The 230,686-nt window shown below is 61.3% G+C and carries 180 protein-coding genes (2 of these 180 running past the window's edge); 116 read left to right on the top strand and 64 right to left on the bottom strand.

All coding sequences use genetic code 11. The annotated features are described in order from the left end of the window. From J9870_RS15300 to mqo, 6 genes are all read left to right on the top strand, one after another. Window positions 1–933 carry the 3' portion of an aldehyde dehydrogenase family protein gene (locus tag J9870_RS15300; protein WP_210638853.1) on the top strand. The gene continues 588 nt to the left of window position 1, outside the view, so the window shows 933 of its 1,521 coding nt (coding positions 589–1,521); its start codon lies off the left edge, out of view; its stop codon occupies window positions 931–933. A gap of 246 nt (window positions 934–1,179) precedes the next feature. Next, window positions 1,180–1,251: a pyrroloquinoline quinone precursor peptide PqqA gene (gene pqqA / locus J9870_RS15295; RefSeq protein WP_003253598.1), complete on the top strand. Its 72-nt coding sequence runs from the start codon at window positions 1,180–1,182 to the stop codon at window positions 1,249–1,251. Between the two features lie 133 nt (window positions 1,252–1,384). Further along, entirely contained in the window at window positions 1,385–2,542 is a 1,158-nt protein-coding gene (gene ercA / locus J9870_RS15290; RefSeq protein ID WP_210645295.1) for an alcohol dehydrogenase-like regulatory protein ErcA, read from the top strand. Beyond that, entirely contained in the window at window positions 2,526–3,896 is a 1,371-nt protein-coding gene (locus tag J9870_RS15285) for a hybrid sensor histidine kinase/response regulator (protein WP_210638852.1), read from the top strand. Before ercA ends, J9870_RS15285 begins: the two co-directional genes overlap by 17 nt. Before the next feature lie 285 nt (window positions 3,897–4,181). After that, window positions 4,182–5,387, top strand: a complete 1,206-nt coding sequence (locus J9870_RS15280; RefSeq protein WP_210638851.1) for a heparan-alpha-glucosaminide N-acetyltransferase domain-containing protein — start codon at window positions 4,182–4,184, stop codon at window positions 5,385–5,387. Window positions 5,388–5,774: 387 nt separating this feature from the next. Beyond that, window positions 5,775–7,418 carry a malate dehydrogenase (quinone) gene (gene mqo / locus J9870_RS15275; protein ID WP_210638850.1) on the top strand — a complete coding sequence of 548 codons (1,644 nt, stop codon included), beginning with the start codon at window positions 5,775–5,777 and terminating at the stop codon, window positions 7,416–7,418. A 115-nt stretch (window positions 7,419–7,533) separates the two neighbouring features. Here the strand turns inward: mqo and J9870_RS15270 are convergent, their stop codons facing one another. Genes J9870_RS15270 through J9870_RS15260 form a run of 3 tightly spaced genes read right to left on the bottom strand, consistent with a single transcriptional unit; the run spans window position 7,534 to window position 10,568 of the window. Beyond that, window positions 7,534–8,841, bottom strand: coding sequence for a citrate:proton symporter (locus tag J9870_RS15270; protein WP_210638849.1), 1,308 nt, complete (start codon window positions 8,839–8,841; stop codon window positions 7,534–7,536). Between the two features lie 51 nt (window positions 8,842–8,892). Beyond that, window positions 8,893–9,216, bottom strand: a complete 324-nt coding sequence (locus J9870_RS15265; protein WP_210638848.1) for a hypothetical protein — start codon at window positions 9,214–9,216, stop codon at window positions 8,893–8,895. Then, complete coding sequence (locus J9870_RS15260; RefSeq protein WP_210638847.1) at window positions 9,216–10,568, bottom strand: acyclic terpene utilization AtuA family protein; 1,353 nt, start codon at window positions 10,566–10,568, stop codon at window positions 9,216–9,218. Before J9870_RS15260 ends, J9870_RS15265 begins: the two co-directional genes overlap by 1 nt. A 101-nt stretch (window positions 10,569–10,669) precedes the next feature. On the opposite strand from J9870_RS15260, the gene J9870_RS15255 reads away from it, so the two are divergent. After that, window positions 10,670–11,566: a LysR family transcriptional regulator gene (locus J9870_RS15255; RefSeq protein ID WP_210638846.1), complete on the top strand. Its 897-nt coding sequence runs from the start codon at window positions 10,670–10,672 to the stop codon at window positions 11,564–11,566. Between the two features lie 90 nt (window positions 11,567–11,656). Here J9870_RS15255 and J9870_RS15250 read toward each other — a convergent pair whose 3' ends face one another. Further along, window positions 11,657–12,508, bottom strand: a complete 852-nt coding sequence (locus J9870_RS15250) for a CAP domain-containing protein (protein WP_210638845.1) — start codon at window positions 12,506–12,508, stop codon at window positions 11,657–11,659. A gap of 194 nt (window positions 12,509–12,702) precedes the next feature. Then, window positions 12,703–13,476 (bottom strand): L-iditol 2-dehydrogenase, encoded by a 774-nt coding sequence (locus tag J9870_RS15245; RefSeq protein WP_210638844.1) that lies wholly within the window; start codon window positions 13,474–13,476, stop codon window positions 12,703–12,705. 251 nt (window positions 13,477–13,727) lie between these two features. Between J9870_RS15245 and J9870_RS15240 the strand changes: the two genes are divergently transcribed. Then, entirely contained in the window at window positions 13,728–14,627 is a 900-nt protein-coding gene (locus J9870_RS15240) for a helix-turn-helix domain-containing protein (RefSeq protein ID WP_210638843.1), read from the top strand. A 27-nt stretch (window positions 14,628–14,654) separates the two neighbouring features. On the opposite strand, the gene J9870_RS15235 is transcribed toward J9870_RS15240, so the two are convergent. Beyond that, a complete protein-coding gene (locus J9870_RS15235) occupies window positions 14,655–16,430 on the bottom strand; it encodes a sigma-54-dependent Fis family transcriptional regulator (protein WP_210638842.1) in 1,776 nt (591 codons plus the stop codon). Window positions 16,431–16,714: 284 nt separating this feature from the next. On the opposite strand from J9870_RS15235, the gene J9870_RS15230 reads away from it, so the two are divergent. From J9870_RS15230 to J9870_RS15220, 3 genes are all read left to right on the top strand, one after another. After that, a complete protein-coding gene (locus J9870_RS15230; protein ID WP_210638841.1) occupies window positions 16,715–18,187 on the top strand; it encodes a benzaldehyde dehydrogenase in 1,473 nt (490 codons plus the stop codon). Between the two features lie 44 nt (window positions 18,188–18,231). Continuing rightward, the gene (locus J9870_RS15225) at window positions 18,232–18,999 is read left to right on the top strand and encodes a coniferyl-alcohol dehydrogenase (RefSeq protein ID WP_210638840.1); all 768 of its coding nucleotides are present in this window, start codon (window positions 18,232–18,234) and stop codon (window positions 18,997–18,999) included. A 79-nt stretch (window positions 19,000–19,078) separates the two neighbouring features. Then, window positions 19,079–20,026: a transporter gene (locus J9870_RS15220; RefSeq protein WP_210638839.1), complete on the top strand. Its 948-nt coding sequence runs from the start codon at window positions 19,079–19,081 to the stop codon at window positions 20,024–20,026. A gap of 70 nt (window positions 20,027–20,096) precedes the next feature. Here J9870_RS15220 and mhpT read toward each other — a convergent pair whose 3' ends face one another. Continuing rightward, window positions 20,097–21,308 carry a 3-(3-hydroxy-phenyl)propionate transporter MhpT gene (gene mhpT / locus J9870_RS15215; protein ID WP_210638838.1) on the bottom strand — a complete coding sequence of 404 codons (1,212 nt, stop codon included), beginning with the start codon at window positions 21,306–21,308 and terminating at the stop codon, window positions 20,097–20,099. Window positions 21,309–21,622: 314 nt separating this feature from the next. On the opposite strand from mhpT, the gene J9870_RS15210 reads away from it, so the two are divergent. Further along, window positions 21,623–22,930, top strand: coding sequence for an OprD family porin (locus tag J9870_RS15210; RefSeq protein ID WP_210638837.1), 1,308 nt, complete (start codon window positions 21,623–21,625; stop codon window positions 22,928–22,930). A gap of 71 nt (window positions 22,931–23,001) precedes the next feature. On the opposite strand, the gene J9870_RS15205 is transcribed toward J9870_RS15210, so the two are convergent. Next, a complete protein-coding gene (locus tag J9870_RS15205) occupies window positions 23,002–23,490 on the bottom strand; it encodes a MarR family transcriptional regulator (protein WP_210638836.1) in 489 nt (162 codons plus the stop codon). 214 nt (window positions 23,491–23,704) lie between these two features. Here J9870_RS15205 and J9870_RS15200 point away from each other — a divergent pair, with 214 nt between their 5' ends. From J9870_RS15200 to J9870_RS15185, 4 genes are all read left to right on the top strand, one after another. After that, a complete protein-coding gene (locus J9870_RS15200) occupies window positions 23,705–24,535 on the top strand; it encodes a p-hydroxycinnamoyl CoA hydratase/lyase (protein WP_003202420.1) in 831 nt (276 codons plus the stop codon). Window positions 24,536–24,643: 108 nt separating this feature from the next. After that, on the top strand, window positions 24,644–26,092 hold the full coding sequence (locus J9870_RS15195; RefSeq protein WP_210638835.1) for an aldehyde dehydrogenase: 1,449 nt from the start codon (window positions 24,644–24,646) through the stop codon (window positions 26,090–26,092). Window positions 26,093–26,232: 140 nt separating this feature from the next. Continuing rightward, entirely contained in the window at window positions 26,233–28,101 is a 1,869-nt protein-coding gene (locus J9870_RS15190) for a feruloyl-CoA synthase (RefSeq protein ID WP_210638834.1), read from the top strand. Window positions 28,102–28,313: 212 nt separating this feature from the next. After that, window positions 28,314–29,027 (top strand): GntR family transcriptional regulator, encoded by a 714-nt coding sequence (locus tag J9870_RS15185; RefSeq protein ID WP_210638833.1) that lies wholly within the window; start codon window positions 28,314–28,316, stop codon window positions 29,025–29,027. A gap of 118 nt (window positions 29,028–29,145) precedes the next feature. Here the strand turns inward: J9870_RS15185 and J9870_RS15180 are convergent, their stop codons facing one another. From J9870_RS15180 to J9870_RS15170, 3 genes are all read right to left on the bottom strand, one after another. Then, window positions 29,146–30,096, bottom strand: coding sequence for a PDR/VanB family oxidoreductase (locus tag J9870_RS15180; protein WP_210638832.1), 951 nt, complete (start codon window positions 30,094–30,096; stop codon window positions 29,146–29,148). Beyond that, the gene (locus J9870_RS15175) at window positions 30,093–31,178 is read right to left on the bottom strand and encodes an aromatic ring-hydroxylating dioxygenase subunit alpha (RefSeq protein WP_210638831.1); all 1,086 of its coding nucleotides are present in this window, start codon (window positions 31,176–31,178) and stop codon (window positions 30,093–30,095) included. The genes J9870_RS15180 and J9870_RS15175 overlap by 4 nt, the downstream gene beginning before the upstream one ends. Before the next feature lie 134 nt (window positions 31,179–31,312). Then, window positions 31,313–32,218 (bottom strand): LysR substrate-binding domain-containing protein, encoded by a 906-nt coding sequence (locus J9870_RS15170; protein WP_210638830.1) that lies wholly within the window; start codon window positions 32,216–32,218, stop codon window positions 31,313–31,315. Window positions 32,219–32,377: 159 nt separating this feature from the next. On the opposite strand from J9870_RS15170, the gene J9870_RS15165 reads away from it, so the two are divergent. The 8 genes from J9870_RS15165 (at window position 32,378) to J9870_RS15130 (ending at window position 38,560) form a co-directional block, all read left to right on the top strand. Next, on the top strand, window positions 32,378–33,502 hold the full coding sequence (locus J9870_RS15165; RefSeq protein ID WP_210638829.1) for an FAD-dependent oxidoreductase: 1,125 nt from the start codon (window positions 32,378–32,380) through the stop codon (window positions 33,500–33,502). Beyond that, window positions 33,492–33,821 (top strand): (2Fe-2S)-binding protein, encoded by a 330-nt coding sequence (locus J9870_RS15160; RefSeq protein ID WP_210638828.1) that lies wholly within the window; start codon window positions 33,492–33,494, stop codon window positions 33,819–33,821. Before J9870_RS15165 ends, J9870_RS15160 begins: the two co-directional genes overlap by 11 nt. After that, window positions 33,814–35,187, top strand: a complete 1,374-nt coding sequence (locus J9870_RS15155) for an NAD(P)/FAD-dependent oxidoreductase (protein ID WP_210638827.1) — start codon at window positions 33,814–33,816, stop codon at window positions 35,185–35,187. Before J9870_RS15160 ends, J9870_RS15155 begins: the two co-directional genes overlap by 8 nt. Then, on the top strand, window positions 35,184–35,534 hold the full coding sequence (locus tag J9870_RS15150) for a RidA family protein (RefSeq protein WP_210638826.1): 351 nt from the start codon (window positions 35,184–35,186) through the stop codon (window positions 35,532–35,534). Before J9870_RS15155 ends, J9870_RS15150 begins: the two co-directional genes overlap by 4 nt. A 143-nt stretch (window positions 35,535–35,677) precedes the next feature. Next, on the top strand, window positions 35,678–36,460 hold the full coding sequence (locus J9870_RS15145) for an ABC transporter substrate-binding protein (protein WP_210638825.1): 783 nt from the start codon (window positions 35,678–35,680) through the stop codon (window positions 36,458–36,460). A gap of 82 nt (window positions 36,461–36,542) precedes the next feature. Beyond that, window positions 36,543–36,968, top strand: coding sequence for a heme-binding protein (locus tag J9870_RS15140; RefSeq protein WP_210638824.1), 426 nt, complete (start codon window positions 36,543–36,545; stop codon window positions 36,966–36,968). 98 nt (window positions 36,969–37,066) lie between these two features. Next, window positions 37,067–37,903 (top strand): AraC family transcriptional regulator, encoded by an 837-nt coding sequence (locus J9870_RS15135; protein WP_210638823.1) that lies wholly within the window; start codon window positions 37,067–37,069, stop codon window positions 37,901–37,903. 54 nt (window positions 37,904–37,957) lie between these two features. Then, the gene (locus tag J9870_RS15130; protein ID WP_210638822.1) at window positions 37,958–38,560 is read left to right on the top strand and encodes a LysE family translocator; all 603 of its coding nucleotides are present in this window, start codon (window positions 37,958–37,960) and stop codon (window positions 38,558–38,560) included. Between the two features lie 98 nt (window positions 38,561–38,658). Here J9870_RS15130 and aldA read toward each other — a convergent pair whose 3' ends face one another. The 4 genes from aldA to J9870_RS15110 are packed head-to-tail and all read right to left on the bottom strand — an operon-like array spanning window position 38,659 to window position 43,412. After that, the gene (aldA, locus tag J9870_RS15125) at window positions 38,659–40,092 is read right to left on the bottom strand and encodes an aldehyde dehydrogenase (RefSeq protein ID WP_210638821.1); all 1,434 of its coding nucleotides are present in this window, start codon (window positions 40,090–40,092) and stop codon (window positions 38,659–38,661) included. An 11-nt stretch (window positions 40,093–40,103) separates the two neighbouring features. Continuing rightward, entirely contained in the window at window positions 40,104–40,904 is an 801-nt protein-coding gene (locus J9870_RS15120; protein WP_210638820.1) for an HpcH/HpaI aldolase/citrate lyase family protein, read from the bottom strand. Between the two features lie 11 nt (window positions 40,905–40,915). Further along, complete coding sequence (rhmD, locus tag J9870_RS15115) at window positions 40,916–42,100, bottom strand: L-rhamnonate dehydratase (RefSeq protein WP_210638819.1); 1,185 nt, start codon at window positions 42,098–42,100, stop codon at window positions 40,916–40,918. A gap of 16 nt (window positions 42,101–42,116) precedes the next feature. After that, entirely contained in the window at window positions 42,117–43,412 is a 1,296-nt protein-coding gene (locus tag J9870_RS15110) for an MFS transporter (protein ID WP_210638818.1), read from the bottom strand. A 126-nt stretch (window positions 43,413–43,538) separates the two neighbouring features. Between J9870_RS15110 and J9870_RS15105 the strand changes: the two genes are divergently transcribed. Together J9870_RS15105 and J9870_RS15100 are read left to right on the top strand one after the other, a co-directional pair. Continuing rightward, window positions 43,539–44,477 (top strand): LysR family transcriptional regulator, encoded by a 939-nt coding sequence (locus J9870_RS15105; RefSeq protein WP_210638817.1) that lies wholly within the window; start codon window positions 43,539–43,541, stop codon window positions 44,475–44,477. Between the two features lie 159 nt (window positions 44,478–44,636). After that, window positions 44,637–49,739 carry a leucine-rich repeat domain-containing protein gene (locus J9870_RS15100; RefSeq protein WP_210638816.1) on the top strand — a complete coding sequence of 1,701 codons (5,103 nt, stop codon included), beginning with the start codon at window positions 44,637–44,639 and terminating at the stop codon, window positions 49,737–49,739. 131 nt (window positions 49,740–49,870) lie between these two features. On the opposite strand, the gene J9870_RS15095 is transcribed toward J9870_RS15100, so the two are convergent. Then, window positions 49,871–50,827: a class I SAM-dependent methyltransferase gene (locus J9870_RS15095; RefSeq protein WP_210638815.1), complete on the bottom strand. Its 957-nt coding sequence runs from the start codon at window positions 50,825–50,827 to the stop codon at window positions 49,871–49,873. Window positions 50,828–50,966: 139 nt separating this feature from the next. Beyond that, complete coding sequence (locus tag J9870_RS15090; protein WP_210645293.1) at window positions 50,967–51,680, bottom strand: murein L,D-transpeptidase catalytic domain family protein; 714 nt, start codon at window positions 51,678–51,680, stop codon at window positions 50,967–50,969. A gap of 130 nt (window positions 51,681–51,810) precedes the next feature. On the opposite strand from J9870_RS15090, the gene J9870_RS15085 reads away from it, so the two are divergent. Beyond that, window positions 51,811–53,382: a L,D-transpeptidase family protein gene (locus J9870_RS15085; RefSeq protein ID WP_210638814.1), complete on the top strand. Its 1,572-nt coding sequence runs from the start codon at window positions 51,811–51,813 to the stop codon at window positions 53,380–53,382. A gap of 2 nt (window positions 53,383–53,384) precedes the next feature. Here J9870_RS15085 and J9870_RS15080 read toward each other — a convergent pair whose 3' ends face one another. Further along, window positions 53,385–54,017: an NAD(P)H-dependent oxidoreductase gene (locus J9870_RS15080; protein ID WP_210638813.1), complete on the bottom strand. Its 633-nt coding sequence runs from the start codon at window positions 54,015–54,017 to the stop codon at window positions 53,385–53,387. 86 nt (window positions 54,018–54,103) lie between these two features. Between J9870_RS15080 and J9870_RS15075 the strand changes: the two genes are divergently transcribed. The 4 genes from J9870_RS15075 (at window position 54,104) to J9870_RS15060 (ending at window position 58,814) form a co-directional block, all read left to right on the top strand. Then, window positions 54,104–54,733 (top strand): TetR/AcrR family transcriptional regulator, encoded by a 630-nt coding sequence (locus J9870_RS15075; protein WP_210638812.1) that lies wholly within the window; start codon window positions 54,104–54,106, stop codon window positions 54,731–54,733. 501 nt (window positions 54,734–55,234) lie between these two features. Further along, window positions 55,235–57,796: a nitrite reductase large subunit NirB gene (nirB, locus tag J9870_RS15070; protein WP_210638811.1), complete on the top strand. Its 2,562-nt coding sequence runs from the start codon at window positions 55,235–55,237 to the stop codon at window positions 57,794–57,796. Continuing rightward, the gene (gene nirD, locus J9870_RS15065; protein ID WP_210638810.1) at window positions 57,796–58,182 is read left to right on the top strand and encodes a nitrite reductase small subunit NirD; all 387 of its coding nucleotides are present in this window, start codon (window positions 57,796–57,798) and stop codon (window positions 58,180–58,182) included. Before nirB ends, nirD begins: the two co-directional genes overlap by 1 nt. Window positions 58,183–58,373: 191 nt before the next feature. Then, window positions 58,374–58,814, top strand: a complete 441-nt coding sequence (locus J9870_RS15060; protein ID WP_210638809.1) for a CBS domain-containing protein — start codon at window positions 58,374–58,376, stop codon at window positions 58,812–58,814. Window positions 58,815–58,854: 40 nt separating this feature from the next. Here J9870_RS15060 and J9870_RS15055 read toward each other — a convergent pair whose 3' ends face one another. Both J9870_RS15055 and J9870_RS15050 read right to left on the bottom strand, forming a co-directional pair. Then, a complete protein-coding gene (locus J9870_RS15055; RefSeq protein WP_210638808.1) occupies window positions 58,855–59,892 on the bottom strand; it encodes an AraC family transcriptional regulator in 1,038 nt (345 codons plus the stop codon). 9 nt (window positions 59,893–59,901) lie between these two features. After that, on the bottom strand, window positions 59,902–60,816 hold the full coding sequence (locus J9870_RS15050; RefSeq protein ID WP_210638807.1) for a GGDEF domain-containing protein: 915 nt from the start codon (window positions 60,814–60,816) through the stop codon (window positions 59,902–59,904). 483 nt (window positions 60,817–61,299) lie between these two features. Between J9870_RS15050 and J9870_RS15045 the strand changes: the two genes are divergently transcribed. From J9870_RS15045 to J9870_RS15020, 6 genes are all read left to right on the top strand, one after another. Beyond that, complete coding sequence (locus tag J9870_RS15045; protein WP_210638806.1) at window positions 61,300–63,822, top strand: TonB-dependent receptor; 2,523 nt, start codon at window positions 61,300–61,302, stop codon at window positions 63,820–63,822. Window positions 63,823–63,872: 50 nt separating this feature from the next. Next, the gene (locus J9870_RS15040) at window positions 63,873–65,798 is read left to right on the top strand and encodes a phytase (RefSeq protein WP_246883009.1); all 1,926 of its coding nucleotides are present in this window, start codon (window positions 63,873–63,875) and stop codon (window positions 65,796–65,798) included. Between the two features lie 64 nt (window positions 65,799–65,862). Continuing rightward, the gene (gene tolQ / locus J9870_RS15035; protein WP_210638804.1) at window positions 65,863–66,570 is read left to right on the top strand and encodes a protein TolQ; all 708 of its coding nucleotides are present in this window, start codon (window positions 65,863–65,865) and stop codon (window positions 66,568–66,570) included. A 13-nt stretch (window positions 66,571–66,583) separates the two neighbouring features. Then, the gene (tolR, locus tag J9870_RS15030; RefSeq protein ID WP_210638803.1) at window positions 66,584–67,030 is read left to right on the top strand and encodes a protein TolR; all 447 of its coding nucleotides are present in this window, start codon (window positions 66,584–66,586) and stop codon (window positions 67,028–67,030) included. Next, window positions 67,027–67,845 carry an energy transducer TonB gene (locus J9870_RS15025; protein ID WP_210638802.1) on the top strand — a complete coding sequence of 273 codons (819 nt, stop codon included), beginning with the start codon at window positions 67,027–67,029 and terminating at the stop codon, window positions 67,843–67,845. The genes tolR and J9870_RS15025 overlap by 4 nt, the downstream gene beginning before the upstream one ends. A 102-nt stretch (window positions 67,846–67,947) precedes the next feature. Continuing rightward, complete coding sequence (locus J9870_RS15020) at window positions 67,948–68,712, top strand: SDR family oxidoreductase (protein WP_210638801.1); 765 nt, start codon at window positions 67,948–67,950, stop codon at window positions 68,710–68,712. A gap of 71 nt (window positions 68,713–68,783) precedes the next feature. Here J9870_RS15020 and J9870_RS15015 read toward each other — a convergent pair whose 3' ends face one another. Genes J9870_RS15015 through J9870_RS14995 form a run of 5 tightly spaced genes read right to left on the bottom strand, consistent with a single transcriptional unit; the run spans window position 68,784 to window position 74,332 of the window. Next, window positions 68,784–69,680: a helix-turn-helix domain-containing protein gene (locus J9870_RS15015; RefSeq protein WP_210638800.1), complete on the bottom strand. Its 897-nt coding sequence runs from the start codon at window positions 69,678–69,680 to the stop codon at window positions 68,784–68,786. A gap of 29 nt (window positions 69,681–69,709) precedes the next feature. Then, window positions 69,710–70,177: a response regulator gene (locus J9870_RS15010; protein WP_210638799.1), complete on the bottom strand. Its 468-nt coding sequence runs from the start codon at window positions 70,175–70,177 to the stop codon at window positions 69,710–69,712. Further along, window positions 70,174–72,486 (bottom strand): ATP-binding protein, encoded by a 2,313-nt coding sequence (locus J9870_RS15005; RefSeq protein WP_210638798.1) that lies wholly within the window; start codon window positions 72,484–72,486, stop codon window positions 70,174–70,176. Before J9870_RS15005 ends, J9870_RS15010 begins: the two co-directional genes overlap by 4 nt. Further along, window positions 72,483–73,151: a response regulator transcription factor gene (locus J9870_RS15000; RefSeq protein ID WP_210638797.1), complete on the bottom strand. Its 669-nt coding sequence runs from the start codon at window positions 73,149–73,151 to the stop codon at window positions 72,483–72,485. The genes J9870_RS15005 and J9870_RS15000 overlap by 4 nt, the downstream gene beginning before the upstream one ends. Further along, window positions 73,148–74,332: a sensor histidine kinase gene (locus J9870_RS14995; RefSeq protein ID WP_210638796.1), complete on the bottom strand. Its 1,185-nt coding sequence runs from the start codon at window positions 74,330–74,332 to the stop codon at window positions 73,148–73,150. Before J9870_RS14995 ends, J9870_RS15000 begins: the two co-directional genes overlap by 4 nt. A 175-nt stretch (window positions 74,333–74,507) precedes the next feature. Between J9870_RS14995 and J9870_RS14990 the strand changes: the two genes are divergently transcribed. The 13 genes from J9870_RS14990 to J9870_RS14930 all read left to right on the top strand — a co-directional run bounded on the left by J9870_RS14990 (window position 74,508) and on the right by J9870_RS14930 (window position 91,381). Then, a complete protein-coding gene (locus J9870_RS14990) occupies window positions 74,508–75,029 on the top strand; it encodes an SgcJ/EcaC family oxidoreductase (RefSeq protein WP_210638795.1) in 522 nt (173 codons plus the stop codon). Between the two features lie 173 nt (window positions 75,030–75,202). Then, window positions 75,203–75,712, top strand: coding sequence for a sigma-70 family RNA polymerase sigma factor (locus J9870_RS14985; RefSeq protein ID WP_210638794.1), 510 nt, complete (start codon window positions 75,203–75,205; stop codon window positions 75,710–75,712). Further along, the gene (locus J9870_RS14980) at window positions 75,712–76,656 is read left to right on the top strand and encodes a FecR domain-containing protein (protein ID WP_210645291.1); all 945 of its coding nucleotides are present in this window, start codon (window positions 75,712–75,714) and stop codon (window positions 76,654–76,656) included. Before J9870_RS14985 ends, J9870_RS14980 begins: the two co-directional genes overlap by 1 nt. Window positions 76,657–76,723: 67 nt before the next feature. Continuing rightward, window positions 76,724–79,147 (top strand): TonB-dependent receptor, encoded by a 2,424-nt coding sequence (locus J9870_RS14975; RefSeq protein ID WP_210638793.1) that lies wholly within the window; start codon window positions 76,724–76,726, stop codon window positions 79,145–79,147. Window positions 79,148–79,468: 321 nt separating this feature from the next. Beyond that, window positions 79,469–80,845 carry a diaminobutyrate--2-oxoglutarate transaminase gene (locus tag J9870_RS14970; RefSeq protein ID WP_210638792.1) on the top strand — a complete coding sequence of 459 codons (1,377 nt, stop codon included), beginning with the start codon at window positions 79,469–79,471 and terminating at the stop codon, window positions 80,843–80,845. Between the two features lie 171 nt (window positions 80,846–81,016). Further along, window positions 81,017–82,801 carry an IucA/IucC family protein gene (locus J9870_RS14965; protein ID WP_210638791.1) on the top strand — a complete coding sequence of 595 codons (1,785 nt, stop codon included), beginning with the start codon at window positions 81,017–81,019 and terminating at the stop codon, window positions 82,799–82,801. Next, a complete protein-coding gene (locus J9870_RS14960) occupies window positions 82,794–84,005 on the top strand; it encodes a type III PLP-dependent enzyme (RefSeq protein WP_210638790.1) in 1,212 nt (403 codons plus the stop codon). The genes J9870_RS14965 and J9870_RS14960 overlap by 8 nt, the downstream gene beginning before the upstream one ends. Further along, window positions 84,002–85,408: a DHA2 family efflux MFS transporter permease subunit gene (locus J9870_RS14955; RefSeq protein ID WP_210638789.1), complete on the top strand. Its 1,407-nt coding sequence runs from the start codon at window positions 84,002–84,004 to the stop codon at window positions 85,406–85,408. The genes J9870_RS14960 and J9870_RS14955 overlap by 4 nt, the downstream gene beginning before the upstream one ends. 16 nt (window positions 85,409–85,424) lie before the next feature. Then, the gene (locus J9870_RS14950; RefSeq protein ID WP_210638788.1) at window positions 85,425–87,290 is read left to right on the top strand and encodes an IucA/IucC family protein; all 1,866 of its coding nucleotides are present in this window, start codon (window positions 85,425–85,427) and stop codon (window positions 87,288–87,290) included. Further along, window positions 87,284–88,057 (top strand): aldolase/citrate lyase family protein, encoded by a 774-nt coding sequence (locus J9870_RS14945; RefSeq protein WP_210638787.1) that lies wholly within the window; start codon window positions 87,284–87,286, stop codon window positions 88,055–88,057. Before J9870_RS14950 ends, J9870_RS14945 begins: the two co-directional genes overlap by 7 nt. Window positions 88,058–88,063: 6 nt before the next feature. After that, the gene (locus J9870_RS14940) at window positions 88,064–89,935 is read left to right on the top strand and encodes an IucA/IucC family protein (RefSeq protein ID WP_246883008.1); all 1,872 of its coding nucleotides are present in this window, start codon (window positions 88,064–88,066) and stop codon (window positions 89,933–89,935) included. Between the two features lie 4 nt (window positions 89,936–89,939). Continuing rightward, window positions 89,940–90,761, top strand: a complete 822-nt coding sequence (locus J9870_RS14935) for an IucA/IucC family C-terminal-domain containing protein (protein WP_210638786.1) — start codon at window positions 89,940–89,942, stop codon at window positions 90,759–90,761. Further along, entirely contained in the window at window positions 90,758–91,381 is a 624-nt protein-coding gene (locus tag J9870_RS14930; RefSeq protein ID WP_210638785.1) for an RraA family protein, read from the top strand. Before J9870_RS14935 ends, J9870_RS14930 begins: the two co-directional genes overlap by 4 nt. A 3-nt stretch (window positions 91,382–91,384) precedes the next feature. Here the strand turns inward: J9870_RS14930 and J9870_RS14925 are convergent, their stop codons facing one another. The 3 genes from J9870_RS14925 to J9870_RS14915 form a co-directional block, all read right to left on the bottom strand. Continuing rightward, the gene (locus J9870_RS14925) at window positions 91,385–91,786 is read right to left on the bottom strand and encodes a hypothetical protein (protein WP_210638784.1); all 402 of its coding nucleotides are present in this window, start codon (window positions 91,784–91,786) and stop codon (window positions 91,385–91,387) included. Between the two features lie 240 nt (window positions 91,787–92,026). After that, a complete protein-coding gene (locus tag J9870_RS14920; protein ID WP_210638783.1) occupies window positions 92,027–92,506 on the bottom strand; it encodes a nuclear transport factor 2 family protein in 480 nt (159 codons plus the stop codon). Between the two features lie 56 nt (window positions 92,507–92,562). After that, window positions 92,563–93,132, bottom strand: coding sequence for a TetR/AcrR family transcriptional regulator (locus J9870_RS14915; protein WP_210638782.1), 570 nt, complete (start codon window positions 93,130–93,132; stop codon window positions 92,563–92,565). Between the two features lie 121 nt (window positions 93,133–93,253). On the opposite strand from J9870_RS14915, the gene pssA reads away from it, so the two are divergent. Together pssA and J9870_RS14905 are read left to right on the top strand one after the other, a co-directional pair. Beyond that, a complete protein-coding gene (pssA, locus tag J9870_RS14910; RefSeq protein ID WP_210638781.1) occupies window positions 93,254–94,597 on the top strand; it encodes a CDP-diacylglycerol--serine O-phosphatidyltransferase in 1,344 nt (447 codons plus the stop codon). An 11-nt stretch (window positions 94,598–94,608) separates the two neighbouring features. Then, on the top strand, window positions 94,609–95,625 hold the full coding sequence (locus J9870_RS14905; protein WP_210638780.1) for an AraC family transcriptional regulator: 1,017 nt from the start codon (window positions 94,609–94,611) through the stop codon (window positions 95,623–95,625). A 22-nt stretch (window positions 95,626–95,647) separates the two neighbouring features. On the opposite strand, the gene J9870_RS14900 is transcribed toward J9870_RS14905, so the two are convergent. From J9870_RS14900 to arnB, 8 genes are read right to left on the bottom strand one after another with little or no spacing between them, the layout of a single operon-like run. Beyond that, window positions 95,648–97,024, bottom strand: coding sequence for a UDP-glucose/GDP-mannose dehydrogenase family protein (locus J9870_RS14900; protein ID WP_210638779.1), 1,377 nt, complete (start codon window positions 97,022–97,024; stop codon window positions 95,648–95,650). Beyond that, window positions 97,021–97,422 (bottom strand): 4-amino-4-deoxy-L-arabinose-phosphoundecaprenol flippase subunit ArnF, encoded by a 402-nt coding sequence (gene arnF, locus J9870_RS14895; protein ID WP_210638778.1) that lies wholly within the window; start codon window positions 97,420–97,422, stop codon window positions 97,021–97,023. Before arnF ends, J9870_RS14900 begins: the two co-directional genes overlap by 4 nt. Then, window positions 97,419–97,763 carry a 4-amino-4-deoxy-L-arabinose-phosphoundecaprenol flippase subunit ArnE gene (arnE, locus tag J9870_RS14890; RefSeq protein ID WP_210638777.1) on the bottom strand — a complete coding sequence of 115 codons (345 nt, stop codon included), beginning with the start codon at window positions 97,761–97,763 and terminating at the stop codon, window positions 97,419–97,421. The genes arnF and arnE overlap by 4 nt, the downstream gene beginning before the upstream one ends. Then, window positions 97,760–99,409: a lipid IV(A) 4-amino-4-deoxy-L-arabinosyltransferase gene (gene arnT / locus J9870_RS14885; protein WP_210638776.1), complete on the bottom strand. Its 1,650-nt coding sequence runs from the start codon at window positions 99,407–99,409 to the stop codon at window positions 97,760–97,762. The genes arnE and arnT overlap by 4 nt, the downstream gene beginning before the upstream one ends. Beyond that, window positions 99,406–100,290 carry a 4-deoxy-4-formamido-L-arabinose-phosphoundecaprenol deformylase gene (gene arnD, locus J9870_RS14880; protein ID WP_210645288.1) on the bottom strand — a complete coding sequence of 295 codons (885 nt, stop codon included), beginning with the start codon at window positions 100,288–100,290 and terminating at the stop codon, window positions 99,406–99,408. The genes arnT and arnD overlap by 4 nt, the downstream gene beginning before the upstream one ends. Then, window positions 100,290–102,296 (bottom strand): bifunctional UDP-4-amino-4-deoxy-L-arabinose formyltransferase/UDP-glucuronic acid oxidase ArnA, encoded by a 2,007-nt coding sequence (arnA, locus tag J9870_RS14875; protein ID WP_210638775.1) that lies wholly within the window; start codon window positions 102,294–102,296, stop codon window positions 100,290–100,292. Before arnA ends, arnD begins: the two co-directional genes overlap by 1 nt. Beyond that, the gene (arnC, locus tag J9870_RS14870) at window positions 102,293–103,312 is read right to left on the bottom strand and encodes an undecaprenyl-phosphate 4-deoxy-4-formamido-L-arabinose transferase (protein WP_210638774.1); all 1,020 of its coding nucleotides are present in this window, start codon (window positions 103,310–103,312) and stop codon (window positions 102,293–102,295) included. Before arnC ends, arnA begins: the two co-directional genes overlap by 4 nt. After that, window positions 103,309–104,457, bottom strand: coding sequence for a UDP-4-amino-4-deoxy-L-arabinose aminotransferase (gene arnB, locus J9870_RS14865; protein WP_210638773.1), 1,149 nt, complete (start codon window positions 104,455–104,457; stop codon window positions 103,309–103,311). Before arnB ends, arnC begins: the two co-directional genes overlap by 4 nt. A 594-nt stretch (window positions 104,458–105,051) precedes the next feature. On the opposite strand from arnB, the gene J9870_RS14860 reads away from it, so the two are divergent. The 9 genes from J9870_RS14860 to J9870_RS14820 all read left to right on the top strand — a co-directional run bounded on the left by J9870_RS14860 (window position 105,052) and on the right by J9870_RS14820 (window position 114,448). Further along, complete coding sequence (locus J9870_RS14860) at window positions 105,052–106,023, top strand: NAD-dependent epimerase (protein ID WP_210638772.1); 972 nt, start codon at window positions 105,052–105,054, stop codon at window positions 106,021–106,023. A gap of 34 nt (window positions 106,024–106,057) precedes the next feature. Further along, window positions 106,058–106,801: a glycosyltransferase family 2 protein gene (locus tag J9870_RS14855; protein ID WP_210638771.1), complete on the top strand. Its 744-nt coding sequence runs from the start codon at window positions 106,058–106,060 to the stop codon at window positions 106,799–106,801. Between the two features lies 1 nt (window position 106,802). After that, complete coding sequence (locus tag J9870_RS14850) at window positions 106,803–107,096, top strand: lipid-A-disaccharide synthase N-terminal domain-containing protein (RefSeq protein WP_210638770.1); 294 nt, start codon at window positions 106,803–106,805, stop codon at window positions 107,094–107,096. A gap of 66 nt (window positions 107,097–107,162) precedes the next feature. Further along, window positions 107,163–108,620 (top strand): glycosyltransferase family 39 protein, encoded by a 1,458-nt coding sequence (locus J9870_RS14845; protein WP_210645286.1) that lies wholly within the window; start codon window positions 107,163–107,165, stop codon window positions 108,618–108,620. A 261-nt stretch (window positions 108,621–108,881) separates the two neighbouring features. Beyond that, window positions 108,882–110,546 carry an AMP-binding protein gene (locus tag J9870_RS14840; RefSeq protein ID WP_210638769.1) on the top strand — a complete coding sequence of 555 codons (1,665 nt, stop codon included), beginning with the start codon at window positions 108,882–108,884 and terminating at the stop codon, window positions 110,544–110,546. Between the two features lie 16 nt (window positions 110,547–110,562). Beyond that, on the top strand, window positions 110,563–111,324 hold the full coding sequence (locus J9870_RS14835) for an SDR family NAD(P)-dependent oxidoreductase (RefSeq protein ID WP_210645284.1): 762 nt from the start codon (window positions 110,563–110,565) through the stop codon (window positions 111,322–111,324). A gap of 12 nt (window positions 111,325–111,336) precedes the next feature. Then, entirely contained in the window at window positions 111,337–112,524 is a 1,188-nt protein-coding gene (locus J9870_RS14830; protein ID WP_210645283.1) for an acetyl-CoA C-acyltransferase, read from the top strand. Window positions 112,525–112,533: 9 nt separating this feature from the next. Beyond that, window positions 112,534–113,661 (top strand): acyl-CoA dehydrogenase, encoded by a 1,128-nt coding sequence (locus J9870_RS14825; protein ID WP_210638768.1) that lies wholly within the window; start codon window positions 112,534–112,536, stop codon window positions 113,659–113,661. Window positions 113,662–113,674: 13 nt separating this feature from the next. Further along, entirely contained in the window at window positions 113,675–114,448 is a 774-nt protein-coding gene (locus J9870_RS14820) for an enoyl-CoA hydratase (protein ID WP_210638767.1), read from the top strand. A gap of 126 nt (window positions 114,449–114,574) precedes the next feature. Here the strand turns inward: J9870_RS14820 and J9870_RS14815 are convergent, their stop codons facing one another. From J9870_RS14815 to J9870_RS14780, 8 genes are all read right to left on the bottom strand, one after another. Beyond that, window positions 114,575–115,726: an acyl-CoA dehydrogenase family protein gene (locus J9870_RS14815; protein WP_210638766.1), complete on the bottom strand. Its 1,152-nt coding sequence runs from the start codon at window positions 115,724–115,726 to the stop codon at window positions 114,575–114,577. 3 nt (window positions 115,727–115,729) lie between these two features. Further along, the gene (locus tag J9870_RS14810) at window positions 115,730–116,836 is read right to left on the bottom strand and encodes an enoyl-CoA hydratase/isomerase family protein (protein WP_210638765.1); all 1,107 of its coding nucleotides are present in this window, start codon (window positions 116,834–116,836) and stop codon (window positions 115,730–115,732) included. Between the two features lie 134 nt (window positions 116,837–116,970). Then, on the bottom strand, window positions 116,971–117,678 hold the full coding sequence (locus J9870_RS14805) for an HPP family protein (protein ID WP_210638764.1): 708 nt from the start codon (window positions 117,676–117,678) through the stop codon (window positions 116,971–116,973). A gap of 175 nt (window positions 117,679–117,853) precedes the next feature. Continuing rightward, complete coding sequence (locus tag J9870_RS14800; protein ID WP_210638763.1) at window positions 117,854–119,233, bottom strand: UDP-glucose/GDP-mannose dehydrogenase family protein; 1,380 nt, start codon at window positions 119,231–119,233, stop codon at window positions 117,854–117,856. 236 nt (window positions 119,234–119,469) lie between these two features. Beyond that, complete coding sequence (locus J9870_RS14795; RefSeq protein WP_210638762.1) at window positions 119,470–120,390, bottom strand: LysR family transcriptional regulator; 921 nt, start codon at window positions 120,388–120,390, stop codon at window positions 119,470–119,472. 77 nt (window positions 120,391–120,467) lie between these two features. Further along, window positions 120,468–121,007 carry a nuclear transport factor 2 family protein gene (locus tag J9870_RS14790; protein WP_210638761.1) on the bottom strand — a complete coding sequence of 180 codons (540 nt, stop codon included), beginning with the start codon at window positions 121,005–121,007 and terminating at the stop codon, window positions 120,468–120,470. Between the two features lie 40 nt (window positions 121,008–121,047). Next, complete coding sequence (locus tag J9870_RS14785) at window positions 121,048–121,851, bottom strand: putative hydro-lyase (protein WP_210638760.1); 804 nt, start codon at window positions 121,849–121,851, stop codon at window positions 121,048–121,050. A gap of 91 nt (window positions 121,852–121,942) precedes the next feature. Next, window positions 121,943–122,890 (bottom strand): LysR family transcriptional regulator, encoded by a 948-nt coding sequence (locus J9870_RS14780; protein WP_210638759.1) that lies wholly within the window; start codon window positions 122,888–122,890, stop codon window positions 121,943–121,945. Window positions 122,891–123,144: 254 nt separating this feature from the next. Between J9870_RS14780 and J9870_RS14775 the strand changes: the two genes are divergently transcribed. Together J9870_RS14775 and J9870_RS14770 are read left to right on the top strand one after the other, a co-directional pair. After that, the gene (locus tag J9870_RS14775; protein ID WP_210645281.1) at window positions 123,145–124,428 is read left to right on the top strand and encodes an MFS transporter; all 1,284 of its coding nucleotides are present in this window, start codon (window positions 123,145–123,147) and stop codon (window positions 124,426–124,428) included. A gap of 123 nt (window positions 124,429–124,551) precedes the next feature. Further along, a complete protein-coding gene (locus J9870_RS14770; protein ID WP_246883007.1) occupies window positions 124,552–125,793 on the top strand; it encodes an OprD family porin in 1,242 nt (413 codons plus the stop codon). A 49-nt stretch (window positions 125,794–125,842) separates the two neighbouring features. On the opposite strand, the gene J9870_RS14765 is transcribed toward J9870_RS14770, so the two are convergent. Then, window positions 125,843–126,472, bottom strand: a complete 630-nt coding sequence (locus J9870_RS14765; RefSeq protein ID WP_210638758.1) for a LysE family translocator — start codon at window positions 126,470–126,472, stop codon at window positions 125,843–125,845. A 214-nt stretch (window positions 126,473–126,686) separates the two neighbouring features. Here J9870_RS14765 and J9870_RS14760 point away from each other — a divergent pair, with 214 nt between their 5' ends. From J9870_RS14760 to J9870_RS14725, 8 genes are all read left to right on the top strand, one after another. Continuing rightward, window positions 126,687–128,066: a hypothetical protein gene (locus J9870_RS14760; RefSeq protein WP_210638757.1), complete on the top strand. Its 1,380-nt coding sequence runs from the start codon at window positions 126,687–126,689 to the stop codon at window positions 128,064–128,066. 236 nt (window positions 128,067–128,302) lie between these two features. After that, complete coding sequence (locus tag J9870_RS14755; protein WP_210638756.1) at window positions 128,303–129,157, top strand: MurR/RpiR family transcriptional regulator; 855 nt, start codon at window positions 128,303–128,305, stop codon at window positions 129,155–129,157. Between the two features lie 38 nt (window positions 129,158–129,195). Next, window positions 129,196–129,735: a D-alanyl-D-alanine dipeptidase gene (ddpX, locus tag J9870_RS14750; protein ID WP_210638755.1), complete on the top strand. Its 540-nt coding sequence runs from the start codon at window positions 129,196–129,198 to the stop codon at window positions 129,733–129,735. Between the two features lie 163 nt (window positions 129,736–129,898). Further along, window positions 129,899–131,479: an ABC transporter substrate-binding protein gene (locus J9870_RS14745; RefSeq protein ID WP_210638754.1), complete on the top strand. Its 1,581-nt coding sequence runs from the start codon at window positions 129,899–129,901 to the stop codon at window positions 131,477–131,479. A 76-nt stretch (window positions 131,480–131,555) separates the two neighbouring features. Next, window positions 131,556–132,572 (top strand): ABC transporter permease, encoded by a 1,017-nt coding sequence (locus J9870_RS14740; protein ID WP_210638753.1) that lies wholly within the window; start codon window positions 131,556–131,558, stop codon window positions 132,570–132,572. A gap of 1 nt (window position 132,573) precedes the next feature. Next, a complete protein-coding gene (gene ddpC, locus J9870_RS14735; protein ID WP_210638752.1) occupies window positions 132,574–133,455 on the top strand; it encodes a D,D-dipeptide ABC transporter permease in 882 nt (293 codons plus the stop codon). A gap of 2 nt (window positions 133,456–133,457) precedes the next feature. Further along, a complete protein-coding gene (locus J9870_RS14730) occupies window positions 133,458–134,447 on the top strand; it encodes an ABC transporter ATP-binding protein (RefSeq protein ID WP_210638751.1) in 990 nt (329 codons plus the stop codon). Further along, window positions 134,447–135,415, top strand: coding sequence for an oligopeptide/dipeptide ABC transporter ATP-binding protein (locus J9870_RS14725; protein WP_210638750.1), 969 nt, complete (start codon window positions 134,447–134,449; stop codon window positions 135,413–135,415). Before J9870_RS14730 ends, J9870_RS14725 begins: the two co-directional genes overlap by 1 nt. A gap of 118 nt (window positions 135,416–135,533) precedes the next feature. On the opposite strand, the gene J9870_RS14720 is transcribed toward J9870_RS14725, so the two are convergent. Next, complete coding sequence (locus tag J9870_RS14720) at window positions 135,534–137,081, bottom strand: TerC family protein (protein ID WP_210638749.1); 1,548 nt, start codon at window positions 137,079–137,081, stop codon at window positions 135,534–135,536. Between the two features lie 839 nt (window positions 137,082–137,920). Here J9870_RS14720 and J9870_RS14715 point away from each other — a divergent pair. Continuing rightward, on the top strand, window positions 137,921–138,685 hold the full coding sequence (locus J9870_RS14715) for a hypothetical protein (RefSeq protein ID WP_210638748.1): 765 nt from the start codon (window positions 137,921–137,923) through the stop codon (window positions 138,683–138,685). 79 nt (window positions 138,686–138,764) lie between these two features. Here J9870_RS14715 and J9870_RS14710 read toward each other — a convergent pair whose 3' ends face one another. Continuing rightward, window positions 138,765–139,265, bottom strand: coding sequence for an Lrp/AsnC family transcriptional regulator (locus tag J9870_RS14710; protein ID WP_210638747.1), 501 nt, complete (start codon window positions 139,263–139,265; stop codon window positions 138,765–138,767). Between the two features lie 119 nt (window positions 139,266–139,384). Here J9870_RS14710 and J9870_RS14705 point away from each other — a divergent pair, with 119 nt between their 5' ends. The 4 genes from J9870_RS14705 (at window position 139,385) to J9870_RS14690 (ending at window position 143,758) form a co-directional block, all read left to right on the top strand. Further along, window positions 139,385–140,419 (top strand): histone deacetylase family protein, encoded by a 1,035-nt coding sequence (locus J9870_RS14705; protein WP_210638746.1) that lies wholly within the window; start codon window positions 139,385–139,387, stop codon window positions 140,417–140,419. 50 nt (window positions 140,420–140,469) lie between these two features. After that, entirely contained in the window at window positions 140,470–141,525 is a 1,056-nt protein-coding gene (locus J9870_RS14700; RefSeq protein WP_210638745.1) for an ornithine cyclodeaminase, read from the top strand. Window positions 141,526–141,700: 175 nt separating this feature from the next. Beyond that, on the top strand, window positions 141,701–143,116 hold the full coding sequence (locus J9870_RS14695) for an amino acid permease (RefSeq protein ID WP_210638744.1): 1,416 nt from the start codon (window positions 141,701–141,703) through the stop codon (window positions 143,114–143,116). A gap of 96 nt (window positions 143,117–143,212) precedes the next feature. Further along, window positions 143,213–143,758 (top strand): hypothetical protein, encoded by a 546-nt coding sequence (locus tag J9870_RS14690; RefSeq protein ID WP_135845472.1) that lies wholly within the window; start codon window positions 143,213–143,215, stop codon window positions 143,756–143,758. Between the two features lie 42 nt (window positions 143,759–143,800). Here J9870_RS14690 and J9870_RS14685 read toward each other — a convergent pair whose 3' ends face one another. Then, on the bottom strand, window positions 143,801–144,436 hold the full coding sequence (locus J9870_RS14685) for a hypothetical protein (protein ID WP_210638743.1): 636 nt from the start codon (window positions 144,434–144,436) through the stop codon (window positions 143,801–143,803). Window positions 144,437–144,805: 369 nt separating this feature from the next. On the opposite strand from J9870_RS14685, the gene J9870_RS14680 reads away from it, so the two are divergent. From J9870_RS14680 to J9870_RS14665, 4 genes are all read left to right on the top strand, one after another. Next, window positions 144,806–145,783, top strand: a complete 978-nt coding sequence (locus J9870_RS14680; protein WP_210638742.1) for a helix-turn-helix transcriptional regulator — start codon at window positions 144,806–144,808, stop codon at window positions 145,781–145,783. Between the two features lie 137 nt (window positions 145,784–145,920). Further along, window positions 145,921–146,796, top strand: a complete 876-nt coding sequence (locus J9870_RS14675; protein ID WP_210638741.1) for a transporter — start codon at window positions 145,921–145,923, stop codon at window positions 146,794–146,796. A gap of 22 nt (window positions 146,797–146,818) precedes the next feature. After that, on the top strand, window positions 146,819–147,982 hold the full coding sequence (locus tag J9870_RS14670) for an MFS transporter (protein WP_210638740.1): 1,164 nt from the start codon (window positions 146,819–146,821) through the stop codon (window positions 147,980–147,982). A gap of 34 nt (window positions 147,983–148,016) precedes the next feature. Next, window positions 148,017–149,129 carry a class II histone deacetylase gene (locus tag J9870_RS14665; RefSeq protein ID WP_210638739.1) on the top strand — a complete coding sequence of 371 codons (1,113 nt, stop codon included), beginning with the start codon at window positions 148,017–148,019 and terminating at the stop codon, window positions 149,127–149,129. Between the two features lie 158 nt (window positions 149,130–149,287). Here J9870_RS14665 and J9870_RS14660 read toward each other — a convergent pair whose 3' ends face one another. The 8 genes from J9870_RS14660 to J9870_RS14625 form a co-directional block, all read right to left on the bottom strand. Beyond that, a complete protein-coding gene (locus J9870_RS14660) occupies window positions 149,288–149,788 on the bottom strand; it encodes a lipocalin-like domain-containing protein (RefSeq protein WP_210638738.1) in 501 nt (166 codons plus the stop codon). Between the two features lie 45 nt (window positions 149,789–149,833). After that, window positions 149,834–151,156 (bottom strand): MFS transporter, encoded by a 1,323-nt coding sequence (locus tag J9870_RS14655; RefSeq protein WP_210638737.1) that lies wholly within the window; start codon window positions 151,154–151,156, stop codon window positions 149,834–149,836. 69 nt (window positions 151,157–151,225) lie between these two features. After that, on the bottom strand, window positions 151,226–152,278 hold the full coding sequence (locus J9870_RS14650) for an oxidoreductase (protein WP_210638736.1): 1,053 nt from the start codon (window positions 152,276–152,278) through the stop codon (window positions 151,226–151,228). 43 nt (window positions 152,279–152,321) lie between these two features. Further along, complete coding sequence (locus J9870_RS14645) at window positions 152,322–152,582, bottom strand: DUF2790 domain-containing protein (protein WP_210638735.1); 261 nt, start codon at window positions 152,580–152,582, stop codon at window positions 152,322–152,324. 160 nt (window positions 152,583–152,742) lie between these two features. Then, a complete protein-coding gene (locus tag J9870_RS14640) occupies window positions 152,743–154,083 on the bottom strand; it encodes a heavy metal sensor histidine kinase (protein ID WP_246883006.1) in 1,341 nt (446 codons plus the stop codon). A gap of 32 nt (window positions 154,084–154,115) precedes the next feature. After that, window positions 154,116–154,820 carry a heavy metal response regulator transcription factor gene (locus tag J9870_RS14635; protein ID WP_210638734.1) on the bottom strand — a complete coding sequence of 235 codons (705 nt, stop codon included), beginning with the start codon at window positions 154,818–154,820 and terminating at the stop codon, window positions 154,116–154,118. A 375-nt stretch (window positions 154,821–155,195) separates the two neighbouring features. Next, a complete protein-coding gene (locus J9870_RS14630) occupies window positions 155,196–155,762 on the bottom strand; it encodes a response regulator transcription factor (protein WP_210638733.1) in 567 nt (188 codons plus the stop codon). A gap of 195 nt (window positions 155,763–155,957) precedes the next feature. Then, the gene (locus J9870_RS14625) at window positions 155,958–157,391 is read right to left on the bottom strand and encodes an HD domain-containing phosphohydrolase (protein ID WP_210638732.1); all 1,434 of its coding nucleotides are present in this window, start codon (window positions 157,389–157,391) and stop codon (window positions 155,958–155,960) included. 114 nt (window positions 157,392–157,505) lie between these two features. On the opposite strand from J9870_RS14625, the gene J9870_RS14620 reads away from it, so the two are divergent. Both J9870_RS14620 and J9870_RS14615 read left to right on the top strand, forming a co-directional pair. Beyond that, window positions 157,506–158,267 carry an alpha/beta hydrolase gene (locus J9870_RS14620; RefSeq protein ID WP_210638731.1) on the top strand — a complete coding sequence of 254 codons (762 nt, stop codon included), beginning with the start codon at window positions 157,506–157,508 and terminating at the stop codon, window positions 158,265–158,267. Between the two features lie 249 nt (window positions 158,268–158,516). After that, window positions 158,517–160,076 (top strand): GMC family oxidoreductase, encoded by a 1,560-nt coding sequence (locus J9870_RS14615; RefSeq protein ID WP_246883005.1) that lies wholly within the window; start codon window positions 158,517–158,519, stop codon window positions 160,074–160,076. A 43-nt stretch (window positions 160,077–160,119) separates the two neighbouring features. Here J9870_RS14615 and J9870_RS14610 read toward each other — a convergent pair whose 3' ends face one another. After that, window positions 160,120–161,073: a LysR substrate-binding domain-containing protein gene (locus J9870_RS14610; protein WP_246883004.1), complete on the bottom strand. Its 954-nt coding sequence runs from the start codon at window positions 161,071–161,073 to the stop codon at window positions 160,120–160,122. 81 nt (window positions 161,074–161,154) lie between these two features. Here J9870_RS14610 and J9870_RS14605 point away from each other — a divergent pair, with 81 nt between their 5' ends. Together J9870_RS14605 and J9870_RS14600 are read left to right on the top strand one after the other, a co-directional pair. Next, a complete protein-coding gene (locus J9870_RS14605; protein WP_210638730.1) occupies window positions 161,155–161,484 on the top strand; it encodes a nuclear transport factor 2 family protein in 330 nt (109 codons plus the stop codon). Continuing rightward, window positions 161,481–162,254: an SDR family oxidoreductase gene (locus J9870_RS14600; protein WP_210638729.1), complete on the top strand. Its 774-nt coding sequence runs from the start codon at window positions 161,481–161,483 to the stop codon at window positions 162,252–162,254. The genes J9870_RS14605 and J9870_RS14600 overlap by 4 nt, the downstream gene beginning before the upstream one ends. Before the next feature lie 74 nt (window positions 162,255–162,328). On the opposite strand, the gene J9870_RS14595 is transcribed toward J9870_RS14600, so the two are convergent. From J9870_RS14595 to J9870_RS14575, 5 genes are all read right to left on the bottom strand, one after another. Next, on the bottom strand, window positions 162,329–162,496 hold the full coding sequence (locus tag J9870_RS14595) for a hypothetical protein (RefSeq protein WP_210645470.1): 168 nt from the start codon (window positions 162,494–162,496) through the stop codon (window positions 162,329–162,331). 106 nt (window positions 162,497–162,602) lie between these two features. Continuing rightward, entirely contained in the window at window positions 162,603–163,211 is a 609-nt protein-coding gene (locus J9870_RS14590; protein ID WP_210638728.1) for a c-type cytochrome, read from the bottom strand. A gap of 89 nt (window positions 163,212–163,300) precedes the next feature. Next, a complete protein-coding gene (locus J9870_RS14585) occupies window positions 163,301–163,960 on the bottom strand; it encodes an alpha/beta family hydrolase (RefSeq protein WP_210638727.1) in 660 nt (219 codons plus the stop codon). Further along, on the bottom strand, window positions 163,953–164,657 hold the full coding sequence (locus J9870_RS14580) for a phosphoribosyltransferase (protein ID WP_210638726.1): 705 nt from the start codon (window positions 164,655–164,657) through the stop codon (window positions 163,953–163,955). The genes J9870_RS14585 and J9870_RS14580 overlap by 8 nt, the downstream gene beginning before the upstream one ends. A 213-nt stretch (window positions 164,658–164,870) precedes the next feature. Continuing rightward, window positions 164,871–165,236 (bottom strand): hypothetical protein, encoded by a 366-nt coding sequence (locus J9870_RS14575; RefSeq protein ID WP_246883003.1) that lies wholly within the window; start codon window positions 165,234–165,236, stop codon window positions 164,871–164,873. A 51-nt stretch (window positions 165,237–165,287) separates the two neighbouring features. On the opposite strand from J9870_RS14575, the gene J9870_RS14570 reads away from it, so the two are divergent. From J9870_RS14570 to J9870_RS14510, 13 genes are all read left to right on the top strand, one after another. Continuing rightward, the gene (locus J9870_RS14570; protein WP_246883002.1) at window positions 165,288–166,577 is read left to right on the top strand and encodes an HAD hydrolase family protein; all 1,290 of its coding nucleotides are present in this window, start codon (window positions 165,288–165,290) and stop codon (window positions 166,575–166,577) included. A gap of 300 nt (window positions 166,578–166,877) precedes the next feature. Beyond that, window positions 166,878–169,103: a type VI secretion system tip protein TssI/VgrG gene (gene tssI, locus J9870_RS14565; RefSeq protein ID WP_210638724.1), complete on the top strand. Its 2,226-nt coding sequence runs from the start codon at window positions 166,878–166,880 to the stop codon at window positions 169,101–169,103. Between the two features lie 16 nt (window positions 169,104–169,119). Then, window positions 169,120–169,578, top strand: coding sequence for a DUF6484 domain-containing protein (locus J9870_RS14560; protein ID WP_210638723.1), 459 nt, complete (start codon window positions 169,120–169,122; stop codon window positions 169,576–169,578). 14 nt (window positions 169,579–169,592) lie between these two features. Next, window positions 169,593–170,708, top strand: a complete 1,116-nt coding sequence (locus tag J9870_RS14555) for a DUF2169 domain-containing protein (RefSeq protein WP_210638722.1) — start codon at window positions 169,593–169,595, stop codon at window positions 170,706–170,708. Further along, on the top strand, window positions 170,705–171,742 hold the full coding sequence (locus J9870_RS14550) for a hypothetical protein (protein ID WP_210638721.1): 1,038 nt from the start codon (window positions 170,705–170,707) through the stop codon (window positions 171,740–171,742). Before J9870_RS14555 ends, J9870_RS14550 begins: the two co-directional genes overlap by 4 nt. Beyond that, the gene (locus J9870_RS14545) at window positions 171,742–172,821 is read left to right on the top strand and encodes an HNH/endonuclease VII fold toxin-2 domain-containing protein (protein ID WP_135845496.1); all 1,080 of its coding nucleotides are present in this window, start codon (window positions 171,742–171,744) and stop codon (window positions 172,819–172,821) included. Before J9870_RS14550 ends, J9870_RS14545 begins: the two co-directional genes overlap by 1 nt. A gap of 24 nt (window positions 172,822–172,845) precedes the next feature. Continuing rightward, window positions 172,846–173,742, top strand: a complete 897-nt coding sequence (locus tag J9870_RS14540) for a hypothetical protein (RefSeq protein WP_210638720.1) — start codon at window positions 172,846–172,848, stop codon at window positions 173,740–173,742. Window positions 173,743–173,788: 46 nt separating this feature from the next. Next, entirely contained in the window at window positions 173,789–175,069 is a 1,281-nt protein-coding gene (locus J9870_RS14535) for a TIGR02270 family protein (protein WP_210638719.1), read from the top strand. Between the two features lie 450 nt (window positions 175,070–175,519). Beyond that, a complete protein-coding gene (locus tag J9870_RS14530; protein WP_210638718.1) occupies window positions 175,520–184,942 on the top strand; it encodes a non-ribosomal peptide synthetase in 9,423 nt (3,140 codons plus the stop codon). Beyond that, window positions 184,903–185,127, top strand: coding sequence for a phosphopantetheine-binding protein (locus J9870_RS14525; RefSeq protein WP_210638717.1), 225 nt, complete (start codon window positions 184,903–184,905; stop codon window positions 185,125–185,127). The genes J9870_RS14530 and J9870_RS14525 overlap by 40 nt, the downstream gene beginning before the upstream one ends. After that, window positions 185,124–202,925 carry a non-ribosomal peptide synthetase gene (locus J9870_RS14520; RefSeq protein ID WP_210638716.1) on the top strand — a complete coding sequence of 5,934 codons (17,802 nt, stop codon included), beginning with the start codon at window positions 185,124–185,126 and terminating at the stop codon, window positions 202,923–202,925. Before J9870_RS14525 ends, J9870_RS14520 begins: the two co-directional genes overlap by 4 nt. Further along, the gene (locus tag J9870_RS14515; RefSeq protein WP_210638715.1) at window positions 202,915–204,231 is read left to right on the top strand and encodes an MFS transporter; all 1,317 of its coding nucleotides are present in this window, start codon (window positions 202,915–202,917) and stop codon (window positions 204,229–204,231) included. Before J9870_RS14520 ends, J9870_RS14515 begins: the two co-directional genes overlap by 11 nt. 16 nt (window positions 204,232–204,247) lie before the next feature. Next, window positions 204,248–205,027, top strand: coding sequence for an SDR family NAD(P)-dependent oxidoreductase (locus tag J9870_RS14510; protein ID WP_210638714.1), 780 nt, complete (start codon window positions 204,248–204,250; stop codon window positions 205,025–205,027). Between the two features lie 128 nt (window positions 205,028–205,155). On the opposite strand, the gene J9870_RS14505 is transcribed toward J9870_RS14510, so the two are convergent. Further along, window positions 205,156–206,037 (bottom strand): LysR family transcriptional regulator, encoded by an 882-nt coding sequence (locus tag J9870_RS14505; protein WP_210638713.1) that lies wholly within the window; start codon window positions 206,035–206,037, stop codon window positions 205,156–205,158. A 153-nt stretch (window positions 206,038–206,190) separates the two neighbouring features. Between J9870_RS14505 and J9870_RS14500 the strand changes: the two genes are divergently transcribed. The 19 genes from J9870_RS14500 (at window position 206,191) to J9870_RS14410 (ending at window position 229,975) form a co-directional block, all read left to right on the top strand. Continuing rightward, window positions 206,191–207,399 (top strand): MFS transporter, encoded by a 1,209-nt coding sequence (locus tag J9870_RS14500; protein WP_210638712.1) that lies wholly within the window; start codon window positions 206,191–206,193, stop codon window positions 207,397–207,399. A 136-nt stretch (window positions 207,400–207,535) separates the two neighbouring features. Further along, complete coding sequence (locus J9870_RS14495; RefSeq protein WP_210638711.1) at window positions 207,536–208,555, top strand: LacI family DNA-binding transcriptional regulator; 1,020 nt, start codon at window positions 207,536–207,538, stop codon at window positions 208,553–208,555. Beyond that, complete coding sequence (locus J9870_RS14490; RefSeq protein ID WP_210638710.1) at window positions 208,539–209,543, top strand: ABC transporter substrate-binding protein; 1,005 nt, start codon at window positions 208,539–208,541, stop codon at window positions 209,541–209,543. The genes J9870_RS14495 and J9870_RS14490 overlap by 17 nt, the downstream gene beginning before the upstream one ends. Before the next feature lie 51 nt (window positions 209,544–209,594). Beyond that, complete coding sequence (locus J9870_RS14485) at window positions 209,595–210,413, top strand: ABC transporter permease (RefSeq protein WP_210645272.1); 819 nt, start codon at window positions 209,595–209,597, stop codon at window positions 210,411–210,413. Then, on the top strand, window positions 210,410–211,204 hold the full coding sequence (locus tag J9870_RS14480) for an ABC transporter permease subunit (RefSeq protein WP_210638709.1): 795 nt from the start codon (window positions 210,410–210,412) through the stop codon (window positions 211,202–211,204). Before J9870_RS14485 ends, J9870_RS14480 begins: the two co-directional genes overlap by 4 nt. After that, window positions 211,201–212,232, top strand: coding sequence for an ABC transporter ATP-binding protein (locus J9870_RS14475; RefSeq protein WP_210638708.1), 1,032 nt, complete (start codon window positions 211,201–211,203; stop codon window positions 212,230–212,232). The genes J9870_RS14480 and J9870_RS14475 overlap by 4 nt, the downstream gene beginning before the upstream one ends. A gap of 25 nt (window positions 212,233–212,257) precedes the next feature. Further along, window positions 212,258–213,088, top strand: a complete 831-nt coding sequence (locus J9870_RS14470; RefSeq protein ID WP_210638707.1) for a phosphodiesterase — start codon at window positions 212,258–212,260, stop codon at window positions 213,086–213,088. Window positions 213,089–213,266: 178 nt separating this feature from the next. Beyond that, window positions 213,267–214,586, top strand: a complete 1,320-nt coding sequence (locus tag J9870_RS14465; RefSeq protein WP_210638706.1) for an OprD family porin — start codon at window positions 213,267–213,269, stop codon at window positions 214,584–214,586. A 254-nt stretch (window positions 214,587–214,840) separates the two neighbouring features. Beyond that, on the top strand, window positions 214,841–215,785 hold the full coding sequence (locus J9870_RS14460) for a hypothetical protein (protein ID WP_210638705.1): 945 nt from the start codon (window positions 214,841–214,843) through the stop codon (window positions 215,783–215,785). Window positions 215,786–215,814: 29 nt separating this feature from the next. Continuing rightward, on the top strand, window positions 215,815–216,213 hold the full coding sequence (locus J9870_RS14455; RefSeq protein ID WP_210638704.1) for a hypothetical protein: 399 nt from the start codon (window positions 215,815–215,817) through the stop codon (window positions 216,211–216,213). A gap of 145 nt (window positions 216,214–216,358) precedes the next feature. Continuing rightward, on the top strand, window positions 216,359–217,558 hold the full coding sequence (locus J9870_RS14450; RefSeq protein ID WP_210638703.1) for a hypothetical protein: 1,200 nt from the start codon (window positions 216,359–216,361) through the stop codon (window positions 217,556–217,558). Further along, the gene (locus J9870_RS14445) at window positions 217,555–218,622 is read left to right on the top strand and encodes a polyprenyl synthetase family protein (RefSeq protein ID WP_210638702.1); all 1,068 of its coding nucleotides are present in this window, start codon (window positions 217,555–217,557) and stop codon (window positions 218,620–218,622) included. Before J9870_RS14450 ends, J9870_RS14445 begins: the two co-directional genes overlap by 4 nt. A gap of 22 nt (window positions 218,623–218,644) precedes the next feature. Continuing rightward, the gene (locus tag J9870_RS14440) at window positions 218,645–220,279 is read left to right on the top strand and encodes a hypothetical protein (RefSeq protein WP_210638701.1); all 1,635 of its coding nucleotides are present in this window, start codon (window positions 218,645–218,647) and stop codon (window positions 220,277–220,279) included. Between the two features lie 9 nt (window positions 220,280–220,288). Beyond that, on the top strand, window positions 220,289–220,999 hold the full coding sequence (locus J9870_RS14435) for a hypothetical protein (RefSeq protein ID WP_210638700.1): 711 nt from the start codon (window positions 220,289–220,291) through the stop codon (window positions 220,997–220,999). Window positions 221,000–221,019: 20 nt separating this feature from the next. Continuing rightward, on the top strand, window positions 221,020–222,135 hold the full coding sequence (locus tag J9870_RS14430; RefSeq protein ID WP_210638699.1) for a hypothetical protein: 1,116 nt from the start codon (window positions 221,020–221,022) through the stop codon (window positions 222,133–222,135). Between the two features lie 71 nt (window positions 222,136–222,206). Continuing rightward, the gene (locus J9870_RS14425) at window positions 222,207–223,148 is read left to right on the top strand and encodes a hypothetical protein (protein WP_210638698.1); all 942 of its coding nucleotides are present in this window, start codon (window positions 222,207–222,209) and stop codon (window positions 223,146–223,148) included. A 36-nt stretch (window positions 223,149–223,184) separates the two neighbouring features. Next, the gene (locus J9870_RS14420) at window positions 223,185–227,093 is read left to right on the top strand and encodes a hypothetical protein (RefSeq protein WP_210638697.1); all 3,909 of its coding nucleotides are present in this window, start codon (window positions 223,185–223,187) and stop codon (window positions 227,091–227,093) included. Window positions 227,094–227,248: 155 nt separating this feature from the next. Continuing rightward, window positions 227,249–227,722, top strand: a complete 474-nt coding sequence (locus J9870_RS14415; RefSeq protein ID WP_210638696.1) for a (2Fe-2S)-binding protein — start codon at window positions 227,249–227,251, stop codon at window positions 227,720–227,722. Window positions 227,723–227,734: 12 nt separating this feature from the next. Next, the gene (locus tag J9870_RS14410; RefSeq protein ID WP_210638695.1) at window positions 227,735–229,975 is read left to right on the top strand and encodes a xanthine dehydrogenase family protein molybdopterin-binding subunit; all 2,241 of its coding nucleotides are present in this window, start codon (window positions 227,735–227,737) and stop codon (window positions 229,973–229,975) included. Window positions 229,976–230,030: 55 nt separating this feature from the next. On the opposite strand, the gene J9870_RS14405 is transcribed toward J9870_RS14410, so the two are convergent. Next, window positions 230,031–230,686, bottom strand: the 3' portion of a protein-coding gene (locus J9870_RS14405; RefSeq protein ID WP_210638694.1) for an alpha/beta hydrolase. Its footprint extends 121 nt past the window's final position; only the last 656 of its 777 coding nucleotides appear in the window; its start codon lies off the right edge, out of view; its stop codon occupies window positions 230,031–230,033.

Below are 230,686 nucleotides of genomic sequence, written 5' to 3'. Positions count from 1 at the left end.
ATCATGATCTTCGTCGAACTGATCGCTGACCTGCTGCCGGCCGGTGTGCTGAACATCGTCCATGGCTTCGGTCGCGAAGCCGGTGAAGCCCTGGCCACCAGCAAGCGCATTGCCAAGATTGCCTTTACCGGCTCGACACCGATCGGCTCGCACATCATGAAATGCGCTGCCGAGAACATCATTCCATCCACCGTGGAACTGGGCGGCAAATCGCCGAACATCTTCTTCGAAGACATCATGCAGGCCGAACCGGCCTTCATTGAAAAAGCCGCCGAAGGCCTGGTGTTGGCGTTCTTCAACCAGGGCGAAGTCTGCACTTGCCCATCCCGTGCCCTGGTGCAGGAGTCGATCTATGTGCCGTTCATGGCCGAGGTCATGAAGAAAATCGCCAAGATCAAGCGCGGCAATCCGCTGGACACCGAAACCATGGTGGGCGCCCAGGCTTCGCAGCAGCAGTACGACAAGATCCTTTCGTACCTGGAGATCGCCCGGGAAGAGGGCGCCGAGCTGATTACCGGTGGCGCGATGGAGCGTCTTGAAGGGGACCTGGCGAGCGGTTACTACATCCAGCCGACCCTGCTCAAGGGTCACAACAAAATGCGCGTGTTCCAGGAAGAAATCTTCGGCCCGGTGGTGGGCGTGACCACCTTCAAGGACGAAGCCGAAGCCCTGGCGATTGCCAACGATACTGAATTCGGCCTCGGTGCCGGCCTCTGGACCCGCGATATCAACCGCGCCTACCGCATGGGCCGGGCGATCAAGGCCGGTCGCGTGTGGACCAACTGCTACCACCTGTACCCGGCCCACGCCGCGTTCGGCGGTTACAAGAAGTCCGGCGTCGGCCGGGAGAACCACAAGATGATGCTCGATCACTACCAACAGACCAAAAACCTGCTGGTGAGCTATGACATCAATCCGTTGGGGTTCTTCTAACCCTGGGAAACAGCCCCGCACCCTGTGGGAGCGAGCTTGCTCGCGATGAGGCCAGGACATTCAGCATTAATGTTGACTGATCGACCGCTATCGCGAGCAAGCTCGCCGCCACATCTGGATTTGCGCGATTGCAGCATTGCTACCAACGCACCCCACCCACCGCTTCGAAAGTAGCATTCGAGCCCTGGGCACACCGTGCATTAATGACCTTGCCGGAATTGCCCGGTACAAGAAGAGGAAAGACCCATGTGGACTAAACCCGCGTTTACCGACCTGCGTATTGGCTTTGAAGTGACAATGTACTTCGCCAACCGATGAGTGCTGGCCCGGCCTGATGCCTTCAGGCCGGGTTCACCATTTGGTCTGATTGCAATCACGGTGGGATGCTTTAGGCTCAGGGTATCCCAATACAATAAGAACAGGCTTACCGATGAGCCCCGCACCTGAAAAGATGAGCCTCAGTCCGCTGCGCAAGTTCGTTTCCCCCGAAATCATGTTTGGTGCCGGTTGCCGGCACAATGTTGGCAATTACGCCAAGACGTTCGGCGCACGCAAGGTGCTGATCGTCACCGATCCCGGCGTGATCGCTGCCGGATGGGTGGCCGATGTCGAGGCCAGCCTCCAGGCCCAGGCCATTGATTATTGTATCTACAGCGCGGTCTCGCCCAATCCCCGGGTCGAGGAAGTGATGCTCGGTGCCGAGCAGTACCGGGAACACCACTGCGACGTCATCGTTGCGGTCGGCGGCGGCAGCCCCATGGACTGCGGCAAAGCCATCGGCATCGTCGTCGCCCATGGTCGCAACATCCTTGAGTTCGAGGGCGTGGACATGCTGTACATGCCCAGCCCGCCCCTGATCCTGATTCCCACCACGGCCGGTACCTCGGCCGATGTGTCGCAGTTCGTGATCATTTCCAACCAGCAGGAGCGCATGAAGTTTTCCATCGTCAGCAAGGCGGCGGTGCCGGACGTGTCGTTGATCGACCCGGAAACCACCTTGAGCATGGACCCGTTCCTGTCGGCCTGTACCGGCATCGATGCGCTGGTGCACGCCATCGAGGCGTTCGTGTCCACCGGCCATGGCCCGCTCACCGACCCCCATGCGCTGGAAGCCATGCGCCTGATCAACGGCAACCTGGTGCAAATGATCGCCAACCCCGCGGACGTGGCCCTGCGGGAAAAGATCATGTTGGGCAGCATGCAGGCCGGATTGGCGTTCTCCAACGCGATCCTCGGCGCGGTGCATGCGATGTCCCACAGCCTGGGTGGTTTCCTGGACCTGCCCCATGGTTTGTGCAACGCGGTGCTGGTGGAGCATGTGGTGGCGTTCAACTACAGCTCGGCGCCGGAGCGTTTCAAGGTGATTGCCGAGACGCTGGGCATCGATTGCCGGGGCCTCAATCACCGGCAGATCCGTACCCGGTTGGTGGAGCACCTGATTGCCCTCAAGCACACCATCGGTTTCCACGAAACCCTGGGACTGCACGGGGTGAGTACATCGGATATCCCGTTCCTGTCACAGCACGCGATGCATGACCCCTGCATCCTCACCAACCCTCGGGAGTCGAGCCAGCGGGATGTCGAGGTCGTCTATGGCGAAGCCCTCTGACGAACAGCAAAAAGCCCTGGCCGGGCTGCTGGGACTGGGCAATCACTCGACGCGCAAGAGTCACTATCCGGAGCTGGCGGCGCGCCTCGACGAACTGGAACTGGCCCGGCAACACCTGCAACAGCTCAACGACCAATTGGAGCAACGGGTGGCCGAGCGCACCGACGCATTGCTGGAGGCCAACCACAACCTGCAGCAACAGATCGCCCAGCGGGAGTTGGTCGAGCAACAGTTGCGCGACGCCCGGGACGCTGCCCAGGCCGCCAACCGCAGCAAGGACAAATACCTCGCCGCCGCCAGCCATGACCTGTTGCAACCGCTCAACGCCGCACGCTTGCTGATCGCCACCTTGCGCGAGCGCTCACTGCCAACCTCCGAGCAGGTGCTGGTGGAGCGTACCCACCAAGCCTTGGAAGGCGCCGAAGACTTGCTCACTGACCTGCTGGATATTTCCCGGCTGGACCAGGCCGCGGTCAAGCCGGACCTGGCGCCGTATCGGCTGGATGAGTTGCTGGCGCCGCTGGTCTCGGAGTTTCAATCGGTGGCCGGCGCGGCAGGGTTGGAGTTGCGGGTGCGGTTTGGCGACGAAGCGATCATGACCGACCTGCGACTGATGACTCGTATCCTACGTAACCTGCTCAGCAATGCCTGTCGCTACACCGCCCAGGGCGGCATTCTCCTGGCCGCTCGCCGTCGGGGAGGGCAGTTGAGCCTGGAAGTCTGGGACACGGGGAGGGGCATTGCTGCCGATTGTCTGGAGTCGATCTTCCTGGAGTTCAACCAACTGGACGTCGGGCGGGCGGCGGATCGCAAAGGCGTGGGCCTGGGGCTGGCGATTGTCGAGCGTATTGCCCACATCCTCGGCTACCGGGTCCAGGTGCGCTCTCGACCGGGACGTGGCTCGGTGTTCAGTATCGCAGTGCCGCTGTCTACTGAAAAACCGTTGCCCGTGTCACAGATACCAGTACAGGCGGTGGCCGGCAATCCGCTGCCGGGGCGCCGGTTGTTGGTGATTGACAACGAACTGAGCATTTTGCAGAGCATGGCTGCGCTATTGAGCCAGTGGGGCTGCGACGTCTTGACCGCCACCGACGAAGCGGGCGCCCTCGATGTGCTGCAAGGCCGCGCGCCGGAACTGATCCTGGCTGATTTCCACTTGGATCATGGGGTGGTGGGCTGTGAAGTGGTCAAGCATCTGCGCGAACATTTCCATCAAGCGATCCCGGCAGTGATCATCACCGCCGACCGCAGCGACCAATGCCGGCGCGCCTTGCGCAAACTGGGCGCGCCGCTGCTGAACAAACCGGTCAAGCCTGGCAAGTTGCGGGCGGTGTTGAGCCAGATGCTCGGGTAGCGACCCTGAAACTCATCCACCTGAGCACACCCAACCTGTGGGAGCGAGCTCGCCCGCGATAGCGGTGGGTCAGCTTGCGGTGATGTCGGCTGTGCCGACGTCATCGCGAGCAAGCTCGCTTCCACATGGGTTTTGGGAGGTCATGGAAATCGCATGCATTGCAAGATCCTGTGGAAGCGAGCCTGCTTGTGATAACGATTTCATGTTATGTTATCCGCTTTCTTTTGGCAGGGATTCTCATTTCTCGCCTTGCATGGACCTACGACCTCCCATCCGAGTAATGCCATGAGTCTATCTCCAAGCATGACGAGCCCGTCCGGCGTCATCGCACCTGTACTTGCAACCCGCACCGCCGAAACCCATGTACGCATGCTCGCCATCGATGCCCTGCGCGGTTTCGTCATGCTGCTGATGCTTGTTGATCACGTCCGCGAGACGTTCCTGCTGCACCGTCAGGTCAGCGATCCGATCGATGCGCTGAGTGTCACCCCGGATCTGTATTTCACCCGCCTGCTCAGCACGCTCTGCGCCCCGGTTTTCATCTTCCTCACCGGTTTGTCGGCCTGGCTATACAGCCAGAAACACACTGCCGGCCAGACCTCGTTGTTCCTGCTCAAGCGCGGTCTGTTCCTGGTTTTCCTGGAACTCACTTTCGTGTGTTTCGCCTGGAACGCCGAGTTTCCGCCCAAGACCTTGTGGCTGCAGGTGATCTGGTGCATCGGCATCTGCATGATCGTCCTGGCCGCGCTGCTGCACCTCAAGCGCAGTTGGCTGATCGTTCTCGGGCTAGCCATCGTCGCCGGGCACAATCTGTTGGACGGTGTGGTGCTGGGGCCTGACTCTCCGTTTTTCGTACCGTGGTCGATTCTTCATCAGCGGGCATTCATCGATCTCACCGAGTTCACTCGGGCTCGCACCACTTATCCGGTGCTGCCGTGGATCGGCGTGATTCTGCTGGGCTGGGCCATCGGCCCGTGGTTCGGCAAGGACGTGGAGCCCGCTGTACGCCTGGGGCGGCTGTTCAAGGTCGGCATCGGCTTGCTGCTGCTCTTCGTGTGCATCCGTTATCTGAACGTGTACGGCGACAAACCCTGGGTACAGACCGGCGATGCGCTGCGCACCTTCATGAGCTTCATGAGTGCGACCAAGTACCCGCCGTCGCTGATGTTCCTGATGCCAACCCTGGGGATGGGCTTGATTCTGCTGGCGCTCTTCGAGAAAGCCCAGGGGCGGGGGGCCATTGCGACGTTGGCGATCTACGGTGGCGCCCCGATGTTTTTCTACCTGCTGCACCTTTACGTACTCAAGGCCTTGTACCTGACGGCGGTTGCCATTTGGGGTACTAACCAGGGCGCCTATTTTGGCTTCGACCATTTGCCCATGGTGTGGTTATCGAGCGTGCTGCTGGGCGTCGCACTGTTCTTCCCGACGCGTTGGTTTGCCGCTCTCAAACAGCGTCGGCGTGACATCGCGATTCTCAAGTATTTCTGAGCCAAGGCCTGATGACCGACAGGGCCGACTGAATATGGGGGCAGAGCCATTAAAATGCCGCCGTTTGGTCGGCGTTTTCGCCAGAAATGTAAAAAGACGCTTCGGTCTGTTTATTTCCTTATGTAAACTCCCCCGGCTGCGACAATCGGGCACGGCCTCGGCACGCCCGATGGCAACCGTTTTGCAGTGTCCCTCACCCAACTGAAGCCAAGACCTACAAGAAGTCAGCGCCGGAGAGACATAAATGTGCGGCCGACAATTACTCGGCCCTGTAGGTCCATCCTCCAGTCCTTCCCGATACCAGCCGGCTGGCATTGCCGGCCACGGCATGGTCTATCGTTTATCAGGAGTGGGGGTGGAATGGCGTTCTATCCTAGGGATACACACATGTTGAAGAAAACACACACGGCGCTGCTGGGCCTGGCGATGGCGATGGGTCTTGCGACCACGCACGCCGCCGAGGCAAAAAAAGTGGATGTCTTGCTCATTGGTGGGGGCATCATGAGCTCGACACTCGGCGTCTGGCTCAATGAGCTGGAGCCGGGCTGGACCATGGAAATGGTCGAGCGCCTGGACGGTGTTGCCGAAGAGAGCTCCAACGGCTGGAACAACGCCGGTACCGGTCACTCCGCGCTGGCCGAACTGAACTACACGCCGGAAGACAAGAACGGCAAGGTCGATATCTCCAAGGCCATCGAAATCAACGAGGCTTTCCAGATCTCCCGTCAGTTCTGGTCCTGGCAGGTCAAGAACGGTGTGCTGAAGAACCCGCGCTCGTTCATCAACTCCACGCCGCACATGAGTTTCCTGTGGGGCGACGAGAACATCGCGTTCCTGAAGAAGCGTTACGAAGCCCTCCAGGCCAGCCCGCTGTTCGCCGGCATGCAGTACTCCGAAGATCGCGAGCAGATCAGCAAGTGGGTTCCGCTGATGATGCAAGGGCGTGACCCGAGCCAGAAAGTCGCGGCCACCTGGAGTCCCCTGGGTACTGACGTGAATTTCGGCGAAATCACTCGCCAGTTCGCGACTTACCTGCAGACCAAGCCGAACTTCTCGCTCAAGCTGTCCAGCGAAGTGGAAGACATCACCCGCAACGAAGACGGCACCTGGCGCGTTTCGTACAAGAACCTGAAGGACGGTACCGAAACCGAGACCGACGCCAAGTTCGTGTTCATCGGCGCTGGCGGCGGTGCCTTGCACCTGCTGCAGAAGTCCGACATCCCGGAAGCCCGTGAATACGCAGGTTTCCCGGTGGGCGGTTCGTTCCTGGTCACCGAAAACCCGACCGTTGCCCAACTGCACCTGGCCAAGGCGTATGGCAAGGCTTCGGTCGGCGCACCGCCGATGTCGGTTCCGCACCTGGACACCCGTGTGCTGGACGGCAAGCGCGTGATCCTGTTTGGCCCGTTCGCCACCTTCTCCACCAAGTTCCTGAAGAACGGTTCGTACTTTGACCTGCTGACCAGCACCACCACCCACAACGTGTGGCCGATGACCAAGGTTGGTATCGAACAGTACCCGCTGGTCGAGTACCTGGCCGGTCAGCTGATGCTGTCGGACGAAGACCGCTTCAACGCGCTGAAGGAATACTTCCCGGAAGCCAAGCAGGAAGACTGGCGCCTGTGGCAGGCCGGTCAGCGCGTGCAGATCATCAAGCGTGACGAAGAGAAGGGCGGCGTGCTGAAACTCGGCACCGAAGTGGTCGCTTCCCAGGACGGCAGCATCGCCGGCCTGCTGGGTGCCTCGCCAGGCGCCTCGACCGCCGCGCCGATCATGCTGACCGTGCTTGAGAAAGTCTTCAAGGACAAGGTCGCCAGCCCGGCCTGGCAGGAAAAACTGCACCAGATCGTGCCGAGCTACGGCACCAAGCTCAACGATAGCCCTGAGCGCGTCGCCCAGGAGTGGGCTTACACCAGCGAGGTCCTGCAACTGGATCCGCCGCCGGCGATCGGCAAGCCAGGCGCCCCTGCGGCACCGGCTAAACCGGCTGCTGCCCGTGAAGCCAACCCAGCGGCTGACATGGCGCTGTAAACCGGACGCTGTCTGGTGAGGTACTAGAACGCCGCTCATTGAGCGGCGTTTTTTTTGCTCCCATCACTAACCGCTCGGGCGCATACCGACATCCACTGCGGGCGTTGGCGTCGGCTTACACCTGCACCGCACCGCTTGCCACGGCGAAGGCAAGCATCACCAGGCTCACGCCCCAGGCCCAGAAAAAGGTGTAGGCCATGTGCTTGCGCAGCTCCACGCCGCTGAGCGCCAGTGCCAGATAGACACTGGGCACCACCGGACTGATGGAGAACCCGGTGTTTTCGCCGATCAGCATGGCCCGCGCCACGGCTTCAAGGGGAACGCCAGCGGCGGCGGCCACGTCCTTGATCACTGGCAACAAGGCGAAGTAGTAGGCATCCGGCGAGAAGATCATGCCTAGGGGAACGCCGAAGAAACCGACGATTATGTGCAGGTAGTGGGCCGAGCCGGCGGGTAGGAAGTTGATCAATGCCAGGGCCATGCCGTCGGACATCTTCGCTCCGGACAGCACGCCGAGCAGCACCGCAGCGGCCATCATCACCAGCACCATTTGCAGCGCGTCGGATGCATGCGCCTTGAGACGCTCGGCCTGGGCATCCAGGGAAGGAAAGTTCAACGGCAAGGCGATCCCCAACCCCACCATGAAACAGGCATACAGGGGGAAAATGCTGGTGAACAGGCAGGCCAGGATCGCACCGGTCAGGCCCACGTTCAGCCAATAGCGCAGGTCACGGGGCGAGAGGCTGAACTCGCGGGTTTCAGTGGCCAGGCCGTCCAGGTCGACGCTGGCGGCGGCCCCGAGTGACATCGGCCGGCGACGCTGGGCACGCAAGCCCAATACCGTCGCCACCAGCAGCATGCAGACCAGGCCCACCATCTGCACGGGCAACAAGCCCAACCACAGTTCGGTGGCATCAAGCCCCGACACTGCGGCGGCCCGGGCCGTAGTGCCACCCCAAGGCACCATGTTGATCACCCCGGCCGTGGTGCCCACCAGGCACAGCAGCATGGTCGGGCTCATGTGCAGGCGTTTGTACAAAGGCAACAGCGCCGGAATGGTCAGCAAGAATGTGGCGGCACCGACGCCGTCCAAGTGCACCACCGAGGTCACCAGTACGGTGACCAATGCCACTGCCAGCGGCTTGCCGCCGGTGCTGCGGATCAGCAGGTTGACCAGTGGATCGAACAAGCCGCGATCGCGCATGATGCCGAAAAACAGGATGGCAAACAGGAACAGCGCTGCCGTTGGGGCCACAGTAATCAGGCCGGTCTTGATGAATTCGCCGATTTGTCCGGGGTTGAAACCGGCCAGCAGGCACACGGCGACGGGCAGGGTGGTGAACGCCACTACGGGGCTGATCCTGCGCAGCAATATCAGCCCGATGATGGCCAGCATCATCAGGAAACCCAGGGTTGTGATCATGTAGCAACCTCTCTTTTTATTGTTGTCGATGGTTCGGCGGCGGCGCGTCGATCAGCCTTGTGGCCCAGGCAGGCGCAGGGCCAGCAGCAGATAGCTCAGGCTCTTGCCATGGCGATCAAGGCCACAACTGAGGTTTACGCCGCCTTCCAAGGCGTCTTCGAGTACGAAATTCAATGCGTTCAGGTTCGGCAGTTCGTAGCGATGAACCTTGGAGGGTTGCCGCGTAGCGAATTGTTCGGCGACCCGTTCGCCGCTCAGTTCACGCAGCAACCAGGAGTAGTGCGCCGGGTCGTGGGGAAATACCGCGATGCTGAGGATGTTGCCTTTGTCGCCAGCCCGGGCGTGGGCGAAGTCGGCGAGGGTGACGAGGTTCATCAGTACCACTCCAGGGTTGTGTGGATTTCGCTGCGCGGCAGCAGGAAGCTGCGGGTGGTGACCGCTTCGGCGAGGTGGCGGCGAACACCGCCGCCACCGGCCGGGCCGTTGGTGTAGAGCGACTCCACCTCGGCCAGCAGGGTTTCGACCAACGACCGGTCAGTGTGGGTCAGACCGACCCGTACGCGCACGTCTTCCAGGGCCGGTGCCTGGGCCAGGCGTTGTTGCAGGTAGCGGCCAGCGTGATCGTTGAACAGGCTGGCGATGCCCGACAAATCGATCCACGGCTGTATCCCTGGCGCCAGCCGGTCGAAACGCTGCAGCAGGATTTCCCGGGCCAGGGCGGCACGGGCCACGGCGCCGGGGCCGGCATAGGAGATCTCCGCCTCGCCAAACCAAAGCCCGCGCACCCCAGCCAAGCCTTTGAGCGTGTCGGGGCGCGGATGGCCGAGCAGACCGCTGATTTCGACGCAATCCTCGCCCAGGTCCTGGACACGGGCCTGGCCCAGATCCAACACCACATCCGGCGTCAGGTAACGCCGTGGGTCGTGCACCTCATAAAGCAATTGCTCCTTGACCGTCTGCTCGCTGACCCGTCCGCCGCTGTGGCGGGTCTTGCCGATGATCAAGCGTCCGTCCTGATGGACCTCGGCAATCGGGCAACCGAGGTTGGCCGGGTCGGGGATTTCTTTCATTCCGGGATGGGCAAAATACCCGCCGGTGACTTGGGTGCAGCATTCCAGCAGATGCCCGGCGGCGGTCGCGATGGCCATCTTTTGCCAATCGTCGGCGGCCCAGCCCAGCCCGTGGCGAATCGCGCCTACCGCCAACGATGGGTCGGCCACCCGACCACAGAGCACAATGCCGGCGCCTTCAGCTAGCGCTGTCGTGATGCCATCGGCGCCGGTATAGACGTTGACTGACACCGGCTGGTCCCTCGCAAGCTCCGGGGCCAGCCATCGGGCGTAACGGGATGGGGTTTCTTCCAGCAGGTCGTCACCCAGCACGCAGGCAATTTTCAATTGCGGATAGCGCCCCGCCAGTGTGTGCCGCAGCCGTTGCGCCGCGGCCCTGGGGTTCGCCGCGCCACCGTTGGTGATAATCGGGATACCAGCCTCGATGCACACCTCCAGCATGGGCTCGAGGAAGTCGAACAGGCGAGAGGAGTAGCCAGCCAGGGGATCAAGTCCCTTGCGCAACTGCGCCTCGGCCAACGTCCGTTCGGCCAATAGCTCAAGCATGATGTAGCGCTGGCCGGGCCGCTGCGCCAGGTCCTGGGCCAGGCGTAACGCGGCATCCGGGCGATCATTGGCGAAGCCGGCGCCACACCCGACGAGAATTGTTTTTGTCATATCCGTTTCCACTGGGGGGATAACCCATAGTGGCTGGCGTCGATTGTTCTGTGAATTTTAAAGGTAGAATCAATTGATCCATTATTTTTATAAGTGCAGCCATGAACGTTTCTTTCAGACAGCTTCGCGCTTTCATCTTGATCGCTGAAACCTCAAGCTTCACTCGCACCGCCGAACAGCTTCACCTGTCCCAACCGGCCCTGAGCTACAGCATCCGCAAGTTGGAAGAGACTATGGGCTTGCAGTTGCTGGCGCGTAACACCCGCAGTGTCGAGTTGACGCCCGCCGGTGAACACTTCCTGCCCCAGGCCAGGCGCATGCTCAGGGACATGGACGATGCCGTGCGCGACGCCCGCGACACCCTCAGCCTGAGCCGAGGCACCCTGCGCCTGGCGGCACTGCCCACTGCCGCTGCTTCGTTCCTGCCGGTGGTCATTGCCGCGTTCCAGCGCGAACACCCGGGGGTACGGGTAAGCGTACTGGACGGCCGCGCCGGGGAGATCATGGGGTGGGTGCAGCGCGGCGAGGTGGACGCAGGCATTACGTCGTTGCCGGACGACCTGTCCGGGCTGAGCTTCGTGCGTTTGCTGGATGACAACCTGGTGTTGCTGACCCACAAGGACCACCAGCGTGACAGCCTGGAAGACTGGAAGCGCCAGCCCTATATCGCCCTGACCCCCGACACCAGTATCCGCCCACTGGCCGATGCCGCGTTGCGTTACCTGAATGTCGATCCTGAGCCGGCCTGGGAAGTGGCCCACATGAGCACGGCCACCGCCCTGGTGCGTGAAGGGTTGGGTTTTTCCTTGCTGCCGGCCAGTTGCACGGCAGTGTTCAATATCGGTGAGCAATGCGCGGTGATCGCCATCGACCAGCCCGGCAAGCGCTCGATCGGCCTGTTGCAACGCAAACCCGTGGCCCAGTCACCGTCGTTGAGCCAGTTCATGCAGCATTTGCGGCAGACGCTGCGGCAGTACAGCGCCAGTAGCCGGCATTGATGTGATTGGCGCACCGCATATTTCTCATGAGCACCACAAATCCCTTGTGTGAGCGAGCCAGCTCGCGATAACGGTGGCCCGGCCACCGCGCTATTGGGTGCCAAACATCGCCGTCCAATAGATCCCCGCATCGCTTTTCGGATCGGTCGCGTAGCCGGCACCCAGTTCGCGGAACTGCGGGTTCATCAGGTTGGCGCAATGCCCGGGGCTTGCCAGCCAGCCGTCCACCACCTTCAGGGCTGTGTCTTGCCCGGCGGCGATGTTCTCACCGATCAACTGGCCGAGATAGCCTGCCAGTTCGGCACGATCACCCGGCATGCGGCCGTCGCGGTCCTTGTGGTCGAAGAAATTGCTGTTGGCCATGGCCCGGGTATGAGTCACGGCGGCCAGGGCCAGGGTGGCGTTCCAGCTCAGTGGGGTTGTGGCCGCGAATGTTTCAGTACCGCAGCGGCGGGGTTGCGCACGGGCGCTGTTGATCAACTTCAGCAGTTTCTGGCCTTCGGCTTGCCAGTCCCCCAGGCGTGCCGACAGCAGTGGGCGCGCAAGCACGATGCGCCATTCGCGATCCAGGCGGCTGACGCCGATGTCGACGAACTGCGGGTCCAGGACAACCTGGCAGAAACTTTCCTGCACGGCCTTCATCGCAGCTTGCGCATCGCGTGGCCCGGACAGGCTGATGGCCTGCACGTTGACCATCGGATAGGCCGTGCGCGCCAGCGCCTGCTGCAGGTCGCCGATGCCATTGGCGGACAGGATCAGCCGAGAGTCCATCGCCAGCGGCGGCAACTCCAGAGAGGCCTGGCCCGCGCAACTTTGGGACTGGCTACGGTACAGATTGATGGTCTCGACCAGTTGCGTCTCTTCGGTGGCCGCGGCGCTGGCGGCGAAGGCCAGGCCCAGCGACAGCACGACAAGACGCATGGCGGATGAAATGGCACGCATGTAAATCTCCCTTGAGCGGACGGCGCCTATGATGCGCAATTTTTGCCCCGCTGGGGCAACGGTATTCACGCTCTCTTGAAATCCCTTGGAACGGCACCGTTTGGTACCGTTCGGGACAATCTTCAAGTAGTGGGATCAATTTTCCGCCGAATAAGTCCATTTCCGTCGTTTCAAGGCCATAAAGCTGCGGATTTTCAGCTCATCCAGTTCCCTCCATCGACGTTATAAGTCTGCGCCACCACGTATTCACTCTCTGCCGAGGCAAGGAAAATCGCCATGCCTGTGAGGTCATCCGCAGTGCCCATCCGGCCAAAAGGCACTTGCTGACCGACCTGGCGCTTCTTTTCTCCGCGCGGTAGGTTTTCATGGCGGGCAAACAGCGCATCCACGCCATCCCAATGCTCGCCATCCACCACGCCGGGGGCGATGGCGTTGACGTTGATCCGATGCTTGATCAAATCCAGCCCGGCAGATTGGGTCAGGCTGATCACCGCGGCCTTGCTGGCGCAATAGACGCCGACCAGCGCCTCGCCACGCCGACCGGCCTGGCTCGCCATGTTGATGATTTTGCCGCCGTGACCCTGGCGGATCATCTGCCGGGCCGCCGCCTGCAGCGTAAACAGCGTGCCGGCGACGTTGATGGAGAACAGTCGTTCGTAGCTCTGGCGGGTGATTTCCACGATCGGCGCCAGGTCGAACAGCGCCGCGTTATTGATCAGGATATCCAGCTTGCCCACCCGGGCCACGACTGCCTCGATGGCCTGGTCGATGGACGCCTGGTCGATCACGTCCATTTTCACCGCGTAGGCGCTGTCGCCCAATTCGGCGGCGGTGACCTGGGCCCGCTGAAGATCGATATCGGCAATCGCCACCGTGGCGCCTTCATTGATATAGGCCTGGGCAAACGTCTTGCCGATACCTCGGGCTGCGCCGGTTATCAGGGCACTTTTTCCTTCCAGTCGTTTCATGGGCTTGTCCTGTCTTCAGTCTAGAGGTCCATGGGGCAGGGCGGACCTGCATGTGCGCCATGGCTGGGCGATTACAGCAGTGCACCTCAACGGGGACAAACGCAGGGAGGATGATCCGGTGATACTTTTTTAACGCCTGTACGGGCCGTTCGGTCGGGTTAAAAAAGTATCAGTGGGCAGTCAGGTGGGAACTGGCGAACCGCTGTGCACCCAGCGTAAGGTGCTGGCTATAACGATAAGAGAGGCGCGTCATGCCTGATCACAGAACGCCTTTGTTCGAACAGCGACCGGCCGAACTTGAGGTCATCCTGCCCGAACCCGAGCACAGTTTTCGCTGGTACGAGCACGACTATCCCTATCCGATGGCGCGCTGGAACCATCACCCCGAATTTGAAATCCACCTTATCCGCCACGGTAGCGGCAAGTTGCTGGCGGGCGACTATATTGGCCCGTTTGGCCCCGGCCATGTGGCGATGATCGGTCCGGACCTGCCCCACGACTGGATGGGCGACCTGGCGCCGGGCGAGCACCTGGCCGGGCGCGATGTGGTGTTGCAGTTCGACGGCGCCACCTTGCTGACCCTGCGCCGGACCTTGCCGGAACTAGGGGATTTACAGACGTTGTTCGAGCGGGCTCGGCGAGGCCTGGCCTTCAGCGGCGACACCGCCGTTCACGCCGCGAGCCTGCTCGAGGCCATCGGTCCGGCGCAGGGACTGGGGCGGCTGGCGCTGTTCCTGCAACTGCTTGAAACCCTCAGTAAAGCCCCCGAAGCGCAGGCCTTGTGCCTGGCGAGCCCCTGCTACGCACCAACCCTGGATGCCCGCAGTTCCGAACGTATTCATAGAGCTTTCGAGTACCTGCAAGCCGAACTCACCGGCGACCTGCGCCTGTCGGTGATCGCCCGGCAGTTGGACATGAGCGAACCCGGCTTCTCGCGCTTTTTCAAACGCATCACCGGGCACGGCTTCATTGACCTGATGCGCAAGCTGCGGGTCCAGCGAGCCTGCCGTTTGCTGTTGCAGAGCGAAATGCCGGTGACCGACATCTGCTTTGAAGTGGGGTACAACAATTTGTCCAACTTCAACCGGCATTTCCGCATCGAGATGAACCAGACGCCCAGCGAGTATCGGCGGGGCGTGGAGGCAAACTGACCTGCGTTATCGCGAGCAGGTTTGCAATCAGGCTGGGATCCCTCGTTGATGTTTCTTCAGCCGGTAGGCGAACTGGGCCCGGCTCAATCCCAATGATCTTGCCGCCGCCGCCAGGTTGCCGTTGTTCAAGTGCAACGCCTCGTTGATCAGCCGGGATTCAAGGCCATCAATGGAGAAGTCCGAGTCCAGTTGGCTGAGGGATTGGAGCAAGGCCGGTTTTTCCAGGGCATCGGTCGTGGCGCGGCCTATCGACGAGAGGCCGCCGTTGTCGTCCACGGAATAGGCCGCCACCGGCAATTGCTCATTGCGAAACAGATGCGTCAGGTCGATTGCCTGGCCTTCTTCGCTGGCAATCAGGCCGCGCTCGATGAGGTTCTGCAACTCTCGCACGTTGCCCGGGAAGTCGTAGCGCAGCAGGACCTTGAGGGCGCGCATGGTCAGGCCCATGGGCGTGCGGCCGTACTCCTGGCAAAAGCGTTTGAGGAAGGCGTTGATCAGCAGCGGTATGTCATCGCGGCGCTCTCGCAAGGGGGGCAGGGCAATGGGGTAGACATTGAGCCGGTAGAACAAGTCCGCACGAAACTCGCCGTCCGCCACGGTTTTACGCAGGTCGACGTTGGTCGCCGCCACCACCCGGACATCGACCTTGATGCCGTGACCACCACCGACCCGCTCAATCTCGCGCTCCTGCAAGGCGCGCAGCAGCTTGCTTTGCCCGGCCAGGCTCAGGCAGGTGATTTCGTCGAGAAACAGCGTGCCGCCATGGGCCCGTTCGAAACGTCCGGGGCGCGAGTGAGTGGCTCCGGTGTAGGCGCCGCGCTCGACGCCGAACAGCTCGGCTTCGATCAGGTTATCCGGTATGGCCGCGCAGTTGAGGGCAATGAATGGCCCATCGCGGCGGTGACTCAATTGGTGTAACTGGCGGGCGAACAGTTCCTTGCCTACCCCGGATTCGCCGCTGACCAACACGGTGGCAGGCGTCAAGGCCACGCGCTGCAGGGCCTGGGTCGCTGAATTGAAGGCGGCACTGGCGCCGATCAGGGGTTGCTCGCTGTCCGGCAGCGGCGCGGTTCCGGCTGCACTGTGAAGCTCCGGCGCGCTGCGGCTGGCCTGCGTTGCGGGCGAGGCGTTGAGATAACTCAGGTCCCGCTCGATGTCACCCCATTGCTCAGCGGTCTTGCCGATGACTCGGCAGCGCTCATGGCCCATGCCTCGGCATTCCACTTCGCGGAAAATCACCAATTGCCCGAACAGCCCGCTGACGAAACCGATGGCGTAGCCCAGCTCGGTCCAGCACACCGGGTCCTGCCCGGTACCGTAGGCCGCAACATGCTCGTCGGCCTCACAGGAGTGGTGCCAGAGAAACTCGCCTTCATAGAATCCCGAATCGGCATCGAACTTGAAATGCAACGGCTCGACCTTGGTCATGCCTTCCAGGGTGTGCAAATGCGTGCCGGCGCGAAATACCGCGGCGGCATCGGCGTGGGGCCAGCGTTCGCGAATCAGCCGGGCATCCCGGGCCCCGGAGCAATAGCCGGTGCGGGTGAGCATGCCACGGGCCTGTTCCAGCCCCTGGCGCTCGATGATCTCCCGGCGTAACGCCCCGAAGGATGAGCTGTGCAGCAGCAACATACGCTGGTCGTTGAGCCAGATACGCCCATCGTCAGGGGAAAAAAACAGGCAATCGGTCAGTTCGGCCGGCGTCGGCGAACTGCTGTCGGTCAGTTCGTTGCTGTCGCCCCGTGGGTGGAAATGCTCGGTGGCAATCCGGTGATCCGGCAACGGACAGTGGGGATTATTCATTGTCAGGCCCCTGATGGCGGTTGATCGAAATGATCATCTGGCTAGATAGTTATTAAACATAACTTTATCAAATGAACAAGCGTCGGCTGCTTGGCTCCAGGGGCGCCAGCGACGCTTGGCCGGTAGTGGCTTTGGCAGATCCTTGATCCAGAGCCTTGCGGCATTTTTTCCGGCATCAACAGGCGAAACCGGCACAACGCTTGCTCAAGCACTTGCACGGCGTTTGCGCAGGCGCCTTCGAGGCGCGGCAAACGATGACAACAACAAAGAGCCGGGAGTTTTAAATGTCTGCATCCAAAAGCCACCTGTTGTCTCAGGTGATCGAATCCGAATGCGTATTCAACGGTGACTGGGTGCCTGCCTCGGGCCCACTGCAACCGATCATCGAACCGGCCACCGGCGAGGTGATGATGCGTAGCGCCACGGCCGACGCCGCCGACATCGCCAAGGCCTGCCGAGACGCCGCCCTGGCTCAATCGGCGTGGGCGGCGATGGGCCCGCGGCAACGCGCGGCGATCTTTCGCAAGGCCGCCGACGTGGCTGAGCATGCCTTCGAGGAACTGGCGCTGTATGTGGCCAGGGAAACCGGCGCCGCGTTGTTCAAGGGCCAGCATGAAGTGCGTGAGGCGATTGTGCTGTTGCATCAAGCCGCCGGGCTGCTGTCCCAAGCCCATGGGCTGGTGTTGCCCAGCGAGGCGGGGCGCCTGTCCTATGCCCGGCGCCAACCCCACGGCGTGGTCGGGGTGATTTCGCCGTTCAACTTTCCTCTGGTTCTGTCTATGCGTTCCGTAGCGCCGGCCCTGGCGGCGGGCAACGCGGTGGTGCTCAAGCCGGATCCGCAGACCCCGGTCAGCGGTGGTCTGCTCATCGCCCGACTGTTCGAGGTGGCAGGGCTGCCCAAGGGCTTGCTGCAAGTGTTGCCCGGCGCGGCGGATGCCGGCGAGGCGCTGTGCCGCGATCCTAACGTGCGGATGATCGCCTTCACCGGCTCCACCGGGGCTGGTCGCAAAGTCGCTGAGGTAGCCGGGCGCAACTTGAAGAAAGTCGCGCTGGAGCTGGGCGGCAAGAACCCGCTGATCATTCTCGAAGACGCCGACCTGGACGTCGCCGCCCGCAACGCGGCCTGGGGGGCCTGGCTGCATCAAGGGCAGATTTGCATGGCCACCGGCTTGATCCTGGCCCATGAGTCCATCGCCAAAGCCCTGACCCACAAGCTGGTGGAAAAGGCTCGCGCCTTGAGCGTCGGCAACGCTGCCCGGGGCGAAGCTGCCCTGGGGCCATTGATCAATCAGCGGCAGTTGCAGCGGGTGCATGCAATTGTCAGCGACACCTTGAGCGCCGGGGCGCGGCTGGAGACCGGCGGCGAATATGATCGGCTGTTTTATCAGCCGACCGTGCTCAGCGGCGTGAAGCCGGGCATGCGAGCCTTCGAAGAGGAGGTCTTCGGGCCCGTGGCGACGGTGGTCAGCTTCGCCACCGACGAAGAGGCCATCGAATTGGCCAACCGCACCGAGTACGGTTTGTCGGCGGCGATCATTTCACCGTCGGTGGGCCGGGCCATGGCCATTGGTGAACGACTCCAGTGCGGCATGCTGCATATCAATGACCAGACCGTTGCCGATGAGTGCGTCAACCCCTTCGGCGGGCGCGGTGCCTCGGGTAATGGCGGCAGCGTCGGCGGCCCGGCGGACTGGGATGAATACACGCAGTGGCAATGGGTGACGGTGAAAAACACCGCGCCGATCTATCCGTTCTGACGCTGTTCCACGATATGCCTATACAACAATAAGAGGGCTTGAACATGAACTTGCATAACAAAACCCTGGTGGTCACGGGTGTGGCGTCCGGCATCGGTGCGGAGGTGGCGCGCCTGGCGCGTTTCCAGGGCGCCCGTGTGATCGGCGTCGATCGTCATGAGCCACAACTGACCGTTGATGGCTTTTTCCAGGCCGACCTGGGCGATCCTGAAAGCACCGATGCCTTGGTGAGGCGTTTACCGCAGCAGATCGACGGGCTGTGCAACATCGCCGGTGTGCCGGGGACCGCGCCGGTACAGGCCGTGGCCAAGGTCAATTACCTGGGCCTGCGTCACCTCACCGAAGCCTTGCTGCCGCGCATCGCCCCGGGGGGCAGCATCGTCAACGTCGCCTCGATCCTGGGGGCGCAGTGGCCGGAGCGGCTGGCGTTGCACAAGGCTTTGGCTGCTACCCAGAGTTATGGGGCAGGGCAGCAGTGGCTCGCGGCTAACCCGGTGGAGCAGGCAACCTGTTACCAATACTTCAAGGAAGCACTGATCGTCTGGACTTACCAGAAGGCGCAACAGTGGTTTGCCGAGCATTCGGTGCGGGTCAATTGCGTGGCGCCGGGGCCGGTGTTCACCCCTATCCTCGGAGATTTCGTCAGCATGCTCGGCGAGGAACGCGTGGCACAGGACAGCCATCGCATGAAGCGTCCGGCCCTGGCCGATGAGGTGGCGCAGGTGATCGCTTTTCTCTGTTCAGACGCTGCGCGCTGGGTCAACGGGGTCAACCTGCCGGTGGATGGCGGGCTTGCGGCGACCTACATATAACGCCGTCGCGGTGATGTAACCCGGCACTGTGGGTGCGGTGCCGGGCCTCTAATAACAACAAAAATACAGGACTCACAAGATGCTCAAGCCTATCTTGCGGATGGCTGCTGCCCCGATTCTGGTTGCGCTGTCGCCCCTCGTTCATGCGTACGACCTGCCTGGCCTCAATCTGGGTAGCACCAGTTTCTACGACGGTTCCCCTGCGCCGGCCGGCCCCGGTTGGTATCTGGAGGAATACCTGACGTACTCCAAGGCCAATCGTTTCAACGATGCCCACGGCAATAAACTGCCGCTACCCAAGCAAACCGTGGAGGTCTTCGCGCCGACCACCCAGATCATCTACGTCGGCCAACCCCGCGCCAACGGCGCGATGCCAGGGTTTACCCTGATCAACACCTCCCTGGCCCATGTGGATGTGGACGATGGGTTGAACAATGCAGCCCTGAGTTCTCGGGAAGGGTTTGGCGACCTGATCGTCGGCGCCTTCCTGCAATTGCCCACACTGACCCGCGCCGATGGCAGCCCTTTGCTGACCCAGCGTGTCGAGGTGGACGTGTCGATGCCGGTCGGTGCCTACAACCGCAATCGCTCGATCAACCCGGGCAGTAACTTCTGGTCGTTCAATCCGTATTACGCCGCCACCTACTGGTTCACGCCCAAATGGTCGGCAAGCGGGCGCTTCATGTATTTGTGGAACGGCAAGAACGACGACCCTTCGGCCAGTTTTGGTGATGTCTCCGATACCCAGGCCGGTCAGGCCTTGCACGCCAACCTGACGTTGCAGTACGCCTTGACCGATCGACTGAGCGCCGGGCTCAACGGCTATTGGCTCAAGCAGTTCACTGACACCCAGGTCGATGGGCACGACGTCAGCGGGCGCCGGGAGAAGGTCTGGGCGATCGGGCCGGGGTTCAATTATGTCTTTCGCAAGGAGGACGTGCTGTCGGTCAATGCCTACTTCGAGCAGGATGCCGAGAACCGTACCGAGGGGGATAAGCTAGTGTTGAACTGGTTGCATAGATTCTAGTGGTCCCCGGTGGACATCCTTGTGGCGAAGGAGGCTTGCTCCCTCGCCACAAGGAGTGGGTTGCAGAGGGTTAGCGCACCCCTTGTGCTTCACCCACCACCACCGCACGGGCCATCACACTGATCGCCGCCACGGCAGCAATCAACAGCCCTGGAGACGTCGCCAACAGCACACCGGTGGTTCCCGCGCCGGCCGCCAGGATTTGGCCGGCGGCCAATGGTCCGGCGACCGACCCCAGGCGTCCGATGGCCACGGCTGCACCGACCCCTGTCGCCCGCACAGCCGTAGGATAGGAGGGCGGGGCCAAGGCGTAGAGCACCAGTTGCGCGGCCATGACAAACAACCCGGCAGCGAACCCTGCGATGCCCATCGGCACGATACCGACCGACAGCCCGACCCCGGCCAGGGCGCTGAGCAATCCGGCATAGACGAACAGCACCACCTTGATGCCATTGCAACGGTCCAGTAACAGGCCGCCGAGCAACGAACCCAGGGTGCCGCCGATGTTGAACAGCATCTGCACCAGACCGGCCTGGGGTTTGCTGAAGCCTTGTTCGAGGAGTAACGACGGCAGCCAGTTGAGCAGCATGTACATCACCGTCAGGGTAAAGAAGTAGCTCAGCCAGAGCGCCAGGGTGGTACGCCCCCGGCCATCGCCGAACAGCGCCTGGCCGGTTGAGCTGCGAGCCGCGGCGCTGACATGTTGAGCCTGGCGAAAGGCGCTGGATTCAGGGAGCCAGAGCAACATCAGCGGCACCACCAGCAACGGTGCCAGCCCACCGATGAAAAAAGTCATTTGCCAGTGCTCGCCAAACAACATGGCAACCACCGCCGCCAGTGCACCACCCAACGGGACGCCCGCGTACATCACGCTGATGGCCGTGCCGCGTCGTTGCTCACCCACGGCTTCGGCACACAGGGCGATGAGGTTGGGCAGGGCAGCACCAAGGCCCAGGCCGGTCATGAAGCGCACCAGCAGCAGGCTGGAGAAGTGTTCGACATACGCGGTGCTGAGGGAGAACACGCCGAACAGCAGGACGGCGGCGATGAGAATTTTCTTGCGGCCGATCCGATCAGCGATCCAGCCTCCAAAGAATGCACCCGGCAGCAGCCCGATGATCCCGGCGCTGAATACCCAACCCATCATCTTCGGGTCCAGGGCAAACGTCTGCCGTAGACCGGCGGCAGCAGTGCCGGCCGATTGCAGGTCGAAACCCTCGATCAGCGCAACGATAAAACACAAGGCGATGGTCAGCGTCGCACGACGCGCCGGACGGTTCATGGCAAATCCTCTTATTGTTTTTGTCAGGGGCTACCAGCTCGGGAAATCCGACAGGTGTATTTAAGATTAACAAACCTAACTAAAAAATGAATCGCGCCGGACGGTAAGCTGATTACCCAAATATCGCGATAAAAATCAGCTGCTTGAGAGTAGATGGAGGTTTTATTGATAAATTAGTTAATGATATTAATGTTCGATTATCGGTCATGTTGGATTGACGAAGGCGTTGGGACCTTTCCATTCTCTTGGCGCAGAGCCCAACGCTCCAGGTGTTGAGGTCGATCAAAAACAACAACAATAATTGGACATCACACATGCCAAACCTTGCCCGGCACGCCTTTGCGGCGCTCCCTGTTTCACCTCTCGTTCAACTGTTGGCCTGTCTCGGGCTGAGCCTGGGTTCCGGCGCTTTATGGGCAGAGGGGTTCATCGACGATAGCCACGGTACCCTGACCCTGCGCAATTACTACATGGATCGCGACTACAAGGACGATGGCGCCAAGACCGCGGCCCGGGAATGGGCCCAGGGGGTGATTCTGAACATGGAGTCTGGGTTTACGCCGGGCACGCTCGGGTTTGGCCTGGACGCCCGAGGGTTGGTGGGGATCAAGCTGGATTCGTCGCCGGATCGCAGTGGTACTGAATTGTTGCCGGTGTCCAGCAGCGACAAGCGTGCCGCCGATGAGTATTCGCGCCTGGCCTTGACCGGCAAGCTGCGTTTCGGCCAGACCACGGTGAAGACCGGCGACGTTTCGATCTTCCTGCCGTTCGCCTTTGCCAGCCCGTCACGATTGTTGCCGCAAACCTTTCGCGGCACGACACTGAGCTCCAAGGACATCGACGGATTGACGTTGAACACGGGGTACATCGACCGCATCAACCGTCGCGACTCCACCGACTACCAACCGATGAGCATCGCCTCGCCCAACCGTCGGTTCAACGGTGCAGCGACCTCTTCGCATATGGCGTATGTGGGGGGCGACTACCAGGTCAACAAAGACCTGAGCCTGCGGGCCTACCACGCTGAAGTGGCGGACTTGTACCAGCAGGACACCCTGGCGTTGCTGCACAACTTGCCCTTGGGCGACGGTGTGTTGACCACCGACCTGCGCAGCTTTTTCAGTGACGAGGACGGCGCTGCCAAGGCCGGCAAGGTGGATAACCGCAATGTTTCGGCGCTGGTCGGCTATCGTTTGGGTGGGCATCGCGTGAGCTTGGGCTACATGCATTCCAGCGGTGATACGGCCACCCCTTATGTGTCCGGCACCGAGTTGATGGGCTTGAGCGAAATGACCATGAGCTCGGATTTCCTCAATGCCAAGGAGCGCACCTGGCAGGTGATCCATGACTATGACTTCGCCGCAGTGGGTGTACCGGGGCTGAGGACTCGTCTGCGTTATGTGCGTGGCGATCACATTGAGCTGGCGGCGCTCAATGCCGAGGATCGCAAGGAGCGCGAGTTCCAGATGGAGCTGGGGTACGTGATCCAGAGTGGCCCGTTGAAAAATGTCGGGTTGCTGGCGCGCAAATCGATCTATCGCAATGACTTCCCAGGTACGGCGGCGTTTCGCGACGAGAACCAGACCCGGTTCCTGGTGACCTACAGCGTGCCGATCTGGTGATCCACTGAGGTGCAACGCAGAGCTTTGTGGCGAGGGAGCAAGCTCCCTCGCCACAGGGGCGAGCGCTGGCCTTATTGCTGGTACACCTTCTTCAGCAACCGTAGCAACTCCTCGCGTTCAGTTCCTGAGAGAGCGGCAGTGGAATCCAGGTCACTCTGTGCGGCGATCTGCTTGAGTTCCTTGAGCAGGGTTTCACCGGTCTTGCTCAGGAAAATCCCATAGGAACGCTTGTCTGGCTTGCACCGCACGCGCACCGCCAGGGCCCGGCTTTCCAGTTTGTTGAGCAACGGCACCACTTGCGGTGGTTCGATCGTCAGCGCCTTGGCCAGGTCGGCCTGCATCAGGCCGGGGTTCTGGTCGATGATCGCCAGGGCTGAGAATTGGGCGGGCCGCAAATCGTGGACCGCAAGCCGGCCGATCAGATTCTGGAACAGTTTCAGCTGGGCGCGGCGCAAGGCGTAACCGATCAGGTCATCCAGCGCGGAGTCCAGCGGCGCCTGCACGTCGGTACCGTCCACCAGGGTCTCGGTAGGTTCGGCAAGCTTGGAAGACTTGGCCATCGAAGAGAGCATCCTCAAGGTGAGTGATTAACAAGGCTATCCAGTTTGCCGAGGTTGTGACGCGATGGCTACGGTCGATCGCACATTCGTTGATCAGGGGCTCTGCTCCAACCCCTGAAAAAACACAGGTAAATCGATTAATAGTTAATTGACATAACTAATTTTCCAGTTTAGTTTTTGATCATCTTCAGCCAAGAACAAGAGAGCACGCATCATGAGCAATTACGAAGGTCGCTGGAAAACGGTCAAAGTCGATATCGAGGAAGGCATTGCCTGGGTGACCCTCAATCGCCCGGAAAAACGCAACGCCATGAGCCCGACCCTCAACCGCGAGATGATCGATGTGCTCGAGACCCTGGAACAGGATCCGGCCGCTGGCGTGCTGGTGTTGACCGGGGCGGGCGATGCCTGGACCGCCGGCATGGACCTCAAGGAATATTTCCGCGAGGTGGACGCCGGGCCGGAAATCCTCCAGGAGAAAATCCGTCGCGAAGCCTCGCAATGGCAGTGGAAACTACTGCGCATGTACGCCAAGCCGACCATTGCCATGGTCAATGGCTGGTGCTTCGGTGGCGGTTTCAGCCCGTTGGTGGCGTGCGACCTGGCGATCTGCGCCGATGAGGCGACCTTCGGTCTTTCGGAAATCAACTGGGGCATCCCGCCCGGCAATCTGGTCAGCAAGGCCATGGCCGACACCGTGGGCCATCGCCAGTCGCTGTACTACATCATGACCGGCAAGACCTTCGGCGGGCAGAAAGCTGCCGAGATGGGCCTGGTCAACGAAAGTGTGCCCCTGGCGCAACTGCGCGAAGTCACTGTGGAGCTGGCGCGCAACCTGCTGGAGAAGAACCCCGTGGTGCTGCGCGCGGCCAAGCATGGCTTCAAACGCTGCCGCGAACTGACCTGGGAGCAGAACGAGGATTACCTGTACGCCAAGCTCGACCAGTCGCGCCTGCTCGACACCGAAGGCGGTCGCGAGCAGGGCATGAAGCAGTTCCTGGACGACAAGAGCATCAAGCCTGGCTTGCAGACCTATAAGCGTTGAGTCGACAGGCGAATAGGGGGCCGCATCCCGCTGTTCGCTGCGTCGCCCCGGCGCTACTGTTACACCGCTGCGATGCATTCCCGATAAAGACAATAAAGAGGAATCACCATGCTGGACGTGCCCCTGTTGATCGGTGGCCAGTCGTGCCCCGCCCGTGACGGCCGGACCTTCGAGCGCTGCAACCCGGTGACCGGTGAAGTGGTCTCGCGCGTGGCCGCTGCCACGCTGGAAGATGCCGACGCCGCCGTGGCCGCCGCGCAAGCCGCGTTTCCCACCTGGGCCGCGCTGGCGCCCAACGAACGCCGCACGCGTCTGCTGCGTGCCGCCGAGCAGTTGCAGGCTCGCAGCGGCGAGTTCATCGCGGCCGCTGGCGAAACCGGCGCCATGGCCAACTGGTACGGTTTCAACGTACATCTGGCGGCGAATATGCTGCGTGAAGCCGCTTCCATGACCACCCAGATCAACGGCGAAATCATTCCCTCTGACGTGCCTGGCAATTTCGCCATGGCCTTGCGTCAACCCTGTGGCGTGGTGCTGGGCATCGCACCCTGGAACGCGCCCGTGATTCTCGCCACCCGCGCTATCGCCATGCCCCTGGCCTGCGGCAATACGGTGGTGCTCAAGGCTTCGGAAATAAGCCCAGCGGTGCACCGGTTGATCGGTCAGGTATTGCAGGACGCCGGGCTGGGCGACGGCGTGGTCAATGTCATCTGCAATGCGCCAGTGGACGCACCGGCGATTGTCGAACGCTTGATCGCCAATCCGGCGGTGCGTCGTGTCAATTTCACCGGTTCGACCCATGTCGGGCGCATCGTCGGTGAACTGTCGGCGCGCCATCTCAAGCCGGCCCTGCTGGAGCTTGGCGGCAAGGCACCGTTGTTGGTGCTGGACGACGCCGACCTGGACGCTGCGGTACAAGCGGCGGCCTTCGGGGCTTACTTCAACCAGGGGCAGATCTGCATGTCCACCGAGCGACTGATCGTCGATAAGCGAGTGGCCGATGCCTTCGTCACCCGGCTGACCGCGAAGATCGCCACCTTGCGCGCTGGCGATCCCACAGCCGGTGACTCCGTGCTCGGCTCGCTGGTGGATGTCAGTGCCGGTCAGCGCATCAAGGGGCTGATCGACGACGCCTTGGCCAAAGGCGCGACCCTGGTGGCGGGCGGGCAGTTGGAGGGCAGCATCCTGCAACCGACCTTGCTCGATGGCGTTACCCCGGACATGCGTCTGTATCGCGAAGAGTCCTTCGGCCCGGTGGCGGTGGTACTGCGCGGCGATGGCGACGAGGCGTTGCTGCGCCTGGCCAATGACTCCGAGTTCGGCCTGTCGGCGGCCATTTTCAGCCGCGATACCAGCCGTGCGCTGGCCCTGGCCCAGCGGGTCGAATCGGGCATCTGCCACATTAATGGCCCGACCGTGCACGATGAGGCGCAGATGCCCTTCGGTGGGGTCAAGTCCAGCGGTTACGGCAGCTTTGGCGGCAAGGCGTCCATCGAGCATTTCACCCAGTTGCGTTGGGTGACATTGCAGAACGGCCCCCGGCATTACCCGATCTGAAATCCGTCGCGCCGCGGGCGGCCAGGTCTCGAAAGCCGCCCGGGTGCAGGCCAGAATAACAATGACAAGGCCGCAGCCAGACGCTGCCACGCTCCGCTCGCTTTATGCGACCCGAGCATGCCTTGGTGGAGGAAATGTACGTGAGTCCCGAGTTCAGATCGTCCTCCCGACCCGGCCCTGGGCAGTATCGCCAGGTGTCGATTGGTCATCCTGCCGTTGAAGTCACAGAAGAACGCGGCATTTTGCATATGCGCTCCCTGGAGCCCCTGGCGCCGTTGCCGACGCGTTTGCTCGATCGCTTGGTGCACTGGGCCGAGGTGCGCCCGCAGCACACGTTTATCGCGGCGCGTGACGCGAGTGGTGACTGGCGTCGTGTCAGCTATGCGCAGATGCTCGACAGTGTGCGGGCTATCGCCCAGAGTTTGCTGAGCTACGGCTTGTCGGCCGAAAAACCGCTGGCGCTGCTCTCAGGCAATGACATCGAACACCTGCAAATGGCCCTCGGCGCAATGTACGCAGGCATTCCCTATTGCCCGGTGTCGCCAGCCTATTCATTGCTGTCCCAGGATTTCGCCAAGCTGCGGCACGTCTGCGACCTGTTGCAGCCGGGGCTGGTGTTTGTCAGTGAGGCGGCACCGTTCGAGCGAGCAATCAATGCAGTATTGCCGGTGGATGTTCCGCTGGTCACGGTGCGCGGCGAGATACCGGGCCGGCACAGGACCGGCTTCACCAGCCTGCTGGCACAGCCCGGCGGCGTCGAGGCCGAGCGCGCCTTTGCCGCCACCGGGCCGGACAGCATCGCCAAGTTTCTCTTCACGTCCGGTTCGACCAAGCTGCCGAAGGCGGTAATCACCACCCAGCGCATGCTCTGTGCCAATCAGCAAATGCTCCTGCAAACCTTTCCGGTATTCGGCGAAGAGCCGCCGGTGCTGGTGGACTGGTTGCCCTGGAACCACACCTTCGGTGGCAGCCATAACGTGGGCATCGTGTTGTACAACGGCGGCACGTTCTACCTGGACGACGGCAAACCCACGGCCCAGGGCTTCACCGAAACCTTGCGCAACCTCAAGGAGATTTCGCCTACCGCGTACCTGACCGTGCCCAAGGGCTGGGAAGAGCTGGTCAGCGCCCTGGAGCAGGACGGCGAACTGCGCGAGCGTTTTTTCAAGCGCATCAGCCTGTTCTTCTTTGCCGCGGCGGGCCTGTCCCAAAGCACTTGGGATCGACTCGACAAAGTGGCTGAGCAACATTGTGGTGAGCGAATCCGCATGATGGCCGGCCTTGGCATGACCGAGGCGGCGCCATCCTGCACCTTCACCACCGGACCGCTGTCCATGGCCGGCTACATCGGCCTGCCAGCACCGGGTTGCGAAGTTCGACTGGTGCCGGTGGACGGCAAGTTCGAAGGACGCTTCCGCGGGCCGCACATCATGCCCGGCTACTGGCGCTCACCGCAGCAGACCGCCGAGGTGTTCGACGAGGACGGTTTCTACTGTTCGGGGGATGCGATCAAGCTGGCCGATCCCGGCAACCCGCAACTGGGGCTGATGTTCGACGGGCGGATTGCCGAGGATTTCAAATTGTCTTCCGGCGTGTTCGTCAGTGTCGGGCCGTTGCGTAATCGGGCGGTGCTGGAAGGCACGCCTTACGTCCAGGACCTGGTGATCACCGCGCCGGATCGCGAGTGCCTGGGCGCGCTGGTGTTTCCACGGCTTGCCGAATGTCGTCGTTTGTCAGGCCTGGCTTTGGACGCCAGCGATACCCAAGTACTTGCCAGCGAGCCAGTACGTCAATGGTTTGCCGGCTGGCTGCAGCGCCTGAACCGCGAAGCCACCGGCAACGCCAGCCGTGTGGAATGGATTGCCTTGCTCGATGAACCGGCATCCATCGATCGCGGCGAAATCACCGACAAGGGCTCGATCAACCAGCGAGCGGTGTTGCAGTGGCGGGCGGCGAAAGTCGAGGCGCTGTATCGCGGTGAGGATGCTTCCATCCTGCGGGCGAACTAGTCGGCAAGACTCAAGAACTGTGGGAGCGAGCTTGCTCGCGATAGCGGTGGATCAGTCAATATTAATGTCGACTGTTCCGACGCTATCGCGAGCAAGCTCGCTCCCACCGTTTGTTTCAGCATCAGGTTCTTCTCCGGTCAGCTTGCCCTGCCGTGACACACCGCCCCAAGCCTTCTACTATGCCGGTTCTTCTTTCTCTGGAATCCACCTGGATGAGTAAGCCTGGCCAAACGGTGCTGGTTGCGCTGCGCAGAATGATCGCTTCGGGCGAACTGGCGGCGGGTGAGCGCTTGATGGAAATTCCCACGGCGGAACTGTTTGGCGTCTCGCGGATGCCAGTACGCATGGCGTTCCGCACGCTGGAGCAGGAAGGGTTGCTGGTGCGCTTCGGCGGCAGGGGTTTTCAGGTGCGTTCGGTCAGTGCCGAGGAGATCGCCGGGGCCGTGGAGGTGCGTGGCGTGCTTGAAGGGCTGGCCGCGCGGCAAACGGCCGAACGTGGCTTGTCCGAAGAGGGTCGGGCAATACTCGAACAATGCCTGGTGCAGGGCGATGAGCTGTTCGCCAAAGGCTACGTGACCGAGGATGACCTGGAGGTCTATCACGACCTGAACATGCGTTTTCACCAAGTGATCGTCGAAGGCAGCCACAACCCAGCCATCGCCGATGCACTGGCCCGCAACGATCATCTGCCGTTCGCCTCAGTCACCGCCCTGGCGGTGGACCGTCAGAACATGGCCGGCGAGTTTCGCCGCTTCAACTATGCCCATATGCAGCACCATTCGGTATTCGACGCGTTGATCCACCGCCAGGGCGCTCGTGCCGAGGCGATCATGCGCGAGCATGCCAACGCGACCTTGCGTTATGCCGAGGTGTTCGGCTCGACGCTGGCCGATGAGCGGATGACGGTGATATTGCGTTCGGACTGAAGGCTCCACTGTGGGAGCGAGCTTGCTCGCGATAGCGGTGGTTCAGCGGCATTAATGTTGGCTGACACAGCGCAATCGCGAGCAAGCTCGCTCCCACAGGGTTTCGGTTGTTCGGGGGTTAGAGATCCAGCACCAGCAACGGTGTCTTCGACCGTGAACAGCACGGTGTGAACTGGTCGTTGCAAGCCTGTTCCGCCTCGGTCAAGAACATGTCCCGATGCTCTGGTACACCTTCCAGCACGCGGGTCAGGCAGGTGCCGCAGACGCCCTGTTCGCACGAGATCGGAATCTCGATGCCATGGCTCTCCAGCACCTGCACCACGCTAAGGTCGGCGGGTACTTCGAAGACTTGGCCGCTACTGGCCAGTTTCACCGAGAAGCGGCCATCGGCGCTGGTGTCGGTGGGCGCAGCGGCGAAATATTCACGGTGCAGGTGGCTTTCCTGCCAGCCCTGGGCCTTGGCGGTATCCAGTACATGCTGCATGAAGCCGCCGGGGCCGCACACGTAGAGGTGCAGGTCATCGTTGGGTGCGGCCAGCACCCGGCCGGCGTCCAGCAGCGTTTCGGGCTCTTCATCGAAATGCAGGAAAACCCGGTCAGCATAAGGTGACTGGCGCAACCGCTCGATAAAGGCGGCGCGCTCCCGGGACCGGGCGCAGTAATGCAGTTCGAACGTCGCACCGCTCTGGGCCAGGTGCTCGGCCATGCACAGGATCGGCGTAATACCGATCCCCCCGGCAAACAACAGGCTGCGTCGGGCCTCGGGCGCGAGAGCAAACAGGTTGCGCGGTTCGCTGATGAGCAGCCGTGCGCCGGGCTCGATCAGTTCGTGCAGACTGCGCGAACCGCCGCGCGAGGCCGAGTCCTTGAGTACAGCAATGAGATAACGATGTCGTTCCTCGGGATGGTTGCACAACGAGTACTGGCGGATCAGGCCATCGGGCAAGTGCACGTCGATATGGGCGCCGGCAGTGAACGCCGGCAAGGGTTGGCCGTCGACACGGATCAGCTCGTAGCTGCAGATATCCAGGGCTTCGTTGTTTCGCGCGACGACTTGGACTTCGATCATGACCGCTGCTCCACGTGCTGCGGCTGCCGGGTGCTGGCAATCAAGCCGGCTTGCGGGTCGCGTTCGCGTGCAATCAAGCGCTCCAGCACCCGACGCGACTGTACGCCACCGGCATCGATGTTGAGCTTGAGCAGGTTGCGCTGCGGATGGTCCAGCAGGTTGCGTTGCTGGCGTTCAAGCATCTCCAGGTCTTCGCTGAAAATCTTGCCCTGGCCTTCGCGAATGCTGTCGGTCAGTGCTTGATCCTGTGGCTGGAAATGCCGGGCCATACCCCAGAAATACCAAATGGACGTTTCGGTTTCCGGCGTGATGAAATCCACCACGATGCTCGACGCCTTGAACTGCGGGGCGGCGTGATAACCGCCGTTGCCAGCGTGGGCCACGCCCACTTCGATCAGTACGTGGCTGGGCGGGGTGAAGCGACAGATCTGCCAGCGGTCCACCGGCACATCGTCGGCCAGGTTGTTACCGCGTAGGGCCATGCGCCAGAACGGCGGGGCCATGATGTTTTCCATGTGCCGGGCGGTGACCACTTCGTCGCCTTCGACGGTGGTCACCGGCGGCGCCTCGTCGATTTCCTTCTGGCCGATGCTGGACGCGTGCACGTAGGTTTCGTGGGTCAGGTCCATCAGGTTGTCGATCATCAGGCGGTAATCGCACTGGATATGGAACAGACCGCCACCGTAGGCCCATTCGTCATTTTCGGCCCATTCCAGATGATGGATCAGCGCCGGATCGGCCTGCGCCTGGTCGCCCGGCCAGACCCAGATGAAGCCATGGCGTTCCTGCACCGCAAAGGTCTTGTTGCAAGGGAAGCCTCGGACCCGTTGTCCCGGCATCTCCACGGTCTTGCCGTCACACCCCATCACCAGGCCGTGATAGCCGCACACCAGGTTGCCGTTTTCGACGTAGCCCAGCGAGAGCGGGGCGCCACGATGGGGGCAAAAGTCTTCCACGGCCGCGACCTTGCCCTCGTGCCCACGGTAAAAAACCATTTTTTCGCCACAGATCTGACGGCCCAGGGGCTTGTCGGCGATTTCATCGGGGGTGCAGGCAACGTACCAGGTGTTTTTGGGGTACATGGAGGTTCTCCAGGCTGGTTTTGTTTTTATATATGGATCCATTAACTCTCTTAACTAATTTGCTTGTCAATGATTTTGATGGTCTTGACGATGATTGGTGTTTTCAGTGGATCCATTGTCGCTTGGGAATGTACTCAGAACCGATAGGCCGATGGCACCTGCGCTTCGATGAACCGCTGCATATGTTCCAGAAAGCTGGCTTGCAACTTGGAGACCGGCCCCTGGATGGGCAGCAGCATGCTGAAGTCCATTTCAATCGCCGGTTCGAAGGCGCGGAATACGATGCCATTGCCGCGGTATTCGACGGCGCTGATGGCGTCTACCAGCGCCACGCCCAAGCCTTGTTCGACGAACGCGCACATGGGCAGGGAGAGTTGGGTTTCCAGGCGCAGTTCGCGGTCCACCCCATGGGCGGCGAAGATGGCGTCGATGTGCTGGCGTGAGGCAATGGACTGCGGGTAGGAAATGAATGGTTCGCCTTGCAGGTCCTCCGGGCAGATCGTGGTCTGGTCCTGTAAGCGATGGCCAGCGGGCAGGGCGCAAAGCATGCGTGTGGCCAGTAGTTTCTCGGCCCGTGGGCTCGGGTACGTGTTGGGCAGCACGATCAGGCCGAGGTCGCAGCGTTGACCCACCACCAAGTCCACCACCTCCCGAGACGAATGCACCACCAGTGAGATCTGGACCTGATCGTGTTCGGCCACGAATGCGGCAATTGCCCGTGGCACGAATGACAGCCCCATGGCCGGTGCGCAGGCAATGTGTAGCGAGCCGCGCTTGAGGTTGCGGATGTCCTGGGCGGTGCGGGCAATGCGCTCCACGCCCAGCAGTGAACGCTGCACCTCCTGATACAGCGTCATGGCCTCTGCGGTGGGCTGAAGCCGGCCCTTGACCCGGTCGAACAGACTGAAGCCGATGTCCTCTTCCAGGCTGGCGATCAGTCGGGTCGCGGCTGGCTGCGAGATGTGCAGCATTTCAGCGGCGCGGGTCACGGTCTGGCCCAGGATTACAGCGCGAAAGGCTTCCAGTTGGCGAAGGTTCATAGTGCTGATCAAACCCATAACAAAAAGACATGAGGTTGCCAAAATAAAGCATTTTTCAACGTGCTGTCACCGCCCTAGGATCGTCTGCATCCCGTTAATCAGCCCATAAAATCGGTGCTTGACTGACCACTTGGTATCGATAACAGCGAAAAACAAGCCATGCAAAAAAATGATGTCATCGTCGTAGGGGGAGGCCTGGTGGGACTGTCCATTGCTTATGGGCTGGCTTTGCTCGGGCGCCAAGTGAGTGTGCTCGACGAAGGTGATGACGCCATCCGCGCCGCCCGGGGCAACTTTGGCTTGTTGTGGGTCCAGGGCAAGGGCTACCGGATGAGCCCGTATGCGCAGTGGACGCGCGAATCGGTGGTGCTTTGGCCAAGGTTCGCCGCTGCGTTGCAGGCCGACACCGGCATCGACGTTCACCTACGCCAACAGGGCGGTTTCCAGTTATGCCTGAGCGACGCAGAAATGGCCCAGGAGAGTCATCGCCTGGGTTGGCTGCGCGAAGCCCTTGCGGGTGACTACCCCTTTGAACTGTTGGACGCCGTGCAACTGCGCGCCCGTTTGCCTGGCATCGGGCCGGAGGTGGTTGGCGGTTGTTTTTCGCCCATGGACGGCCATGTCAATCCGCTCAAACTGCTGCGCTCGCTCTACGCCGCCTGCCAGTCCCGAGGGGTAAAGCTCATAAACGGGCATCACGTTGACGGGATCGAGTCGCGCGCCACGGGTTTCGAACTGCGGGCGAAGGACCAGCGTTGGTCTGCCCGTCAGGTCGTATTGGCCGCTGGCCTCGGCAATCGAGCCCTGGGGGCCATGGTCGGGCTGGACGTGCCAGTGCGGCCGAACCGTGGGCAGATCCTGGTCACCGAACGGCTCAAGCCCTTTCTGCATTACCCCACCACTTATGTGCGCCAGACCGACGAGGGCACGGTGCAGTTGGGCGACTCCCATGAATCAGTGGGCTTCGACGACGGCACCGGGAGCCAGGTCATGGCCGATATCGCCCGGCGTGCGGTGCAGTGCTTCCCGCGATTGGGCCGGGTACGACTGGTACGGGCCTGGGGTGCGCTGCGGGTGATGAGTGCCGATGGTTTTCCGATCTACGAAGCCCCCCAGGCCTGGGCGGGGCTGTCGATTATCAGTTGCCACAGCGGCGTGACGTTGGCCGCAGCCCATGCCTTGCGCCTGGCGCCGTGGATCGCCGGTGAGTTCGATGACCCGATGCTAAAACCATTCGGCCTGCACCGATTCAACTCGCCAACCGAGGTGCGTCATGTCGGCTGACAGCCTGTTCCGGCCTTTGACGCCAGGGGATGACACCGTGCAAATCGAGTTCGAAGGACTGCCGTTGACGGTGCCCGGCGCGGTATCTCTGGCCGCCGCACTGTTGAGTAGCGGCATCCGCCACACCCGCGAAAGCGCGATCAACGGTCGGCTTGGCGCACCCTATTGCATGATGGGTGTGTGCTTTGAGTGTCTGGTGGAAGTGGACGGCCAAGCCAATGTCCAGGCCTGCCTGGTGCCGGTACGTCCAGGCATGCGCGTACGCCGTCAACGCGGAGCCGCCTGCGTGGCGCAGGGCGAGGAGGGTGGCGATGAGTAACCTCGTCATCGACCTGATCGTCATTGGTGCCGGGCCCGCCGGCATGAGTGCCGCTCTTGAGGCCAGGACTCACGGCTTGTCGGTAGTGGTGCTGGATGAACAGGCCAGTCCCGGCGGACAGATTTATCGTCAGGTGCTTCAAGCCGATACCCGCTGCCGCTCGATCCTGGGTGACGATTACAGCGCTGGGGCGAAACTGGCAGCAGATTTCCTGCAATGCGGCGCTCGTTATCTGCCCAACGCAGCGATCTGGCAGGTCACGCCGCAGCGTCAAGTGCACTATTTGATCGAGGGACGCGCCGAAGTCTTGCAAGGGCGCCAGTTGTTGATCGCCACGGGAGCCTTTGAACGGCCGATGCCGATTCCCGGCTGGACCTTGCCGGGCGTCATGACCGCCGGGGCCGGGCAGATCCTGCTCAAGAGCGCAGCGTTGGTGCCTGCGGGTCCAGTGCTACTGGCCGGTTGCGGCCCGTTGCTGTACCTGCTGGCGGTGCAATACCTGCGCGCCGGGATCGCCATCGAAGCCTTGGTGGACACCAGCCATCGAAGCGATCTGCTGCGTGCCTGGCGTGCGGTTCCCGGTGCCTTGCGCGGTTGGCGGGATTTGCTCAAGGGCATGGCGCTGCTGCTGGAGTTGAAGCGCGCCGGTGTCCGACATATTCGCGGTGCCCGCAACCTGCGGGTGGAGGGCGCGGATCGGGCCAGTGCCGTGAGCTTCGACCGTGGCGCTCGCCAGCAGCGCATTCCTGCCGAGTTGGTCCTGCTGCACCAAGGTGTGGTGCCTAATACCCAGATCAGTTGGTCGTTGCGCCTGGACCATGAGTGGAGCGAACAGCAATTGTGCTGGATCGCCCGCCGCAACCCATGGGGTGAAACCAGCGTGCCGGGCATTTTCATTGCCGGCGACGGCGGCGCTATCGGCGGCGCGCAAGTGGCGCAATTGGAAGGTCGCCTGGCGGCCTTGGCGATTGCCGGCAAACACGCGACAGCCGCGTCTGTGCAACAAGCCCTGGGCCGGGCCCGCGCGGCACGCCCGCTGATCGACGCCCTGTATCGCCCGCCGGTTCAGAACCGCATTCCCGCCGATGACGTCACGGTTTGTCGCTGCGAAGAAGTCAGCGCGGGCGCTATCCGCCGCTACGTCGACCTCGGCTGTCTGGGGCCGAACCAGACCAAGGCGTTCAGTCGCTGCGGAATGGGGCCGTGCCAGGGCCGTCAGTGTGGCCTGAGCGTCACCGAGATCATCGCCGGGCATCGCCATGTGTCGCCCGCCGAGGTGGGCTACTACCGCGTCCGTTCGCCCCTCAAACCCATCACGCTCGCCCAACTGGCTAGCGAGCAGCCCTTTATCGAGGAACCGTCATGAGTATTCAACGCATCGAAAGCAACCCACGCCTGAGCCGCAGTGTCGTGCACAACGGCGTGGCCTGGCTCAGCGGCATCGTCGCCGCCGATTGCAGTCAGGACATCCAGGGCCAGACCCGTCAGGTGCTGCAACGGGTCGATGAGTTGCTGGCCGTTTCGGGCAGCGACAAGCGCCGACTGCTCAGCGTGCAGATCTGGATGAAAGACATGGGCCGGGATTTCGCGGCGATGAATGCCTTGTGGAGCGACTGGGTCGACGCCGCGCAGACCCCGGCGCGGGCCACGGCCCAGGTGGCGTTCGATGATCCCGATATTTTGCTGGAGCTGATTGTCACGGCGGCAGTCTGAGGCCGTCGGCCGGATCGCCGTTGTGCTGTCACCGGGCAGACGACCGCAGAGTCGCCGCCCGGGCTTGTTCACATTGCTGCTGCCATAACGGACGACTTCTGTGGAGCGTCCGAACTCAATAACATCGCATCTGGAGCTAATGAATGAACGTTAAACGCATTGCCCTCAGGCTGGGCTTCGTCTCGCTGCTGGCTTTCGGCACAAGCCTGCAAGCCGCCGAAACATCGTTGCGTATCGGCATCGAGGCGGCTTACCCGCCATTCGCTTCGAAAACCCCGGACAACACCATTATCGGCTTTGACTACGACATCGGTCAGGCGTTGTGCGCCGAGATGAAGGTCCGCTGCGTCTGGCAGGAGCAGGAGTTCGACGGCTTGATTCCGGCACTCAAGGTGAAGAAGGTCGACGCGGTGATTTCGTCCATGTCCATCACCCCCGAGCGGTTGAAGTCGGTGGACTTCACCAACCGCTATTACCGCATCCCGGCGCGCCTGGTGTTTCGCAAGGGCAGCGGTATCAACGACATTCCGGCGCAGCTCAAAGGCAAGCGGATCGGCGTGCAGCGGGCGACCAACTTCGATCGCTACGTCACCGAGAAGTTTGCTCCGGCGGGCGCCGAGGTTATCCGCTATGGTTCGCAGAATGAAATATTCCTCGACCTGCTGGGCGGGCGCCTGGACGCGACCATGGCCAGTTCGGTGGTGATCGACGAAAGCCTGCTCAAGCGTCCGGAGGGCAAGGATTTCGAATTTGTCGGGCCCAATTTCACCGAGGAACAATACTTCGGCACGGGCATCGGCATTGCGGTGCGCAAGAATGATGCGCTGGCGAGCCGCTTCAATCAGGCGTTGGCGACCATTCGTGCCAACGGCACTTACGACAGGATCCGCCAGAAATACTTTGATTTCGATATCTACGGCGAGTAATCCTCGGCGGTGTTCTTCGGCCCGCAGGCATTGTCTTGTGGGCTGTCTTGCGAGCTCGTTGTTGCATAACACGGAGTGATCCATGAAAACCAAAGCGGTACTCACTGAGCAGGACGTTGAGCAATTGCTGGAGACGGCCAAGAAGTTGGCGCACCAGCATCAATGGGCGGTGTCGATCTGTGTGGTGGACGACGGCGGCCACCCCCTCGGGCTGTCGCGCCTGGACGATGCCTCGCCGTTATCGACTTATATCGCCACCGAAAAAGCCCGTACCGCCGCCATGGGCCGGCGCGACAGCAAGGTCTTCGAAGACATGATCAACGGCGGCCGCTACGCTTTCCTCAGCGCGCCGCACCTGCAAGGCATGCTCGAAGGCGGCGTGACCATTCGTCACGACGGCCAATGCATCGGCGCTATCGGTGTCTCCGGCGTCAAGGCCGAGCAGGATGCCGAACTGGCGCGGCTGTCGGTGGAGACCTGGGAGGGGGCTATCGCATCGGATGTCTGATTGACTCGACCTGTGGGAACGGGTTGCACAAATCTTCCAGACGTCATCGCCCACAGCGGTTAATCTGCCCCGAGCGGATAGACAAAACGAGACGGCTCATGACAGCGCGCAACTGGATCGATTTCAAACAGGACGCCACGTCCGGTATCGAGACCGTGCGCGCGCATTTCGAGGGGCATGCCTATGATCCCCATTGGCATGACACCTACCTGGTGGGCGTGACCGAGCAGGGCGTTCAGCAGTTTCATTGTCGCCGCCAGCAGCACAACAGCACGCCGGGCAAAGTGTTCCTGCTTGAGCCCGGCGAGCTGCATGACGGCAACGCCCCCCACGATCATGGGTTTACCTACCGCACGCTGTACCTGGAGCCCCACTGGCTGGAGCGCGAGTTGCGTTCCTTGTTCGACGTGGCGCCGGACAATGCCCAACTGGGGTTTGCCGCCACCCTGACCGACGATGCGCGGCTGGCGAGCGCCACGGCCAAGGCCTTCCAGAGCCTGCATGAGCAGGAGATCCGCATCGTGCGCCAGACCGCCCTGGACGCCTTGCTTGCCAACCTGACCCAACACTTGCACTGGCGGACACGGATCAACCCCGACCCACGCCTGCCGCTGGTCGCGCAACAAGCCCGGGATTACCTGCACAGCCACCTGAGCGACGATGTCGGACTGGACGACCTGGCGCGGGTGACCGGCGTGGATCGTTTCCGCTTGACCCGCGCGTTCAAGGCAGCGTTCGGCCTGGCGCCCCATGCCTATCTGATCCAGTTGCGCCTGGCCCGGGCCCGGCGTTTGCTGGCTCGTGGCGAGAGTGCCGTGGCGGTGGCGGCAATGCTCGGGTTCGCCGACCAAAGCCACCTGGGGCGCTGGTTCCAGCGCGCCTATCGCCTGAGCCCGGCGGACTATCGCAAGCGCTGCTCAATTGTTCCAGACTGACCACGGCTGCGTGGGGATGATCAAGCGATCGATCATTCAGCGAGACGTAGTTCAATGGACCAGTTACTGCCGTTTGCCTTGTTTGCTTTTGTCGCCTCCATTACCCCGGGCCCGACCAATATCCTGGTGCTGAGCCACAGTTCGCGCTTCGGCCTGGCAACCACCGTGCCGATCATCCTCGGTGCCTGCGCGGCTGCGGCCTTGTTGGTGCTTTTGGTCGGCACCGGGTTGGGGGACGTGCTGGCGCGCCATGCCACGATCCAGACGCTGCTCTCGTGGGCGGGCATCGCCTGGCTGAGCTGGATGGCCTGGCAGATTTTCAGCGCACCGGCCCAGGCCATCGATCCGTCCCAGCCGGTCGAGGGCCCGCGTCTGGGCTTGGCGGGGGCTGCCGGGTTGCAGTTGGTGAACCCGAAAACCTGGATGATGGCGTTGGCAGTGGTCAGCGTCTTCGCTGGCGCCGAAGCTGACCGTACTGTGCGGGTGCTCTGGCTGTCCCTGGCGTTTTTCGCCATTTCGATCCCGTGCATGACCGTCTGGGCCTACCTGGGCCGTGGCGCTGCACGGTTCTGCCGTTCGGCTGTGGCGATGGGGCGGTTCAATCGGGTCATGGCGGTGATGCTACTGGTATCGGCGTGGTTGACCTTGGTGGTCTGAGAAAAAGCAGGACGTTTGTGGCGAGGGATTTATCCCCGTTGGGGGGCGAAGCGCCCCCTGGAGGGCGAGCGCTTCGCCAAGCCTCGGTCTCTCGCCGGTCAGCTTTGCAAGTACACCGCATGGGTATGGGTGTACTCATACAGACCATGCTTGCCATCGGCCCCGCCAACCCCGGATTTGCGCACCCCGGCGTGAAAGCCTTGCATGGCTTCGAAGTTTTCGCGGTTCACATAGGTCTCGCCAAAGTCCAGACCCCGAATGGCGTGCATGGCCCGGCTCAGGTCGCGGGTGTAGACCGAAGAGGTCAGGCCGTAGTCGCAGTCGTTGGCCAGGGCTATGGCCTCGTCCAGGTCGTCGATGATCTGGATCGGCAACACCGGGCCAAAGATTTCCTCACGCATGATTTCCATCGAAGCATTGCAGCCGGCCAGTACCGTGGGCTGGAAGTGGAAACCGCTGGGGCGGCCCGCCACGCTGCCGCCGCTGATCAGGCTGGCGCCTTGGCTGAGGGCCTTTTTCACCTTGCGCTCGACGCTGTCCAGGCCCTGGCGGTTGATCAACGGGCCCATTTCTACGTCCGGCTCGGCCAGCGGGTCGCCATAGCGGGTGGCTGACATCGCCGCGCTAATGCGCTCGATGAATTGATCGGCGACCTTGCGTTCCACGTAGACCCGTTCGGCACAGTTGCAGACTTGCCCGGTGTTGATGATCCGCGAGTCGCGAATGGCTTTCACCGCCAGCTCCAGATCGGCGTCCGCCAGCACAATGGCCGGCGCCTTGCCGCCCAGTTCCAGGTTCAGCTTGGTGATGTTCGCCGCAGCCGAGGTCATGATTCGCGAGCCAGTGTCGACGCTGCCGGTGAAGCTGATCATGTCCACGCCTTTATGGCCGCTCAAGGCTGCGCCGACCTGGCCGTCGCCACACACGACATTGAACACGCCGGGCGGCAGGTCGGTCTCGGCCACCAATCGGGCGAATTCGAAGCAATTGTTCGGGGTTTCTTCGCTGGGCTTGATGACGATGGTGTTACCGGTCAGCAGCGCCGGGGCCATCTTGCGAGCGATCAAAAAGAACGGGAAATTCCACGGCAGGATCCCGGCCACCACGCCCAGAGGCTTGCGGAACAGGAAGATGTTTTCACCGGGACGGTCGCTGGTGATGATCTCGCCTTCGATGCGCCGGGCCCATTCGGCCATGTAGTCGAGGTAATCGGCGGTGAAATTCACCTCCACCTCGGCCAGGGCGCTGATCTTGCCTTGCTCAAGGGTGATGGTGCGTGCCAGGTGAGCGACGTTTTCTCGCAGTTTGGCGGCAATGCGCCGCAGGTGTCCGGCGCGTTCGATGGCCGGTTTGGCCGACCAGTCTTTCTGCGCGACGCGGGCGGCAGCCAGGGCCTGATCGATGTCGGCAGCGGTGGACGCGGGGACGCGGGACAACAGAGCCCCGGTGGCTGGGTTGAACACGTCCAGGTGTGCCTCGCTGCGAGTGAACTGGCCGTTGATGAAGTTCTGGAACACGGGAACGGATGACATGGCAGTGTCCTTCAATAAGTGCGCGAAGGCGCTTGAGCGGTGGCGGGTTCGCGATAGCGGGCGAGGGTGGCGAGAGCACTCTGGCGCAGCAGGCTGATGTCGATGGCCACGGCGATGAACTGACAGCCCCAACCCTGGTAGCGCCGGGCGTCCTCTTCGTTGGGCGCGAGGATGCCGCAGGCCTTGCCCGCCGCGAGGGTGGCGTTCACGGCGTGTCGGATGCGTTCCTGGACCTCGGGATGACCAGGGTTGCCTGCATGGCCGAGGCCGATGGACAGGTCGGCCGGGCCGATGAATACCGCGTCCACACCTTCGACAGCGGCGATCGCTTCGACATTGTCCGCGCCGATAAGCGATTCAACCTGGACGATCAGGCACAGCTGTTCATGGGCGCTGTTGAGGTAGTTCGCCACGCCATCCCAGCGGGTAGCGCGGGTCAGGCCGCCGCCCACGCCACGAATGCCGTGGGGCGGATAGCGCATGGCGCGCACCAGCGCCCGGGCTTGTTCAGCGGTTTCGACCATGGGAATCATCAGGGTCTGGGCGCCGATGTCCAACAGTTGCTTGATCAGGTTGGCTTCGCCGGTCACCGCCCGCACCACCGGTGCGGTGCCGTAGGGCGCCACGGCCTGGAGTTGGCTGAGCACGCTGGGCACGGTGTTGGGCGCGTGTTCGCCATCGATCAGCATCCAGTCGTAACCGGTGCCGGCAACGATTTCAGCGGCGTAACCGCTGGCGAAACCGGCCCAGATGCCGTACTGGGTGTCCTTTGAGGTCAGCGCGGCCTTGAAGGCGTTGCGGGGCATGTTCATGGCAGGCTCCTTTAGCGGTTATAAGGCCGGTGCAGTTGGCATTCCGGGTTCAGCGTCACGCCGAAGCCAGGCTGGTCGAGGACCGACAGGCGCATGCGGCCTTGCACTGGTACCGGCTCGCCCAGCAATTGCGGGTGGAACATCGGCACCACTTCGTCCGCCTTGGGCGCCATCATCAGGAACTCGGCGAACGGGCTGTTATGCCGGGTGGCGACGAAGTGGTAGCTGTAGACCGAGGAACCGTGGGGGATCACCAGCGCGTTATGGGCGTCGGCCAGGGCGGAGATTTTCACCAGCTCGGTGAGACCGCCGCACCAACCGACATCCGGCTGGATGATGTCGCAGCAACCCATTTCCAACAGCATGCGAAAGCCCCAACGGGTGGCTTCGTGTTCGCCGGTGGTCACCAGCATGCCCTTGGGTACGTTGTTGCGCAGTGCCGCGTAGCCCCAGTAGTCGTCGGGCGGCAGGGCTTCTTCGATCCATTTCAAACCGTGCGCATGGGCGCCGACTGCGAGTTTGGTGGCGTAGTTGAGGTCCAGGCTCATCCAGCAATCGAGCATCAGCCAGAAGTCCGGGCCGACCCGTTCGCGCATGGTCGCCAATGCCTCGAGGTTCTTGCGCAAGCCTTCCTCGCCTTCGGCCGGGCCGTGGTGCAGCGGCATCTTGCCGCCGATAAAGCCCATTTTTTGCGCCAGGTCCGGCCGGGCGCCGGTGGCGTAGAACTGCAACTCGTCGCGCACTGCGCCACCGAGCAATTGATGCACCGGCTCCTGGCGAATCTTGCCCAGCAAGTCCCAGAGCGCCAGGTCCACGCCGGAAATCGTGTTGATCACCAGGCCTTTGCGACCGTAGTACAGCGTCGATTGATACATCTGGTCCCAGATCTTTTCGATGTCGGTGACCCGGGCACCTTCGATGAAACGTGCCAGGTGTTTTTCAACGATGTAGGCCGCAGGCTCGCCGCCGGTGGTCACGGCAAAGCCGACGGTGCCGTCGCTGGCTTCGATTTCCACCACCAGGGTGCCGAGCACATTGATGCCGAAGCTACGGCGGCTCTGACGATAGTCCGGGTACTTGCTCATCGGCGTAGCGATGTGATCGTCGATCCAATGGCCGTCCGCCTGGTCGTGATAATCCGCGCCGCCGCCTCGCAGGACAAAGGCGCGGACGTGTTTGATCGTGGGGATACCCATGGTGCAGCTCCTTGAGTTAAACAGTGGCCGGTGTGTTCGAGGCGCGCTGGCCGGGCGAGTGGATGCCCAGTACCAGCAACGCGGCAATGACTGTGGTGCCGGCGAGCAGATAGAGGCCGGCGGCAGGGGAATGGAAGGCACCTTCGGCCCAGTTCTTCAGCACCGGGGCAATAAAGCCGCCGAGGGCACCGAAGGAGTTGATCAACGCGATGCCTGCCGCTGCGGCGCTACCGGCCAGGTAGCTGGACGGAAAGGTCCAGAACACCGGCTGTACGGCGATGAACCCGGAGGCGGCGAAGCACAGGGCAATGATGCCCAGCAGTGGGCTGGACACGCTCACCGAGCAGGCGATCCCGGCGGCCGCCATCAACAGGGTCAAGGCGGCGGTACGGCGGCGCTGGCCGCTGCGGTCGCTGTAGCCAGGGATCAGATAGGCCGCACACAGGGCGCAGATCCAGGGAATTGCGGTGACCAGCCCCACCATCAGCCCGATCTTGCTGCCCAGCAGCCCGCCCACCTGGGTCGGCAGGTAAAACACCACGCCGTAGACACTGGCCTGGATCAACAGGTAAATCAGGCACAGGTACAGTACTGATGGCTGGCACAGCACGCTGAGCAGGCTGCGGCCATGGGATTGCTTGTGTTGATCCTCGGCATCGAGCAGGTCCTGGACCTGGCGGCGTTCCTCGAGCGAGAGCCATTTCGCATCGGCCGGACGATTGTCCAGATACCAGTAGGCCCACACGCCGACCGCCGAAGCCATCAGGCCTTCCACGGCGAACAGCCATTGCCAGCCGTGAACACCGGCGAAGCCGTCCAGTTCCAACAACAGCCCTGATAGCGGGCTGCCGAAAATGAATGCCAGCGGCGCACCAAAATAGAAAAAGCCCATGGCCTTGCCCCGGGCCGCCGAAGGGAACCAATAGGTGAGGTAGAGAATCACCCCGGGGAAGAATCCGGCTTCGGCCACGCCCAGCAAGAAGCGCAGCACGTAGAAACTGGTTTCGTTGTGGGCAAAGACCATGGCCGCCGACACCAGGCCCCAGGTGACCATGATCCGGCACATCCACAAGCGGGCACCGACGCGGTGCAGGATCAGGTTGCTGGGCACTTCCAGCAGCGCGTAACCGGCGAAGAACACGCCGGCACCAAATGCGAATGCGGCGTCGCCGATACCGGTGTCGGCCTGGAAGGCTTGTTTGGCGAAGCCGACATTGGCCCGGTCGAGAAAAGCCATGATGTACATCAGCAGCAGGAAGGGCAGCAGGCGCCAGGAAATCTTGGCCAGTACAGACGCAGGAAGAGTCTTCATCGCGGGAGTCCTTTAGCAGGTATTTGTTCTTATGGGCTGGACTGTACGGCCGGCGATCGATACGTTACAAATCGAATCTCGCTAACAAGTGATACCTTCAAGGTATCGATAATCCGAGGCTCATCGATGACCGATCCCGCGCTGTCCCGCAGCCTGTTCAACCGCCTGCGCTACAAACACCTGCACATGCTGGTGGCCCTGAGCGCCAGCCAGAACCTGCATCGCGCCTCCCAGAGCTTGAATATGTCGCAACCGGCGGCAACCCGGATGCTGCACGAAATCGAAGACATGTTCGGTTGCGACCTGTTTGAGCGCTTGCCGCGTGGCATGCGTCCGACCGCCCTGGGACAGGAGCTGATTCGCTTTGCCGAGTCAGCCCTCAGTGGCCTGGACCGTTGTGCCGAAGACCTGTTGGCCCGTCAGCAAGGTGGTTACGGTTACCTGTCCATCGGCACCATCATGGGCGCCGCGCCGGACCTGGTGATGGACTCCATCGCCCGCATCAAGGCCCTCAACCCGCAATTGCGGATCCGCATCATGGGCGATACCAGCGACCAGGTGATCCAGCTACTGGAACAAGGTCGTATCGACCTGGCCATCGCCCGGCGCAACGCGGCCACCGACAGTGAACACTACGATTTCGAACAACTGGGCAATGAGCGTTTGCTGGTGGTAGTCCATGCCGGCCACCCGTTGGCCCGGCGCAAAAAACTGGCCCTGGCCGAACTGGTCAGCGACTGGCCATGGATCCTGCAGCCGGAAACCAGCCCGGCACGCATCGGTCTCGATCAGGCGCTGCAACGCCTGGCGCTGCCGACGCCGGCGGACATCATCGAATGCAGTTCGGTGTATTCCATGCAGCAACTGATTCAATTGACCGACGCAATCATGGTGCTCTCGGAAACCGCTTTGCGCGATTACCTGAAGATGGGCCTGGTGGTCGCGCTGCCGGTGGCGCTGGATGTGCAATTGGCGCCGTTCGGGATGTTGCGGCGCAAGGGCGAACCGGTGAGCCGGGAGTTGGGCTTGTTCATTGATTTGCTGCGTAGCAAGGCCGCGTTGTGAGGGGCAGGAAAAACACCGGCAATGGCGTGCTGCGCGGCAACCCCTCGCAACAGTCTGACGGTTTCAAAAAACCATCGTTTTGGGGAGCATCGACGACGCCAACGTTTGGCGAGCTGTAAATTTCAAATGCCCAATCGACCCCAAGGAAGGAGGTCCATCATGTCCACTCTCGATACCCATATCGAGTTCATCCAGGCCCGACTGCCCGTCTGGCTGAAACGTGCCTCGCGGATCCACCAGGAGCGTTTCAAGGCCTTTACCAAGCAATTGCAGCGCGACAGCGACGCGCTCAACGCGCTACTGATCGACCTGCCGGCACCGGAAACTTTCACGCGCGACTTGCTGCAGGCCCGGCCGCAAATACAGGCCTGGCGCCTGGTGAATGGCACCGGCAGCGTTGCGGATGCGCTACGGCGGGCCAGGGTCAAGCGTGACCCTTTCGGCACTTCGCTATCGGTGGTCGAAGCGGCCATGCGCAACTATCCTCCCGCCGATGCCGTCACTGGCGGCGCTTTGGATAAAAACGGCGAGCTGTTCATCAAGGGCAAGCCTGGAGAGTTTTACCGCTGGGGGGAGCCGTCAGACACCACGGCACTGCCCATGACCCCAGCCACTTTCGCACGTCTGTGTCGGGAGCTGGATGCAGGCGGTACTTATCAGCGCCTGCTCAAGCAGCGACTGCCACAGATTCGCAACGAGGTCCCGGTTGTCGCCGACGCCTACATCAAGTACGCACGCAGCCTGCTCACCTATGACGCCTACGAGGCGAAGCTGGATGGGCGCCTGGATGAAATCGGTGAGCGGTTGCTGGCCCATGTCGGGGTGCAACTCAACGCTCACCCGGTCAAATCCCTGGCCTGTGAGGTCAAGGCACTGGAGGTGCTGTCGGTGCCACTATTTGGCGCCCGGGTGTACTGGGGATTGGAAGGGGACGCCAAAGGCGTTCGTCCGGTCGTCTTGCACATGCCCCATGACATTGTGGCACCAATCAAGCAATTCCCCAGCTTGCAGGCCATGGCCGCGCAGTTGATCGAACGGCTGCGCAGACGGCGTTATCGCGAGAGCCTGATGCGCTACTTCCCGGTACGTCTGCAGGCCCGGCTCGGCGATGCCCTGCATGATCAAGTGGAGTGGGAGATAACGGACAACCTCAATATTTTCCAGGAAATCCACGCCCGGATCGTGGGCTGGAGAGAGGGTGAGCTTGGCGAGGATGGCAACCCCCGGCGCATTCGAGTGCCTGCGCCCCATGTGCCCTGGACCCTGGGTGATGTGCGTGAAAATCACTGGGACGATCGCTATCACGAATGGCGAACCCACACCTTGGCCAATGCCTCGGCGCTGATGGTTTCCACCAAGGATCAGGATTGGCAGGCGCTGCTGGCTCGCCTCGAATACTGGGAAAGTCTCGCCGAGCGTTCCCTGATGCTCGCCGTCAGTTTCATCCCGTTCTGCGCACCTGTCGGGATGGCTGCGGCGGCGGTGGGCGGGGTGCGCCTGGTGTATGAGTTCTTCGAAGGCATCCAGGCGTTCAACGAAGGTCACGCGCAAGAAGGCATCGATCACATCTTCAACGTCCTGTTCGGGGTCGCTCAAGGGGCCTATCTGGGTTTTATCGGCGGGGCTGTCGAACCCATGCCGGTGCGTGACGGTACGACGCGCCTGTGGAATGGCGATGTCAGGCCTTTCCAAGCACGGCGCTTGCCACCCCTTGAGGCCGAGCAGGATGCCTGGGGGGTATGGCGCACAACGGACGAGGCATGGGTGCAGATCGAGGGCCGTTATTTCGAGGTGCAGGGCAGAGCCGATGCCTTGGGCCTGCGACTACCCACCGACCATCGTGGCGTAACGCCGATCATGGAGTGGAACCGTGCCCGCGGCTGGCAGTGGGCGCACCGCAACCCGTTGCAGCGCAGCAATCTGGAGCTGCTGCGTAGCTTTGTCGAGACGCCGGCCGAACTGGACGACCCTTCGATCCTTGCCCTGCAGCGGCAGGTGGGTATCAGCGAGACGCATCTGCGCTACCTGCAAGTGAACGGGCAGCCGATGCCGGCCATATTCGCCGATGCCCTGAGTGAAGCACGGGATTGGCAATGGGTGCAGCAAACCATTGGGCGTCTGCGCGGCGGCGAAGCGCCAGGCAACATGCACGTTCGAATCACTCAGACCCTCGTGGATCTGCCGGGTTGGCCCGAGACGGTGACGCTGCGCTATCACGATGGGGTGCAGTTTCACTCGATGGGTGACACGGCGGCTACGCGCTTTCTCGATCTGAACCAGGCTGATCTGGCGCACGATGGCTGGGCGAGTCGCATCCTGGCCGGCCTGAGCGTGAGCGAGCAACGGACACTGCTGGGGCAAAGCCCCCTCGGCCTGCGTCCGGTGGAGATCAGTCGGTTGTTGGCTGGCCGCTGGGCTATTCACCTGGAACGCAATGTTACCCACGTGACCGCCGCCATGGCCCGGTCCACCGGGCTCGATCCGTTCGCCGTTCCCGTGGCTCGGGCCTTCCCCGGCCTGCCGGAATCCATGGCCAACGAGCTTGCCAGCCAGGCTCAAGGCGAGGACCTGGTGCGCCTGCGTGCCGGCCGGGTGACGGGAAGCCTGGGTAAACAGTGCGCAGAGGCCCTGACCGAGCTGCGCCTGACACGTACGTTACGTGCTTTGGAGCGCGGAGAAAGCAGCGCCGATCGAGACCGCGTTGTCATGGGCTTGCTGGGCAATATGGCCCCATTGCGCGGCCGGTTGCGCCTGCGCCTGGTGTCGAGCGAACTGGCCAGCCCGTTGGAAGTGGGGGAAGAGGGGCCTTTGAAAGTCATTCGCCAGGACGGCGGGCAGTACCAGGCCTTTGACGAACAGGGCAACGAACTGGGCGCGGGGTTGAGCCTGGAAGAGGCGCTGCTAAGCGCAATGCCGGACGAGGCTCGCAAGGCGCTGGGATTCAACATTTGGGAGGCGGCCAGGCTTCGCAAGGCGCTGCTGGGGCAAGCCCTTGACGATCGGCAAGGGCTGCGTGCGTTCCTGCTCCTCAAGCGCCTGGACAGCGGCGCACAAGGCCCGCAATGGCAGAATGGACGCTTGGGTTATCCGCTCAGCGGGCGTGGAAAACTGCCGTTGCAGGGCTGGCGCCACAACCTGGAGGGACGTCTTGAGCGACTCTATCCTCACTATGCCGGGGATGCCCTCGCGGGGCTTCAGCGCAGCCTGACCGATCAGGCCGCGCGTGAAGGCCTCAGCCTGAACCAGTTGGTCAGCCGGCTGAGCAATGAATGGGCGACGCTCGATGAAGGGTTGCGCCAGTGGGAAGTCCATGAGGGCGTTCATCACCCGGTGGAGGGTCGCTACAGCCGAGAGGATATCCTGGCGAATCGTCGCGGCGTAGCGAACGAAATCCGCCGCGCCTGGCGGCGTGAACCCGATCCGCGCAGGGAAGACAGCGAGTTGACATTGCGTCTGTCGGGGTGGGACATCGGCAGGCTCCCTACGATCCACGCGCGTTTCACCCATATCGAAACCCTGACGTTGTCTCACATGGGTTTGAGTGAGGATCCCTCGGACTTCCTGCGGTTGTTTCCCAATATCGAAATGCTGCGCCTGCACGGTAACAACTTCACCGCCGTACCCGTGGCGGCGGGCGAGTTTCGCAATCTGCTGGAGCTGGCATTGGGTAAAAATCCACTCAACATGAACGCGGATGTATTTGTCCCCCTGATTGGTGCCAATCGCGCCCCCAAGCTGCGGGTCCTGCACCTTTCCGAGATAACTGGCGGCGCGGAGCCTGGCGCCGAGGCCAACATGGTCGCAGCCATCGGCCGCCTGGCTGAGCTGCCTGCCCTGCGTGAACTGGTATGGTCCGATAACCTGAACTTCACTGCCCAGGAACTGCTGGCCATCACTGCTTTACCCGGTCTGGAAGGGCTGGATCTGGTTCGCTGTGGCTTGCGCCTGGATGAAGAGGGCAGTGCCTTCCTGCGCACCGCCACAGGCTTGAAAGAACTGCGCCTGAGTGGCAACAATTGTCGCGAATTGCCGAACCTGTCGGAGCTCGCAGCCCTGGAAGAGCTGGAACTGGCCTACGCAGGCTTGGATCGGGTGCCGACGATGGCCTTGACGCTGATATCCAGGCCTTCATCCGAGCCGATCTTCCTCGATCTCAAGGGCAACCGCATCAGCAATATTCAAGATGACCTGCTTCCCGCGCTTGCCAGCATGCCAAGCAGTAACACCCTTGGTTTATGGCTTGAAGACAATCCACTACCAAGTGTCCAGATCAACGCTCTTCGCGCCCTGGACCGTGAGGCTTTTCGCTACACGGTCGATGACTGGCTGGATGACCTCCCTGATCTGAAGAAAACACTGGAAGTGGCCCGGGACGATGCCGGGGGGCGGCGTTTCATTGACTGGTTTTCCGGTCTCATTCGCGACGTCGATGCCAGTGAACCGAACGGGCTGGCGCTGGGATATCGTCAGCGCGCCGCGGGCATCCTGCAGTACTACACCGGGTACTCAAATCTCTATGCCGACCTGTTCATTCGAATAGCCGATTTTGACCAGCAACTGGCGCAACTGCGCACACGCCTGCAAGCGCGCGTGCTGGACAGGCAAACGCCAGACGTCTCTGAGCTGGAGGTGCACTTCTTGATGTTCGAGTCCGTCCAGCGTGCCCGCCTCGATCCGCAGGGCGTGCCTTTTGCGCGGTTCCTGGGCACCCAGCACGAGTATTGGAACCGGGTGCTGAGCAACCTCTATCCGGAGCTATCGCAGCGCCGGGCGGCCACGACCCGGGAGGGTTTCATCAATTGGCTCAGCGACGCCCAGGACACCTTCAACAGCAATGATCAGACGCCCCGCGTAGGGGAGTTGGCCTGGCGCCCCTACCTGGGGTTGATGTCCCGCGATTGGCTCGAAGGCCTGGCGACCTGGGACACGGTGGAAGACAACCTGGTGGATGCCTTCAGCGAACCCGTGGATCCATCCCACTGGCCCCAGGTGCTGTTAGATAACCTGAGGCAACCTGCCAGCGACCTGCCCAGTGCCCTGGAGTCGGTCACTCTACCCAACGGCATAGTCTGGCAGCGGGTGAGACTGGAAGCCGTGGCGGATGTGGATTGGGCCGCAGGTGAGCCGGTGATGCTCACTGAAGACCAATTGCGCCGGACCATGGCCATCTACCGTTCCGTCAAAAGCCGAGAGGTTGAAGCCCTGGCAAGGCGGATAACCACCGAATTGGTCACCCCTTGGTGGTCGCTGCGACGGCAATAGCCACGGGAAGCAGTTGCTCGGCTAGCGCCGATCGATCGTTCCCACGCTCCTGCGCGGGAACGCCGCCAGGGACGCTCCGCGTTCCGTTTCTGGAAGATGACGCAGAGCGTGGGAGCGCTCCAAAGATTCCCCTAGCGGGAGCAAGCCTTCTCACCATACTGGAACACCAACGCCTTCAGGCCACATTGCATGTCGGCATCGGGAAATTCCGGCGGATTGGCCAAACGTTGTTCGAACTTCAAGCCAGGTGCTTCACGGGTGACGCCGTCGATGAGAAATTCCGGACCGGTGGCCGGGTCGTTGCTGCAGGCCAGGACTGTGCCATCGGCGCTCAGCAGTTCCGGCAGGCGGCGCAGGACGCGTTGGTAATCCTTGGTCAGCAGGAAGCTGCCTTTCTGGAACGTAGGCGGATCGATGATCACCAGGTCATAGGGCCCGCTGTTGATCACCTTGCCCCAGGATTTGAACAAGTCGTGGCCGAGGAAACTCACCTGACTCAAGTCATGGCCGTTCAAGCGATGGTTGTCGCGGCCACGACTCAGGGCCGCGCGGGACATGTCCAGGTTCACCACATGCTGCGCTCCGCCGGCGATGGCCGTCACCGAAAAACCGCAGGTGTAGGCGAACAGGTTCAACACGCGCTTGCCACTGGCATGGGCCCGCACCCAGTCGCGGCCGTAGCGCATATCCAGGAACAGGCCGTTGTTCTGTTTTTTGCCCAGGTCGATACGGTAACGCAGGCCACCTTCGGTCAGGGTCCACTCGTCAATCGGCTCGCCCACCAGCCACTGGGTCAGGCTTTGCGGTAAGTAGCGGTGCTGCACGGCCAGCGTATGGGCGCTGCTGTGTTGCCAGGCAGGCGAAGAGGTGAGTGCCAGCAGCATCGCCATCAAGTCGTTCAACTGCGCCTGTTCCGGTTCTTTGAACAACGAGACCAGCACAACGCCCTGGAGCCAGTCGACGGTGATCTGTTCCAGCCCTGGCCAGCAGCGACCGCGACCATGGAACAGGCGACGGGATTCTTCAGGTACCGACGCAAGGGCTGTCAGTAAATGAGTCTGCAGGGTTTGAACGGCTTCAGGGTTCATCAGGCGCGGCCAGCAATTCGAAAGGCCGGCATTTTAACCGCAGTGTGACCCGACGCAATCTCTGTGGCGAGGGCGCTTGCTCCCGCTGGCAGCGAAGCTGCCCCAGGGGCCAGGCTACGCAAGCGTTCTGCCGCCGATGCTAGCCGCCACTGCTAGCAAGAATACTGGCAACCTGTTGCGGCTGGCAGTTGAGGTACGCTGAGCGCTTGAGCCAACTCGGGTCCGGGTACCAGGAAAACATGAATTGGCCACCCTTGAGCTTGTCGATCACCTGTCGCGCCACCTGAGGGCGTACAGCCGGGCAGCCCTGACTGCGTCCGATACGCCCTTGGCGCACGCTCCATAAGGGGTTCACGTAGTCGGCGGCATGGATCACGATCGCCCGATCACGAGCCTGGTCATTGAAACCCGGTTCCAGACCGTCCATGCGCAGCGAATAGCCGTGGGTGCCCTGATAACTTTCCTGGGTGCGAAACAGGCCCAGGCTGGACTGGTAGCTGCCCAGGCGATTGGAAAATTGCGTGGCGAAGTTTTCCCCGGATTTCTGCCCGTGGGCCACCAGGTCGCGCAATACCAGCTTCTTCTGGCGCAGGTCGAAGATCCACAGTCGACGGGCCGTGGAGGGTTGCGAGTAGTCGATTACCGCCAGGTGGCGGGCCTGAGTGGCGCCATTGGCGACAGCGCATTGCATGGCGCTCAAGGCACTTTTCAAGGCCTGGGGATTGAGTTCCGGCGCTGCGTGGGCGAGGCTGTTGTAAAGAAGTTGAGAATTGGCCTTTTCGGCCAGTGCCGGGCCACACATTACGCCAAGGCCGGTCATGACCAGGCCAAGTCGGCGCAAAAACCTCAGCACGGATGAAATATTCCAATGGTGATATTGGTGTGCGGCATCCCGTCCGGTGTTGTTTGTATGCATGATGGCGGGTCGTACCTGTCGCAAAGTTTGACCGTCAACGAGACGGCCATGGATTGGAGTAAAGCAGTTGTTCAAAAAGTCCGCATGTTACCTGAGCCTTTTATTGCTCACTGCGCCATTGGTCGCGACGGCCGAAGACGTTTCGGTCGGCGAACCGGCTCCTGTGCAGGTTGCGTTGGCGCAGCTGTCGGTTGCCTGCCCGGAACTGGCTGCCCGTGTCGACTTTCCGACGATGATGAGCTTGCAGGCGTTTTATCAGCAAAACGCAGGCCAGGCGGTCTGGTCGGACGACGAGCGACTGATGGCGTTGCGGGCCCAATTGCAACAACTGGCCGATGATGGACTGGATCCCTCGCGCTACAGTTTGCCGGCTGCAGGCACCTCCCAGAGCGCGGCGTGTGTCGATATCGACATCAGCCAGCGCTACCTGCAAGCCTTGTACGAGCTGCGTTTCGGCTATTTACCCCAGGACCGCCTGGAACCGATATGGAAGGCCAGCCCGCAGCCGCAAGACCGTCACGCCGCCGTGCTGGCCATCGCCGGACAGGGCCTGCAGAACCTGGCCGGGGCCTTTGAACAGGCGCGGCCGAACCTGGCGCTTTATCGCAACCTGCGTGGCCTCTACGCCCGGCTACGGCAACAGCCCTTGTCTGACTGGCAGCCAGTGCCTGGCGGTCCGCTGTTGCAACCGGACAAGCAGGATGCGCGCGTACCGGCCCTGGCCCAGCGACTGTTCAATGAAGGTTACCTGAGCGCACCGCCGCTCATCGACGACGAGCATTACAGCACCACGCTTGTCGAAGCGATGAAGAGCTTCCAGCTCCAGCATTCGCTCCAAGCCGACGGTGTGGTGGGCCCGTGGACCGTCACCGAGCTGAACGTCAGCCCGGCCATGCGCCGTGAACAGTTGCGCATCAACCTCGAACGCATGCGCTGGCTGGCCCAGGACCTGGAGCCCGACAGTGTGCTGGTCAACGTGGCGGCGGCGCAGTTGACGGTGTACCAGGGGGGCGCGCCGGTCTGGCAAACCCGCACCCAGGTCGGCCGTGCGCAACGGCAAACGCCGCTGATCAAGTCCCGGGTCACCCGGCTGACGCTCAACCCGACCTGGACGGTTCCCCCGACCATCATGCGGGAAGACAAACTGCCCGAGATTCGCCGCGATCCGGAGTTTCTCAACCGACAGAACCTGAAGATCCTCGACCGCGATGGCCTGCCGCTGCAGGCCTCGGATATCGACTGGGAGCATCCGGGCGACCTCATGCTGCGCCAGGATCCCGGTCCGAAGAACCCGTTGGGTAAAATGGCGATCCGCTTTCCCAACCCGTTTTCCGTGTACCTGCATGACACGCCAAGCCAGGCACTGTTCGTCAAAGGCCCCCGCGCGTTCAGTTCAGGCTGCGTGCGGATCGAACAAGTCATGCACTTGCGCGACCTGCTGGTGAGCCCGGCCGAACGGGCACGTACCGACACGCTGCTGGCTACTGAGTTGACCCATGAGTTCAGGTTGGCCAGGCCTGTGCCGATTCTGCTGGGGTATTGGACGGTGCAGGCGGACAACCAGGGCCAGCCCGTGTACATCCCCGATATCTATGGGCGCGATCCGACGCTGTCTGCTGCTCACGCTCGTGCACTCTGAGGTCAGGCGCAGGTGGCAGCGCCTTGGACCGGGTCCATCGCCTCAACCGTCGCGAACAACCGCTGGCCGATGACGCTGGCGGTTTCCAGGTGCAGAGCCGGATCAAGGGTTTCCGATTCGAGCAACCGCTGAGAGCTCACCACCCGAGCACCGCAGTAATCGAAGATGCCATGGTCGATTTGGGTGGTCATTGCCTTGCCATAGCCGTGACGTAGAAAGGTGTCGGCATCGGCGCCACCGACTGCCACCAGGTGCACCTGCAAGCGCTGCAGCTTTTTGACAAACGGCCGGTCGGGACTGAAATCGAATGCCCAGCCGTTGGAAAATACCCGGTCGATCCAGCCCTTGAGCAAGGCCGGCATCGACCACCAATAAATCGGATAGACCAACACCAGCGCGTCGGCACGCTCGATCCTGGCTTGCTCAGCCAATACATCGGCAGGCGGCGACGCCTCACGGTGGTGGACAGCGTGGTCGGCAAAGCCGAAACGCGGATCGAAGCCCTCGCCAGCCAGGTCGGCTATCTCGAACGTATTGGCGGGGTTGGCTTGGGTGATGCCCTCGGCGATTTTTCTGGCAAGGCTGTGGGTGAGGGCGCGAGGGTCGTGGTGGGCGACAACGATGAGTGAATGCATGACAAAACTCCTGCTGGTCACGAAGACCGGAAAACCGGTATTCTGGATTAAGTTACCTTTAGTAAGTTACGGTTGGTAAAGTTAGCATGTCAAGCATCGGAGAAAATTCGCAACCTCCTTCCACGCCTCGTCGACGCCTGTCGCGAGAAGACCGGCAACGGCAATTGCTCGACGTTGCCTGGCGGCTGGTGCGCGAGGAGGGCAGCGAAGCCCTGACCCTGGCGCGGCTGGCGGAACAGGCCGGGGTGACCAAACCCATCGTCTATGACCATTTCGTCAGCCGTTCCGGGTTGCTGGCGGCGTTGTATCAGGATTTCGACGCCCGCCAGACCGCACTGATGGACGCCGCCCTCGACGCGAGCGAGGCGACGTTGCCAGGCCGCGCTACGGTGATTGCTGCGTCCTATGTCGAATGCGTGCTGTTGCAGGGCCGAGAGATTCCGGGGGTGATCGCTGCGTTGACCAGCTCCCCGGAACTGGAGCGGATCAAGCGGGAATACGAGGCTGTTTTCCTGGACAAATGCCGAGCGGTGCTGGAACCGTTCGCAGGCCCAAGGGGCATCACCCAGGCCGGTTTGCGGGCGATGCTGGGCGCGGCGGAGGCACTGTCTAACGCGGCGGCCAGCGGGGAAATCAGTGCCGCCGAGGCCAAGGAAGAGCTTTTTGTGAGCATCGTTGCGATGGTCGATCGAACCGCCAATATCGCTGCAAACTGACCCACCGCTATCGCCGAGCAGGCTCGCTCCCACACAGGGAGCTGTCGTGAATTCCAATCCTGGGTCACCTGCAAGCCTGCACTTTTATGAAGCCAAGGCGGGAGGCGCGCACCATGGGAAGGCAATCGTCAGCGCTTGGAAGCTGGAGCCTGGAGCGTGTTTGCGTGGCTGACTGAGCGGGCGTCTTCGCGGGCAAGCCCGCTCCCACAGGGATTTTCGCTGGCGGCAAGGTCTGGGTAGCCCAGTGGAATCGGGGGTATAGGTGCGGCTTGGCACGCTCGCTGCAAGAGACTACCCAGGCCCACCGTGAACACAATCGAGTGGGCAACCCCGTCGGTCAACGAAGATCGAGCGCCAGCAGGCCGGGGAATAACGGTAGGTCAGGGCGCAGTCGCCGGACCGATACCGCACAGAACAGGCAAAGACGCCTGGAACCGCAAGGTTTCAGGCGTCTTTTTTTTTGCTTTCAAAATCGTGATGGGCTTTTGTCGGGTGCTTTTTATGAATTCCAACGATGCTTCTCTGAACAAGCTGCAAACGCTGATCGTGATCGGCAATGGCATGGTCGGCCATCACTGTGTCGAGCAACTGATCGAGCGCGGTGCCCTCAATCACTACCGTCTTCATGTGTTCAGCGAAGAGCCAATGCGCGCCTATGACCGCGTGCATCTGTCCGAGTACTTCTCTGGCCGTGACGCCGAGTCCCTGGCCCTCGGTGAAGCTTCGCTGTACCAGATGCCGGGTGTCACGTTGCACTTGGGTGTGCCGGTGTTGGAAATCGACCGTCAGGCGCGTCATGTCGTCACTGCCCGAGACCGCATCAGCTACGACAAACTGGTGCTCGCCACCGGCTCCTACCCGTTCGTGCCGCCGATTGAAGGCGCTGAAGGTGACTCCTGCCTGGTCTATCGCACTCTTGAAGACCTGGACGCGATCCGCGCCGCCGCCGGCAACGCCCGCCGTGGCGTGGTGGTTGGCGGTGGCCTGCTGGGCCTGGAAGCGGCCAATGCGCTCAAGACCCTCGGCCTGGAAGCCCATGTGGTGGAATTCGCCCCCCGGCTGATGCCGGTGCAATTGGACCCGCAGGGCGGTTTGGCCCTCAAGGCCCGCATCGAGAAGCTAGGCGTCGGTGTACACCTGTCCAAGGGTACCCAATCCATCAGCGCCGGTGAGCAGTACCGCTACCGGATGAACTTCGCCGCCGACGATTTCCTGGAAACCGACCTCATCGTGTTTTCCGCCGGTATCCGCGCCCAGGATGCCTTGGCCCGCCAGAGCGATTTGCAGATCGGCCCGCGCGGCGGCGTGGTGATCGATGACCATTGCCTGAGCAGCGACCCGGACATCTACGCCATCGGTGAGTGCGCGGCCTGGAACGGCAGCATCTTCGGCCTGGTCGCACCGGGTTACCAGATGGCCCGCAATGTTGCCGCCCGGCTGTGCGGCGAAAGCGCCGAGCCGTTCACTGGCGCGGACATGTCCACCAAGCTCAAGCTGCTGGGCGTGGACGTCGGCTCCATCGGCGATGCCCATGGCAACACGCCGGGTTCGCGCAGCTTCCAATTCATCGACGAAACCAGTGCCAGCTACCGGCGACTGGTGGTGGACGCCGCCGGCAAACGGGTGATCGGTGCGGTACTGGTGGGCGACAACAGCTACTACGACACCTTGCTGCAATACATGCAGAACGGCATCGCCTTGCCCAAGGACGCCGCCAGCCTGATCCTGCCATCGTCCGAAGGCGCCCCGACGCTGGGCCCGGCAGCGCTGCCTCAGGCGGCAACCATTTGCTCGTGCCATAACGTCACCAAGGGGTCGATCTGCTCAGCCATCGACGGTGGCTGCACCGATCTGGGCCAACTCAAATGCGACACCAAGGCCGGCACCGGTTGCGGTGGTTGCGCCGCCCTGGTCAAGCAGGTCTTCGAACATGAACTGATCGCCCGTGGTGTCAGCGTCGACAAGAGCCTGTGCGAACACTTCGCCTACACCCGTCAGGAGCTGTATGCCCTGGTGCGGGTGGAAGGGATCATCAGCTTCGAAGAATTGCTGGCCAAGCACGGTCGCGGCCACACCGGTTGCGACCTGTGCAAACCGGCGGTGGGCTCGATCCTGGCGTCGTGCTGGAACCAGCCGATCATGGAGCCGTCCCTGGTGGCGTTGCAGGATACCAACGACACCTTCATGGCGAACATGCAGAAAAACGGTACCTATTCGGTGGTGCCGCGGATCGCCGGCGGGGAAATTACCGCCGACAAATTGATCGCCATCGGCGTGGTCGCCAAGAAATACGACCTCTATACCAAGATCACCGGCGGCCAACGCATCGACCTGTTCGGCGCCCAGTTGCATCAGTTGCCGGACATCTGGGCCGAGCTGATCGAAGCCGGTTTCGAAACCGGCCACGCCTACGGCAAATCGACTCGCACGGTGAAATCCTGCGTGGGCAGCACCTGGTGCCGCTATGGCGTGCAGGACAGTGTGCAAATGGCCCTGACCATTGAGGATCGCTACAAAGGTTTGCGCTCACCCCACAAGCTCAAGTTCGCGGTGTCCGGTTGCACCCGCGAGTGCGCCGAGGCCCAGAGCAAGGACGTCGGCGTGATCGCCACCGAGAAGGGCTGGAACCTCTACGTGGCCGGTAACGGCGGCATGCGCCCGCGGCACGCCGAGCTGTTTGCCACCGACCTGGATGACGCCACCTTGATCCGCTACATCGATCGCTTCCTGATGTTCTACATCCGCACCGCCGACAAGTTGCAACGCACCTCGGTCTGGCGCGAAAGCCTGGAAGGCGGCCTGGATTACCTCAAGGACGTGATCATCAACGACAGCCTGGGCCTGGGGGCCGAGCTCGAAGTCCAGATGCAGCTGGTGGTCGACCGCTACGAATGCGAATGGGCCAACGCCCTCAAGGATCCGGAAAAACTCAAGCGTTTCCGTACCTTCGTCAACGACAAGCGCGGCGATCCGGACGTTCATTTCGTTCGCGAACGCGGCCAGCGCCGGCCGGTTCACGCCGGCGAACTTCACCTGATTCCCGTCACCGAGGAGGTGCTCTGATGAGCCAGTCAAACGTCGTTCGTATTCCCACCCGTTCTGCGGACCAGGAACCGCTGCAATGGCTTGCCCTGTGCCGCCGCGAGGACCTGGTGCCCAATTCCGGCGTGGTCGCCTGGCACGACGGCAGCCAGGTGGCGCTGCTGTACCTGCCCGAACATCAGGAAAAGCCGCTGTACGCCATCGACAACCGCGATCCCAAGTCGGGCGCGAACGTCATAGGCCGGGGCTTGTTGGGCAGCATCAAGGGTGACCTGGTGATTGCTTCACCGATGTACAAACAGCACTTCCGCCTGGAGGACGGCCATTGCCTGGAGTATCCGGAACAGCGTCTGCGGGTGTGGCCGGTGCGCTTGAATGGTGATGTGGTTGAGATTGGCCAAGACTGATCCGCACCTGCGAGCAAGTTGAAAACTGCATGAAAACCTTTGGGAGCGAGCTTGCTCGCAATGGCGGTGTATCAGTCAACAACAATGCTGCTGATCCAACGCTATCGCGAGCAAGCCCGCTCCCACAGGGGACGTTTTAACTGACAGGCATGATGTTCACACATGCTTTTAGCTGAATGTGGGGATTAACAATGAAAACCGCCGCTCAACTGGTGAAACTCAAAAGCGTGCAGAACCAGCAGGTCCACAGCATCGCGCCGGAACAGACGGTGCTCGAAGCGCTGCAAATCATGGCCGAGAAAAACGTTGGCGCGCTGCCGGTGATCGAAGACGGCCAGGTAGTGGGCGTGTTCAGTGAGCGGGATTACGCGCGCAAGATGGTGCTGCAAGGGCGCTCCTCGGTAGGCACTGCGGTACGCACGATCATGAGCGCGCCGGTGGTCACCGCCGACAGCCAGCAGAGCATCGAGCGCTGCATGGAGGTCATGACCGACAGCCACCTGCGGCACCTGCCGGTGCTGGATAACGGGCAGTTGATCGGCTTGCTGTCCATTGGTGACCTGGTGAAAGAGGCGATTGTCGAGCAGGCGGATTTGATTCGACAACTGGAGCACTACATTCGCGGGCACTGACACCGCAAGCTCGCCACAAGATCGCGCACGACGTCAGTGCTTAGCCCAACGCCAACAACTGCCGGATCAGATTCGGCGTACTGCCGGTCCAGCGCTTGAACGCGCGACGGAAGTTCGCCGTATCGTTGAAATTCAAATACTGCGCCACTTCCTCGTTACTGAACCCCTTGACCTGATACAGGTGCAACGCAACGTGGGTATGCACCCGGTCCACCTGTTGCTGGAACCCGGTGTGGTGCTTGTGCAGCTTGCGCTTGAGGGTCGCCGGGCTCATGGCGAAGGCCTGGGCGGTCTGTTCCAGGCTTGGCGTCTGCTGCACATGGGCGTGCAAGTGGTCGTAGATGCAATCCAGAAAACTTGAAGCAAAACCCAGTAGATCGAGCTGTTCCCGGGCTTCGATTCGCGCCACCTGGCCAGCGGTGGCCGACACGTTGGGCCAAGGCCGGGCGAGGCAGTGGCGGGGTAGGCGCATCAGGTCCAGCGGTCGGTTGAACTGAGTCTGCTCACCCAGGTGCACCCAATACTGCTCGACATAACGCGGCTCGGCATGGCGAAAGCTGCATTGCCAAGGCAAGCGTTCGCCGCTCAGCCAGGTGCTCATCGCCACCAGTGAGGTCACGCTGGCCTCCAGCACGAAGCGCCATTGCTCATCGGCCCCGCAGCTGTCCAGCCAATGAACGTAGGCATACTGCTCGTCCAGCAACAGCCGTGGTGCGGCCAACGGGCTGAGCAAGGCCTGTTGGTCGATCAGCGTGTCCAACGCCTGATGCAGATTCTGCGCGTGGCGCAAGGCGTGGCTGGCGGGTCCGTAGTGCCCCGGCAACAGCCGTTGGCCGAACAGGAAGCTGCTGTCGTCGGCGTCCAGCAGGCGCTGGCTGTTGTCGACCAGGCCAAGAAACTGCTGCGGGCTGATGCGGCTCTGCCCGGCCAGGATGTCGTCGTGGAACAACCCGGTGCCGCGCAGCAGGCGATGGCTGTCGATGTCCCGCGACAGCGCCAGGTCGATCAGCGCGGCAGGCTGATAATGCCCGGGGATGAAGCGACTGTCGGCTTCGTACCAGCACGTCTTGAGTGTCATGGACCGGCCTCAGGCGCTCTTCGCCAGCGTGGACCGGGACTGGGCCAGGGCCAGGTTGAGGCGTTTGAGCAAGGCTTCGGGGGATTCGTCGAACGCCATCACCACTGCGGTGCTGGCGGCCAGTCGCAACCGCTCGCCGTGTTGCCGGGTCTTGTGGGCCAGGCTGCGAATCGCCACCTCCAGCTCCAACGCCAGGCGCTGGGCCTGACTTTCGCCGGTGTCGGGCAGTAGCACCACAAAGCGATCACCGGCCAGGCGGCAAAGCAAATCCTGGCGACGCAGGTTCAGCACCAGCAATTGGCTGACCGCCTGCAGCACGGCATCGCCTTCACCATGGCCGAAACGCTGGTTGATGGCGGTGAAGTTATCCAGGTCCAGGGCCAGCAGCGACAGCGGTTGCTGACGGCGGCGACTGTCTTGCAGGCTGGCGGACAGTTCATGCTTGAGAAAGTCGGCGCCACCCAACGGCGTGAGCTTGTCGAACAAACGGTGCTCGCGGAACAATCGTTCGCGCTTCTCCATCTGCCCGTTGATTGCCAGCTGTTCCCGGTGCCAGTGATAGATGCCCAGGGTCAGCAGGATCATGCCCACCGGCATTGGCCCGGATTCGAGCCAGTGGTCCCAGGTGATGCTCTCGGGCAGGCGGATGAATTCGTCGAGGCTGTCGATCCACCAGGAAAAGAAGATGCAACCCAGGCCCAGGATCAGGTAGTTGGTGACCCGCCCGGCGGGGCGGCTTTTGAGTACCAGGCCAAGCCAGACCAGCGCCAGCAGCGCCGATCCGCCTTCGCCGAGAATATCCAGCCAGACCCACTGCGCAATGGGTTTGAGTTCACCGCTGGCCAGGTACAGCATCAACCCGAGGTTGGCCGCCAGCAGGAGCAGGGCGAGTTTGAGGCGGTGCGGGCGCAGCACGGAGAACATGGCCGGAATCCTTTACCAGAAGCGGAATGCGGCCCAGCACAGCAGATGAATGTGACAGTGCCGTGACGACGGCCGAATGGCTGGGGGAGGTCGAATCAGCTCATCCATTGTCAGCACTTTTCATTTTTTCTGATCGTTGCCACGCTCTGCGTGGGCATGCATCCCGTGACGTTCTGCGTCACATCCCAGAAGCGGAACGCGCAGCGTCCCTGGCGACATTCCCACGCTGGAGCGAGGGGACGATCGATCTCATTGAGGCGGGGGGATTCTATCTGTTGCCACAATGAGATCGGTTGCTGGTTGTCTGCGCGGTTCGAAACAGGTCATTTCAGCTCATTCCGGCTCGCCAGCGCCCTAAATCAGCCTATTACAGCCTCCACGGCCAAACCCTGTCACAGAACCGTCATTCCCCACCCCTAGCTTGCCCTCCCAGTTGCCGGGCCATTGCCTGGCGGATATTCGGATTCCTGGGGGAGGACCACCATGCACCACCGCACCAGCACTGCCGGGTTCGTCGGTTTCACGTTCACCGCATTGGCGATGGCCATTGCCAGTGAGCGTCTGAGCGCCGCCGAGCAGGCGGCCACGGAACACGTCGAAGTGGTTGGCCAGGCCGCCAGCATCGACCAGGCCCTCAAGGAACAGCGCAGCGCCGACACGATCAAGAGCGTGGTGCATGCCGACGGCGTGGCGCAATTGCCGGATGAAAACGTCGCCGAGGCGGTGCAGCGTTTGCCGGGTGTCAGCGTCGAGCGCGATCAGGGTGAAGGCCGTTTTGTCAGCGTGCGCGGCCTGGGGCCGGACCTCAACAGCGTGACCATCAACGGCACCCTGGTGCCGGCCCCGGAGAGTGAACGTCGAGCCGTTGCCCTCGACGTGCTGCCCTCGGAGCTGGTGCAGTCGCTGTCGGTGATCAAGACCCTGACACCGGACATGGACGCCAACTCCCTGGGCGGCACGGTGGACGTCAAAAGCCTCTCGGCCTTCGACCATAAAGGCCTGTTCTACACCGGCAGCAGCGAAGCCAGCTATGACAAGAACACCGGCCAGACCAGCCCGAAATTCTCCGGCGCCATCAGCGATCGTTTCAGCCTAGGCGACGGTATCGACAACTTCGGGGTGGCCGCGGCGTTGAGCTGGCAGAAGCGCGATTTCGGCTCGGACAACGTCGAAACCGGTGGTGCCTGGGATTTCGAGCAAGGCTCACGCCTCGAAGAGTTCGAACAGCGCGATTACGACATCCGTCGCGAGCGTGCCGGTGGCGGGTTGAACTTCGACTACAAGCCCGATGACTTCAGCAGCTATTACCTGCGCACGCTGTACAGCCGCTACAAGGACAGCGAAACCCGCAACTCCACCAGCATCGCCTTCGAAGACCCGCAGGCCGCCGGTGAACTGGGTGACGCCGAGGGCAAGCGCAAACTCAAGCAACGTGAAGAAACCCAGGAAATCCAATCCTACGTGCTCGGTGGCGAACGCATGTTCGGGCTCTGGACTCTGAGTGGCCAGGGCGGCTACAGCCAATCCAGCGAAGACACCCCCGGGCACATCGCCGGCGCCACGTTCGAAGGCATCGACGGTTTCACCGGCGGTTTCTACGACAACGACAAGCCGCGGCCGATCATCGGCTCGGGCTTCTATGACCCCGCCAACTTCAGCCTCGACAAGGTGGACTGGGAAGAGCAGAAGACCACCGACACCGAGAAAAACCTGCGCCTGGACCTGGCCCGGGACTACGACTTGCGCGGCTATGCGTCCCAAGTCAAATTCGGCGGCAAAGTCAGCCGACGCAATAAGGATAACGACCTCAATGCCTGGGTCTACGAGGATTTTGATGCCCTGGGGTTCACCGATGACCAGCTCAACCTCGGGCAATTCCAGAAAGGTAACGTTGATTATCGCCTCGGCCGCTTCGGCCCGGGCATCAGCGCCGATGCCATCAAGCAGTTGATCGGCGGCCTCAATCGCGACGACTTTTTTGACGAGCAGGAGTCGCGGGTCAACGACTTCAAGATGAGCGAGGACATCAACGCTGCGTACCTGATGAACACCGTCGACATCGACGATTGGCGCTTCATCGCCGGCATGCGCTACGAAGGTACTGAGTTTGACGCCAAGGGCACCGGCGCCACCGACGGCGTGTTCACCGACACCGAGACCCGTCGCAAGTATCACCACTGGCTGCCGGGCTTGCACGCACGTTACCAACTGGACAAAAACACCCAGGTCCGTGCGGCCTGGACCAAATCCGTGGTGCGCCCGACCTTTGGCCAACTGGCACCGGGTTTTGTCATCGACGATGACGAGGCCACCTTCGGCAACCCTGAGCTCAAGCCCCTGGAATCGAGCAACCTGGACCTGGGCATCGAGCATTTCATGGGCCACGCCGGCACCGTTTCGGCCTTCGTGTTCTACAAGGACATCAAGAACTTCGTCTACAACACCGACCTGGCGGGCACGGGCGCCTGGACCGATTTCGCCGAAGCCCACAGCTACGCCAACGGCGACAGCGCCAAGCTCTATGGCCTGGAACTGGCCTACTCGCAAAAATTCGACTGGTTGCCGGCGCCTTGGAACGGCTTGCTGTTGGGGGCCAACACCACCTTCAGCCGTTCGGATGCCGAGATCGAAGGCTTCGACCAGGCCAGTGGCACCCAGCGTAAACGCAGCATCGACCTGCCGAACCAATCGGACACCGTCGGCAACCTGATGCTGGGCTGGGAAAACGACAAGCTGAGCCTGCGCCTGTCGGCCAACTACAAGTCGGCATACCTCTATGAGCTGGCGTCCATCAGCGACCGTGACCATGACCTGCACGTCGATGCCCAGACCTTCGTCGACTTCAGTGCCCGCTATTCACTGACCAAAAACCTGCAAGTCAGCCTGGAGGCGCAGAACCTCACCGACGAGCCGTATTTCGTCTACACCGGCCACCGCTCCTACAACGGCCAGTACGAAGAGTACGGCCCGACCTACAAGCTGGGCCTGACCTTTACCCATTTTTGAACTGCGAGCATGCCACTTTTGAGTTTGGCCTAATGACAAGGACTTTTGCGTTGAACACGATGTTGCTATTACCCAAGCGCTACCTGTTGGCGATGCTGGTCAGCCTGGCAGCGGTCCCGGCCCTGGCGGCTCCCGCGGCTCCCAAGCTGATACTGAAACCCTGGTCTCAATCCCAGGACCTTTCGCTCAACGCCCTGGCATTCCTGCCTGGCCCGTCAACGACCGAGCGGCTGGCCAGCGCCCGCGAGGGTTTGTTGTTACTCGATGCCCAAGGCCTTGAGTTGGCGCGCCTGGAGGGCAGCTTTGAAGGCCTCGACAGTCGTTCCCTGGGAGCGAATGTACTGGTTGCCAGCCTCGACGGCGCGCGTCAGCAGGCGTTGCTGGTCAGCCTCGACCCGCAGAAGCGCCAGTGGGGAACACCTGTGTATCTGCCGACACGGGATTTTGCGGTAAACGGCCTATGCCTGTACCGCGATGACGCGAGCAACCTGTTCGTGTTCCTGATGGGGGAACAGGGTAAAGGCGAGCAATGGCTGGTCGGCAATGGCGAGCACCTGAGCGACACCGCGCAACGGGTGCGCGGCCTGCCGTTACCACCGGACGCCAAGACCTGCCAGGTGCAGGACGGCACCAATCAATTGTTCGTCAACGAGGAGCGGGTGGGGTGGTGGGCCTATCCGGCATCTTCCGAAGCCGATACCGTTCGTGTTCCCGTGGCGATGCGCACACCGTTCGGTGACATCCAGCAAGCCGCCGGGGCCATGGCCGTATTGCCGGGTGGCATGCTGGGCCTGGATCCGGCGGCGGCGCAACTGCATCTGTATCAGCAAAAGGACGAAGGTTGGATCGCCAAGGCCCGTTTGCCCTTGCCGGGCCTGAAGGAACCGGAAAGCCTCGCGGTACGCCCGAGCAAATCCGGCATCGAAATGCTGCTGCGCGACGATGCCAACGGACGCCTGTATCAGGGTGAAATCAATTGGCAACCCAAGCCTGTACCGCTGGCGCCGATCCTGCCCAGTGTTGCGGCCATCGTCCAGAGCGAGCCGGTGGCCCGCCAGGGCGACGCAGCCGATGACCCGGCGATCTGGATTCATCCAACGACGCCCGCCCTGAGTCGAGTGCTGGGCACCAACAAGAAGCAAGGCCTGCTGGCTTATGACCTGCAAGGCAAGCTGCTGCAGGCGTTGCCGGTAGGGCGTCTGAATAATGTCGATGTGCGCGCCAACTTCAAGCTGGGTGAGCAAACCGTCGATCTTGCGGTGGCCAGCAATCGCGATCGCAACAGCCTCAGTCTGTTCAGTATTGATCGCACCAGTGGCGAGCTGCACGAGGCTGGCGAGATCCCCACGTCGCTCAAGGAAATCTACGGCATTTGTCTGTTCCAGCCAGCCGAAGGCGAACTGTATGCCTTCGCCAACGGCAAGGACGGTCGCTATCTGCAGTACCGCCTCAGCGCGCCGGACGGCGTGGTGAAAGGCGAGTTGGTGCGCCAGTTCAGCGTCGATAGCCAACCCGAAGGTTGCGTGGCCGATGACCCGCGTCAGCGCCTGTTTCTCGGTGAAGAAGACGTCGGCGTCTGGACGGTGGATGCCCGGGCCGACCAGCCGGCGACCTTGAGCAGCGTGATCAAGGTGGGTCCGCCGTTACATGCCGACGTCGAGGGCATCGCCCTGTACCAAAGCGCAGGCCATGACTACCTGGTGGTGTCCAGCCAGGGCAATGACAGCTACCTGGTGCTCGATGCCGAGCCGCCTTATGCCGTGCGTGGCGTTTTTCGGGTTGGCCTGAACGCTGCGGCGGGCATCGACGGGGCCTCGGAAACCGACGGCCTGGAAGTCACCTCGGTAAACCTTGGCGGGCCTTGGAACCAGGGGATGCTGGTGGTCCAGGACGGTCGCAAGCGCATGCCCGAGCAGACCCAGAATTTCAAGTTCGTGCCCTGGGCCGAGGTGGCCAAAGCGCTACGCCTGCCTTGAGCGACGTTGTCATCAACCGGTCACGAACATTTCATCGAATAGCCGTCAGACAGGAGTTCTACCCATGCAAGCCACTTTGGAACACATGACGATCTGGGGCCTGATCAGCGACGCGAGTCTGCTGGTCAAGGCGGTCATGCTCACGTTGTTGTTGGCCTCATTGCTGAGCTGGTACCTGATCATCCAGCGCAGCGCCGTGCTGCAACGTACCGAGCGACAGTTCAAGGCGTTCATACAGCGCTTTCGTAGCACTCAGGATGTGCTGGCGCTGTACCGGGAAACTGCGCAGGCTCGCGAAGAGGAGGGTGGCATAACTCCGATTTTCCAGGCCGGCGTGCTGGCCTTCACTCAGCTCAACCAACCCTCAAGTACACCGGAAGTGGTGCTCGAAGGTATCGAGCGTTCGCTGCAGGTGGCGATCAGCGAACAGGAGGTGCAGCTGGAAAAAGGCCTGCAGTTTCTCGCCACCGTCGGCTCGGTCAGCCCGTACATCGGTTTGTTCGGCACGGTCTGGGGGATCATGAATGCCTTTATCGGTCTCTCCCAAGTGCAACAGGCCAGCCTTTCCACCGTGGCGCCGGGCATTGCTGAAGCGCTGATCGCCACGGCCATCGGTTTGTTCGCGGCGATCCCCGCAGTGATTGCCTATAACCGTTTTGCCGCTCGCGGCCAGACCCTGCTGACCCGCTATTACGCCTTCGGCAACGAGTTGCAGGCACGCTTGCACCGCAAGCTGCACGGTGCTGCGGTCAACCTGGCCACGGCTGCTTGAAAGGAGAGGGCAGATGTTAGTCAAGCCGCAACGCAAGCACGGGCCCAAGGCCGAAATGAACGTGGTGCCCTACATCGATGTGATGTTGGTGCTGCTGGTGATCTTCATGGTCACCGCACCGATGCTGACCCAGGGTGTGAAGATCGACCTGCCCAAGGTCGCCAGCGAGGCCCTGGCCAATGACAGCCGCCAGCAGATCCTGACCCTGTCGGTGAAGGCCGAAGGAGGCTATTACTGGAACCTTGGTGGAGAACTGGACACCCATCACCAGACCGACAGCGCTGTGGACCTGGACCAGATGCGCGCCAAAGTGGCGCAGGTCGTCGCTGAGCGCAGCGACACCCAGGTGTATATCCGTGCCGACGAGCATGCCGATTACGGCCGGGTCGTCGCGGCCATGGCGGCCTTGCAGCAGGGCGGGGTGAGCAACCTGGGGCTGGTGACCGAGGCGCCCCGATGACGGCGATGATCATGCACAGTCCTTCCCTGCACCTTCGCGCGTTGACGCGCCATGGCGTTTGGCGAAACAGCCTCGCGGCAGGGCTCGCGGTGGCACTGCACGCGGTGGTGGCTGTGTTGCTGATCCTGGGCTGGACCGCAGAGAAACCCGTTGCCCAGGCGCCTCGGGTGCTGCATACGCAACTGGTGATGTTGCCCCCGGCGCCAGTGCCAGAAGCACCGGCACCAGCCCCCGTGGCCGCTGTTATTGCGCAACCGTCCGAAGCGGTGCCGGTGCCGTTGCAAACGTCGAGTCCCACTCCGGCCAAGCCGGTCGTGGACCCGCGTGTCCAGGCGCAGAAACTGGAACAGGCGACCCTGGCCCGCAAACGGGTCGAGGATCAAAAGCGCGAGCAACAGGCCCAACAGCAACGTGAACACCAGGAGAGTGAACGGCGCCAGCACGAAGCCGAGCAACAGGCCGCTGAACAACAGCGCCAGACCCAGCAGGCGCAAGTGCTCGCTCAACAACACCGTGCCGAACAGGCGCGCTTGGCCGCAGCCGACAGTCGCAGCTATCAACCCCTGAGCAAACAAGCCCCGGACTATCCGCAACGGGCCCTGGACAAGGGGCTGGAAGGCGACTGCACCGTGGAATACAGCGTGACGCCAGACGGTCGGGTTGACAGTCCCAGGGTGCTCGACGGTTGCCACCCGCTGTTCATCCGCCCGTCCCTGGCGGCTGCACAGACCTTCCGCTACCAACCGCGAATCGTCGAAGGCAAGGCCGTGACAGTGCCGGCGGTGCGCAACACCTTCCACTACCGGATCAAATAAAACGCAAAAGCCCGACAGCTCAAGCAAGGCTCCCAAAGAGTGCAGGTTCGCGATCGACGACAGTGGGGTCGTCGAAAACAAACCTGCTTTTGGAGAACTGAGATGACTGACTTCAAACCGACCCCCAACGAAATCGCCGACAAAGTGGTATTGGTTACCGGTGCGGCCAGCGGCATCGGTCGGGCGATCGCCGAGTTGTTCCATGCCCGCGGTGCCAGGGTCATTGCCGAGGACATCAATCCTCAAGTTAATGCGTTGGAGCAGCCGGGCCTGGTGCCGTTCGTGGCCGACATCACTGCGGACGGCAGCGCCGAGGCCGCCGTCGCGCTGGCGGTGCAGCGCTTTGGTCGGCTCGATGTGCTGGTGAACAATGCCGGGCGAATCCTCTACAAACCCTTCGTGGAAATGACCCGTGAAGATTGGAACTGGCAGATGGAGACCAACGTGACCGGCGCTTTCCTGCATTCACGTGAAGCCATGAAGGCGATGATGAAACAGCAGTCCGGCGCCATCGTGAACATCGCATCCTACGCGTCCTACTTTGCCTTTCCAGGCATAGCGGCATACACCGCTTCAAAGGGCGCCCTGGCCCAGTTGACCCGTACCCAGGCCTTGGAAGCCATTGAGCACGGGATCAGGGTCAATGCGATCGGCGTTGGTGATGTGGTCACTCATCTGCTCGATCACTTCATGGAGGATGGCCAGGGTTTCCTGGCCGAGCACGGCAAGTCCGCGCCCATTGGCCGGGCGGCGTCACCTTCGGAGATTGCCGAGATCGTCGCGTTCCTGGCTTCGGAGCGAGCCAGTTTCATGGTCGGCTCGGTGGTCATGGCCGATGGTGGGATGAGTGTTGCGGTAGGTGGTTGATCCGTTGTGGCTGCTGCGCGGGCTTTTGTGGCGAGGGAGCAAGTTCCCTCGCCACAATTTTGGTGTTCGCTTCACCTGCGGTAATGACTCGGCGCAACTCCGACCTCACGACGAAATATCTGGGAAAAATGACTGGCACTGCCATACCCGACTTCCAGGCCGATATCGATGATGCTGCGCTCGGTTTCGATCAGCAGTTGTCGGGCCCGGGCCATTCTCAGCTGGATGAAGTACTGTGAAGGCGAACGCCCCGTGGCGCGTTTGAACAGGCGGCTGAAGTGGTATTCGCTCATGCCGGCGGCTTGCGCCAGGTCGCCAAGACTGAAGCTTTCGGCCAGCCGTTGTTCCATTAGCTGGATGACCCGCTTGAGCTTGAAGGCGGGCAGGGCATTGCGCCCGGACACGTCCTCGGCTTCGGCATCCAGGTAATGACGTGCCAGGTGCACCGCCAGACATTGCGCCACGCCCTGGATCAGTAACGCGCTGGTTTCGTCGCGTCGGGCCAGCTCCACGTGAATCTGCTCCAGCAAGGCCGAAAGCACGTCATCCCGGCCACCCGAGACTTCCCGCAGACGGATCGCACCACTGCCGCCGGTTTCGGCCACGGCGCGCTCCAGCAGCGATAACCCCAGGTAAACGTGCATGACCACGAATGGCTCGGTACCGCTGGCTTGCCAGCGCATTTCATAGGGCGCAGGGGACGCGGTCAGGAAAAAATCGCCACGCCGTACCGAGCTCGCTGCCCAGGCCTCATTTTCGCTGCGCTCCTGGACAACGGCTTCGCCGGACAAGACCCAGACGAGCAACGGTTCGGCCACCGCAGGCACGATCACGCGTTCTTCCGTGCGCTCGCGGACAAAAATCTCAACCAGGACATCCTTCGCTGACACTCCGTCGGACGTCGCCAGGCGCTCGCCGCGAATGTACGCTTGCAAGCCGGTTGCCGATGTTCGCTGGATGACGTCCATACTCGACTCTCTCAATGACTGCCGCCAGGCTAGACCGGATCGGCGGCTGGCCGATGCTGACGCAACAGTTCGATCTGCTGGGAAGGAATCAACTCGCGCAACGCCTTATAGAGCGCTCGGGTTTCCAGCAGGTTCCAGACGCGCAGCATCGTTTCCAGTGCATCCAGGGGTTTGCTGATGAAGTCCCGGGCACCTAGGGCCAAGGCACGCAGGCGGGTGTCGCGGGTGGCGTCGGCGGTCAGTACCAGGATCGGCAGGTAATCGTTGGCGGGAATGCGTCGATTGAGTTGTTCCAGCACGGCGAAGCCGTCGAACGCCGGCATGTGCAGGTCGAGGATGACCAGGTCCGGTTCGAAGCTGTTGAACAGGTCGAGGGTACGCAAGGGCTCGGTGCTGCTCAGCACATTGTGCAGTCCTTCGCGGGCCAGCAGTTGTTCCATCAGGTCCAGGTTGGGGCGCTGATCGTCGACGATCAGGATGCGCAAATCGCGATTCATGCGGGCTCCGGTAAATAGTGCTCGAGGTGGCGCAAAAAGGCCTGGATATGAATGGGTTTGGTCAGGATCGCCGTGGCACCGGCGTCGTGCAGGGTACGGTGAGTCAGGTCGCTGGCGTCGGCGGTGATCATCAGCACCGGCGTCGCGGCGGTGGCCGGGGAGTGGCGCAGGCGCTGCAATACTTCCAGGCCGTCCAGGTCCGGCAGGGTCACGTCCAGCAGGATCAGTTGCGGCGCGTGCTGGCGAGCCAGGTCCAGGCCCATCTGGCCCTGCATGCTCGACAACAGTTGGATGCCCGGGCGCCGCTGCATCAGGGTTTCGATCAGTGCCAGGCTCGACAGGTTGTCTTCGATACACAGCACTTTGCCGTGATATTCGACAGGCGCGCGCGTCACCATGAGGGGCGCTGCGGGCGGCAAATGGCTGCCGGCTACCTGGGTGCCGGGTAGCTGCAAGGTGAAGCGGCAACCTTGCCCGGGTTCACTGTGGACCTGAAGGCTGCCCTGCATCATCTCCAGCAGGCTCTTGCTCAGGGACAACCCAAGGCCAGTGCCTTCGACCTGGGGATCGGCGCCCAGGCGTTCGAACGGCTTGAACAGTTGATCCAGCTGTTCGAGGGCGATGCCATGCCCGGTATCACTGACGGCGATGCTCACGTGCCGGGCCTGGACGCTGACTTCAATGCGTACTTCACCGCCGGGCCGGTTGTACTTGATGGCGTTGGACAACAGGTTGAGCAAGACCTGCACCAGACGCTGGCGATCGGCAAGTACGCCGCTGCCCTCAGGCAGCGGCGGCAGGTCGGCCAGATGAATCCCGGCATCGGTGGCCATGGGCGATACCAGCGTCAGGGCTTCGTGCAACACCGTCGACAGGGCGATCGGCTCGATGTTCAGCGGCAGGCGCCCGGCCTCGATCCTGGCGATGTCCAACACCTCGTTGATCAACGCCAGCAGGTGCTGGCCGGCGCGCAGGATGTGACTGACCTGGGGCCGTTGGCCTGCGGTGGAGTCCATGTCCAGCAGTTGCGCGAACCCGAGGATGGCATTCAACGGCGTGCGCAGTTCGTGACTCATACGCGAGAGAAACTCACTCTTGGCCCGGCTGGCGCTTTCCGCCTCTTCCCGAGCGGTGCGCAGGGCGATCTCGGCGGCGCGCCGGTCGGTGATGTCGCGGGTGATCTTAGAAAAACCGCGCAGGGCCCCGGTACTGTCGTATTGAGCGGTGATGACCACGCTCGCCCAAAAGCGGCTGCCGTCCTTGCGACAACGCCAGCCTTCTTCCATGTAATGGCCATCGCGGGTCGCCTCACGCAAGGCCATGTCCGGGTGCGCGGGGCATTCCTCCGCCAGGTAGAACAGGGAAAAATGCCGGCCAAGGATTTCCTGCTCGGTGTAGCCCTTGATCCGTTCGGCGCCGGCGTTCCAGGTGGTCACGTAGCCCCGGGCATCCAGCGCGAAAATCCCGTAGTCCTTGACGCCATCGATGATCAGCCGCAAGCGTTCTTCGTTATCGCGCAGGGCTCGCTCGCGCTCGGCAAGCAGTTGCCCAGCCTCCACCAGGCGAGTGCCGAGTTGGCCGATTTCGTCTTGCTCCGGCGGTTGTGGCAACAAGGGTTGGCCCAAGGCCAGGCGCTGGGCATTGCCTTGCACCTGTTGGACCCGGGCGACAATGCCCTTGGAGAGGAACAGCACCGCGACAATTGCCCCGAACAGCCCGCACACTGCGGCCAGCAGAGTGGCGAACAACAACCGCATGCGTGTGGACGAGGCGGCGGCGCTGCGGTCGGCAAGCAGGGCGTCCTCGCGGACTCGCATGGCACTGATCTGCTCGCGCAACACATCCAGCACTTGTTTGTTTTCGATCAGGATCGCGGTGACGGCCTCGGTGTCCCCGGCCTTGCCGTTGCGCAATGCGAGCAATCCGTCGAGTTTGTCGGCGATCAACGGGGTGATGGTCTTGAGGTGCTCGCGCATCCTGGCGTCGCGAATGTTGTGGTCCAACCGTTGCAACGCTGCCTTGATCAGCGGCGTGGCCTGTTCGTAGCTGGGCAGGAAGTCCTCGCGCCGGGTCAGCAGATAGCCGCGCACGCTCGCTGCGGCCTCGGCCAGCAGGGTATGCACGGTCTGGATATCGCCCTGGACCAGTAGAACCCGGCGCACGTCTTCTTCGGCCCGGGCGGTCTGGCGTTCGGTGATGTAGATCAGCACCAGCGACAGCAACAGGACCACCAGTGGCAGGGAAATCACCACCAGTGCCTTGCCTCGCAATGGCAGGTCGGCCCAGCGGCGGGCGGCGAGGAATCTCATGGCCATTGCCCGCTGGGTTGGGCCACCAGTCCCAGGGCGACACCGCGCACGGCGGCCTGGGTCCGGTCGGCGGCCCCCAGCTTGCCGATGACTCGCTCCACGTGGGCCTTGGCGGTGCCGGGGGCAATGCCGAGTTTTTCGCCGATCTCACGGTTGCTGAAGCCGCCGGCCACCAGCCCCAGCACCTGGCGTTCGCGTGCTGTCAGGGCCTGGACCTGGGTGGCGCCGCTGGTACTGCGCTCGGCCATGCGTCGCAGCAGGCGCGCGCTGACCGAACTGTTCAGGGCCTCTTCACCCTGGGCGACCCGTTTGAGTGCGTCCAGCACTTCATCGCGGCTGGCATCCTTGAGCAGATAACCGACCGCCCCCGCAGCGATGGCGGCTTCCAGATGGTCAGGGCTGTCGTCCATGGTGAAGATCACCACTTTTATCGCAGGCTGGCGCTGCTGGAGGATACGCGCCGCCCCCAGGCCGTTGAGCACTGGCATACGGATATCGAGAATGGCGATGTCCGGTTGCAATCGTTCACACAAGTCGAGGGCTTCCTGGCCGTCACTGGCCTGGCCGACGACTTCGAACCCTGGGTTGCCGGCCAGCATGCTGATGAATCCGGTGCGGGTGACTTCGTGATCATCGGCCAACAGCAGGCGTAAAGGCGGCGTCATGGGTGTGTTCCATGGGTAGGTAGGGGCACGCTGGCCAGCAGGCGAGTGCCGCCATCGGGTTGACTGAAACAGCTCAGGTGGCCGCCCAGCAGGCTGGCACGTTCCTGCATGGCCGCCAGGCCCAGGTGACAGGTGCCGTTGGTCTCTATGGGTTGTTCCAGGGCAAAGCCACGGCCATTGTCTTCGACTCGCAGCGAGGCCCGGTCGTCGCTCACCGCCAGCCCCAGGCGCACATGGCTGGCCCGGGCGTGCTTGAGAATATTGTTGATGCCTTCCTGGGCAATGCGGAACAGGGCAATTTCCGTGTTCCCCGGCAGGCGTGCGGCGCTGTGTTCGGTCCAGTCCACCGTCAGGCCCATGTCGCGCAGGCGATCGGCTTCCTTGTCGACGGCTTTGTACAGGCCGAAATCATCCAGGGCGTGGGGGCGCAGGCCCCCAATCAACTGCCGGCCTTCACCGACACAACCCCGGGCGAGATCGAGAATGGCCTGCAAGTCATTCGCCAGTTCCGGTGGCAGGGGCGGGCAGCGGCCGGCGAAGCCCTGTAGGCGCTGATGCAGGCCGGCCAGGTTCTGTGCCAGGCCATCGTGCAGGTCGTAGGCCACTCGCTTGCGCTCATCTTCCTGAGCGCTGAACAGTCGGTGGACCAGCTCGGACATGGTGCGTTCGCGGGCCTGCAGCGCTTCGAGCAGGCGACTGTTCTCCAGATGGGCCGCCAGCAGGGTCGCCAGCAGTTGCAGTGACTCAATGTCTTCGTTGTCCGGCGTGCCCAAGGCCACGCTGTTGCCCAGCAACAAAGCCCCGAACACCGCGCCGTCGGAACCACGCAACGGCACGCGCAAGACCTGGGGCAGGGCGCTGCCGGGATCTTCCAGCCATTGCGGCTCGGCTGACGGTGGCTCAGCCAGGCTGGCAAGCAGATCGAGCCGTTCGCGGTTGCCATGGCTGGCGATGGTGCGAAAAGTCGTGTCCGCCGCCCACTCCAGCAACAGGCCATGGTCCATGGCCATGAATGCGCAGGCCCGTTGCACCGCGCGCTGACGCATCGCCGACAAAGGCAACTGCGTCAGTTCATGGCCGGTGCCCAACAGCAGGCGCAGGCGCGCGGCACGGCTTTGCGACTGGCGATACTGGGTGCGGATAGCCAGGGCGCTGCCGGGGTCATGGGGTGGGCTTTGCATGGGGGGGCTCCAGCATGGAAGGGGACCGGTCCGGGTTTGTGGTGGCGTCATTAGAGCGTGCCGTTGACAGCGGGCCTATCTGCCAAACGGCATAGGCGATCGGCACCGGTTGGCCGATGGCGAAGGCTGCGCGAGCCGGCAAAGTGGCCTCATTGAAACCCAAAGGAACGCTTCGATGAAAATGAAAACCTGCGCCATTGCTGCTTTTTTCCTGCTGACCACGCCATTCGTCCATGGGATTGAGGCCACGCCCTACGTGTATCGCACCGTGGCCGAGCAGCCAAAGAACGTAAATGACCGCGAGATCGCTGCGCTGTTCGACCGTTGGAACGCGGCGCTGCAAACCGGCAGCGCCAGCGCGGTGACCAGCCTCTATGCCCCGGACGCGATTTTGCAACCGACTGTTTCCAACAAGGTGCGCAACACACCCGCGCAGATCGAGGATTATTTCCAACACTTCCTGGCGGGTAAGCCGGTGGGGCAGATCAACTACCGTGAGATCCGCCACCTGGGGCCCGACGCGGCGATGGACAGTGGTGTCTACACCTTCACACTCACCAATGCCGACGGTTCCAAGCGGGACGTCCAGGCGCGCTACACCTTCCTCTATGAGCGCCTCGACGGCCAGTGGAAGATCATCAACCACCATTCTTCGGCGATGCCTGAAGTGCCGAAAGCACTGCACGCCAGTCATTGAGATCACGCCTTGTGGGGGAGGGAGCTTGGCTGCGCAAGCTCCCTCGAACGGTTCCCAAAGCCATAGGCCACCAGCGTATTTACACATTCCCTGCATAAAGAGCTTGGATTAGCCTGCGAACATTAATTAGAATCAGTCTCATTTAAGACATTCCTTGCGCAGGGCTTCTTGACATGTTTGACGCAGCTACGCCGACGGAGCACTCCCTACACGCGTTGTACCGTGACCACGGCGGCTGGCTGGAAGGTTGGTTGAGGCGGCGCATGGGCAATGCCTGGGATGCGGCGGACCTGCGCCAGGATACGTTCCTGCGCGTACTGTCCAGCTCTCAGCAGTTGGCTGACCTGCAGGAACCTCGTGCCTATCTGTTGACGGTCGGCAAGCGCCTGCTGAGCAACTTCTACACCCGGCGCAACCTGGAGCAGGCCTACCTCGACGCTTTGGCGAGCCTGCCCGAAGACAGTGTGCCGTCTCCGGAGCAGCGCTGGCTGCTGCTCGAAACCCTGCAAGCGCTGGACGAGTTGCTCGATGGCCTGCCGCCCCTGGTTCGGCGGGCCTTTTTGTGGAGCCAGCTCGAAGGCTTGGGCTACCGTGAAATCGCCGAGCGCCTGCAGGTGTCCGAGCGCACCATCAAGCGCTACATGGCCCAGGCCTATGAGCATTGCCTGTTGGTGGACTTTTGATTCGCCCGGCTCCTTCACCCGAAGCCCGCGAAGTCGCACGGGCGGCTGCGCGCTGGTTGGCCTTGATGGAGTTCAACGGGGACGAATTCGACTCCGCCGGCTTGCAACAGTGGCGCGAAAGCAGTGCTCAGCACGAAGCCGCCTGGCAAAAAGCCCAGCGCCTGCGTCAGCGCTTTGCCGGGGTGCCGCCATCCCTTGGGATGGCGACGCTGGACCGTCCGGCAATGGCTCGCCGTGCCGTGCTCAAGCGCGCATTGGGCGTCGCCACGCTGGTGCCGGCCGCATGGTTGTTGGGGCGCGAGCTACCGCTGGAGGCCTGGCGCGCCGACCTGCGCACCGCGACTGGCGAACAACGACGCTGGTCGCTGGTCGATGGCAGCACCCTGCAGTTGAACACCGACAGCGCAGTAGACCTGGACCTCAAGGCCCGGCGACTGGTGCTGGTGCAAGGTGAGATGGCCCTCAAGGTCTCGGGGGCCACGCCATTGGCGATTCAAGCGCCCTATGGGCTCATCACGATCAGTCGCGGTGAAGTCTGTGTACGCCTGAGCGAACGCAGTTGCCGGGTGTCGGTGGTCAGCGGCTCAGCGCAGTTGCAGCCGTTGCGTGGGCCGCTGCTGTCGCTGGACCCGGGCCAGCAAGTCAGCCTACAGGCGGCGGGGGCGGGGCCGGTGAGCACCTTCGACGTGGCGCAACCAGGTTGGCGTGACGGGGTGCTGGTGGCTCAGAACCAGCCGTTGGGGGATTTTCTCCGCGAACTGAGCCGTTATCGCCCGGGTGTATTGCGCTGGGACGCCCCCCTGGAATCCCTTCGAGTCACTGGCAGCTTCCGGCTGGAAAACACCGATCGAATCCTCGCGTTGCTCTCGGCCAGCCTGCCGCTGGACGTGCAGACACGCACCCGTTACTGGGTCACGTTAAGGCTTCGCAAAAATATTGCGTGAAGCCTGTCCCCTTTTTTTGTCTCGCTTGTCATTCAAGGCAACTGAACAAAAATGAGAGCGCCTTCTAATGTCTGCAGTAGTACCTTTGCGTTTTCGCCCGGCCCTTGCCGGCTGGCGTCCGCTGTTGAACCTGAGTCTCTTGCTGAGCCTGAGCGCCAGTCCATTCTTCATCTCATCCAGCCAGGCCGAAGACGCTGCCCGACGCAGCTATCAGGTGCCGGCCGGCAGCCTCAGCGCCGCGCTGACCCGGTTCGCCGGGCTGGCGGGTGTCAACCTGTCGGTCGACCCGGCCCTGGTAAGCGGGCGTAACAGCGCCGGGTTGTCGGGCGAATATGGGGTGGAGGAGGGGTTTTCCCGCCTGTTGCAGGGCTCCGGCCTGCAGCTTCAACCGGTGGGCGAACAGGCATACATCTTGACCCCCGCGCCAGAAGGCGGCTCCTTGCAACTGGCCCCTACGTCGATTCTCGGCGCCACGGCCTCGACAGACAGCGAGGCGTATGCCGGCGGCCAGGTCGCGCGCCGCGGTTCTCAAGGCCTGCTGGGCTCGCGGGACTTCATGGAAACGCCGTTCAGCATGACCACCTACACCAGCGAGACGGTCAAGAACCAGCAGGCTCGCACCCTGGGCGACCTGATCGCCAGCGACCCGTCCGTTCGCGCCACCAACCCGGCGGGCGGCCGTTATGAGCAGTTCACCATTCGCGGGTTGAGCCTGTTCAACAGTGATGTCGCCTACAACGGCCTCTACGGTGTCCTGCCTACCTACACGATCGATATGGAGATGGCCGACCGCGTCGATATCCTCAAGGGGCCGACCCAGCTCATCAACGGCATCTCACCGCGCGGTAGCGTGGGCGGTGGGATCAACGTGGTGCCCAAGCGAGCGACCGACAAGCCCATCACCTCGTTCACCGGTAGCTATGCATCCGATAGCCAAGTGGGTGGCGCCGTGGACGTGGGCCGGCGTTTTGGTGAGGACAACAAGTTCGGTATTCGCTTCAACGGGGTAAAACAATCTGGCGACACCGAATGGGATCATCAGAGCGTGGATCGCGAAATGGCCGTGCTGGGCCTGGACTTTCGCGGCGAACGCTTGCGGGTCTCGACCGATATCGGGCGCACCGAACGGGATACCGACGCGCCGCAGGAGCGTGTCCAGGTTGCCGCCGCCGCGCCAGTGCCGCATGCCAGCGATGTCGATCGCAACTATGCGCAGCCTTGGAGCAAGGCGCGCACCAAGGATACTTTCGGCACGGTGAATGCCGAATACGACGTCAACGATTCCGTCATGCTGTACGGCGGCGTGGGGGCGCGCAAAAGTAATCATGAGTTCCTCCGGCATGCCGTTTCGGTCCTCAATGAGGCAGGAGACTTCCGCGTTCAGCCCCGTGATTTCACCCGCGACGAGAATGTCCGGACGGCCAACGCCGGGGTGCGCAACTGGTTCCATACCGGCCCGGTAAGCCATGAGGTCAACCTGGCCGCCAGCTATTTCTACATGGACTTCACCAACGGCGGCGCTCGCTATGGGCAGTCCAACAGCAACCTGTATGACCCGGTGGAAACACCGACTCCGAGCGTTATCACCCGGTCAGATCCGAAGGTCTATACCGAGAACCACTTCAGTGGCGTAGCGTTATCGGACACATTGGGTTTTTTTGATGACCGGCTGCTGCTGACCCTTGGCGCCCGCTGGCAGCGAGTGGAGGTTGACGATTGGTCGGATGGCGTCAAGGGCCCGACTGCCTACGACGAAGAAAAGGTTTCGCCCTCGGGCGGCATCCTGTTCAAGGCCACCGATAAGCTGTCGCTGTATGCCAACTACATGGAAGGCCTGAGCCAGGGCAAGATCGCGCCGTCGACGTCGGTAAACGAAGATGAGATTTTCCCGCCGTTCATCAGCCGTTCGGTCGAGGTCGGGGCCAAATATGATGCGGGTCCGTTGGCTGTCACTGCCGCCGTGTTCCGGATCAAGCAACCGGCCTATGAGACAAATGCTACAACACGCGTCTTCGGCCCGAACGGCAAGCGTGAAAACACCGGTGTGGAGCTGAGTGTGTTCGGTGAGCCGCTCAAGGGTACCCGCTTGCTCGGGGGTGTCATGTACATCGACAGCAAGTTGACCAACACCACCAACGGCGCTTTCGATGGCAACCGGGCACCTGCCACACCGAAATACAACGTCAACCTGGGTGCGGAGTGGGACGTGCCGACCCTACAAGGCCTGACTCTTACCAGCCGCGCCATTTACTCAAGCTCGCAATATCTGGATCAAGCCAACACCAAGGAAATCGACTCCTGGGAGCGCTTCGACGTGGGTGCACGCTATGCATTCAAGGTTGATGAAAAGCACATCACCCTACGCGCCAATGTCGAGAACGTAGCGGACAAGCGCTACTGGAGTTCGGCCGGGGCCTCGGATGACAGCGAGCCTGGCTTGACGCTGGCAACCCCGCGAACCTACCTGCTGTCGGCCACCGTCGACTTCTAAACCGATCGTCAGCTCCATGGAAGGAGCTGTTTGTTATTAATAAGCACTGTCGTTTTGATATTGGCTGATATTACTTTGCAATTAACGGAGTCAATAAACCGATATAAAAGTTAACTTATAGCCCGCACTGCGCTGATATCAAAGCGCCTCTTTCGATGTGTCACTATTATTAATCCGTTATTTATCCGGCGGATTTTTCCTGCCTGTCAATTAACTAATATCGACTCCGTCACAGACATGATTTTATTTGCGATTACTTGTTGCAGTAATTCGTGAATGATAATAATTTGCATGTCGGGACTTATCAGGGTTGATTACCTCATGCTGAATGAAAACGTTTTGCGCATCGATTCCTTGCAGAAAGACAATGCTCATTATCTGAGCCGCCAGGGCCGCTTCGAATCCAATGTTCGCAGTTATCCGCGCAAGTTGCCCTTGGCCATCGCCAAGGCCCATGGCGTATGGGTGACGGATGTGGAAGGCAAGACCTACCTCGATTGCCTGGCCGGTGCTGGCACCCTGGCGTTGGGGCATAACCATGCAGACATCATTGCCAGCATCGATCATTTCATGAGCTCGGGCATGCCCATGCATACCTTGGACCTGACCACGCCACAGAAGGACGCCTTCAGCGAAAAGCTGTTGAGCCTTCTGCCCGGGCAGGGGCGTGACTATTGCCTGCAGTTCTGTGGCCCGTCGGGGGCGGACGCGGTGGAGGCAGCGCTCAAGCTGGCCAAGACCGTCACGGGGCGCAGCAACATCATCAGCTTCAGCGGCGGCTACCATGGCATGACCCACGGCGCCCTGGCGGTGACCGGTAACACCGGGCCCAAGAACGCCGTTGCGTCCTTGATGCCGGGCGTGCAATTCATGCCGTACCCCCACGAATATCGTTGCCCGCTGGGCATCGGCGGCGAAGCCGGCGTCGAAGCGCTGAGCCACTACTTCACCCAGTTCATCGCCGACGTGGAAAGCGGTGTCTCGCTGCCTGCCGCGGTGATTCTGGAAGCGGTGCAGGGCGAGGGCGGTGTCAACTGCGCGCCAGTCCAATGGTTGCGCCGCATACGTGAGGTCACGCAACAGTACGGCATCGTGCTGATTGTCGACGAAGTCCAGGCCGGTTTCGGCCGCACCGGCAAGATGTTCGCCTTCGAGCATGCCGGGATCGAGCCGGACATCATCGTCATGTCCAAAGCCGTTGGCGGTGGATTGCCGCTGGCATTGCTGGGTATCAAGCGTCAGTTCGACGCCTGGGAGCCAGGCGCCCACACCGGCACCTTCCGTGGCAACCAGATGGCAATGGCCACGGGCCTGGCGACGCTCAACGCCCTGCAGCAACAAAACCTTCCGGCCCAGGCCGAGCGCCGTGGGCAGTGGCTCAAGAGCCAATTGATCCTGCTGCAGCAACGCTTCCCGGCCCTCGGCCAGGTGCGTGGTCGCGGGTTGATGCTGGGTATCGAGATCGTCGACGAGCGCCAGGCGCCTGATCGCCTGAACAGCTTCCCGGGCGATCCGACCCTGGCAGTCGCCATCCAGAAACACTGCTTCGACCATGGTCTGCTGCTGGAACGCGGCGGACGCCAGGGCAACGTAATTCGGTTATTGCCGCCGTTGATTATCGATGACGAGCAATGCGCCCTCGCGATCGATCGATTTGAAAAGGCTGTGAAGGCAGCGCTCTTGCAAGAACGCGGTTAAAACCACTGCCCGAATATGGGCGTGACGATATAAGCCTTATCAGTCACTTAATAAGCAACGTTAAAACACTTCCCGATAATGGGAGGGCGGGCACTTATTGTTTCGTTGAATGCTATTTGAACTTGCCCAGACATGAAGTCATCCGTAACCCAGCGGTTACGAGGAGCAACTATGCAATATCCCGATCGTACTGTTCTATCCAACCGTGTCAGCGAACTGGCGAGCACGCGCGCCTTGCTCAATTGCCTGATCAAAGAGTTCGCGCTGCCGGAAAATTGCCTGCGTTATAACTGGCCGCAAGAAATGAGCGGTATCGCGCCAGGAAGTTATCTGGAAGGGCTGCAATGCAAGGGTATTCCCCTGACCATCAGCCTGCCCAACGGCCAACAGTTCTTCGTGATGGTGGATCGCCGCGACCGGCTCGGCAGCCACCGCTACCTTTCCGATGTGTATGCCCGTCAGGGCGATGCGCCGTGGTCCAGCCTGGCGTTCCCCGAATTCGTTGCGCAATTGCTCAGCGCCTGTGAAGACATGACCCGCGCCAGCAACGACGAGCTGCTGGATCAGGTGCTGCAAAGCCAGTCTCTGACCGCCGCCATTGTCGCCCACAATATGGATGGCGAGGGCCCTGCGCCGCTGAGTAACTACCTGGCCAGCGAACAAGGGCTGTGGTTCGGCCACCCCAACCATCCGGCTCCCAAGGCGCGACTCTGGCCGGCCCACCTGGCCCAGGAAACCTACGCGCCGGAATTCCAGGCGCGCACAGCCCTGCACCTGTTTGAAGTGCCGCGCGAAGGCCTACGCATTTCCGCCAACGGGCTGAGCGAAGAGCAAGTACTGGCCGGTTTCGCCGATCAAAGTCGTGCGGCACCGGGCAGGGCGATCATCTGTTTGCACCCGGTCCAGGCGCAGTTATTCGTGCAGGACCGTCGGGTGCAACACCTGCTGGAGCTGGGCGAGCTACGGGACCTCGGGCCCACGGGCGCGCTCGCCAGCCCGACAGCCTCCATGCGCACCTGGTACATCGAAGGCCATGACTATTTCATCAAGGGTTCGCTGAACGTACGCATCACCAATTGCGTGCGCAAAAATGCCTGGTACGAGCTGGAAAGCACCTTGATCATCGACCAGTTGTTCCAGCGTCTGCAGCAGACCCAGCCGCAAACCCTGGGAGGCTTGTCCACCGTGGCCGAGCCGGGTTCATTGAGCTGGGCGCCGAAACACGCCAGCGAAACCGACAGCCATTGGTTTCGCGAACAGACCGGCGCCATCCTGCGGGAGAACTTCTGCCGTCGTTCCGGTGCCGATGTCAGTGTGATGGCCGGCACGCTCTTCGCCCGGGACATTCATTCCCAACCGTTGGTCCATGAATTCCTCCAAGGCTTCAACGGCCAACCTCTGGCAGACGAACAGTTGCTGAACTGGTTCGACCGCTATCAGGCGCTATTGCTGCGCCCGGTGCTGGCGCTGTTCTTCAATCATGGCGTGGTGATGGAGCCGCACCTGCAAAACAGCGTGCTGATCCATGACAACGGCCAGCCACAGCAACTGCTGCTGCGGGATTTCGAAGGGGTCAAGCTCACCGATGAACTGGGCATGTCCGGTATCGATATCGGCCTGCATCCGCGCGTGCGCCAATCGTTGCTCTATACCCGCGAGCAAGGCTGGAGCCGCATCAGTTACTGCCTGCTGATCAACAACCTGTCCGAGGCGGTGCTGGCCCTGAGCTGGGAACGTGCGCACCTGGCGCCGTTGATGTGGCAACGGGTTGAGCAACAACTGCGCAGCATCCGTGGAGAACTGGTGAGGCCTGCGCCGGAGCTGGACGCGTTGATCGCTGGCGAACCCATCGCCTGCAAGACCAACCTGAAGGTGCGCCTGGCCGCCAAGGCCGATCGCCAGGCCGGCTACGTCAACCTGCGCTCGCCTTGGGCCGAGGAGGCACGTTATGCCTGACCTGCCAGAAACCGTCATGGCCGCCATCGACGGCGCGCGCCGTCAGCACGAAGATCCACTGGCGTTGTTCGTCTACGATTTGGACGCGCTGACCCAGCACGTCGGCGAGGTCATGGCCGCGCTGCCCGCCGGTGTGGAGTTGTATTATGCGATCAAGGCCAACAGCGAAGCGCCGATGCTCAAGGCATTGGCGCCTCTGGTCAGTGGATTCGAGATTTCTTCCGGCGGGGAAATCGACCGGGTGATGGCTTGCCCTACCCGTAAGCCCTACGTGTTCTCCGGCCCTGGCAAACTCGACTCCGACCTGCGCGCCGCCCTGGCGAATCAGGTGGAGGCGATTCATCTGGAAAGCCTCAATGAAATCGACCGCTTGCAACGCCTGGCACAACAGGCCGGGCGGGTTCAACCGGTGTTCATCCGCATCAACCCGCAACTGCCTTCCACGCTGTCCAGCAAGCTGGCGATGGCCGGCACGGCGACGCCATTCGGCATCGATGAAGCGGAACTGCCCGAAGCGGTTCGACGGGTGCAGGCCTTCAGTCACCTGACCCTCAAGGGGTTTCATGTGCATGCGATGTCCCACCAGAACTCGGTGGAGCGTCACGAACAACTGCTGGATTTCTACCTGCAACGCTGGAGCGAATGGAAGGCGCTGGCAACCGGAACCGAGCAACCGACGCACCTGAATGTCGGCGGTGGCATCGGCGTCGACTACCTCAGCGGGCAACGGTTTGACTGGCCGCGTTTGTGCCGGCACCTGGGCCAATCCCTGGCCGCCCATGAACAACCGCCCGTGGTGCGTTTCGAGCCGGGGCGTTTCATCAGTGCGTTCTGCGGCTACTACGTGATCGAGGTGCTGGACACCAAGACCAGCCACGGCGAGCACTTCCTGGTCTGCCGAGGTGGCACCCACCAGTTCCGTCTGCCGGCGGCCCAGAGCCACGATCATCCGGTCATGCATTTGCCGCACCGGCGCAAGCCGCAGCCGGACAGCGCGAAAACCTGGACCGTCGTCGGCCAGCTGTGCACCCCCAAGGATGTGCTGAGCCGTGGTTGCCAATTGCAAGGCGTCGAGGTGGGTGACCTGTTGGTGCTGCCGATGGCTGGCGCCTATGGCTACAACATCTCCCACGCGGACTTTTTGTGCCATCCACGCCCGGCGCAGCACTTCGTCAGCGCTACGGCGCCGGGTGAGTTGCTGTGAAGTTGCCGCGCCATTGGGTGGTGATCAATGTCCTGCTGGGCACGCTCACAGTCAGCCTGAACAATAGTTCTCTAAACCCGGCGTTGCCGGCGTTCATGAGTGCTTTCGCCATCGGCCCGCTGATGGCGACCTGGATTGTCGCAGGCTTCATGACCGCCATGGGCATGACCATGCCGCTGACCAGTTTCCTCAGTCAGCGGGTCGGCCGAAAACGCCTGTATCTGTGGGGTGTGGCGCTGTTCATTGGTGGCTCGCTGTTGGGGGCCCTGGCCGACTCCATTGCCGTGGTGATTGCCGCGCGGGTGATCCAGGGGATCGCCAGCGGCCTGATGATCCCGCTGTCGCTGGCGATCATTTTTTCGGTGTATGCCAAGGACGAACGGGGCCGGGTGACGGGGCTGTGGGGCGCGGCGGTAATGCTTGCCCCGGCGGTGGGGCCGTTGTGCGGCAGCCTGCTGCTGGAGTGGTTCAGCTGGCGCTCGCTGTTCCTGATGAACGTGCCTATCGGCCTGTTGGCCTTGGTCTTGGGCCTCGGCGTGCTGCCGGCGTCCGAGCCGCCTGAACGCAAGCCCTTCGATTTTGCCGGGTATCTGCTGATTGCCGGGGGCATTGGCTTGCTGATGGTTGCCACCAGTCGCCTGCATCATGCCGGCGGCCTGGTCGATCCGCTCAACCTCGCCATGCTGGTGGCCGGCGTGTTGTGCCTGATCGCTTTTGTGCGGGTGGAACTGAGTCACCCGGCGCCGTTGCTCAACCTACGGATTTTCGCCCTGCGCGGTTATCGCTTGAGCGTGATCATCGCCGTGGTGCAATCGGTGGGCATGTTCGAGTGCCTGGTATTGGTGCCGTTGCTGGTGCAGATGGTGCTGGGCTACAGCGCCATCTGGACCGGTCTGGCGCTGCTGTGCACCGCGCTGTTCGCCAGCCTGTTCGGCCAGCTCGGCGGCAAGTGGCTGGACCGGCACGGGCCGCGGGCCGTGGTGTCGCTGGGCATGTTGCTGACCGGTGCGGCGACCCTGGCCCTGGGCATGCTCACGTCGCAGACCACCATCACTACGGTGTTCGTACTGATGATGGTACGCGGTGCCGGGTTGGGGCTTTCCTACATGCCGGTCACCACCGCCGGCCTCAATGCCTTGCCAGAACCGATGGTCACCCAGGGCGCGGCCATGAACAACATCTCCCGGCGCCTCGTGTCGTCGTTGGCCATCGTGATCGCCTCGCTCTGGCTGGAAATGCGCCTGGGTGTCGAGCCCGGCTCTGCGCTGCACACCTCGGCGGCCATCAGCGAGGTGTTTATCGCCACCGGTGTCCTGATTCTGCTGGCCTTGCCCAGTGCCTGGCGTTTCCCCGTGCCTGAACGGGCGGCCGAGCCGTCGCCCATTGCCCTCGAACAACGTTAATCGATAAGGAATTCCCATGACGATTTTTGAAAAAGCCCCGCATACGACCTCCACCTCAGGCCCGGGTGCCTGGCTGGCGCGTGTCGATGCCGACGTCTGCCGACGTGTCCAGCAGCGTGTCGTGGGCCAGTTGCTGCAAACCCTGCTGTATGAAGACGTGCTGGCGTACCAGTGCCAACCGCTTGGCGACGGCCTGTATCGCTTCATCGTGCAAGGCCGTGATGCGGATCGGCAACCGGTGCAATACCGCTGCAACGGCCTGCGTAGCAGCAGTTTCGAACTGGTTCGCCTGGACCATGCCAGCCTTGAGCGCGTGGAGGCTTCGGGCCAAGCCCAGGCGCCGAACCTGCACCAGGCCCTGGCCGAACTGCTCGGCGAATTCGAGGGTAGCGCCCACTTGCCGCGGTTCATCCAGGAATTGGAACAGACCCAACTCAAGGACCTGCAAGCCCGCAGCCAGGGCTACAGCGCGCCACGTGCGGCGCACCTGTTGGACGTGGACGCGCTGGAGCAGCACTTCATGGACGCCCACAGTTACCACCCGTGCTACAAGTCGCGGATTGGTTTTTCCTTGCAGGACAACACTCGCTACGGGCCGGAATTCGCCGCTCCCATCGCCGTCGTCTGGTTGGCCGTGGCGAAGTCCTGCGGGGCAATGAACCATTCCTGCAAAATGGATTTCATGGCGTTCATCCGCCAGGAAGCGGGGGAGAGTCGCCTGCAACAACTGGCCACCGTCCTCGAAAGTCGCCGCCAGTCGCCGGAAGATTATTGGCTGATCCCGGTCCATCCGTGGCAGTGGGAGAACACCATTGTCCCGAACTTTTACCCCGAACTGATCAGTGGCGAGCTGATTCACCTCGGTGTTTCCGATGATCAGTACAAGGCCCAGCAATCGATCCGTACCTTGGCCAACGCCAGCGCGCCCGAGCGCCCGTATGTGAAGCTGGCGATGAGCATGACCAACACGTCCAGTACGCGGATCCTGGCGCGGCACACGGTGATGAACGGCCCGATCATCACCGACTGGCTGCAGCAACTGATCGCCACTGACAGCACTGCTCGCGCCCTGGATTTCGTGATCCTGGGAGAGGTGGCCGGGGTCAGCTTCAGCTACGACCATCTGCCGGCCAGCCGCGCGTCCCAAGCCTACGGCACCCTGGGGGCCATCTGGCGCGAAAGCATCCACGGCTACCTCAAGCCCGGTGAGCAGGCCGTGCCGTTCAATGGCCTCAGCCACGTGGAAAACCGCTACGGCCAGGGCGAACAGGCACCCTTCATCGACGCCTGGATCGCCCAGTACGGCTTGCAGGCCTGGACCCAACGCCTGCTGGAAGTCACGGTGCCGCCGATCATCCATATGTTGTACGCCGAAGGCATCGGCATGGAATCCCACGGCCAGAACATCGTGCTGATCGTCAAGGATGGCTGGCCGCAACGCATTGCCCTCAAGGATTTCCATGACGGTGTACGTTATTCCCCGGCGCATCTGGCACGCCCTGAACTGTGCCCGACCCTGGTGCCGCTGCCCGCCAGCCATGCCCGGTTGAACCGCAACTCGTTCATCCTCACCGATGACGTCAATGCGGTACGCGACTTCTCCTGCGACTGTTTCTTCTTCATCTGCCTGGCGGAAATGGCGATTTTCCTGCACCAGCATTATCAGCTGGATGAAAGCCGTTTCTGGCAGATGACTGCCGAGGTCATCTGCGCTTATCAAACAGCGCACCCACAACACCGCGAGCGCTTTGCCCTGTTCGATGTGTTCGCACCTGCCTATGAAGTGGAGGAACTCACCAAGCGCCGCCTGCTGGGCGACGGTGAGCGGCGCTTCAAGTCGGTGCCCAATCCCCTGCATGCATTCAGGCCGCAACCATGCTGAGAACCAATCAACTGAAACTCAGACTCGGCGCGGGGCAGGCCGCCTATGGCCTGATCAGTTCGATCCCGTCGGCGATGGCGATCGAGCTGATCGCCGAGGCCGGCTACGACTTCGTGATCATCGATATGGAGCACGTGCTGATCAATCCGGAAACGGTGGAGCACATGATCCGCATGGCCGAGGCCTATGCCATCACGCCGCTGGTGCGGGTCGCGGACCTGAACCCGAAAACCCTGTTGCGCCTGCTCGATGGCGGGGCCCAGGGCATCGTGTTGCCGATGATCGAAAGCCCGGAGCAACTGGCCGAGGCGATTGCCGCGTGCAAATACCATCCGTTGGGTCGACGTAGCCTGAATGCCGGGCGCCCGGGTTCGTTTGGTAAGTACAGCCTTGCCGAGTACGTGGGCCGGGCCAACGAGCAAATCATGGTGGTGGCGATGATCGAAAGCGCCGAGGGCGTACGGCGGGCGGCGGACATTGCCGCCGTGCCCGGGCTGGACATGATCCTCGAAGGCGCGGCCGACCTGTCGCAATCCCTGGGAACGCCCTGGCAGATCAACGAGCCCGCGGTGCAGCAGGCCTTGCTCGACACCTGGCAGGCCGCCCGCAGCGCTGGCGTGCCGTATTGCGCGATTCCCCGCCAACCCGACGATCACGCCCGCTGGCGTGGCCGCGGGGTGAATACCTTTGTGCTGGGCGACGAACGCGGCATTGCGTTCCGCGCTCTCCAGGGCCGCTTGGCCACACTTTCTTCAGAAGGACAATGAATCAAGATGACTACTGCGACCCCACAGGCCATGAGCCAAGCGACCAACATCGTCATGCAGGACCTGGTGGACTGCCTGCTGGCCGAACAGTTCTTCGGCAGCGAACCCTTGCCCCTGGTGAGCGATGCTGACTGGCAGCGCGCCCATCCATACGCCCCGACCTTGACCGGACAGTACATCTGGGAGTGGTGCTGCGACCCGGTCGAACAGCGCTTCATCAGCATTGCCCTGCGTCCCGGTATAACCCAGCAATGGGAAAAGGTCCCGGGTACGCCGGTGCTCGCGCGCCAAGACGAGCAATGGACCGTCCTGTCCCCGGAGGACTTCATGAAGCGGGTGTTCGGCTCGATGAGCGAGCGCTTCCAAGACAATGACAAGGGCCTGGCTCTGTTTCTCGACGTGTTGCACACCAGCGTTAAGCAAACGGCGTTGTCCTTGTCCCACGCCGTCGATGACCAGGGTCTGATGGCCCAGGATCCGGCGACCTTTTTCCGCACCATGGAGCAATGGGCATCGCTGCGTGACCGTCCGTACCACCCGTTGGCGAAGGCCAAGCAAGGTCTCGACGATGAAGAATATCGCCGCTACCAGGCCGAATTCGCCCGCCCGGTGGCCTTGAGCTGGGTGGCGGTGGATCGCACCTTGCTGCTATGTGGCGAGGGCGTGGGCGACTTGGCGCAGTGTTATCCGGCGCACTACCTGTTGCCGCCGGATCTGCAGGCCCGTCTCGGTCAGGAAATGCAAGCACGCGGTCTGGCCGACACTCATGTCGCGCTGCCGGTCCACCCTTGGCAATGGGAACACGTGCTGGACAAGCAATTGGCAGAGGTGTTCGCCAAGGGCGACTGCCAGCGCCTGGAGTTCAATGAAGGGGATTTCTTCGCCACCTCGTCCCTGCGTTCCATGACGCCGTGCTTCAACAGCGCCGATTACCTCAAGCTGCCGATGGCGATTCATTCCCTGGGCGCGTCCCGCTACCTGCCGGCGGTCAAGATGATCAACGGCGGCCTGAGCGAAGCCTTGCTGCACGAAGTACTGGAAAAGGACGCCACTCTGCGCCAGTCGCTGCACCTGTGCGACGAGGGCAAGTGGTGGGCATTCATGCCACCGGACGCCACGCTGTTCGACGAAGCACCACGGCATCTGTCGGCCATGGTCCGAGGCTATCCACGCGCGCTGCTCGAGGCCGCCGACACCCGCCTGCTACCCATGGCTGCCCTGGGCACGCCGTTGCCCGGTAGTAACCGGCATTTCTTCGATGACTGGATGCAATACCGCAACTTGCCGGTAGGCGCTGAATCGGTCTTGACCTTGTTCCGCGAACTGGCCCGCAGCTTCTTCGACATCAACCTGCGCATGTTCCGCCTGGGCATGCTCGGTGAAGTCCATGGCCAGAACGCGGTGCTGGTCTGGAAGGACGGCCATGCCGATGGCTTGCTGCTGCGCGACCATGATTCGCTGCGCATTTTCGTGCCGTGGCTGGAGCGCAACGGCATGGCGGATCCGGTGTACCGCATCAAGAAAGGCCACGCCAATACCCTCTACCACGATCGCCCGGAAGACCTGCTGTTCTGGCTACAGACCCTGGGCATCCAGGTCAACATGCGAGCGATCATGGACACCCTGGCGCAGGTCTATTCGATCCCGGTGGCCGGCCTGTGGTTGGCGCTGCGCGGAGTACTGGACGAGTTGATCGAAACCATCGATTTCGACGACGAGGCTCGGGCGATGATCAAGCGCCAGCTGTTCGACGCGCCAAACTGGCCACAGAAACTGTTGCTCACACCGATGATTGAGCGCGCCGGTGGGCCGGGCAGCATGCCGTTCGGCAAGGGCGAGGTGGTCAACCCGTTCCGCCGGCTGTTCCTGGAGGCTTGAGGGAATGGCGGTCAGGAGCAGCCTCGGGGCTGAGCCGGCGAACGTTGATTTGCCTGGCGGGTTCACGGCTGGCGAATGGGCGGTACTCAGCGGCGCCTTGCGGCTCAAACCGGCCGGGGCGCGCGATCCGCTGCGCTCCCTGGCGGCGCAAGAGCTGTTGAACGGTGGGGTATGCCTGCGGTTGTTGGATGAACTGACACCGATTCTCGGCTCGCCGTCGCGGGCGATTACCGCTTCGTTGTTGAGCAAGCGGATTGCGTTCCTCGCCACCGGTGCCTGTCTCTATGCCCTGTCGGCGTGTGACAAGGGGCTGCGGCTGACCCCGGATAACTGCATCATCGAGTACGGCCACGACGAGGGACTCTGGACCTCGTCGCTGCCGCTGCTGGACCTCGAACCACTGGCTTACGTCCACGGCGCTCGCGAGGCCTGGCGCGAAACCCTGGTCAGCAACCTGTTCGCCGGGTTGCTCAAACCGTTGTGGGAGCTCTTTGTCCAGGTTAGCGGCATTTCCCGGCGCATTCTCTGGGAGAACACCGCAGTGCGGGTGTACTCGTTGTATGAAAAGCGCATGGACAGCCTCCAGGATCCTTGTGCACGTCGCCGTGTCGAGGCTGACTTCGACTGGCTGCTGAACCAGGCCGCCCCGGCGTTGTTCGGTCTGGACTACAACCCGTTGCAGCATTTTCGTCGCGCGCCCATGGTGCTTGAAAACGGCCTGGGCTGTCGGCGCCTGCGGCGTACTTGCTGTTTCTATTACCAGGCCAGCAACCCGGTCGAATACTGCTCGGCCTGCCCGTTGCTGCGAAAGAGAAAGAAACCATGAATGATTCAATGGCGCCGCCGCGAACCGGGTTGACCGAATCGCTGCTGGCGCAATACCAACGCATCCCGGCGTCCACCGTCGGGCACTTCACCGATAGCGGATACTTGCGCGGTATCCGCCCGCTGTTCGACAACCTGCGCATGGTCGGCAAAGTCGTCACGGTAAAACTCTTCACCCCCGATGGCAGCATCCTGCGTGAAGCGTTGTTGCTGAGTGAGCCAGGGGATGTGCTGGTGGTGGAATGCGTGGGTGACCCCGAGTGTGCCTGTTGGGGCGAGCTGCGGACACTGGCCGGGCTGATCAAGGGGGTGGCCGGCGTCGTGGTGTGCGGCGCGGTGACTGACGTGGTGGCCTTGCGCGCGCATCGCTTGCCAGTGTTCAGTCGTAGTGTCAGCGCGTTCACGACCCGTAGCCTTGGCTTGGGTGGCGAGGTCAACCAACCGATTCAGGTCTCGGGTGTCACGGTGCGTGCCGGCGATATTGCGCTCGGCGACGACGACGGGGTGTTTATCCTCAGCGTGCAACAGGCCATCGACCTGTTGCCAAACGTATTGGCCAAGGAGCAGGCCGATCAACTGAAACGGACCGAATTCCTGCAACGTATCCAGGCGCCGCGCTGACCGTCAGGCGTCGCGAAACAGGTCGTGGGCGTCCAGCAGTCGCCAGGCGATTTCCGGGCGTTTTTCCAGCCCACGCCGGATGGCCGCCGGGATCGTCTGGCGAATCTTGCGACACAGGCCGGGGTGGTCCTGGAATTCTATGGCGATGCCACGCATGGTGCGTACTTCGTTGTAGCCGGGTTCGACGGTCAGGCGGATGCCCAGGTTCTCGTATAACCGCTGCTGCAGCCGTTCGAGTTCGGCCAGGCTCTGGATGTTTTCCAGCCGTTCGAGCAGGCGCTTTTCTTCCTGGCGGTTGAAACAAAGGATGCGCAGGTCGCTGCCGGGCGTTTGCAGCAACATATCGCGCCCGCAATCACAGACGCCAGGCGGGCAGGGGGGGCGGATCGGAATCGACGCGGTCATGGGCTCCACAAGGTCTGCAACACAACGAAGCTGCCTCTGAGGCTATCGGCTGACCCAGGCAATGTGATGCCTGGCGTCTTGTCGGTCAACCCTGGCGAGTGGCCGCTGGTCTGCCGCGGCTGTTTGCGCCACGGCTCTGCTGTGGGAGCGAGCTTGCTCGCGATAGCGGTGGGTCAGCTTGCCTCCATGTTGGATTTGCCGTCGCCATCGCGAGCAAGCTCGCTCCCGCAGGTGAATCGCTTACAGCCCCAACTCGGACAACCCCGGATGATCGTCCGGCCGGCGTCCCAACGGCCAATGGAATTTGCGCTCGCTTTCCTTGATCGGCATGTCATTGATGCAGGCATAGCGGTTGGACATCAGGCCCTGCTCGTCAAATTCCCAGTTCTCATTGCCATAAGAACGGAACCAGTTGCCCGAATCGTCGTGCCATTCGTAGGCGTAGCGCACGGCGATACGGTTGCCGGTGAAGGCCCAGAGCTCCTTGATCAACCGGTAATCCAGTTCCTTGGCCCATTTGCGAGTCAGGAATGCCTTGGCCTCTTCGCGGTTATGGGCGAATTCGGCGCGGTTACGCCATTGCGTGTCCAGCGTATAGGCCAGGGACACCCGCTGTGGGTCTCGAGAGTTCCAGCCATCCTCGGCCAAGCGAACTTTCTCGATAGCCGATTCACGGGTGAATGGCGGTAAGGGCGGACGAACTTCAGCGGGGGACGACATGGCAAATCTCCAATGAGTGATTGACAATTTGTACAGCGGTTTACGAAGTGCGTTTGTTATCTAACTTCAACCAACAAAGTTCTGAGCAGGTCTTGAGCGTCATCAGCGGCACTGTGATCGCCCATGACCAGCGCGACGGTAATGGCGCCATCGATCAGGATCAGTAACTGCCGGGCCATGGCTTGCGGATTATCGATACCTTGGTCCGAGCACAGCCGGGTGACGTAGTCGAGCAACTTCTGTTTGTGCAACTTCGCCACTTGGCGGACCGGGTCCTGCGGATCGCCGGTTTCGCCACTGGTGTTGATGAATGCGCAGCCGCGAAAGCCTTCGCTGTCGAACCAGCCCTTGAGTACGGTGAACAAGTTGAGCAAGCGTTCCGCTGGCGTCGGGGCCTTGTCGACCTCGCTGCTGAACCAGTGCATCCAACGTTCGTCACGGCGCTTGAGGGCCGCCACGATCAGGTCGTCCTTGTTGGCAAAGTAGCGGTAGATGCTTTTCCTGGAGACGCCGGCGGTTTTTACCAGAAGGTCCATGCCGGTGGCGGCGATGCCACTTTTATAGATCAACTTTTCGGCGACATCGAGGATGATGTCTCGGGTTTCATTGCTAGTGATTTCGTTCATGTTTATTACAGTAGAATGATCGTTCTCCTTGGTCAAATCTTTTTTCATGAAGACGGGAAGACCCGAACCGATCCATGGTGTAAGCTCATGCGTTCTTCGGATTCGACCTTTTGCGAGCCCTATGCCGTCGCTTTTCAAACGCTCCCTGCTGCCCAAGCTGCGCAGCTTTGCACTGACCGCCGATGCCGTGACCATCCTCGATGGCGCCGCCGAGTTCCGCCGTTGCCTGCTGGAGAAAATTGCCCAGGCCACCCAGCGCATCTACATCGTCGCCCTGTACTTGCAACAGGACGAGGCGGGCCAGGAAATCCTCGATGCCCTGCATGCTGCCAAAGCGGCGCGTCCTGAACTGGACGTGGTCGTGGTGGTGGATTGGCTGCGGGCCCAACGCGGGCTGATCGGCGCCAAGAAGCAGCCGGGCAACTCAGCCTGGTACCAGGAACAAACGCGCACCCATGCCAGCGAAGTGCCGATCTACGGCGTACCGGTGCAGACCCGCGAGCTGTTCGGCGTGCTGCACTTGAAAGGCTTCGTGATCGACGACTGCGTGGTCTACAGCGGCGCGAGCCTGAATAATGTCTACCTGCACAAGTTCGACAAGTACCGCTACGACCGCTACCACCTGTTGCAGAACGTGGCACTGGCCGATTCGATGCAGCACCTGGTGCAGCACGGCTTGATCGCCTCCAAGGCGGTACATCGCCTGGACCTGCCGAACCTGCCCAGCACCCGCAGCCTGCGCAATGATATTGGCGACCTGCGCAGTCGCCTCAAGCACGCGGCGTATGACACCAACGCCGGCAGCCTCGACAAGAGTGGCCTGTCGGTCAGCCCGTTGCTGGGCGTGGGCAAGAACAACCCGCTGAGCCGGGTGATCGGCGAACTGATCGCCAGCAGTCGCCAGCAACTGACCATCTGCACGCCATACTTCAACCTGCCCCTGGCCGTGACCCGCGAGATCAACCGCGCCCTGGCCCGTGGGGTGAAGATTGACATCATCGTCGGCGACAAGACCGCCAACGACTTCTACATTCCGCCAAGCGAGCCGTTCAAGATCATCGCCGCATTGCCCTATCTCTACGAGATCAGCCTGCGGCGCTTCGCCAAACGGCACCAACGCTACATCGACAGCGGGCAATTGAACCTGCACCTGTGGCGCGACGGTGACAACACCTATCACCTCAAGGGCATGTGGGTTGACGAGCGCTACACTTTGCTCACCGGCAACAACCTCAACCCACGGGCGTTTCGCCTGGACCTGGAAAACGCCCTGTTGCTGGACGACCCCAAGGGCGAGTTGCTTGCGCCGCGCCAGGCCGAGCTTGAGCAGATCTACCGGCATACTCGCCGGATCGAACGCTACCTGGACCTGGAAACCCTGCCGGACTACCCGGCGGCTGTAGGCAAGTTCCTCAAACGGGTCAGCCGGGTGCGTATCGAACGGCTGCTTTACCGGATCCTGTGAACGCCCGCGCCATGTCGGAAAAAGACACCATCTCCATTCAGTTGGTCCGTGAGGCGCTGCTGCAAAGCTGCGCCCCCGGGGCGACCACCAATGAGGTGCTGAGCAAGGTCGGCATCGACCCCGCGCTACTCGATGATCCCCAGGCGCGGGTCGCAGCCCATGCCTATGCGCGGCTCTGGCGGTTGCTGGCAAGGCGATTGGACGATGAGTTTTTCGGCATGGACCCGCGCAAGCTCAAGTCCGGCAGCCTGGCGTTTCTTTGCCAATGTGCCATGGCCCAGCCGACGCTGGCCGCCGGATTGACGGCGGGGCTGGGGTTTCTCTCGTTGATGCTCGAACACCTGCCGGCCCAGTGGGTCCGCCAGCAGAGCCTGGCGGAGATCGTCCTGTTGGAGGACGATCAGGAACCGCGCCGGGCGTTTACCTATTTCACCTACTGGATGATTGTCCATGGCGTGGCCTGCTGGCTGGCCGGGCGACGCATTCCTATCCTTTCCGTCGAGTTGCGCTGCCCGGCACCGGATTTCTGCGACGACTATCGGGTGATGTTTTCCCAGAACCTGCGCTTCGACCGGCCTCGCACACGCATGATCTTCGCCGCCGAATGCCTGGACCTGCCCATCCGGCGCAGCGCCGAAGAGCTCAAGCGCTTCCTGGCCCAGGCCCCGGCCAACATCCTGGTCAAATACCGCGACCCGCAAAGCCTTGCCAGCCGCATCCGTCACGATTTACGCCAATTGTCCGCCGAACAATGGCCGGAAACCGAGGCGCTGGCCCAGCAGTTGTGCGTATCCGCGTCCACCCTGCGCCGCCGCCTGGCGGAGGAGGGCCAGACGTATCAGGGCATCAAGGACAGCGTGCGCAAAGAGCTGGCGATTGCCTGGCTTGCCGAGCCGTCCATCAGCTTCGTCGACATCGCCGCGCGCCTGGGTTTCGCCGACGCCAGCTCCTTCTACAAGGCGTTTCGCAAGTGGTCCGGGTCCAATCCGGGGCATTATCGCAGCTTGATTCTCAATGATCTCAACTGAGCAATGCCAGCGTCTCCGAGCATCAGCTTGCGATCCTGGTACTCCATTTCTGATGTGGAATGGGCAGCTTGCACGAATCGCCGCGCCCCATCGGGAAGTACTGGAAACCCCGTTGCGCCAGGCGCTCCGCGTCGTATAGGTTGCGTCCATCGAAGATCACCGGGGCTTTGAGTCGCCTCTGGATCAGGTCGAAATCCGGGGCTTTGAACTGTTGCCACTCAGTGCAGACGATCAGCGCATCGGCTCCACTGAGGGTCGCTTCCGGGGTGCCCATGAGGCTCAGGTTAGGGTGGTCCTGATACAACGATTGGGTCTGTTGCATCGCCTCTGGATCGAAGGCCCGAACGTGAGCGCCGACTTCCCATAACGATTCCATGAGTACCCGGCTGGGGGCGTCTCGCATGTCGTCGGTATTGGGCTTGAATGCCAGGCCCCACACGGCAAATGTCCTGCCACGCAGATCGCCCCGGTAGAACGCATTGATCCGTTCGAACAGCTTATGTTTTTGCCGCTGGTTGATCGCTTCCACCGCCTGCAGCAGATCATTGGAGCATTGGGCTTGCTGTGCGCTGTGGATCAGCGCGCGCATGTCCTTGGGGAAGCATGAGCCACCATAACCGCAGCCGGCATAGATAAAGTCATAGCCGATGCGCGAGTCGGCACCGATGCCCAGGCGCACGGATTCGACGTCGGCGCCCAGGTGTTCGGCCAGTTCGGCGATCTGGTTGATGAAGCTGATCTTGGTTGCCAGCATGCCGTTGGCGGCGTACTTGGTCAGCTCGGCGCTGCGCAGGTCCATGAACATGATGCGGTCATGGTTGCGATTGAAGGGGGCGTACAACTCGCGCATCACCTGGCGGACTTCATCGCGCTCGCAGCCGATGACTATCCGGTCCGGACGCCGGCAGTCGGCGACGGCCGAGCCTTCTTTGAGAAATTCCGGGTTGGAGACGATATCGAAGTCCAGTGTGTGCTGGTAGCGCTGCAGGGTTTCGATGATCCGCTCGCGCAGGGCGTCGCCTGTGCCCACGGGGACGGTGGATTTCTCCACGATGATCACCGGTTCGCGGCGATGTCGCGCGATGGCTTCACCCACCGAGAAGACCCCGCTCAAGTCTGCGGAACCGTCGGGACGCGACGGAGTGCCCACGGCAATGAACAAGACCTGTCCGTGCTCCACGGCGAGGTTTTCTTCGCAGGTGAAACGAAGCCGCCCGTTTTCCAGGTTCTCTTTAACCAACCCGGCCAGGCCAGGTTCGAAGAGGCTGACATGTCCCTGGTTAAGGGCGCTGACTTTTTCGTAGTCGATGTCCATGCAGACCACGTCGTGACCGACCTCCGCCAACACGGTGGCCTGGACCAGTCCGACATAGCCGCTACCGAACACACTGATTTTCATTGGGCACTCCTGGAAACCGGCGTATGAGCAGGTCGAGAGTTGATGGTGATGACGCCAAGGATGACCAGCGCCACTCCCAGGCTTTTCGAGAGGCTGAAGCTTTCGTTGAAGACCGGTAGCGCGGCGGCCAGTAGGTACACCAGCGCGTAGCTGATACTCAGCAGCGAATAAGCGCGAGCCACCGGCAAATCCCGCAACGCCATCAGCCAACTGAGCATCGACAAGGCGTAGGCGAGAATGGCTATCAGCACCACGCCAAGTGCCGTCAGATCGAGGCTTGTGCTGAGCCAGTGTCCGGGAAGCGGCAGGCGCCCCATGCTCCAGCGCAAGCCCAGTTGCGCGGCGCTGACCAGCATCACGCTGCCCAAGGCAAAGACAATCCCACGCCCAGGATTCATGCGTGTTGCCCCAGCAGTAGCACGCCAGCCATCACCAGGGCGACGCCCAGCCAGTGGCGGCGGTCGACGGCCTCATGAAAGACAAACCGGCCAACCAGGGTGATCAGCACGAAGTTGAGGCTCAGCATCGGGTAAGCGATGCCGACTTCGAGGCGCTGCAACACCAGCAACCACACTAAAAGACCGGTACCCAACGCGGCCAGCGCCAGCCATAGCCATGGCGAGCGTAGCTTCTCGCCCCAGCCCGACGCCTGGCCGCGCCAACTCTCCACGGCGCATTTCTGGGCTATCTGGCCCAGGCAGGTCAATACGCAGGCGGCCATCAGTAGCAGCAGGCTCATGACGGCTCCTGGGAGAAAATCAGGATAACCAGGTTGCCGCGTTCATAACGTTTGCCATCCTTGGGTAGCCGTTCGATTTCGTCGAGTTCGTCATCACCCTTGACCCGCATGACCACGCCGACCGAGCCGCTTTGGCGGGCGTCGCGCATCCACTGCTGGACCCGTTGCAGGTCGACTCGTTGTTGCATGCCATCGGGGTAGGCAAGGCCATATTTCAGCTCGCCGACGGTGTTGTACAACGCCACGGCTGGGCGTTTCAGGCGCCACGCCAAGGCTGACGCGGCACCAAGGTCGTTGCTCAATAGCGTGTCGGTCTGGCCGAGTTCCTGGAGGTGTTCGAGGATAAATTGATCGGGCATTTTGTTGGCGACCACAGACCGGGGCAATCCGGCCGGCAGCAAACCGATCAGCAGCAAACTGCCGAATGCCGGCGCGGCCCAGCAGCGTAAAGGCCTGAGGGCTTGCAGCAGGTTGGCTATGATCCAGCCGAGCAGCCCGATGACCATCAGTACCAGATTGTGTGGCTCATGGTCATACAGTGGCTTTTTAAGTTGCAGATAAACCACGGCGAGCAGGGCGAACAGACCCAGAACCAGGTTCAGCAGACCGTTGATGCCCAGCGCCCGCTCCTGTTTCAACGCGAGCCGGTCTGCCAATGCATGCCCCATGAGCAACGCCAGGGGCAGCAGACACGGCAGGATGTAGCTCGGCAATTTGCCTTTGCTGAGGCTGAAGAACACCAGCGGCATCAACAGCCACAGCATCAGGAAAGCGATATTGGCTTGGCGACGGGTTTGCCAGGCCTGGCGCAACGCCGGCGGCAGCAGCGCCACCCATGGCAGACTGAACGCCACCAGCAATGGTAGATAGAACCACCACGGCGCATCATGCTGGGCATCGTCCCCGGCAAAGCGCCGGATGTGTTCGTGCCAGAAGAAGAACCGCCAGTAATCCGCTTCTCGGGCATGCACCGCCAGTGCCCAGGGCAGGCTGACGGCGACAGCCACGGCAATCGCCAATGGGCCATAGATCAGCAATTCACGCCAGCGCTGCTGCCAGATCATCCAGGGTAGGGCAATCAGTACCGGCAGCAACCAGGCGAGAAAACCCTTGGTCAAAAAGCCCATGCCACAGGCCAGTCCCAAGGTAGCCCAGCCGACCAGCCGCGGGGTGCGGCGCCGGCTGTCCAAGGCAAACCACAGGGCCACCAGGCTCAGGTTGACCCAGAGGGTGAATTGCGGATCGAGGTTGGCGTAGCCTGCGGCGCCGGCGATCACGGTGAGGCTCATGTACAGCAAGGTGCAGGCAAAGCTTTTGCGCCGATCACTCCAGAGCCGGTGGGCGATCAGATAGCACAGCATCACGCTGAAGCCGGTGCTGACGACCGAGGCGATGCGCACACCAAACAGGTTATCGCCAAACACCGCCTGGCCGAGGGCAATCATCCAGTACCCGGCGACCGGTTTTTCGAAATAGCGCAGGCTCATGAAATGGGGTGAGACCCAGTCACCGCTCAGGAGCATGTCCTGGCTGATCTGGGCATAGCGGGTCTCGTCGGGAATCCACAACCCATGGCTGCCCAACGGCAACAGGTAAGCGAGCAGGCAAATTCCCAGCAACAGCGGCAACGTCCAGCGCTTGCTCATGCGCCTTGCACTCCCAGCCAGCCTTCACGCCCTTCGAGCACGCCACGCAGCACCTGGCCTGCCGGCAAGGTCGTGGGTGTTTCGGGCAGCAAATCGCCCAAGGGGCGAAAACAGATGTTTCGCCGATGCGTGTCGGCCAGCAATCGACGGAAATCGTTGGCCATCGAAATCCCTTCCACTTCAGCATGGATCGTGTAGACGTTGAGTCCTTCGGGGCTAAAGCGCTCGAGGATGAAAGCGTTGTAATTCTTGGCCGTGACATTCGGACCGACCACCTCATCGAAGGTCGGCAGGTCTACCGGTATCTGCGGCACACCCAAGCCACCATCGGTCAGCGTCGGCTGGAACAGGCTTCGCCCCCGGCAATCGCTGTTGTAGCGAAAGTCGAACATTTGCTTGGCTTCAATCACGCGCTGATCGGCCCGCCAACCGGCCGCCGCCGAACACTCGACTTTTTCCCCGAGGATGTCGCTGAGGCTGTCCACGCCTTGGCGAATCTGCTCGATCAACTGCGCCTGGCTCCAGCGCCTGACATTGGCCTGCCAGCCATGGTGATCCCAGGCATGCAGGCCGACTTCATGGCCCGCGGCCCGGGCTTGGCGTATCAGGTGTCCGAGATCCCGGCCAATGGGTTTGCCAGGCCAGGCGGTGCCAGCCAGCAAGATGTCCCAGCCGTACAGGCCGGCGGCGTTGGAACGCAACATCTTCCAGAAAAATTGCGGCCGGATCAGGCGCCACAGGTGACGGCCCATGTTGTCGGGCCCGACACTGAAGAAAAATGTTGCCTTGACCCGTGCCTCATCGAGGATTTCCAGCAGCCGCGGCACACCATCGCGGGTTCCCCGGTAGGTGTCGACATCGATTCGTAGTCCTGCTCGCATCAGCATGATTCTTCTTTAGCGCACTCGGCGATTTCGCTCATGGCCTCGCGCAGGAAGAAATCCAGCGTGTTGCCGATGGTCTCGCTCATTTGCACGGTCGGCGTCCAGCCCAGCAGGCGCTTGGCGTTGTCGATGCTTGGCTTGCGGTGTGACACGTCCTGGTAACCGCTGCCATAGAACGCCTTGCTTTCGATATCGCGGAACCCGGCGAACGGTGGAAAGTTGTTCCTCAGCGGGTGCGCTTGGAACTGACGCAGCAACTCCTCGCCCAATTGGCGGATGCTGGCTTCGTTGTCCGGGTTGCCGATGTTGATGATCTGGCCGTTGCAGGCATCGTTCTCGTTATCGATGATCCGAGCCAGCGCTTCTACGCCGTCGGCAATGTCGGTAAAACAGCGTTTCTGCCCACCGCCATCGAACAGGCGAATCGGCGTGCCTTCCACCAGATTGAGGATGAGCTGGGTAATGGCCCGGGAACTGCCGATCCGCGCGGAGTCCAGGCGGTCCAGGCGTGGGCCCATCCAGTTGAAGGGGCGGAACAGGGTGAAGTTCAGGCCTTTCTGGCCATAGGCCCAGATCACACGGTCCAGCAGTTGCTTGGAGATCGAGTAGATCCAGCGCTGCTTGTTGATCGGGCCAACAACGAGGTTGGAGGTATCTTCATCGAAGTTGTCGTCCTGGCACATGCCATAGACTTCTGACGTCGACGGGAAGATCACGCGTTTGTTGTATTTGACGCAGTAGCGGACCAGTTTCAGGTTTTCCTCGAAATCCAGCTCGAACACCCGCAACGGATTGCGCGTGTACTCGATCGGCGTGGCGATGGCCACCAGTGGCAGGATCACGTCACATTTCTTGACGTGGTACTCGATCCACTCAGAGTGGATGCTGATGTCGCCTTCGACGAAGTGGAAGCGCGGATGACTGCGCAGGCGTTCGATCGCGTCGCAGCCAATGTCCAGGCCATAGACCTCGTACTTGTCATCGCGCAGCAGGCGCTCCGACAGATGATTGCCAATGAAACCGTTGACCCCAAGGATCAGCACCCGAGTCCGTCGTCGGGCGCGGCGTGACTCGGCGCCGCGCAGCAGGGAGCCTTCCACCAGGCCCAACTCATTAGCCAGTTGCGCACCGCTCAGGTACAAGCCGTTGTCGTTACGTTGACCGGCGGTGACCACCAGCGAGTCTTCGCCGCAGGCGATACGCAGCGGATCGACACTGATGACACGCCCCGGTGCCTGGCCTTCGTTGCCCTGGATGACTTTCGCGCTCCAGACAATCAGCTTGTGTTCGCCCACGGCGCAAAAGGCCCCCGGATACGGTTGGGTCACGGCACGCACCAGGTTGAACAATTCTTGCGCCGGGCGTTTCCAGACCAGTTTGCCGTCGGCCGCGGTGCGGCGACCGAACACTGTGGCCATGGATTCGTCCTGCTCCCGCTCACTGACTTTACCGGCAAGCAACGCAGGCAACGTGTCGCGCAACAGGTCGGTGGCGGCCACGCGCAATTTGCCGTGAAGGGTCAGCGCCGTGTCGCTGCGCTCGATGGCGACCTTTTGCTGGGCGAGGATCGGTCCGGCATCGGCGCGTTTGACCATACGGTGCAGGGTCACCCCCGTCTCGGTTTCACCGTTCACCAGCACCCAATTGGCCGGCGCCCGCCCGCGATAACGCGGCAGCAGCGAGCCGTGGAGGTTGAACGCACCTTTAGCAGCGGTCGCCAACAGCGACTCGCTCAACAGGTGACGGTAGTAGAACGAGAACAGGTAGTCGGGCTCGAGCTTGTTGATGCGCTCGATCCACAACGGATGGTTGGCGTCTTCCGGCGCATGGACCGGGATGCCTTTGCGCGCGCATAGTTGCGCAACGGAGCCGTAGAAGGTGTTTTCCTTCGGATCATCGGCGTGGGTAAATACGGCGGCAATGTCGAAGCCTGCGTTGAGCAGGGTATCGATACCGGCACAGCCAATATCGTGATAGGCGAAAACAACGGCTTTTGCGCTCATGAGAGAACCTGGTCGGAAGAAGTGGAAGTGAGTCCATCAACGGTGACAGCCGGGGAGGGCGTGGCGGATTGTCCGCGCAGAACCTTCTCGACGAAGAACCTGGGACGCGCGCGTACGTCGCTGTACATCCGTCCCAGGTACTCACCCAACAATCCCATGCCGATGAATTGCCCGCCGGTGAAGACGAACAGCACGGCGAACAGCACGAATGTTCCGTGGCCGGCCCACGCGGCGCCGAAAACCAGGCGCAGGACGATCAGTGCGGTGGCGAACAGCACGCCCAAACCAGCCATGATGAAGCCGACAATACTCAGCAGGCGCAGGGGCGTGGTGGTCATGCAGGTGATCAGGTCGAACATCAGGTTGATCAGGCGCATGGGGCTGTACTTGGATTCGCCATGTTCGCGCTCGGCGTGGGTCACCGGGATCTCCGTGGTGTGCCGGGCGAAGCTGTTGGCAAGGATCGGAATGAACGTGCTGCGTTCACGACACGCGAGCATGGCGTCGACGATGGACCGCCGGTATGCGCGGAGCATGCAGCCGTAGTCGCTCATGGAGACCCCGGTGGAACGCCGCACGGCAAGATTGATCAGTTTCGACGGCCAGCGCCGCAGGGCTGAGTCCTGGCGATTGCTGCGCACCGTGGCAACCACGTCATAGCCAAGCTCGGCCTTGGCCACCAGGCGCGGAATCTCTTCGGGCGGGTTCTGCAGGTCGGCGTCGAGGGTAATGACGACATCGCCCCGGCACTGTTCGAAACCGGCCATGATTGCCGCATGCTGGCCGTAGTTACGGTTGAGAATCACCGCCACGACCGGGCTGCCCCGCAGCGATGCCGCTTGTTCCAATAGGTGTGCCGATTCGTCCCGGCTACCGTCGTCGACCAGCACGATCTCGTACTTATGGCGAAGTTGCTGGCAAGCCGCTTCGGTGCGACGCAGCAACTCAGGCAAGCTTTCTTCTTCGTTGTAGACCGGAATGACGATGGACACGCAGTTGATTGGGTAAGGTTTCACAGATGTGTGTCCACGATGTTTTCAAGGGTGTCGACCACGCGATTCACGTCATCGACGGTCATGTCCGGGAACAACGGGATCGAGCACAGGCGCGCTGAGTTCCATTCGGTGTTGGGCAGGTGAAGGTTGGGGAAGCGCTGCCGGTAGTAGGTGTGCAGGTGTGTTGCGATGAAGTGGATGCCGGTGCCGATGTTCTGCTCTTGCAGGGCTCTCATGAATGCTTCGCGGTCCAGTCCGCAGCGCTCGGCGTCGATGCGCAGGATGAACAGGTGCCAGGCGTGTTGTTGCGGGTAGCTAGGCATCGCCAGCGGTTGCATTCTCGAACCTTCCAGCCGTTGCAGGTAGGCCTTGGCCAGCTCGGTGCGCTTGGCGTTGATCTGGTCCAGGCGTTCCAGTTGTACGAGGGCGATGGCGGCGTTGATGTCGGCCAGGTTGTATTTGAAGCCCGGCTCTATCACTTGTGCCTGGGGTTTGCGGCCGTGGGTGAGGCGGTCGTAGGCGTCCACGCCCAGACCATGAAACTTGAGCATGCGTACCCGGGAGGCGAGCGTTTCATCGTCGCTGACGAACATGGCGCCCTCTGCGCACGTCATGTTCTTGATGGCGTGGAACGAGAAAATCGCCGTGCCTTTTGACCCGATATGACGGCCCTTGTAGAGGGTGCCGACGGCGTGCGCGGCGTCTTCGATAACCGGGATGCCGTGTCTGTCCGCCAGCGCATGGAGCGGGTCGAGATCGAATGCCGCGCCAGCGTAGTGCACCGGAATGATCGCCTTGGTGCGGGGTGTGATCGCCGCTTCGATACTCGCCAGATCACTCATCAGCGTATCGCGATCGACATCAACGAACACCGGCGTGGCCCCCAGCAGGCAGATCATGTTGGCGGTCGATACCCAGGTTTGGGAAGGGGTAATGACTTCATCGCCCGGGCCGATTCCCAAGGCCAGTAATGTGATGTGCATAGCGCCGGTGGCCGAAGAAAGTGCTACGGCATGTCGACAACCCACATAGCGGGCGAACTGCTCTTCCAGTTGCTGGTTTTTCGGCCCGGTGGTAATCCAGCCGGAGCGCAGTACTTGCTCCACGGCAGCGATTTCCTCTTCGCCAATACTGGGCCGGGAAAACGGGAGAAACGCTTGAGTCATAGGCACCTCGGGGCTGAAGAGTAAGTAGCCTCTGAAACGAGAAGATTGGATCCGCGACAGCGTAGACGCTAAAACAAAAGCTGCATCAAAGAGTTGGCTTGTAAGAAAGTATCCTGGGGAGGGTGTTTTACAGCATGTTGAACCGATGGCTATTGCGAGGCGAATGCCCTTTATTCATTGAGGTTAGGCGGTTTTTTTTGAAAAAATCGTGAAAAAATAATAGGTAAATAATTCTTCACTCTACGCGCGAAGCTCAACTGAAATCTGATGGTGCTTACACCACTAATAGAATAAGGCTTACAGGGATTTCTTATGCTGTATTACATTTTCTTTACCAAGTGCTTATGTTTCTGAACAGGGCTTGAGAGCTGATCTAGAAAGACAAGAATTCAAGGGGATGTCATGTAAGAGGGGATTCCGATGCCTGGTAATCTTTCGATCACAAAACCGTCATTTATTTTTGATAAAAGCCTCTGCAGCAACGGAAAAGCCAAGCCATCAAGCAGAGTAACGTATGCAAGTGACCGTTTTTGGTAGCGGGTGTGTCAGTTTCAAGGAGTTTTCCTGTCCTCTGTTTGGGAAAGGATCCTGCATATGAAAATCCTGGTAACCGGCGCCGCCGGCTTTATCGGCTTTCATACGGCCAAGCGCTTATGCCGCGATGGCCACCAGGTTATCGGCATCGACAACCTCAACAGTTACTACAGTGTTGAGCTGAAACAGGCTCGGCTCGCGCAATTGGCGACATCGCGCAATTTCCAGTTCCAGTGGCTGGATGTGGCAGACAAACAGGCACTGTTGGCGTTGTTTGCCGAACAGGCCTTCGATCAGGTCATCCACCTGGCGGCGCAAGCTGGCGTGCGCTATTCCATCGATCATCCGGACGTTTATGCGCAAAGCAACCTGGTGGGTTTTCTCAACGTGCTGGAGGCTTGTCGCGGCCATCGGCCGGCGCACCTGATCTACGCTTCCAGCAGCTCGGTGTACGGCTTGAACGACCGTTTGCCGTATGCCACGACCGACCCCGTCGACCAGCCGGTGTCGTTCTACGCCGCGACCAAGCGCGCCAACGAGCTGATGGCTCACGCGTATGCGCATCTCTATGGCATTCCCACCACCGGCCTGCGGTTTTTTACCGTGTATGGGCCTTGGGGAAGGCCCGACATGGCACCGTTCAAATTCACCGATGCGATTCTCAAGGGCCGCCCCATCGACGTCTATAACGAGGGGGCGATGTCGCGTGACTTCACCTACATCGACGACATCGTCGAGGGTCTCGTGCGCTTGCTGGCGCTGCCGCCTACCGATCAGGCCGGCGTGCCCAACAAGGTCTACAACATCGGGGCCGGCGCGCCAGTGAGGCTACTGCAGTTTATCGAGTGCATCGAACAGGCATTGGGCGTTCGCGCAATCAAGAACTTCTTGCCATTGCAATCGGGCGACGTCGTCAACACCTGGGCGGACACTCGCGAGTTGGAAGAGCGTGTGGGGTTTCGCCCGCAGGTCGCGGTGCCCGTCGGCGTCCAGTCATTTGTCCATTGGTATCGCGATTATTACCGCGTCTAACCCTCTCATTTCTCAGTTTTGTTTCTGGAGCATCATGCACGAAACCCCTTATGTGTCGGTCCTGATCCCGGCAAAGAACGAGGCCGGCAATCTCATCCCGCTTCTCGAAGAAGTGCGCACGGCGTTGGCCCACGAGGAATTTGAGGTCATCGTGGTCGACGACGGCAGCACCGATGCCACCGCCGCTGAGTTACGTACCTTGCAAGACAGTGGCTACCGGCAATTACGGGTGCTCAGTCATGCCCGTTCCCTGGGCCAGAGCACCTCGGTCTACCACGCCGCCGAAGTCGCGCGCGGGCCTTGGTTGGCAACCCTTGATGGCGACGGGCAGAACGATCCGGCTGACCTGCCCAAAATGCTCGACCTGGTGCGCGGTTCCGAAGGTAAGCCGGCCGGGGTCAAGCTGGTGGCGGGGCATCGTGTCAACCGCCAGGACACGGCGAGCAAGCGCTGGGCATCGCGATTCGCCAATAAATTGCGCGCCAGCCTGCTGAAGGACCAGACGCCTGATACCGGTTGCGGTATCAAGGTCATCGAGCGCGAGGCGTTTTTGCGCCTGCCGTATTTCGATCACATGCACCGCTTTATTCCCGCCTTGATCCGCCGGCACAACGGCCGAATGCTGGTTCACCCGGTGAACCACCGTGAGCGTGGGGCAGGGGTATCCAACTACGGAAACCTCGACCGCGCGCTGGTGGGCATCGTCGATCTGTTCGGGGTGTGGTGGCTGATCAAGCGCACACGCCTGGACGTCAACGCACAAGAAACCGAGGTTTGAGATGGGCAGAGAATCTGTGTGGTTGGCTGTTGGCTTCGCTGGCCAGTTTGCGTTTACCGGACGATTTGTCCTGCAATGGCTATACAGCGAATACAAGAAGCGCAGTGTGATCCCAGTGGGCTTCTGGTACCTGAGCATCATTGGCAGCGCGCTGTTGCTGGCCTACGCCATCTACCGCGAGGACCCGGTGTTTATTGTCGGTCAGTCTTTCGGTTTCATTGTGTACCTGCGTAACTTGCAGTTGATCGCCAAGCACCATGAGCGGGAAAACCGCGAACTGGCGGGAAAGGACTGAACGGTGCCTAGACGATTATCTTCCCCGCAGCTGGAGTTACTGGCGTTTGTTCTGTTGACGTTGGTCATGGTTGGCGCCGGTCTTGGCTGGCGCCAACCGCTGAATGTCGATGAAGAGCGTTTTCTCGGCGTGGCCCTGGAAATGCTGCAGAACGGTTCCTGGTTCATTCCCCATCGCGCTGGCGAAATCTACGCCGACAAGCCGCCGTTGTTCATGTGGGCGGTGGCGTTGTTCGTGCAGTTGACCCATCTGCCCAAAGTTGCCCTGTACTTGCCCGCGCTGCTGGCAAGCGCGGTGACTACGGCGTGTTTGTATGACTTGGGCCGGCGCTTGTGGGGGCGGCGGGTGGGTGTGATCGCCGCGCTGTTGTTCCTGGCGACCTACCAGACCTACAGCATCTTGCGGACCGGGCAGATTGACGGCTTCCTTGCCCTTTGGACGATTCTGGGGGTCTATGGGTTATGCCGGCATCTGTTGCTTGGCCCGGCCTGGGGCTGGTACTACGTTGCCTGTGGGGCGATGGGGCTTGGCATCATCAGCAAAGGCGTGGGCTTTCTGCCGGTGTTGATGCTGATTCCCTACGCCTACGCGGTGCGCAAAGGTTGGAAAGGGGTGGTGGCCATGCCTGGCCAGGCAGGACGCTGGTGCCTGGGGCTGCTGGTAGCATTGGCCGCCATCGGATTATGGCTGGGGCCTTTGCTGGTGATTGTCTGGCAGGGCAGCCCCGACAGCCTGGCTTACGCCCAGGAAATCCTGTTCAAGCAAACGGCGGGGCGTTATGCCAACGCATGGGAGCACCGCGAACCCTTCTGGTATTTCTTCGTCCAGGTGATCCCCAAGTACTGGCTACCGATTGTGTTCATGCTCCCCTGGCTGGTGCCGGCCTGGCGCAAACAATTGCTCAAGCACGACGGTCGGGTGTTGGTACTGCTCGGCTGGGTATTGTTGGTGTTGTTGTTCTTTAGCCTGAGCAGCGGCAAACGCAAGCTGTATATCTTTCCTGCATTACCCGGGTTGATTCTGTTGGTGGCGCCGCTTGTCCCGTGGATGCTGCGTCGCTGGTTCGGCCGGCGTCCCAGGGGCAGGGTGGTGTTCAAGGTACTGACTGCACTGTGGCTGTGCGCCTGGTTTGTACGCGGCTTCGTCGAGCCTCACAAAGAGGGTATCAACCCCCACGAAACCCTCATGCGCGATGTGGCACGGCTGACTGCAAACGCACCATTGGTCCTGGTCGGTTGGCGGGAGGGGCACTGGCTCTTCGCGCAACAACCCATCGTGCATTTTGGCTTCCATGGCAGCCAATCCCTGGAGCAATCCGCCCTCTGGCTGCGCAACCACCCGCAGGCCTATGCCTTGGTACCTGCCCGGGATCTGGCGCGCTGTTACGACCCGCAAAAGGCTCGTCGTGTCGGCGATACCTCAAGGGCCGAGTGGTTCCTGGTAGGGGCTGATGCGGACAACCAGAACTGCCAGTCGCCGGCGCCAGAGAAAGTTTATTCATTCACATGGGCTCATCCCTTGTAGCGTCTGGAGTCCCGCTACGCGAGCAAGCTCGCTCCCACAGTGGATTTGTGGTGGTCCTGGATCTTGTGACCGCCCAGAGCCCGTGTGGGAGCGAGCTTGCTCGCGATGAGGCCATTACTGCCAACACATCCCCCAAACCATGGCCAAACCAGTCAAGCAACTTGATGGCTTTGACCATTGCCCCCATGGCCCTTCGGCGCGAGTATTTCCCTGCTGTCTACGGTTCCCCCAACCAATAAAAAATACAGAGGGATTCTGCTCATGCGCGATTATTCGTCCGCCACGTCGCAGTTCGATTACCTGCACACCGTCAACGCCGCGCTGCACGGCTCGCTCGAGGCACTCAATGCCTGTGTCGAGTGTTGCGACCGGCATGCGTTGCCAGGGCGCATTGCCCTGTTCTGGGAGGGCCGCGACGGCAGCGACGCGACTTGGACTTACCGCGACTTGCAGGACCACGCCGCGCGTTTCGCCAATTTTCTCCTGGCCCAAGGTGTCGGCAAGGGTGACAAAGTGGCCGGCCTGCTGCCGCGTAACGCTGAACTGCTGATCGTGGTGCTCGCCACTTGGCGCATCGGGGCGGTGTATCAACCGCTGTTTACCGCGTTCGGGCCCAAGGCCATCGAGCACCGCCTCGGCAGCTCCGGTGCGCGTATGGTCGTCACTGATGCGGTCAACCGCCCCAAGCTCCACGAAGTCGCCGGTTGCCCCACCGTGGTCACGGTCGGCGGCGACAAAGGCCAGGGTATCGTCCGCGGCGACTACAGTTTCTGGGCCGAAGTGGCGAACCACTCCAGCCAGTGTGAGCCTGTGATGCTTACCGGCGAAGACCCGTTCCTGCTGATGTTCACCTCCGGTACCACGGGACCGGCCAAGGCGCTGTCAGTGCCACTCAAGGCCATCGTCGCGTTCCAGAGCTACACCCGTGATGCCGTGGACCTGCGCCCCGAAGACGCCTTCTGGAACGTGGCTGACCCGGGTTGGGCCTACGGCATCTACTTCGGCGTCACCGGGCCGTTGGCCATGGGGCATCCCATCACGTTCTACGATGGCCCGTTCACCCTGGAAAGTACCTGCCGGGTGATCAATAAATACGGCATCACCAACCTCACCGGTTCACCCACGGCCTATCGTTTGCTGATTGCCGGGGGCGAGCAGTTCGCTCGGTCGATCAAGGGCAAGCTGCGCATCGTCAGCAGTGCCGGCGAGCCGTTGAACCCGGAGGTAATCCGCTGGTTCGCCGACAACCTGGACGTGGTGATCCATGACCATTACGGCCAGACCGAACTGGGCATGGTGCTGTGCAACCATCATGGGCTAGCGCATCCGGTGCATCTGGGGGCGGCCGGTTTCGCTTCGCCAGGCCATCGGGTCGTGGTGCTGGATGAAAACCATCGGGAACTGGGCATCGGTCAGCCCGGGATACTTGCTATCGACCGCAGCCAGTCGCCGATGTGCTGGTTTGCCGGTTACGAAGGCGGCCCGACCAAAGCTTTCGTCGGCGACTATTACCTGAGCGGTGACACCGTCGAACTCAACCCCGATGGCAGCATCAGCTTCGTCGGCCGCAGCGACGACGTCATCACTACCTCGGGCTATCGCGTCGGCCCGTTCGACGTGGAAAGCGCGCTGATCGAACACCCCGCCGTGGTGGAAGCGGCTGTAATCGGCAAACCTGATCCGGAACGCACCGAGCTGGTGAAGGCCTTCGTGGTGCTCAGTGGCCAATACCGTGCCGCGCCGGAGCTGGCTGAGGAACTGCGTCAGCACGTACGCAAACGCCTCGCGGCCCATGCCTATCCCCGTGAAATCGAATTTGTCAGCGACTTGCCGAAAACCCCAAGCGGCAAATTGCAGCGCTTTATCTTGCGCAACCAAGAGATCGCCAAGGCCCAAGAAGCCGCGGCGCAGAACGTTTCAGCTTGAACCCAAGGAAACCATGATGCACATCGACAACAAGATTTTCCTCGTCAGCGGCGGTGCCTCCGGCCTCGGTGCGGCCACCGGCGAAATGCTGGTCAAGGCCGGCGCCAAGGTGATGCTGGTGGACCTCAATGCCGACGCCGTGGTTGCCCAAGCGCAAAAACTCGGCTGCCAGAGCGTGGTGGCGGACATCAGCAACGAGGCGGCGGCTGAAGCGGCGGTCAAGGCCACTGTCACTGCGTTCGGTGGCCTCAATGGCCTGGTGAATTGCGCGGGCATCGTGCGCGGCGAGAAGATCCTCGGCAAGAACGGCCCCCATGCGCTGGCCAGCTTCAGCCAGGTGATCAACGTCAACTTGATCGGTAGCTTCAACTTGCTGCGTCTGGCCGCTGCCGCCATCAGTGAAACCGAGGCCGATGCCGACGGCGAGCGTGGCGTGATCATCAACACCGCTTCGGTGGCGGCCTTCGACGGCCAGATCGGCCAGGCAGCCTATGCGGCCTCCAAAGGTGCCATCGCCAGCCTGACCCTGCCAGCCGCCCGCGAACTGGCGCGTTTCGGCATTCGTGTAATGACCATCGCCCCAGGCATTTTCGAAACCCCGATGATGGCCGGCATGACGCCTGAAGTACGCGATTCCCTGGCTGCCGGCGTGCCATTCCCACCGCGCCTGGGCAAACCGACCGAGTACGCGGCGCTGGTCAGGCATATCATTGAAAACAGCATGCTCAACGGCGAGGTGATCCGTCTCGACGGCGCCCTGCGTATGGCTGCCAAATAAGGAGGATTCATGATGTCCAACGATCCGATTGTCATCGTCAGTGCCGTCCGCACCCCCATGGGCGGCTTTCAAGGTGAATTGAAAAGCCTCACGGCCCCGCAATTGGGGGCTGCCGCGATCAAGGCAGCGGTAAAACGTGCCGGCATCGCGCCTGGTGCGGTCGAAGAAGTGCTGTTCGGTTGTGTGCTCGCCGCCGGCCTGGGCCAGGCCCCGGCCCGTCAGGCCGCGCTGGGGGCCGGGCTGGACAGGTCGACCCGTTGCACCACGCTCAACAAAATGTGCGGTTCGGGCATGGAAGCGACGATCCTCGCCCACGACATGCTCATCGCCGGCAGTGCCGAGGTGGTCGTGGCCGGGGGGATGGAAAGCATGTCCAACGCGCCATACCTGCTCGACCGTGCCCGCGGCGGTTACCGCATGGGCCACGGCCGGGTGCTCGACCATATGTTCCTCGACGGCCTGGAGGACGCCTACGACAAAGGTCGGCTGATGGGCACCTTTGCCGAGGATTGCGCCGAAGCCAACGGTATCAGCCGCGAAGCCCAGGATGCCTTCGCCATTGCCTCCACCACCCGCGCCCAGCAGGCGATCAAGGAGGGCCGTTTCGATGCCGAGATCGTGCCGCTGCAGGTCATGGTCGGTAAGGAACAGGTGACCATTAGCCACGACGAGCAACCGCCCAAGGCGCGGATCGACAAGATCGCCGCGCTGAAACCGGCTTTCCGCGAGGGCGGCACCGTGACCGCGGCCAACGCCAGTTCCATTTCCGACGGCGCCGCTGCCCTGGTGCTGATGCGCCAGAGCCAGGCGGCCCAGCGTGGCCTCAAGCCCCTGGCAGTGATTCACGGCCATGCAGCGTTTGCCGACACACCGAGCCTGTTTCCAACGGCACCGATTGGCGCAGTGAAAAAACTGCTGAACAAAACCGGTTGGGCGCTGGATGAGGTGGATCTGTTCGAAGTCAACGAAGCCTTTGCCGTGGTGGGGTTGGTCGCCATGAACCAACTGGAAATTCCCCATGAAAAGATCAATGTTCATGGCGGTGCCTGTGCCCTGGGCCATCCCATTGGCGCCTCCGGTGCGCGGATCCTGGTGACGTTGCTCTCGGCCCTGCGCCAGAAAGGTCTCAAGCGCGGCGTCGCGGCGATTTGCATCGGCGGCGGCGAAGCCACGGCCATGGCCGTTGAATGCCTGTATTAAGGAATCAGCATGCTCCCGACTGAAGAACAGATTCAAATCAGTGACGTGGCCCGGCAGTTCGCCCAGGAGCGCTTGAAACCGTTCGCCGCCGAATGGGACCGCGAGCACCGCTTTCCCCGGGAGGCCATCGATGAAATGGCCGAGCTGGGTTTTTTCGGCATGCTCGTGCCGGAGCAATGGGGCGGTTGCGACACCGGCTACCTGACCTATGCCATGGCCCTGGAAGAAATCGCGGCGGGCGATGGGGCGTGCTCGACCATCATGAGCGTGCATAACTCAGTGGGCTGCGTGCCGATCCTCAAGTTCGGCAATGATGAACAAAAGGCCCGCTTCCTCATGCCGTTGGCCAGCGGTGCAATGCTCGGTGCTTTCGCCCTGACCGAGCCCCAGGCCGGCTCGGACGCCAGCAGCCTCAAGACCCGGGCACGCCGGGAGGATGACCATTACGTGCTCAACGGTTGCAAGCAATTCATCACGTCCGGGCAGAATGCCGGGGTGGTGATTGTGTTCGCGGTGACTGATCCGGACGCTGGCAAGCGCGGTATCAGCGCGTTCATCGTGCCCACTGATTCACCGGGCTACAGCGTAGCGCGGGTCGAGGACAAGCTCGGCCAGCACGCCTCCGACACCTGCCAGATCCTGTTCGAGGATGTGAAGGTGCCGCTGGGCAATCGCCTGGGGGAGGAGGGGGAGGGCTATAAGATCGCCCTGGCGAACCTGGAAGGCGGGCGCGTCGGTATTGCGGCACAATCGGTGGGCATGGCTCGCGCCGCGTTCGAGGCCGCCCGGGACTATGCCCGGGAGCGGGAAAGTTTCGGCAAGCCGATCATCGAGCACCAGGCCGTAGCGTTTCGCTTGGCGGACATGGCCACCCAGATCGCTGTGGCCCGGCAAATGGTGCACTACGCCGCGGCCCTGCGGGATAACGGCCAGCCTGCGCTGGTGGAAGCGTCCATGGCCAAGCTGTTCGCCTCGGAAATGGCCGAAAAAGTCTGTTCCATGGCGTTGCAAACCCTGGGTGGCTACGGTTACCTCAACGACTTCCCGCTGGAACGCATCTACCGCGACGTGCGGGTCTGCCAGATCTACGAAGGCACCAGCGACATTCAGCGCATGGTCATTTCGCGCAATCTTTGAACAGGAGTCCTGCATGAGCTACGAAACGATTTTATTGGAGATCAAGGACCGCGTCGGTCTGATCACCCTCAACCGTCCCCAAGCGTTGAATGCCTTGAACGCGCAGATTGTCAGCGAGTTGAACCAGGCGCTGGACAGCCTGGAAGCCGATCCGAAGATTGGCTGCATCGTGCTGACTGGCTCGAAGAAAGCTTTCGCCGCCGGGGCGGACATCAAGGAAATGGCCGAGCTGACCTACCCGCAGATCTACCTGGACGACCTGTTCAGCGACAGCGACCGCGTGGCCAACCGCCGCAAGCCGATCATTGCTGCGGTGAACGGCTTTGCCTTGGGTGGCGGTTGCGAGCTGGCGTTGATGTGCGACTTCATCCTGGCCGGCGACAACGCCAGGTTCGGCCAGCCGGAAATCAACCTCGGGGTACTGCCGGGCATGGGCGGCACCCAACGCTTGACCCGGGCGGTCGGCAAGGCCAAGGCCATGGAAATGTGCCTGACCGGGCGCTTCATTGACGCGGTGGAAGCTGAGCGTTGCGGCATCGTCGCGCGCATTGTACCGGCCGATGAGCTGCTGGATGAGGCGCTGAAAACGGCGGCGTTGATCGCCTCCAAGTCAGTGCCCATCAGCATGATGGTCAAGGAAAGCGTCAACCGCGCCTTTGAAGTCAGCCTGTCCGAAGGCGTGCGCTTCGAACGCCGGGTATTCCACGCGGCATTTGCGACGCAGGATCAGAAGGAAGGCATGGCGGCATTCGTGGCCAAGCGGGCGGCGGAGTTCCAGGACAAGTAAGGCGGCGTCCTGACTGCCGCCATCGCGAGCAAGCTCGCTCCCACATAGGATTTGTGGTGTACGCAACATCGGCGTACGCCACCAGCCCCTGTGGGAGCGGGCTTGCTCGCGATGCTTTTGCAGCCATCACACCAGGTAGTGTTTCAACTCCCGGGCAATGACCATCCGCTGTATCTCGCTCGACCCTTCATAGATTTGGGTAATCCGCGCATCGCGGTAGTAGCGCTCCACCGGGTAATCCTCGAGGTAGCCGTACCCACCATGAATCTGTATCGCCGAGGAGCAGACCTTCTCGGCCATCTCCGAGGCGAACAGCTTGGCTTGGGAGGCCTCGGACAGGCACGGTTTGCCGGCACTGCGTAGCCGGGCGGCGTGCAGGATCAGCAAGCGGGCAGCGTTCAGGCGGGTGTGCATGTCGGCCAACAGGTTGGCGATGCTCTGGTGCTCGATGATTGGCTTGTCGAACTGCACCCGATCCCGCGAGTAAGCCAGGGCCGCTTCAAACGCTGCACGGGCGATGCCCAAGGCTTGTGCGGCGATGCCGATGCGGCCACCTTCCAGGTTGGAGAGGGCGATTGCCAGGCCTTTTCCGCGAGCCCCCAACAGGTTGGCTTCGGGAATGCTGCAGTTGTTCAAGGTTACGGCACAGGTATCCGAAGCGCGGATGCCCATTTTGTGTTCGGTGCGATCAACGATGAAACCCGGCGTATCGGTCGGCACCAGGAACGCCGAGATGCCTTTTTTACCCAGTTCAGGGTCCGTCACGGCAAAGACAATCGCCAGTTTCGCCCGCTTGCCGTTGCTGACGAACTGCTTGGCGCCGTTGATCACCCATTGACCGTCCCGCAGTTCGGCGCGGGTGCGCAGGTTGTGGGCCTCGGAGCCCGCCTGGGGTTCGGTCAGGCAGAAGCAACCAATGACTTTGCCGCTGGCAAGGTCGGTCAGCCAAGTCTGTTTCTGCTCGTCGGTGCCAAAATTGAGTACCGGCCCGCAACCCACCGAGTTGTGAATGCTCATCAGCGCCCCAGTGGCGCCGTCGCCCGCGGAGATCTCTTCCACCGCCAGGGCGTAGGCTACGTAATCGACATAGGTGCCACCCCATTCCTCCGGCACCACCATGCCCAACAGGCCCAGTTCGCCCATCTTCGACACCAGGCCGTCGTCGATCCAGCCGGCCTTTTCCCAGGCCTGGGCGTGGGGCGCGATCTCGCCGCGGGCGAAATCCCGGGCCATGTCGCGGATCATCACTTGTTCTTCGGTCAGTTCGAGGTCATGCATGGTTCAATTCCCGTGGTCGTTGAAGCCGTCGAAGAAACTCGCCACGTGGCGGGCGTCCAACGCCTCCAGGGTCGGCGGGTTCCAGCGCGGGTTCTTGTCTTTGTCGATCAGCAAGGCGCGTACGCCTTCGATCAGGTCGCCGCGTTCGAACCATTGCCGGTCCAGGTGCAGTTCCAGGGCAAAACAGTCTTCCAGGCTCAGGTGTCGCCCGCGCCGCAGCATCTCCAGGGTCACGGCCATTGCCAGAGGCGAGCGGGTGTCCATCAGGTCGGCGGTTTTCACCGCCCATTCATGGCTGTTGGCGACCGTGACCTGGCGCAGTTGCTCGACCATGCTGGGGACATCGGGCAGGGCGAAGAAGTGGTCGATCACCGGGCGCAGATCAGCCAGGGGCGGGGCGGGCAGTTGCTGCACACCGAGTTTCGCCAGCAGGCTTTGCAAGTCCTTGAGCGGGGTATCGCCCCACTCCAAGCGATCGAGGCGCGCATCGAGCTGTTCAAGCTTGCGACTGTCCAGGTACCAGTCGGCCAGTCCGCAATACAAGGCGTCAGCCGCGCGGATCTGCACGCCGCTGACGCCCAGGTAGATCCCCAGTTCGCCAGGAATGCGCGGCAGGAAGTAACTGCCGCCCACGTCCGGGAAGTAACCGATGCCGACTTCCGGCATGCCCAGGCGGCTGCGTTCGGTCACCACCCGCAGGTCGGCGCCTTGGGCCAGCCCCATGCCGCCACCCAGGACGAAGCCGTCCAGCAGGGCGAGAATCGGTTTGCGGTAATGATGGATCGTCAGGTCGAGGGCGTATTCCTCGACGAAAAAATCTTCATGCAGCGTATCGCCCTGCTTGTGGCTGTCGTACAGCGAGCGGATATCGCCGCCGGCGCAAAACGCCTTGTCGCCGGCGCCGCGCAGTACCACCGCACGGACCTGTGGGTCGAGGGCCCAGGTATCGAGTTGTTGTTGCAAGCTGCGCACCATGCCCAGGGTGAGGGCATTGAGGCCGGCGGGGCGGTTCAGGGTCAAGTGGCCGATATGGTTGCGGACTTCCACCAAAACCTCATGGGCCATGGCTTCGACGGTCCCTGTGGCTTGGGATGAAACCTGAGCAGTCATCGCTAACTCCCTGCTTTTATTGTTCTTTATAAATTGTGTCGCGCGTACCTGGCCGGGATCGTAACAGTGCAAATTTGCCTTGCACAACCGGGATACGTGCAGGTCCTGTTTGCATATTTATAGCAGCCACAGGATCAGCCGCGACCCGAAAGCACCTCCGTGATGCTCCGGCGCTTGGCATTTCGTTCGCTGATGTGGATCAACTGCTCAAGATCTTCGGGGGTTACGTCGAAGAACGCTTCCATCTCCGCCAGGGCCAGTTTCAAGTCTTCGCTGGTGATGGCCTGGCGGTCCACAGGGGCATGGTCCGCTGGTATGACGGCCACCGGTTCATTGGCGCGCTTTGGATAGCGCACTCGCGTCAGGTTGTTGTAGGCCAGCGCACTGACCAGCAGGCCGGAACCGGCCAGCATGGCCGCGCCGACGGCCTGCCAGTCCAGGGCGATGATGGAGGAGTCTGCCAGCACCAACGTCGCGGCGACCGCCCCCGCCGGTGGGTGCACGCAACGCAGCCAGCACATCAACACCAGCGCCATGCCGGCGGCCAAGCATGCGCTGCCCAGCGTGCGCCCCAGGACATGGGCCACTAGCAGCGCCACGACGGAGGCGCACAGGTAACCGCCAAAAATCGACCAGGGCTGGGCGAGGGCGCCCGAGGACACTGCAAACAGCAGCACGGCTGAAGCTCCCAGGGGACCGATCAGATGTTGTGCCACCTCCAGGCCATAGACCTGGCTACAGAGCCAGACACTGAACATCGTCCCCAGGGCCATGCCGACGGCGGCGCGGCTCCATTCGGTGGGACGGGTATTGATGGCAGCGGGGAACCAGCGAGCAAGCATTAAGCGAAATCCAAAAAACGAACAAAAAAAGGGGCTTACGGGATAAACCCTGAAAGCCCTTTAAGTGTTCCAACAATTGGGGGAGGAACGGCACACAGTGTGACGTTCGCCACCCTCGCTTACAAATTCATATTAATGCTGCTTGAGTGCATTTATTTTGAGGTAAAGATAACGCTCATGCACTCTTGGAGGCTTGGAACCAGGTTTGTGGGGCGATGGGTAGGTGGCGCGATTGGCCACGGCCCATCGGGAAATAGGTAAAGCCCTTGTCTGCCATGCGTTCCGGGTCGTACAAGTTACGGCCGTCGAAAATCACCGGAGCCTTGAGCCGTTGCTGGATCAGCTCGAAGTCCGGTGCCTTGAACGGCTGCCATTCAGTGCAAATGATCAGCGCATCAGCGCCTGGCAGCACGGATTCCGGCGTGCCCATCAGCATGAGCTTCGACTCGTTGGGGTAAAGCAATTGGGTCTGTTGCATCGCCTCCGGGTCGAAGGCGCGCACGCTGGCGCCGGCGGCCCACAGCGATTCCAGGAGCGCGCGGCTCGGCGCATCGCGCATGTCATCGGTGTTGGGCTTGAAGGCCAGGCCCCACAGCGCAAAAGTCTTGCCGCGCAGGTCGCCCTTGTAGAACGCGTTGATGCGTTCGAACAGCTTGTGCTTCTGCCGCTGGTTGATGGTTTCTACCGCTTGCAGCAGATCGCTGGAACAGTGTGCCTGCTCGGCGGTGTGAATCAGTGCGCGCATGTCTTTGGGGAAACACGAGCCGCCGTAGCCGCACCCCGGGTAAATGAAGTGATAGCCAATGCGCGAATCTGCACCGATGCCCAGGCGCACGGATTCGATATCGGCCCCCAGGTGTTCGGCCAGTTCGGCGATCTGGTTGATGAAACTGATCTTCGTCGCCAGCATGGCGTTGGCCGCGTATTTGGTCAGTTCGGCGCTGCGCAGGTCCATGAACAGGACCCGGTCGTGGTTGCGATTGAACGGTGCGTACAGGTCACGCATGATTTCCCGCACTTCATCGCGCTCGCAGCCGATCACGATGCGATCAGGCCGGCGGCAATCGGCAACCGCGGAGCCTTCCTTGAGAAATTCCGGGTTGGAGACGATATCGAACTGCAACAAGCGCCCGGCCTTGAGCAGGCATTTGTCGATGTGCGCCCGCAGGACATCACCGGTGCCTACCGGCACGGTGGATTTCTCCACCACAAGGACCGGTTGCTCGCGATAACGGGCGACCGCTTCACCGACCGCCAGGACCTGGCACAGGTCTGCCGATCCGTCCTCGCTGGACGGCGTGCCCACCGCAATGAACAACACCTGGCCGTGTTGCACGGCGAGCTGTTCGTCACTGGTGAAATGCAACCGCCCGGCCTCCAGCCCCTCACGCACCAGCGCTGCGAGGCCAGGCTCGAAGATGCTCACCTGGCCTTGGCGCAGGTTATCGACTTTACGTTCGTCGATGTCCATGCACACCACGTCATGGCCCACCTCGGCCAACACGGCGGCTTGCACCAACCCGACGTAACCACTTCCGAATACACTGATTTTCATGGCGGACTCCCTGGATCATTTCCGAGCGGGCGGACATGCACAACCAGCCATTCGCCGCAGTGCGTTGCTTCGAGAATAAGTCGGGGATGTTGCAATTCACTTACAGTCCGTAGCTTTATGGGGGCTTAGCGCAAGGAAGTAAGCTGTCCGGTCCAGGTGCTTTGCCCATGGTTCGGCTCTTTGGAGGGCGCCTGGGTGAAGGACTGATGAGGAAATGAATAGGGAGCAGGGAGCGCCTAGCTGGCATCCAGGCTGTAGCCTGCGGGCAATTGTGCGACGAATTCGCCGACCACTTCCCGCGTCAGGCTGACGATGTCTTCCACCCGTTCCATGCCCGCGCCGGTCCGCCAACTGGCAACGATGTCCATCACCGATGGCAGCGGCACGCCGTCGACCAGGGTCAAGGTCCCTTGGGCCAATTCGCCCAGGACCAACGCGGCGGGCATGGCGCCGATGCCAAAGCCGTCGCGCACCAGGCGAGTGATGGCCGATGCCGAGTTCACACAGTTGATGCGCGGTGAGACGATGTTGGCTGAATGCAGCAGGTTGAGAATGTCCTGGTGAGGGCGCGAGTTGCGCGAGAACGTCACGATGCGTTCCTGGGAAAGCTCCTCCAGCGATGCGTAGTGCCGGTCGTACGCAGAGCCGGTGCGCACCACCCAATGCATCGGGTAACGGGTCAGCAGGGCGTTGCGCACGCTGTCGAGGCGCAGGATGTCAGTCTGGAAAATGATGTCCTGATAACCTTTTTCCAACTGTGAACACAGATTGCTTGCGGTGTCGGCCGACAGCTCGATTTCCAATGCCGGATAACATGCCATCAGCCGGGTGACCAAGGGGCTGAGCCAAGTGTGGATCACCGTGTCCATCGCCCCGATGCGGATGCGACCACGGACCTGGCGCGGGTCCTTGATCACCGCTTTCATGCTTTGCACGGTGTCCATGATGCGCTCGGCGTATTCCAGCACGCGCTGTCCTTCGGATGTCAGCGACACCCCTTTGGAGTCGCGCACGAACAGACGCACGCCCATTTCGTCTTCCAGGGCGGCGATCCGGCTGGAAATGGACGCCTGGGTGGTGAACAGCTTTTCGGCGGTGAGGCGAAAGCTCTTCAGGCGGGCGACCCAGACGAAGGTTTCGAGAAACTTGATGTTCATTTGGGTCGGTTCCTTGAAACGGTCATGAGGGTTGCTGGAAGCTTAGGTCAAGTGCCAAGGGCGGCAGCGATGGTCAGTTAAACAGCCATGCTCGTCACATATTGGATCACCTCATGAAGCTCACCCAGATCCGGTACCTCGCTGATGGCCGCTTCGGGGCTGCACCACGGATAGTCCAGTCCCGATACCCACGCCATGATCGCTGGCAGATCAGTCGCCGGCAGGGTCTTCATGTGTTCAATGGTGATGGTCAGGTGCTCGGCCAGTCTGGACTGCGGATTGAACCGCCAGTCATACCCGCCACAGCCGACCCGCGCTTCGCCGCTGTTCTTGTCTGACATCGCCACCAGCCATTTGCACTGGAACGCATTGGCGTCTGCCGCCGGTGTGGTGCCCAGGCAAAACGTGTAGACGTTTTCGAAGGTCTGGCCAAAGCGCCTGACCAGCACGTCGCCAATGGCGGCCCGGCCTTCAACGTGGCCGGGAAACGAAATGGTGCCCGTGCGCACGTTCATGTCCAGAACGGCATCTGGTGTGAAGGCCCGGTCCAACAGGTGAGGGCGGTTACCGTCCTTGGCATTGATGTACTGTTGAATCGAGCGTTGCGCTGTGTTCATCGCATGTCCTTATCAGTTTGAAAATGGCCTCGTCCGAGGCTCACAAGTCACTGTTGCATAAATCCGTCACCAGCATGCAGCCCGGGGCGTGGGTGATGCACAGTGGTGGGCGCGAGGCCTGGACCACCGATTGAGGCGTCACGCCGCAGGCCCAGAACACCGGGATCTCGTCCGCCTCGACGGGTACAGCGTCACCGTAATCCGGTTTGTCCAAGGCATGGATGCCGATCAGCGCGGGGTCACCGATGTGCACCGGCGCGCCGTGGACGTTGGGCATGCGCCCGGTGATCTGGATCGCCTGGATCGCCGCGGCGGCTTTCATCGGTCGCATGGTCACCACCATTTTGCCAGACAGGCGCGCGGTCGGGCGGGTGTCGATGTTGGTCCGGAACATCGCGACGTTGCGCCCCAGATCGATGTGCCTGAGACGGATTCCCGCCTCCAGCAGGGGTTGTTCAAAGGAGAACGAGCAGCCGAGGGCAAAGGCCACGAGGTCGTCTTGCCACAGGTGTTCGATGTCCAGCGGCTCTTCGCTCAGTTCGCCGTGGCGATAGACTCGGTATTGAGGCACCTCATGGCGGATATCGATGGGGGCGCCCAGGTTACGGAAGAATGGGTCCCCTGGCTCTGTCACATCCAGCAGCGGGCAGGCCTGGCGGTTAAGGGTGCAATAGCGCAGGAATTCGTTGGCCCAGTCGCTGGGCAGAATCACGATGTTGGCCTGCACCCGACCCTGGCCCAGACCGCTGGTATGGCCCTGATATTGGCCAGCGGCGATGTTTTGGCGCAGGGCCTGCGGCGTGCATTGCTGCAATTGCTCGAAAGTCAGGGCAGGTTGAATCATCACGACGTCTCCAAAGGTTCGTGGGTCTTTTGTAGAGAAGCGTGGCAATGACGTCCAACAAGGAATGTTGGTACCCCCAGACAAATAAAAGTTATTCGACAGGTGCCTGGCTGTTCAGGCCGGGAGCCGCCACCATGTGTCGCGAGCCAACGTCAGCGGCGTATTGGCCGACCACTTGGCGGCTCATCTGGACGATGCTCTCGATCAGCTCCAGGCCTACGCCCGCGCGCCACGAGGCGACGACGTCCAGTTGGGGCAGGGCGGTGCCGGGGTCCAGCTGAATCAGTTCGCCGCTGGCCAGGGGCTTGGCCACCAGCGCGGCCGGCAAGGCACCAATACCAAAACCGTCGCGAATCAGCCGGGTCATGGCCGAGACCGAGTTGACGCAACTGACCCGTGGCGCCCCGACACCATGGGCATACAGCAGGTTGAGCACATCCTGATGCGGTCGGGAATGCTTGACGAACGTGATAATCCGCTCGCTGGCCATCTCGACCAGCGAAGCATAGGGGCGGGCATAGATCGAGTGGCTGGCGGCGATCCAGTGCATGGGATAGTGCCCGAGTTCGAGGTTGCGCACGCTTTCGTGGCGAACCAGGTCGGTCTGGAACACGATGTCCAGGTAACCCTTTTGCAACTGTTCGCAAAGATTACGCGCTGCGTCAGCAGTGATTTCGATTTCCACGGCGGGGAAGGCCTGCATCAGCATCGACATCAACGGGCTGAGCCAGGTGTGGATCACCGTGTCCATCACGCCGATGCGCACCAGGCCTTGCTGCGGGCTGGTGGTGTCCAGTGACTGCTTCAACGCCCGCTGGACCTCCAGCATCTGCTCGGCGTAGTCGAGCACCTTCAGACCTTCGGGCGTCAGCGACACCCCGCGCGAATCGCGCACGAACAGGCGCAGGCCCAACTCCTCTTCCAGCGAAGCAATCCGGCTGGAGATCGCCGCCTGGGTACTGAACATTTTTTCGGCGGTCAGGCTGAAGCTTTGCAGCCGGGCAACCCAGACGAAGGTTTCGAGGAACTTGAGGTTCATGGGGGCTCTCTTGGCGCTTGTGGTTCTTATGGTTGCAATTGTTACTCCAGATCGCCTCATCGGGCGCATCAAATTTTCTTATGCCCGATCTGGCTTTTTTCCCGTTTGACGCTGTCCGGATTCGGCGCAAAGAATCCGCTCCACGACACAGGCCACTGTGTCCGCATCCCCAACGACAACGCCTTCACACAAAAATAACGAGGCGTGTCCGTCATCTTCGCTTGCTGCCGCAGGAACCTCCCATGGAAAAGACCATGACTGACTGCGTACCGACAGAGACTGGCCGCACTGGCCCGTTCAGTTGGTATGGCCCCTTGTCGAAAAATGAAAAGCGTACGTTCTGGAGCTGCAAGATCGGCTATGCCCTGGACGGCATGGATACGCAAATGCTGAGTTTTGTCATTCCAACCCTGATCGCGACCTGGGGCATTTCCAAGGGCGATGCCGGGATGATTGGCACCTGTACGCTGCTGGCCTCGGCTGCAGGTGGCTGGATTGCCGGGATTTTGTCCGACCGTATCGGCCGGGTTAGAACCCTGCAACTGACGGTATTGTGGTTCGCGTTCTTCACCTTTTTGTGTGGGCTGGCGCAGAACTACGAACAATTGCTGGTGGCCCGGACCCTGATGGGGTTTGGCTTCGGCGGTGAATGGACCGCAGGTGCGGTGCTGATCGGGGAGGTGATCCGCTCTCAGGACCGCGGCAAAGCGGTGGGTATGGTGCAGGCGGGGTGGGCGTTGGGGTGGGGCGTGACGGCGCTGCTTTATGCCGGGTTGTTCAGCATCCTTGCGCCGGAAGACGCCTGGCGCGCATTGTTCATGATCGGTCTGGTGCCAGCGCTGTTTGTGTTGGTGATCCGTCGGCTGGTCAAGGAGTCGGACACCTTCGAACACGCTGTGCGTGAGCGCACGGCCAAGCCGGAGCAGGATTCGCGCTGGGCGTTCTTCGAAATCTTTGCGCCGCGGATGCTCAGCACCACGTTGCGCGCCTCGTTGTTGACCACCGGTGCGCTGAGGGGCTATTACGCAATTACCACTTGGTTGCCGACGTACCTGAAAACCGAGCGTGGCCTGAGTGTGCTCGGCACGGGTGGTTATCTGGCGATGGTCATCGTCGGCTCCTACATCGGCTATGTGAGCAGTGCGCTGCTGACCGACGCCATCGGTCGAAAGAAGAACTTCATCCTGTTCGCTGTCGGCTCCATGGCCATTGTCCTGGCATACACCCAATTGCCCATCGATAACACCTGGATGCTCTGGCTGGGCTTTCCTCTGGGCTTCTTTGCCTCGGGCATTTTCGCCGGCATGGGGGCGTTCCTGACCGAGCTGTTTCCAACGCGTATGCGTGGGTCGGGGCAGGGGTTCTGTTACAACGCCGGGCGCTCCATTGCCGCACTGTTCCCATTGTTCATCGGCATGCTGAGCAACACTTTGCCGATCGGAATCGGCATCGGCGTCTTTGCTGCCGGCGCCTATGGCGTGGTGATCCTGGCAGCGTTGAGCCTGCCAGAAACCCGCGGCAGACAGCTCGAGTCCTGACCGTCCAGAACGTTCGGGCTGCATGGCCCGGACGTCGCCAACAACCTTTTAGAACAACAACCATCGGACGCGCCCGCAAACGCCCCCGAGAGGGTTCGCTCGCGTCCACAAAAGGAGCACACCATGCGACATTTCACATCCACCCAATGGGTCTGCACCCCGGTCGGTACGTTGCTCGGCTTGAGCCTGATCGGTGTGCCGAGCGCCCAGGCGGACTTCATCGCCGACAGTAAAGGCAGTCTGGAAGCACGCAACTTCTACTTCAATCGCGACTTCCGCCAGGAAGGTGCGCGGGACAAGGCCGAAGAGTGGGCACAGGGCTTCCTGTTGCGGATAGAGTCGGGCTACACCGCCGGGACCGTGGGGTTTGGCCTGGATGCCTTGGGCATGGCCGGTTTCAAGCTGGACTCCGGTGGCGGCACCGCAGGCACTAATCTGTTACCCCCGGACCTGTCGGGTGGTTCTCAGGATCGCTACGGCGAACTGGGCTTGACCGCCAAAGCGCGCCTCTCCAATAGCACCCTGAAGTTGGGGACGCTGCAAATCAAAGACCCGGTGGTCAGCTCCAACGACACCCGTCTGCTTCCAGGTACCTTCGAGGGCGGCCTGCTGAGCGTGCAGGAAATCGATCGTTTGAAGTTGACTGGTGGGCAACTCACCCAGATCAACTTTGTCGATTCCACCGACTACCAGGACATGACTGCCAACCGCATCGGTGGAACCAGCGACAAGTTCCAGTTCGCCGGTGCCGACTATCAGTTCCTGCCCAACCTCACGGCGCAGTATCGATATGGCAAGCTGGAAAACATCTACCAGCAGAACTACCTTGGATTCGTCCACACCCTGGACCTGGGGGCAGGGCAGTCGCTCAAGAGCGACGTACGTTATTCGCGCAGCACCGAAGACGGCAACTTCCGTGATATCGACAACCAGGCCTTTGGCGCGCTGTTTACCTACAGTCTCGGCGGCCATGCGCTGGGCCTGGGCTACCAACGCATGAGTGGCGACGATCCGTTTCCCTACATCAGTCGCAGCGATCCCTACCTGGTCAACTTCGTGCAGATCGGCGATTTCGCCAACATCGACGAACGCTCCTGGCAAGCACGCTACGACTACAACTTCGCGGCGGTAGGCGTGCCGGGGCTGACCTTCATGACGCGCTACATTTCAGGCGACAACGTGCAACGCGCGGCACCAGGAGAAGGCAAGGAGTGGGAACGCAATACGGATATCGCCTATGTGGTGCAGGACGGCACGTTGAAGGGGCTGGGTTTCAAATGGCGTAATGCGTCGGTACGTTCGAACTTTGGCAATGACCTGGATGAGAACCGGTTGATCGTCAGCTATACGGTTGCGCTTTGGTAAGTTTTTAGCGCAGGCAACAACGCCGCTCGCTGAGTGCAACGTTGTTCACTTAAAGCGGGCGGTCAAGGAACAACAATCGTGCCGCCAGCGCTGCCATGACTGCGGCAAAACCGTAGGTCCCCAGGCGTTTCTGGATCCGGCCGTTGGCCAGTTTTCCTTTCAGTTGCCCGGCACAGACGCCAAGCAGGGAATGAAAGATGAGCGCAATCAACGCAAGCAACGCCCCAAGGAAGACCAATTGGAAGCTGACATTGCCTTTCGTTACGGTGACGAATTGGGGCAGGAACACCATGAAAAATAAGAGCGCCTTGGGGTTCAAGAGGCTATTGAGAGCGCCTCGAGCGAAGATTTTCCAAAAGGACGCCATCTGAGGCTGAGTGTTCTGAGTCACCGTTGGTGTTCTCAGCGCTTGCCAGGCGAGCCAAAGCAGATAGCCGGCCCCGGCCAGGCGGAGCAATTCGAATGCCGGTGCCCAGCTCATCACCAGTGCACCAATACCTGCGCTGACCATAACGGTCATCAGTAAGTCGGAGAAGGAAATACCGAGCGCGGCCGCCAAGCCCGCACGCCAACCGTGGGCCAGCCCATGGCTGGTTACAAAGGCCATGTTGGGACCCGGAACGATCAACAAAAGCATGGCGGCGATCACAAACAGATAGAGGTTGGCTGAGTCCGGCATGGGCATCACTCCGTAGGTAGAGCCATGACGGTAAGTGAACCGCTCAGGCGGCGTTAGCTACAGTCAGTGCCTATCTGATAGCAACAGTCGTTTTCTCTCAGACGACTTCGTCACAGAATCGGACTGCCGAGCCTGCTGGACGACCTGACGCTATCGCGATAGGCCGGCGCTTGCCGTTAAACTGCGGCCCCGAATTACAGCCAGGAAGCGTTGAATGCGTTCGCTCGTCAGTGGTGTGCTGCTCTCCATGGCCCTGGCGGGCCCGGTCGTGGCCGAACCACGCTCGTTTGCGGTCAATGACCGCAGCGGCCAATACCTGGTTGAAGTCCTGATTCCGGAGCCACCAGAAGATCCGCATCAATTGGCGCAAGCGTTCATCACCGTGCGCGACAACAGCACACACCAAACCCTGCAGCAATTGCAGACCCCGGCCGGTAATGTGCCAGTGGATCGCAACGGCAAGGTCGATAACTGGCTACTCGGCCCCCAGAGCCTGCTGTACTTCGACGACTTCAACTTCGATGGCCGCCAGGACTTGGCAATTCGCAACGGCAACGACCCCGACGCGAGCTACAAACCGACGTTCGACATCTACTTGCAAGACCCGCAGAAAACCCAATGGGTCCTCAATCCTGCCCTGACGAACCTGGCGAAGGAGGACAGCAAAGGCATGTTCTCCGTCAGCCCGCTGGACAGCGTTCTGCTATCGCAAACCGAGCGTGACTGCTGCTGGACCCGCGCCACTCAATGGAAAATGCGCGGCGACGAGTTGGTCCTGCTTCACTCTGACACCGAGGAGCAAATCCAGCCGACCGAGCCTGGTGAAAACACCAGCATGCCCAGTGGCTACACACTGCACACCATCGGCGAATGGAAAGACGGCCAGTGGCACGAACAATCGAACTTGGAAGGCCCGGCCACAGAAGACCTCGTCATGCTCGCGGGTACTCTCAATGCAAAGATTCCGGTAGAGATCTGGTACCAGGAGCAGGGCGCGATCATCATCGGCGAAGTGCGCCACACCAAGGCTGGCAAAGGTGAGCCGATCAAGTTACTGGGAGCTCGGGAAGACGATGACGACTGGATCAGCCTTCACGAGTTTGCTGGCGATGGACGTCAAACGGGCACCTGGCGGATCACCCGGGAAAAAGTCGAACCCTACAACGTCACCGGTACGTGGATCAGCGGCACCAAGAGCGACGAGCACAAGCTGGCGGTAGTGCTGCACGATGAAGAGCATGAACCGGATTACGACAAACTCGATGGCGTCGACCGCGACCAGCGCAGCGGCCATTACCAGATGCGCCAGGATTCTCTGGGTCGCGACGGCGACTTGGACTTGAAGATCCTGCCTGATCGGGATGCCAATGGGAAAGAAGTCGCGGAGTTTACCGTGACCTTGAAAGGCATCGTGACCGAGCATCAAGTCGTGCCGATGGAAACTGAAAACCTGATCGTTGTGCGTGAGCCGCAAGCTTCCGAGAAAAATGGCCCGTATCACATACAGCTGGTGAAGAATTTTGCGGTCATCAATTACAACGCTGCACCGGACTCCCAGGACATGTTGACCGGGATGTACCTGAAGCAACGTTGAGCAAGACATTAGTCGCCAGGCGTAGTGAGTCGCAAGGGCACACGGTTTCTGGGTCGTTAACTAGTCACTAAATTCGGGGGAGCGCAGCCCCTCACGGTCAGGTGCTCCTGCGGATCATCGCAGGACGCCTGCTGAAATAGGGATTGTTTTGCCTTGAAGTGGAATGTTATTGTCATAACATGGTAAAAAATGATGACAGTCAAATAACATTTCGCGTCCGGGAATTCTGAAGACCCATGGAAAAGAACAGCTTCCTGCAGCTGCTGGAGCGAGAGTTCTCCAACCTCACCCCGACTGGCAAACGGATTGCCAGCTATCTGTTGGGTAACCCGGAACAGCTTCCGTTCGAGTCTGCTGATAGCATCGCGCAGCAGACCTCCACCACTGGTATTTCTGTAGGGCGCTTTTTTCGGTCCCTTGGTTACCAGAATATCGATGAAGTCAAACAGAGCCTGCGCGTTGAAACGCCAGCGTCGTGGCTTATCACCGATCGCATTGGCGCCTTTCGTGCCGAAAGCAATCAGCAAGATGCGCTTGATCGATCCCTGAATCGCGAGATCGAGGCCATTCGGTACGTCTACGGCATAGCGCGCAGCGACGCATTCGCCGATATCGTGCAACGCATCTACGAAGCCGATGCAGTGTTCATTCTCGGCATTCAGTCCACTCGAGGGATTCTCACTGCGTTCCATAGTCACCTTGAGTATATTCGGCCCAAGGTCTACTACGTCGATGGTCTATCAGGCATTTACGCAGAAACCCTGAATTCCGGCTTCGCCAATCCCTACGCAATCATTGCGGATTTCCGTGCTTATTCCAGCATCACTCAGACCTTCTGCGACGCGGCAATAGACAACAACCTCCCATTAGCACTGATCACCGACCTGCAATGCCCGTGGGCCAGAGACTACCCACTTGACCTCTTGCAGCTGAAAACCGATGTCGGACAGTTCTGGGATTCCCCCGCGCCATTAGCCTGCCTGTTAAATCTCATCGTCTCAGCCGTCGCTGAAAAATACGGCGATCGGCTCGATGAGCGCTTGGCCAAGAACCGTCAATTGCAAAAAGCTTTCGGTCAGTTCGAAGGCTGATCCTTATCGTCCCACCGAATCCCAACTGGAGTATTGGCGTGAACAACAGCCCCCTTGTAGAGATCGATGCCCAGCGCCATCAGGTGCAAATCGATTTGATCTACGCCGGTGCAGACAACCTGGCAGGAAGAGTGATTTATCCAAATGCGCGTTGCCTGTTACATCACCAGGCTGCCGACTGTTTGTACAAGGCCAGTCAGCTCGCGCGTCAGGCCGGGTTTACCCTTCGCATCTATGACGCCTATCGGCCGCCATATGCTCAGTACCTGTTGTGGGATGCGCTGCCCAACAACGACTACGTGCGTGACCCGCATTTGGGCTCCCACCACAGCCGCGGCGTGGCGGTGGACCTGACCCTGGTCGGTGCTGATGGCGAGCCGTTGAATATGGGGACCGAATTCGACGCAATGGAAGAAAAATCCCACCAGTTCTATCCCGACTTGCCAGTAGACGTGCAACGCAATCGATTGCTGTTGGTGGGGATCATGCTCGCCGCCGGCTTCCAGGCGATTGCCACCGAGTGGTGGCATTACGAACTTCCGAATGCTGATGACTACCCATTACTGGAGGTCGTTTAAATCACGGATTGATAGCCCTGCAACGCCGTGCAGCCCACGTTCAGTGCGGCTGATAACAAAATAACAAGACAGCGTTACTTACGTTTCACCTGCAACTGCCCGGTTATAGCTTTTATAAAAAACCTGACGTACTTCCCTCTATCGAATGATCAAGGAAACCGGCATGAACCCAATGAACACCGTGACCAGCAAAACCTTTCCCGGCGCTGGCAAGCTATTGCTGAGTGTTTTGTGCAGCGCACTGAGCCTCGGTGCCTGGCAGGCCGCGACAGCGGCTGTACCGCAAGACACCCTGGTCATCGGCAAACCCGCTGATCCCCAGACCCTCGACCCAGCCGTGACCTTTGATAACAACGACTGGACCATCACCTACCCGTCGTACCAACGGCTGGTCGGCTACAAGGTCGAAGGCGATAAAAGCAGTACTGAAGTTCAGGGCGACCTGGCCGAGAGCTGGACCGTTTCGGCGGACAATCTGGTCTGGGAATTCAAGCTCAAACCCGGCAACAAATTTGATGACGGCGCCCCAGTAGATGCTGCCGCGGTTAAGTTTTCCTTTGATCGCCTGATGACCCTCAAGCAAGGACCTTCCGGTGCATTTCCGGAGGACATGGTGGTCGCGGTTGTCGACCCGCAAACCATTCGGTTCACCCTGAAGACGCCTTTCGCGCCGTTCCTGTTTACCCTGGCCCACAATGGTGCTTCGATCATCAACCCCGATGTGGTCAATAAAAGCGCGGACGTCAATGCCTGGCTGTCGAGCCACACCGCTGGCTCCGGTCCCTTCCGCTTGAGCAACTGGCAAAAAGGCCAGTCGTTGACCATGGAGCCGAACACCTACTTCGCCGGTCCCAAACCTGCGCTTAAAACCGTGGTGATCAAGATCATCGGTGAGCCCTCCGTGCGTCGCCTGCAGTTGGAGAGGGGCGACCTGGACATCATCGAGGACATGCCCGAAGACCAGCTCGGCGTTCTGGCCAGCAAGCCGGGCGTCGCGGTGAAGGAGTTCCCGTCGCTACGGGTCACTTATCTCTACCTGAACAACAAAAAGGGTCCACTGACCAGCGTCGAAGCTCGTCGTGCGATCACCGAAGCGGTGGACTACAACGGCATCGTCAAAGGCATTCTCAGGGACAAGGCCAAGCTCATGAACGGACCGATCCCTGACGGCATGTGGGCTTATGACAGTTCGTTGCCGCCGATGAAGCAAGACATGGCAGCCGCCAAGGCCAGCCTCGCCAAAACACCGCAGAAAATCACCAACCTCAGCTACATGTACTCGGACAAGGATCCTAACTGGGAACCGATCGGCTTGACCCTGCAAGCAGCATTGGCGCCGCTGGGTATCAACCTCAAGCTGGAAAAGCTCGCCAACGCCACCCTGCGTGAGCGCGTTGGCCAGGCGGACTACGACATCGCGGTGGGCTCCTGGAGCCCGGACTTTGCGGATCCCTACATGTTCATGAACTTCTGGTTCGATTCCAAGATGCAGGGCCTGCAAGGCAACCGTTCGTTCTACAGCAACCCGCAGGTCGACCAGTTGATCCGAGAAGCGGCCGCTGATAGCGACACCGCGAAGCGCGTCGAGCTGTACCAGAGCGCGCAGAAAATGGTGCTCAAGGACAGCGTCTACGCCTACCTCTATCAGAAGAGCTACACCCTGCCGATGCGTGACTCGGTCAAGGGCTACGTGTTCAACCCGATGCTCGAACAGGTGTTCAACCTGGGCAGCATGAGCAAATAAACCGGCTCCTTCGCGCTGGCCATTCGTGGCTGGCGCGGCTTCTGATTATCGTCGCTGGTGTGACTGAGGTGCCAAAATGGCCTTCCTGACTTTGTTGCGCAAGCGCCTGCTCGGCCTGTTGCTGGTCGTGTTCGGCGTTTCGCTGATTACCTTTGCAATTTCGCATCTGATCCCGGGTGATCCTGCCCGATTGATCGCTGGCGACCGTGCCAGTGATGCGTTGGTGGCCGGCATACGTCATCAATTGGGATTGGATCTGCCGCTGTATCAACAATACGGTCGTTACTTGATGGACCTGGTGCAGGGAGACCTGGGAACCTCGATACGCACCAGCCGCCCGGTTCTGGAGGATTTGCAGACGTTCTTCCCGGCGACGCTGGAACTGGCACTGGTAGCGCTGGTGCTTGCGATCCTGGCCGGTGTGCCGCTTGGCGTGCTATCAGCGGTTTACCATAATCGGGCGATTGACCAGATCGCCCGTACCCTTGCAGTCACCGGCATTTCAACGCCGGCCTTTTGGCTAGGCCTGGGCGCAATCGTTCTGTTCTACGGTCATCTGGGTTGGTTGCCGGGAGGAGGGCGGCTGTCCGAAGGGCTTGCTCCGCCGCCGACAATCAGCGGTTTCTATCTGCTCGACTCGCTGCTTGCCGGTAATGGCAAGCTGTTTCTCGATGCCGTGGAGCATCTGATTCTCCCGGCGGCAACCCTGGGGTTCGTGACCTTGGGGGTCGTCGCACGACAGATTCGTTCAGCCATGCTCGATCAACTCGGCGAAGACTATATCCGCACCGCCCGCGCCTACGGCTTGTCCCGATGGACTGTGATCCTGCGCCATGCACTCCCTAACGCGCTCATTCCTTCGGTGACGGTACTCGGACTGACCCTTGGGGATTTGCTGTATGGCGCAGTGCTGACCGAAACGGTATTTGCCTGGCCCGGTATGGGCGCATATGTCGTCAAGTCGATCCAGTCGTTGGATTTCCCGGCGGTGATGGGCTTCGCCATTCTGGTTTCGTTCATTTATGTACTGCTGAACATGGCCATCGATATCGTTTACCGCGTGATCGACCCACGCATCGGCGAGGTAAGTTGAAATGTCCGCGACCCTGATAGCCACGCGCCGCCCGCGCTGGAACGAAAAACTCGCCTATCTGACCTTCCGCATCCGCCGCAGCCCTCTTACCATGGCGGGGCTGGCGATCACTTTTATCGTCTTGCTGTGCATGATCTTCGCCCCTTGGCTCGCCAGTCACGACCCTAACGCACTGAACTTGGCCGAGCGCCTGGCACCGCCATCCAGCACCCATTGGTTCGGCACCGACGAAGTCGGCCGCGACTTGTTCAGCCGCGTGCTCTTCGGTAGCCAGCAGTCGGTGGGTGTCGGTCTGTTCGTGGCTTTTGCATCCTGCTTTATTGGCGGCTTGCTGGGGTGCTTTTCCGGGGTCATCGGTGGTCGTTTCGATACGTTGATCATGCGTCTGATGGACATCATGCTGTCGGTGCCATCGCTGGTACTGATCATGGCCTTGGCAGCTGCGTTGGGCGCGAGCCTGTTCAACGCGATGCTGGCGATTACGCTTGTGCGAATTCCTTCCTATGTCCGGCTAGCCCGTGGCCAAGCCTTGAGCATCCGCGAAATGGGTTATGTCAAGGCCGCCCAAACCTTCGGGGCAGGGCGCTGGCACGTCGTGCACTGGCACGTGGCGCGTAATGCAATGCCGCCATTGCTGGTGCAACTGAGCCTGGATATCGGCAGCGCGATCCTCATGGCTTCGGCTCTGGGCTTCATCGGCCTGGGAGCGCAGCAGCCTACGGCGGAGTGGGGGGCGATGGTCGCCACCGGGCGCAACTACATTCTCGATAACTGGTGGTATTCGACCTTTCCAGGGCTGGCGATTCTGATCACGGCCACCGGGTTCAACTTGCTGGGCGATGGCGTACGCGATCTGCTCGACCCACGGCAACAGGGGAAATGACCATGCATGCGTCGAGTCCAGTATTGTCCATCGACAACCTGAGCCTGGAGTTCCCGGCTTACAAAAACAACGTCAAAGCCCTGAATGGCGTGTCGCTACACGTCAATCCCGGCGAAATCGTCGGTATCGTCGGCGAGTCCGGATCGGGCAAGTCGGTCACGGCCATGCTCAGTATGCGATTGTTGCCCGAGCGCAGCTATCGCATCACGGCCGGCAGCCTGAGCATGCTCGGTCGCGACATGCTGGCAGCGCCTGAAAAGGAGTTACTGACGATTCGTGGACGCGATGCCGCGATGATTTTCCAGGAGCCGATGACTGCCTTGAACCCGACGCGGCGTATCGGTAGGCAAATGCTCGATGTGATCATTCATCACCAGAAGATCAGCGCCGCCCAAGCCCGTCTCAAGGCGATCGCACTGTTGCGCGACATGCACATAGCCAGCCCGGAACAAGTATTGGAGAGCTATCCTTTCGAACTGTCTGGCGGCATGCGTCAGCGGGTGATGATCGCCCTGGCGTTCTCCTGCGAACCTCAATTGCTGATCGCCGACGAGCCGACAACGGCCCTCGACGTGACCGTGCAACGCCAGGTGTTGTTGCTGTTACGAGAAAAAGCCAGGCAGCGGGGCACGGCTATCTTGCTCATCACTCATGACATGGCGTTGGTTTCGCAGTTCTGCGACCGGGTTTACGTCATGTACACAGGGGCTGTGGTCGAGCAAGGGCGCACGGCTGACGTCATGGGGAATCCGCAGCATCCCTATACGCAAGGGTTGCTCAGTGGTCTGCCGGAAATGGTCGAGCCAGGCCAGCCGCTACTGACCATTCCCGGTCAGGTGCCGAACCTGGCTTCTTTGCCTGTAGGTTGCACTTTCCAGGAGCGTTGTACGTACGCTATGCCGGTGTGTGCCAAACGTCCGAATCTCAACACTATCAACGGTAATGACCAACGTAAAAGCGCGTGCTGGTTACCGGTCAAGGAGCTTTCGTGATGAACAGTGCAGTCTTTCAACCCATCACCCAAATGGCACCCACGATTCTTCAGCTGAACGATGTTCACGTGCGCTTCCCCGTGAGTAATGACTGGTTGGGACGGCCGCGCGGTTATGCCCACGCCCTGAACGGTATTGATCTTCAGGTGCGGGCAGGGGAGACCCTGGGTATTGTCGGCGAGTCAGGTTGCGGTAAGAGCACCTTGGCTCAATTGCTGATGGGCCTGGTGCCGCCCAGCAGCGGTGGACTGAACTGGGCCAATCGCAGCGGCGAGGGCAGTAGCAACGTTCAGATTGTTTTCCAGGATCCACAGTCTTCGCTTGATCCGCGCCTGCCTATCTGGAAAATCATTACCGAACCGTTATACGCCCGAGGCCATGCCAACCATGCGCAGATGCGCGATGTGGCCGCCAGGGTCGCGGCCCAAGTCGGCATCCGCCCGGAATATCTGGACCGCTTCGCGCACCAGTTTTCCGGGGGCCAGCGTCAGCGCATCGCCATTGCCCGGGCCCTTTCGTCAGACCCGGATATCATTGTCCTGGACGAACCCACATCGGCGCTGGATATCTCGGTTCAGGCGCAGATTCTCAACTTGCTGGCAGAGCTGCAAAGTGCCCGCAATCTGACGTACATCCTGATTTCTCACAACGTATCAGTGGTGCGTCATATGGCTAATCGGGTAGCGGTCATGTACTTGGGGCAAATCGTTGAACTGGGCAGCGCTGCTCAAGTGCTTGATGAGCCACGTCATCCCTATACTCGCTTATTGCTCGAAGCGGTACCACGACTGGGCGTGCCACTCCACGACGAGCAAGTTGCGGCACCTACCGAATTACCGGGGAACCGTCGACTACCCAGTGGCTGCTTCTTCCGCGAACGCTGCAATCTATGCACCGTTGGCTGCGAGAAGCCGCAGGCCTTGTTGGGCGATGAGCAGCAGTGTGTGCGATGTCATTTACAGGATTGAGTCACTGGTTTCGCCAATCCTCCCCACCTTAGAAACGGAAAGAGCCAAAAGACTGAGTAAGCGTTGGGGCAGGCAAGGTGAAAATGAACAAGGCCGCAAATGCGGCCTCATTCTGTGCTTATTCCTTACGCAACAGCACCCTGGTCACCCGACGCTCTTCGACCTCCATCACGGTCATGCTCCATCCTTGCCAACTGTGCATGTCTCCAATCATCGGCAAGCGATCCAGCAGGCTCATCACTAACCCAGCAAGCGTCTGGTAATCTTCCGTCGCTTTCGCCTGGAACCCGGTGTGTTCGCGGACCTGACTGAGATTCAGGGCACCGCTGACGAGGAAACCTCCATCCTGGGCGACAATATTCGGTCCTTCGATTTCACTGGCATCCGGCAGCTCACCGGCAATGGATTGCAGGATGTCGGTCATAGTGAGAAGGCCGACGAAGTCACCGAACTCGTTCACCACGAACGCGATGTGGGTCAACTCCTTACGCATCTGCTCCAGTGCATTGAGGATCGTGAAACTGTCGAGCAGGTTGATGGCTTTGCGCGCCATGACTTCCAGATTCGGCTGATTGCCCGCCAGTATTTCCTTGAGCAATTCTTTCTTATGGACAAAGCCTAGCGGCTCATCCACGCGTCCTTCCCGGATCAATGGCAAGCGTGAGTACGAAGAATGCATCAGCGCCGTACGGAGTTCTTGAGCCGAATCTGCCAAGTCGAGGTGGTCGATTTGTGCACGAGGCGTCATCACGCTGCGAATCGGGCGCTCGGCCAATTGCAGCACACCACTGATCATGACCCGTTCGCGCCGATGGAAAACCTGCTCCGGCTCGTCGCCTTCCAGCAGGTCGGCGATTTCCTCACCGACCTCATCGGCCCCCAGCTTTTGACCGCCCAGCAGGCGCAACACCGCATGGGCGGTACGCTCGCGCATCGGCCGAAGACCTTGCAGGCTTTTCTTGCGACGGGAGCGCGCCAGCTGGTTGAACAATTCAATCAGGATCGAGAAACCAATCGCGGCGTACAAGTAACCTTTCGGAATGTGGAAACCCAGGCCCTCAGCCGTGAGACTGAAGCCGATCATCATCAAAAAGCCCAGGCACAGCATGATGACAGTAGGGTGGCCATTGACGAATTTTGTCAGCGGCTTGCTCGCGATCATCATCAAGCCGATAGAGAACATCACCGCGATCATCATGACCGACAGATGCTCCACCATACCCACGGCCGTGATCACCGCATCCAGGGAAAAGACCGCGTCCAGCACCACAATCTGCGCAACGATCGGCCAGAACATCGCATAGGCGGCATTGCCGGACCGTTGCGCCACGTGGCCCTCGAGTCGCTCATGCAATTCCATGGTTGCCTTGAACAACAGGAACACACCACCGAACAGCATGATCAAGTCCCGGCCCGAGAACGTCTTGCCGAAGACCTCGAACAGCGGGTTGGTCAACGTCACCATCCAGGAGATGCTGGCAAGCAGGCCAAGGCGCATCAGCAACGCCAGGGACAAACCGATGATACGAGCACGGTCGCGCTGCTCGGGCGGAAGTTTGTCAGCCAGGATGGCGATGAATACAAGGTTATCGATGCCGAGCACCAGCTCCAGCACGATCAAGGTCAGCAGGCCCAACCAGGCCGTGGGGTCCACGATCCATTCCATGGGTTATTCGCTCCCTCGGACGATCAATGCGAAGGAAGAAGGCTGCAACGAACGTAGGCAGAGCGCAGGAGCGCTGGAGTGAATTCTGTTCTTTGGAAAGCTACTGGGAGGTTCCTGGAGCGTGTTCATACAGACCTGGAAATAATTGGGGAAGAAATCCTACAACGGTTTCCAACGCTTCATACGAGACGATTTATTACAGGATCTGACAGGATGGCGATTGATCCCGCGCAGCGCGGGCGACGCGGATGGGCTTATGCCGAGCTGAGTGCTGCAGATTTCACACAGCGTCGTGGGCAGGTGATCCGTGAGCAAAACTGAACGTGAGGCGATAAAGCACCCGTGCAAGATTTTGCCCTCGACATGAAAAGAGATTACTTCCGAGAGCTGCTGAGGCCAGGTGTTGCTGGCTTCAAATCTGCTGGATGACCCGGCTGAAATGGAAACATGATGTTACGTGTAATGTATATTATGTTAAACGACGTGTTTATACTTTCAAGACTCCCATCAGCTCTGATGTCCATTTCCACAAAACCCCGTTTACTGAAATCAGCCCTTTCGCACCTGACGCTCTGAGGACTGATTAGCACCTGGTACGTCTGCTAAACGTAGATTCACCACTCAGTGATTTCAGCGCGCGCTTTCACCAATGTTGCGGCCGTTCATCTCGTTCCCAATCATTCCTCCCTATCGCAGCCTGCTTGATTGGATGCGCGCTGACTTTGAGGATTACTCGGCCTTCATCCTCAACCCAACTAGCGCCTGGGTCACTCCAAGCAAACAAACTCGTTTCCTGGGCTGATGCTCATCGACATCTTGGGCCATGAAGACTATGCAGAATGGCCAGGCGCAGCTTCGTTTCGATTCAAGCTGTAGATCTCATCGTCATGCCCTGTATCGCTTTAACCGTGTTGCAGCCTACAATCGCCGCCCTCATAAAATGGAATTTAACGATGCAGTTTCTAAGAGCTTTAGTGCTTGGCGCTGCGGTGATTGCCCTGGGAGGTTGCGCGATAGGCCAAACCATCGATTACCGCCAATCCAGCCCCGAGGTTAAGTTACGCTCGGCAACACCGGTGCTGGTGCAAGTGGTTGATCAGAGGCCTTACGTGCTTGCGCTCGACAAGAAACCTACCTTCGTAGGTCGTATTCGTGGCCTTTACTACAACCCATGGAACGTGAATACAAAGTCGGGCTTGCCGCTGGCCGATGATCTCGCTCAAGCCGTTCGTACAGGTCTAACCAAGGCGCGTATCTCAGCTGCTGTGGGCCAGGGCGTCACTGCAGCACCTGCTGGGCAAAGGTTGCTTGTGCTCACGTTGCGCGAATGGAAAATGGACGCCTATATGAGAGTCCGCTTCGATTTCGACGTCGGCCTGGCTGTCATTGATGAGCACGGGGCGGTACTGGCCTCCCAAGACGTTAAAGGCAGCGGTGCTGTGCAGAATTTGATTGGCGCGGGCGCCAGCGTACTGCGCCAGGCGCTCGCCAGCCCTGGTGTGACGCAGGCCTTGGAGCCTGTTAGAGAGAGCACCTCCTCTTCCGCTAGAACGCCCTTCTCGCCGGCGGCCGAAAGCGTTGATAGAGTAGACTGGCGTCTTTGACGTTCGCCGGGAACGTTCCTTCGAAGGTGCGGAGCAGCTAAGTGTAAGAATTGTGCAGCGGGGAAAATCGTTAACCCACTCACTCCTTGGTCGATTTGGGTATCGCAATACGGCTACTGGTCTTGACCTCGCGCAACGCCAGGCTCGACTGAATGGAAGCAATACCCACCTGACGCCTGAGCACGTGCTCGATAAAGTCACTGTAGCTATCAAGATCCTCTGCCAACACTTGCAGCACGTAATCGGCATCCCCGGTGATCTTGTGACAGGACAATACTTCGGGCAGTTGCGCAATCACCGCCTCGAAGGCGTCGGGAGCGTGATCGGCGTGGGTGGAAAAACGGATGTGCACGAACGCCATGATATCCAACCCCAGCATGCGTCGATCAAGGTTCGCCTGATAGCCCTTGATCACGCCCGCCTCCTCCATTCTCTTTCGCCGCCGCCAGCAAGGCGTGAGGCTTAGCGACAGGCGCTCGCTGAGTTCGGCGTTGGAAATGCTCGCATCATCTTGCAGCAAGGTGAGTATCGCCAAGTCAGTTTCGTCGAGACTGATGCGTTTGGATGATTTTTTCTTCATTTCGGGATTCCTGAGTAAAAAAGTCCGAAAAATCTAGAAAGCCACGAATATAAAGCAAAGAAAGCGCATCCAGTCCAGAACAGAATATTTGCACTGGTTCACATTAACGGATGCGCAGAATGTTTACAGTTTTCAGTGATTCCCACCGTTTGCACCACGGCACCGAGTTGAAAGACGGCGTGCTCAAACCGTCCTTCGAACAACCCAGCCGGGCCGATACCGTCCATAATCGAGTCAAGCAGGTAGGCCTTGGCCAGATCGTCGAGCCACGGGCCTTTGACCGATCGTGTTACGTCAATGCGCACAGCGAGCGCTATGTCAGCTTTCTTGAAAGCGCATGGTCACAATGGTGTGCGACCGGACGTACCCACGATGCCTTGCCGCTGGTATGGCCAGTGCGCGATTTGTCCAACGATCAAGTCCCGACGTTCATCGACGGGAAGCTCGGTTTCTTCGCCATGGATGCCGGTTCTCCAATTACCGCGACCACATGGCAAGCCGTAAAGACCAGCGCAGACATTGCCCTCACCGGCCTGGCGCTGATCGATGAGGGCCATGACAGTGCCTTCGCCCTGTGCCGTCCGCCCGGCCATCACGCAGCGCGCGAATACATGGGTGGCTATTGCTATCTCAACAACGCCGCCATTGCCGCACAACAGGCCATTACTCAAGGTGCGAAGCGTGTCGCGGTACTGGACGTCGACTTCCATCATGGTAATGGCACCCAGAACATCTTCTACGAACGCAGCGACGTCATGTTCGTGTCGCTGCACGGCGAACCCGCGGTTTCTTATCCGTACTACTCAGGCTTTAGCCACGAAGTCGGTGCCGGCCGCGGCGAAGGTTACAACCTCAACTACCCGTTGCCGAAAAACACGACCTGGGAAAGCTATCGCAATGCCCTGCTCCACGCCTGCGGGAAACTCCAGCAATTCGCCCCTGAAGTGCTGGTTATTTCACTCGGCGTCGACACGTTCAAGGACGACCCTATCAGCCACTTCCTGCTGGAGAGCGAAGATTTCATCGGCATCGGCGAGCTGATAGCGGATGTGGGTTGCCCCACTCTGTTCGTGATGGAAGGCGGCTATATGGTCGATGAAATCGGAATCAATGCAGTCAATGTGCTGCATGGCTTCGAGAGCAAACGCCCCTGAGTCGTCCCCTGCCCCGCAACGTTGTTACTACTGAACCGGAGAATAAAAACATGACTCTTTTTATAGACGTCGATCATGCCGCACGCCTGTTCGCCACAGTGGGCATTCGCCGCTCAATCCGCGAAATGGCAGATTACATCGAAGCTGACTATTCACGTTGGGCGCAGTTTGATAAGTCGCCCCGCACCGCCAATCATTCGGCCAAGGGTGTGATCGAGTTGATGCCGACCGACGATGGCCAGCAGTACTCGTTCAAGTACGTCAATGGTCATCCGGACAACGGTCAAAGCAATTTGCTGACGGTCATGGCCTTCGGTGTCCTGGCCGATGTCCACAGCGGCTATCCAACCCTGCTCAGTGAACTGACGCTGACCACCGCTGTGCGCACTGCCGCGACCTCTGCCTTGGTAGCGAAGTCCCTGGCGCGCCCGGATGCAAGCATCATGGCCATCATCGGCAATGGCGCCCAGAGCGAATTTCAGGCCCTCGCCTTCCATGAAATGCTATCGATCAAGGAACTGCGCATATTCGATATCGATCGTGACGCCTCGCTTAAGTTGAAGCATAACCTGTCCGCATTCCCGGATCTTGAGGTGATCCTGGCCGGCTCTGTGCAAGAAGCGGTCAAGGGCGCAGACATCGTCACCACGGTCACTGCAGATAAAGCCTACGCAACGATTTTGACGCCCGAGATGATCGAGCCCGGCATGCATATCAATGCCGTAGGGGGTGACTGTCCGGGGAAAACCGAGCTGCACGCCGAGATATTGCGCAATGCCCGGGTCATCGTTGAATTTGAACCTCAGACCCGGATTGAAGGTGACATCCAGCAATTGGAAGCCGACTTCCCCGTTGTCGAGTTTTTCCGGATCGTTAAGGGCGAAATTAAGGGCCGCGAGAACGACGCACAGGTCACTGTGTTCGATTCGGTGGGTTTTGCCCTTGAAGACTTTTCGTCACTGCGCTACGTGCTAGACCTGGCCCAGGAGCATGCAATCGGTGAGCACATCCACCTGGTGCCGACGCCTGCCAACATAAAAAACCTCTACCAAATCCTCGATCAGCAGCCAGCAATCGTCCCCTCACGCCTGCGCACAGTGAGCTGAAAACCATAGGTGATGCCCCTGAGCAAAGTGCCAAGGGGCTACTCACCACTGTGAGTACACGGCAAATCTCGCTATTCACAAACAACCACCGTCAATAGCCGTTGCATCCCTAACAAATACGCAAGACACCACCTTTCTGCCAAAACTCAAAAACATAAAATCAAGAGGTTTTGTAATGAAATCGACTCCGTCAGGGCTGATTGAACAGCCCGCACTGCAGCGTACCCTCAGCAATCGACACATTCAATTAATGGCCATGGGAGGCGCCATCGGTACCGGTCTGTTCATGGGGACTGGGAAGATCATCGCCCTCTCGGGCACGTCCATCATCCTCATCTACATGATCATCGGTCTGTTCGTTTATTTCGTCATGCGTGCCATGGGCGAAATGCTGCTCTCCAACTTGAACTTCAAAACCTTCGCAGATTTTGCCGGTGCCTACCTCGGCCCGCGCGCAGCGTTCTTTCTTGGCTGGTCGTATTGGCTGAGCTGGAGCGTTGCGGTGATAGGTGATTGCGTAGTGGTCGGCGGATTTTTTCAGTATTGGTTCCCCGATGTACCCGCCTGGATACCATCCATCGGCATGCTGATGACCCTGTTCGCCTTGAATGTGCTGACGGTCAGGCTTTTTGGTGAAGTGGAGTTCTGGTTCGCGATCATCAAGATCATTGCCGTCATCACCCTGATTGGCGTCAGCATGGTGTTGATTGCCAGTTCCTTTGTATCACCCAGCGGTGTTACTGCATCTCTGAACCACCTGCTGGATAAACAAGCGGCCTTTCCCAACGGCCTGTTCGGTTTCTTTGCCGGTTTCCAGATGGCAATCTTCTCATTTGCCGGTACCGAACTGATCGGCACCGCCGCCGCCGAAACCCGCAACCCCGAGAAGACCCTACCGAAAGCCATCAACTCGATTCCGCTGAGAATCATCCTGTTTTATGTGCTCGCACTGGCCTGCATTATTGCAGTGACTTCGTGGCAACAGGTTTCGCCTAGCAAGAGCCCTTTCGTCGAACTGTTCCTGGTTGCAGGTTTTCCCGCAGCGGCCGGTATCGTTAACTTTGTGGTGCTGACGTCTGCCGCCTCCTCGGCCAACAGTGGTGTATTTTCGTCTAGCCGCATGCTGTTCGGACTGGCCAACCAGGACAACGCCCCGGGGATTTTCCGACGTCTGTCGAGCAATAGCGTGCCTCTGCTGAGCCTAGCGTTCACCACGCTGTTAATGCTCGTGGGCGTGCTGTTGCTTTTCATCGTTCCAGAAGTGATGACGGCATTCACCATTGTTTCTACTGTATCGGCAATCCTCGTGATCTTTACTTGGTCGACCATCCTCACCTCGTATATTGCCTACCGTAGAAAGCGACCTGAGCTGCATGCCAAATCGGCCTACAAAATGCCAGGCGGCGTACCAATGGCCTGGTTTTCCCTGGCGTTTCTGGCCTTTGTTCTTTGTCTGCTGGCATTGAGACCTGACACCCGTATTGCGTTGATGGTCATGCCAGGGTGGTTCATATGGTTGGCAATCGCTTACCAGTTGACCTGTTCCAGAAAGCCTAAAACCGCTGCTGGATCTGCCAGCCAATACAGTTGAGCTGGTAGGGAGCACCGTAAACCTCAACTCATCCTTGATAGCTTAAGGCCATCTGTCGATAATCACGCCTTCTAAAAAAGCACATAAGGATTTGCTGTGAAGAAGCTCTACTTGGCTCTACCGTTCTGCGCGTTGCTGCTACAAGGCTGTGGTGTAACCATGACTCGCTATGAACCCAATTTTCAGAACGTTCAGCAGCTCAAGCAAAATGCACCCATGCAGCCCTTGCGCGAGACGCAGGTGAATGCGGATTCAGGGCAAGGGTCGCTGATGGTGCGCCTGAACCCGATTTCGTCGCCAGAGGGTAGCGTTCCACTGCACATCCAGGCAGCGATCAACGATGAGCTTCGTCAGGCGGGTCTGTTGGACCCTCGTGCAGACCGGCAGCTGCAGGTTCAGTTGGTCAAGAGCCAGCTCACAGCAGGCATGAGCAACGGCCATGGCGAGGTGGCTGCACGCTTCACGCTGCGTAAGGGTGATCAGGTTTTATACGAAACCACTAAAGATGTGCAGCGTGATTGGGACAGTAGTTTCTTCGGTCCGATCGCCATTCCGGCTGCCGCGAACAACTACAACCCGATGGTTCAAGACCTGCTCAAGAGCTTGTACAGCGACCCACAGTTCACTCAAGCGTTGAAGTGATCAAAAAAAAGAGCCGCGATTGCGGCTCTTTTTCTATCGGTGTCAGCCCCGTGGAATGCGGGTATCGACAGCGGAGTATTTTATGCGGTTGTTGTCGACCCAGTTCTTCAACAGCGCATTGACCTGCCGGTTGAAGGTGTCGGTGATGGCAGCCTTGGGCGTATTACTTGCCAGGGGCAGGAACCAGATGCCCATCCAGGTGTTTATCGCATCATGATTGCTGGTCTTGCCCAACGGCTGACCCTGCTCGTCCAGGGTTTCCAGGCTCATGGTGTACTGGTCGGTCGCCAACGCAGGAATGATCGTGAACGTGAAGCCACTGATGAACGCCAGGACCATTTGCCCGCCGCCTGGTGCATGGTTATAGACCTTCAATCGAAGGCTGTAGTCGCCTGGTTGCTTCTGGAATTCGTCAAATACCACGCGCCCAAAAAGCCCTGACTCATCGAAGGTTCGCTTCAGATCGGGCTTGAGCATGTCGCGAGCCTGCGGTACCTCGGTGGCCTTGGCATTGTCGGGATCGCCCTGATAGAAATCGAAATCGACATAGACGTTCGGCTTGTTCGAGTAGCTGGCCATCGAAGGCAGATTCACGGGGGCTACTTCATCTTTGGTGAAACTGGCACATCCACTCAGGCTCAAGGCCAAGGCAAGGCCTATGGCTTTTGCAAATTGCATATCGACATCCTTGCGTGATTTTACTAATGCCGCTCATAAAGAGGGGGATGGATTCTAGCGGGATCCGCTTAAAAGCAAAAGGCCATCATTTAGCGGCCTACACTCATTTCCTCGTTCTTGAACAAGCTGGCTTAACCCAGCACCCTCCTCCCCTAACGCCGGTCGCCATTTGGACTTGCGGATTTGGATCATGGGCTCTCGTACCTGGCGTCCACAGGCGAAAGAGCTCCCTCATGCATCTGTAGGATGGCGATCCTCTTTGAACCCGCCGATACTCGCCCCAGGCCCTGCCCCACGTCAAAACGACGTTTCGGCCCTCAATGACTTCGTGACGAAAACAATAAAAAAGTCGCACAGAGGTACATACAAATGAGCCGTCATGATCATGGTCACGCCCGTCTCCTCGAGGCCTTCAGCGCAATGACACTGGAGCTTCAGCGCCTGGCGCAGGACAAAGACATCGAGCATTTCCACGAAGCAGCGCTGAGCTGCATCAGCCAGCTGCTGCCCTTCGACAGCGCCTGGTGGGGCCGCGGAGCATTGATTGACGGGTTACCCGAAGAGCACAGCTCTTATCTCCACAAACTGCCCCGTAGTTATCTGTCGGACTGGCAGTCGATTCGTCATATCGACGTGACCGTCGCCAGGGCTCACGATGTTCCTGGGCAAGCGGTCATTGTCGACATGCGTAACCCTGCCAGCGGCCCCGGGCTCAATTGGCTCGGTGAGACCTACGGCATTGGCGAATTGCTGTGCGTGGTGTACATCGACCCGCAAACCCATCTCAGCGATCACCTCGCGCTCTATCGCGCGACCGACGCGGCACGCTTTACCGAGCAAGACTGCCTGCTGTTGAACAACCTCATGCTGCACCTGGTGGCGGCGGTGTCCGCCAATCAGATTCGCACGCTGGTAGCCATGCGCGAGGCCCTCACCCACCCACGCAATCTCGCTCTAGCCGTGTGCGACCGACGCGGCACCCTGCATTGCGCAGAACGAGGCTTCGTCGACTTGCTGTTGAGCGAATGGCCGGACTGGACCGGTCCTTGCCTGCCGGTGGCGATGGACGCCGACGGGTATGAAGGCAAGCACTTGCAGGTCGAGGCCTCGACGGTCGGTGATCTGTTCCTGCTGGCCGCCCGCAGCCGCACGGTGCTGATGCAACTGAGTCCAAGGGAAAACGCCGTGGCCCAAGGCTTCGGCGAAGGCAAGACCTATAAGGAAGTCGCCCGCGACCTGGGCATGTCCCCCAATACCGTGCGCCACCACATCCGCGCTATCTACAGCAAGCTCGGGGTCAAGGACAAAGCCCGTATCGCCCATCTGCTGCATGCCCCACCTGACTGATCCGCACCGCTGACTCGCGCTGACTTTTTCGCTGTCGTTTTGACGGCCACGGGACACCTTTGCCCTTTTTTTGCCCCTCTGCCACCTACGGGCGAGCCATTCGCCAAACAACAACTCAAAGAAGAGACGCAATACCCATGACCACCACTTTCACACGCAATACAGCGCTGGCCCTGATCGGCGGCTTGTCGAGCCTGCACGCCAGTGCCGCCGACCTCAACGCCCGGGATTTTTTCGGCGCGCCTTCAGGCACCAACCTGGGTGTGCTTTATCTGCCGGCAAGTCGCGCTGACGACTTCCACGGCCCGGCTGACAGCACCGGCAAGGCCGACCTGAAGGTCAACGCCATGGCCTACCGCCAAGTATTTTTCACCGACATCTGCGGCACTCTATGCACGCCACAGTTCATCGTGCCCTTCGCCGACATCAACGCGCGCCTGCCGGGTGCCAGCCAGCACACAGGGGAAAGCGGCTTTGGCGACCCTCAGGTCGGCGGCACACTGTTCTTCATCAATGACCCTGCCTCACGCACTTACAGCGGATTGCTGACGCTGATTACCCTGCCGATTGGCGAGTACCACAACGACAATCCAGATGTATCACCCGGCGCCAATCGCTGGGGGGCCACCTTCGTTTACAACTACACCCAGGGCATCGGCGAAAAATGGGTGTTGGAAGCCAACCTCGAAGCCCAGCTCTACGGCAAGAACGACGACTACTTTGGCAGCGATCTGAAACAGGACCCGTTGTATCGCCTGCAAGCCTTCGCCTCCTACGACTTTACGCCAAGCACCTATGGTGCGTTGCGGCTGATCCACGCCGATGGCGGCGAACTGCGGATCAACGACCAGCGCATCGATGACACCCACAAGCGCTACACCCAAATGGGCTTTGAAGTCGGCCACTGGCTGGATAAACAGAACCAAGTGATGTTCGGCCTTTCGCAGAACGTTGCCACCGATAACGGCTATCACGGCACTGACGCACTGCTGCGTCTGGTCCATGTGTTCTGAATCCATTCATCGGAGTTTGACCATGAACACCCAGACCAAACCGCTGACCACTCCCCGCTCCCTCGCATCCTCGCGACTGGCATTGCTGGCAGCCATCGTGCTGTTCGCCGCCATCACCCCGACCATTCTCATGACCGCACCGGCCATCGCGGCGCAACTGGCGAGTCAATGGCAGTTGAGCCCGTCACAGATCGGCGATCTGTTCTCTACTGAACTCGGCGCCATGAGCCTGGCCACCCTGCCCGCTCTGTGGTGGCTGAAACGTACCGACTGGCGTCGCGCCGCATTGCTGGCCGGTGTTGTGTTCATTGCAGCAAACCTTTTATCAGGGCTTGCTGCCGACTACTCGATACTCCTGGCATTGCGCTTTTGCAGTGCCCTGGCGGGCGGTTCGTTGATGATCATCTGCCTGTCCAGCGCCGCTTCAACAGCCAATCCCGGCCGAGTCTATGGGTTATGGGTGCTGGGGCAACTGGTCGTCGGGGCGATCGGTTTGAGCATCCTGCCTCGACTCTTTGAACACTTCGGGCTATCAGCGTGCTACGTGATCCTCGCAGGGTTGATGGCGGTCTTTTTGCCATTGGCCCGCTATTTTCCCCAAGGCTCCCCGTCGGCTGAAACAACCGCCGAGCACGTCGCCATCGCCTCGCTGTGGAAACGCGCACTGGGCATTTTGGGGGTCTTGAGTTTCTACATTTGCCTGGGCGGTGTGTGGACCTTTATCGGCTCCATCGCCACCCAGGCAGGTATCTCCGCCGAGTCCAGTGGCAAGGTACTGGCGCTCGCCACGGTGATGGGCATTGTCGGAGCGGGCTGTGCCTCTCTGATCGGCGACCGACTGCCGCGCTTGCTGCTGTTACTGCTGGGTTACGCGCTGATGGCCGGCTCAGTGCTGTTGCTGCGGGGCCAACCCGAAATGATGCGTTTTGCCGTGGCAGCGCTGCTGTTCAAGTTCACCTGGACCTTCATTCTACCGTTGATCCTGGCCTGCCTGGCCGACCTTGACCGCTCCGGAAAACTGATGAACGCCTCCAACCTGGTGATCGGCGCTGGCCTGGCTATCGGCCCGACGGTGGCGGGCCGGGTGATCGAAGCCAGCGGCGGCTTTCAATCGCTGCTGATTGGCGGGACGTGCATCACTCTGCTGTCCCTGGCGTTGATGCTCAGCAGCCGCCCAAACGCATGAATGGCCTTATTACCCTAAAGAAAATGGAAAGACGATGAGCCGAAAAAGTGCATTTTTCTTCGACGAACTCAGCCTCTGGCATAGTGCCGGGCTGCACGCCTTGACCTTGCCGGTGGGAGGATGGGTGCAACCACCGGCCGCCGCGGGTCACGCTGAATCGCCGGAAACCAAACGCCGTCTGAAGAGCCTGCTGGATGTCTCCGGCCTGACCCGCTATTTGCAGGTACGAAGCGCCAACGCGGCAACCGATGAAGATCTGCTGCGGGTTCATACACCCGATTACCTGCAACGCTTCAAGACGATGAGCGATGCCGGGGGCGGTGAGTTGGGGCCGCACGCGCCCATCGGGCCTGGTAGTTATGAAATAGCCACGCTTTCTGCCGGGTTGGCCATTGCAGCGGTCGACGCCGTGCTCGTTGGGGACGTCGATAACGCGTACGCACTGTCGCGCCCGCCGGGCCATCACTGCCTCGCCGACAACGCCATGGGCTTTTGCTTCCTGGCCAACATTGCCATCGCCATTGAAGCTGCAAAAGCCCGCCGTAGCCTGGGCAACGTCGCGGTGATCGACTGGGATGTGCACCACGGCAACGGCACACAATCCATCTTCGAAGAGCGTGGTGATGTGCTGACCATTTCACTGCACCAAGATGGCTGTTTCCCCGCAGGTTACAGCGGTGAAGCTGATCGCGGCCGCGGCGCCGGGTTGGGCGCGAACATCAATATTCCGTTGCCGCCCGGCAGTGGTCATGAGGCTTACTTGTACGCGATGGAACGCATCGTGATCCCGGCGCTGGAGCGCTTCGAGCCTGCGTTGATTATTGTCGCCTGCGGTTACGACGCCAACGCTGTCGATCCGCTGGCTCGCATGCTGTTGCACAGCGACTCGTTCCGGCAAATGACCAGCCTTGTGCGCAAAGCCGCTGAACGTCTGTGCCAGGGCCGTCTCGTTCTGGTCCACGAAGGTGGGTATTCCGAAGCGTATGTGCCGTTTTGCGGGCTGGCGACCCTTGAGGAACTGGCGGGCGTGAGGACTGCAGTCACAGATCCCATGTTGGAATTTGTACAGTTACAGCAACCTAAGGAAGCGCTTGCGGCGTTTCAGCGGCACTTGATCGATGAGTTGGCCGAAGCGCGCCAGGCCTAAAAGCTGACAATATGAGGGCAGTTCCACGGCCCGAGCGTGACGCAGAATCCGATGCCACGATAGGCATCGGATTTTTGCTTTCGGCTTCACGGTTCCAGACCGGACGATGCATGAGGACACTCAAATCAAGCATGGCCAGCATGGAAGATACTTCGGAGCTACCTTACACGCTCCCAGACGATGTGAATCTTCGCCCCATCCGGGCGCCGGAAATCTTCCACCATCCGGTCGCCGTCGACCTTCAGTTGCAAGTCATCCTGGGTACGCACAGCGCCCACCCAGTTTGGAAACGTAGCCCCTTCGACGGTGTTGCCCGTGAACTCGCCATTGGGGTTAACGGTATATCGTCCGAAGAACCCGATGCTACCGCGCATGGCTGCACGGTTTTCCTCATCGGTGCCTTCGCCACGCACGTTGGAGCGAAACGCCGGCACACGCGGATCTGTGAGCACTTCAATAAACGTCAACTCTGGGGTGAAAACGAGCCAGCCATGAGGATTGGGTCCATAAGCATCCGAGCTACTGCCCTGGCGCTCAACCGTTGCGCTGATCATGCGCCAGGTGCCGACCAACGAATTTTCCTTGCCCGCAAAAGCTGTGGAGAAAACCGAAAAGGCAATGACCGCACCGACTGCCAGTACCCTGCTTTTTAAAGTCATCCGTATCACCTCTCACTGTAAGGACGCGATGGAGAATAAAAATCTTCATGCCCTGGCCGAGATAATTGCCAGGCGTAGCTCCCGCGAAGCGGCATCATCGGCCTGCCGTCCCAATTGCCAGCCCAAGTAACCCCACAGCAACGCGCAACACGCGCCAATCATCGCGGCCAGGCCGGCGCCCTGCCCCAGCATGTCAAGCAGGCTCTTGGCCCAACCGCTCATGGCGTCACCGGCGCGATAAACCACGGTGTCGATGAAGTTCTTGGCCTTGTATTTACTCTCGGCATCCAAGGGCGCGAACAGCATTTCCCTGCCCGGTCGGACGAACGCGTACTCGCCGATTCGTCGCACGATCATCAACATCGTCAGCAGCGCAAACCCGGGCGCCAACGCCAGGCCCAGGAAGCCGATGGACATGAGCAGTGGCACGATGGCCAGCAACGCACGCACCCCCAGCTTCGGTGCGATGCGGCCGGTGATGAACAGCTGGGACAGCAACGCACCGGCCTGCACGATGATGTCGATGGTGCCAAAGATGCGAACTTGCGATTCGCGATCCGGATAGTGCTCGGCCACCAGGCGCGCCTGCTCGAAATAAAGAAAGGTGCTGACGGTCGCCAATAGCACCACGAACCCGGCGATCCCCAGCAGGTAAGGTGACCTGAGCACGGTCGTCAAACCGCTGAACGGGTTGCCGCGCAATGGCTGCCGAGTACTTTGCGTCGGCGCGGCGCCTGGGCGGCCAGCCCCACCCTCTTCGCGCCATCTCATCAGTGCCCGTTTCAAGACAAGCGTGGCACCGAGCAACAAGGCTGCCAGTAGCATCAACCCAGAAGCGCCGAGGGTATCGATGAGCAGCGCGCTCAGGGCCGGCCCCAGCAGACCGCCTATGCTGGCGCCGGCAGCGATGAAGGCAAATAAACGCTTGGCCTGCTCGCTGTCGAATACATCCGCCATCAAGCTCCAGGCCACGGACACGACGAACAGGTTATAAACCGAGATCCAGACATAAAAGACCCGGGCCAGCCAGACGCTGTCCGGCTGGAACTGGAAGAACTCGACGAACATCAGCAGGTTGATGCCGAAGAAGCCGTACACCCAGTCGATGAGGCGCAAGCGCGGCACCCGGGAACCGAGCCAGGCAAACAGCGGAACCGCCGCCAGCATGACCAGGAAGGTCGCGGTGAACAGCCATTGCAGATTCTCCACGCCCGCCGCGATGCCCATCGATTCACGGATCGGGCGCAGCATGAAGTAACCGGTAAAGAGGCACAGGAACAGCAGGAATCCGTACAGCGCCGGACGCAGCTCATCGTCGCGAGCGTTAAGGGCGAGGCTCAGCCGGTGCAGATAGGAAGGCGTACTCATGGGAACTCCAGGAAGACGGCAACAGGCCAGAGGGTGGGCACGGGACGAACACCCGCGCCCACGGTTGGATCAGGGGTAGGTAACGCCGGTAAGCCGTTCGGAGACCGTCCAAAGCCGATCGGAATCCGCCTCCCTGGTCGCTGCAGCAGGCGTTTTGGCGAAGCCCAGCGGGCCGCGTTTTTCCTGGTCTCCGGTCGGGCCGTAATAGGCGCCGCCGACGGCCTGCGCAGCGGTGGCGGCATACAGCGTGGGCAACGCCCCTTGTGCCGCTGAGTGGTAGGCGTCGCGGTCCTTGGCCCAGCGCTGGCCGAATTCACTGTTGAGGCCGGGACCGCGTTCGACCAACTCGGTTACGGCAACGCCGGGGTGCGCGGCGATGCTACGAATGCCCCAGTTTTCGGCATCGCTGCGCCGCTGCAGCGCGAACGCCCAATGTAGAATGGCCAGTTTCGATTGCGCGTATGCCTGATAGGGGGCGTATTTCTGCTCGGCCTGCAAATCGTCAAAGTTCATCGCGCCGCGAGTGGCGGCAATGCTTGAAAGGCTCACCACTCGGGCGTCCTGGCTTTGACGCAGGAGTGGCACCAACAGGCCGGTCAGCGCGTAGTGCCCCAGGTAATTGGTTGCTAACTGAAGTTCGAAACCATCTGCTGATGTACCTCGTTCGGACGGCGCCATGATGGCGGCATTGTTGATCAACACGTCGAGGCGCGGCAGCCTCCGATTAAGACGCTGGGCCAGGTCGCGCACGGACGAAAGGTCGGCCAGGTCCACGGCCTCGAACTGCACCTTGGCATCGGGCACCGACTGTTGAATGCGTGCAATGGCCTGCGCCCCGCGCTCTGGATTGCGAGCGGCGATAATCACCTGCGCGCCGGCACGCGCCAGTGCCAGCGCATCCTCATAACCCATGCCGCTGGTGCCGCCGGTGATCAGGACGATCCGGCCCTTCTGCGACGGTATGTCGTTGGTCGACCAGTCGGGTTTCGGTGCGACACGAGCCGACGCTTCGATACTTACGGCACTGAGCAGCGCGACACCGGCGACAAGTGCTCGGCCCAGCCTCATCAGCGGGTTTATGGTGTTCAGAAGGCCGATTGCGGAGATTGTTGTGTTCCACATGGTTGAATCCTCTATTTGAATAATGAACCAACACGGTGGGCGCTCACTGGATGGAACATGCCTCAGCCTGTTGCAGATAGCTGACTTGGCGAATTTCCCCTTGCGTATCCACATAGGTCATTTTTGCCCGCACGACCTCACACACTTGCGAGCTCGGGACCTCGATGCGAATGGCGTGGGCGATGTCCAGCGGCATGCCATATTCGTAAGCCGGTGGTTCGGTGTTTTCCTCGGCAAACAGAGGCGAACCGCTCAACGTGATGACGGCCAGTAGACTGGCGATCGACAGGTTTTGGATATTCATGATGGACTCCACGACTGCCTTTACCGGGATGGTCGTAGCACTCTAGGAGGGGGACACTGACGTCAAGGTGACTGCTGACTGACAGGAAGATGTCAAACGCCGATGCTGGGGAAACACCGGCGTTCGTCAAGACGCAACAGCCCTCAACCGGGGCCTGCGACTAGTGCGCCGCTTGGTTCGTCAGGGAAAATCCGAAGGTATTGAGCCCATCCTTGCTGTGGGCAAACACTCGTCCACCGTGCATGGACGCCACGGCCCGCACAATGGAAAGCCCCAAGCCATGGTGCGCGTCGCTCCGGGCCCTGGCGGCGTCGGCGCGATAGAAGCGTTCGAATAAACGCTCCAGGTGCACGTTGTCGATCGGTTCTCCCGCATTGGAAACGCTCACCTCGGCCTGCATGCCATGGCTTTCCAGGCGGACGATGATGACGCTCTGCGGCACTGCGTATCGCGCCGCGTTCTGTATCAGATTGGCGAGGGAGCGATGAAACAGGCGTCGGTCGATGCATACGCGCATGTCGCCTTCGATCTCCACGCTCAGCTGTTTGTCGTGCAAGACAGGCTCAAGGTATTCCACCGTCTTCGACGCCTCTTCATAAAGCGAGACATCACTGAGCTCGGTTGCCCGCTGCCCACTCTCGGCGCCCGCCAGGAACAGCATGTCATTGACGATGGTGCCCATCCGTTCCAGTTCTTCGAGGTTGGACTGCAACAGATCCTGAAGCTCATTCACGTCCCGCCCGTGGGCCAACGCAACCTGGGTCTGCCCGATCAGATTGGTCAGCGGCGTTCGCAGCTCGTGGGCCACATTGGCATTGAACCCTTCGAGCTGGCACCAGGCTGCTTCCTGGCGAGCCAAGGCGCCGTTGAACGACACCGCCAACTCCTGCAATTCGCTTGGCAGCGCCTCGGTGTCCAGTCGCTGCTTCGAATCCCCCGGCGGCAGGCTGTTGGCCTGACGGCTCAGGCGCCTGACCGGCCCCAGGCCAAAACGTGCGATCCAGTAACCTAGCAATGCAACCAGCACAACGCCCAGCGCCGAAATCAGGATCAACGTCTTGGTGAATTGGTCCAAGGTCTTCATGAACGGCGTTGAGTCGAGCCCCACGATAAAGCGCAACTCCGGCCGGCTGCCCATGGCGGCGATGGTCTTGACCAGCAGGACCATGGGACGATGCCGGTCAGCTATCTCGACCGTGGAGAATCCATCCGGGCGCTTCGACCAATCCTGGCCGTCCGGCATGGCCCCGCCATAACTGTAGGCCGGGTCGTCAACCAGGACCCAATAACGCACCCGCTCGTCCGCGGGCGTCAGGCCATCTAGCTTCTCACGCAAGCCGACCCAGAACGCCGGCGAATCGTATTTTGCGAGCACCGGGTCGAGTACGGAATGACGCAGGATCAGCTCGTTCTGCATCTGATCTTCGAGCGACTGCTTCAAGGAACAGCGCAACAGCGTCGCACTGACCGCGGTGATCAGCATGACCGAAAGCGCAAACATCAGGCCGAGCCGCCTGGATATCGATCCTTTCATCATGGCGTACCGTTTTGCCTGCCATCGGCTTCGCGGCTTTCCAGTACATAGCCCATGCCACGGACGGTATGCAGCAGCTTGCGAGGATAAGGTGCATCCACTTTGGCTCGCACACGCTTGATCGCAACCTCGACCACGTTGGCGTCACTGTCGAAATTCATGTCCCAGACCTGCTCGGCGATCATCAATTTGGGAAGAATCTCGCCCTGATGCCGCGCCAGCAGGCTCAACAGACAGAACTCCTTGGCCGTCAGGTCCAGCCGCAACCCGGCCCGGGTAACCTTGCGCGCTTGCAGGTCGACCTCAAGGTCATCGATGCGCAAGTGCGTCGGGTCGGCCGTGTCATCGGCGAGACGCCGGATCAATGCCTGGATGCGCGCGACCAGTTCGGCAAATGAAAAAGGTTTGGCCAGGTAATCATCGGCGCCCTCTCGCAGCCCACGGACGCGATCATCCACCGTGCCCCTTGCCGACAACATGATGACCGGGGTTTTCTTGTACAGGCGCAAGCCCTGCAGCACGCCGTACCCGTCCTTGCCCGGCAACATGACATCCAGGATAACGACGTCATAATCCATTTCCAGCGCGTAGTGCAGGCCATCGATGCCATTAGTCGCGACATCAACGATGTAGCCAAGCTCGCTCAAGCCACGGTGCACATAAGAGGACGTCTTTTCTTCGTCCTCGACGATGAGCAAACGCATTAGGTAACTCCTCCGTAGAATCGGCGCGGGTCGAGACAGACTTTATCCATCTCTCAAGGATCCTGGACAGGCTGTGTGCACCATTTTCCAGACTACAGAACAAAGGTGTCCTGAACCTGACCGCTTCCTGACATTCTTGTCAGAATTGACCGGCGTCTGAACCCGTCGCAGTACTGCGCAACGCAAACCCCGCAGCCGCTGGCGGTACTCTCCAGGAGTGACTTGCGCGTAGCGCTGGAAAAACCGACTGAAATGGGCCAGGTCTAGCGTACAACTCGCTTCTTCGCGCACGAGGCTCACTTGGCTCGACAGATTCACATCTGTCCATCATGGGGCTGCGCCAGATGCTGTCGAGGCCGCATATTCCACTCTGAGTCAGATCAAACCCAGGCTCAGCGCCTTGAGTGTGGCCGCTGCGCGAGTGGTGCATTGCAGCTTGCGGAACATGCTTTCGACGTGAGTGCGCACCGTACTCGGACTGATGCCAAGCTGACGTGCCACTTCCTTGTTGCTGCCTCCCTCACTGATGCAGCGCAAGATTTGGGCCTCACGCTCGGAGAGCGGGCTGCTGCTTGTTCTGGAGGCGGCCATGGCGTGGCTGCCCTCCTCGCTCAAGCTGGGTTCGCGCGGATGCTGGTTGCGCAATGCCTGCAAGGTCAATGTTGCAACCTGCAGCCGATAGTGGATCTGTTCTGAGTCCCCTTCGAAGCCGCGGATGTAACCGCGGCCATCGAGCCGCTCATAAGACTGAACCGCCCCCTGAGCTGCCAACGAACGTCCAACAGGCCGGCCGCAGGCAGGCGACGTCCAATGAGGCACCCCCGCTCTCTTTTCAAAACCGTCGTCTGGAAGTGCTCCAGGAATGCGCCAGACATGATGAGCGGCCATGGCATGGCTCTCGGCATTGCTTGAAAGGCAACTAAAACCGTTCAGGTCCATCATGCTCAGCTCCTGGTTATTTTATTCAATCTTGTTTGCAGGTCCGTCGCTTAATCTTAAGTAGATTTGCTAAAAAGCGCGTTGCATCTTTTCGATCAAAATCAAAATAATATTTCTTCGCTAGTCGGATAAGTTATTTTTGTTTCGAATAAATGATATGTCACGCAATAAGCAACTATCGGCGAATTGCGCTTGGTCTCAAATCAACCTTAGCGTCAGAGCTTTGAGGGTCGCAGCCGCACGGGTGGTGCATTGAAGTTTACGAAACACGCTTTCCACATGGGTACGGACCGTGCTCGGACTGATGCCCAGTTGACGCGCCACTTCCTTGTTGCTTCCCCCTGCGCTGATGCGCCGTAGAATTTCGGTTTCACGCTCCGAAAGCAGGCTACCGCCAGGCTTGCAGGCGGTCATCGTTGTGTCCCCGCGCGCCGCCGCGATGACCGCCTCACAGGCGCGTCGGTCAAAGCGTCCCCGGTCCGACTCGTCCAGCAACAAGCGGGCGGCATCGTCATGACTGAAGGCCGGTCGCCACGGTCGCTCGCTCAGCAACGCTTGCCAAGCCAGGGCTGCGGCAAGCAAGAGGTGTTCGCTTTGCAGCGCGTCACCGCTGAGACTGCGAAAGTAACCACTGCCATCCAGTCGCTCGTACGCGTGAGCCGCTATCTGCCCCGACACTGCCAGCGCCGGTATCTGGCCGCAGGCCCGCGACGTCCAGTAAGGCACCAACCGCACTTGCTCAAGATCGCCCTCCAATAACGCTCCCGCAATGTTCCAGACTCGATTGGGCACTGCCGCGCGGCCAATGCCATGGATGAGCGCCGCTTGGCCGAGATGGTCAACGGCCGATGCCGACAGGCCGGAAAGCCTGGCGGCCTCGCGCACCAGTTCTGAGGAGCAGCGCGAATATCCCGACAGCCACGGGAGCTTGAGGTCGATCACATCGCCGACCAGGGTCAGCGGCACCTGTGCGGTGGTTTCCCGTGGATCAACAGACTGTGGCGTCCGCAGTTGATCCAACCAGCCCTCAGCGTGTTTCAACATTTCGCTGGCGAGCGCTGCTGGATAACGTCGGTCACGCTTGCTGCTGATCCACTGTAATGCCACCTCCAGACCGTGACTGCGGGACAGAATTTCCAGATCCCCTGCCAGCAACACCTGATAAACCACCTCAGGCACCTGCGGATGACGCAGGCCGAACGGCCTCCCCTCCCCGTCGTATTGCTCGAACACATGACGCAGCCCGTGTTCGACTTCGCTTCTCAAGCCCAATGTATGGGCGATATCACCGGACACCTCGCAATGAATCTGTGCCAGCGGCGTGGACCTGCGCATCGCTCGCTGGCCCGCCGCACTGAGGGTATGCGTCAGCATCGCGTTGCGGCCCTCGACGTCATCGCCCAGCAGTCGGGTGAAACCCTGCGCATTGGCGGTGCACCCTGACCAGCGCAGCAAGGCCACCTGGCGTCCGATCTCGGTGTGCTCGCCAGCACCGTTGCACGCCTGCGCGAGCATTTGCACCAAGCGGGCGGTGCGGCGCGACTGATCGAACGGCTGGCCCATGCTCAGGTCACCCACCATGGACAACGCCAGGATCGCGTCTTCCAATTCGATACAGTCACCTGCCGACATGTCGTTTCCTCCGGGCATCCGCTTGAACATTATTGATGGCCTCGGATAAATGACCGATACCTCAGCCGCCGAGTATCGCTGAAACTGCGCTCACCCCATACAGGAGATCGCATCATGTTCAAACCCAAGGCCCTTGCCCTCACACTCGCCATGACCTGCTCATTGTTCGGTGGCGCGGCCCATGCCGCGGCGCAGCAACCTTCTGTCGTCATCGTCCATGGCGCTTTCGCCGACGGGTCCGACTGGGGCAAAGTCGTCCCGCTGCTGCAGGCGGAAGGCATCAAGGTCACCGTGGTTCAAAACCCGCTGACCTCGCTGGCTGACGATGTCGCCGCCACGCAGCGTGTACTGAACAACCAGGAGAACGACGTCGTATTGGTCGGCCATTCCTGGGGCGGTACCGTCATCAGCGAGGCTGGCACCGACAAGAAAGTACGCAGCCTGGTGTACGTCGCCGCGTTCGCTCCGGATGCCGGTCAAGCCAGTAAAGACCTGGGCAAGGACTACCCTGCTCCGTCCGGCGTGAAAGACATCGCCGCCGACAAAAACGGTTTCTTGTACATGACCGCCGAGGGCATGGCCACCGGTTTTGCCCAGGACCTTTCCGCACAGCAAACCGCGGTAATGGCGGCGACGCAAGGGCCGATCCGCGCCTCGGCATTCGATGACAAAACCAGCGCCGCCGCCTGGAAAGGCAAGCCATCCTGGTACGTCGTGGCCAAGGAAGACCGGATGATCCAGCCTGATCTGCAGCGGGCTTTCGCCAAGAAGATCGGTGCCAAGGTCACCGAAATCGACGCCAGCCACGTGCCGCAACAATCGCGCCCGGCCGATGTTGCAAAAGTCATCATCCAGGCTGTTCAGAAGAGCCAGTAACCTCAGGCCCCTTCTGCGCTGAGGTCGAGGGAAGTGCGCTGTACCTGGAATGTTTGCCACCGCGCGTCATAGCGCGAACGGTAGTCGAACAGCCAGCCGCAACGTACCTCCCTGCCCCAGCGAAACTCACCGCATGTATGCCTCTGCAACGGGCTTGCCGCTTTATTTCGAATGGCTGACGGCCGCTCACCCCCTCAATCAACTTATGAACCTGGCGAACGATAAAACTCCGCCCAAGGAGACCCGCTCATGCCTATGAATCCCGAGCTTAAAAAACATCATTTCGACTTTATCGTCTGTGGAGCGGGCACCGCCGGCTCCGTCGTGGCCGGACGACTGGCCGAAAACCCCGAGGTCGAGGTATTGCTCATCGAGGCCGGAGGCAGCGATGAACACCCTCACGTGCTGGAGCCCGGGAACTGGCCCCTGAACCTTGGCACCGAGCGCGATTGGAACTTTGTAGGTGCTGCAAACCCTCATCTGAACGACAGGAAAATCCCGCTGAACATGGGCCGCGGATTGGGCGGTGGGTCCAGCATCAATGTCATGTTGTGGGCTCGCGGCCATAAAAACGATTGGGAAGATTTTGCCGCGCAAAGTGGCGATCCTGCGTGGAGCTATGCGTCGGTCCTGAAGATTTATCAACGCGTGGAAGACTATCAGGGCTCCTGCGATCCAGTCCGTCGCGGCAAGGGCGGACCGGTTCATGTCGCGCCTGTGCGAGACGCCCAGCCGATTGCGAGCGCCATGATCAGTGCGGCTGCCGGAATGGATATACCGGTTTTTGACAACCCGAACGGCGCCATGATGGAAGGCCGCGGAGGTGTTGCCTTGAACGACCTTATCGTCAAGGATGGCCGGCGTCATTCCATCTACCGCGCATATGTCGCACCGCGCTGTGGCCAGCCCAATCTCACGGTCTTGACTGATACCCTTGTCAGTCGCGTGCTATTCAGGGACCGGCGCGCCATTGGCGTGCAAACCATAAGCAATGGCCAGACCCAGTGCTTTTACGCCAATCACGAAGTCATTCTTTCGCTGGGAGCGGTCAACACGCCTAAGGTCCTGATGCAATCCGGCGTGGGGCCGGAGGAAGAGTTGCAGCGCCATGGCATTGCGCTCGTCCAGCCTCTCCCCGGTGTTGGCGCCAATCATCAAGACCACGTGTCCTTTGCCGTTATTTTCGAATACGCGACTCCACAGACGGTGGGTTACGGCGGCTCCGAGGCGACGCTCTACTGGAGCAGCGAAAGCGCTTTGCATCTCCCGGACATGTTCCACTGCCAGGTCGAATTTCCAGTACCCAGCGCAGAGACCGCCTCACTCGGCGTGCCCGCACATGGCTGGACAATGTTCGCCGGCCTTGCCCACCCGGAAAGCCGCGGACGGGTCAAGCTCAGCGGCCCGAATGCTAGCGATGTCCCCATCATTGAACCCAACACGCTGTCGCATCCGACCGATCTGCGCAACGCGCTGGAAAACATTCGATTTGTCCAGGAACTGGGCGCGCAGGCCCCCTTCAAGGGCTTGGTCAAAGGTGAAAGCCTGCCTGGAAAACTGACCACCCAATCGCTCGAACACTACGCACGCAATGCGGCCGTTACCTACTGGCACCAATGCGGTACGGCAAAAATGGGTCAGGACACGATGTCCGTGGTCGATGGACAGCTGCGGGTCTATGGAGTCCAGGGCCTGCGCATAGCCGATGCCTCCATCATGCCGCATGTGACGAGCGGCAATACGATGGCCCCGTGCGTCGTGATCGGTGAGCGGGCCGTGGAGGCTATACGGACCACTTACGATATATGAGCCTGGTGCATGCGCCCGTGGCTCCGTCCGCGCCAGTCACCCGCTAAGGGCCGCTTCCTGCTGCCAATGGTTGAATGTTGGCGCGGGCCAAATCGATAAACGCCTTGAGCGCTGCCGAAGGGTTGCGCCGGTTCGGGTAATACAGGCACAAGTTTTCTCGTGCCGGCGTCCAATCTTCCAATACCCGCTCAAACTCTCCGGTCTCGATCTCGGCTTGAACGTCCTGCTCCATGAAAAAGCCGAGGGCCACGCCTGTCCCGACTACAGCCTTGGCGATACCGGACTCGTCCAGAGTGAATTGCCCGTTCACATCCAACCTGATGACCTCCCCGTCGCGCTCCAGATACCACGGAAAAATGGCGCCGTTGGGTAGGCGGACCCGTAGGCAGTGATGTGTAAGTAGATCGGTTGGAGCCCGAGGTCGGCCGTGCACCTCAAAGTACGCTGGCGAGCCCACGATGGCGTAACGTTGCGGCCGGCCCAGCGGGATGACAATCATGTCGCTGGGCACCAGGTTGATAGACCGCACCCCGAGGTCGAATCCGCCATCGACAATGTCCACGAGGCGTCCTTCGGTAACCAGGTCGATATGCACCTTTGGGTAGCGCCGCGAAAACTCCAGCATCAGCGGCATCAGAGTAGAGCGAGCGGCACTCGCGAATGCATTGATGCGCAAGACTCCCGAAGGCCCGACATTGTGAGAGCGCACCGCCTCGAGCGCCGCGCGAACATCCTGTAGCGCTGGCCCGACTTGCTCCATGTACATCCTGCCGGCCTCGGTAAGAGACACACTGCGTGTGGTGCGATTGAAGAGCCGCGTTTCAAGATTCGACTCAACCTTGGCAATGGTATTGCTCAATGCAGTCGTGGAAACACTCAGGTCGATAGCGGCTTGTCGAAACGAGGCCCGGCGCGCCACGGCCGTTACCGCCTCCAACTCATTGAGCCCTACACGAAGATCCGGCATTTGATTGTCCTGTTTATCGGGATTGGCCATTAAGTTTATGTCAGTTGAGCAAACTATCCGGTGAGCGGCAAGATCACGCTGTAATCAATTCACTGCCCGAAGGATCCGCTTATGAAACTCAAACTTCCCAGTGTCGTTGAGCAGTACTTCGACATCAGTAATGGCGGCGATGCATCACGCCTGGCGACGTGTTTCAGCACTAACGCCAGCGTATTCGATGAAAACCGAACACACGAGGGAATCGATGCGATCGAGGCCTGGTTGCGCGAGACACAGCAAGCCTTCGCGTTCCAAGTCGAGCCAGTCGAGGTTATCCAGGGTGCGGGCACGTTGACCGTCACAGCTCGCGTGACCGGAGATTTTCCAGGCAGCCCAGTCAGGTTGAACCACGTGTTCACATTGGCGGATGGGCGGATCAGCTCGCTGGAGATTGCGCCATGAACCTTGATTTGAAAGGCAAGCGCGTTCTGGTCACCGGCGGCACCAAAGGCGTCGGTAAAGCGGTTGTTGAACTGCTGCTCGACGAAGGCGCAAGAGTGCTGACCTGCGCTCGCCAGGCAAACATGGAGATGCCGCCAGACGTGTGCGTCCCGGCCGACCTGTCGACACGGGAGGGTTGTGAGATCTTGGTCGCTGCAACCAAGCGAATATTGGGAGACGTCGACGTCATCATCCACGTACTGGGTGGCTCATCGGCACCGGGTGGCGGCTTTGCTGCACTGGATGAGGAACACTGGCAACGCGAGCTCGATCTGAACCTGTTTCCGGCCGTGCGCATCGACCGCGCGTTGTTGCCGGGCATGCTCGAACGAAACCAGGGCGTCATCATCCACGTGACTTCCATTCAGAGCCGGCTGCCTCTGCCCGAAGCAACGACCGCTTACGCGGCTGCCAAGGCTGCGCTCTCGACCTACAGCAAAAGCCTGTCGAAGGAGGTCTCGCCAAAAGGCGTGCGTGTTGTCCGGGTATCGCCGGGGTGGGTTGAAACCGAGGCGTCAGTCGCCTTCGCCGAGCGTCTGGCGAAAGAAGCAGGTACCGACTACGAAGGCGGCAAGCAGCTGATCATGAAAGCGTTAGGCGGTATTCCACTCGGCCGGCCCTCAAAACCTGCAGAAGTGGCGAACCTTATTGCCTTCCTGGCTTCGCCTCGCGCGGCATCCATCACGGGCAGCGAATTTGTCATTGATGGCGGCACCATTCCGACGGCTTGATAAAAGATGAGGGGCGGCTTCGGTTGTCCGCCCCCGCCTTCAGGCAACAAATTCATCGCTCATGACGCCAGCGGCTAGCGCCAATCCAGATACCGAAACAGCTCCTCCTCCTGGTCAAAGTGCAATCGCACAAGCGTGTCCAGGCGAATCAACTGGTGCTGGATCTGATCAGCGGAATCAACGGCTGCTGTCGTGTATTCGCGCGTCGAACGACGGCCGTAGATCGCTTGGTCAATGTTCATGGGGTCGGACCTCAAGGCGTTTGTTCATGAAATCGTCCAGCCAAGAGGATTTGCTGTCGATTCAGATAAGGTCAGGGCGTCGGGCTTCCCAACGGATACTCGATGGTCATTGTTTCTGGCCTCCAAGTCCCGCCAAGTAACGTGCAACAGCTACGGCGTCTGCATCAGACAGTGCGTGTTGGGCTGTTTTTTGAAGCACATTGATCTGGTGAATCACATAGTCCGCGTGTTGCCCCGCCACCCGGGGCATCCGGCCTTCGCCCTGGCCGTCAGCACCGTGGCATGAACTGCATCGGGCGACGCCGGACTCGCGGATACCCTCGCGATAGATCGATTCACCGCGCGCATCAAGCACATCGGTGTCGGCCTGCATCGGACGCTGACTGGCAAAATAGTCAGCCAGTTCGGTGATCTGGGTCTCAGTCAAATGAGTGAATCCGCGCATGTACTGAGCCCCGGCTTTATCACTACGGAAATGGCTTTTAAAGTCCTTGAGTTGCAGTTGAAGATACTCTTTTTGCTGGCCAGCCAACTTGGGAAACATCGGCGACACGGACTCACCCGTCAGGCCGTGGCACAAGGAGCAAACCTGATCCGCCATGGCGATACCTGAGATGGGCGGCGATTCTTGCGCCGTCTCTTCGTTCGTACTGGTACAGCCCACGAGCGCAGTCAGGCAGAGGGCAAGAATACGATTTGCTCGGTATGTTTCCATGGTTTGTGCCCCTGACGTTCAGATGACCAACCACATCGGATCACAACTGGCTGACCAAGGATGAAGCTTTCCGTCTGGCCTGAGGGGCGTCATGAGGATTCCATGGACAGATGTTCTGCAAACCAGTCGCCCGCCAGCCTGGCGACCTCCTCAAGGGCTCCGGGTTCTTCAAAAAGATGTGTCGCGCCAGGCACGATATCCAGGCGCTGGACACAGCGCAGTGCTTGACTGCTTTGGCGATTGAGCCTGACCACCAAGGGGTCCTGTGCGCCGACGATCTGCAACGTGGGCGCCCTTACTTGGGACAGTGCCGGCCCGGCCAGGTCGGTCCGCCCTCCCCGACTGACCACCGCGTGCACGGCATCCGCTCGCTCGACCGCCGCCAACAGCGCGGCGGCGGCCCCGGTGCTCGCACCGAACAGGCCGATACGCAGTGATCGCAATGCTGAGTCATGACCAATCCAGTCGATCACCCCGACCAGTCGCTTGGCAAGCAGGGGTATATTGAAACGTAGCTCCCCGGTCAGGTTATCCAGGCGTTGTTCGGAAACCGTGAGCAGGTCAAACAACAGCGACCCCAAGCCTCGCGTGGCTAACGACTCTGCGACATATCGATTACGCGGGCTCGATCGACCGCTACCGCTACCGTGCACGAAGACCACCAGCGCGCTGGCGCCCGGTGGCAGCCGCACATCGGCAGTCAACTCAACATCATTCAAGTCCAACTGCCGGGATTGAAGTTTAAACATCACCATCCCCTTCAGGGGGGGCGCTGGCAGACTCTCGATGCCAGGCGCGTTGCAGCAATTGAATGACCTCTTCATCCGATGTCTGGGCAAAATTCAAGTACCAATAGCCGATCGAGATCATCCACTCGGGGATGATCGAGCAGATCACTTCATCGACTTCGCTGCGCAGCGCTTCGACCGTTTCAAGTGGCGCAACCGGTACGGCGACGACGATGCGAGCAGGCGCGTGTCTTCTCGTCGCGTGTACTGCCGCCATCATCGAGGCTCCTGTCGCCAGGCCATCGTCGATCAGGATCACCACTTGGTCCTTGAGTTGCACCGGTGGGCGGTTTCCCCGATACGCTTGCTCACGGCGCAGCAACTCCCGGGTCTCCCGCGCGAGCACGGCATCAAAACTGGCTCGATCAATCGGATGAGACCGCAGTGCGTCTTCATTGAGTATCTGAATGCCGCCACTGGCAATGGCGCCCATTGCAAACTCTTCATGGGACGGAACGCCAAGCTTGCGTACCAGCATCAGGTCCAGGCGAACCTGCAAGGCCGTGGCCACTTCATAGGCCACTGGAACGCCACCACGTGGCAAAGCCAGAACGATAACATCAGTTCGATTTGCATATTTGAGCAAAGGCTCAACCAGCCCTCGACCTGCCGCAACCCGGTCCTGCAAGGTGGTTTGCAATGAGGGACTCTGTGTCATGAAAGCCTCCCCAGGCGATTGGGCCTGTCGTTTCGTTACCCTTGGTTGTCACCGGCCTGACTGAATGTCGCAAACTCCGCCGGATCGGGCCTCAACGTTGATTTAGCGTGCTCTGATGGCCTCTTCTTGGCGTTGATTTATATCAACTCTGTGCGCGACGCCGTTCAAGTCGCTGGGTGCCTGGACAGCGGCAGGCGTTCAATCCGCATGGCGCTATGCGTCGCCGGGTAGCTTCTCCACCGGGAAGGTTTCGCCGGTCAACAGGCTTTCGCTGATGAAGCAATCCAATGCCCGAAGTATCCGGCCGTCAGCGGCGATCAGGCTACCCGCACTGAGTAGCATGACGTCACCGGGCACCACTTCATCGGCGCCAACCTCAACGACCCGGTCCTCCCGGCGTACCATGGCCCGCAAGGCTATCTTGCTGCGTAACTGTTCCACCGCGCCGCTGGCACGATTTTCATACCAGGCGCTAAGCCCCAACGGCGGTGCCGACTCCCCCAGGGCGCGTACCAGCACCCCCAATGTGGCGCTGTCGAGGATGATGATCGCCAGCGCCAGGCTTGCTGCGACAAACACCAGGCACATGGTCGTGACGGCGGCTGTCGCGAGCTCGGCCTTGAGCTGCAGATGACGTTCGACAAGGATGCGATCATGGTGTTGCCACCTTGTGTGAACAAAGCGTCGGGCCTTGATGCTGCCTTACGGCAACTGGGTATTTGCGCGCTGAATGTGGTGGGCGTGGGTGATGCAGAAAACGACCACGCCTTTCTATCGATCTGCGGTTGTTCCGCGGCAGTGAGTAATGCCATTGCGTCGATAAAGGCCAGTGTGGATCTGTGCCTCAGTCATGATCATGGCCGAGGGGTCTGCGAACTGGTGGATATGCTGCTGGAGAAAGACGCCGCTCTGGTTTCCGTCGAGCGCATCGGAATCCAGTTAGGCCAGGACACCCATGCACGCAAGGTATGGCTCGCCCCAGAATCGGTGATGTTGATTGTTGGAAATTCAGGTTCTGGCAAATCCAGCTACATCACCTGGCTGACAGAACGCATGGTCCAGGCTCACCAGGATTTTTGCATCATTGATCCAGAGGGTGACTACTTGACCCTGGACGATGCGGTCACGGTGGGGGCCCTGAGCGCTCCTCCGACCACAGAAGAATCGGTGCATCACCTTTTGCAGGCGCAGCTCAATGTGGTGGTGAGCGCCCTTGCCCTCGATCCGGCGGCACGGGTACGACTGTTTGGCGAACTGCTGCCTTTTATCCAGCACCTACGCAACGTTTCAGGTCGCCCCTACTGGCTGATCGTGGACGAGGCTCATTACATGCTCCCCCACTGCGCTGATTGGCCCCCCGGTTTCCTCGGGGACATTGGCGCAATCGTCGTTGCCCTCGACTTCGACCAGGTATGCCCGGCCCTTCTCGAGGAGGTGGACGTGCTGGTGACACTCGGCAGCACCGCCCGGGAATTGATCGAGCAGTTCGCCAAGCGTCTACAGCGCCGCAGTCCCGAGTTTCCGGAGCGCTCACCGAGCCTGGAACATGCCTGCCTCTGGAACCTTCGCGAGGGCGAAGAGGTGGTGCTGCTCGATCAGGTCCAGCCCATTCAAAAGCACCATCGCCACAGCGGCAAGTACGTCGCGGGGGATGTCGGTGCATGGCATTCATTCCACTTTCCTGCGCTGGGCGAAAGCGCCGCGAACCTTAATGAGTTTCTGTCCTTGTCCACGCAGCTTGACGACCCGGCGCTTCGCAAGCACATGGATGCCGGGGACTTTTCCAACGGGTTCCGGCAAGTGATCCGGGACGATGTGCTTGCCAACAAGGCACGCCTTATTGAGGCAGACACCACTTTGGCACCTAAGGATGCGTTGGAGCGGATCGCACGTCTTGTCCAATCGCGCTATCACCTCTAAGCACTGCGCGTCGTCTGCTTTGCAACTCTAGTCGGCGATATCCTTTATGCCCTATTGGAATTGACTAAATAGCTAAAGAAACTAAATGAACGACCTTAGCTCACCTATCTTCAAATCTTGAAACCTCTCAGGTTCCGGTTGAACAGAGAGGATTGCCAGGCCGATAGGGAGATCACCTGCGTGGTGGATATGCAGCAATTGGTGGACTCGATTTCCCCTGACCCTTCTTGTGGCGACGATCCTGGCGTCGCCTTCCTTACGGCTGACTGACGCCCGAATACGAGCCACAGGAAGCCGTTTATGGCAATCACGCAAAACAACCGTTGGGTGCAGGTCGACAGTCCGCTCGGTGGCGATGTCCTGCTGCTGCAGAGCATGGATGGCAGCGAAGAGCTGGGCAGGTTGTTCCACTACGAGTTGGACCTCACCTCCGAAGACCGGGCAATCACCTTCGACCAGTTACTGGGCAAGCCGATGGGCCTGACCCTGGAGCTGTACGACGGCGGTAAACGCTACTTCCATGGCATTGTCTGCAGTTGCCGACAACTGACCGGCCACGGCCAGTTCGCCGGTTACCGCGTCAGTTTGCGGCCCTGGTTCTGGCTGCTCACGCGCACCTCGGACTGTCGGATTTTCCAGAACAAGACAGTGCCGGACATCATCAAGCAGGTGTTCCGCGACCTTGGCTTTTCCGATTTCGAAGACAGCCTCAGCGACAGCTACCGCGAGTGGGAATATTGCGTGCAGTACCGTGAAACCAGTTTCGATTTCGTCAGTCGGCTGATGGAGCAGGAAGGCATCTATTACTACTTTCGCCATGAAAAGTCGCGGCATGTACTGGTGTTGGCCGACGCCTATGGCGCTCATACCACGGCGGCGAACTATGAATCAGTACCCTTCTATCCACCCGATCGACAAATGCGCGAGCGCGATCATTTCTACGATTGGCAACTGGCCCGGGAAGTACAACCCGGTTCGCTGGCGCTGAACGACTATGACTTCCTGCGCCCACGCGCCAGCCTTGAGGTGCGCTCCAGTATGCCGCGCAACCACAGCAACGGCGACCACCCGCTCTACGACTATCCCGGTGAGTACGTACAGAGCAACGATGGCGAGCACTACGCGCGTACCCGCATCGAAGCCATTCACAGCCAGTTCGAGCGCGTGCAGTTGCGCGGTCGCGCTCGCGGGCTGGGCTGCGGCCATGTGTTCACGCTGACGGGCTACGACCGTGCGGACCAGAATCGCGAATACCTGGTGGTGGTCGCCCGCTATCAGATCCGTCAGGACGCTTATGAAAGTGGGCAGATGGACCAGGCCGAACAATTCGTTAGCGAACTCGATTGCATGGATGCCAACCAAACCTTCCGCCCCCTCCCCTTGACCCCCATGCCCATTGTCCGTGGGCCGCAGACGGCCGTGGTGGTCGGGCCCAATGGCGAGGAAATCTGGACCGACCAGTATGGCCGGGTCAAAGTGCATTTTCATTGGGATCGCCACGACCAATCCAACGAAAACAGCTCCTGCTGGATTCGTGTGTCCCAGGCCTGGGCCGGCAAGAACTGGGGGGCAGTGCAGCTCCCGCGGATCGGTCAGGAAGTGATCGTCAGTTTCCTTGAAGGCGACCCGGATCGGCCGATCATCACCGGCCGCGTCTACAACGCTGAACAGACCGTGCCCTATGCGCTGCCGGCCAACGCCACCCAGAGCGGGGTGAAAAGCCGTTCAAGCAAGGGCGGCTCACCGGCCAACTTCAATGAAATCCGCATGGAGGACAAGAAAGGTGCGGAGCAACTGTTTATCCACGCCGAGAAGAACCAGGACATCGAGGTCGAGAACGACGAGACCCACTGGGTCGGCCATGACCGCAGCAAGACCATCGACAACGACGAAACCGTGCACGTCAAACACGACCGCACCGAAACCGTCGATAACAACGAAACCATCACCATCGGTGTGGACCGCAAGGAAAAGGTCGGCAACAACGAAACCATCTCCATTGGCGTGAACCGTACCGAGGATGTCGGCAGCAACGAGAAAATCACCATTGGCGCCAATCGCACCGAAAGCGTGGGCAGCAACGAGACCATCACCATCGGCGCCGATCGCACGGAAAAGGTCGGCGCCAACGAGAAAATCAGCATCGCCAGCAACCGCACCGAGGACGTGGGTGGCAACGAGACCATTGGTATCGGCGGCAACCGTAACGAAACGGTCCAGGGCAACGAAGGCATCGAGATCAACGGCAACCAAAGCACCCAGATCGGCCAGAACGAATCCCGCGACGTTGCCCAGAACCGCAGCACTAGCATCAAGCAGAACGATAGCCTGGACGTTGGCAAGCACTTTTCCCTGACCGCCGGCGACTCCATCAGCCTGACCACGGGCGCGGCCAGCATCACCATGAAGAAGGACGGCACCATCATGATCAGCGGCAAGAACATCACCATCGACGGCTCCGGCGCCATCAACATCAAGGCCAACAGGAACGTTGTCGTCAAAGGCCAGAAAATTCTGCAGAACTAGCCGTGGAGCGTGCGTCATGACCGTTGAATACCACGTCCCCTCCGCCTCCGATTCCACGTCCGCACGGGTGGACGGCGTTGTGATTGGAGTGCTGCTGGATGTGCCCAAGGCGGATGCCCCAGTGGTGGCCTTCCCAGGCTGCCCTACTGATACGGGCCTTGCCGCGCGCACGACCACACCGCTCAGCCGCGAGGACATCGGCGTCCAGGTCGCACTGATGTTCGAGGCGGGCGACCTGACTCGGCCGCTGGTTATCGGTCGTATCCAGCGTCTGCCGGACGCCGCGGCACCAGCGGTCGCCCACTTGGACGGCGAGCGCCTGGAGTTCACCGCCGAGCGGGAAATCGTCCTGCGCTGCGGCAAGGCCAGCATCACCCTGACCCGCGCGGGCAAAGTGATTATCCGGGGCACCTACCTCTCCAGCCGCTCCAGCGGGGTCAACCGCATCAAGGGCGGTTCGGTGCAGATCAACTAGGAAGGTAGTCGCCTATGGAATTGCTCAACGCCAGCAAACTGCTTGCTGCCTATACCCAAGGCATGGATCCCGATGGCCGCGAGTCCCTGGTAGTGATAGCCAAAGGTACTTTCAATCTACCCTTGGACGGCCGCGCGGCGACCCTCGCCGGTACCCAGCAACCGCTACTGATGGCCGACACCTTCCTCGGCGAGCCGGGTCTCAGCGCCCCGCTGCAGGAAATGGACTTCGCCCCGGTCAAGCCATTCTGCGATGTGCTGGTACGCGGCAAGGCCTATGCCCCAGGCGGGCGGCCCGTGACGCAACTGGCCGCGGGCATTCGCGTCGGGCAGATGAGCAAAGCCTTTTCCGTCCTCGGCCCCCGACAATGGCTACCGGGCCTATTGGGGGTATCTCCCGGTTTACCGCAACCCTTTACCCAGCAGGACATCTCCTATGCCCAGGCCTACGGAGGCTCTCATCCCATGGCCAAGAATCCGGATATGCGTCATTGCTACCCGGACAATCCAAGCGGTTGCGGTTGGTTTCCAGGCAGCATCGACAGTGCTGAAGTCGCTTATAAGCCAATGCCGAATACGGAAGAACTGGGCAAGCCGATCGACAGCCCCTCTTGCGACTTCCGCCCGATGGCCCTCGGCCCCATCGGCCGCAGCTGGCCGCAACGCGCCCGCTTCGCCGGTACCTACGACGAGGCCTGGTTGGCCGACTGCTTTCCGTTTCTTCCGCAAGATTTCGACCGTCGCTACTTCCAGGCAGCCCCTGACGATCAGCAGATTCCTTACCTGCGTGGCGGCGAGGACGTGCTACTGCTCAACCTTACGCCCCAAGAGCGCGCGGGCTTTCGCATCCCTGAAATAGAGGTGCCGGTGACGTTCTTCTTGAAAAAAGGTGGTCATGAGACTGTGCAGGCGGTAATCGACACCCTGCTGATCGACACAGACGCGCGCCAGGTGCAACTGACCTGGCGTGTTTCCCGTCCCCTGCGGCGCAACCTGTTCGAGATCGCCCAGGTGCTGGTTGGCACAATGTCCACGGGTTGGTGGCGCGCCCGTGAACTGGGCAAGGATTACTACCCGTCGCTCTCCTCCCTGGTAAAAGCCAGGCGCGCCCCCGAGGAGATGGACGGATGACCGCACTTTGCATCATCGGCTCCGGCATGGTCAGCGCCGTTGGCCTCAGTGCACCCGCGAGCTGCGCGGCGATCCGTTGTGCCATCGACAATTTCCAGGAAACCCGTTTCATCGACCAGGGTGGCGAATGGCTGATGGCCGCCAGCGTACCTCTGGAGCAGCCCTGGCGCGGCCGCACCAAGCTGATCAAGATGGCCTCTCGCGCCATCGCCGAGGCGTTACAGAGCACCCTTGGGGTCGACCCGGAAAAGACCCCGTTGCTGCTGGGGTTGGCGGAGGTCGAGCGCCCCGGCCGCCTCGCCGGTCTCGACAAGGGGTTGCTGCAGGCTATCGAAACCGAACTGGGCCTGCGTTTTCATCCGGACTCTTACATCATCGCTCGTGGTCGGGTCAGCGCCGCCGTGGCCCTGCTGAATGCGCGCACGCTGATCTACCAGAGCGGCCATCGCCACGTACTGATTGCCGGCGTCGACTCTTTCCTGAACGCATCGACGTTGGCCGCCTTCGAAGAACGCGAGCGCCTGCTCACCAGCCAGAACTCCAACGGCTTTATCCCCGGCGAAGGCGCCGCCGCCGTGGTGCTGGCGGCCCCCGTCGCCCGTGAAGAGCCGCAACTGGCCTGCGTCGGCCTGGGGTTCGGCATGGAGAAGGCCACGGTGGAGGCCGAAGACATTCCCCTGCGCGCCGAAGGCCTGACTCAAGCTGTACGCGCAGCCCTGAGCGAAGCCGGCTGTGGGTTGGAGCAGATGGATTATCGGCTCACCGACATCTCCGGCGAGCAGTACTACTTCAAGGAAGCCTCCCTGGCCCTCAGCCGAACCCTGCGTGTGCGCAAGGAGTTCTTCCATCTCTGGCACCCGGCCGACTGCATTGGCGAAGTCGGCGCCGCCATCGGCCCGGCCATGCTCGCCGTGGCCCTGGCTGCCAGTCGCAAGGGCTATGGCGAAGGACCGAATATCTTCTGCCACCTCGGCAACGACGCTGGCGAACGCGCCGTCGCATTGCTCAGTTACCAGATTGTGAGGGCTGCGTAATGGCCAACGAAGTCTTTGCCAACAGTATGGAGATCTCCTGCAAAGCGGCGGATGGCAAGTCCATTGCTGCGTTCCCGGATGTCTGTTTCACCCCACCCCAGGCCCCGCCCACCCCTCTGGGGGTGCCGATTCCCTACCCCAATACCGGCATGGCGAAGGACACCATCAATGGATCCCGGACGGTAAAAATCAGTGGCAAGGAGGTCATGCTCAAGAACAAGAGCTACTTCAAGACCAGCACAGGGGATGAAGCCGGAAACGCACCGAAGAAAGGGATAGTTACCAGCAAGATTAAGGGAAAGGTGTACTTCACTGCATGGTCGATGGATGTGAAGTTCGAGGGAGAAAATGTAGTCAGGAACATGGACCTGACGACCCATAACCATGCGTCGCAGCCGGGTAATAGTCCAACTTGGCCCTATCTTGACACGGTGGCGGCGGCCAACAGCTCCCATCCCTGTCACAACGTAGTAAAGGGATTGAAAGATAACGATTGCCAACGCCATGTCGATGCAAACACCTACTCGACAGGTGCGGTCAATCGGGCCGGCGCATCAGCGGCCTTGTGCGGCGATCCAAAATGCAAAAAGGCAGTGGAGTGCGTGCTTACACCCTATGCACCCTCGAACTGCTGTGACGGGAAAACACCCCACCATGTAGTGCCTAAATCACAATTCAAGGAGAGGGGAAAAGGTGGTCAGGCGCTCCTGCTCGATGCGCAAGGCGCCAATAAGTACGACCCCGACAAGGCACCGTGCATTTGTGAGGATGGCCATAGTCACTCCACCGGGACCCACGGTGACATTCATGAAGAGACGAACCTCCTCACGGTGAATCATCCGGCCGTTGCGCCGCATGTCACCGGCAAGACCATTGATCCAAATGCTCGCTGGAGTGTTGCCGAAGCCGAAGCGGTCGGAGCGCAGGCCGCCCAAAAAGGTGGCAGTAAGTGCGATAAGGCCTGCACGCAAAGCCAAGTGCGAGCAGGTCATCAACAGATGAATATTGGTCCGACGGACCAAATCCGTCCATCAACGGCCGGACGCGTTCCAGAACCCTCGGATACGACCACCCTATGACATCTATTTTCAAGGAGACTCCACATGCCTGACACACCGTTGAAAGGCCTCATCATGCGCACTGCGGTAGTACGCCTACCGGGCCTTGGTTATATCTATGCCGCAGACCCTAAAAAAGAAGCCGATGAGATTCCACACGCCATCACGTTCAAATACAAGGACGGCACTTTTATCAGAGGCGAGGCCAACTATGATGCCCATTCGTTAGCCGTTGTTTCTCAGCCTGAACTCGGACTCATTGCCATCTCTGGCGCCGGCTATTACTCAGCCATCATGGCAAGCGGTACCACTACCGGTGACATATTCGACGACAGCACACCTGCTCCTCAAGCGCCAAGAACGGGCGGCATTCGCGGCGTGGCGGCGATCAACGGACAAGCCTTTGCGGTCGGCCTAAGAGGTATGGTGTACCGCTTTGACGGTCCTAAACGCTGGATACGGATCGATGATGGCTTACCGGAAAACTTCAACGCGCAGGCGATTCATGGTTTCTCAAATACAGAAATCTATGCGGTTGGCCGGGATGGCGCGATATGGCTATTCGATGGTCATCATTGGCACCCTTGCGAATCGCCAACATCGGTGACTCTCACATCGGTCAAGTGCGCACCTGATGGAACGGTATACATAGCGGGCCATCGCGGTGTGCTGTTGCAAGGGCGCAAGGATATGTGGAGCGTCATCGATCAAGCGGTAGTCTCCGATAATATCTGGGATTTGGAATGGTTTATCGATGCTCTTTACATCTCTACCCTGTCCAATGTCTATCGGTTGAAACAATCGCAATTAGAGCCTGTGAACTTCGGTGATGATCCTCCAGCGTCCTGTTACCAGTTGAGCGCCGACGATGGCGTCATGTGGTCGAATGGTGAGTTCGATCTTATGTCTTTCGATGGAATTGCATGGACGAGGATCGTTTGAGCAATTGTCTGGCGTTGAGCGATGGGCCTTCCCCGATAGGCTCCTTATGATGTCGTCGATTGTGATTGATCAACACGCCGAAGAGGTAGCCTTCCTCGCGATCTTGCGCGACTACGCCGTTCGGGCGCCCCACTACGACCTCGTCCACCTGGCCACCCTGGACAATCGCATCGAAGCCCATCTGGATGGCCTACACATCGCAGGTTTGCCCGGACTGGAGGTGCTGCTGCAACAACTGACTCCCACCGCGCAGGGGGAGGTATTTGCCGCTACGGTGCTAGCGTTCGAAACCGGCCATGTCGTAGCCATGGCCACCCTGGCTGGACATATGCGCGCCCACGTAGACAGCGAGCGCTATATGGCTGCGGCCCTGGGTTGGCTGGATTGGCTGCGGGTCGAACCCTGGCTCGACCGCCTGCTCGCCTCCCCCGAGCCCCTGTTCCGCCGCCTCGGCCTCGCCGCCTGCGGCATGCATCGCCACGACCCCGGCCCCGCCCTGCTGGCCGGACTTTCCGATGCCGACCCCAGCGTGCTGGCGCGTGCCGCGCGCACGGCTGGCGAACTGCGCCGGCGTGACCTGCTGCCGGTGATTCGTGCCCACCGCCAGCATGAAGACGCCGCCACGCGCTTCTGGGCCAACTGGGCCACCACCCAAATGGGCGATCAGCAGGCCTTGGAGCCTCTGCGCTCATTCGCCGAGCAACCGGGCGAATTTCAATACCGCGCGCTCTGTGTGCTGCTGGCCTGGCAGGAACGCGAGCCCAGCATCGCCTGGATACGCCAGTGGGTACAGGATCCCCGGGATCGGCGCATAGGCATCGAGGCCCTTGGGCTGCTGGGCGATCCGGTCTGCGTGCCCTGGTTGATCCAACAGATGAGCGACCTGCCCTTTGCCCGGGTCGCCGGCGAAGCCTTCAGCCTGATCACTGGCGCTGACCTGGCGTTGCTTGATCTGGAACTGCAGGCCCTGCCGGATTTCGATGCGGGCCCGAACGACAACCCTGAAGATCCCAATGTCGCGATGGACCCCGATGAGAACCTGCCCTGGCCCGACCCGCAGGCAATCGAAAAATGGTGGCAAGCCAACGGCGGACAATTCCAGGTGGGTACGCGTTATATGCTGGGTTTGGCCCATAGCGAACACAGTTTTCAGCAAGCCCTTGTCCACGGCCAGCAACGCCAGCGCATCGCCGCCGCCTGCGGCCTCGCGCGCTATCGGCCAAACGAAGTGCTGTTTCCCACTAGCGCGCCGGCCTGGCGGCAAAAGAGGTGGTTGGCAGCGGTCAACGCCGCATCGAACACCAGCGGCACGAAGCCATCCAGGTAATCCTGTACCGGCGGGCGTTTGTGATCCCGATCGGCTGCGATTCCCGGGTGTGTGGCCTGAGGCGCGGCAGGGTAACAACGATTTTTGGTGAAGCAGCACACAAAATGTAGGAGATGTACCAAATAATTATCCTACGTTTCGGTCGCTAAAACAGCGATCTTCCAGGGAATGCGCGCGTCTTCCGGGCCTTTGAGCCCGTGGGCTTTGAGTCTTTAGCGCTGGCCGCATCGGACATCACATCTCTCTTCGTCTACCGTTTTTCAACGGTTGACCGCTCAGTCATAGCGTCCTAGCCTAAGCGCGCGGCAAAAACCGGAGCAGTCATAGGACGTCGCATCAACAAACAGTCCTTCCTGACGCTCCTCTGGCAAGGAAATGTGCCGCGAGCGACTGCCGGCTCCAGTCTCATGGAACCAGCTTGCACCAGCCCTCACATTACATGGACGTGTCATGATCGAACCGCGATGCTTTTCGTTAAGCTCCACGCAGCAATCCGTCTGGCTCGACCAGTTGTTATCGCCCGATATTCCCTCCTACAACATCGGCGTCACGGTGCAGGTCCACGGTGCGGTGGACCTTACGGTATTTGCCGCTGCGGTGCGGGTGGTAATCGCCCAACACGATGCGTTGCGGCTGATCTTCAGCGAAAGCGACGGGCATGCACAGCAGCGGGTAGCCACCGACCTGGAGGCGCCTTTCGCCTACCATGACTGGCGCGGCGAGCCCGAGGCACGCGCCAAGGCCCTGGCCACTATCACGCAACTGAATCGCACGCCGTTCGCACTTTATGAGCAACCGTTGTGGGGCATGGAATGGTTCCAGTTGTCCGCCACCGAGGCCCTGTGGAACAGCCGGTATCACCACCTGATCTGTGATGGCACTTCGGTGGGCCTGGTCGGCCAGGCCGTTAGTGCGGCCTACAATCAGTTGCTGCGTGGTGAACAACCGGTGCTGGACCCCGAACTGGCCGAAGGCTACCGAACCTTTGCGGCCAGAGACCAGGATTACCTGCGCTCGTCGCGCTACGACAAGGCCCGTGAATACTGGCTGGAGCAGTTCGCGGCGCTGCCGGAACCGTTGTTCCAGGCCGCCCGGTCGCCGAGCGTACAGCACCAGCCACAGCCCAATGCAACCGCTCATGTTGTCAGCGCCCAGGCGATCTGGTCACTGGGGGCACGGCGCCTGGATGCTCTGAGCCAGTTGGCAAAAGCTCAGGGCGCTACGCTGAGCCATTGTCTGAGCGCCTTACTGGCCGCTTACTTCAGCCGGATGACCGATCAACGGGAGAGCCTGGTCATCGGTCTGCCGGTGCATAACCGCGCCAATGCCTTGCAAAAACGTACCGTGGGCATGTTTTCTTCGGTGTTGCCATTGGCGGTCGCGGTCGATCCTCTAGCCAACTTTATCCAGACCGTGCAACAGGTCGCCGGCCAGACCCTGCGCAGCTATCGGCACCAACGCTATCCATTGCAAGCCTTGCATCGCGAACTACGCGCGCGGGCCGGCCATCCCGGCCACCTGTTTGAACTGATGCTGTCGGTCGAACAGTACCCCGGCGACGTCAACCTGGGGGCGGCGCGTTGCTCGCTGCGCACCTGGCACAGCGGCTACGAGCGTTATCCGCTGGCCATCTACCTGCGGGACTACGAGGCCCAAACCGAACCGCTCCTGGAGTTCAACTACGACCCGCGGCTGTTCGACGCCGAGCAGATCGCCGCGCACCTGCGGCGGCTCGAACACTTGACCGAGCAGGTGCTCGCCGACCCCACCCGAGCCCTGGCCGATTGGCCGTTGCTCGATGACACCGAACGGCATCAGGTCATTGAAAAATTCAACGCGACCGCCCGTGACTACCCCGCCGATGAGCCACTGCATGTGTTGTTCGAGGCGCAGGTACAGCGTCGACCCGAGGCGACGGCGGTGTTGGATGGCGACCACTCGCTGAGCTATCGCCAGCTCGATCAGCGCGCCGAACGGTTGGCTCGCCACCTGGCGACAAGTGGCGTCGAAACCGGCAGCAAGGTCGCGGTGTGCATGGCTCGGGGCGCGTCGCTGATCGTGTCGATCCTGGCGATCTTGAAACGCGGTGCGGCCTATGTGCCCATCGATCGAGACGCCCCGACCGCCCATCAAGCCCGAGTGTTGATGGATTGCGGCACGGCTTGGCTGCTCAGCGCAGGTGACAGCCCAGCGCCGAAGGATGGCGTCCAGGTCATCGATGTCGAGGCCTTGAACGAAGATTCGACCGCTGGCCCAAGTCGTCTACTGACGAATAGCGCAGGCGACGTCGCCTACGTCATGTACACCTCCGGCTCCACTGGCGCGCCCAAGGGCGTGCAAGTACCCCACCGTGCGGTTACCCGACTGGTGCGCAACAACGGTTTCGCCGAGTTCAACGCTCAAGACCGGATTGCCCTGGCCGCTAACCCGGCATTCGATGCCAGCACCCTGGAAATCTGGGGCGCATTGCTCAACGGCGGCTGCCTGGTGGTCTGCCCGCGCGACACCCTGCTCGACGCTGCGCGTTTCAATGAACACCTGCTGCACCATGAAGTCAGCGTGCTGTGGCTCACCGCCGGACTCTTTCATCAGCTCGCCGAACCCTTGGCCCCGGCCTTTCGCAGCCTGCGCTACCTGATGGTCGGCGGCGATGTGCTCGACCCTCGGCGCATTGCCCAGGTGCTGCGCCATTCGCCGCCCCAACACCTGCTCAACGGCTACGGGCCGACCGAAAGCACCACCTTCGCCACCACCCACCGCATCACCCTCGAAGACGCCCTAAGCGGTGATATCCCTATCGGCAAACCCATCGGCAACACCCAGGTCTACGTGCTCGACGAACAACGTCGTCCGCTGCCCATTGGTGTCGCGGGTGAGCTGTACATTGGCGGTGACGGGTTGGCCCTGGGTTACTTGAACCAGCCGCAACTGAGCGAGCAACGCTTCGTGCCCAACCCGTTCCAGCCGGGCTCGCGCCTGTATCGCACCGGTGATCTGGCTCGCTGGCGCGCCGACGGTGCGCTGATGTTCCTGGGACGTAACGATTTCCAGGTCAAGATCCGAGGCTTTCGCATTGAACTGGGCGAGATCGAAGCGCAGCTCAAGGCCTTGCCCGAGGTGAGCGAAGCCGTGGTCCTGGCCGATGCCCAGCAACGTCTGCTGGCCTATTTCACCGCCACCACAGCCCAGGAACCGAGCGAGTTGCGCACGCGCCTGGCCGCCGTGCTGCCGGACTACATGCTGCCCGCGGCCTTCGTCCAGGTGGACAGTTTTGCCCTGACCGCCAACGGCAAGCTGGACCGTCGTGCCCTACCCGAACCCGACGAAAATCATTTCGCCCAGCAACGCTACGAAGCGCCACAAGGGCCAGTGGAAACCCGCCTGGCCGAGCTTTGGGCCCAGGTCCTCGGCGTGCCGCGCGTGGGGCGCCAGGACAACTTCTTTGCCCTCGGTGGGCACTCGTTGATGGCGGTGCAACTGGTCGAACAATTGCGCGTACAGGGCTGGAACCTGGATGTCGGGACGTTGTTCAACGCCAGTAACTTGCTCAACCTGGCCCTGGCGCTGGAACACCCTGGCGAGCCAGTCGAGGCCGGCGAACCGGTAACAGCGTCCATCCCGCCGCACTGTGTCCGCATCACTCCAGAAAATGTGCCGCTGGTGAACCTGCCCCAAGCGCAGATCGATCGCATCGTCGCCAGCGTCGACGGCGGCATCGCCAACGTGCAGGACATCTATCCCCTGGCGCCGTTGCAGGAAGGCCTGCTGTTCCAACACTTGCTGCAGCCCACGGACGATGCCTACCTGCTGCGAGCCACCCTCGCCTTCGACAGCCGCGAGCGCCTGCAAGGGTTCATCGCAGCGTTCGACCAAGTGATTGCCCGCCATGACATCCTGCGCAGCGCGGTGCTCTGGGAGGGCCTGGACGAGCCGGTGCAAGTGGTCTGGCGCACTGCCCGTCTGCCCGTGGTCCACCTCGCCGATGGGGAAACCTTTGCCGAGCGGGCGCTGGACATTCGTCGCGCGCCGTTGGCGCAGGCGTTCACCCGCTTCGACGCACCCCGGCAACAGTGGCAGTTGCAATTGGTCCACCACCACCTGGCCATCGACCATGCCACCCTGGGCCTGCTGTTTGCCGAAGTCCGCGCCTTGATGCTCGATCCCGATCATCGGCTGCCGCCTAGCGTTCCATTCCGCCCGTTCGTGGCCCAGGCCCGCGAGCCTCGGCGTCAAGCGAGTGCCGAGGCATATTTCCAGCGACTGCTTGGCGACGTTGACGAACCGACCCTGCCCTATGGTCTGCACGATATCCAAGGCACGGGCCGTGACAATTGCGAGGCGCAGTGCCAGCTCGAACCGGCCTTGTCCCTGCGCTTGCGGCGCCTGGCCAAGACCCAAGGGGTGGGCGTCGCCAGCCTGTTCCACCTGGCCTGGGCGATGCTGGTCGGCAAGACCAGTGGCCGCGACGACGTAGTCTTTGGCACGGTGCTGTTCGGGCGGTTCACCGGGGGCCAGCAGGTCGACCGGGCCCTGGGCATGTTCATCAACACCCTGCCACTGCGCATCGACCTCGACACGCCGCTGCACACTGCGTTGCGTCAGATCCATGCGCGGCTGATCGAATTGCTCGCCCATGAACACGCGCCCCTGGCCCTGGCACAACGTTGCAGCGCCTTGCCAGCCCAGGCGCCGCTGTTCACGGCCCTGCTGAACTTTCGCCACAGCCAGGCCCAGCACTCGGCACGCCCGGAGTTCGACCTGCCGGGCATCCAGGTGCTGGGCAGCGAGGAACGCAGCAACTACCCGTTCTGCCTGTCTGTCGATGACTTGGGCGATGGGTTTGCCCTGACCGCGCAAATCCAGCGTTCGGTCTGCGCCGAAGCGGTCCTGGCGCATATGGTCCAAGCCCTGTCGGTTGTTGCGCAGACCTTGGAAACGGCGCCGATGACCCTTGCCTGCACACTCGACAGCTTGCCCGCAAGGCAACGCGAACAGGTGCTGGAAGGGTTCAACGCGACCCATCAGCCGCACCCACGCGACACCCTGCTGCAACAACCTTTCGAACAGCAGGCCGCGTTGTGCCCCAACGCCGTGGCCGCGTATGTTGCAACCGCAACCGCCGGTACCACGACGCTCACCTATGGCCAGCTCAACCGCCAGGCCAACCAACTGGCCCATGCCTTGCTGGCGACCGGACTGCGCCCCGATGATCGGGTGGCGATCTGTCTGGAGCGCGGCCCGCACCTGCTGGTCGCCTTGCTGGCCATCTTGAAGGCCGGCGGCGCCTACGTGCCCCTGGACCCTACTTACCCGCCGGCACGCCTGCTGCACATGCTCGAAGACAGCGCGCCGCGCCTGGTCCTGAGCAGCCAGTCACTTCGAGGTCGGCTACCGACCACGCCGACGACCGAGCGCTGGGAGCTGGACGACCCGGCGTTGCAAGCGCAGTTGTCCGCCTTGCCCATGGAAAATCCCGACGTCAACGGCCTGCACGCGGCGCACCTGGCCTATGTGATCTACACATCCGGCTCGACCGGACTGCCCAAGGGCGTGATGATCGAACACCGAAACGCCTGCAACCTGCTGCACTGGGCCCTGCGCAGCTTCGAGGCGGATGAACTGCAACGCAGCCTGTTCGCTACCTCGATCAATTTCGACCTGGCGGTGTTCGAATGCTTTGTCCCCCTGGCCGCCGGCGCGGCCCTGCAACTGGTCGACAATGCCCTGGCCCTGGTTTCGCAGCCCAGCGCCGTGTCGCTGATCAACAGCGTACCGTCGGCGGTCGAGGAACTGCTCAGGATCGGCGCCATTCCCGGCGCGACCCGAGTCGTCAACCTGGCCGGCGAACCGCTCAAGGCGCGCCTGGTGGAACAACTGTTCGCCCAGAGCGCCACGCGTCGGGTTTGCAACCTCTACGGACCGACGGAAACCACCACCTACTCGACCTGGCTGTCGATGCGTCGCGAAGAAGGCTACGTAGCCGGCATCGGCCGACCGCTGGACAACACCCGCGTATACCTGCTCGATCGGCATCGCCAGCCGGTGCCGCTGGGGGTGGCCGGGGAAATCTACATAGGCGGCGCGGGCGTGGCGCGCGGCTACCTGAACCGGCCGGAGCTGAGCGCCGAGCGGTTTCTACCCGACCCTTTTGTCACCGCGCCCGACGCGCGCATGTACCGCACGGGTGATCTGGGGCGCTGGCGTGCCGATGGTCACCTGGAATACCTGGGGCGTAACGATTTCCAGGTCAAGGTACGCGGCTTTCGCATCGAACTGGGTGAGATCGAAGCCCAATTGCTCGGCATGCCGGGCCTGCGCGAAGCGGTGGTATTGGCCCAACCCGGCCCTTCCGGCGACTCGCGTCTGGTCGCCTACCTGGTGCCCCATGACCCCGCCAGCCCTGCCCCGGATCTGGCCGAAGTCCGCGCTCATCTGGAAAGCCGTTTGCCGGACTACATGCTGCCCAGCGCATGCATCGTCCTGGCCAGCCTGCCCCTGACGCCCAACGGCAAACTCGATCGCCAAGCTTTGCCAGCGCCTGCGGCAGCGTCCGCTGGCCACGCCAAACAGGCGCCACGCGGAGACACCGAACGACGCCTGGCAGCGATCTGGACGCAGGTACTCGGTGAACCGGACATCGGTCGCGAGGATGACTTCTTCAGCCTCGGCGGGCACTCGCTGTTAGCGGTACAGCTGCTCGAACAACTGCGGCGCAATGGCTGGGACCTGGACATCCGCAGCATTTTCGAACGTCCGACCCTCGCCACCTTGGCCCAGCGCCTGGAGACACTCGGCACTGGCGTCGCGCCAGAAGCCAGTGTCACGCGCATTCCTACCCCTTGCTCACGGATCACCCCGCCGATGCTCGACCTGGTCGAGTTGCCCCAGACCCAGATCGACCTGATCGCGGCCCGGGTCCCCGGCGGTGCCGCCAACATCCAGGATATCTATCCGCTGGGCCCCTTGCAGGAAGGCATGCTCTATCACCATCGCGCGCAAAGCGCCGGGGATCGCTACGTGTTGCGCAGCCTGTTGGCGTTTACCGACGAGGCATACCTGCAAGGCTTCTGCGCCGCATTGGAGCAGGTCATCGCCCGGCATGACGCCTTGCGTACCCTGGTGCTCTGGGAAGACTTGGACGAACCCCTGCAAGTGGTCTTGCGCCAAGTGGCCTTCGTGCCTCGTCGTCTGTTGTTCAGCGGTGACGATATCGCCGGGCAATTGCAGGCCAGCGCCGATCCCCGCCATTACCGGCTCGACTTGTGCCAGGCACCGCTGATCGAGGCGCGGGTGGCGTTCGATGCCGTCCATGAGCGCTGGTTGCTGTTGCTGCTGCATCATCACGTAGTGGTGGATCACACCTCGCTGGAGCTGATGATCGAGGAGATCGCCTTGATCGAAGGCGCCCGCCAGGCGGACTTGCCGCCACCCACCAGTACCCGCGGCTTGGTGGCCCAGGCGCGACAGGCGCACGTCGTGGCGGCTGCGCGGACATTCTTCAGCGAACAGTTGGGCGACCTGGAGGAACCCACCCTGCCCTTTGCCATCGACCTGGAAACCGATCCGCGCTGGCAGGCGCTGGAACACCGGCAAGCGCTGCCAGCCGAACTGGCGCGGCGCTTGCGCCAACAGGCCAGCGCCCACGGGGTGAGCGCGGCCAGTGTCTGTCACTTGGCCTGGGCGTTGGTCTTGAGTCACCTCAGCGGGCGCGATGACGTGGTCTTCGGCACGGTCCTGTTCGGGCGCCTGCAGGCCGGAGCCCACGCGGACCGGACCGTGGGGCTGTTCATCAACACCTTGCCGTTGCGCGTGCGCCTGGATGACGGTGTGCAGGTAGTGCTGGCCCGGGTGCAGCATGCGTTGAACGGTTTGCTGAGCCACGAGCAGACCCCGCTGGCCTTGGCCCAGCGTTGCAGCGCCATGCCGGCGGGCACCGCGCTGTTCAGCGCGTTGTTCAATTACCGCTACAGCCATGCCGAGCAGGCGAACCTGCGCCAGGCCATGCCGGGAATGAGCTTGTTGCACAGCGAAGAGCGCACCCACTATCCGTTCAACCTGGCGGTGGACGACCTGGGCGAAGGTTTCCAACTGACCGCCCAGACCCACCCCGGACACGCCCCGGCCCGGCTCGTCGGGTTCATGCAACAAGCCTTGGTTGCGTTGGTGGAAGCGCTGGAGCAAGCCGGCGATACCTCCGTGCTGCAATTGTGCGTGCTGCCTGACGAAGAAAAGGCGCAATTGGACCGCCTCAACTCACCGCTCGCCGCGCAGGCCCCCGACGCGACCTTGCAACAACGCTTTGCCGAACAGGCCGCGCGCAGCCCGGACGCCCTGGCGGTCATCGACGAACACCAGGCCCTGAGCTTTCGTCAGCTCAACCAACAGGCCAATCGCCTGGCCCATCATCTGCTCGCGATGGGTATACAGCGCGGCCAGCGCATCGCGGTCTGCCTGGAACGCGAGGCCCATCTGACGATCGCCCTGCTGGCCGTGTGGAAAGCCGGTTGCGCCTATGTACCGCTGGATCCGGACTACCCGGTGACACGCCTGGCTTACATGCTCAGCGACAGCGCCCCGGCCGCCCTGCTTACCCAGGAACACCTGCGCGACCGGCTACCGTCTTTCGACGGCGGACCGTTGCTCAGCCTCGATGCACAATCGCAAGGGCTCGCGGCCTGGCAACAGGCCTGCGCAGATAACCCCGATGGCGCCGCGCTGGGTCAGCAACCCAGCGACCTGGCCTACCTGATCTACACCTCCGGTTCCACCGGACAGCCCAAAGGCGTCATGGTCGAACACCGCTCGGTGCTCAACCTCTGGGCCGGGTTGCGCCAACGCCTGGACGATCTGCCACCCGGCACGCGCTGCTCACTCAACGCCTCGGTCGCCTTCGATGCCTCGGTGCAGCAGCTCTGCCAATGGCTGAGTGGCCACTGCCTGGTACTGGTCCCCAAACGTGTGCGTCTGGATGCCGGCGCCTTGCTCGGCTACCTGAGCGCCCAGCAGGTCACTGTATTCGATTGCACTCCAAGCCAGATGCAGGCCTTGCTCAAGTACCGACAAACGCTGGCAGCGGCCGTACCGTTGCCGCGGCGCATCCTGCTCGGCGGCGAAGCAGTGCCCAGCGAGTTGTGGACGCAGTTGGCCGGCGAGCACGAGGTACGGGTGTTGAACGTCTACGGCCCCACCGAATGCACGGTCGACACCACCAGCGCCTGGCTCGATCACCATTCGCAGCCAAGCCTCGGCCAGCCGCTGCCCAATACCCAGGTGCAGGTGCTCGATGGCCATGGCCGACGCGCGCCGTTGGGGGTGGCAGGGGAAATTCATATTGGTGGCTATGGCGTGGCCCGTGGTTACTGGCAACGCGAGGACCTGACCCGCGAGCGTTTCATTGTCGACCCGTTTACCCGCCAGCCGGGCGCGCGGCTCTATCGCACCGGTGACCTCGGCCGCTGGGAGCTGGATGGCAGCCTCAGCTACTTGGGGCGCACGGACTTTCAAGTGAAGATCCATGGGCACCGCATCGAGCTGGGTGAAATTGAAAGCCACCTACTGGCGCTGCCCGGCGTGCGCCAGGCCGTGGTGGTGGGGCGCGCCGACCGCCATGGCGTGACGCGCCTGGTCGCCTACCTGCAAGGCTCGGCCCTGCCAACCCCGAGCCAGGCACGCACCACCCTCGGTGAACGCTTGCCCGATTACATGCTGCCTAGCGCGTATGTGCGCCTGGACAGCCTGCCGTTGACCGCCAACGGCAAGCTCGACCGCAACGCCCTGCCAGAACCTGACGCCCAGGCCTTTGTGCAAACGAACTATGCAGCCCCCAAGGTGAGGTGGAGATCACTCTGGCGGCGCTCTGGTGCGAGCTGCTGAATGTCGAGCGGGTCGGTCGCCACGACAATTTCTTTGCCCTGGGCGGTCACTCGTTGATCGCCATGAGTCTGGTCGAGCGCATGCGCCAGCAGCGCTTGCGGGTGGATATCAGCCAACTGTTCACCGCCCCGACCCTGGCAGGTCTGGCCGCGGCCACTACCCCTTTGAAGGAGATGCTCCTGTGACTGCGGATCAACTGCTGGCTCTGCTCAAACAACGTGGCGTGACCCTGTCATTGCGTGGCGATCAATTATCGGTGGTGGCCGACGACCAGGTCCTGGCCGACCAGGAGCTGATCGCGCTGCTGCGCAGCCACAAACCGGCACTGATCGAAGCCTTGCGCCAACCTGTCGCACTACCGCCCCTCGAGAGCGGATTGCCCAAGGGAACCACGCACATTACCCCGGCGATGTTCGACCTCTGCCAGCTGGACGAGGCCCAGCTCGCCAGCATCGTCGCCGGCGTACCAGGCGGCGCCGCCAATATCCAGGACATCTACCCACTGGTGCCCTTGCAAGCGGGCATTCTGTTTCATCACCTGCTTCAACAGCGCGGCGACACCTATCTGCTCAACGTGCTGCTGGCCTTCGACGACGAGTCCTGTTTGCGGCGCTTCATGGACGCGCTCAACCAAGCCATCGCCCGCCATGACATCCTGCGCACCGCCTTGGCCTGGGAGGGCCTCGATGAACCGGTGCAGGTGGTCTGGCGCCAGGCGCCGCTGACGCTGGAGCTGATCAACCCCGCCCAGGCCGATGTCGAGGCTGCATTGCGCGCCCACACTGATCCACGGCAGCAGCGTCTGGACCTGCGCCAGGCGCCCTTGATGCGCGCGGTGGCCGCCGAGGACCCACGCGCCGGCCGCTGGCTGTTGCAACTGTTGCACCACCACGCGGTGATGGACCACACCTCGCTGGAACGGCTGGTTCGGGAGGTCGCGGCGATCCAGCAAGGTCGGCTGGCCGAACTGCAGCCACCACAGCCGTTCCGCGATTTCGTACTGCGCGCTCGCCAGGGGCTGAGCGAAGCGCAACATGCCGCGTTCTTCACCGAACTGCTGGGCGATATCGATGAACCCACCGCACCGTGCGGGCTGCTCGACGTACGCGGCGATGGCAGCCAGGTCCAGACCCTGGAGGCACCGCTGGCGATCGATCTGAGTCGCCGGATTCGTCTGCTCGCACGCAACCTCGGCGTCAGTAGCGCCAGTCTGTTGCACTTGGCCTGGGCCCTGGTCCTGGGCAAGACCAGCGGCCGCGACGACGTGGTGTTCGGCACGGTGATGTTCGGTCGTTTGCTCGGCGCCGGCGAAGCCGCGACCGCCATGGGGCTGTTCATCAATACCCTGCCATTGCGGGTGCGCCTGGCGGTGCCGGTGGAACAGGCGCTGCGCGACACCCACGCGCTGCTCAGTCGGTTGATTGCCCACGAGCACGCGCCCCTCGGCCTGGCCCAGCGTTGCAGTGCCTTGCCCAGTGGCACGCCGCTGTTCTCGGCGTTGCTCAACTACCGGCACAGCGCTGCCACCGAGCACGCCCCAATGCTGGCCGGCATGCGCGTACTGGGGGGCGAGGAACGCACCAACTACCCATTCAACTTGTCGGTGGACGATCTGGGCGAAGGTTTTTCGCTGAGCCTGCAAATCGACACCCAGGTCGGTGCCGAACCGGTGCTCGACTGGCTGAACACAGCGCTGCAGAACCTGCTGGAGGCCCTCGAACGGCATCCACAAACCCTGGCGTGCCAGCTTTCGGTGTTGCCTGGTGCGCAACAGGAACGGCTGTTACGCACCTTTAACGCCACCACCCGCGCCCTTCCTGGCCCGGGCTTGCTGCACCTGGCACTGGAGCAACAGGCCGAGCGGCAACCACAAGCCATCGCCGCACGTTTCGAGGCCGCCGATGGCTCGAGTCCGCTGACCTATGGGCAGCTCAATGCCCAGGCCAACCGGTTGGCGCACCGTCTATTGCAGGCCGGGGTCGAGCCCGACAGCCGTGTCGCGATCTGTCTGGAACGCGGCCCGCACCTGCTGATCGCCCTGCTCGGGATTCTCAAGGCCGGCGCCGCCTATGTGCCGTTGGATCCGGCGTATCCCCGGGAACGTTTGCTGCACATGCTCGAAGACAGCGCGCCGCGGGCACTGTTGACACTTCGCGCCCTGCAATCCAGCGTTCCAGCGCCCAGCGGTTGCGAGCTGCTGTGCCTGGACGCCCCCCATACCCAGGCCAGCCTGGCCGAACTCCCCAGCGACAACCCCGACCCAGCTAGCCTGGGTCTGACCAGCGCGCACCTGGCCTACGTGATCTACACCTCGGGGTCCACAGGCACGCCCAAGGGCGTGATGATCGAGCACCGCAACGCCTGCAACTTGCTGAACTGGGCGCTGCACGCATTCGACGCGGTCAGCCTGCGGGACAGCCTGTTTGCCACTTCGATCAACTTCGACCTGGCGGTGTTCGAGTATTTCGTCCCTCTGGCCGTTGGCGCGACCTTGCACGTGGCCCGCAATGCCCTGGCCTTGCTCGACTGCCCGGTGCCGGTGACGCTGATCAACAGCGTGCCTTCGGCGCTTGATGCGCTGGTCGGTGCCCAGGCGATCCCGGCCTCGACGCGTGTGGTCAACCTGGCCGGCGAACCTCTCAAGCAGAGCCTGGTCGAGCAAGTGTTCGCCCACAGCGCGGTGCAGCGGCTGTGCAACCTCTATGGTCCTTCGGAAACCACCACGTATTCGACCTGGGTGTCGATGAGCCGCGAGCAGGGTTTCGTACCCGGTATCGGACGGCCGCTGGACAACACCCACGTGTACATCCTCGATGCCCATCGGCAGTTGGTACCGCTGGGCGTGGTCGGGGAGCTCTATATCGGCGGCGCCGGGGTCGCCCGTGGCTACCTGAATCGGCCAGCACTGAGCGCAGAGCGTTTTCTGGAGGACCCGTTCGCTACCCAGCCCGGCGCGAGGATGTACCGCACCGGAGACCTGGGCCGCTGGACCGCCGAGGGTCAGCTTCTCTACCTGGGGCGCAACGACTTCCAGGTCAAGGTGCGTGGCTATCGCATCGAGCTGGGGGAAATCGAAGCGGCCCTGGGCCGGGTGTCGGGCGTGCAGCACGCCGTGGTGATCGCTCGGGAAGATGTGGCCGGGGACCCACGCCTGGTGGCGTACTGGGTGGCCCAGCCAGGCGTGTCGGTGTCCGAGGTACAACTGCGCGGCGTCCTGGCCGTTGGCCTGCCGGAGTACATGCAGCCCAGCGCTTACGTCGCCTTGTCGGCCTTGCCGCTGACGCCCAATGGCAAGCTTGATCGCAGCGCCCTGCCCGCGCCTGAGCATGGCGCGACCGGGCACTTCGAACCGCCCCAAGGCCCACTGGAAATCCAGTTGGCGGCCATTTGGAGCCGTTTGTTGGGGTTGCCACGGGTCGGTCGGGACGAGCATTTTTTCCAAGCTGGCGGCCATTCGCTGCTGGCAGTGCAGTTGATTTCCCAACTGCGTCAGCAATTGCGGATCGAGCTACCGCTGGCCTGCGTGTTCGACCAGCCAACCCTGCAACGTCAGGCCCAGGCTATCGAAGCCTTGGCCGCGTCCGGACAATACGGTGCGGCGCCCATCCCGGCCGTTGCGCGGCCCGCACGGCTGCCGCTGTCGTTTGCCCAGCAGCGCTTGTGGTTTATCGCCCACCTGGATGCCCAGGCCAGCGCGGCCTACCACATGGCCGGTGGTCTGCATTTGCGCGGAGCGTTACACGAATCGGCATTGCGCGCGGCACTGTCGCGCATCATTGAGCGGCATGAAGCCTTGCGCACCCGTTTCATCTCCGAAGGTGGTGAGCCGGTCCAGGTCATCGACCCACCGCAGGCCTTCGTCATGCCCAACGAAGACCTGCGCGGCCAGCCACAGGCGATATTCCAGGCCCGCTGCGCCGCCGAAGCGCAAGCGCCATTCGACCTGGCGCGCGGCCCGTTGATTCGTGCGCGCCTGTTGCGCCTGGCCGACCAGGAGCACGTCCTGCTGGTCACCTTGCACCACATCGTCGGCGATGCCTGGTCGCTGGGGGTGCTCACCCGCGAACTGACCGAACTGTACCGGGCCTTTGTCCTTGACCAGGCCGACCCGCTGCCGCCGCTGGCCATCCAGTACGCCGACTACGCCCTGTGGCAACGCTCACCGCGCCAGGCGCAACGAATCGCCGAACAACTGGCTTACTGGCGCACCCAGCTCGAAGACGCCCCGCCACTGTTGAACCTGACCTTGGACCGGCCACGTCCGGCGCGCCAGGATTTCACCGGCGCCAGCCTGGAAGTCAGCATCGACGCAGGTTTGGTCCAGTCCATCAAACAGCTGAGCGACCGGCACGGCAGCACCTTGTTCATGACCGTCCTGGCCGCCTGGTCGATCGTGCTGGCGCGGTTGTCCGGGCAGAATGACCTGGTGATCGGCTCGGTGCTGGCGAACCGGACCCGTGTCGAAGTCGAGCCGCTGATCGGCTTTTTCGTCAACACCCAAGCGTTGCGTATACGGCTCGACGAGGTCAGCCAGGTAGCGCAACTGCTCGCCCAGGTGCGACGCACCGCGCTGGACGCCCAGGCCCATCAGGAGGTCGCCTTCGAGCATCTGGTCGAGGCCTTGAATCCAAGCCGTTCGCTGGCCCACAGCCCGATCTTCCAGGTCATGTTCGCCTGGCAGAACGCTCCGCAGCCGAGTCTGGCGCTGGGCGCCCTGGAATTGACGCCGCTGAGCACCGACGAAGACAGCGCCAAATTCGACCTGACCCTGAACCTGCACGAACGCGACGGCGTGATTGGCGGTCGGTTGACCTATGCCACGGCACTGTTCGAGGCCGGCACCGTGCAACGGCATTGGCAGGCCCTGTGTGCCACGTTGCGGGCCATGGTCGACGATGACCAGCAAACCCTCGATGGGCTGTCGATTCTCGGCGCAGCCGAACGCGAACAAGTGCTGCATGCCTTCAATGCCAGCGCCCTCGACTACCCGGCAGACGAGCCGCTGCACGTGTTATTCGCGGCCCAGGTACAGCGTCGACCCGAGGCGACGGCGGTGCAGAATGGCGACCACTCGCTAAGCTATCGTCAGCTCGACCATTACGCCGAACAACTGGCGAACTGGCTGGCCGAACACGGCGTGCAACCGGGTGACCGGGTGGCCCTGTGCCTGGGCCGCGGCCCGCGTCTGGTCGCGACAATCCTGGCGATTTTGAAAAACGGCGCAGCCTACGTGCCCATCGACACGGCCACCCCGCTGGAGCGGCAACGCGTTCTGCTGCACGATTGCGGCAGTGCCTGGTTGCTCACCGACGAACCGCCGTCGACCGTGCTCGACCCGACGGTCCGACACCTGGCCTTGGCAGCTTGGGAAAACACCCTTGCGCAGGGCTCTCTCGCCACGCCGCGCCAGCATCCTTCGGTGTCCGCCGAAGCGACCGCCTACATCATGTACACCTCCGGTTCCACTGGCGCGCCCAAGGGCGTGCAAGTGCCGCACCGTGCGGTTACTCGACTGGTGCGCAACAACGGTTTCGCCGAGTTCAACGCCCAGGACCGGATTGCCCTGGCCGCCAACCCGGCGTTCGATGCCAGCACCCTGGAGATCTGGGGCGCATTGCTCAACGGCGGCTTCCTGGTGGTCTGTCCACGCGACACCCTGCTCGACGCTGCGCGTTTCAATGAACACCTGCTGCACCATGAAGTCAGCGTGCTGTGGCTCACCGCCGGGCTCTTTCATCAGTTCGCCGAACCCTTGGCCCCGGCGTTTCGCAACCTGCGCTACCTGATGGTTGGCGGCGATGTGCTCGACCCTCGACGCATCGCCCAGGTGCTGCGCCATTCGCCGCCCCAACACCTGCTCAATGGCTACGGACCGACCGAAAGCACCACCTTCGCCACCACCCACCGCATCACCCTCGAAGACGCCCTGAACGGTGATATCCCGATTGGCAAACCCATCGGCAACACCCAGGTCTACGTGCTCGACGAGCAGCGTCGTCCGTTGCCCATTGGCGTCGCGGGCGAGCTGTACATTGGCGGTGACGGGTTGGCCCTGGGTTACTTGAACCAGCCGCAACTGAGCGAACAACGCTTCGTGCCCAACCCGTTCCAGCCGGGCTCACGCCTGTATCGCACCGGCGACCTGGCTCGCTGGCGCGCCGACGGTGTGCTGATGTTCCTCGGACGTAACGATTTCCAGGTCAAGATCCGTGGCTTTCGCATTGAGCTGGGCGAGATCGAAGCGCAGCTCAAGGCCTTGCCCGAGGTGAGCGAAGCCGTGGTCCTGGCCGACGCCCAGCAACGTTTGCTGGCCTATTTCACCGCCACCACGACCCAGGAACCGAGCGAGTTGCGTGCGCGCCTGGCCGCCGTGCTGCCGGACTACATGCTGCCAGCGGCCTTCGTCCAGGTGGACAGTTTTGCCCTGACCGTCAACGGCAAACTGGACCGTCGTGCCTTGCCCGAACCCGCTGAAAATCATTTCGCCCAGCAACGCTACGAAGCGCCGCAAGGGCCAGTGGAAACCCGCCTGGCCGAGCTTTGGGGCCAAGTCCTTGGTGTGCCGCGGGTGGGACGCCAGGACAACTTCTTTGCCCTCGGTGGGCACTCGTTGATGGCGGTGCAACTGGTCGAACACATGCGTGCCGAAGGCTGGGCCATTGATGTTCGCACCCTGTTCGGTGCGCCCACGATCGCCGCACTGGCCACAGCGCTGGTGCACCGCGAAACGGCACCGAGTCACGATATCGCTCTGTTGGGAGCGCCCGTGCCGTTGGGCTGCGCCCACATCACGCCTGAGTTGTTGCCGTTGGTGGAGTTGACCCAGACGCAGATCGACCGCATCGTCGCCAGCGTCGAGGGCGGCGCGGCCAATGTGCAGGACATCTATCCCCTGGCGCCGTTGCAGGAAGGCCTGTTCTTTCATTATTTGTTGCAGGACGAAGGCGACACCTACCTGCTGCACACCACCCTGGCTTTCAGCGACGAAGCCCGACTGGACGCTTTTTGCCTGGCGCTGCAACGTGTCATCGCCCGCCACGACATTTTGCGCACCGCCCTGGCCTGGGAAGACCTGGAGCAACCCGTGCAGGTGGTCTGGCGGGAGGCACCGCTGCCCATCGAGATCCTGCGCATTACCGAAGCCGATGCGCTCGCTCAATTGCAGGCCCACACCAATCCCCGGCAGCGGCGCCTGGACATCCGCCAGGCGCCGCTGCTACGGGTGGTGAAGGCGTTCGACGCCGGCCAGCAACGTTGGTTGCTGCAGGTCTTGCACCATCACCTGGTGCTGGACCACACCACCCTGGAACGCATGGTCGAGGAAATAGTGCTGATCCAGCAGGGCCGCGAGGCGCAGTTGCGCGAGCCGGCGCCGTTCCGGACCTTCGTCGGGCACGCCCGGCGCGGCCAGGACAGCGCCCGACAGCTGGCTTTTTTCCAAACCATGCTCGCCGACGTCAGCGAACCCACCGCCCCGTTTGGCCTGCTGGATGTGCAAAATACCGGCGAAATCGACGAGGCCCACGGGTCTTTGGACCCAACGCTGGCGCTCGCCCTGCGCCAGGCGGCGCGGCGTCATCAGGTGAGTGTCGCCAGTCTGTTTCACCTGGCCATGGCGCTGGTGTTGGGCAAGGCCACCGGACGCGCCGACGTGGTATTCGGCACGGTCTTGCTTGGTCGTTTGCAAGGCGTGCAAGGCGCCGACCAGGCGTTGGGGGTTTTCATCAATACCTTACCGCTGCGCATCGGTTTCGCGCAGACCTCGGTAAGCGACAGCCTGCAACGTACCCATCAGGCCTTGCTGGCGTTGCTCGAACATGAGCACGCACCGTTGACCATGGCCCAACGGTGCAGCGGCGTGCCGGCCAGCACGCCGTTGTTTTCCGCGCTGCTGAATTTTCGCTACAGCCTGGAAGACACGCCACACCAAAGTGTCGAGGGCATGCAGGTGTTGAGCAGCGCTGAACGCACCAACTATCCCTTCACCGTTTCGGTGGACGATCTTGGCCAAGGCTTCAGCGTGACTGCGCAAATTGCCGGTTCGGTGGGGGCGCAACGGGTCTGGTCCTTCCTGCACCGTGCCCTCGCCAGCCTGGTCGAAGCCCTGGATCACAACGCGCAACAGCTCGCCCAAACCCTCGACGTCCTGCCGGCGGACGAGCATCAGCGCTTGGCTCGCTTCAACGCCACGCAGCGTACGCAACCCGAACGTGCCTTGCTGCACCAGCACTTCGAAGCACAGGCTCGCTTGACTCCGGAGGCTGAGGCGGTGCGTTGCAAGGGACGCGTGCTCAGCTACGGACAGCTCGACCGCCAGGCCAATCGCCTGGCTCGGCAACTGCAAGCACTGGGTGTCGGGCCCGAGGCACGGGTCGGTGTTCACTTGCGCCGCTGTCCGGAATTGATCGTCGCACTGCTTGCGGTGCTCAAGGCGGGCGGCGCGTACGTTCCGCTGGACCCGGCCTACCCGACTCAACGCCTGGCCTACATGCTCGACGACAGTGCCCCCGTGGCGGTGCTGACGATGGGCGACGCGCCGCTGGGCCTCACCCTCGCCGCTACCTGCCGGCGGCTCAATGTCGACGAGGCGTTGCGCACCGGCGACACGACGCCGTTGGCTGTGGCGTTGGAGGCCAGCCACCTGGCCTACATGATCTACACCTCGGGCTCTACCGGGCAACCCAAGGGGGTGATGATCGAACACCGCAACGCGCGCAACTTCCTCGACTGGGCCCTGCGTAGCTTTAGCGCTGAAACCCTTGCCCACAGTCTGTTCAGCACCTCGATCAACTTCGACTTGTCGGTGTTCGAATGCTTCGCGCCGTTGTCCTGCGGCGGCACCCTCGAACTGGTCGACGACGCCCTTGCCCTGCTCGAGCACCGTCCCGCCCTGAGCCTGCTCAACAGTGTGCCGTCGGCCGTTGACGCCTTGCTGCGCGCCGATGCGCTGCCGGACTCGCTGGGCACCGTCAACCTCGCCGGCGAAGCGCTGCCGCGACACTTGGTCGAGCGGCTGTTTGCCCATGGCGCGGTGCACCAGGTCAACAACCTCTATGGCCCGACCGAGACCACGGTCTATTCGACCTGGGCCTCGATGGACCGCGCGCGCGGCTTTGTCCCGCACATTGGCCGGCCCATCAACAATACTCAGGTGCACGTGTTGGATGACGCGCGGCAACCACTACCGGTGGGCGTGACTGGCGAGTTGTATATCGGCGGGGCCGGCGTGGGGCGTGGCTACCATGGGCGGCCCGAACTGACCCGCGAGCGCTTCCTGCCCGACCCGTTCAGTGCCGAGCCGACGGCGCGGCTGTACCGCACTGGCGACTTGGGTTTCTGGGACGCCGACGGCCAGTTGCATTACCTGGGGCGCAACGATTTCCAGGTCAAGATTCGTGGTTTTCGCATCGAACTGGGGGAAATCGAAGCGGCTCTGCTCGCGCTTCCACACGTGGCCGCCGCAGCAGTGCTGGCGGTCCAGCGTAATGGTCGCGAGCCCGCGCTGGTGGCCTATGCCGTGGCGACGGCGGACGCAGCGCCGTTGACGCCAACGGCGCTGCGCGAGGCCCTGGCGAGCCGCTTGCCGGGGTACATGGTGCCAGCGCTGGTCATACCCCTGGACGCACTGCCCCTGACCCCCAACGGCAAACTCGACCGCGCCGCCTTGCCGGTGCCCGGCGAAGACGCCTGGACCGCCCAGGCTTATGAAGCGCCAAGCGGTGAACAGGAAACGCTCATGGCCGAGATCTGGCGCGACCTGCTGGGCGTCGCCCAGGTGGGGCGTCATGATCATTTCTTCGAACTCGGCGGACACTCGCTGCTGGCGGTGCAATGGGTCTCCCGGGTGCGCCAGCGCCTGGGGCTGGAATTGCCCCTGGCGACCTTGTATACGCACCCGACCGTGGCCGCGCTGGCCAGCGTCATGGGCAATGCGACGCGCAGCGCCCTGGCGCCGATCACGGTGCTGCCGCAGAGCGTTGCGCGCCCCTTGTCGTTTGCCCAGCAACGTCTATGGTTCATCGCCCGCCTGGATGAGCAAGCGAGCGCCGCCTACCACATCAGCGGCGCCCTGCGCCTGGATGGCGAACTGGACGAAGTGGCGCTGCGCAACGCCTTGACGCGCATCGTCGAACGCCACGCCGTACTGCGGACCCGTTTCATCGAGCAGGACGCGGAAGTCCGCCAGGTCATCGACGCGCAGCCGCGCCTGGCGTTCGCCTGCCTGGCGCTGGACGCTAGCGACCCGGCCCGCCTGCAACAAGTCATGGCCAGCGAAGCTGCCCGGCCGTTCTCATTGAGCGAAGGCCCGTTGCTACGGGTGCTGCTGGTGCGGCAGAACCCTTGCTGCCACGTGCTGCACGTGACCCTGCACCACATCATCGCCGACGGCTGGTCCATCGGGGTGCTGATCGACGAACTGTCGACCTTGTACAAAGCGTTCCGCCAGGGCGCGGCGGATCCGCTTCCGGCCTTGGCGATCCAATACGCCGACTATGCCGCCTGGCAACGCGATTGGCTGGCCGGCGAGCGTCGTACCGAGCAGTTGGCCTATTGGCTCGAACACCTGCGCGACGCGCCCGAGCGGGTCGACCTGCCCAGCGATCGTCCACGGCCGCCCCGCCAGGACTTCGCCGGTGCGCGGTTGACGGTCGCGCTCGATGAGCCGACCAGCGCTGCGATCAAGGACCTGAGTCGCCGCCATGGCACGTCGCTGTATATGACCTTGCTGGCGGCCTGGGCGATTGTGGTCGGGCGCCTGGCCGGCCAGGAACGCGTGGTGATCGGCACCCCAGTCGCCAACCGCACACGCAGCGAAGTCGAACCGTTGATTGGCTTTTTCGTCAACACCCAGGCGCTGTGCATCGACCTGTCCGGGCAACCGGACGTCAGCCAGTTGCTGGCCCAGGTGCGTGAGCACGCGCTGCAGGCCCAGGCGCACCAGGACGTGCCGTTCGAGCATGTGGTCGAAGCCCTCAACCCACCTCGCTCGCTGGCACACAGCCCGGTGTTCCAATTGATGTTCGCCTGGCAGAACGCCCCACGCAGCGCGTTGGACCTCGATGGCCTGAGCCTGACCAGTCTGGCCGCCGAGCAGGTCACTGCGCCTTTCGATCTGTCCCTGGAACTCTATGAGGCCGAGGGGCGCATTGTCGGCGGGCTCAACTACGCCACTGCGCTGTTCGATGCCGCCAGCGTGCATCGGCATTGGCGGTACCTGGTCAACGTGCTGCGCCAGCTGTGCGCCGACGACCGCCAACCGCTGGCCCGCCTGTCGTTGGTCGATGCCCAGGAGCGCGAGCACCTGCTGCACGGCCTCAACCCGGCGCCAACCGCCTACCCGCAGGCCGGCTGGGTACACCAGCCGTTCGAGCGCCAGGCGCTGTTGCAGCCCGACGCCATCGCGGTCGAACTGCATGGACGCGGGCTGAGTTACGCTGAGCTCGATCGCCAGGCCAATCACCTGGCCTGGCAGATGATCGAGCTGGGCGCGGGACCCGGCCAACGCGTGGCGATCCATCTGCCGCGCAGCCTGGAGATGGTGTTGGCCATGGTCGCCACCCTCAAGACCGGTGCGGCCTACGTGCCGCTCGACCCGAGTCAGCCCCTCGCCCGCCGACAAGGCATCATCGAGGATTGCCAGCCGTGCCTGCTGCTGTGGGATGCGCAGCGCGTCGAAGCGTTGCAATGCAGCGACCGTTGCACGCCGCTGTCGGTGCGTTTGGCGGCAACGGCGATGCAGGCACCCTCCTCTCCACCGCTCGGGCAACCGAGCCCCGATGACCTGGCCTATGTCATGTACACCTCCGGCTCCACCGGCATGCCCAAGGGGGTCGCCATGGGCCATCTGGCGTTGAGCAACCTGCTGGCCTGGCAGGCCGAACAGCCATTGCCCGGTCCGGCTCGTACCCTGCAATTCGCCGCGCTGGGATTCGATGTCGCGTTTCAGGAGGTTTTCTCCACCCTGGGCAGCGGCGGCACCCTGGTGTTGCTGGACGAAGCCCTGCGCCTGGACCTCGCGAGCCTGCCGCGCTGGCTCGGCCAGGCGCGTATCGAGCGTTTGTTCCTGCCGTATATCGCCCTGGCAGCGATGGCCGACAGCTGGGCCGACGCCCCGCTTGAACTGCCCATGCTGCGCGACGTGATTGTCGCGGGCGAGGCGTTGCGCATCACCGACGCGTTGCGCGAACTGTTCAAGCACCATCCCCGCGCGCGCTTGCATAACCACTATGGCCCGACCGAAACCCATGTGGTGTGTACCCACACCCTGCCCGACGATCCGGACCAATGGCCGGACGTACCGGTGATCGGACGGCCGATTGCCAACACCCAGGTGTGCCTGCTCGATGCCCATGGCCAATGGGTGCCCCAGGGCGCTGTCGGCGAACTGCATGTCACCGGCGTGGCCCTGGCCCAAGGCTACTTGAACCGTCCCGAGCTGACCGCCGAGCGGTTTATCGAGCCGCCGTTCGACTCCACTCCCGGCGCGCGTCTGTACAAGACCGGCGACCTGGCCCGCTGGACCGCAGAAGGGACGCTGCAGTACCTGGGGCGCAATGACTTCCAAGTGAAGATTCGCGGTTATCGGGTTGAACTGGCCGAGGTGGAAAGCCGCCTCGATCAATTGCCTGGGCTGCGCGAATCGGTGGTCGTCGTGCTGCCGGCGGACCACGGCGACCCGCGCCTGGTCGCCTATTTCAGCGCCGAGCAGACCTTGTCGCCGCTGGACCTGCGCAGCCAACTGAGTGAGCGCCTGCCCGAGTACATGTTGCCCAGCGCCTTTGTACAACTGCATGCCCTGCCGCTGACCAGCAATGGCAAGGTCGATCGCCAACGCTTGCCGGCGCCAGCCCCCGAGGCGTTTGCGCAAACGGAATACAGCCAGCCCGAGGGCGAGCTGGAGATGACCCTGGCGGCGATCTGGAGCGAGTTGCTGGGTGTCGCATCGATCGGTCGCGAAGACGATTTCTTCGCCTTGGGCGGACACTCGCTGCTGGCATTGCGGTTGCTCGCACAAGTGCGCCATCGACTGGGCCTGGAAGTACCGCTCTCGGCGGTCTTCGCTCAACCGCGCCTGCACGCGTTGGCGGCAGTGCTGGCCGACGCCGGGCGCAGTCGCTTGGAACCGTTGCAGGAAGCCGACCGCAGCCAGCCCCTGCCACTCTCGTTCGCCCAGCAAAACCTCTGGCTGATCCAGCAACTCAACCCGGACTCGACAGCCGCCTTCAACATGCCGACGGGCTTGCGCCTGCGCGGCAAGCTCGACATCGAGGCGTTGCGCCGCAGCCTGGATCGCATCGTGGCGCGCCACGAAAGTTTGCGGACGCGGTTCGTGAGCCTTGCCGGCCAAGCGCGTCAGGTGATCGACCCACCACGGGCGATGGCCCTGGAGATGCTGGATCTGAGCGCGCCCGGCGCGGCGGATTGGCAGATGCTGTGCGCCGAGGAAGCCGGCCGACCGTTCGACTTGACCTGTCAGTGGCCGATCCGCGCACGCCTGTTGCGCCTGGATGTCGACGATCATGTCGTGCTGGTGACGGTGCATCACCTGGTCTCGGATGGCTGGTCCATGGGCGTACTCACCGACGAGTTCTCCCGTCTCTACCAAGCCTTCAGCCGGGATCAGGTCGATCCCTTGCCGCCGCTGGCGCGCCAGTACGGCGATTACACGCTGTGGCAACGCCAATGGCTGCAGGCGGACGAATTGCAACGCCAACGTGCCTATTGGCAGGCCCACCTGGACGGCGCGCCGACCTGCGTGACCCTGCCGACCGACCGCCCGCGTCCGGCTCGACAGGACTACGCCGGGGCGAGCCTGCCGGTGCGCATCGATGCCGAACTGAGCCACGGGCTCAAGGCCCTCGGACGGCGCCATGGCACCACCTTGTACATGACCTTGCTGGCGGCCTGGGCCGTGGTGGTCAGTCGGCTGTCGGGCCAGGCGGAGGTGGTGATCGGCTCACCTGTCGCCAACCGCAACCGGGTCGAGCTGGAGCCGCTGATCGGCTTCTTCGTGAACTTCCAGGCCCTGCGCATCGACCTGGGCGACGCGCCCCGGGTGAGTGCGCTGCTGGCCCAGGTCAAGGGCCTGGCGCTGGCCGCCCAAGAGCATCAGGACCTGCCGTTCGAGCAAGTGATCGAAGCGCTCAATCCGCCGCGTTCGCTGGCTCATAACGCGATTTTCCAACTGATGCTGGCCTGGCAGAACGCTCCACAGGGCAACCTCGACCTCGGCAACGGACTGCAATTGCACAGCGTTGGCGCGCCGGTCAGCACGGCCAAGTTCGACCTGGCCCTGGATGTCCATGAAGCGGGCGATGTCATCGAGGGTGGCTTCAACTACGCCACCGCGCTGTTCGATGCCGACACCGTGGCCCGTCACTGGCAGGCGCTGTTGGCCGTGCTGCGGGCCATGGTCGACGACGACCGTCGGGCCGTGACCCGCATCGACCTGCTCAGCCAGGCCGAGCGCAAGCAGTTGCTGCATGGCTTCAATCCGGCGCTGGCGCTGGCGGCCCCGAGCGGCGAACGATTGCACCAACGTTTCGAGGCCCAGGTCGCACGTCGTGGGGACGCCGTCGCGCTCCAATACGAGAACCTGACCCTCAGCTACCGGGCGCTCAACGAGCGGGCCAATCGCCTGGCCCATCGCCTGCGCGACCTGGATGTCGGCCCGGACAGCCGCGTGGCGATCCACGCCGAGCGCGGCATCGAAATGCTCATCGGCATACTCGCGGTCCTCAAGGCCGGAGGCGCCTATGTGCCGCTGGACACGGTCTACCCGGCGCAGCGCTTGAACTTCATGCTCGACGACAGTGCGCCACGGGTCCTGCTGACCCTGGCTGCGTTGCCTGAGACGCTGCAGATCCCCGCGTCGTGCGCAGTGGTATCCCTGGACCCGGACACCGGTGAATGGGGGCATTTGTCCAGCATTGACCTGGCAGCCGATCCGCGAGCCAGTGACACGGACCTGGCCTACATCATTTACACCTCGGGCTCGACCGGCGTGCCCAAGGGCGTAATGATCGAGCATCGCGCGGTGATGCGGCTGTTCAGCGCCACCGATGACTGGTTCGGCTTCAACGACCGGGACGTCTGGACCCTGTTCCACTCTTTCGCCTTCGACTTCTCGGTGTGGGAAATCTGGGGTGCGCTGCTGTACGGTGGCCGGTTGGTGGTGGTGCCCTACTTGACCTCGCGCAGCCCGGAAGATTTCTACCACCTGCTGGTGGACGCTGGCGTCACCGTGCTCAACCAGACGCCCAGCGCCTTTTACGCCTGGATGAAACAGACCCGCGCCGAGCCCCATCGGTTGCGCTGTGTCATCTTCGGCGGCGAGGCCCTGGATGCCGCCGCGCTGCGGCCCTGGTTCGAACGGCCGGACAGCCAGGCTACCCGCCTGGTGAACATGTACGGCATCACCGAGACCACTGTGCATGTGACCTACCAGCCGATCGAAGCCACCGACTGCCATGCCCAGGCCGGGCTGGCACCGATTGGCCGGCCCATCCCGGACTTGCGGGTCTACCTGCTCGATGCCCACGGCGAACTGGTACCACGCGGCGTGGTCGGCGAGCTGTATGTCGCCGGCCCAGGCCTGGCGCGCGGCTACCTGAATCAACCGGCGCTCGATGCCGAGCGCTTCCAACCGGCGCGCTTTCTCGGCGGCCAAGGCGAGCGTCTCTACAAGACCGGCGATCTGGCACGCTGGACCGCCGACGGAACCTTGCACTACTTGGGCCGTAATGACCAGCAGGTCAAGGTGCGTGGCTTCCGCATCGAACTGGGCGAAATCGAAGCCCGGCTGAGTGCCCTGGACGGCGTGCGCTCGGCGGTGGTGCTGGCGCGCCAGGACGATCCCGGCGATGCGCGCCTGGTCGCCTATCTGCTGGCCGAGCCGGGCCGGCACCTGGAGCCTGGGCAATTGCGCTCAGCACTGACCGGACAATTGCCAGCGCACATGTTGCCCAGCGCCTATGTGCAGCTGGAGCAATGGCCCTTGACCGCCAACGGCAAACTTGACCGGCGCGCCCTGCCGGCTCCCGATCAGCAAGCCTTGCAACAGCATCCTTATGCGGCGCCACGCGGCACCACGGAAACGCGACTGGCGCAACTCTGGTCGCGACTGCTGGGCATCGAGCAGATCGGTCGTGACGACAACTTCTTCGCCCTGGGCGGGCATTCGTTGCTGCTCGTGCAACTGCTCGACGGCTTGCGCGCGCAGGGAATGGATGTGGCCATCGGCGCCCTGTTCAGCGCTGAAAGCCTCGCCGCGCTGGCCCGCGAGGTCGTTACGCGGGACGTTGCCAGCGTCGCGGCCCAAGGCCTGCTGTGCATTCGCGCCGGTTCGCCGGGGCGCGCGCCGCTGTTTTTCATCCATGAAGGCACGGGCGAGGCGTTGCCGTACGTCCGGCTGGCGCAGCATCTGGACCCGGAACGGGGGATCTATGCCGTGCAGGCCGCCGCCGAACTGGACGACGGCGTCGACAACACGACCTTGGCCAGACGCTACATCGAGCTGCTGCGCACGGTCCAACCGCACGGTCCCTATCAGCTCGCCGGCTGGTCGGCGGGCGGCGTGCTGGCCTATGAAATGGCCCGCCAACTGCTGGGCGAGGATTGCCCGGTAGCGTTCCTCGGGCTGATCGACAGCAGCCAGCCGGGCGCCCTGCGCGCCGCACCGTTGGCGCTGAGCTTCGACGAAGCCGGCCTGCGCCAGCAACTGATCGGGTACTTGGCGCACCACCGGGTCGGCGACAGCGCCGATGACCCTGCCCAAGACACCTGGCATGCCGGGCTCGATCTGGACGCGGTGATCGCTGCGGCCCAGGCACGGGGTTGGCTGCCAGCCGGTTTCGACCGCCAGGAGCTGAGCCGCCGAGCCCGTCTCAACCTGAACCTGCGCAATGCCATGGTTCGCTATCGGCCGGCGCCGCTAGGCCTGCCCGTGCACCTGTTCCGCGCCACATCGGCAGGCCCTGGGGGAAGTGACTCGCGAGATCTGGCAGCCGATTGGCGCGCGCTGCTGGGGGCCGAGCTGGTCGAGCAGCGTATCGAGGGCGATCACTGGTCGATCATGCGCGACCCCGAGCATTTGCAACGGCTGGCGCAGGCCTTGGAGCAGGCGCTGGCGCGAGCCGAGCAGCCCCCTGCCGGTCCGTCGGGCGCGCGCGTCAGCCTGGTCCTGCAAACCGGCGCGCCGAACGCGCCCTGCCTGTTCATGATCCCCGGCGCCGGCGCGAATGTCGCCAGCTTCGTGCCCCTGGTCCGGCAACTGGACCCGCGATTGACGGTGATCGGCCTGCAAGCCCGTGGTTCCGACGGCCAGCGCGAGCCCCATGCCTCGGTGCAGGCTGCGGCCAGCGCTTATGTGCGGGAAATCCGCGCGCAGGTTCCGAACGGTCCCTACTACCTGCTCGGGCACTCATTTGGCGGCTGGCTGGCCTTTGAAGTCGCCCGCCAATTGCACGCTGAGGGTACTGGGGTGGCACCGGTGCTGGTGCTCGACAGTCGCGCGCCTGGCACGCGGTTGGCCAGTGATTCGCGTGGGGCCCTGGCGCACTATGTGGCGTTGCTGGAGATGGAGGCCGGGTGTGAGCTGGGCCTCGACGTCGACAGCCTGGCCAAGCTGGAACCGGACGAGCAATGCGCCCGATTGCTGACGCGCATGCAAGCCGTCGGTTTGATGCCCGCGCAAGCCCGTGCCGATGCGTTGCGCGGTCCTTTGCGGGTGTTTTACGCCAACCTGGCGAAAGACTATCGACCGGCATCGGTCTATCCGGGCCCCGTGGTAGTGTTCAAGGCCGGGCGAGGTCATGGCGAAACCGAGGATGGCTGGGAGGCATTCGCCGGGGACTGTCAGCGCCACGTGCTTGAAGGGTGTGATCACCTGTCGATTCTCAAAGCGCCTGCGGCACGGACCTTGGCCGAGTACCTAAAACACTATTGGCCCGCGCTGGAGGCGTTTCAAACCCATGAAAATTGAGCATTCGGTGCGGCCCTGGGTATGGGCGTGGGCGGGTCAGGTCGTCTCGACCTTGGGGTCGGCCCTTGCAGCCTTCAGCCTGGGCATCTGGTTGTTGCAGCAACACGCCAGTGTGACGGACTACGCCCTGGTCATCGCGCTGTCTGCGTTGCCGGGACTGCTCCTGGCGCCCGTGGCGGGCTGGTTGGTGGACCGCTGCGAGGCGCGGGCGATCCTGCTCGGCGTCGAGGCCGGCAGCGGTTTCGCGGCGCTGATCCTCTGGTGGCTGTTCGAGCAAGGCGAGCTGGAACGGTGGCAGGTGTATGCCTTTGCCGCCGTCAATTCCAGTGGCCAGGTCATGCGCATGCTCACTTGCCAGGCAGCGATCCCGCGAATCTTGAGCAGTGCGCAAGCGATTGGCCGGGCCAACGGCCTGATGCAACTGATGGTCGGCTTGCCGCAACTGATCGCGCCCACCCTGGCGGCCCTGTTGCTGGGCAGTGTTGGAGTTCCTGGATTGTTGTTGCTGGATGTCGGTGCGGTGCTGTTTTCCGCCGGCGTGCTCGGTTGGCTCGCCTGGGTGGCGACGGCGGTGCGCGCCACCGGCCAGGAGCGTGTCGTGGCCGTGGGCGGGTTGGCACCCGTCTTGGCGGTGCTGCGCGGGCGTCCGGCGTTTTGCGCGTTGCTTGCCTACCTGGGCGTCGAGCATTTGATGCTCGGGCTGGCCTCGGTCCTGTTGGCGCCCATGGTTTTGGAACGTTATTCGGTATTGGTGCTGGGCACGCTGATGACCTGCGGCGGCCTGGGCATGCTGGGCGGCTCATTGTGGGTGGTCGCCCGTCCACCACAGCGATTGATCCGCACGGTATTGCTCGCGGACCTGATGCTCGGCGTCAGCATCCTGGGCATAGGTATCAGTACCTCGCCGGTGGTTTTGTATGCGGCGGCATTCGTCGCCTTTGGCTGCTTTTCACTGAGCACCAGCAGCGACCAGAGCTTTTGGCAGCGCAGCCTGCCCAACGCCATCCTCGGTCGGGTACTGTCAGCCCGGCAGATCGTCTGCCTGCTGGCCCTGCCGCTCGGGGCGCTGGGCGCGGGCGCGCTGGCCGACGGTTGGGCGATTCCATTGATGAGCCAAGGCAGCGAGCTGCAAGCCTGGCTGGCCCCCGTGCTCGGTATCGGCAAGGTCGGCGGCTTGAGTTTGCTCTTTGCAGTCGCCGGCCTGCTGTATGTACTGCTGGCCGGCCTGGGATTGACCATCGCACCGTTTCGTCGGCTTGAGCCTGGGTGGGTTGCATCCACCCAGGTCGTGGCCGAACCTGGCTGATCATTTGGAGAGCACCATGCCAAACGCTGTAATGCAGGATCATGTGGCAATCGTCAGTGGCGCTGGAAGTGAGATCGGCATTGGGATGGCAATCGCACGCCGGCTTGGTCTGGCCGGAGCCAGATTGATCATCACCGCCAGCAGCGCTCGGGTCTTCGATCGAGTCGAAGAACTGCGTACCGAAGGCTTCGAAGTCGAAGGGCGGGCCGTCGACCTGACCGATGAAAACCAGGTACGCGAGTTCAGCCTTTGGGCAGAGTCGCGCTGGGGGCGGATCGATATCCTGGTGAACAACGCGGGCATGGCCATGCAAGGTTCCCCAGAGGTGCTTTCGGAGCTGGCGATCATGGATTTGCAAGCCTGGAACCTTTCGCTGGCTCGAAATCTGACCACGGCTTTTCTTCTTACACGGGCTGTTCTGCCCGGTATGCAGGCGCGCCGTTACGGGCGCATCGTCAACATCAGTTCCACTACCGGCACGCGGTGCAGTAACCCCGGCGAGGCGGCCTACAGCGCTGCGAAGGCCGCAATGGTAGGCATGAGTATGGGCCTGGCGCTTGAAGTGGCCCGCCAAGGTATTACTGTGAACAGCGTGGCTCCCGGCTGGATCGCTACGGGGTCGAGTTCTCCCGAGGAAGTCGAGGCCGCACGGTACACGCCGATGGGCCGGGCGGGACGCCCCGAAGAAGTGGCTGCGCTGGTTGCTTTCCTTGCATCGCCAGACGCAAGTTACATGAGCGGCGAAGTCATCGTGGTGGATGGCGGAAATTGTCTGGTCGAGAACAAGGCCCCTTGATCTGAACATACGCCGCAACGGCCGCTCGCACCTGGAGCCAGGCAAAACAATGGTGCCAGAAACTGACCCTGTCGATGGTTAGAGTGAAAGATGTGGGAGCGAGCCTGCTCGCGATGGCGGCGGTTCAGTCACTTGAACAACTCACTGCTCATGAAATCAATGAACACCCGCAACTTCGGCGCCAGGTGTTTGCTTGAGGGCCAGAGCATGCGGAAGGTGCTCTGATGCCTGTTGAAGTCGTCCAGGACGGTGACCAGCTCACCGCTGGCGATGGCCTCGCGCACAGTGAAATCCGGCACGCAGGCGATCCCCAGCGCATCGTGCACCACGTGTAGCAACGCCTCGGTGGTGTTGCAGACCAGGGTCGCCGGCAGGTTGAGTTCCGGCTCCCCGTCCCCGTTTACCGGCCACACTTGCATCCTGCCAGTACTGGGGAACTTGTAGAGCAGGCAGGCATGATGCAGCAGGTCCGCCGGTGCGTGCGGTGTGCCATGTTCGGCGAAGTACCGGGGCGAACCGACCACAACGAGCTTGAACGGGCCCAACGGACGGGACATCAGCCGGGAGTCGTTCGGCTCTCCGGTTCGAATGACCGCATCGAAACCCTCCTCGATGATGTCCACCAGCCGATCGGAAAAATCCAGGTCCAGCTCGATACTGGGGTAGCGGCGCATGAAGGCGATCAGCGTCGGCATGACCAAATCCGCAACGAGGGGCAAACTCACGCGCAGTTTGCCCCGTGGCGCCTTGCGGGTTTGCGACAGTTCCTGTTCGGCCGCTTCGACTTCGCAGAGAATGCGCCGGCAACGCTCAAGGAACAGCGTCCCTTCCGCCGTCAGCGTGATACTGCGGGTGCTGCGATGAAACAGCCGCACACCCAGTCGCGCCTCGAGCCGGGCGACGCTTTTGCCCACCGCCGAAGACGAAATGCCCAGCGCCCTGCCCGCCTCTGAAAAGCTGCGGGTTTCGGCCGCGCGCACAAAAAAATCAATCCCGCTCAGTGATTCCACGCCTGGCCCCCATTACGGACATTTTTTCCGATGTGTTGTGCACTCTAGCATTCTTGTCTCGCCAAAGACGGGCACCTACCGTAGTCGACACTTATCAATCTGCAATTGACCGCGCCGTCCCGGCGGGTCAGGCGCGCTCCAAACAGGTGACCCATGACGATTGCCAATACCCACATCGATGCCGAGGCCGAGGTTGTTCAAGCCACGGCACCGCTCCCCATCGGATCACTGTTTGCCCTCGCCCTCGCAGCGTTCGTGACCATCCTCACCGAAGCCTTGCCCGCCGGGCTTCTTTCACAGATCAGCGAAGGGCTGGCGATCTCCGAGGCCCTGGCCGGCCAGTTGGTAACGGTCTACGCGATCGGCTCCTTGCTGGCGGCCATTCCATTGACCGCCGCGACCCAAGGTATGCGACGCAGAACACTCTTGTTGCTGGCCATCGCCGGCTTCGCCGTTGCCAATACCGTCACGACGCTTTCCACCCATTATGTTTTGACGATGGTCGCGCGCTTGCTCGGTGGCGTATCGGCCGGGCTGCTGTGGGCCTTGCTGGCCGGTTATGCCGCCCGCATGGTGCCCGAAAGCCAGAAAGGTCGTGCGATTGCGATCGCCATGGTGGGCGCGCCCTTGGCGTTATCCCTCGGCGTACCGGCCGGCACGCTGCTCGGCAACCTGGTCGGCTGGCGAATGAGCTTCGCCATCATGAGCCTGTTCGCCGTGGCCTTGATGGTCTGGGTACGACTCAAGGTGCCTGATTTTCCTGGGCAGGCCACCCATAAACGCCTCGCCTTGGGTCAGGTCTTCACCCTGCCGGGCGTTCGCTCGGTGTTGTTCGTGGTGCTGGCTTTTGTCCTGGCGCACAACATTCTCTTTACCTATATCGCTCCGTTTTTGGCGGCGGCGGGCCTGGGCGAGCGGACGGATCTGGTCCTGCTGGTCTTTGGCGTCGCGTCGTTGCTGGGGATCTGGGTCGTCGGCGTGCTGATCGATCGCCATCTTCGGGCGTTGACGCTTGCAGGTACGGTGCTGTTCGCCCTCTCGGCAATGACGCTAGGGGCAATGAGCGACAGGCCAGCGGCGGTGTATATCGCCGTGGCCGCCTGGGGAATCGCTTTCGGAGGGGCTGGGACGCTGTTCCAGACGGCCATCGCCAAGACTGCCGGAGACGCAGCGGATCTCGCCCAGTCGATGTTGGTCACGGCCTGGAACCTGGCCATTGCCGGCGGCGGAATCGTCGGAGGCATTCTGCTCGATCACCTGGGGGTCGTGGCGTTTGCGCCGGTCCTGGTCGTTCTTCTGATCATGACGTTGGCGGTGGTGTGGTCTGCCAGGCAGTCCGGGTTTGCAGCAAGCATGCGCTGAATATGCATCCGCTCGATGAATAGCCATCAACGATAGAGATCAGTCACTGACATCAAATCGTCATCACTGCGTCGCAGAAATGCCACGGTTCCTGGGTACTGTCCTCGCCAATGAGATCGATCTCAAGCGAGTGACAATGACTGATTTGAAAGAAGTAGCACAGTTGGCTGGGGTATCGCGAGCGACTGCGGCGCGTGCCTTTGCCTCCCCTGAGGTGGTACGTCCGGCCACCCGGGAGCAGGTATTCGCCGCCGCACGGCAGTTGGGTTTTCGGCCCAATCGTCTCGGCCGCCAACTGCGTCTGCAAGTGACCAAGTTGATCGGCGTCGTGGTGCCCAACCTGCTCAATCCGGTGTTCGCCGAGCAATTCCAGGCCATGGAGCGTGCGGCGCGCTTGCGCGGCTACAACCTGCTCTTGGCCACGACCGACTACAGCAGCGAGCGCGAAAGCGTAGTGGTCGAGGAGTTGTTGCGACAGCGCGTCGATGGCTTGGTCCTCACGGTGACCGACGCCGAGAGCAACCGCGTGCTGCAAAGCCTGGACAACGAGGACACGCCCTTTGTGCTGGCCTATCACCAGCCGGGCAACCCGGACTACAGCGCCGTGTCGGTAGACAACCGCGCCGGCATGGCCCTCGCCACCCGTTATCTGCTGGAAGCCGGGCATTGGCGCATTGGCATGGTCGCAGGCCCCGCCCTGCAGTCCGACCGCGCTCGCCAGCGTTATGCCGGTTATTGCGACGCCATGCGTGAGGCGGGGCTCGACAGCTTGCCGGTGATTGAAATGCCCGCCCATACCCAAGCCGACTTCGCCGCCATCGAGCCGCTGCTGCAAGGCCCACAGGCGCTCAGTGCGCTGGTTTGCTCCAACGATTTGCTCGCCATCAGCCTGATTGCCGAGTTACGCCGCAACGGCTGGCACGTGCCCAAGCAACTCTCGGTCATCGGCTTTGACGGCATTGCCCTCGGCACCCAGATGCACCCGACGCTGTGCAGCGTCGTTCAGCCCATCGAGGCGCTGGCTTGCACTGTGATCGATCAGTTGTTGGCGCAAATCGCTGGTGCCCCTGCGGTTTCCCATTGCCTGCCCTGCCATATCCGGCCGGGCGAAAGTACTCAACCCTACGAGGAGACTCTTGATGATCCGCTTGCGTAAAACCCTGGCGACGTTGCTGCTGTGCGGCGTTGCCAGCCTGACCCAGGCCGCCGAAACGGCGATTTGCTACAACTGTCCGCCGGAATGGGCCGACTGGGGCACTCAGCTCAAGGCGATTGCCGACACCACCGGCGTGCAGGTCCCGCTGGACAACAAGAACTCCGGGCAGGCATTGGCGCAACTGGTCGCCGAGCAGGCCGCACCGGTGGCGGATGTGGTGTATTACGGCGTGACGTTCGGTTTGCAGGCGCAAAAAGCCGGGGTGGTTGGCACTTATAAACCCAAGGGCTGGGAGCAGATCCCGGCAGGCTTGAAAGACCCGCAAGGGCACTGGTTTGCCATTCACTCCGGCACTCTGGGCCTGATGGTCAACGTCGATGCACTGGGCGGGCTGCCCGTGCCGCAAAGCTGGGGCGACCTGCTCAAGCCTGAGTACAAAGGCATGGTCGGCTACCTGGATCCGTCCAGCGCGTTCGTCGGCTACGTCTCTGCCGTCGCGATCAACCAGGCCATGGGCGGTACCCTGGATAACTTCGCCCCGGCTATCGATTACTTCCAGAAACTGGCGAAAAACTCGCCCATCGTGCCCAAGCAAACGGCTTATGCGCGGGTGCTGTCCGGTGAGCTGCCGATCCTGGTGGATTACGACTTCAACGCCTATCGGGCGCGTTACAAGGACAAGGCCAACGTAGCTTTCGTGATTCCCAAGGAAGGCAGCATCAGCGTGCCTTACGTGATGAGCATCGTCGGTAACGCACCGCATCGGGCCAACGCCGAAAAGGTCTTGGACTTCGTTCTGTCCGAGCAAGGCCAGGCGCTATGGGCCAAGGCGTATCTGCGGCCGGTGCGGGCAATGAAAATGCCTGCCGAGATCGCCGCGCAGTTCCTGCCCGACAGCGATTACGCCCGGGCCGGGGTGGTCAACTACGAGCAAATGGCGGCGGCGCAGGAAGCCTTTTCCGCACGCTATCTGCGTGAGGTCAAGTAGGTGACCGCCTCGGTAATAAAAGCCCGGGCAGTCCGTTCGGGCCGGGCCACGGTGCCGCGTTTGCGGCTGACCGCGGCCTGGGCCCTGGCGCCTGCCGCAGCAGTATTGTTCGCGTTCTGGTTGTTGCCCCTGGCGCACCTGATCGTGCTGGGTGGACAAAGTCGTGAGGGTAGCGAAAGTGGCTACTGGCAGGTACTGAGCAGCGCGCAATACCTCGGTAGCCTGGCGCAAACCTGCCTGCTGGCCTTGGCAACGACCCTCGCGGCGCTGTTGGTGGGAGGCATCAGTGGGGTTTTCCTCAGTCGCCAGCGCTTCTTCGGTCGATCGCTACTGGTCGCCTTGCTGACCTTCCCGCTGGCATTCCCCGGCGTGGTGGTCGGCTTCCTGGTGATTCTGCTGGCCGGTCGCCAAGGCTTGTTCGCCAGTCTCGGTCTTGAGCTGGCGGGGGAACGCTGGATTTTTGCCTACTCATTGATGGGCCTGTGCATCGGCTACCTGTACTTCTCGATTCCGCGGGTGATCCTCACGGTGATGGCCGCTTGCGAAACCCTGGATCGCAGCCTGGAAGAAGCCGCTCAATCACTGGGTGCCGGACATTGGCGGGTGGTCTGTGATGTCATCGTCCCCGGCCTGGCACCGGCACTGGTCTCGTGCGGAGCGATCTGCTTTGCGACTTCCATGGGGGCGTTCGGTACCGCGTTCACCCTGGGCACCCGGCTGAATGTGACCCCGGTGGCGATCTACAACGTGTTCACCAACTACGCCAATTTCGCCGTTGCCGCCGCGCTGTCGGTGGTGCTGGGCGCACTGACCTGGGCGGTGCTGCTACTGGCCAGGCGTCTGGCGAACAATTCGAGGACGGTCTTGTGAGGCGCTCAACGCTGTTTGTCGGGCAACTGCTGTTCACTTTGCTGGTTTGCGCCTTCATGTTGGTGCCTGTGCTGATGTCGCTGCTGGCCGGGCTGACCCGCAATTATTTCCAGGGCGTCTCCAGCGGCCTGACGTTCGATTGGCTGGCGCAGGTCTGGCAGGCCTATTCGCCGACGGTCTGGCTATCCCTGCAACTGGCCGTGGCCTGCGCACTGTGCGTCTGCGTGGTGGGGGTTCCGGCGGCTTACGCGCTGGTACGGATGAACAACCGCTTCAGTCGCGCGTTCGAGGAATTGATGGTGCTGCCGGTGGCAATGCCGGGCCTGGCCAGCGCCTTGGCGTTGCTGCTCACTTACGGTCAGTTCGGCGGATTTCGCAGCAGCTGGCTGTTTATTCTCGTCGGCCACGTGCTGTTCACCCTGCCGTTTCTGGTGCGTCCGGTGATGGCGGTGATGCAACGCCAGCAGCTGCCGGTTCTGGAAGAGGCTGCCGCCAGCCTGGGTGCCGGGCCGCTACGGCGGTTCTTCAGTGTGGTGGTGCCCAACTGCCGGGCGGGAATCCTCGCCGGGGTACTGATGGTCGTCACCCTGTCGTTGGGCGAGTTCAACCTGACCTGGATGCTTCACACCCCGATGACCAAGACATTGCCGGTGGGCCTGGCTGACAGCTATGCCTCGGCCAGGCTGGAAGTCGCCAGCGCCTACACCCTGATATTTCTGTTGATGATCGTGCCGCTGCTGATTGCGTTGCAGGCCATCAGCGCGCGCCTTTCCCGTGGAGAAAAACGATGAGCGGAACCACCATTCGCCTGGCGGGTTGCCGCAAGGCGTTCTCGGACGGCACCGTTGCCGTACATGACCTGGACCTGACCATCGACGCCGGAGAAACCCTGGCGATCCTTGGCCCTTCCGGTTGCGGTAAAACCACGACCTTGCGGCTGATTGCCGGGCTTGAGCGCCCGGATGTGGGCCAGGTATTTTTTGGCGACACCGACGTCACCCGCCTGCCCATCGAACGTCGTGACGTGGGCATGGTGTTCCAGAACTATGCGTTGTTTCCCAACCTGGATGTGGCCGGCAACATCGTCTATGGCTTGAAAATTCGCGGCATGGCGCCCGCTGAGCGCAACAAGCGTTGCTCGCAGCTGCTGGAACTGGTCGGTCTGCAGGATCACGGCAAACGCAGCATCCACGAGTTGTCCGGCGGTCAGCGCCAGCGAGTCGCCCTCGCCCGCGCCCTGGCGCCCAAGCCCCGGGTATTGCTGCTCGATGAGCCGTTGGCGGCACTGGACGCGCAGTTGCGTGAACGCTTGCGCAGCGAGTTGGATCAATTGCTACGCCATCTGGGCATTACCGCGGTGTTCGTCACCCACGATCAGGGCGAAGCCATGGCCCTGGGCAATCGGATCCTGGTCATGGAACACGGTCGCGTCGCGCAGTTGGCCAGCCCACGGGACATCTACCAACAACCGGCCAACGCTTTCGTCGCCGGTTTTGTCGGCAACCTCAACGCTTTCCCGGTACTTGAACACACTCCCCTGGGCTTGAAGGTCAATGGCGGAGAGTTGCCGTGGCGTGGGGGCGGTCTGCCTGCCACCGTCTACTGCCGCCCCGAGCATTTGCGGGTGATGGACAACGAGGGGCATCTGCGTGGGCGCCTGGTGGGCCAGTTTTTCCAGGGCGCCCAAAGCCGCCTGTTGGTGGACGTCGGCGCCGCCCAGCCACTGCTGGTGGACAGCACCGACAGCGTCATCCACGCCCCCGGCGCCTTGATCGCCTTGGCCGTCGAGCCGCAAGTGCTGTTCACCCTGTCATCGTGATATTCGTGTTTTCAGAGGGCTTATTTTGAATCATCCGTTTCTCATCGCGCAGATCAGTGACCTGCATCTCAAGGCCGGGGAAAAACTGACCTATGGCGTCGTTGATACCCTCGCCGCGTTGCGTCGTGCCGTCGATCATTTGAATGCCCTGGTTCCGCGCCCCGACATCGTAGTAATCAGTGGCGACCTGGTGGACTTTGGTCGCCCTGACGAATATGCCGTGCTGCACCCCGAACTGGCGCGCCTGCACATGCCCTGCTACCTGGTGCCTGGTAACCATGACAATCGCGAGCATTTGCGGGCGGCATTTGCCGATCACGACTACCTGCCAAGCTTGCCCGGTGCTCCCCTGGATTGGGTGGTCGAGGAGCATCCGCTGCGCCTGATCGGCCTGGATAGCACCATTCCCGGCGGCCACGGCGGTCAGTTGCTGGACAGCCAATTGCGCTGGCTCGATGAACAATTGTCCTGTCGGCCAGAGGTGCCAACGCTGCTGGTCCTGCACCATCCGCCATTTATCAGCGGCATTGGCCACATGGACCGCGAGCCGTTCATCAACGCGCAGGCACTGGAGCAGGTCATCGCCCGCCATCCACAGGTGGAGCGCTTGCTGTGCGGGCATTTGCATCGGCCGATGCAACGGCGCTTCGGCGGTAGCCTGAGCTGCGTGTGCCCCGGTACTTCCCATCAAATCGTCCTGGATCTACAGCCAAGCGCTCCCGCGCATTTCAACCTGGAACCTGCGGGGTACTTGTTGCACCACTGGCATGGAGAGGGCCTGGTGACCCATAACGGCGTGTTTGGCGAATATCCGGGGCCGTACCCATTTTATGACGCTCATGGATTGATCGACTGATAACCCAGGGACTTTCACTCATGACACTCTTTGGAGATTTAACCCCTACCCCACTCTATACATTGAAGTTTTTCTAACGAGTTACTTAACGCATCGGCCAATCATGTGATCGGCCGAGAGCTTCCTGCTGCCTTTTCAACATGCCCGGAACAGAGATTCCGCGGTGGAGTGCGTCCTGATGAAAGCCCTATTTCAAGTACTGAGTGTTTTAACGGGTGGTGTGACGCTTGTCCTCAGCCCGTTGGCGTCCGCCGATTTTATCAACGACAGCAAAGCCAACCTGAACTTGCGCAACTTTTACTTCAACAACGATAACCGTGACGGAGCCGCCGCCCCTTCGAAGACCGAAGAATGGGGCCAGGCCTTCATGCTCAATTATCAGTCGGGATTTACCGACGGCACCGTGGGGTTTGGCCTGGACGCGATCGGGTTGCTGGGCTTGAAGCTCGACAGCGGCGAGGGGCGTCATGTTGGCAGCTCGATGTTTCCCAATGACGGTGACAAGGCGGCGGACCAATGGTCTCGGCTTGGTGCAACGGCGAAGATGCGCGTCTCCAAGACCGAACTGCGCTACGGCACCTTGCAACCGAAACTGCCGATCCTGGTTTCCAACGATGGCCGCCTGCTGCCGCAAACCTTCGAGGGTGGCCAAGTCACCAGCAATGAAATCGACAACTTGACCTTCACCGCCGGCCAACTGGAACACGCCACCGGCCGGGCTTCCAGCGACAGCGCCGGCCTCGCCGTGGCGGGCGCCAGCCAGGAAAGCAATAAATTCACCTTCGCCGGTGGCGATTACAAACTGACCAAGGATCTGACCGCCCAGTATTACTACGCCAATCTTGAAGATTATTACCAGCAGCACTTCGCCGGTTTGCTGCACGTCTTGCCACTGGGTGAATACGGCTCGCTGAAAACCGACTTGCGTTACTTCAAGACCACCTCCGACGGCAAGAACAGCAGCGCAGCCGGTCGCGCCAGTGGCTACAAACTCGGCGGCTATACCAAGGACGGTAGCGGTGAAATCGACAACGATACCTGGAGCGCGGCGTTCATTTACTCGTTGGGCGGCCACGCCATTACCGCGGGTTATCAACGCGTGTCCGAAGACAGCAACTTTGCCCAACTCAACCAGGGTGGCCTGGTGGGCAAGGGCGAAGGTGGCGCCAGCCTGTATCTCTACACCGACCGCACCATCCAGACGTTCATCCAGGCCGGTGAACGCACGGCATTCGCCCAGTATGCCTATGACTTTGCAGCGCTCGGTGTTCCGGGCTTGAAGGCATCGGTGATGTACCTCAAGGGCGACAATATCCAGACCACCAGCGGCAATGACGCCAGTGAATGGGAACGTGACATCTCCCTGGACTATGTGGTCCAGAGCGGTGCGTTGAAGAACGTCGGTTTCGGCTGGCGCAACGGCATGTCGCGAAGCGATATTGCCCGCGATCAGGACCAGAATCGCCTGATTGTGAGCTATAGCATTCCGTTGATGTAACCCGTCAGCTTTATTGGCGAACGTGATCCAGCGTTTTGAGCGGGTCGTCAATCGTCGCGCAAGGAGCCGGAGTGTCCCGCTACGGTTCCTTGCGAAATGGGCGGATGCCAGAGGTATCGATAAGCGCTGGCATCTCCTGTATCTGGTCGAGCTGACACCTCATCAATAAATTTTCAAGAAAAAAGGTGGCTTTTTAAAAACCTGCTAAATTCGAGTGTGAGATGGATTCTCACAGACATCAGGAAGGTACAGGGATGACCAATTTCGACGCTGCCGCAGGCATCAGCGTGACGGAGCTCAACACCTTGTTGGGCGAGTATTACCTGAAAGCCCCTAGCACTACTGATAACCCATTCAAGGGCAGCGTGCCCAAGACCCTGCCAGACCTCGGAGCGGTAACGCTGACTTGGGATGTCGGTGCTGCGCCTAGCCTTGCTTTCGGCCCTCCCTCCCCTGCTATCTGGAATGCCGCGCTTGCGCCGAACGGCGAAACCAATGGTGCCCAGAGCATCCCTTTGCCCAGTTTGCCAATGGTCCAAATCACCTTGCCGACGCTGAAGGCCAGCTACACGCTGGATAGTGCGCCCGCGGTAGGCGGTACCGCTCCGAGCGTGGTGGTCTACGCCACGCTCACCTTTACGCCGGGAACACTGGCACTCAACCTGGTGGCACTCTCGTTGGACGAGAGTAAATTCTCCGCGTGGGACGAAGCCATATTCAACCTGATGCTATTGCCGCAGATATTCACCTCTGCGAATCAGATGCTGGCTCTCGTGCACCTGCCTAACCTCGATTGGAACGGTGTGACACTCAACCCTGTACAGCTGCAACTTACTGCAAGCTATTTGCTCGGTGCGGCGACGCTTACCAGCAACACCAGTGCGCTGGATATCGACGGAATAACCTGGCCCACCGATCCGGTGTTCGTGATCGCCAGCAATGCGTTGATTAACACGGCAATGGCGGCCTTCGTGCAGCCTTACCAAGGGTATCCGTTCTCCGACAGCGGCGATTTCAAGAAATTGGCCGATTGGAGCTACAACGGCTCAATCACCTCGCTATCGGCCACAGTCAAGCAGGTGGCCCCCTTGACTATCAATGCACAGTTGAGCGCTTCGCTCAACGCGCAGGCCACCCTCACTGCGGCAGGCATGGCCCTGGCGGCGGCAGGTTGTGCCCTCGGTGCGGCCCTGCTGTAACCCTCAAAATCCTTGCCGGAGCAACGCGCATGTCGAGCATGTTTGACTACGATGTTTCCATCAGTCCTTCGCCCGCCGAAATCGATCTGACCGTGACAGTCGATGGTGTCGCTATCAGCGCGACGATAACGTCGGTACCGTCGCTGACTTTTAAATTGACGCCGACTGGAAACCTGGCCCAGAAAATTCTGTCCGCGGTTGCATATCCCATTGCGACCCTCATCGCCGCAGAGGTCAAGGACAAACCCAAGGACGCGTTGCAAGGCAAAGTCGAGTCCATCGGTTCTGTGCCCAACTACGATACCAATGGTATTCGCATCGCCCCCAGCGCACTGACCTTGGGCAGCGTCAACATCGGCGATAGCTCGATGTTGAAAATCGTCCCAACGCTGGCGATCACCACTCCACCTCCCTCTACCAGCGTCTGATCTGCCTACGAGAGCTCATCGCATGCCTACTATCGACGACTTCCTGCCGAAATTGACGGCTGCCTCCGGCCCAGCCTCCTTGGCCGCTACCCTGCCCCGGCAATTTTCGGTATCGGATTGTGGCCCCTATCCATTGGCGAGCCACGTGGACATTCCCAGCAACTCCAACGGTGGCGAATTACTGCTGGCATTGAACGATATCGTGGTGTCGCCGGTGACGTTGCTGTCCGTCGTTCCTGATCGTGACGCCAGTCGGATTGTGGTGAACCTGGCGCCGATGCAACTAAGCGGAACCTATGACTTGTTCGGCCTGGAGAGTGCGAAGGTTCAATTGGATACCGGTGGATTGATGGCGCCGCTGGCAAGTTTTGCCGTGGGTGCGAGCACTGCTGATGATACCGATCCACCAACTATCACCGAGAAGCAGTATGACCAGTTGCAGCAAGCCAACGATCAGCGTACTCGTTTGAATCAGACTGCAAATGGCCGCTCTCTGCTGGATACGTTCAACCAGCATAACGACGCCTACAACGCTGTCTTCACTACCAATGCACGTTTGCGCAAGCTCTGGATAGGCGATGGCGCCACCGCGCAGATGTCCGACTATACGTCCCAGGCGTTGGATACACCGGGCATGCCGGTCAATCCAGCGATCACGGACAAGTCCTTTGGTACGACGTCGCAGTCCTACAATGAGAACGCGTTAGCGCAACAACTCAATCTCTACGGCGCCTGTTATCACCCCTACCCCGAGGCCGCGACGGCCGCGCTGACTTTTCAGACGCAAGTTGCCAACGCCACCCAAAACACCCAGCAGAATGTGGTGCCTATGACCGCCCAGGCTGTCTATGGCGCTGTCGATAAAGCCTCGCCTGCGAACCAGGCAAACGTCCTGTTGCAGACCCAGAGCCTGGAAAGAGCGTTGTCACGGATCCTCGACAATAGCCATGACGATACCGATCTGGATCTATGCGTCCAGCACGGTTTCATCATGGACGCCGAGGCTCAGGCACGTGTGCAGTCCATCTATGCAGAATCATTGCGCCTGCACGATCCCAAGCGCCGCTTACCCCTGCATAGCGGACCATTCTCCAGTTCGCTCGCGCAAAGCAGCTTCGTCTTCACCCTCAGCGAGCAGCCCGATGGCGCGCTGACGCTCAAACTGCAACGCAGCACTTTGAGCGTGCCGGCTCTAGACCTTGACAGCGCGCAGTGGCAGGACCAGGCCGGTGAGGTCGGTCGCTCGCGCCTGGGCAGCGCCAACTTCATCCGAGGCATCCTCGAAGACCGCATTGCCAGCCAACTTACTCGCGTACTGCGAATGCTCGCCAGCCAGGAGGCATGATGTCAGCAAGCGACTCCATTGCTGTTGTCATCGCGCAACAGCCGACAGCATCGTCGGCATCAGTGTACGCGCGCATCAGTGAAGAACTGCTGGCCGAAGACCTCGTGCGTTTCCGGCAGGAAGTGGAGCTGGCGTTGGAACCACAGGCGCCCTACCTCACCGACGTGGAACGGCAAATGTTTGCCGGCGGTAAAAAGATACGCCCTTTGGTCATGCTGCTGTCGGCACGGCTAATCGCCCAGAATGGGCCTCTGCCCGACAAGGTCTACAAAGGCGCGGCATCGCTGGAGATGCTGCATGTGGCCACCTTGATCCACGACGACATCGTCGATGAAGCTCAGTTGCGACGCGGGCTGCCATCGGTGTCGGCGGCTCGCGGCAGCAAGACCGCGCTGCTGATCGGCGATCTGCAATTCGTACAGGCGCTTCGCGGGTTCGCTACCGCGGTGGATACCGAGCGTGACATGACCTTGGTGCGGTTGGTGCTGGATACCGCGTTCGATATTTGTCGAGGCGAGTTGGACGAATTGGATCGGACCTTGCCCGATGATCACGATGCACGCCTGACACGCTATTACCAGACCATCGACCGCAAGACCGCAGTCTTGTTTCGGTTGGCCTGCCAGGGGGGTATCGATCTGGCCGGTGGGCGTAGCCGTGATGCCCGCCGCGGTGGCTTCTTCGGGCGCGCCTTGGGTCGTGCGTTCCAGATCATGGACGACGTGCTCGATGTGGTGGAGTACGAAAGTTCGGCGGGCAAGCAGTCAGGTATCGACCTGTTACTGGGTCGACTGTCGCTGCCGCTGATCTATGCGATGGAGACGCTCGGCCCGACACATGCAATCAGCAAATCACTGCGCGAAGGCACGCCATTGACGGGTCATCGTTTGGGCGATGCATTGGACGACTTGCGTGATTGCGGCTGTATCGACAAGGCCTACGCGGCTGCCCGGCGCGAAGCCTTGCAGGCGCTGTTCTATCTCGAGCCATTTCCTCCTGGCCGCTATCGCGATGCTCTGGAGGAACTGACGCTACACGTCGTTGACCGCCCATTGAACGGCTGACCTCGCAGCTGACGGAGTACCCATGAGCACCTTGATGAGTTTTTTTCTCGACACGCTGCAACCGTGCCTCAACGACCCGGACAATGCCAAGCTGTGGCTGCCCAGGCAACTGGCGGAGATGAAGGGGGGGGATGGAAATCTGGTGCTGCCGGTGCATGCCGACCAGCAGGATCTGGGCTATCTGACCGGCGACAATGGCAGCTATATCGCCCAGCGGTTCGCCAACGTATGGTCACTGATGAACGACGAAGACGCCGTGCCCGATCCCAACAAACCGTATCCGTACCTGAGTCTGTCTGCAGTCCTGGTGGACGGTTTGCAAAACATCTTCGTCAATCCGTCGTCCTCCACACTCACGGGCCAAGGCTACTCCATCACCCTGCCATTGCTGTTCAATTACTATAACGGCCCCTCGGGGCAGACAAAATTGCCGCAGCTGACGATGTCTGGCAACTATCGCATCGACCAGTCGCTCCTGATCGGGGACGCTCCCGACACCTCGACCACTGACATCATCGGCACCGGTGCGTTCACTGTCGCGTTCAGTGAATGCATGTTGAACGCGCAGGTCAGCGTGACCATCGAAGGCAGCGCCGCAACGCGTTCCCTGGCCATCGGGGTGAGCGACCTGAAAATCACCGACGTCAAGGGCGGTTCCATAACGCTGAACTTCACGCAACTCACGCTGGATGGCGACCTGACGGGCAAAGATGAGCTGATTGAGTTGATCAGGCAGGCGCTCAGCGCTTCCCAAGGCCAGGCAGCAATGGTTGGCGCGTTAAGCAACATGTTGAATTCGCCCTCCAACCTGCAAAGCGTCAACGACATGCTCGGCACACAGGCCGAGAACCTCATGTCCAGTGTGTTCGGGCCGCTCCCCAGCCAAGGCCTGCCCAGTGACGACAGCGGCCAGGACGCGGCCTCGCCCGTCGACCTGTTCCTGTTCGATCGCACGCGCGTGGCGTTGAACGAAGCGAACAGTAACTGGTATCTCCCGTGGCAACTCGCGTGCTCGTCGGATCCGGTGCTGGAGCCTTATTCCAATCCTCAGATCGATATACCCGATCAGACGTATGGGGGGCTGAAGTACACCAACATCCAGTTGACCAAACTGACGCTTACGGGCGCTTCCAACGCTCAAGCGCCGCTGTCGGCGGTCACGCTCAGCACTCCGCGGATTGCCGCCACGCTCAGTTTCGGCGCTCTGGCACAGGGGCCGGTACGGCAGCTCGACCGCCCGGGGCCGACGGTCAGCCAGCCCGTTCCACCAGCACCGCCGCTCACCGTGAACGCCGGGTTTTCGCTGACCCAGCAGGGCTTCAAGCCGCTCCCACTGCAGGGCACCCTGACCGCGACCCTGGTCAACCTGCAAAGCTCGCTGACGATCACCCCATCAGGCGCCGACGTGAATGCCTTGACGCTCACGATCAGCGATATCAGCGCACAGCTGGACAGTGCCCAGATAGATGTGTCGGTGACTCTGACGCCACGCGACACCGCGTTGGAGCAAATCATCGGTCGCTTGTTCCAGAAGCCCGAAGTCCAGTCGCAGATCGCCAAAGCGCTGAACAATGCGCTCAGCGCCCAGGCGCCGCAACTGTCCGAAGAATTCAGCCAGATCGCGCGTAAAGCCATCCTCAACCAGCTCAACAGCTAGGAGAACATCATGTCCGACAGTCAACTCGTCCAATTGCTGGAAAACATGCTATTGACGCCCGCCTCCGACTTCTACCTGTCGACGATTCTCTACAATCCGGACGGTAGCGCCCTGGACCCACTGACCATCGCCGAAGTGGACCTGGGCTCATTCTCGATCGAAAAGATTCCGATCGACATCGTTATCAAGAAACTGAATATCCTCGGACTGAGCAACAGCCAGGTGAAGTTCGACAATGGAACCGACCCCGAGATCGTCGTCGACGGCAGCACCGTGACCTTCCACGGCAAACAGCCCAATACACAGGATGGGTACCAACGGCCCGCCGCCGTACCCAACCAGATCCAGGCCAGCGGCGAATTGCACGTCAACCTGAACCACAAGGACATGCCACCCGGTACTTTCAGCCTGACTATCAACCATGTCGATGACCTGACCGGGGTCTTCAGTGCCACCGAGGCGGTGGATGGACAGCTCGATACCGCAGTCGTCACCTTCAGCGCGTTGTCGATCAATCCGGTCATCGGCAATGGCAACATAAAGATCGATATCGATCTGGCGACCGTCTTCAAAGCCACCATCAACCAACTGCTCAATGAGGACGCCAACCAGAAGAAGCTCGTCGCCGCGCTCAACAGCCAGCTCTCCCACCCCGACCTGCTCGCCAGCCTGTCGCAGGTCGCCACCCAGGAAGCCCGTAAGGCCTTGGCCAATATCTGATCGAAAAAGGAGTTTCGACCATGTCCACCGACTTCATCGCGGGTCTTTCGCAATCGTTACTGAACAACGCCAGTGAATCCATTTTTCCCACGATAGCGCCCAAGCTGAGCGACACCGCAAACATCCCCGATGCGAACGCGAGTTTGACCTGGAGCGTATCTGCACCACCGACATTCAATTTGGCCGCCAGCGGTAGCGGTCAGACTTTCCTGGTCAGTATGCCGGTGGATCTGTCCGTGACCGTGACCGGCGGGGACCCCACCAGCAGCACAGTCGGTGCCAATGCCAGCGCACGGGCAATGGTAGATGGCAACGGTGTGGTGCGTTTGTCAGTGACCGATATCAACTTTGTCACCGACGATCCGTTTGTGGACGAGATCCTGAACGCCTTGAAGAGTGATATCGCCAGCAGAGTGAACAGCCTGATATCCGCAATCGCCATACCGCTGGGCCCCGTCAACGGTATCACCTTTGCCGGATATGCCCTGTTGATCGATGGCGGCAACGCCTATGGGGCGGGCGGACTGTCCTCGCCGGTCGCTATCAGCCAGAAGCAGCCACCGTCCAATGGCGGCTTCAACCTGGTACTCACCGAGCCGCTGATCCAACAGGTCGTCGCCAATCTGTGGTGGAGCACAGTACAGAAGACCTATTCGGCCAGCGGTGCTGTCGTGCATCTCAACAGCTACAGCGCTTCGGTCAACAACGGTAACCTGACGCTGACGCTCAACTTGAGCGGTAGCTACAGCTTGGGCCCGGCAGACTGGGATATTTCCATCAGCCCGGTCACCGCGACGCTGCAGGTGGTGGTGGATGCGCAACGTAACGTCCGTATAAGCGGCGGCAGTGTTTCTCGCCCATCGGTCAACATCACTCCCTCCAATTTCTGGGCATGGATGGCGACGTTGGGCGGTGGTGTGATCTCCTCTATTACCCTGGCGATCCTCAACGATGTGGTAGGAGGTCAGATCCAGGAAACGATCCAAGGTCAGTTGGCTCAGAGCCTGCTGCAAATCCCGGATCTGAGCGGCAATTTCGAAGGTTTCACTCTGCAGGTGACGCCGCGGAACCTGAACATCACAGGCGTGGGCAATCAGATCCTGCTGACGGGTACCGCCAGCGTCACCGCCAGTTGAACGATATCCCGGCGGAACCTGCGCCGACACCGCCGGGATACCGTAATCGCCCTCACATGGAGTGAACGCCCATGCCGGAAATCGCCGATTACATGTCATGGAATATCGAAAGCCTGTCCTCGAGGAAATGCGCCAAGGACGTCTTTCGAAACGTCAACGTCGCGGCCTGGATCGCCGTGTTGATCGATGAGATGCAGGCCAACGTCATCGGCGTCATGGAGGTGACGCTCGGCACGGGTGAGCAAGCAGTGCAAGTGTTGGTCCAGGCCATCAATGATCGCAAGAAGCTTGTAGGTTCAGGGAGCAAGTGGAAATACGAGGTGTCGCAGCGAAATATTGAAGTCGCCCATACTTTTGCCCGACGCGCCGACAAGTACGCGTTGCTTTGGGACGATGCAAACGTCAACGTCAGCAACATGGCAGTCGCCGCCAGCACCAAGGTGATCTTCGCTGACCGCAATCCACTGTTCTGGAACATGCAGGCCAAAACCGCTGGCAAGCCCAAGGAGCTCAACTGCCTGCTCTGGCATGCCCCCCAACCCAAGTACCACAAGAAAGACGCGACCATCCAGTTGCTGGCAGATCTGACCGAAGAGATCGAGATCAACACGGGCAACACGACCTTTTTGATCTCTGGCGACTTCAACTACGACACTGCCAATGCTGCAACCTATGCGCCTCTGACCAGCCTGAAGTTCTCCGGTATATTCGACGGCGAGAAGACCACCCTTACCTCGTTGAAATCGTTCGTCAATGACATCGTCAATCGCGAGAAAATGATCCAGCGAGGCGATGTAGACGACGCCTTTTTGGCCAGTGCCTACGACAACATATTTATCCGCGGCATCACCTCCAATTGGGAACTCAAGGTCTGCGTTCCCAACGTCGTCCTCCAGGAAATCATGGACAGCTTCACCTTCATGATCGTCACCCGCATGCAGCTGCAGCTGGCAATGAAGAATGCCAAGATCATCAGCGACCACATGCCTATTGTCATGACTCTCGAAGAATAACCCCAGCGAACTTCGCTTTCTGATGAAGAAATGGCCATGGATATCCAAACGCTTCGCGAGAACCTCAAGATAGGGCTGGACGGGACGACAACCATCGTTGCCGGTACGGTGACCACGACAAAATTCGCCGATTTTTACGGGCGCATTTTCGACAATCAACCGCTGACAATTTCCAATGCGAGCAGCGGTCCCGACGACGGCGGCAATACAGTGCAGCGCGTCGGCACCGCCTCGCTTTTTCGGCAAGTGGCTAATGCTCCCGTAACAGCCACTTTTGTGCTCGACCCGCAAAGCGGCGACGTCAATGTCCAGTTGGTGTTCACTTTGATTGGCACAGGACGAAACTGGAAATTTTCCGACAGTTTCCCGGATCTGCCAGTCAGCTTCGACTTCAGTTCCAGTGTCACCGCTCCCCAGACGTCGGTGCTGGACGATCTCACGCTGACCGCCGCATGGTTCTATGCACTGACCGATGCCGCTGTCGTTGATATCGACCTGGGTTCCACCAAAGCGCCAGTGTCGCTGGATGCAGGGCTCGGTTTCGCTGGCATCGTTGAGCTTAAAGGCGTGCTGCTGGCGCTGGAACATCTACTGGACGTCAACGACCGTTTCGCGATCGGCGGAAGCATCGTCGAACCCTCCGTGCAGGTGCCGCCGTTGCGCGAGATGGTTAACAATTTCCCATGGAAAGAACAAAACTCGCCGCCGGGCATCAGCCTGTTCGTGGACCTGGGACTGGAAGTTTCCATTTCCGAAAAACTTTCGCTTACCCAGACGATCTTCTCGGTCTACAGTCCTTTGAGCGCGAAGTGGTGGATGGACAACCCCAGCTATGAGCCATTCATGGCGATCAGTGGTGCGCTGACGATACCCAGTGCCGGCCTGACCGTTGAGCTGTCATCGAAGATTCCCAAGGGCACTCGCAAGCTGGTGATCACCGGAGAATTCAGCGGTTTCACCTTGAGCAATCTGGCGGACCTGCTGGACCTGGCAGGCACCTCGACGCTGATCGACTACCTGCCGGGGCCACTGCAAGACGCCCTGCATGATGCCGGCAAGCTGCAGTTGCTGGACGCAGCGATCGCGCTGACGGGGTCGGGCACCGGCCTTAGCGTCGACTATGTCTACCTGACCGTTGGCATCCCGGACGCCCAATGGAAACTGCTGGGCGATGAGTTTTTGCTCCAATCCATCTCCGTTGAGTTCCATGTCACCACGCCCTTTATCACGCCTGCACCGGCCGCTTCGATAGAGGCGTTGTTCCTGATCGGTAACGCCGCCCAAGTACGCGTTAGCGCCGGCTATCCTGATTTCTTCATTGCCGGCGAACTGGAGGACGCGGTGACGCTGCCGCTGCAGGCGCTGCTCACGCAGTACCTGCCGTCAATCCAGCCACCGACTGATCTGACGATCGATATGCTATCGGTCAACATCGATGCCCAGGCTGGCTACAACTTTTACACCGAAATGGCCGAATCCCCAGGGTGGGTCATTCCACTGGGCCCACACAACCTGACCATCGAGGACATTCAATTCGGTTTGTCAAAAGGGCTCGGAGCGAACGCTAAGACCTCGGCTCAGTTTGCCGGCGGGCTGGTCTTCGACGACAACCTGACGCTGGCCATGTCTTACGATCCCACTCAGGGGCTAGCGTTGCGTGGTGCCCTGCCCCAAGTCACGTTGAACGGGCTGATCGGCTGGTTATGTAACGCCAAAGCTGTACTGCCCAGTGGGCTCGGCGACTTGACGTTCACCGACTCGACGCTGTTGATCACCAAGAACCAGGATCAATTCAAGCTTTCGTTCGGGACCGAGGTTGCCAACGCCGGCTCGCTGGCCTTCGAACTCCTGGACCAACAAGGTACCTGGGGCTTTGCGCTCGGCCTGGACTTGTCCCTGTGCACGCTGTCGGCGCTGCCAGGACTTTCGTCCATCCAGGCATTCCTGGATATCTTTCCCATTGCCGGCGAGCAAGTGGTGATCGTCTCCACCCTGACGACGTCGGATTTCACCTTCCCGGCTCTGGACCTGTTTCAAAACCCGCAGATCAAGTCAAAGCAGATCACCATTCCAGCTTGGTCAGGTGGCCTGCACGAAGGCTTCTACTTTTACGCACAGACCCAATTGAAGCAAAACAGGACCCTGCAAAACCTGGCCAGAATGCTGTCCATTTCGCCAGACACTGACCTGAATGCAGGGATATTCATTGGCACCAATGCCGGCACCCAGGCACGGCTCTTCGCAAACATCAGCACGGTGATCAATCGTTCGGTGACACTCAGTGGTGCCTTGGGCGTGCAGATACAGGCCGAACAGGTTGAGTTCTATTTGACCGCCACCGCTCGCGCCACCCTCGAGTCGCAACCGGTGCGCTTCGATGTCAGCTTGGCAGTAGTGGAAAACGGTGCATTCGTATCGGGCGACATGGTGGTTGAAAACGATAATGGCACCATCGACTTCTCGGTATTCAAGCTCAAGAGCTTGGCGTTCGAGCTTGGCATTTCCTTCGAAGGCGAACCTTCGATCGGATTTGCCGCCGAACTGGATATCGCCGACATCGATAGCGCCTTGGCGGTGTTCATCGACACCGTGCAACCTAGCCAGTCAATGGTTGCCGGCGCTGTCAGCGACCTCAGCCTGGCCAAGGTGTTTGACGAGTTGACCGGTGCTACTGCCTCGGACTTGCCCGGTTTCCTGCGCGATGTACTCACCCAGATAGCGGTGGGTCGATTGCACAGCTTCGACAGTGATTGGCAGACCTACCACGATGCCCTGAACCATTACGACCTGGCCAAAATTCGCGAAATGTTCGCCGCCGGTGGCGTTAACCTGCCCGCCGATAGTGGCCAGATCCAGTTGATTGTGAACACGCCGGACCAGATTTGGTACCTGCTCGATCTTTCCACGATGTACCACTACGAAATGCTGCGTAACGTGGGGCAGATCTCGGTGTCGCTGGAGGCCCAACTGTACGTCGTGCCTCAGCAAGTCAGCATCGCCACACTGACGTTCCCACAGGGCTTCCACATTTTTGCCGATATTCAGTTTCTGTGGATCCGAGAGCAGATCAAGGTCGAGGTCATGCCCCACAAAGGCATAGCCTTCAATGTCGAGATGGCGCCAATCGTCATCGGCAATGACAAGCTGTTCAAGCTCACGGGGGCCCAGGGCTCGGGCGGCCCTAGTGTGCTGCTGTGCACCTTCTCGGACGCCACTAACCCGCAACCGTACTATCGAACGCCCGCATTCATGATCTCCGGTGAAGCTTATCTGCTGGGTATCGGCCCGCAAATCGATATCGATATTCGGGCTGACCATTGTCATTTTGAACTCAAGGACACCACCCTCGGTGGTTCGACCTTCAACCTGCAGGCCGATATCGACGGTATCGACTCAATCAACGCACAAGGTTCGGCCAGCGTCGGTATCAACGAGTCCATCGATCTTGGGCCACTCGGCACGCTGACCATCGACGACACCATCAATGCCGACCTGGCCTTCGGCAGCACAGACCAGGGAATATTTGCCAACGCATCGTTCAGCTTCACCTTGGCCAGCAGCACGCATGACATCGCCCGCTTCGACCTGGATATCAACATCGGTCCTCTGGAAAATCTCCCAGGCATCCTGCTGGACAAGATCAAACAGTTCTTTGTCGGATTGTTCCAGGACGCGAGGAAATGGTTGGAATACGTCTATCAGGGCATCCTGAAGGGCATTGAAGGGATCGAGCAAATCGGCAGGATCCTCAGAGACACCTTCAAGCTTGCGTGGAAGCAGGCCGCCATCTTCCTCCAGGCTGTTGGCTATGCGGCCGAGGACGTGGAGAAGATGTTGATTGCAGTCTTCGACAAAACCGTTGAAGAAGCGCAAGAAATCGTCGACTTCCTGTACAACAGCATCAAGAATTGCGCGATGAAGAGCGGCTTGCTGGCGGTTGCATGAGAGTAACAAACGCTACCGAAGGCCATCGGTAGCTCTTTTCTGGCGCCCCAGTCAATTTGCAAGATTAGGCAATAATCCGCCTGGATCATGCAATCGCTTCCAGGCATTGCTTTCTATAGTTAACCAGAGCCAAACCATCTGGAGCTGGTACCCCTATGAGCGCCCTCAATATCAACGGCCGTGAATACACGGTTGACGTAGACCCAAGCACCCCGATTCTTTGGACCCTGCGCGACACGCTGGGCATGACCGGCACCAAGTTCGGCTGCGGCGCAGCGTTGTGTGGTGCCTGCACCGTTCATCTGGATGGCCAGGCCATTCGCTCCTGCGTGACACCCATCGCTGCCGCTGAAGGCAAGAAGATCACCACCATCGAAGCGGCGACCAATGGCAGCGACCCGGTCGGCACTGCCGTGCATGAGGCCTGGGTCAAGCACGACGTGGCGCAGTGCGGTTACTGCCAAAGCGGACAGATCATGAGCGCGACGGCGTTCCTCAAGGCCCAACCCAAGGGCAAGCAACCCACCGCCGCCGAGATCGACTCGGCCATGGCCGGCAATATCTGCCGCTGTGGCACCTACGCCCGTATCCGCACCGCGGTGGCGGACGCCGCCAAAGCCCTTGCCTGATCGGAGCCCACCATGTTGAACGAATTTTTCCCCAACGAGCTGCCTCGCGCCCTGCAACACAGCCTGGAGATCGATCAGGCCGATGGCCCTGCCACCCTTCCCCGTCGCAGCTTCCTCAAGATTGTCGGCATTGGCGGTCTGGCCCTCGGCGCTTTTCCTCACCTGGCCCTGGCCCAGGAGGCCAACGGCGCAGCCGCAACGCCGCTGAAACCGACTCAACAGCCCTCCGCATTCGTACAGATCGCCCCTGACGGCGTGGTGACGGTCACCCTCAACCGCCTGGAGTTCGGCCAGGGCGTGCAGACTGCCCTGCCGATGATCCTCGCCGAAGAACTCGATGCCGACTGGAGCCGGGTGCGCAGTCGCAACGGCAACAGCGACGCCGCCTACCTGGATCCGAATCTAGGCATTCACCTCACCGGCGGTTCCAGTTCGATCAAGAACAGCTATACCCAATACCGCGAACTGGGCGCCCGCGCTCGCGCCATGCTGCTGGCAGCGGCAGCCGCGCGTTGGAACGTGGACGTGGCCAGCCTGAGCACCCAAACCGGCATGGTGTTGGGGCCGGGGGGCCGTAAAGCCAGCTACGGCGAACTGGCCGAAGCCGCGATGGCCATGCCGGTGCCGGAAAAGGTCACGCTCAAGGATCCCAAGGACTTCCGCATCATCGGTCAGGCCACTACGCGCATCGATGCCAAAGCCAAGAGCAGCGGCCAGCAGGATTTCGGCATCGATATGCATCTACCGGGGCAGCTCACCGCCGTGGTGGCACGTCCGCCAGTGTTCGGCGCCAGGATTGCCTCTCTGGATGACAGCGCGGCACGGGCAACCAAAGGGGTAAAAGCGGTGCTTCGGGTGCCGCTGGACCGCGGCGCCGAAGGCGTTGCGGTGGTGGCGGACGGTTATTGGCAAGCGAAGCTGGCGCGCGATGCGCTGAAGCTGGAATGGGACCTGGCCAACGTCGAGAAAGTGGACAGTGAAAAACAACTGATCCAATACCGCGAGCTGGCCACTCAACCCGGGCCACGACAGTTCGACGCTGACATGACACCGCTTGCCAGCGCACCGCATCAGTTGCAGGCCGAGTTTGTGTTCCCTTACCTGGCCCACGCGCCCATGGAGCCATTGAACTGCACCGTGCAACTTGCCCAGGGGAGCGCCCAGTTGTGGGTCGGCACGCAGTTTCCCGGCGGTGATGGCGCGGCGGCTGCACGGGTCCTGAATCTGCAACCCGAGCAAGTCCAGGTCAATGTGCAGACGGCGGGCGGAGGTTTCGGCCGGCGTGGCGTGCCCACCAACGATTTTGTCGTGCTGGCTTGCGAAGTGGCCAAGGCCGCGCACGCCGCTGGGCTTGATGCGCCTATCCGCACACTCTGGAGCCGTGAGGACGATATCAAGGGCGGCTACTATCGCCCCATGCACCTGCACCGCGCGCACATCGGTTTTGACGACAGCGGCAAGGTGCTGGCCTGGGACCATGCCCTGGTCGGGCAATCCATCGTCAGTGGCACTCCGTTCGAAGGAATGATCAAGAACGGCATCGATGCGACCGCAACAGAGGGCATGCGTAATCCTTATCCGCTGCCGATGCGCCTGACAGTCCATCACCCCAAACTCAATGTCCCCGTATTGTGGTGGCGCAGCGTGGGCTCCACTCATACGGCCTTTGTGATGGAAACCCTGATCGACGAGATCGCCCGCACCACCAAGCAGGATCCGGTGGCTTACCGGATGAAGCTGTTTGGCGACCAGAACCCGCGCCATCGCGCTGCGCTGCAATTGGCGGTGGACAAGAGCGAGTACGGTAAGCGTCAGCTAGCGGCCGGCCGCGCCTGGGGCGTGGCGGTCCACGAGTCGTTCAGTTCGGTGGTGGCCTACGTCGTCGAGGCCTCGGTACAGGACGGGCGTCCGGTGCTGCACAACGTGACTGCCGGCGTGCACTGCAATCTGGTGGTTAACCCACGCAGCATCGAGGCCCAGGTACAAGGCGCGGCGCTGATGGGCTTGTCGATGTGCCTGCCCGGTGGCGCCGTCACCTTGAAAGACGGTGTTGTGCAGCAAAGCAATTTCGCTGATTTCAGCGTGCCGCGCATCACCGACATGCCAGCGTTCGCCGTCCACATCGTGCCCAGCGCCGAACCGCCCACGGGGATGGGTGAGCCCGGCCTGCCGGCGCTGGCCCCGGCGTTTGCCAATGCCGTGGCGAGCCTGACCGGTAAGCCGCTGCGTGAACTGCCGTTCAAGTTGACGTAAGCGGTGCATGAGGCTGCCCGCCGCACTGCCCTTCCTGGCAATGCGGCGGGGGGTGTTACTTCGCCGTCGCAGCGGTTTCAATCAGCCTGGCAACCGGCTCCGGATTGGAAACCATCACCACATGGGAAGCGCCCTTGACCACTTTCACAGCCTTGGCTTCGGCACGCTTGGCCATGAAGGCCATGGCCTGGGGCGGAATGTTCTTGTCCTTGTCGCCGTAGATGTACCAGGACGGAATGTGCTTCCAGGCCGGAGTCCCTGCCTGTTCGTTCAGCGCCGCCTCAGTGACCGGACGTTGTGTCGCTGCCATCAATGCCGCCTGCCCGGTGGGAACGTCAGCGGCGAACTGGTCGTGGAACTTGTCCTGTCGGATGTACAGATCCTTGCCGCCATCCGCCAGTGCGACCGGTGGCGCAAGGGTTGGCCCCAGGGTGCTGCCGGGGAATTTGCCGGCGAGCCCGGCGACGGTTTCGCCCGCCTCGGGGGCGAACGCGCTGACGTAGACCAGTGCCTTGACGTTGGCATGGCCGTTGGCCGCTTCGCTGATGACGTTGCCGCCGTAGGAATGGCCGACCAGCACAATGGGAGACTTGATGCTGCCCAGCAAGGCGGAAACGGCAGTGCCATCGCTTTTCACGCTGCGCAACGGGTTGGCTGCGGCCACAACGGTATAGCCATCTTTTTCGAGGATCTTCGCCACGCCATTCCAGC

The organism is Pseudomonas sp. Tri1 (assembly GCF_017968885.1).
Classification (GTDB): domain Bacteria; phylum Pseudomonadota; class Gammaproteobacteria; order Pseudomonadales; family Pseudomonadaceae; genus Aquipseudomonas.
This window is presented reverse-complemented; position numbering and strand designations above follow the sequence as displayed.

Coding starts and splice junctions, on each gene's coding strand:
- ercA (WP_210645295.1), top strand. CDS start 1,385: ATGAGCCTCAGTCCGCTGCGCAAGTTCGTTTCCCCCGAAATCATGTTT.
- J9870_RS15285 (WP_210638852.1), top strand. CDS start 2,526: ATGGCGAAGCCCTCTGACGAACAGCAAAAAGCCCTGGCCGGGCTGCTG.
- J9870_RS15280 (WP_210638851.1), top strand. CDS start 4,182: ATGAGTCTATCTCCAAGCATGACGAGCCCGTCCGGCGTCATCGCACCT.
- mqo (WP_210638850.1), top strand. CDS start 5,775: ATGTTGAAGAAAACACACACGGCGCTGCTGGGCCTGGCGATGGCGATG.
- J9870_RS15270 (WP_210638849.1), bottom strand. CDS start 8,841: ATGATCACAACCCTGGGTTTCCTGATGATGCTGGCCATCATCGGGCTG.
- J9870_RS15265 (WP_210638848.1), bottom strand. CDS start 9,216: ATGAACCTCGTCACCCTCGCCGACTTCGCCCACGCCCGGGCTGGCGAC.
- J9870_RS15260 (WP_210638847.1), bottom strand. CDS start 10,568: ATGACAAAAACAATTCTCGTCGGGTGTGGCGCCGGCTTCGCCAATGAT.
- J9870_RS15255 (WP_210638846.1), top strand. CDS start 10,670: ATGAACGTTTCTTTCAGACAGCTTCGCGCTTTCATCTTGATCGCTGAA.
- J9870_RS15250 (WP_210638845.1), bottom strand. CDS start 12,508: ATGCGTGCCATTTCATCCGCCATGCGTCTTGTCGTGCTGTCGCTGGGC.
- J9870_RS15245 (WP_210638844.1), bottom strand. CDS start 13,476: ATGAAACGACTGGAAGGAAAAAGTGCCCTGATAACCGGCGCAGCCCGA.
- J9870_RS15240 (WP_210638843.1), top strand. CDS start 13,728: ATGCCTGATCACAGAACGCCTTTGTTCGAACAGCGACCGGCCGAACTT.
- J9870_RS15235 (WP_210638842.1), bottom strand. CDS start 16,430: ATGAATAATCCCCACTGTCCGTTGCCGGATCACCGGATTGCCACCGAG.
- J9870_RS15230 (WP_210638841.1), top strand. CDS start 16,715: ATGTCTGCATCCAAAAGCCACCTGTTGTCTCAGGTGATCGAATCCGAA.
- J9870_RS15225 (WP_210638840.1), top strand. CDS start 18,232: ATGAACTTGCATAACAAAACCCTGGTGGTCACGGGTGTGGCGTCCGGC.
- J9870_RS15220 (WP_210638839.1), top strand. CDS start 19,079: ATGCTCAAGCCTATCTTGCGGATGGCTGCTGCCCCGATTCTGGTTGCG.
- mhpT (WP_210638838.1), bottom strand. CDS start 21,308: ATGAACCGTCCGGCGCGTCGTGCGACGCTGACCATCGCCTTGTGTTTT.
- J9870_RS15210 (WP_210638837.1), top strand. CDS start 21,623: ATGCCAAACCTTGCCCGGCACGCCTTTGCGGCGCTCCCTGTTTCACCT.
- J9870_RS15205 (WP_210638836.1), bottom strand. CDS start 23,490: ATGGCCAAGTCTTCCAAGCTTGCCGAACCTACCGAGACCCTGGTGGAC.
- J9870_RS15200 (WP_003202420.1), top strand. CDS start 23,705: ATGAGCAATTACGAAGGTCGCTGGAAAACGGTCAAAGTCGATATCGAG.
- J9870_RS15195 (WP_210638835.1), top strand. CDS start 24,644: ATGCTGGACGTGCCCCTGTTGATCGGTGGCCAGTCGTGCCCCGCCCGT.
- J9870_RS15185 (WP_210638833.1), top strand. CDS start 28,314: ATGAGTAAGCCTGGCCAAACGGTGCTGGTTGCGCTGCGCAGAATGATC.
- J9870_RS15180 (WP_210638832.1), bottom strand. CDS start 30,096: ATGATCGAAGTCCAAGTCGTCGCGCGAAACAACGAAGCCCTGGATATC.
- J9870_RS15175 (WP_210638831.1), bottom strand. CDS start 31,178: ATGTACCCCAAAAACACCTGGTACGTTGCCTGCACCCCCGATGAAATC.
- J9870_RS15170 (WP_210638830.1), bottom strand. CDS start 32,218: ATGAACCTTCGCCAACTGGAAGCCTTTCGCGCTGTAATCCTGGGCCAG.
- J9870_RS15165 (WP_210638829.1), top strand. CDS start 32,378: ATGCAAAAAAATGATGTCATCGTCGTAGGGGGAGGCCTGGTGGGACTG.
- J9870_RS15160 (WP_210638828.1), top strand. CDS start 33,492: ATGTCGGCTGACAGCCTGTTCCGGCCTTTGACGCCAGGGGATGACACC.
- J9870_RS15155 (WP_210638827.1), top strand. CDS start 33,814: ATGAGTAACCTCGTCATCGACCTGATCGTCATTGGTGCCGGGCCCGCC.
- J9870_RS15150 (WP_210638826.1), top strand. CDS start 35,184: ATGAGTATTCAACGCATCGAAAGCAACCCACGCCTGAGCCGCAGTGTC.
- J9870_RS15145 (WP_210638825.1), top strand. CDS start 35,678: ATGAACGTTAAACGCATTGCCCTCAGGCTGGGCTTCGTCTCGCTGCTG.
- J9870_RS15140 (WP_210638824.1), top strand. CDS start 36,543: ATGAAAACCAAAGCGGTACTCACTGAGCAGGACGTTGAGCAATTGCTG.
- J9870_RS15135 (WP_210638823.1), top strand. CDS start 37,067: ATGACAGCGCGCAACTGGATCGATTTCAAACAGGACGCCACGTCCGGT.
- J9870_RS15130 (WP_210638822.1), top strand. CDS start 37,958: ATGGACCAGTTACTGCCGTTTGCCTTGTTTGCTTTTGTCGCCTCCATT.
- aldA (WP_210638821.1), bottom strand. CDS start 40,092: ATGTCATCCGTTCCCGTGTTCCAGAACTTCATCAACGGCCAGTTCACT.
- J9870_RS15120 (WP_210638820.1), bottom strand. CDS start 40,904: ATGAACATGCCCCGCAACGCCTTCAAGGCCGCGCTGACCTCAAAGGAC.
- rhmD (WP_210638819.1), bottom strand. CDS start 42,100: ATGGGTATCCCCACGATCAAACACGTCCGCGCCTTTGTCCTGCGAGGC.
- J9870_RS15110 (WP_210638818.1), bottom strand. CDS start 43,412: ATGAAGACTCTTCCTGCGTCTGTACTGGCCAAGATTTCCTGGCGCCTG.
- J9870_RS15105 (WP_210638817.1), top strand. CDS start 43,539: ATGACCGATCCCGCGCTGTCCCGCAGCCTGTTCAACCGCCTGCGCTAC.
- J9870_RS15100 (WP_210638816.1), top strand. CDS start 44,637: ATGTCCACTCTCGATACCCATATCGAGTTCATCCAGGCCCGACTGCCC.
- J9870_RS15095 (WP_210638815.1), bottom strand. CDS start 50,827: ATGAACCCTGAAGCCGTTCAAACCCTGCAGACTCATTTACTGACAGCC.
- J9870_RS15080 (WP_210638813.1), bottom strand. CDS start 54,017: ATGCATTCACTCATCGTTGTCGCCCACCACGACCCTCGCGCCCTCACC.
- J9870_RS15075 (WP_210638812.1), top strand. CDS start 54,104: ATGTCAAGCATCGGAGAAAATTCGCAACCTCCTTCCACGCCTCGTCGA.
- nirB (WP_210638811.1), top strand. CDS start 55,235: ATGAATTCCAACGATGCTTCTCTGAACAAGCTGCAAACGCTGATCGTG.
- nirD (WP_210638810.1), top strand. CDS start 57,796: ATGAGCCAGTCAAACGTCGTTCGTATTCCCACCCGTTCTGCGGACCAG.
- J9870_RS15060 (WP_210638809.1), top strand. CDS start 58,374: ATGAAAACCGCCGCTCAACTGGTGAAACTCAAAAGCGTGCAGAACCAG.
- J9870_RS15055 (WP_210638808.1), bottom strand. CDS start 59,892: ATGACACTCAAGACGTGCTGGTACGAAGCCGACAGTCGCTTCATCCCC.
- J9870_RS15050 (WP_210638807.1), bottom strand. CDS start 60,816: ATGTTCTCCGTGCTGCGCCCGCACCGCCTCAAACTCGCCCTGCTCCTG.
- J9870_RS15045 (WP_210638806.1), top strand. CDS start 61,300: ATGCACCACCGCACCAGCACTGCCGGGTTCGTCGGTTTCACGTTCACC.
- tolQ (WP_210638804.1), top strand. CDS start 65,863: ATGCAAGCCACTTTGGAACACATGACGATCTGGGGCCTGATCAGCGAC.
- tolR (WP_210638803.1), top strand. CDS start 66,584: ATGTTAGTCAAGCCGCAACGCAAGCACGGGCCCAAGGCCGAAATGAAC.
- J9870_RS15025 (WP_210638802.1), top strand. CDS start 67,027: ATGACGGCGATGATCATGCACAGTCCTTCCCTGCACCTTCGCGCGTTG.
- J9870_RS15020 (WP_210638801.1), top strand. CDS start 67,948: ATGACTGACTTCAAACCGACCCCCAACGAAATCGCCGACAAAGTGGTA.
- J9870_RS15015 (WP_210638800.1), bottom strand. CDS start 69,680: ATGGACGTCATCCAGCGAACATCGGCAACCGGCTTGCAAGCGTACATT.
- J9870_RS15010 (WP_210638799.1), bottom strand. CDS start 70,177: ATGAATCGCGATTTGCGCATCCTGATCGTCGACGATCAGCGCCCCAAC.
- J9870_RS15005 (WP_210638798.1), bottom strand. CDS start 72,486: ATGAGATTCCTCGCCGCCCGCCGCTGGGCCGACCTGCCATTGCGAGGC.
- J9870_RS15000 (WP_210638797.1), bottom strand. CDS start 73,151: ATGACGCCGCCTTTACGCCTGCTGTTGGCCGATGATCACGAAGTCACC.
- J9870_RS14995 (WP_210638796.1), bottom strand. CDS start 74,332: ATGCAAAGCCCACCCCATGACCCCGGCAGCGCCCTGGCTATCCGCACC.
- J9870_RS14990 (WP_210638795.1), top strand. CDS start 74,508: ATGAAAATGAAAACCTGCGCCATTGCTGCTTTTTTCCTGCTGACCACG.
- J9870_RS14985 (WP_210638794.1), top strand. CDS start 75,203: ATGTTTGACGCAGCTACGCCGACGGAGCACTCCCTACACGCGTTGTAC.
- J9870_RS14975 (WP_210638793.1), top strand. CDS start 76,724: ATGTCTGCAGTAGTACCTTTGCGTTTTCGCCCGGCCCTTGCCGGCTGG.
- J9870_RS14970 (WP_210638792.1), top strand. CDS start 79,469: ATGCTGAATGAAAACGTTTTGCGCATCGATTCCTTGCAGAAAGACAAT.
- J9870_RS14965 (WP_210638791.1), top strand. CDS start 81,017: ATGCAATATCCCGATCGTACTGTTCTATCCAACCGTGTCAGCGAACTG.
- J9870_RS14960 (WP_210638790.1), top strand. CDS start 82,794: ATGCCTGACCTGCCAGAAACCGTCATGGCCGCCATCGACGGCGCGCGC.
- J9870_RS14950 (WP_210638788.1), top strand. CDS start 85,425: ATGACGATTTTTGAAAAAGCCCCGCATACGACCTCCACCTCAGGCCCG.
- J9870_RS14945 (WP_210638787.1), top strand. CDS start 87,284: ATGCTGAGAACCAATCAACTGAAACTCAGACTCGGCGCGGGGCAGGCC.
- J9870_RS14940 (WP_246883008.1), top strand. CDS start 88,064: ATGACTACTGCGACCCCACAGGCCATGAGCCAAGCGACCAACATCGTC.
- J9870_RS14935 (WP_210638786.1), top strand. CDS start 89,940: ATGGCGGTCAGGAGCAGCCTCGGGGCTGAGCCGGCGAACGTTGATTTG.
- J9870_RS14930 (WP_210638785.1), top strand. CDS start 90,758: ATGAATGATTCAATGGCGCCGCCGCGAACCGGGTTGACCGAATCGCTG.
- J9870_RS14925 (WP_210638784.1), bottom strand. CDS start 91,786: ATGACCGCGTCGATTCCGATCCGCCCCCCCTGCCCGCCTGGCGTCTGT.
- J9870_RS14920 (WP_210638783.1), bottom strand. CDS start 92,506: ATGTCGTCCCCCGCTGAAGTTCGTCCGCCCTTACCGCCATTCACCCGT.
- J9870_RS14915 (WP_210638782.1), bottom strand. CDS start 93,132: ATGAACGAAATCACTAGCAATGAAACCCGAGACATCATCCTCGATGTC.
- pssA (WP_210638781.1), top strand. CDS start 93,254: ATGCCGTCGCTTTTCAAACGCTCCCTGCTGCCCAAGCTGCGCAGCTTT.
- J9870_RS14905 (WP_210638780.1), top strand. CDS start 94,609: ATGTCGGAAAAAGACACCATCTCCATTCAGTTGGTCCGTGAGGCGCTG.
- J9870_RS14900 (WP_210638779.1), bottom strand. CDS start 97,024: ATGAAAATCAGTGTGTTCGGTAGCGGCTATGTCGGACTGGTCCAGGCC.
- arnF (WP_210638778.1), bottom strand. CDS start 97,422: ATGAATCCTGGGCGTGGGATTGTCTTTGCCTTGGGCAGCGTGATGCTG.
- arnE (WP_210638777.1), bottom strand. CDS start 97,763: ATGAGCCTGCTGCTACTGATGGCCGCCTGCGTATTGACCTGCCTGGGC.
- arnT (WP_210638776.1), bottom strand. CDS start 99,409: ATGAGCAAGCGCTGGACGTTGCCGCTGTTGCTGGGAATTTGCCTGCTC.
- arnD (WP_210645288.1), bottom strand. CDS start 100,290: ATGCGAGCAGGACTACGAATCGATGTCGACACCTACCGGGGAACCCGC.
- arnA (WP_210638775.1), bottom strand. CDS start 102,296: ATGAGCGCAAAAGCCGTTGTTTTCGCCTATCACGATATTGGCTGTGCC.
- arnB (WP_210638773.1), bottom strand. CDS start 104,457: ATGACTCAAGCGTTTCTCCCGTTTTCCCGGCCCAGTATTGGCGAAGAG.
- J9870_RS14860 (WP_210638772.1), top strand. CDS start 105,052: ATGAAAATCCTGGTAACCGGCGCCGCCGGCTTTATCGGCTTTCATACG.
- J9870_RS14855 (WP_210638771.1), top strand. CDS start 106,058: ATGCACGAAACCCCTTATGTGTCGGTCCTGATCCCGGCAAAGAACGAG.
- J9870_RS14850 (WP_210638770.1), top strand. CDS start 106,803: ATGGGCAGAGAATCTGTGTGGTTGGCTGTTGGCTTCGCTGGCCAGTTT.
- J9870_RS14845 (WP_210645286.1), top strand. CDS start 107,163: ATGGTTGGCGCCGGTCTTGGCTGGCGCCAACCGCTGAATGTCGATGAA.
- J9870_RS14840 (WP_210638769.1), top strand. CDS start 108,882: ATGCGCGATTATTCGTCCGCCACGTCGCAGTTCGATTACCTGCACACC.
- J9870_RS14835 (WP_210645284.1), top strand. CDS start 110,563: ATGCACATCGACAACAAGATTTTCCTCGTCAGCGGCGGTGCCTCCGGC.
- J9870_RS14830 (WP_210645283.1), top strand. CDS start 111,337: ATGTCCAACGATCCGATTGTCATCGTCAGTGCCGTCCGCACCCCCATG.
- J9870_RS14825 (WP_210638768.1), top strand. CDS start 112,534: ATGCTCCCGACTGAAGAACAGATTCAAATCAGTGACGTGGCCCGGCAG.
- J9870_RS14820 (WP_210638767.1), top strand. CDS start 113,675: ATGAGCTACGAAACGATTTTATTGGAGATCAAGGACCGCGTCGGTCTG.
- J9870_RS14815 (WP_210638766.1), bottom strand. CDS start 115,726: ATGCATGACCTCGAACTGACCGAAGAACAAGTGATGATCCGCGACATG.
- J9870_RS14810 (WP_210638765.1), bottom strand. CDS start 116,836: ATGACTGCTCAGGTTTCATCCCAAGCCACAGGGACCGTCGAAGCCATG.
- J9870_RS14805 (WP_210638764.1), bottom strand. CDS start 117,678: ATGCTTGCTCGCTGGTTCCCCGCTGCCATCAATACCCGTCCCACCGAA.
- J9870_RS14800 (WP_210638763.1), bottom strand. CDS start 119,233: ATGAAAATCAGTGTATTCGGAAGTGGTTACGTCGGGTTGGTGCAAGCC.
- J9870_RS14795 (WP_210638762.1), bottom strand. CDS start 120,390: ATGAACATCAAGTTTCTCGAAACCTTCGTCTGGGTCGCCCGCCTGAAG.
- J9870_RS14790 (WP_210638761.1), bottom strand. CDS start 121,007: ATGAACACAGCGCAACGCTCGATTCAACAGTACATCAATGCCAAGGAC.
- J9870_RS14785 (WP_210638760.1), bottom strand. CDS start 121,851: ATGATTCAACCTGCCCTGACTTTCGAGCAATTGCAGCAATGCACGCCG.
- J9870_RS14780 (WP_210638759.1), bottom strand. CDS start 122,890: ATGAACCTCAAGTTCCTCGAAACCTTCGTCTGGGTTGCCCGGCTGCAA.
- J9870_RS14775 (WP_210645281.1), top strand. CDS start 123,145: ATGACTGACTGCGTACCGACAGAGACTGGCCGCACTGGCCCGTTCAGT.
- J9870_RS14770 (WP_246883007.1), top strand. CDS start 124,552: ATGCGACATTTCACATCCACCCAATGGGTCTGCACCCCGGTCGGTACG.
- J9870_RS14765 (WP_210638758.1), bottom strand. CDS start 126,472: ATGCCGGACTCAGCCAACCTCTATCTGTTTGTGATCGCCGCCATGCTT.
- J9870_RS14760 (WP_210638757.1), top strand. CDS start 126,687: ATGCGTTCGCTCGTCAGTGGTGTGCTGCTCTCCATGGCCCTGGCGGGC.
- J9870_RS14755 (WP_210638756.1), top strand. CDS start 128,303: ATGGAAAAGAACAGCTTCCTGCAGCTGCTGGAGCGAGAGTTCTCCAAC.
- J9870_RS14745 (WP_210638754.1), top strand. CDS start 129,899: ATGAACCCAATGAACACCGTGACCAGCAAAACCTTTCCCGGCGCTGGC.
- J9870_RS14740 (WP_210638753.1), top strand. CDS start 131,556: ATGGCCTTCCTGACTTTGTTGCGCAAGCGCCTGCTCGGCCTGTTGCTG.
- ddpC (WP_210638752.1), top strand. CDS start 132,574: ATGTCCGCGACCCTGATAGCCACGCGCCGCCCGCGCTGGAACGAAAAA.
- J9870_RS14730 (WP_210638751.1), top strand. CDS start 133,458: ATGCATGCGTCGAGTCCAGTATTGTCCATCGACAACCTGAGCCTGGAG.
- J9870_RS14725 (WP_210638750.1), top strand. CDS start 134,447: ATGAACAGTGCAGTCTTTCAACCCATCACCCAAATGGCACCCACGATT.
- J9870_RS14720 (WP_210638749.1), bottom strand. CDS start 137,081: ATGGAATGGATCGTGGACCCCACGGCCTGGTTGGGCCTGCTGACCTTG.
- J9870_RS14715 (WP_210638748.1), top strand. CDS start 137,921: ATGGCCAGGCGCAGCTTCGTTTCGATTCAAGCTGTAGATCTCATCGTC.
- J9870_RS14710 (WP_210638747.1), bottom strand. CDS start 139,265: ATGAAGAAAAAATCATCCAAACGCATCAGTCTCGACGAAACTGACTTG.
- J9870_RS14705 (WP_210638746.1), top strand. CDS start 139,385: ATGTTTACAGTTTTCAGTGATTCCCACCGTTTGCACCACGGCACCGAG.
- J9870_RS14700 (WP_210638745.1), top strand. CDS start 140,470: ATGACTCTTTTTATAGACGTCGATCATGCCGCACGCCTGTTCGCCACA.
- J9870_RS14695 (WP_210638744.1), top strand. CDS start 141,701: ATGAAATCGACTCCGTCAGGGCTGATTGAACAGCCCGCACTGCAGCGT.
- J9870_RS14685 (WP_210638743.1), bottom strand. CDS start 144,436: ATGCAATTTGCAAAAGCCATAGGCCTTGCCTTGGCCTTGAGCCTGAGT.
- J9870_RS14680 (WP_210638742.1), top strand. CDS start 144,806: ATGAGCCGTCATGATCATGGTCACGCCCGTCTCCTCGAGGCCTTCAGC.
- J9870_RS14675 (WP_210638741.1), top strand. CDS start 145,921: ATGACCACCACTTTCACACGCAATACAGCGCTGGCCCTGATCGGCGGC.
- J9870_RS14670 (WP_210638740.1), top strand. CDS start 146,819: ATGAACACCCAGACCAAACCGCTGACCACTCCCCGCTCCCTCGCATCC.
- J9870_RS14665 (WP_210638739.1), top strand. CDS start 148,017: ATGAGCCGAAAAAGTGCATTTTTCTTCGACGAACTCAGCCTCTGGCAT.
- J9870_RS14660 (WP_210638738.1), bottom strand. CDS start 149,788: ATGACTTTAAAAAGCAGGGTACTGGCAGTCGGTGCGGTCATTGCCTTT.
- J9870_RS14655 (WP_210638737.1), bottom strand. CDS start 151,156: ATGAGTACGCCTTCCTATCTGCACCGGCTGAGCCTCGCCCTTAACGCT.
- J9870_RS14650 (WP_210638736.1), bottom strand. CDS start 152,278: ATGTGGAACACAACAATCTCCGCAATCGGCCTTCTGAACACCATAAAC.
- J9870_RS14645 (WP_210638735.1), bottom strand. CDS start 152,582: ATGAATATCCAAAACCTGTCGATCGCCAGTCTACTGGCCGTCATCACG.
- J9870_RS14640 (WP_246883006.1), bottom strand. CDS start 154,083: ATGTTTGCGCTTTCGGTCATGCTGATCACCGCGGTCAGTGCGACGCTG.
- J9870_RS14635 (WP_210638734.1), bottom strand. CDS start 154,820: ATGCGTTTGCTCATCGTCGAGGACGAAGAAAAGACGTCCTCTTATGTG.
- J9870_RS14630 (WP_210638733.1), bottom strand. CDS start 155,762: ATGATGGACCTGAACGGTTTTAGTTGCCTTTCAAGCAATGCCGAGAGC.
- J9870_RS14625 (WP_210638732.1), bottom strand. CDS start 157,391: ATGTCGGCAGGTGACTGTATCGAATTGGAAGACGCGATCCTGGCGTTG.
- J9870_RS14620 (WP_210638731.1), top strand. CDS start 157,506: ATGTTCAAACCCAAGGCCCTTGCCCTCACACTCGCCATGACCTGCTCA.
- J9870_RS14615 (WP_246883005.1), top strand. CDS start 158,517: ATGCCTATGAATCCCGAGCTTAAAAAACATCATTTCGACTTTATCGTC.
- J9870_RS14610 (WP_246883004.1), bottom strand. CDS start 161,073: ATGGCCAATCCCGATAAACAGGACAATCAAATGCCGGATCTTCGTGTA.
- J9870_RS14605 (WP_210638730.1), top strand. CDS start 161,155: ATGAAACTCAAACTTCCCAGTGTCGTTGAGCAGTACTTCGACATCAGT.
- J9870_RS14600 (WP_210638729.1), top strand. CDS start 161,481: ATGAACCTTGATTTGAAAGGCAAGCGCGTTCTGGTCACCGGCGGCACC.
- J9870_RS14595 (WP_210645470.1), bottom strand. CDS start 162,496: ATGAACATTGACCAAGCGATCTACGGCCGTCGTTCGACGCGCGAATAC.
- J9870_RS14590 (WP_210638728.1), bottom strand. CDS start 163,211: ATGGAAACATACCGAGCAAATCGTATTCTTGCCCTCTGCCTGACTGCG.
- J9870_RS14585 (WP_210638727.1), bottom strand. CDS start 163,960: ATGTTTAAACTTCAATCCCGGCAGTTGGACTTGAATGATGTTGAGTTG.
- J9870_RS14580 (WP_210638726.1), bottom strand. CDS start 164,657: ATGACACAGAGTCCCTCATTGCAAACCACCTTGCAGGACCGGGTTGCG.
- J9870_RS14570 (WP_246883002.1), top strand. CDS start 165,288: ATGACGTTCGACAAGGATGCGATCATGGTGTTGCCACCTTGTGTGAAC.
- tssI (WP_210638724.1), top strand. CDS start 166,878: ATGGCAATCACGCAAAACAACCGTTGGGTGCAGGTCGACAGTCCGCTC.
- J9870_RS14560 (WP_210638723.1), top strand. CDS start 169,120: ATGACCGTTGAATACCACGTCCCCTCCGCCTCCGATTCCACGTCCGCA.
- J9870_RS14555 (WP_210638722.1), top strand. CDS start 169,593: ATGGAATTGCTCAACGCCAGCAAACTGCTTGCTGCCTATACCCAAGGC.
- J9870_RS14550 (WP_210638721.1), top strand. CDS start 170,705: ATGACCGCACTTTGCATCATCGGCTCCGGCATGGTCAGCGCCGTTGGC.
- J9870_RS14545 (WP_135845496.1), top strand. CDS start 171,742: ATGGCCAACGAAGTCTTTGCCAACAGTATGGAGATCTCCTGCAAAGCG.
- J9870_RS14540 (WP_210638720.1), top strand. CDS start 172,846: ATGCCTGACACACCGTTGAAAGGCCTCATCATGCGCACTGCGGTAGTA.
- J9870_RS14535 (WP_210638719.1), top strand. CDS start 173,789: ATGATGTCGTCGATTGTGATTGATCAACACGCCGAAGAGGTAGCCTTC.
- J9870_RS14530 (WP_210638718.1), top strand. CDS start 175,520: ATGATCGAACCGCGATGCTTTTCGTTAAGCTCCACGCAGCAATCCGTC.
- J9870_RS14515 (WP_210638715.1), top strand. CDS start 202,915: ATGAAAATTGAGCATTCGGTGCGGCCCTGGGTATGGGCGTGGGCGGGT.
- J9870_RS14510 (WP_210638714.1), top strand. CDS start 204,248: ATGCCAAACGCTGTAATGCAGGATCATGTGGCAATCGTCAGTGGCGCT.
- J9870_RS14500 (WP_210638712.1), top strand. CDS start 206,191: ATGACGATTGCCAATACCCACATCGATGCCGAGGCCGAGGTTGTTCAA.
- J9870_RS14495 (WP_210638711.1), top strand. CDS start 207,536: ATGACTGATTTGAAAGAAGTAGCACAGTTGGCTGGGGTATCGCGAGCG.
- J9870_RS14490 (WP_210638710.1), top strand. CDS start 208,539: ATGATCCGCTTGCGTAAAACCCTGGCGACGTTGCTGCTGTGCGGCGTT.
- J9870_RS14475 (WP_210638708.1), top strand. CDS start 211,201: ATGAGCGGAACCACCATTCGCCTGGCGGGTTGCCGCAAGGCGTTCTCG.
- J9870_RS14465 (WP_210638706.1), top strand. CDS start 213,267: ATGAAAGCCCTATTTCAAGTACTGAGTGTTTTAACGGGTGGTGTGACG.
- J9870_RS14460 (WP_210638705.1), top strand. CDS start 214,841: ATGACCAATTTCGACGCTGCCGCAGGCATCAGCGTGACGGAGCTCAAC.
- J9870_RS14455 (WP_210638704.1), top strand. CDS start 215,815: ATGTCGAGCATGTTTGACTACGATGTTTCCATCAGTCCTTCGCCCGCC.
- J9870_RS14445 (WP_210638702.1), top strand. CDS start 217,555: ATGATGTCAGCAAGCGACTCCATTGCTGTTGTCATCGCGCAACAGCCG.
- J9870_RS14440 (WP_210638701.1), top strand. CDS start 218,645: ATGAGCACCTTGATGAGTTTTTTTCTCGACACGCTGCAACCGTGCCTC.
- J9870_RS14435 (WP_210638700.1), top strand. CDS start 220,289: ATGTCCGACAGTCAACTCGTCCAATTGCTGGAAAACATGCTATTGACG.
- J9870_RS14430 (WP_210638699.1), top strand. CDS start 221,020: ATGTCCACCGACTTCATCGCGGGTCTTTCGCAATCGTTACTGAACAAC.
- J9870_RS14425 (WP_210638698.1), top strand. CDS start 222,207: ATGCCGGAAATCGCCGATTACATGTCATGGAATATCGAAAGCCTGTCC.
- J9870_RS14420 (WP_210638697.1), top strand. CDS start 223,185: ATGGATATCCAAACGCTTCGCGAGAACCTCAAGATAGGGCTGGACGGG.
- J9870_RS14415 (WP_210638696.1), top strand. CDS start 227,249: ATGAGCGCCCTCAATATCAACGGCCGTGAATACACGGTTGACGTAGAC.
- J9870_RS14410 (WP_210638695.1), top strand. CDS start 227,735: ATGTTGAACGAATTTTTCCCCAACGAGCTGCCTCGCGCCCTGCAACAC.